The 230,686-nt window shown below is 71.6% G+C and carries 186 protein-coding genes, 1 tRNA gene and 1 pseudogene (2 of these 188 running past the window's edge); 104 read left to right on the top strand and 84 right to left on the bottom strand.

Annotation, left to right across the window (positions count from 1 at the left end; genetic code table 11):
• The 4 genes in view from ACZ7LU_RS13205 to ACZ7LU_RS13190 are tightly spaced (at most 20 nt apart) and all read left to right on the top strand, a layout consistent with a single transcriptional unit that may run on beyond the window.
• Positions 1 to 2,341, top strand: partial view of a thioester reductase domain-containing protein gene (locus ACZ7LU_RS13205; protein ID WP_471916738.1) — the 3' portion only. Its footprint begins 20 nt before the window's first position; 2,341 of the gene's 2,361 nt are visible here — the last part of the coding sequence; its start codon lies off the left edge, out of view; its stop codon occupies positions 2,339 to 2,341.
• Complete coding sequence (locus ACZ7LU_RS13200) at positions 2,338 to 3,441, top strand: alpha/beta hydrolase (RefSeq protein ID WP_471916737.1); 1,104 nt, start codon at positions 2,338 to 2,340, stop codon at positions 3,439 to 3,441. Before ACZ7LU_RS13205 ends, ACZ7LU_RS13200 begins: the two co-directional genes overlap by 4 nt.
• Entirely contained in the window at positions 3,425 to 4,864 is a 1,440-nt protein-coding gene (locus tag ACZ7LU_RS13195; RefSeq protein ID WP_471916736.1) for an MFS transporter, read from the top strand. Before ACZ7LU_RS13200 ends, ACZ7LU_RS13195 begins: the two co-directional genes overlap by 17 nt.
• A gap of 20 nt (positions 4,865 to 4,884) precedes the next feature.
• Positions 4,885 to 5,817 (top strand): sigma-70 family RNA polymerase sigma factor, encoded by a 933-nt coding sequence (locus tag ACZ7LU_RS13190; protein WP_398301063.1) that lies wholly within the window; start codon positions 4,885 to 4,887, stop codon positions 5,815 to 5,817.
• A gap of 14 nt (positions 5,818 to 5,831) precedes the next feature.
• Here the strand turns inward: ACZ7LU_RS13190 and ACZ7LU_RS13185 are convergent, their stop codons facing one another.
• Positions 5,832 to 7,901, bottom strand: a complete 2,070-nt coding sequence (locus tag ACZ7LU_RS13185) for a GTP-binding protein (protein ID WP_471916735.1) — start codon at positions 7,899 to 7,901, stop codon at positions 5,832 to 5,834.
• 143 nt (positions 7,902 to 8,044) lie between these two features.
• Positions 8,045 to 9,043, bottom strand: coding sequence for a lysostaphin resistance A-like protein (locus ACZ7LU_RS13180; RefSeq protein ID WP_471916734.1), 999 nt, complete (start codon positions 9,041 to 9,043; stop codon positions 8,045 to 8,047).
• Positions 9,044 to 9,217: 174 nt separating this feature from the next.
• Between ACZ7LU_RS13180 and ACZ7LU_RS13175 the strand changes: the two genes are divergently transcribed.
• The gene (locus ACZ7LU_RS13175; RefSeq protein WP_471916733.1) at positions 9,218 to 11,224 is read left to right on the top strand and encodes a sensor histidine kinase; all 2,007 of its coding nucleotides are present in this window, start codon (positions 9,218 to 9,220) and stop codon (positions 11,222 to 11,224) included.
• A gap of 82 nt (positions 11,225 to 11,306) precedes the next feature.
• Positions 11,307 to 11,954 carry a response regulator gene (locus tag ACZ7LU_RS13170; RefSeq protein WP_398301071.1) on the top strand — a complete coding sequence of 216 codons (648 nt, stop codon included), beginning with the start codon at positions 11,307 to 11,309 and terminating at the stop codon, positions 11,952 to 11,954.
• A 75-nt stretch (positions 11,955 to 12,029) separates the two neighbouring features.
• On the opposite strand, the gene sodN is transcribed toward ACZ7LU_RS13170, so the two are convergent.
• On the bottom strand, positions 12,030 to 12,425 hold the full coding sequence (gene sodN, locus ACZ7LU_RS13165) for a superoxide dismutase, Ni (protein WP_187811750.1): 396 nt from the start codon (positions 12,423 to 12,425) through the stop codon (positions 12,030 to 12,032).
• Between the two features lie 144 nt (positions 12,426 to 12,569).
• Between sodN and sodX the strand changes: the two genes are divergently transcribed.
• Entirely contained in the window at positions 12,570 to 13,004 is a 435-nt protein-coding gene (gene sodX / locus ACZ7LU_RS13160; RefSeq protein ID WP_471917066.1) for a nickel-type superoxide dismutase maturation protease, read from the top strand.
• On the opposite strand, the gene ACZ7LU_RS13155 is transcribed toward sodX, so the two are convergent.
• The gene (locus ACZ7LU_RS13155; protein ID WP_398301073.1) at positions 12,887 to 13,537 is read right to left on the bottom strand and encodes a CGNR zinc finger domain-containing protein; all 651 of its coding nucleotides are present in this window, start codon (positions 13,535 to 13,537) and stop codon (positions 12,887 to 12,889) included. The two genes, sodX and ACZ7LU_RS13155, sit on opposite strands and share 118 nt — an antisense overlap.
• A gap of 101 nt (positions 13,538 to 13,638) precedes the next feature.
• On the opposite strand from ACZ7LU_RS13155, the gene ACZ7LU_RS13150 reads away from it, so the two are divergent.
• On the top strand, positions 13,639 to 14,412 hold the full coding sequence (locus ACZ7LU_RS13150; RefSeq protein WP_398301075.1) for a class I SAM-dependent methyltransferase: 774 nt from the start codon (positions 13,639 to 13,641) through the stop codon (positions 14,410 to 14,412).
• A gap of 82 nt (positions 14,413 to 14,494) precedes the next feature.
• On the opposite strand, the gene ACZ7LU_RS13145 is transcribed toward ACZ7LU_RS13150, so the two are convergent.
• Genes ACZ7LU_RS13145 through ACZ7LU_RS13135 form a run of 3 tightly spaced genes read right to left on the bottom strand, consistent with a single transcriptional unit; the run spans position 14,495 to position 17,191 of the window.
• A complete protein-coding gene (locus ACZ7LU_RS13145) occupies positions 14,495 to 15,256 on the bottom strand; it encodes an amino acid ABC transporter ATP-binding protein (protein WP_468089834.1) in 762 nt (253 codons plus the stop codon).
• Entirely contained in the window at positions 15,253 to 16,194 is a 942-nt protein-coding gene (locus tag ACZ7LU_RS13140; RefSeq protein ID WP_398301079.1) for an amino acid ABC transporter permease, read from the bottom strand. Before ACZ7LU_RS13140 ends, ACZ7LU_RS13145 begins: the two co-directional genes overlap by 4 nt.
• 40 nt (positions 16,195 to 16,234) lie before the next feature.
• Entirely contained in the window at positions 16,235 to 17,191 is a 957-nt protein-coding gene (locus ACZ7LU_RS13135) for an ABC transporter substrate-binding protein (RefSeq protein WP_468089830.1), read from the bottom strand.
• Positions 17,192 to 17,791: 600 nt separating this feature from the next.
• Here ACZ7LU_RS13135 and ACZ7LU_RS13130 point away from each other — a divergent pair.
• From ACZ7LU_RS13130 to ACZ7LU_RS13115, 4 genes are all read left to right on the top strand, one after another.
• A complete protein-coding gene (locus tag ACZ7LU_RS13130) occupies positions 17,792 to 19,015 on the top strand; it encodes an NADP-dependent malic enzyme (protein ID WP_398301083.1) in 1,224 nt (407 codons plus the stop codon).
• 160 nt (positions 19,016 to 19,175) lie between these two features.
• Positions 19,176 to 20,138 (top strand): zinc-binding dehydrogenase, encoded by a 963-nt coding sequence (locus ACZ7LU_RS13125; RefSeq protein WP_471916732.1) that lies wholly within the window; start codon positions 19,176 to 19,178, stop codon positions 20,136 to 20,138.
• Positions 20,139 to 20,205: 67 nt separating this feature from the next.
• Entirely contained in the window at positions 20,206 to 20,415 is a 210-nt protein-coding gene (locus ACZ7LU_RS13120; protein WP_362990112.1) for a sigma factor-like helix-turn-helix DNA-binding protein, read from the top strand.
• Positions 20,415 to 20,993: a Clp protease N-terminal domain-containing protein gene (locus tag ACZ7LU_RS13115; protein WP_398301087.1), complete on the top strand. Its 579-nt coding sequence runs from the start codon at positions 20,415 to 20,417 to the stop codon at positions 20,991 to 20,993. Before ACZ7LU_RS13120 ends, ACZ7LU_RS13115 begins: the two co-directional genes overlap by 1 nt.
• Positions 20,994 to 21,035: 42 nt before the next feature.
• On the opposite strand, the gene ACZ7LU_RS13110 is transcribed toward ACZ7LU_RS13115, so the two are convergent.
• Both ACZ7LU_RS13110 and ACZ7LU_RS13105 read right to left on the bottom strand, forming a co-directional pair.
• Positions 21,036 to 22,259: a PadR family transcriptional regulator gene (locus ACZ7LU_RS13110; RefSeq protein WP_471916731.1), complete on the bottom strand. Its 1,224-nt coding sequence runs from the start codon at positions 22,257 to 22,259 to the stop codon at positions 21,036 to 21,038.
• 1 nt (position 22,260) lies between these two features.
• On the bottom strand, positions 22,261 to 23,211 hold the full coding sequence (locus tag ACZ7LU_RS13105; RefSeq protein WP_471916730.1) for a DUF4097 family beta strand repeat-containing protein: 951 nt from the start codon (positions 23,209 to 23,211) through the stop codon (positions 22,261 to 22,263).
• A gap of 203 nt (positions 23,212 to 23,414) precedes the next feature.
• On the opposite strand from ACZ7LU_RS13105, the gene ACZ7LU_RS13100 reads away from it, so the two are divergent.
• On the top strand, positions 23,415 to 24,272 hold the full coding sequence (locus ACZ7LU_RS13100) for a hypothetical protein (protein ID WP_468317727.1): 858 nt from the start codon (positions 23,415 to 23,417) through the stop codon (positions 24,270 to 24,272).
• A 25-nt stretch (positions 24,273 to 24,297) separates the two neighbouring features.
• On the opposite strand, the gene ACZ7LU_RS13095 is transcribed toward ACZ7LU_RS13100, so the two are convergent.
• On the bottom strand, positions 24,298 to 24,885 hold the full coding sequence (locus tag ACZ7LU_RS13095) for a TetR/AcrR family transcriptional regulator (RefSeq protein WP_471916729.1): 588 nt from the start codon (positions 24,883 to 24,885) through the stop codon (positions 24,298 to 24,300).
• A gap of 120 nt (positions 24,886 to 25,005) precedes the next feature.
• Here ACZ7LU_RS13095 and ACZ7LU_RS13090 point away from each other — a divergent pair, with 120 nt between their 5' ends.
• Entirely contained in the window at positions 25,006 to 25,935 is a 930-nt protein-coding gene (locus tag ACZ7LU_RS13090) for a TIGR03620 family F420-dependent LLM class oxidoreductase (protein WP_471916728.1), read from the top strand.
• Positions 25,936 to 25,965: 30 nt separating this feature from the next.
• On the opposite strand, the gene ACZ7LU_RS13085 is transcribed toward ACZ7LU_RS13090, so the two are convergent.
• A complete protein-coding gene (locus tag ACZ7LU_RS13085) occupies positions 25,966 to 26,148 on the bottom strand; it encodes a DUF6104 family protein (RefSeq protein WP_003961784.1) in 183 nt (60 codons plus the stop codon).
• 185 nt (positions 26,149 to 26,333) lie between these two features.
• Between ACZ7LU_RS13085 and ACZ7LU_RS13080 the strand changes: the two genes are divergently transcribed.
• From ACZ7LU_RS13080 to ACZ7LU_RS13065, 4 genes are all read left to right on the top strand, one after another.
• Positions 26,334 to 26,792, top strand: coding sequence for a CU044_2847 family protein (locus tag ACZ7LU_RS13080; RefSeq protein ID WP_471119873.1), 459 nt, complete (start codon positions 26,334 to 26,336; stop codon positions 26,790 to 26,792).
• Positions 26,785 to 28,815: a VMAP-C domain-containing protein gene (locus ACZ7LU_RS13075; protein WP_471916727.1), complete on the top strand. Its 2,031-nt coding sequence runs from the start codon at positions 26,785 to 26,787 to the stop codon at positions 28,813 to 28,815. The genes ACZ7LU_RS13080 and ACZ7LU_RS13075 overlap by 8 nt, the downstream gene beginning before the upstream one ends.
• An 82-nt stretch (positions 28,816 to 28,897) precedes the next feature.
• Entirely contained in the window at positions 28,898 to 29,899 is a 1,002-nt protein-coding gene (locus tag ACZ7LU_RS13070; RefSeq protein ID WP_398301102.1) for an AAA family ATPase, read from the top strand.
• Between the two features lie 4 nt (positions 29,900 to 29,903).
• Positions 29,904 to 33,770 carry an SAV_2336 N-terminal domain-related protein gene (locus ACZ7LU_RS13065; protein ID WP_471916726.1) on the top strand — a complete coding sequence of 1,289 codons (3,867 nt, stop codon included), beginning with the start codon at positions 29,904 to 29,906 and terminating at the stop codon, positions 33,768 to 33,770.
• A 105-nt stretch (positions 33,771 to 33,875) separates the two neighbouring features.
• On the opposite strand, the gene ACZ7LU_RS13060 is transcribed toward ACZ7LU_RS13065, so the two are convergent.
• The 4 genes from ACZ7LU_RS13060 to ACZ7LU_RS13045 form a co-directional block, all read right to left on the bottom strand.
• Positions 33,876 to 37,703, bottom strand: coding sequence for a multifunctional oxoglutarate decarboxylase/oxoglutarate dehydrogenase thiamine pyrophosphate-binding subunit/dihydrolipoyllysine-residue succinyltransferase subunit (locus ACZ7LU_RS13060; protein WP_468313531.1), 3,828 nt, complete (start codon positions 37,701 to 37,703; stop codon positions 33,876 to 33,878).
• 275 nt (positions 37,704 to 37,978) lie between these two features.
• Complete coding sequence (locus ACZ7LU_RS13055; RefSeq protein WP_398301108.1) at positions 37,979 to 39,058, bottom strand: HAMP domain-containing sensor histidine kinase; 1,080 nt, start codon at positions 39,056 to 39,058, stop codon at positions 37,979 to 37,981.
• A gap of 13 nt (positions 39,059 to 39,071) precedes the next feature.
• Complete coding sequence (locus ACZ7LU_RS13050; protein ID WP_398301110.1) at positions 39,072 to 39,812, bottom strand: response regulator transcription factor; 741 nt, start codon at positions 39,810 to 39,812, stop codon at positions 39,072 to 39,074.
• A gap of 65 nt (positions 39,813 to 39,877) precedes the next feature.
• Positions 39,878 to 40,555 carry a spermidine synthase family protein gene (locus ACZ7LU_RS13045; protein WP_471916725.1) on the bottom strand — a complete coding sequence of 226 codons (678 nt, stop codon included), beginning with the start codon at positions 40,553 to 40,555 and terminating at the stop codon, positions 39,878 to 39,880.
• Between the two features lie 207 nt (positions 40,556 to 40,762).
• Between ACZ7LU_RS13045 and ACZ7LU_RS13040 the strand changes: the two genes are divergently transcribed.
• A complete protein-coding gene (locus tag ACZ7LU_RS13040; RefSeq protein WP_468563764.1) occupies positions 40,763 to 41,590 on the top strand; it encodes a rhomboid-like protein in 828 nt (275 codons plus the stop codon).
• Here the strand turns inward: ACZ7LU_RS13040 and ACZ7LU_RS13035 are convergent.
• Together ACZ7LU_RS13035 and ACZ7LU_RS13030 are read right to left on the bottom strand one after the other, a co-directional pair.
• Positions 41,505 to 42,131 carry a GNAT family N-acetyltransferase gene (locus tag ACZ7LU_RS13035; RefSeq protein ID WP_471916724.1) on the bottom strand — a complete coding sequence of 209 codons (627 nt, stop codon included), beginning with the start codon at positions 42,129 to 42,131 and terminating at the stop codon, positions 41,505 to 41,507. The two genes, ACZ7LU_RS13040 and ACZ7LU_RS13035, sit on opposite strands and share 86 nt — an antisense overlap.
• Before the next feature lie 368 nt (positions 42,132 to 42,499).
• Entirely contained in the window at positions 42,500 to 43,504 is a 1,005-nt protein-coding gene (locus ACZ7LU_RS13030; protein ID WP_398301454.1) for a methyltransferase, read from the bottom strand.
• A 239-nt stretch (positions 43,505 to 43,743) separates the two neighbouring features.
• On the opposite strand from ACZ7LU_RS13030, the gene lon reads away from it, so the two are divergent.
• Entirely contained in the window at positions 43,744 to 46,164 is a 2,421-nt protein-coding gene (gene lon / locus ACZ7LU_RS13025) for an endopeptidase La (protein WP_471149494.1), read from the top strand.
• 78 nt (positions 46,165 to 46,242) lie between these two features.
• Here the strand turns inward: lon and ACZ7LU_RS13020 are convergent, their stop codons facing one another.
• A complete protein-coding gene (locus ACZ7LU_RS13020; RefSeq protein WP_468313546.1) occupies positions 46,243 to 47,076 on the bottom strand; it encodes a lysozyme in 834 nt (277 codons plus the stop codon).
• A 259-nt stretch (positions 47,077 to 47,335) separates the two neighbouring features.
• Here ACZ7LU_RS13020 and ACZ7LU_RS13015 point away from each other — a divergent pair, with 259 nt between their 5' ends.
• Positions 47,336 to 47,842, top strand: coding sequence for a MarR family winged helix-turn-helix transcriptional regulator (locus ACZ7LU_RS13015; RefSeq protein WP_398301121.1), 507 nt, complete (start codon positions 47,336 to 47,338; stop codon positions 47,840 to 47,842).
• 152 nt (positions 47,843 to 47,994) lie between these two features.
• Here the strand turns inward: ACZ7LU_RS13015 and ACZ7LU_RS13010 are convergent, their stop codons facing one another.
• Complete coding sequence (locus tag ACZ7LU_RS13010) at positions 47,995 to 48,840, bottom strand: hypothetical protein (RefSeq protein WP_471916723.1); 846 nt, start codon at positions 48,838 to 48,840, stop codon at positions 47,995 to 47,997.
• 539 nt (positions 48,841 to 49,379) lie between these two features.
• On the opposite strand from ACZ7LU_RS13010, the gene ACZ7LU_RS13005 reads away from it, so the two are divergent.
• Genes ACZ7LU_RS13005 through ACZ7LU_RS12985 form a run of 5 tightly spaced genes read left to right on the top strand, consistent with a single transcriptional unit; the run spans position 49,380 to position 55,052 of the window.
• Positions 49,380 to 52,190 carry a sensor histidine kinase gene (locus tag ACZ7LU_RS13005; protein ID WP_471916722.1) on the top strand — a complete coding sequence of 937 codons (2,811 nt, stop codon included), beginning with the start codon at positions 49,380 to 49,382 and terminating at the stop codon, positions 52,188 to 52,190.
• A gap of 8 nt (positions 52,191 to 52,198) precedes the next feature.
• A complete protein-coding gene (locus ACZ7LU_RS13000; RefSeq protein WP_471916721.1) occupies positions 52,199 to 52,780 on the top strand; it encodes a roadblock/LC7 domain-containing protein in 582 nt (193 codons plus the stop codon).
• Entirely contained in the window at positions 52,777 to 53,202 is a 426-nt protein-coding gene (locus ACZ7LU_RS12995; RefSeq protein WP_471212862.1) for a DUF742 domain-containing protein, read from the top strand. The genes ACZ7LU_RS13000 and ACZ7LU_RS12995 overlap by 4 nt, the downstream gene beginning before the upstream one ends.
• Complete coding sequence (locus tag ACZ7LU_RS12990; RefSeq protein ID WP_398301129.1) at positions 53,183 to 53,800, top strand: GTP-binding protein; 618 nt, start codon at positions 53,183 to 53,185, stop codon at positions 53,798 to 53,800. Before ACZ7LU_RS12995 ends, ACZ7LU_RS12990 begins: the two co-directional genes overlap by 20 nt.
• Before the next feature lie 13 nt (positions 53,801 to 53,813).
• Positions 53,814 to 55,052, top strand: coding sequence for a styrene monooxygenase/indole monooxygenase family protein (locus ACZ7LU_RS12985; protein WP_471149489.1), 1,239 nt, complete (start codon positions 53,814 to 53,816; stop codon positions 55,050 to 55,052).
• Here the strand turns inward: ACZ7LU_RS12985 and ACZ7LU_RS12980 are convergent.
• The 4 genes from ACZ7LU_RS12980 to ACZ7LU_RS12965 form a co-directional block, all read right to left on the bottom strand.
• A complete protein-coding gene (locus ACZ7LU_RS12980) occupies positions 55,022 to 56,200 on the bottom strand; it encodes a C40 family peptidase (protein WP_471916720.1) in 1,179 nt (392 codons plus the stop codon). The two genes, ACZ7LU_RS12985 and ACZ7LU_RS12980, sit on opposite strands and share 31 nt — an antisense overlap.
• A 373-nt stretch (positions 56,201 to 56,573) precedes the next feature.
• Entirely contained in the window at positions 56,574 to 56,846 is a 273-nt protein-coding gene (locus ACZ7LU_RS12975; protein ID WP_471916719.1) for a hypothetical protein, read from the bottom strand.
• A gap of 36 nt (positions 56,847 to 56,882) precedes the next feature.
• Entirely contained in the window at positions 56,883 to 57,608 is a 726-nt protein-coding gene (locus ACZ7LU_RS12970; protein ID WP_468313567.1) for a TetR/AcrR family transcriptional regulator, read from the bottom strand.
• 186 nt (positions 57,609 to 57,794) lie between these two features.
• Complete coding sequence (locus tag ACZ7LU_RS12965) at positions 57,795 to 58,733, bottom strand: diiron oxygenase (RefSeq protein WP_398301139.1); 939 nt, start codon at positions 58,731 to 58,733, stop codon at positions 57,795 to 57,797.
• A 126-nt stretch (positions 58,734 to 58,859) separates the two neighbouring features.
• Between ACZ7LU_RS12965 and ACZ7LU_RS12960 the strand changes: the two genes are divergently transcribed.
• Positions 58,860 to 59,963: a ferritin-like domain-containing protein gene (locus ACZ7LU_RS12960; protein ID WP_471916718.1), complete on the top strand. Its 1,104-nt coding sequence runs from the start codon at positions 58,860 to 58,862 to the stop codon at positions 59,961 to 59,963.
• Between the two features lie 23 nt (positions 59,964 to 59,986).
• Here the strand turns inward: ACZ7LU_RS12960 and ACZ7LU_RS12955 are convergent, their stop codons facing one another.
• The 7 genes from ACZ7LU_RS12955 to ACZ7LU_RS12925 form a co-directional block, all read right to left on the bottom strand.
• Positions 59,987 to 61,447, bottom strand: coding sequence for a peptidoglycan D,D-transpeptidase FtsI family protein (locus ACZ7LU_RS12955; RefSeq protein WP_471149484.1), 1,461 nt, complete (start codon positions 61,445 to 61,447; stop codon positions 59,987 to 59,989).
• Positions 61,444 to 62,817, bottom strand: a complete 1,374-nt coding sequence (locus tag ACZ7LU_RS12950) for an FtsW/RodA/SpoVE family cell cycle protein (RefSeq protein WP_471916717.1) — start codon at positions 62,815 to 62,817, stop codon at positions 61,444 to 61,446. The genes ACZ7LU_RS12955 and ACZ7LU_RS12950 overlap by 4 nt, the downstream gene beginning before the upstream one ends.
• A 62-nt stretch (positions 62,818 to 62,879) precedes the next feature.
• Entirely contained in the window at positions 62,880 to 63,383 is a 504-nt protein-coding gene (locus ACZ7LU_RS12945; RefSeq protein WP_471916716.1) for an SH3 domain-containing protein, read from the bottom strand.
• 131 nt (positions 63,384 to 63,514) lie between these two features.
• A complete protein-coding gene (locus ACZ7LU_RS12940; RefSeq protein ID WP_471916715.1) occupies positions 63,515 to 64,825 on the bottom strand; it encodes an ATP-binding protein in 1,311 nt (436 codons plus the stop codon).
• Positions 64,822 to 65,598 carry a hypothetical protein gene (locus tag ACZ7LU_RS12935; RefSeq protein WP_471916714.1) on the bottom strand — a complete coding sequence of 259 codons (777 nt, stop codon included), beginning with the start codon at positions 65,596 to 65,598 and terminating at the stop codon, positions 64,822 to 64,824. Before ACZ7LU_RS12935 ends, ACZ7LU_RS12940 begins: the two co-directional genes overlap by 4 nt.
• 72 nt (positions 65,599 to 65,670) lie before the next feature.
• On the bottom strand, positions 65,671 to 66,342 hold the full coding sequence (locus ACZ7LU_RS12930) for a class F sortase (RefSeq protein WP_471916713.1): 672 nt from the start codon (positions 66,340 to 66,342) through the stop codon (positions 65,671 to 65,673).
• A gap of 44 nt (positions 66,343 to 66,386) precedes the next feature.
• Complete coding sequence (locus ACZ7LU_RS12925; protein WP_398301155.1) at positions 66,387 to 66,905, bottom strand: hypothetical protein; 519 nt, start codon at positions 66,903 to 66,905, stop codon at positions 66,387 to 66,389.
• A 309-nt stretch (positions 66,906 to 67,214) separates the two neighbouring features.
• Here ACZ7LU_RS12925 and ACZ7LU_RS12920 point away from each other — a divergent pair, with 309 nt between their 5' ends.
• The gene (locus tag ACZ7LU_RS12920) at positions 67,215 to 68,024 is read left to right on the top strand and encodes a nuclease-related domain-containing protein (RefSeq protein WP_471916712.1); all 810 of its coding nucleotides are present in this window, start codon (positions 67,215 to 67,217) and stop codon (positions 68,022 to 68,024) included.
• Between the two features lie 32 nt (positions 68,025 to 68,056).
• On the opposite strand, the gene ACZ7LU_RS12915 is transcribed toward ACZ7LU_RS12920, so the two are convergent.
• Both ACZ7LU_RS12915 and ligD read right to left on the bottom strand, forming a co-directional pair.
• Positions 68,057 to 68,485 carry a nuclear transport factor 2 family protein gene (locus ACZ7LU_RS12915; protein WP_398301158.1) on the bottom strand — a complete coding sequence of 143 codons (429 nt, stop codon included), beginning with the start codon at positions 68,483 to 68,485 and terminating at the stop codon, positions 68,057 to 68,059.
• A 110-nt stretch (positions 68,486 to 68,595) separates the two neighbouring features.
• Positions 68,596 to 69,483 carry a non-homologous end-joining DNA ligase gene (ligD, locus tag ACZ7LU_RS12910; RefSeq protein ID WP_471149477.1) on the bottom strand — a complete coding sequence of 296 codons (888 nt, stop codon included), beginning with the start codon at positions 69,481 to 69,483 and terminating at the stop codon, positions 68,596 to 68,598.
• Positions 69,484 to 69,593: 110 nt separating this feature from the next.
• On the opposite strand from ligD, the gene ku reads away from it, so the two are divergent.
• The 9 genes from ku (at position 69,594) to ACZ7LU_RS12865 (ending at position 92,034) form a co-directional block, all read left to right on the top strand.
• Positions 69,594 to 70,667 carry a non-homologous end joining protein Ku gene (gene ku, locus ACZ7LU_RS12905; protein ID WP_471916711.1) on the top strand — a complete coding sequence of 358 codons (1,074 nt, stop codon included), beginning with the start codon at positions 69,594 to 69,596 and terminating at the stop codon, positions 70,665 to 70,667.
• 224 nt (positions 70,668 to 70,891) lie between these two features.
• Complete coding sequence (locus ACZ7LU_RS12900; protein WP_398301164.1) at positions 70,892 to 71,098, top strand: MbtH family protein; 207 nt, start codon at positions 70,892 to 70,894, stop codon at positions 71,096 to 71,098.
• The gene (locus ACZ7LU_RS12895) at positions 71,043 to 72,593 is read left to right on the top strand and encodes an MFS transporter (protein WP_471916710.1); all 1,551 of its coding nucleotides are present in this window, start codon (positions 71,043 to 71,045) and stop codon (positions 72,591 to 72,593) included. Before ACZ7LU_RS12900 ends, ACZ7LU_RS12895 begins: the two co-directional genes overlap by 56 nt.
• Positions 72,586 to 76,395 (top strand): amino acid adenylation domain-containing protein, encoded by a 3,810-nt coding sequence (locus tag ACZ7LU_RS12890; protein ID WP_471916709.1) that lies wholly within the window; start codon positions 72,586 to 72,588, stop codon positions 76,393 to 76,395. The genes ACZ7LU_RS12895 and ACZ7LU_RS12890 overlap by 8 nt, the downstream gene beginning before the upstream one ends.
• Positions 76,380 to 77,468 carry a MupA/Atu3671 family FMN-dependent luciferase-like monooxygenase gene (locus ACZ7LU_RS12885; protein WP_468313609.1) on the top strand — a complete coding sequence of 363 codons (1,089 nt, stop codon included), beginning with the start codon at positions 76,380 to 76,382 and terminating at the stop codon, positions 77,466 to 77,468. The genes ACZ7LU_RS12890 and ACZ7LU_RS12885 overlap by 16 nt, the downstream gene beginning before the upstream one ends.
• The gene (locus tag ACZ7LU_RS12880; protein ID WP_471916708.1) at positions 77,465 to 82,333 is read left to right on the top strand and encodes an amino acid adenylation domain-containing protein; all 4,869 of its coding nucleotides are present in this window, start codon (positions 77,465 to 77,467) and stop codon (positions 82,331 to 82,333) included. The genes ACZ7LU_RS12885 and ACZ7LU_RS12880 overlap by 4 nt, the downstream gene beginning before the upstream one ends.
• Positions 82,330 to 86,412: a non-ribosomal peptide synthetase gene (locus ACZ7LU_RS12875; RefSeq protein ID WP_471916707.1), complete on the top strand. Its 4,083-nt coding sequence runs from the start codon at positions 82,330 to 82,332 to the stop codon at positions 86,410 to 86,412. The genes ACZ7LU_RS12880 and ACZ7LU_RS12875 overlap by 4 nt, the downstream gene beginning before the upstream one ends.
• A gap of 4 nt (positions 86,413 to 86,416) precedes the next feature.
• On the top strand, positions 86,417 to 89,785 hold the full coding sequence (locus tag ACZ7LU_RS12870; protein ID WP_471916706.1) for a non-ribosomal peptide synthetase: 3,369 nt from the start codon (positions 86,417 to 86,419) through the stop codon (positions 89,783 to 89,785).
• A complete protein-coding gene (locus ACZ7LU_RS12865) occupies positions 89,782 to 92,034 on the top strand; it encodes a beta-ketoacyl synthase N-terminal-like domain-containing protein (RefSeq protein ID WP_471916705.1) in 2,253 nt (750 codons plus the stop codon). Before ACZ7LU_RS12870 ends, ACZ7LU_RS12865 begins: the two co-directional genes overlap by 4 nt.
• Before the next feature lie 46 nt (positions 92,035 to 92,080).
• On the opposite strand, the gene ACZ7LU_RS12860 is transcribed toward ACZ7LU_RS12865, so the two are convergent.
• From ACZ7LU_RS12860 to ACZ7LU_RS12840, 5 genes are all read right to left on the bottom strand, one after another.
• Entirely contained in the window at positions 92,081 to 92,908 is an 828-nt protein-coding gene (locus ACZ7LU_RS12860) for a thioesterase II family protein (RefSeq protein WP_470981525.1), read from the bottom strand.
• Between the two features lie 91 nt (positions 92,909 to 92,999).
• Positions 93,000 to 93,629, bottom strand: coding sequence for a YceI family protein (locus tag ACZ7LU_RS12855; protein WP_471916704.1), 630 nt, complete (start codon positions 93,627 to 93,629; stop codon positions 93,000 to 93,002).
• Between the two features lie 346 nt (positions 93,630 to 93,975).
• Entirely contained in the window at positions 93,976 to 95,001 is a 1,026-nt protein-coding gene (locus tag ACZ7LU_RS12850) for a helix-turn-helix domain-containing protein (RefSeq protein ID WP_471916703.1), read from the bottom strand.
• 112 nt (positions 95,002 to 95,113) lie between these two features.
• Positions 95,114 to 98,896: a wHTH domain-containing protein gene (locus tag ACZ7LU_RS12845; protein WP_471916702.1), complete on the bottom strand. Its 3,783-nt coding sequence runs from the start codon at positions 98,894 to 98,896 to the stop codon at positions 95,114 to 95,116.
• 300 nt (positions 98,897 to 99,196) lie between these two features.
• Positions 99,197 to 99,268: transfer RNA gene (locus tag ACZ7LU_RS12840), tRNA-Arg, on the bottom strand.
• Positions 99,269 to 99,499: 231 nt separating this feature from the next.
• On the opposite strand from ACZ7LU_RS12840, the gene ACZ7LU_RS12835 reads away from it, so the two are divergent.
• The 14 genes from ACZ7LU_RS12835 to ACZ7LU_RS12770 all read left to right on the top strand — a co-directional run bounded on the left by ACZ7LU_RS12835 (position 99,500) and on the right by ACZ7LU_RS12770 (position 115,721).
• Positions 99,500 to 100,042, top strand: coding sequence for a response regulator (locus ACZ7LU_RS12835; protein WP_471917065.1), 543 nt, complete (start codon positions 99,500 to 99,502; stop codon positions 100,040 to 100,042).
• A 304-nt stretch (positions 100,043 to 100,346) separates the two neighbouring features.
• Positions 100,347 to 101,648 (top strand): ArgS-related anticodon-binding protein NrtL, encoded by a 1,302-nt coding sequence (nrtL, locus tag ACZ7LU_RS12830; RefSeq protein WP_471916701.1) that lies wholly within the window; start codon positions 100,347 to 100,349, stop codon positions 101,646 to 101,648.
• A gap of 26 nt (positions 101,649 to 101,674) precedes the next feature.
• Entirely contained in the window at positions 101,675 to 103,066 is a 1,392-nt protein-coding gene (gene lysA / locus ACZ7LU_RS12825; RefSeq protein ID WP_471916700.1) for a diaminopimelate decarboxylase, read from the top strand.
• Positions 103,067 to 103,169: 103 nt separating this feature from the next.
• On the top strand, positions 103,170 to 104,462 hold the full coding sequence (locus tag ACZ7LU_RS12820; RefSeq protein ID WP_398301206.1) for a homoserine dehydrogenase: 1,293 nt from the start codon (positions 103,170 to 103,172) through the stop codon (positions 104,460 to 104,462).
• A 6-nt stretch (positions 104,463 to 104,468) separates the two neighbouring features.
• Positions 104,469 to 105,527, top strand: a complete 1,059-nt coding sequence (thrC, locus tag ACZ7LU_RS12815; RefSeq protein ID WP_398301208.1) for a threonine synthase — start codon at positions 104,469 to 104,471, stop codon at positions 105,525 to 105,527.
• 243 nt (positions 105,528 to 105,770) lie between these two features.
• Positions 105,771 to 106,688: a homoserine kinase gene (gene thrB, locus ACZ7LU_RS12810; RefSeq protein ID WP_398301210.1), complete on the top strand. Its 918-nt coding sequence runs from the start codon at positions 105,771 to 105,773 to the stop codon at positions 106,686 to 106,688.
• A gap of 395 nt (positions 106,689 to 107,083) precedes the next feature.
• On the top strand, positions 107,084 to 109,153 hold the full coding sequence (gene rho, locus ACZ7LU_RS12805; RefSeq protein ID WP_471916699.1) for a transcription termination factor Rho: 2,070 nt from the start codon (positions 107,084 to 107,086) through the stop codon (positions 109,151 to 109,153).
• A 319-nt stretch (positions 109,154 to 109,472) separates the two neighbouring features.
• The gene (locus ACZ7LU_RS12800) at positions 109,473 to 110,585 is read left to right on the top strand and encodes an LCP family protein (protein WP_398301215.1); all 1,113 of its coding nucleotides are present in this window, start codon (positions 109,473 to 109,475) and stop codon (positions 110,583 to 110,585) included.
• Positions 110,586 to 110,766: 181 nt separating this feature from the next.
• Positions 110,767 to 110,988 (top strand): 50S ribosomal protein L31, encoded by a 222-nt coding sequence (rpmE, locus tag ACZ7LU_RS12795; protein WP_098244794.1) that lies wholly within the window; start codon positions 110,767 to 110,769, stop codon positions 110,986 to 110,988.
• A gap of 115 nt (positions 110,989 to 111,103) precedes the next feature.
• The gene (gene prfA, locus ACZ7LU_RS12790; RefSeq protein ID WP_398301218.1) at positions 111,104 to 112,180 is read left to right on the top strand and encodes a peptide chain release factor 1; all 1,077 of its coding nucleotides are present in this window, start codon (positions 111,104 to 111,106) and stop codon (positions 112,178 to 112,180) included.
• A gap of 44 nt (positions 112,181 to 112,224) precedes the next feature.
• Positions 112,225 to 113,070: a peptide chain release factor N(5)-glutamine methyltransferase gene (gene prmC, locus ACZ7LU_RS12785; protein WP_398301220.1), complete on the top strand. Its 846-nt coding sequence runs from the start codon at positions 112,225 to 112,227 to the stop codon at positions 113,068 to 113,070.
• 46 nt (positions 113,071 to 113,116) lie between these two features.
• Entirely contained in the window at positions 113,117 to 113,764 is a 648-nt protein-coding gene (locus tag ACZ7LU_RS12780; RefSeq protein WP_362990246.1) for an L-threonylcarbamoyladenylate synthase, read from the top strand.
• Complete coding sequence (locus ACZ7LU_RS12775) at positions 113,761 to 114,414, top strand: arsenate reductase/protein-tyrosine-phosphatase family protein (protein WP_362990248.1); 654 nt, start codon at positions 113,761 to 113,763, stop codon at positions 114,412 to 114,414. The genes ACZ7LU_RS12780 and ACZ7LU_RS12775 overlap by 4 nt, the downstream gene beginning before the upstream one ends.
• 50 nt (positions 114,415 to 114,464) lie before the next feature.
• On the top strand, positions 114,465 to 115,721 hold the full coding sequence (locus ACZ7LU_RS12770; RefSeq protein ID WP_471916698.1) for a serine hydroxymethyltransferase: 1,257 nt from the start codon (positions 114,465 to 114,467) through the stop codon (positions 115,719 to 115,721).
• 69 nt (positions 115,722 to 115,790) lie between these two features.
• On the opposite strand, the gene ACZ7LU_RS12765 is transcribed toward ACZ7LU_RS12770, so the two are convergent.
• The gene (locus ACZ7LU_RS12765) at positions 115,791 to 116,186 is read right to left on the bottom strand and encodes a hypothetical protein (RefSeq protein WP_468089707.1); all 396 of its coding nucleotides are present in this window, start codon (positions 116,184 to 116,186) and stop codon (positions 115,791 to 115,793) included.
• Between the two features lie 506 nt (positions 116,187 to 116,692).
• Between ACZ7LU_RS12765 and ACZ7LU_RS12760 the strand changes: the two genes are divergently transcribed.
• The 11 genes from ACZ7LU_RS12760 (at position 116,693) to ACZ7LU_RS12710 (ending at position 126,672) form a co-directional block, all read left to right on the top strand.
• Positions 116,693 to 118,003: an MraY family glycosyltransferase gene (locus ACZ7LU_RS12760; RefSeq protein WP_468313748.1), complete on the top strand. Its 1,311-nt coding sequence runs from the start codon at positions 116,693 to 116,695 to the stop codon at positions 118,001 to 118,003.
• 261 nt (positions 118,004 to 118,264) lie between these two features.
• Complete coding sequence (locus ACZ7LU_RS12755; RefSeq protein ID WP_468089705.1) at positions 118,265 to 118,702, top strand: hypothetical protein; 438 nt, start codon at positions 118,265 to 118,267, stop codon at positions 118,700 to 118,702.
• A gap of 276 nt (positions 118,703 to 118,978) precedes the next feature.
• Positions 118,979 to 119,749: a F0F1 ATP synthase subunit A gene (atpB, locus tag ACZ7LU_RS12750; RefSeq protein ID WP_468089884.1), complete on the top strand. Its 771-nt coding sequence runs from the start codon at positions 118,979 to 118,981 to the stop codon at positions 119,747 to 119,749.
• A 72-nt stretch (positions 119,750 to 119,821) separates the two neighbouring features.
• Positions 119,822 to 120,067, top strand: a complete 246-nt coding sequence (gene atpE, locus ACZ7LU_RS12745; protein ID WP_016643250.1) for an ATP synthase F0 subunit C — start codon at positions 119,822 to 119,824, stop codon at positions 120,065 to 120,067.
• 41 nt (positions 120,068 to 120,108) lie between these two features.
• Entirely contained in the window at positions 120,109 to 120,663 is a 555-nt protein-coding gene (locus ACZ7LU_RS12740; RefSeq protein ID WP_468089703.1) for a F0F1 ATP synthase subunit B, read from the top strand.
• Complete coding sequence (locus ACZ7LU_RS12735) at positions 120,660 to 121,484, top strand: F0F1 ATP synthase subunit delta (protein WP_398301232.1); 825 nt, start codon at positions 120,660 to 120,662, stop codon at positions 121,482 to 121,484. Before ACZ7LU_RS12740 ends, ACZ7LU_RS12735 begins: the two co-directional genes overlap by 4 nt.
• Before the next feature lie 112 nt (positions 121,485 to 121,596).
• Complete coding sequence (gene atpA / locus ACZ7LU_RS12730; protein WP_398301234.1) at positions 121,597 to 123,189, top strand: F0F1 ATP synthase subunit alpha; 1,593 nt, start codon at positions 121,597 to 121,599, stop codon at positions 123,187 to 123,189.
• Positions 123,190 to 123,209: 20 nt separating this feature from the next.
• Complete coding sequence (locus tag ACZ7LU_RS12725) at positions 123,210 to 124,130, top strand: F0F1 ATP synthase subunit gamma (protein WP_398301236.1); 921 nt, start codon at positions 123,210 to 123,212, stop codon at positions 124,128 to 124,130.
• Positions 124,130 to 125,572, top strand: coding sequence for a F0F1 ATP synthase subunit beta (gene atpD / locus ACZ7LU_RS12720; RefSeq protein WP_362990266.1), 1,443 nt, complete (start codon positions 124,130 to 124,132; stop codon positions 125,570 to 125,572). Before ACZ7LU_RS12725 ends, atpD begins: the two co-directional genes overlap by 1 nt.
• Positions 125,573 to 125,703: 131 nt before the next feature.
• The gene (locus ACZ7LU_RS12715; protein WP_150172272.1) at positions 125,704 to 126,078 is read left to right on the top strand and encodes a F0F1 ATP synthase subunit epsilon; all 375 of its coding nucleotides are present in this window, start codon (positions 125,704 to 125,706) and stop codon (positions 126,076 to 126,078) included.
• 144 nt (positions 126,079 to 126,222) lie between these two features.
• Positions 126,223 to 126,672 (top strand): DUF2550 domain-containing protein, encoded by a 450-nt coding sequence (locus ACZ7LU_RS12710; RefSeq protein WP_398301239.1) that lies wholly within the window; start codon positions 126,223 to 126,225, stop codon positions 126,670 to 126,672.
• A gap of 74 nt (positions 126,673 to 126,746) precedes the next feature.
• Here the strand turns inward: ACZ7LU_RS12710 and ACZ7LU_RS12705 are convergent, their stop codons facing one another.
• The 3 genes from ACZ7LU_RS12705 to ACZ7LU_RS12695 all read right to left on the bottom strand — a co-directional run bounded on the left by ACZ7LU_RS12705 (position 126,747) and on the right by ACZ7LU_RS12695 (position 130,647).
• Positions 126,747 to 128,615: a glycosyl hydrolase family 18 protein gene (locus tag ACZ7LU_RS12705; RefSeq protein WP_398301241.1), complete on the bottom strand. Its 1,869-nt coding sequence runs from the start codon at positions 128,613 to 128,615 to the stop codon at positions 126,747 to 126,749.
• Between the two features lie 194 nt (positions 128,616 to 128,809).
• Positions 128,810 to 129,460, bottom strand: coding sequence for a response regulator (locus ACZ7LU_RS12700; protein ID WP_398301243.1), 651 nt, complete (start codon positions 129,458 to 129,460; stop codon positions 128,810 to 128,812).
• Positions 129,457 to 130,647: a sensor histidine kinase gene (locus ACZ7LU_RS12695; protein WP_468563687.1), complete on the bottom strand. Its 1,191-nt coding sequence runs from the start codon at positions 130,645 to 130,647 to the stop codon at positions 129,457 to 129,459. Before ACZ7LU_RS12695 ends, ACZ7LU_RS12700 begins: the two co-directional genes overlap by 4 nt.
• A 165-nt stretch (positions 130,648 to 130,812) precedes the next feature.
• Between ACZ7LU_RS12695 and ACZ7LU_RS12690 the strand changes: the two genes are divergently transcribed.
• Positions 130,813 to 131,391 (top strand): hypothetical protein, encoded by a 579-nt coding sequence (locus ACZ7LU_RS12690; protein ID WP_468313775.1) that lies wholly within the window; start codon positions 130,813 to 130,815, stop codon positions 131,389 to 131,391.
• 11 nt (positions 131,392 to 131,402) lie between these two features.
• Here ACZ7LU_RS12690 and ACZ7LU_RS12685 read toward each other — a convergent pair whose 3' ends face one another.
• Both ACZ7LU_RS12685 and ACZ7LU_RS12680 read right to left on the bottom strand, forming a co-directional pair.
• Entirely contained in the window at positions 131,403 to 131,975 is a 573-nt protein-coding gene (locus ACZ7LU_RS12685) for a cob(I)yrinic acid a,c-diamide adenosyltransferase (RefSeq protein WP_468718369.1), read from the bottom strand.
• Positions 131,976 to 131,989: 14 nt separating this feature from the next.
• Positions 131,990 to 132,232, bottom strand: a complete 243-nt coding sequence (locus ACZ7LU_RS12680) for a DUF6411 family protein (protein ID WP_398301252.1) — start codon at positions 132,230 to 132,232, stop codon at positions 131,990 to 131,992.
• Between the two features lie 171 nt (positions 132,233 to 132,403).
• Between ACZ7LU_RS12680 and ACZ7LU_RS12675 the strand changes: the two genes are divergently transcribed.
• Positions 132,404 to 133,627: a phospholipase D-like domain-containing protein gene (locus ACZ7LU_RS12675; protein WP_468718370.1), complete on the top strand. Its 1,224-nt coding sequence runs from the start codon at positions 132,404 to 132,406 to the stop codon at positions 133,625 to 133,627.
• A gap of 3 nt (positions 133,628 to 133,630) precedes the next feature.
• Here ACZ7LU_RS12675 and ACZ7LU_RS12670 read toward each other — a convergent pair whose 3' ends face one another.
• Both ACZ7LU_RS12670 and ACZ7LU_RS12665 read right to left on the bottom strand, forming a co-directional pair.
• Positions 133,631 to 134,386 carry an ABC transporter permease gene (locus ACZ7LU_RS12670; protein ID WP_398301256.1) on the bottom strand — a complete coding sequence of 252 codons (756 nt, stop codon included), beginning with the start codon at positions 134,384 to 134,386 and terminating at the stop codon, positions 133,631 to 133,633.
• 29 nt (positions 134,387 to 134,415) lie between these two features.
• A complete protein-coding gene (locus tag ACZ7LU_RS12665; protein WP_471916697.1) occupies positions 134,416 to 135,198 on the bottom strand; it encodes an ABC transporter ATP-binding protein in 783 nt (260 codons plus the stop codon).
• 71 nt (positions 135,199 to 135,269) lie between these two features.
• Between ACZ7LU_RS12665 and ACZ7LU_RS12660 the strand changes: the two genes are divergently transcribed.
• The 4 genes from ACZ7LU_RS12660 (at position 135,270) to ACZ7LU_RS12645 (ending at position 140,095) form a co-directional block, all read left to right on the top strand.
• Positions 135,270 to 135,911, top strand: a complete 642-nt coding sequence (locus ACZ7LU_RS12660) for a TetR/AcrR family transcriptional regulator (protein WP_471916696.1) — start codon at positions 135,270 to 135,272, stop codon at positions 135,909 to 135,911.
• 147 nt (positions 135,912 to 136,058) lie between these two features.
• Complete coding sequence (locus ACZ7LU_RS12655; RefSeq protein WP_471916695.1) at positions 136,059 to 136,907, top strand: 3-hydroxyacyl-CoA dehydrogenase family protein; 849 nt, start codon at positions 136,059 to 136,061, stop codon at positions 136,905 to 136,907.
• Between the two features lie 196 nt (positions 136,908 to 137,103).
• Positions 137,104 to 137,427 carry an STAS domain-containing protein gene (locus ACZ7LU_RS12650; RefSeq protein ID WP_030792181.1) on the top strand — a complete coding sequence of 108 codons (324 nt, stop codon included), beginning with the start codon at positions 137,104 to 137,106 and terminating at the stop codon, positions 137,425 to 137,427.
• A 217-nt stretch (positions 137,428 to 137,644) separates the two neighbouring features.
• On the top strand, positions 137,645 to 140,095 hold the full coding sequence (locus tag ACZ7LU_RS12645) for an ATP-binding protein (RefSeq protein ID WP_471916694.1): 2,451 nt from the start codon (positions 137,645 to 137,647) through the stop codon (positions 140,093 to 140,095).
• 58 nt (positions 140,096 to 140,153) lie between these two features.
• Here the strand turns inward: ACZ7LU_RS12645 and nucS are convergent, their stop codons facing one another.
• Positions 140,154 to 140,825 carry an endonuclease NucS gene (gene nucS, locus ACZ7LU_RS12640; protein WP_362990291.1) on the bottom strand — a complete coding sequence of 224 codons (672 nt, stop codon included), beginning with the start codon at positions 140,823 to 140,825 and terminating at the stop codon, positions 140,154 to 140,156.
• Positions 140,826 to 141,068: 243 nt separating this feature from the next.
• On the opposite strand from nucS, the gene ACZ7LU_RS12635 reads away from it, so the two are divergent.
• Positions 141,069 to 141,461: an SCO5389 family protein gene (locus tag ACZ7LU_RS12635; protein ID WP_355802756.1), complete on the top strand. Its 393-nt coding sequence runs from the start codon at positions 141,069 to 141,071 to the stop codon at positions 141,459 to 141,461.
• Positions 141,462 to 141,535: 74 nt separating this feature from the next.
• Here ACZ7LU_RS12635 and ACZ7LU_RS12630 read toward each other — a convergent pair whose 3' ends face one another.
• A complete protein-coding gene (locus ACZ7LU_RS12630; RefSeq protein ID WP_471916693.1) occupies positions 141,536 to 142,573 on the bottom strand; it encodes an LLM class flavin-dependent oxidoreductase in 1,038 nt (345 codons plus the stop codon).
• Between the two features lie 210 nt (positions 142,574 to 142,783).
• On the opposite strand from ACZ7LU_RS12630, the gene ACZ7LU_RS12625 reads away from it, so the two are divergent.
• Positions 142,784 to 143,116, top strand: coding sequence for an ATP/GTP-binding protein (locus ACZ7LU_RS12625; protein WP_398301269.1), 333 nt, complete (start codon positions 142,784 to 142,786; stop codon positions 143,114 to 143,116).
• A 31-nt stretch (positions 143,117 to 143,147) separates the two neighbouring features.
• Here ACZ7LU_RS12625 and ACZ7LU_RS12620 read toward each other — a convergent pair whose 3' ends face one another.
• The 8 genes from ACZ7LU_RS12620 to mce all read right to left on the bottom strand — a co-directional run bounded on the left by ACZ7LU_RS12620 (position 143,148) and on the right by mce (position 153,930).
• The gene (locus tag ACZ7LU_RS12620; protein ID WP_398301462.1) at positions 143,148 to 143,990 is read right to left on the bottom strand and encodes an ABC transporter permease; all 843 of its coding nucleotides are present in this window, start codon (positions 143,988 to 143,990) and stop codon (positions 143,148 to 143,150) included.
• A gap of 92 nt (positions 143,991 to 144,082) precedes the next feature.
• Positions 144,083 to 145,294 (bottom strand): ABC transporter ATP-binding protein, encoded by a 1,212-nt coding sequence (locus ACZ7LU_RS12615; protein WP_471916692.1) that lies wholly within the window; start codon positions 145,292 to 145,294, stop codon positions 144,083 to 144,085.
• A gap of 105 nt (positions 145,295 to 145,399) precedes the next feature.
• On the bottom strand, positions 145,400 to 146,224 hold the full coding sequence (locus ACZ7LU_RS12610) for a hypothetical protein (RefSeq protein ID WP_471916691.1): 825 nt from the start codon (positions 146,222 to 146,224) through the stop codon (positions 145,400 to 145,402).
• Between the two features lie 47 nt (positions 146,225 to 146,271).
• On the bottom strand, positions 146,272 to 147,042 hold the full coding sequence (locus tag ACZ7LU_RS12605) for an ABC transporter permease (RefSeq protein ID WP_398301275.1): 771 nt from the start codon (positions 147,040 to 147,042) through the stop codon (positions 146,272 to 146,274).
• A 3-nt stretch (positions 147,043 to 147,045) separates the two neighbouring features.
• Positions 147,046 to 147,996, bottom strand: coding sequence for an ABC transporter ATP-binding protein (locus ACZ7LU_RS12600; RefSeq protein WP_471916690.1), 951 nt, complete (start codon positions 147,994 to 147,996; stop codon positions 147,046 to 147,048).
• Positions 147,997 to 148,119: 123 nt separating this feature from the next.
• Positions 148,120 to 149,055 (bottom strand): coiled-coil domain-containing protein, encoded by a 936-nt coding sequence (locus tag ACZ7LU_RS12595; RefSeq protein WP_150216158.1) that lies wholly within the window; start codon positions 149,053 to 149,055, stop codon positions 148,120 to 148,122.
• A gap of 182 nt (positions 149,056 to 149,237) precedes the next feature.
• Positions 149,238 to 153,242 carry a polarized growth protein Scy gene (gene scy, locus ACZ7LU_RS12590; protein WP_471916689.1) on the bottom strand — a complete coding sequence of 1,335 codons (4,005 nt, stop codon included), beginning with the start codon at positions 153,240 to 153,242 and terminating at the stop codon, positions 149,238 to 149,240.
• A 247-nt stretch (positions 153,243 to 153,489) separates the two neighbouring features.
• Complete coding sequence (mce, locus tag ACZ7LU_RS12585; protein ID WP_362990308.1) at positions 153,490 to 153,930, bottom strand: methylmalonyl-CoA epimerase; 441 nt, start codon at positions 153,928 to 153,930, stop codon at positions 153,490 to 153,492.
• A gap of 138 nt (positions 153,931 to 154,068) precedes the next feature.
• On the opposite strand from mce, the gene ACZ7LU_RS12580 reads away from it, so the two are divergent.
• Together ACZ7LU_RS12580 and meaB are read left to right on the top strand one after the other, a co-directional pair.
• Entirely contained in the window at positions 154,069 to 155,271 is a 1,203-nt protein-coding gene (locus ACZ7LU_RS12580) for an acetyl-CoA C-acetyltransferase (RefSeq protein ID WP_398301281.1), read from the top strand.
• 92 nt (positions 155,272 to 155,363) lie between these two features.
• Positions 155,364 to 156,320 carry a methylmalonyl Co-A mutase-associated GTPase MeaB gene (meaB, locus tag ACZ7LU_RS12575; RefSeq protein ID WP_398301283.1) on the top strand — a complete coding sequence of 319 codons (957 nt, stop codon included), beginning with the start codon at positions 155,364 to 155,366 and terminating at the stop codon, positions 156,318 to 156,320.
• Positions 156,321 to 156,403: 83 nt separating this feature from the next.
• Here meaB and ACZ7LU_RS12570 read toward each other — a convergent pair whose 3' ends face one another.
• Positions 156,404 to 157,081: a PepSY domain-containing protein gene (locus tag ACZ7LU_RS12570; RefSeq protein ID WP_471916688.1), complete on the bottom strand. Its 678-nt coding sequence runs from the start codon at positions 157,079 to 157,081 to the stop codon at positions 156,404 to 156,406.
• 156 nt (positions 157,082 to 157,237) lie between these two features.
• Here ACZ7LU_RS12570 and ACZ7LU_RS12565 point away from each other — a divergent pair, with 156 nt between their 5' ends.
• Together ACZ7LU_RS12565 and ACZ7LU_RS12560 are read left to right on the top strand one after the other, a co-directional pair.
• Complete coding sequence (locus ACZ7LU_RS12565; RefSeq protein WP_398301287.1) at positions 157,238 to 157,903, top strand: response regulator transcription factor; 666 nt, start codon at positions 157,238 to 157,240, stop codon at positions 157,901 to 157,903.
• Positions 157,900 to 159,381, top strand: a complete 1,482-nt coding sequence (locus tag ACZ7LU_RS12560) for a sensor histidine kinase (RefSeq protein ID WP_471916687.1) — start codon at positions 157,900 to 157,902, stop codon at positions 159,379 to 159,381. The genes ACZ7LU_RS12565 and ACZ7LU_RS12560 overlap by 4 nt, the downstream gene beginning before the upstream one ends.
• 31 nt (positions 159,382 to 159,412) lie before the next feature.
• Here the strand turns inward: ACZ7LU_RS12560 and ACZ7LU_RS12555 are convergent, their stop codons facing one another.
• The 4 genes from ACZ7LU_RS12555 to ACZ7LU_RS12540 form a co-directional block, all read right to left on the bottom strand.
• Positions 159,413 to 159,889 (bottom strand): MarR family winged helix-turn-helix transcriptional regulator, encoded by a 477-nt coding sequence (locus ACZ7LU_RS12555; RefSeq protein ID WP_398301291.1) that lies wholly within the window; start codon positions 159,887 to 159,889, stop codon positions 159,413 to 159,415.
• A gap of 118 nt (positions 159,890 to 160,007) precedes the next feature.
• Complete coding sequence (locus ACZ7LU_RS12550; protein ID WP_398301464.1) at positions 160,008 to 160,811, bottom strand: AIM24 family protein; 804 nt, start codon at positions 160,809 to 160,811, stop codon at positions 160,008 to 160,010.
• Positions 160,811 to 161,461 (bottom strand): AIM24 family protein, encoded by a 651-nt coding sequence (locus tag ACZ7LU_RS12545; protein WP_468563660.1) that lies wholly within the window; start codon positions 161,459 to 161,461, stop codon positions 160,811 to 160,813. The genes ACZ7LU_RS12550 and ACZ7LU_RS12545 overlap by 1 nt, the downstream gene beginning before the upstream one ends.
• Position 161,462: 1 nt before the next feature.
• Complete coding sequence (locus ACZ7LU_RS12540) at positions 161,463 to 162,101, bottom strand: AIM24 family protein (protein WP_468563658.1); 639 nt, start codon at positions 162,099 to 162,101, stop codon at positions 161,463 to 161,465.
• A gap of 167 nt (positions 162,102 to 162,268) precedes the next feature.
• Here ACZ7LU_RS12540 and ACZ7LU_RS12535 point away from each other — a divergent pair, with 167 nt between their 5' ends.
• The 7 genes from ACZ7LU_RS12535 to glxA all read left to right on the top strand — a co-directional run bounded on the left by ACZ7LU_RS12535 (position 162,269) and on the right by glxA (position 169,966).
• Positions 162,269 to 162,619, top strand: coding sequence for a DUF3817 domain-containing protein (locus ACZ7LU_RS12535; protein WP_362990326.1), 351 nt, complete (start codon positions 162,269 to 162,271; stop codon positions 162,617 to 162,619).
• Positions 162,616 to 162,909, top strand: a complete 294-nt coding sequence (locus ACZ7LU_RS12530; protein WP_362990328.1) for an MTH1187 family thiamine-binding protein — start codon at positions 162,616 to 162,618, stop codon at positions 162,907 to 162,909. The genes ACZ7LU_RS12535 and ACZ7LU_RS12530 overlap by 4 nt, the downstream gene beginning before the upstream one ends.
• 135 nt (positions 162,910 to 163,044) lie before the next feature.
• A complete protein-coding gene (locus ACZ7LU_RS12525; protein ID WP_471916686.1) occupies positions 163,045 to 163,761 on the top strand; it encodes a hypothetical protein in 717 nt (238 codons plus the stop codon).
• Positions 163,762 to 163,790: 29 nt separating this feature from the next.
• On the top strand, positions 163,791 to 164,447 hold the full coding sequence (locus ACZ7LU_RS12520) for a DUF4166 domain-containing protein (RefSeq protein ID WP_398301466.1): 657 nt from the start codon (positions 163,791 to 163,793) through the stop codon (positions 164,445 to 164,447).
• A complete protein-coding gene (locus tag ACZ7LU_RS12515; RefSeq protein ID WP_471916685.1) occupies positions 164,444 to 165,097 on the top strand; it encodes a TetR/AcrR family transcriptional regulator in 654 nt (217 codons plus the stop codon). Before ACZ7LU_RS12520 ends, ACZ7LU_RS12515 begins: the two co-directional genes overlap by 4 nt.
• A 1,026-nt stretch (positions 165,098 to 166,123) precedes the next feature.
• Positions 166,124 to 167,995, top strand: coding sequence for a glycosyltransferase family 2 protein (locus ACZ7LU_RS12510; RefSeq protein ID WP_471916684.1), 1,872 nt, complete (start codon positions 166,124 to 166,126; stop codon positions 167,993 to 167,995).
• Between the two features lie 3 nt (positions 167,996 to 167,998).
• Complete coding sequence (gene glxA / locus ACZ7LU_RS12505; RefSeq protein ID WP_468089655.1) at positions 167,999 to 169,966, top strand: radical copper oxidase GlxA; 1,968 nt, start codon at positions 167,999 to 168,001, stop codon at positions 169,964 to 169,966.
• A gap of 30 nt (positions 169,967 to 169,996) precedes the next feature.
• Here the strand turns inward: glxA and ACZ7LU_RS12500 are convergent, their stop codons facing one another.
• Positions 169,997 to 171,028 (bottom strand): glycoside hydrolase family 6 protein, encoded by a 1,032-nt coding sequence (locus tag ACZ7LU_RS12500; protein ID WP_471916683.1) that lies wholly within the window; start codon positions 171,026 to 171,028, stop codon positions 169,997 to 169,999.
• Positions 171,029 to 171,238: 210 nt separating this feature from the next.
• On the opposite strand from ACZ7LU_RS12500, the gene ACZ7LU_RS12495 reads away from it, so the two are divergent.
• The 4 genes from ACZ7LU_RS12495 to ACZ7LU_RS12480 all read left to right on the top strand — a co-directional run bounded on the left by ACZ7LU_RS12495 (position 171,239) and on the right by ACZ7LU_RS12480 (position 175,474).
• Entirely contained in the window at positions 171,239 to 171,748 is a 510-nt protein-coding gene (locus tag ACZ7LU_RS12495; protein ID WP_362990340.1) for a MarR family winged helix-turn-helix transcriptional regulator, read from the top strand.
• An 89-nt stretch (positions 171,749 to 171,837) separates the two neighbouring features.
• Positions 171,838 to 172,170 carry a DUF3817 domain-containing protein gene (locus tag ACZ7LU_RS12490; protein WP_398301307.1) on the top strand — a complete coding sequence of 111 codons (333 nt, stop codon included), beginning with the start codon at positions 171,838 to 171,840 and terminating at the stop codon, positions 172,168 to 172,170.
• Between the two features lie 74 nt (positions 172,171 to 172,244).
• A complete protein-coding gene (locus ACZ7LU_RS12485; RefSeq protein WP_471916682.1) occupies positions 172,245 to 173,945 on the top strand; it encodes an acyl-CoA mutase large subunit family protein in 1,701 nt (566 codons plus the stop codon).
• Positions 173,946 to 174,382: 437 nt separating this feature from the next.
• Positions 174,383 to 175,474 (top strand): alpha/beta fold hydrolase, encoded by a 1,092-nt coding sequence (locus ACZ7LU_RS12480; protein WP_471916681.1) that lies wholly within the window; start codon positions 174,383 to 174,385, stop codon positions 175,472 to 175,474.
• Positions 175,475 to 175,486: 12 nt separating this feature from the next.
• Here ACZ7LU_RS12480 and ACZ7LU_RS12475 read toward each other — a convergent pair whose 3' ends face one another.
• Positions 175,487 to 176,887 carry a sensor histidine kinase gene (locus tag ACZ7LU_RS12475; RefSeq protein ID WP_471916680.1) on the bottom strand — a complete coding sequence of 467 codons (1,401 nt, stop codon included), beginning with the start codon at positions 176,885 to 176,887 and terminating at the stop codon, positions 175,487 to 175,489.
• Positions 176,884 to 177,627 carry a response regulator transcription factor gene (locus ACZ7LU_RS12470; protein WP_471916679.1) on the bottom strand — a complete coding sequence of 248 codons (744 nt, stop codon included), beginning with the start codon at positions 177,625 to 177,627 and terminating at the stop codon, positions 176,884 to 176,886. The genes ACZ7LU_RS12475 and ACZ7LU_RS12470 overlap by 4 nt, the downstream gene beginning before the upstream one ends.
• A 64-nt stretch (positions 177,628 to 177,691) precedes the next feature.
• Between ACZ7LU_RS12470 and ACZ7LU_RS12465 the strand changes: the two genes are divergently transcribed.
• The gene (locus ACZ7LU_RS12465; protein WP_468563646.1) at positions 177,692 to 178,840 is read left to right on the top strand and encodes a UDP-N-acetylglucosamine--N-acetylmuramyl-(pentapeptide) pyrophosphoryl-undecaprenol N-acetylglucosamine transferase; all 1,149 of its coding nucleotides are present in this window, start codon (positions 177,692 to 177,694) and stop codon (positions 178,838 to 178,840) included.
• Positions 178,837 to 179,832 (top strand): SDR family NAD(P)-dependent oxidoreductase, encoded by a 996-nt coding sequence (locus ACZ7LU_RS12460; protein WP_471916678.1) that lies wholly within the window; start codon positions 178,837 to 178,839, stop codon positions 179,830 to 179,832. The genes ACZ7LU_RS12465 and ACZ7LU_RS12460 overlap by 4 nt, the downstream gene beginning before the upstream one ends.
• A 75-nt stretch (positions 179,833 to 179,907) precedes the next feature.
• Here ACZ7LU_RS12460 and ACZ7LU_RS12455 read toward each other — a convergent pair whose 3' ends face one another.
• Positions 179,908 to 180,546, bottom strand: a complete 639-nt coding sequence (locus ACZ7LU_RS12455; RefSeq protein WP_398301321.1) for a TetR/AcrR family transcriptional regulator — start codon at positions 180,544 to 180,546, stop codon at positions 179,908 to 179,910.
• Between the two features lie 287 nt (positions 180,547 to 180,833).
• On the opposite strand from ACZ7LU_RS12455, the gene ACZ7LU_RS12450 reads away from it, so the two are divergent.
• From ACZ7LU_RS12450 to ACZ7LU_RS12435, 4 genes are all read left to right on the top strand, one after another.
• Positions 180,834 to 181,814 carry a tetratricopeptide repeat protein gene (locus ACZ7LU_RS12450; RefSeq protein WP_471916677.1) on the top strand — a complete coding sequence of 327 codons (981 nt, stop codon included), beginning with the start codon at positions 180,834 to 180,836 and terminating at the stop codon, positions 181,812 to 181,814.
• Between the two features lie 635 nt (positions 181,815 to 182,449).
• Entirely contained in the window at positions 182,450 to 183,082 is a 633-nt protein-coding gene (locus tag ACZ7LU_RS12445; protein ID WP_398301325.1) for a DUF6230 family protein, read from the top strand.
• 162 nt (positions 183,083 to 183,244) lie between these two features.
• On the top strand, positions 183,245 to 183,796 hold the full coding sequence (locus ACZ7LU_RS12440) for a DUF6114 domain-containing protein (protein ID WP_471916676.1): 552 nt from the start codon (positions 183,245 to 183,247) through the stop codon (positions 183,794 to 183,796).
• Positions 183,786 to 185,174, top strand: coding sequence for a hypothetical protein (locus tag ACZ7LU_RS12435; protein WP_471916675.1), 1,389 nt, complete (start codon positions 183,786 to 183,788; stop codon positions 185,172 to 185,174). The genes ACZ7LU_RS12440 and ACZ7LU_RS12435 overlap by 11 nt, the downstream gene beginning before the upstream one ends.
• 90 nt (positions 185,175 to 185,264) lie before the next feature.
• On the opposite strand, the gene pyk is transcribed toward ACZ7LU_RS12435, so the two are convergent.
• The 3 genes from pyk to pta all read right to left on the bottom strand — a co-directional run bounded on the left by pyk (position 185,265) and on the right by pta (position 190,092).
• A complete protein-coding gene (gene pyk / locus ACZ7LU_RS12430; RefSeq protein ID WP_398301331.1) occupies positions 185,265 to 186,695 on the bottom strand; it encodes a pyruvate kinase in 1,431 nt (476 codons plus the stop codon).
• Between the two features lie 73 nt (positions 186,696 to 186,768).
• The gene (locus ACZ7LU_RS12425; protein ID WP_398301333.1) at positions 186,769 to 187,986 is read right to left on the bottom strand and encodes an acetate kinase; all 1,218 of its coding nucleotides are present in this window, start codon (positions 187,984 to 187,986) and stop codon (positions 186,769 to 186,771) included.
• Between the two features lie 24 nt (positions 187,987 to 188,010).
• Positions 188,011 to 190,092, bottom strand: a complete 2,082-nt coding sequence (gene pta / locus ACZ7LU_RS12420; protein WP_398301335.1) for a phosphate acetyltransferase — start codon at positions 190,090 to 190,092, stop codon at positions 188,011 to 188,013.
• Between the two features lie 276 nt (positions 190,093 to 190,368).
• Here pta and ACZ7LU_RS12415 point away from each other — a divergent pair, with 276 nt between their 5' ends.
• Complete coding sequence (locus tag ACZ7LU_RS12415; protein ID WP_127912365.1) at positions 190,369 to 191,394, top strand: 6-phosphofructokinase; 1,026 nt, start codon at positions 190,369 to 190,371, stop codon at positions 191,392 to 191,394.
• 98 nt (positions 191,395 to 191,492) lie between these two features.
• On the opposite strand, the gene ACZ7LU_RS12410 is transcribed toward ACZ7LU_RS12415, so the two are convergent.
• From ACZ7LU_RS12410 to ACZ7LU_RS12365, 10 genes and pseudogenes are all read right to left on the bottom strand, one after another.
• Positions 191,493 to 192,224 carry a helix-turn-helix domain-containing protein gene (locus tag ACZ7LU_RS12410; RefSeq protein WP_471916674.1) on the bottom strand — a complete coding sequence of 244 codons (732 nt, stop codon included), beginning with the start codon at positions 192,222 to 192,224 and terminating at the stop codon, positions 191,493 to 191,495.
• A gap of 93 nt (positions 192,225 to 192,317) precedes the next feature.
• Positions 192,318 to 192,668: a hypothetical protein gene (locus ACZ7LU_RS12405; RefSeq protein ID WP_471916673.1), complete on the bottom strand. Its 351-nt coding sequence runs from the start codon at positions 192,666 to 192,668 to the stop codon at positions 192,318 to 192,320.
• The gene (locus tag ACZ7LU_RS12400) at positions 192,557 to 192,937 is read right to left on the bottom strand and encodes a DUF5959 family protein (RefSeq protein WP_471916672.1); all 381 of its coding nucleotides are present in this window, start codon (positions 192,935 to 192,937) and stop codon (positions 192,557 to 192,559) included. Before ACZ7LU_RS12400 ends, ACZ7LU_RS12405 begins: the two co-directional genes overlap by 112 nt.
• 26 nt (positions 192,938 to 192,963) lie before the next feature.
• Entirely contained in the window at positions 192,964 to 194,001 is a 1,038-nt protein-coding gene (locus tag ACZ7LU_RS12395; RefSeq protein ID WP_471916671.1) for a hypothetical protein, read from the bottom strand.
• Entirely contained in the window at positions 193,989 to 194,645 is a 657-nt protein-coding gene (locus tag ACZ7LU_RS12390) for a hypothetical protein (protein WP_471916670.1), read from the bottom strand. Before ACZ7LU_RS12390 ends, ACZ7LU_RS12395 begins: the two co-directional genes overlap by 13 nt.
• 179 nt (positions 194,646 to 194,824) lie before the next feature.
• Complete coding sequence (locus ACZ7LU_RS12385) at positions 194,825 to 195,679, bottom strand: carbohydrate ABC transporter permease (protein WP_471916669.1); 855 nt, start codon at positions 195,677 to 195,679, stop codon at positions 194,825 to 194,827.
• Positions 195,680 to 196,663: a carbohydrate ABC transporter permease gene (locus tag ACZ7LU_RS12380; protein WP_471916668.1), complete on the bottom strand. Its 984-nt coding sequence runs from the start codon at positions 196,661 to 196,663 to the stop codon at positions 195,680 to 195,682. It abuts the gene before it with no gap.
• A 132-nt stretch (positions 196,664 to 196,795) separates the two neighbouring features.
• On the bottom strand, positions 196,796 to 198,163 hold the full coding sequence (locus tag ACZ7LU_RS12375) for an extracellular solute-binding protein (protein ID WP_471916667.1): 1,368 nt from the start codon (positions 198,161 to 198,163) through the stop codon (positions 196,796 to 196,798).
• 204 nt (positions 198,164 to 198,367) lie between these two features.
• Positions 198,368 to 199,051 carry a response regulator gene (locus ACZ7LU_RS12370; protein WP_398301351.1) on the bottom strand — a complete coding sequence of 228 codons (684 nt, stop codon included), beginning with the start codon at positions 199,049 to 199,051 and terminating at the stop codon, positions 198,368 to 198,370.
• Between the two features lie 341 nt (positions 199,052 to 199,392).
• Positions 199,393 to 201,084, bottom strand: a pseudogene (locus ACZ7LU_RS12365) (sensor histidine kinase); the annotation flags it as partial.
• A 293-nt stretch (positions 201,085 to 201,377) separates the two neighbouring features.
• On the opposite strand from ACZ7LU_RS12365, the gene ACZ7LU_RS12360 reads away from it, so the two are divergent.
• Positions 201,378 to 202,787, top strand: coding sequence for a cation:dicarboxylate symporter family transporter (locus ACZ7LU_RS12360; protein ID WP_471916666.1), 1,410 nt, complete (start codon positions 201,378 to 201,380; stop codon positions 202,785 to 202,787).
• 113 nt (positions 202,788 to 202,900) lie between these two features.
• On the opposite strand, the gene ACZ7LU_RS12355 is transcribed toward ACZ7LU_RS12360, so the two are convergent.
• Positions 202,901 to 203,524 carry a TetR/AcrR family transcriptional regulator gene (locus ACZ7LU_RS12355; protein WP_468089614.1) on the bottom strand — a complete coding sequence of 208 codons (624 nt, stop codon included), beginning with the start codon at positions 203,522 to 203,524 and terminating at the stop codon, positions 202,901 to 202,903.
• A 185-nt stretch (positions 203,525 to 203,709) separates the two neighbouring features.
• Here ACZ7LU_RS12355 and ACZ7LU_RS12350 point away from each other — a divergent pair, with 185 nt between their 5' ends.
• The 3 genes from ACZ7LU_RS12350 to ACZ7LU_RS12340 all read left to right on the top strand — a co-directional run bounded on the left by ACZ7LU_RS12350 (position 203,710) and on the right by ACZ7LU_RS12340 (position 206,866).
• Positions 203,710 to 205,416 carry an MFS transporter gene (locus ACZ7LU_RS12350; protein ID WP_471917064.1) on the top strand — a complete coding sequence of 569 codons (1,707 nt, stop codon included), beginning with the start codon at positions 203,710 to 203,712 and terminating at the stop codon, positions 205,414 to 205,416.
• Positions 205,417 to 205,601: 185 nt separating this feature from the next.
• A complete protein-coding gene (locus ACZ7LU_RS12345; RefSeq protein ID WP_471916665.1) occupies positions 205,602 to 206,207 on the top strand; it encodes a dihydrofolate reductase family protein in 606 nt (201 codons plus the stop codon).
• A gap of 107 nt (positions 206,208 to 206,314) precedes the next feature.
• Positions 206,315 to 206,866, top strand: coding sequence for a hypothetical protein (locus tag ACZ7LU_RS12340; protein ID WP_471916664.1), 552 nt, complete (start codon positions 206,315 to 206,317; stop codon positions 206,864 to 206,866).
• On the opposite strand, the gene ACZ7LU_RS12335 is transcribed toward ACZ7LU_RS12340, so the two are convergent.
• Positions 206,830 to 207,669 carry an alpha/beta fold hydrolase gene (locus tag ACZ7LU_RS12335; protein ID WP_471916663.1) on the bottom strand — a complete coding sequence of 280 codons (840 nt, stop codon included), beginning with the start codon at positions 207,667 to 207,669 and terminating at the stop codon, positions 206,830 to 206,832. The two genes, ACZ7LU_RS12340 and ACZ7LU_RS12335, sit on opposite strands and share 37 nt — an antisense overlap.
• Before the next feature lie 258 nt (positions 207,670 to 207,927).
• Between ACZ7LU_RS12335 and ACZ7LU_RS12330 the strand changes: the two genes are divergently transcribed.
• Positions 207,928 to 208,881: a MerR family transcriptional regulator gene (locus ACZ7LU_RS12330; RefSeq protein WP_471917063.1), complete on the top strand. Its 954-nt coding sequence runs from the start codon at positions 207,928 to 207,930 to the stop codon at positions 208,879 to 208,881.
• Here the strand turns inward: ACZ7LU_RS12330 and ACZ7LU_RS12325 are convergent.
• A complete protein-coding gene (locus ACZ7LU_RS12325; RefSeq protein WP_468089606.1) occupies positions 208,854 to 209,777 on the bottom strand; it encodes a glycoside hydrolase family 16 protein in 924 nt (307 codons plus the stop codon). The genes ACZ7LU_RS12330 and ACZ7LU_RS12325 overlap by 28 nt on opposite strands.
• Positions 209,778 to 210,076: 299 nt before the next feature.
• On the opposite strand from ACZ7LU_RS12325, the gene ACZ7LU_RS12320 reads away from it, so the two are divergent.
• The 4 genes from ACZ7LU_RS12320 (at position 210,077) to ACZ7LU_RS12305 (ending at position 214,205) form a co-directional block, all read left to right on the top strand.
• Positions 210,077 to 211,003 carry an NAD(P)-dependent oxidoreductase gene (locus tag ACZ7LU_RS12320; protein WP_471916662.1) on the top strand — a complete coding sequence of 309 codons (927 nt, stop codon included), beginning with the start codon at positions 210,077 to 210,079 and terminating at the stop codon, positions 211,001 to 211,003.
• Positions 211,004 to 211,062: 59 nt separating this feature from the next.
• Positions 211,063 to 211,455, top strand: coding sequence for a MerR family transcriptional regulator (locus ACZ7LU_RS12315; protein ID WP_398301372.1), 393 nt, complete (start codon positions 211,063 to 211,065; stop codon positions 211,453 to 211,455).
• Positions 211,452 to 211,802, top strand: coding sequence for a thioredoxin family protein (locus ACZ7LU_RS12310; RefSeq protein WP_398301374.1), 351 nt, complete (start codon positions 211,452 to 211,454; stop codon positions 211,800 to 211,802). The genes ACZ7LU_RS12315 and ACZ7LU_RS12310 overlap by 4 nt, the downstream gene beginning before the upstream one ends.
• A gap of 162 nt (positions 211,803 to 211,964) precedes the next feature.
• A complete protein-coding gene (locus tag ACZ7LU_RS12305) occupies positions 211,965 to 214,205 on the top strand; it encodes a HelD family protein (RefSeq protein WP_471916661.1) in 2,241 nt (746 codons plus the stop codon).
• Between the two features lie 15 nt (positions 214,206 to 214,220).
• Here ACZ7LU_RS12305 and glgB read toward each other — a convergent pair whose 3' ends face one another.
• The 4 genes from glgB to ACZ7LU_RS12285 form a co-directional block, all read right to left on the bottom strand.
• Positions 214,221 to 216,620, bottom strand: coding sequence for a 1,4-alpha-glucan branching enzyme (gene glgB, locus ACZ7LU_RS12300; protein WP_471916660.1), 2,400 nt, complete (start codon positions 216,618 to 216,620; stop codon positions 214,221 to 214,223).
• Positions 216,621 to 216,646: 26 nt separating this feature from the next.
• Positions 216,647 to 218,083, bottom strand: a complete 1,437-nt coding sequence (locus ACZ7LU_RS12295; protein ID WP_468313933.1) for a maltokinase N-terminal cap-like domain-containing protein — start codon at positions 218,081 to 218,083, stop codon at positions 216,647 to 216,649.
• 141 nt (positions 218,084 to 218,224) lie between these two features.
• Positions 218,225 to 219,943 (bottom strand): maltose alpha-D-glucosyltransferase, encoded by a 1,719-nt coding sequence (gene treS / locus ACZ7LU_RS12290; protein WP_468089594.1) that lies wholly within the window; start codon positions 219,941 to 219,943, stop codon positions 218,225 to 218,227.
• Positions 219,940 to 221,976 (bottom strand): alpha-1,4-glucan--maltose-1-phosphate maltosyltransferase, encoded by a 2,037-nt coding sequence (locus ACZ7LU_RS12285; protein WP_471916659.1) that lies wholly within the window; start codon positions 221,974 to 221,976, stop codon positions 219,940 to 219,942. Before ACZ7LU_RS12285 ends, treS begins: the two co-directional genes overlap by 4 nt.
• A 295-nt stretch (positions 221,977 to 222,271) precedes the next feature.
• On the opposite strand from ACZ7LU_RS12285, the gene ACZ7LU_RS12280 reads away from it, so the two are divergent.
• The 3 genes from ACZ7LU_RS12280 to ACZ7LU_RS12270 form a co-directional block, all read left to right on the top strand.
• A complete protein-coding gene (locus ACZ7LU_RS12280) occupies positions 222,272 to 223,639 on the top strand; it encodes a carboxylesterase/lipase family protein (RefSeq protein WP_471916658.1) in 1,368 nt (455 codons plus the stop codon).
• 162 nt (positions 223,640 to 223,801) lie between these two features.
• On the top strand, positions 223,802 to 226,429 hold the full coding sequence (gene glgP / locus ACZ7LU_RS12275; RefSeq protein ID WP_471916657.1) for an alpha-glucan family phosphorylase: 2,628 nt from the start codon (positions 223,802 to 223,804) through the stop codon (positions 226,427 to 226,429).
• 161 nt (positions 226,430 to 226,590) lie between these two features.
• Positions 226,591 to 230,686 carry the 5' portion of an RHS repeat-associated core domain-containing protein gene (locus ACZ7LU_RS12270; RefSeq protein ID WP_471916656.1) on the top strand. 386 nt of this gene lie beyond the right edge of the window, so 4,096 of the gene's 4,482 nt are visible here — the first part of the coding sequence; its start codon is at positions 226,591 to 226,593; its stop codon lies beyond the right edge, outside the window.

Raw genomic sequence — 230,686 nt, 5'->3', positions numbered from 1 at the left:
CGTGGCGGGTGGCGGCGTAGGTCTGACGGGCGGTGTGGGTTCGGCGGAGCCGACGCTAGCGGCAGGGTCCGCCGGGGCCACCGGGTCCACCGAGCAGCCCGGCGCCGCCGGTCCCGTGCGGAACGTTGCCGAAGTCGCCGCGGACATCGCGGCCCGCGCCGCCCGGTTTCTCCCCGGCGGTGCGCCTGACTCCGAGACGGATCTGTTCGACGCCGGTCTGTCCTCCGTCGACGCCGTCGAGCTCGTCGCGGTGATGGCGCGGGAGCTCGACGTACAGCTGACCCTCGACGACGTCTTCGCCGATGCCCGTCCGCGGCGCCTGGCCCAGCGCTGGGCCAAGGCCCTGGGCCTGCCCACGACGGCGTCGGCCGCATCGGAGGCCGCCCCCGTACCTGTGATCCCCACGGTCACTCCAACCGCCCCCTCCATCGCCCCCGTAGTCATCCCCGCCCCCCACAGCGGCGCCCACGAGGAGGACCTGGAGGCGATCCTCGCCGATCTCGCGCTGGCCGACCGGCTGCCGTTCAGCCGGCAGGCCGACCCCGTGCCGCCCCGCCGCATCCTGCTCACCGGCGCCACCGGGTATCTCGGGAGTCACCTTCTGCTCGACCTGCTGCGGCAGGGCGACGCCCATGTGGTGTGCCTGGTGCGCGCCGCCGACGATGCCGCGGCCGAGCGGCGGCTCGCCGACGCGCTCGCCGGATTCGACCAGCCCTGGACCGCCGAGGTGCGGCGCCGGGTCACCGTCCTCGCGGCCGACCTCAGGCAGCCGCTCCTCGGACTGGCGCGGGACGTGTGGGAGGGGCTCGCCCAGGATCTCGACTCGATCGTCAACGTCGCCGCCGCCGTCGACTTCCTGCGCGGCTACCCCTCGCTGCGCCAGACCAACGTGCTCGGCCCGCTGGCCCTCGCCGAACTGGCGATGACGGGACGGGCCAAGCCGCTGCACCACATCTCCTCGGTCGCCGTCTTCAACGAGGTCGGCATCGAGAAGATGGGCGAGGACGACCCGGTCGCCCACATCGACCGGCTCTTCGCCGGCTACGACAAGTCGAAGTGGGCCGCGGAGGCGGTGCTGCGGCGCGCCCGCGAGCACGGGCTCACCGTCACGTTCCTGCGGCCCGGCGCGATCGGCGGCCACACCCGTACCGGTGTGTACAACCCGCATGACCTCAGCACCGGCCTGATCGGCGCGTTCTCCCGGTACCGGACCGTGCCCGCCTTCAAGTTCATGAACCTCGCGCCGGTCGACTGGATCAGCAAGGTGACGGCCGCCGTGGTCTTCGACCCCGAGGCGTGGGGCCAGAACTACAACGTCACGGGCCGCGCCGAGACCCTGCCCCAGCTCGTCAAGGACATGAAGCTGGCCGGCATGAACGTCCGGGTGGCCAACTGGCGTGACTGGCGGGACGACCTCATCGAACGGCACGCAGCCGACCCCGTGCCCGAGCTCGACTTCCTGATCCGCATCCTGCGCAGCCCCACCGCCATGAAACTCTTCGAGGCACTGATGTTCGGCCCGGAGGCGGGCTCGGAGCGCACCGACCGCTTCGTCGCCCGGCACCGGCTGCCCGAGGCCGAACGGTACGGATCGCAGGCGCAGTTGAAGGCCTTCGAGCGGATGGCGAAGGACGGCGTCGCCCGCCTCCCCAGCCGCGAGGACCCGCCCTACCTGCAGTTCCGCGAGCGCACCAAGGGGCGGATCGGTCCCGTCGGCGGGGAGCGCGACGCCAAGTGCAGGATGGCGCTGACCCTCTCCATCGCCAGCATGTACCAGGTCGTACGCCACCGGAAGATCGACGTCCGCGGTGAGGTGTTCTGCGAGCGGCTGCACCCGGAGCCCCTGTCCGTGGAGGCGGGCGAGATCTGGGTGCGCCCGGACGAGGGCGTGCCGCTGCGGCACGGCAGCGACCATCCGCTGCTGCGCTACCGCCTGGTCCTCGTCGACCGCGACGGCGGCCGCTGGTGGCTGGAGGGCTGGAAGACGGCCCGCGCCAGCCGCGACTTCTGGAAGCAGACCCGCACCATCGACGTCACCATCGGCCGCGAGAACGAACCCGCGACCCTCGCCGGTGTCGTCAAGGTCCCCGGCAAGAGCTACGTGCCCGACCAGATCGACGGCATCGAGGTCGACCCGCGCCTGTCGTCGCAGGAGCGGCGCCTCGCCAAACTCGCCTGGCTCTCCTGGTTCTTCGTGCAGGTCGGCATGGGCCTCGCCGAACCGTCCCTGCGCGCCGTCGCCGAACTCCTCGACCTGCGCAAGGACGCCATCGACCGGGACCAGGACAAGCTGCAACGCAAGATCAGGAAGCTGATGATCAAAAGGGAGCAGACCCGATGACGCCGCTGAGGCCCCTCCACCACGCACTCGGCGACCGCGTCGAGGACATCCCCTTCACCGCCTCCGACGGCACCCGGCTCGGCCTCACCCGCGTCGCCCCCGAGGACGGCTCCACCGACCGCCCGGTCGTCCTGATCCTGCACGGACTGACCGCGTCGGCCGACATGTTCACGCTGCCCGAGACCCGCAACCTCGTGGACGTCCTGCTCGACGCGGGCTACGAACCGTGGCTCCTGGACTGGCGGGGCAGCTGCCGGCTGCCCTACAACGAGGGCCGGATCCGCTACACCTTCGACGACGTGGCGCTCTACGACATCCCCGAGGCCGTGTCGCTGATCAGGGAACGCATCGACGGACGCGAACTCCTCGTCGTGGCGCACTGCATCGGCGCGATGTGCCTGTCGCTGAGCATGGCCGCGGGCCTCGTGCCCGGCCTGTCCGGCGTCGTCGCGCAGGGCGTGTTCCTCACCCCGAAGATGTCCTGGAAGACGCGGGCCCGCCTGCACTTCGGCGGGGAGCTGCTGCGCTCCCGCTTCGTCAACATCCCCACCGACTTCAAGAAGGTCGGCATGTGGTCGAAGCACTCGCTGATCTTCGCCGAGGTGTCGCTGGGCGCCGAGTGCAAGGACCCCAACTGCCAGATCCTGCACAACGACTCCTGGGGCGTCGGCGGTTCGCTCTTCGAGCACGACAACCTCGACGACATCACCCACGACCGCCTCGCCGACCTGTACGGCACGGTCCCGATGTGGATCCTGCCGCACCTGCGCAGCATCGAACTGGCGCACACGATGATGCGGTACAACGACGGCGACGGCCGCTACGACGCCCTGCCGAAGAACGCCCTCGATGAGGCGGGCTCCTTCGACGCCCCGCTGATGCTGCTGTCCGGCAGCGACAACCGCTTCTGGTACGACTCGAACGAGATCTGCCACGACGTCCTGAAGCGCCGGTACCCCGAGATGGACGTCCGGTACGTCGAGGTGCCCGGCTACGGCCACCTCGACGCGTTCATCGGCCGCAACGCCGCGCTCGACGTGTTCGGCCACATCGTCGACTTCCTCGACGAGTGCCGGGTGACCGATGACGTCCGCGCCTGACCGCCCTGCCGCGCCGGCGCCCGGCACGCGCCTGCTCATGCCCGTCATCCTGCTCGCCATCTTCACGGTCCCGCTGTCCGTGTCCGGCACCGCCGTGTCCCTCGGCGACATCGCCGACGACCTGGGCAGCTCGTCGGTGGGCGAGCAGTGGGTCCTCAACGGGTACAACCTGACGTTCGCCTGCTCGACGCTCGTCTGGGGCTCCGTCGCCGACATCATCGGGCGCTGGCAGGCGCTGCTCTTCGGCCTGCTCACCTTCGGCGCGGGCTCCGCGCTCAGCCTCGTCGCCGGCAACTACTGGGTCCTCGACGGGGCCCGGCTGGTGGCCGGCGCGGGGGCCGGGGCCGTCTTCTCGGTGGGCTCGGCCGTCGTCTCGTCGAACTTCGAGGGCGAACGGCGCACCCGCGCCTTCGCCCTCCTCGGGTCGGTCGCGGGTCTCTCGCTCGCGTTCGGCCCGTCCCTGTGCGGGCTGCTCACCCAGCTCTCCGGCTGGCGCCTCGTCTACGGCTTCCAGCTGGCCTGCCTGGTCGTCGCCTGCGCGGGCATGCCGATGATCCGCCGTGCCGCCGCCCACGAGAAACGGCGCGCGGCCCGCATCGACTGGCCGGGCGCGGTGCTGTTCTGCACGGCGACCACCGTCACGCTCGGCGGCCTCGCCCTCGGCTCGGCGACGGGCTGGGCCTCACCGCCCTTCCTGCTCTGCACGGCCGTCGGCATCGGCTGCTACGGCCTGTTCGCCTGGCGCGAGTCCACCGCGCCCAACCCGCTGCTGAGCCTGCGGACCCTGCGCAGCAGGCGCTTCGCCGGCATCACGCTGGTGGTCGCGGTCGCGTCGTTCACCTTCACCAACGCGGTCGCCTACCTTCCGGTGTTCTTCCAGGGCGCGTACGGCGCGTCGGCGGGAGCCAGCGGCGCGTACCTCATGTTCCTGACCCTGCCCGTCCTGGTCGCCCCGCTGATCGCCGCCCGCCTGACCGCCCGCGGCACACCCGCCCACACCGTCTTCACGTGGAGCATCGGCCTGCTGGTCGTGGGCCTCGTCCTCGCGGGCGTGACCGCCGCTCCCGGGCTCGCCTGGATGACGCTGCCGATGGTCGTCGTCGGCATCGGGTTCGGGCTGCAGGCGGGGCTCGTCGACGGCGAGGCGCTCGCGCACGTACCAGCGGACGAGGCGGGCATGGGGGCGGGCTGGATCAACACGGTCCGCCTCGGCAGCGAGGCCATCGCGGTCTCGCTCTTCGGCTCGCTCTTCGCCAGCTTCGCGGGCGACGCCGACGACGCATCGCGCAGCGGTTTCGCCGCCATCACGATCGGCTCCACGCTGTGCGCGGCGGTGCTCGGGATCGTCTCGGTCCTCCTCATGCGGCGGCCGGGACGGGCGGCCCAGGCCGAGGAGCCCAGGGCGGCGGACCGCGTCGGCTGAGTCTCCTGTTCAATTGAAGGATGACGGAGAGCGCATCGGGTCAACTCGCCCTCGCGGCACGGTTCGAGGAGCACAGGCCCCGGCTGAACGCGGTGGCGTACCGCATGCTCGGCTCGCTGAGCGAGTCCGAGGACGCGGTGCAGGAGGCCTGGTTCCGGCTGAGCCGCACCGAAGCGGGGCCGGACGCGGGGCAGGTGCGGAACCTCGGCGGCTGGCTGACCACCGTCGTCGGCCGTATCTGCCTCGACCTGCTGCGCTCCCGGCAGTCCCGGCGCGAGGACTCCCTGGACGCGTCCCTCCAGGCCTTCGGCGAGACGCACGTCCCGGACCCGGTCGTGACGCGCGTCGACGCGGCCGACCCCGAGCAGGAGGCGCTCCTCGCCGACTCGGTGGGCCTCGCGCTCCTCGTCGTGCTCGACACCCTGGCGCCCGCCGAACGCCTCGCGTTCGTGCTGCACGACCTGTTCGCCGTGCCCTTCGACGAGATCGCGCCCGTCGTCGAGCGCTCGGCGGCGACGACCAGGCAGCTGGCGAGCCGGGCCCGCCGCCGGGTGCGGGACGCGACACCGGCCGCCGAGACCGACGTCGCCAAGCAGCGCGAGGTCGTCGAGGCGTGGATGGCGGCCACGCGCTCCGGCGACTTCGACGCGCTCCTCGAACTCCTCGACCCGGACGTCGTCCTGCGCGCCGACACCGGCGAACTGTCCTCCGGCCTGTCGAAGGTGGTGCGGGGCGCGGCGGCGGTGGCCGGCCAGGCCGCGCTGTTCGCGCGGGGCGCCGCGGACCAGCACATGGTGCTCGTCAACGGCCTCCCCGGCCTGGTCGGGCTCCCCGGCGGCGAGGCGGTCTCGCTCGGATCCTTCACGGTGGTGGACGGCAGGATCGTCGAGATCGACATCATCGCGGACCGCGAGCGGCTGCGGCGCCTGACCCGGTCCCTGACGGACGCCTGAGACATCACGGGACATCACGGGGCGGCGTCGGCGGCCGCGGCGGCGCCGGTCCTGCGCACCACCCGCAGCAGGTACTCCTTGCAGTGGAGCGGATCGTGGTCCGTCCGCTCGCGCCTCGGGACCGTGGGGCCGCGCACCGGCTCGTAGTGGTCGAAGGCGGACTCCAACTCGCCCTCGCCGCGCGTGAGTCCGGGCAGGAGCTGCTCCAGCGCGTGCACCTGCTGCGCGGGGATGTCTCCTTCCAGGCGGTACGACGCTCCGCTCGCCGTCGGGGAGTGCGGGACGGCGCGCAGCCGGGCGAGTACGGGCAGGACAGCGCCGACCGTGTCGGCGGGCACGTCGAGCCGGAAGCGGTGCATCGGCTCGTGCACCACCGTGCCCGCTTCCCGCAGCGCGTCCATCAGGACCAGCGGCGTCAGGTTCCGGAAGTCCCCGGCGGTGCTGGACATGCTCTTGTCGAACGTGCCGTGGGCGTGGCTCTGGCGCGGCCAGTAGCCGGCGTGCGTCATCGTCACCGTGCAGTCGGGGACGCGCCAGCCGTGGATGCCCTGGTGCAGCGTCTCCCTGACGGTCTCCTCGACGGCCCTGAAGAACGCGTACGGCATCGACCCCAGCTCGACGCCGAGCCGGAACTCCACCCCGGCGCCGACCGGCGCGGGTTCCACCCGCAGCCCGACCGTGGCGAGGAACGGATTGGGGTCCTTGTCGATGATCTCGAACGCCGCGCCGGTCCCGACGACCCGCTCCACGCAGATCGTCGTGGTCTCCCGGAAGGAGACGTCGAGCCCGAAGTCCTCGGCGAGCGTCGCCTGGATGACCTCCTTCTGCACCTCGCCGTAGAGCGAGACCGACACCTCCTGGCGGAGGTCGTCCTGCCGCAGGTCGATCAGCGGGTCCTGCTCGGCGAGCCGGGTGAGCGCGAGGTGCAGGGCGCCGCGGTCGGCGGGGCGCAGCGGGGTGACGACCGTCTCCAGGGTCGGCGGCGCGAAGAAGCGGCCGCCGGGCTCGACGCCCTCGCGCGGCACGCCGATCACGTCTCCGATCCTGACGTCTCCCAGCCCCCACAGCTTGGCGATCTGCCCGGCGCGGACCTCCTGGCGCCGCACGTCCGAGCCCTGCTCGAAGACACTGACGGCCGTCACCTTGCCTTCACGGGCCGCCCCGCCGTCACCGCTGCCGCCGCCGATGGCCAGGCGGTCGCGCGTGCGGACCGTGCCCGCGAACACGCGTACGTACGCGATCTTCTCCCCGGCCGCGCCCCGCTCGACTTTGAACACGCTCCCGGAGACCGGACCTTCGGCGTCCCCGGTCGAGGAAGGCAGGAACTCCCTTACGCCGTCCGTGAGTTCCCGGACGCCCATTCCCGTCACCGCCGACCCGAAGAAGACCGGGTGCACGAGCGCGTCCCGGGTCTGCCGGGCCAGTTCGGCGCGGAGACGGTCGTACGAGAGGGACGCCGCGTCGTCGACGTACGCCGAGAGGAGCGTGTCGTCGTGCTCGGCGAGCAGCTCGGTCAGTCGGGCCGTGAAGCCCCCGGCCTCGGCGCTCTCGCCGGTGTACGGGGTGAAGGCGGCCCCGCGCGTGCCGAGCCCGGAGACCGTGCCCATCGGGACGATGCCGGGGGTCAGCCGGTCGGCGATGTGCCGCAGGACGCCCGCGCAGCGGGCGCCGCGGCGGTCTGCCTTGTTCACGAAGATCAGTGTGGGGATGCGCAGCCGGCGCAGCGTCCGCAGCAGGACGCGCGTCTGCGCCTGGACGCCCTCCACGGCGGACACCACGAGCACGGCGCCGTCGAGCACGCTGAGGACCCGCTCCACCTCGGCGATGAAGTCCGGGTGGCCGGGGGTGTCGATCAGATTGACGGTCGTGCCGGCGAGGGAGAAGGAGACGACGGCGGACTTGATGGTGATGCCGCGCTGTCGTTCCAGGGCGAGGGAGTCGGTCCGGGTGGTTCCGTCGTCGACGCGGCCGATCTCGTCGATGACACCGGCGGCGTGCAGGAGCCGCTCGGTCAGGCTGGTCTTACCGGCGTCGATGTGGGCCAGGATGCCCAGGTTCAGAGTGTGCGGGGCAGTTGAATGCACGGAGCGTCATGTCCTTTGGGGAAGTGTCGATTCCTTTCACGTGGGACATGCGCGAACGCCGCATTTCTTCTCCTTCGCAGACTCCGCCGGCTCTCTCCGGCTGCCGCCAGTGCAGCAGGCGGCAGCCCGGGGCGGCAACCGATTTAGGCCCCCGCCGCCTTCGGGGAGACCGTCGCGATCCGGTGCCGGCCGGCCAGCCACAGCACGGTCGCCGCGTACCCGCAGAGCATCGCCACGTCGACGGCCACCGAAAGGCCGTCCATGTCCGCGGCCGTCTCGTCGGAGGCGAGGGCGCCGGCGATCGCGGCCGAGACGCCCATCGCCAGCAGGTTGTTGAGCACGTGCAGGCCGATCGCCGCCTCCAGGCCGCCCGTACGGACCGTCAGCACGCCCGCGACCACACCGAACACCACGAGGTCCGCGAAGCCCCACGGCGTGCCCCAGCCGTGAGCCGCCGCGAACAGCAGGGCCTGCGGCAGGACCGCCACCCACGGCGAGCGGCACCAGGCGCCGACCGCCTGGACGAGCCAGCCCCGGAACGCGTACTCCTCGGCCGCGGCCTGGAACGGCACGAGCACGCACACCATCGCGAGGCCGAGCAGGAAGTCCGGCATGCCGGCCCACTCCATGCCGTCCGAGCCGCCGCCCGACGCCTCGGGCAACAGCAGCATGACGCCCAGCGAAGCGGTCACCAGCGGAAGGCCGACGGCCATGCACCGCCCGAGCCAGCGCCACCGCAGCCGCCCGGCCACCGACGACAGGGTGCCCGCCGGGCGCCGCTGCGCCCAGCGCGCGGCGAGGAACACCACGGGCGTGACCAGGGCGAGCGACAGCAGGCCCTGCCCCGTCTCGCCGATGCCGCCCCAGACGCGGAACCCGTCCTTGCCGACGGGCCGGTCCAGGACCGCTCCCGCGATCTCACTGACGAGCAGCACCAGCAGCATGACGACGACCGTGCCGCCCAGCACCAGGCAGGTACCGGCCAGCGGGCGCCACCAGCGGTGCCGGCCGGTGGACAGGGCGAGGCGGTGGTAGGGGAGCGGCGGCGCGGGGACGGGCGGCACCGGCTCGTAGGGAGGGTGGGGCCCGGGCGCGCCGTACGCGGGATGCGGCGGGTGGTGCGGGTGGGGCGTCGTCGTCATGCCCACCAGCATTCCGTCGGTGCCGGGCCCGGACGTCGCCCGCCGGCACGATCGTGCTCTCCAACCAGAGATAGACACGTCCCCGCGGAATCTGCTCCGGGAAACGGAAGCCGCTCCGGGGAACCGAATCCGCTCCGGGGGCGGGCGCACCCCCTCCGTATCATCGTGGCCGATATGGACCGGATACGTAACTGGCTGCTGCCCGTCCTGCTGGCGATCCAGCAGCTGGCCTACTGGCCGGGCCGCACCCTGCGCGAGGACGATCCGGTCGGGGCCGGCCAGCTCGCGGCGGCGCTCACCGCCGCGGTCGTGATCACCGCGGCGCTCGGCGTGCGCCGCCACCGTCCGGTGGCTTCGGCCGTCACCGTCGAGGCCGCCCTCGTCGCCTGTCTGTTCCTGCCCGAGGACGCGACGCTCCTGCACGCGTTGAGCCTGCTGGTCGCCCTGTACTCGGTCGCGGTGCGCTGCCCGGGGCGGACGGTCGCCGTCGTCGGCTCCGCCCTCGCCGTCTGCGAGGCGGGACGCTCGGCCCTGCTGCTCGACTCGGCGGTCGAGGCCTGCGGCGAGGCCGCGGTCAACAGCGTGCTCTTCCTGACCGTCGCGGGCCTCGGCCGCAGCCGCCGCCGCTGGCTCGTCGGGCGCCGGGCCGCCGCCAGGGACCTGGCGCGGGCCGAGTCCGAACGGGCCCGCGCCGCCCTCACCGAACGCGAGCGGCTCGCCCGCGAACTGCACGACGTCAGCGCACACCACCTCACCTCGGTCGTGGTCACCGCGGACGCCGCGCTGCGGCTCGGCGACCGCAGGCCCGAACTGACCGCGCAGGCCCTGGAGTTCGCCGCCGAGGCCGGGCGCGAGACACTGACGGCGCTGCACCGCCTGGTGGCGCTGATGCGCACCTCGGCGGCGGACGAGGAGAGCGCCCTCGCGGACCGCGTCGACGAACTCGCCGCCGGCTTCGCCCGGCTGGGCCCGCGCCCGCTCGTGGACGTGGCGCCGGACCTGGCGGCGCTGACGGGGCCGGTGGCCGACGCGGCGTTCGGCATCGTGCGCGAGGCCCTCACGAACGCCCTCCGGTACGCGCCCGGGGCGGCGGTGCGCGTCCGGATCCACGCCGCGGAGCCCGACGGCGCGGTGGTCCTCACCGTCGAGGACGACGGCGCGGCGGGCGTGGCGCCCGGTGCGGTCCCCGCGGCCGGCCGGCAGGGGCTCGGTTCCGGGCGCGGCACGGCGGGCATGCGGGAGCGGGCGGCGGCGCTCGGCGGCACGCTGGCGGCCGGGCCGCGCCCGGACGGCCCCGGCTGGTCGGTGCGCGCCCGGCTCCCGCGCACCACGGGCCCCCTGCGCCACCGGGCCGTGAGCCACCCCGCCCTGCGCGGCCTGGACCTGTCGGACGTGGCGATCGCCCTGGCCGTCGCCACGCTGCCGCTCTTCGCGGTCCTCGTCGAGGAACCCGCGGCGGCCGCCCTCGCCCTCACGCCCGCCGTCGCGCACGCGCTCCCGCTGCTGTGGCGGCGCCGGGCGCCCTGGGCGGTGCTGTGCGCGGTCCTCGCCACGGCCCTGCTCGGACCGCTCGGCCTCGCGTCCGGACTGCTGTCGCCGGCGGTGGCGCTGTGCCTGGTGATGGCGGGCGGGATCGCGGAGTGCGTGGCGGTGTACGCGGTGGGGGCGTTCGCGGGTCCGGCGCGGACCACGTGGTGCGCGCCGGGGGTGGCGGCGGCCGGTCTGTCCGTGACCTCGATCGCCCTGGCGTCGGCCGACGGCATCGCGCACCTGGAGGAGGACGGCGGCTCAGGCCTCCTCCTCTTCCTGTGCGTCCTGCTCTGGGTGGTCTTCCTGCCGCCGACGGCCGCGGTCTGGGGCCTCGGCGCGGTCGTACGGACGCGCCGCGAACGCGTCAGGGCCTGGGAGGACCACGCCCTCACCGCGACCGTGTGGTCGGCGGTCGCCGAGGCCCACGAGGAGCGCCGCCGCATCGCCGCGGAACTGCGCGGCCAGGTCCTGCGGCACGCCGACGCCGTGGTCGCGAGGGCCGAGGCGGGCGACCTGGACGGCGTCGCCGCGGAGGCACGGGCGGGCCTGTCCGCGATGCGCGAGCTGCTGGCCGCGCTGCGGGAGGCCGCGGCCCCCGGCGACGTGACCGAGCGGCGCCCGCACCCACGACCCGTGCCGGTGTCGTCCTGATCCACCCCTCCCGCCCGCCCGTTGCCCAAGGAGGCACCCCATCACCACCGAGCACCCGACGGCCGCCACCCCCATCCGGGTGATGGTCGTCGACGACCAGGCCGTCGTCCGCGCCGGATTCGCCGCGATCGTCGACGCGGAACCGGACCTTCGGGTGGTGGCCGAGGCGGCGGACGGCGCCCACGCCGTGCAGCTCGCCTCCGAGCACGCCCCGGACGTCGTCCTCATGGACATCCGCATGCCGGGCATGGACGGCCTGACGGCGACCCGCCTGCTCACGGCGGCGCCCGGCACGTCCGCCCCGCGCGTCCTCGTCCTGACCACCTTCGACCAGGACGCCTACGTCCACGACGCCCTGCGCGCCGGTGCCTCCGGTTTCCTCCTGAAGGACGCGCAGCCCGAGGAACTCCTCGCCGGCATCCGGGTGGTGGCCTCGGGCGAGGCGATGCTCGCTCCCACCGTGACCCGCCGCCTGATCGACGCGTTCGCCGGCACGGCCCCCGCGCCGGACCCCGAACTCCTCGACGCCCTCACGCCCCGGGAGCGCGAGGTCCTGACCCTGGTGGCAGCGGGACACACGAACGCGGAGATCGCCGACGCGCTCGGCGTCACCACCGGCACGGTGAAGTCCCACGTCAACGCGGTCCTCGGCAAGCTGGGCCTGCGCGACCGCGTGCAGGCCACGATCCTCGCGTACGACCTGGGCCTGGCCAGACCACGGACGAGGTGAAACGCCGACAGCACCCGGCTCCGCGCGGATGCCGGGTGCTGTCGGACGAAGCGTGAAGGGGTCCGACGCGGTGCGTCAGGCCTTCTTCGTCTCCCAGAAGATCTTGTCGATCTGGGCGATGTAATCCAGCGCCTTCTGGCCCGTGGCCGGGTCCGTCGAGGCCTTCGCGGCCGAGAGGGCCTTGAGGGTGTCGTTGACCAGCTGGTGCAGCTCCGGGTACTTCTCGAAGTGCGGGGGCTTGAAGTAGTCGCTCCAGAGCACCGAGACGTGGTGCTTCGCAAGCTCGGCGCGCTGCTCCTTGATGACCACGGCGCGCGCCTGGAAGTGCGCGTCGTCGTTGGCGGCCATCTTCTCCTGCACGGCCTTGACCGACTCCGCCTCGATACGGGCCTGGGCCGGGTCGTACACGCCGCAGGGCAGGTCGCAGTGGGCGCTGACCTTCACCTTGGGGGCAAACAGGCGGGAAAGCATGGTGCTGTCCTCCTCGTGATCGTCTTCTCAGGTGGGACATTACTCCGTGAGAGACGTGTTTTCGCGAGTGCCCCCTTGGGCTTAGGACAAAAGTCCAGGGTCAGACTGGGACTGGTGGAGGATAGGACCGGGGAGGTGCCGGTGATGCCGGAGCTGTCGCAGGAGGGCGAGCGCGGGAGGGCCGTCGTGCCGTGGGGCGCCGCGGAGGTGACGGGTCCTTCGATGGTGCCGACGCTGCACCACGGGGACCGGCTGCTCGTGCAGTGGGGGGCACGGGTGCGTCCGGGTGACGTGGTGATCCTGTGCCATCCGTTCCAGCAGGACCTGTTGGTGGTCAAGCGGGCCAAGGAGCGGCGCGGGGGCGGCTGGTGGGTGCTCGGCGACAACCCGTTCGCGGGCGGCGACAGCACGGACTACGGCGTCGTCCCCGAGGAGCTCGTCCTCGGCAAGGTGCGCTTCCGCTACCGGCCGCCGGCGCCCGGCCGCCGCTCGCCGTTCGCACTGGTGCGCTGGGCGCTCGGCGCCGTGCGGCCGGTGCCGGCGGACCGCTCCGTCTCCAGGCGCTTCCGGGCGCGGTAGGCGGCGACGTTGGCGCGGGTCGCGCAGCGGTCCGAGCAGTAGCGCCGGGAGCGGTTCGTGGACGTGTCGAGGTAGGCGTTGCGGCACGGTGCCGCCTCGCACAGGCCGAGGCGGTCCACGCCGTGCTCGGTGAGGTGGAAGGCGAGGCCCATCGCGGCGATCGCGGCGTACCCGGCCGTCGCGTTTGAAGGATGGTCCGCCAGGTGCAGATGCCACAGGGGGCGGCCGTCGTCGTCCCGGTGGTCGTGGCCCGAGATCTGCGGGCTGACGGGGAACTCCAGGAGCAGTGAGTTCAGCAGGTCGACCGCGAGCGTCTCGTCGCCGCCGTCCGCCGCCTCGAAGACCGCCCGGAGCCTGGCCCGCACGGAACGGAAGCGCGTGACGTCGGAGTCCGTCGCGCGGCGCGCCATCTGCGTGCTCGGCCCGAACAGCTCCCTGATCGCCTCGACGGACGTCAGCGTGTCCTTGTTGCGGCCCGGCTCCTCGCTGTTGACCAGGCGTACGGCGTAGTCCGAGTAATAGGCCAGTTCCACTTGTAGTCCTTACGGGGGCGGGCTATGGTCATTCCCATCGGCCGGTAATGGCCGATTGCGGTACCAGGGTATTACGTGTCTTTCGTAGTGGAGGGTTTCTGATGACGGAGACGGGGACCGGAACCGAGGCCGGCACCGACTGGCGCGCCTGGCAGGACAGCTGGGACCGGCAGCAGCAGTGGTACCTCCCGGACCGCGAGGAGCGGTTCCGCATCATGCTCGACATGGTCGAGGCCGTGGTCGGCACCGCGCCGCGCGTCCTCGATCTGGCGTGCGGTACGGGAAGTATTACGGACCGGCTGCTCAAGAGGTTCCCGGACGCGACGAGCGTCGGCGTCGACCTCGACCCCGCGCTGCTCACCATCGCCGAGGGCACCTTCGCCGGGGACGACCGGGTCACCTTCGTCACCGCCGACCTGAAGGACCCCGACTGGACCGCCGCGCTGCCCCACGACTCGTACGACGCCGTGCTCACCGCGACGGCGTTGCACTGGCTGTTCAGCGAGCCGCTCGCCGCGCTCTACGGCCAGGTCGCCGGACTCGTCCGCGACGGCGGCGTCTTCATGAACGCCGACCACATGCCCGACCCCGCGACACCGCGTCTGAACGAGGCCGACCGCGCCCAGCGCCACGCCCGGATGGACCGCGCCAAGGCCGAGGGCGCCGTGGACTGGAAGGAATGGTGGCAGCTCGCCGCCAAGGACCCGGTGCTCGCCGAGCCCACCGCCAAGCGCTTCGAGATCTACGGCGAGCACGCGGACGGCGACACCCCGTCGCCCGAGTGGCACGCGCGGACGCTGCGCGAGGCGGGGTTCGCCGAGGCGCGGACGGTGTGGGCCTCGCCCTCCGACGCGATGGTTCTCGGCCTGAAGTAGCCGTCAAGCAGCCGTCAACGGAAGGGGCGGTACGGATCAGTGATCCGTACCGCCCCTTCCCGGCGCCCCTTACAGGGCGCGGTTACAGCACCTTCGACAGGAACGACTGCGTGCGCTCCTGCTGCGGGTTCGTCAGGACGTCCCGCGGGTTGCCCGACTCGACCACCACGCCGCCGTCCATGAAGACGAGGCTGTCGCCGACCTCGCGGGCGAAGCCCATCTCGTGGGTGACGACGACCATCGTCATGCCGGTCTCGGCGAGGTCGCGCATCACGTCGAGCACGTCACCGACCAGCTCGGGGTCGAGCGCCGACGTCGGCTCGTCGAACAGCATCAACTTCGGGTCCATCGCCAGCGCGCGGGCGATCGCCACGCGCTGCTGCTGGCCACCGGAGAGCTGGGAGGGGTAGTTGCCCGCCTTGTCGGCGAGGCCGACGCGCTCCAGGAGCTGGCCGGCGCGCTCCCGCGCCTCGGCCTTCGCGATGCCCTTGACCTGGACCGGCGCCTCCATGACGTTCTCGAGGGCCGTCATGTGAGGGAAGAGGTTGAAGCGCTGGAAGACCATGCCGATGTCCCGGCGCTTCAGGGCGACCTCGCTGTCCTTCAGCTCGTACAGCTTGTCGCCCTTCTGGCGATAGCCGACCAGCTCCCCGTCGACGTACAGCCGCCCGGCGTTGATCTTCTCCAGGTGGTTGATGCAGCGCAGGAACGTCGACTTGCCGGAGCCGGACGGGCCGATGAGGCAGAAGACCTCACCCGACTTGACCTCCAGGTCGATGCCCTTGAGGACCTCTACGTTGCCGAAGGACTTGTGGACGCCTTCGGACTTCACCATGGCGGTCATGCGGTGCCTCCCCGCGGGCTGTTGAGGGACAGCATGTTGGCCTTGATCTTCTGCCAGGGGGTGTCCGGCAGCGAGCGCGACGAACCGCGCGCGTAGTAACGCTCCAGGTAGAACTGTCCGACGCTGAGGATCGACGTCATGATCAGGTACCAGCAGGCGGCGAGCAGCAGTGTCTCCACCGTCGCGCCGGACGACGTGCCGATGTCCTGGGCGTACTTGAGGAGCTCGTAGTACTGGACGGCGGCGACCAGCGACGTCGTCTTCAGCATGTTGATGAACTCGTTGCCCGTCGGCGGCACGACGACGCGCATCGCCTGCGGCAGCACGACGCGGCGCAGCGTCTTGTTGTGGCTCATGCCGAGCGCGTGCGCGGCCTCGGTCTGGCCCTCGTCGACCGAGAGCAGGCCGGCGCGGCAGATCTCCGCCATGTACGCGGCCTCGTTGAGGCCGAGGCCGAGCAGTGCCGTCAGGAACGGCGTCATGAAGTCCGACCACTCGTCCTTGTAGACCGGGCCGAGGTTGATGTAGTCGAAGACGAAGCCGAGGTTGAACCAGACGAAGAGCTGGACCAGGACCGGAGTACCGCGGAAGAACCAGATGTAGAACCAGGCGATCGACGAGGTCACCGGGTTCTTCGACAGACGCATCACCGAAAGGATCACGCCACCCACGACGCCGATGAGCATCGAGAGGAAGGTGAGGATCAGCGTCTCGCGGACACCCTTGAGGATGCGCTCGTCGAAGAAGTTGTCGGGGATCGCGCCCCAGTTGATGTCGCCCTGCGAGAAGGCGTAGACGATCGAGGCGAGCACGCCGATCGCCAGGACCGCGGCGATGTAACGGCCGAAGTGCCGGACCGGGATGGCCTTGATGGCCTCCGCCGGGCGGGCCGTGGGGACGTCGTCCGCCGGGCCCTTCTTGGAGATGTCTGGGGTCACGTGAGTGGCCTTTCAGCGACTGGGAGGGGGAGGGGCGGGGTCACTTGCCGCCGTTGATCTTGGCTTCCTTGACCGCGCCGTCCTCGACGCCCCACTTCTTGATGATCTTTTCGTAGTCGCCGTTCTTGATGATCGCGTCGAGCGCGGCCTGGATCGCGTCGCGCAGCTCGGGGTTCTTCTTGGAGACGGCGATGCCGTACGGAGCCGCCTCGACCTGCTCGCCGACCAGCTGGAAGTCCTTGCCGCCGCCCGAGGTCTTCACCGCGTACGCGGCCACCGGGAAGTCGGACGAACCGGCGTCGGCGCCGCCGGAGCGCAGCCGGGTCTGGGCCTGCTGGTCGTTGTCGAACTGCTCGATGGCGATCTTCTTGCCGCCCTTGCACTTCTTCGACTCGGCCTTGGCGAGGTCGTGCGAGACGGTGCCGCGCTGGACCACGATCTTCTTGCCGCAGAGGTCCGACCAGGTCTTGATGCCCTGGTCGTCGCCCTTCTTGGTGTAGATCGAGACGCCCGCCGTGAAGTAGTCGACGAAGTCGACGCCGTCGCCGACCTTCTTGCCGGTCTCCTCGTCGATGCCTTCCTGGCGGTTCTTGGTGTCGGTCATGGCCGACATCGCGATCTGGTAGCGCTTGGAGCGCAGACCGCCGAGGAGGGTGTCGAAGGTGCCGTTCTCGAACTCGAACTTCACCCCGAGCTGCTTGCCCAGCGCCTCGCCGAGGTCCGGGTCGATGCCGACGGTGTTGCCCGACTTGTCCTTGAACTCGACCGGCGGGTAGGCGATGTCGGACCCGACCTTGATGACGCCCTTGTCGCGGATGTCCTTGGGCAGCTTGTCGGCGAGCGGGGCGTTGCTGACCGTGTCGCTCTCCTTGTCGTTGGTCTGGTCGCCGCAGCCGGAAAGCAGCAGCGAACCGACGACCGCGATCGTGCCGACCACCGCAATCCGGGACTTCGCGGACTTCGCTGCGGTCTTACGACAAATGGAGCGTGCGGTCATGGTGGGTCCTCCGGCGGATGAGGGAGTTGCCGATGGGTCGGGCACACACCTTCGGGTGTCGCGACCTCGTGTGATGACGGCATCTTGCCATTCGGACCGTCCGATTCTGGGTGCCGGAGATGTCAAAATCGGATAACGGGAGAGCCTCGAAAGCCAACATCCCGGTACGGCAGGGGCGTATCGGGGTGGGAGCGAATCGTCGTCAACCGATGAATATCCGGTGAATCTCGCGATGTGGACCGATGTGAACTCATGAGGACTCTCCGAGTCCTCGGGGTTCCATGGCGTCCACTATTCGGAGAATTCGGACATCGGGTTGTTTATGGGCGCCGGGTGATCCCTATTTCCCAGTGCCACTCGTCCCCGCCTCGAGGGACGTCTGCGGAGCATGCTGCAACCAATGTCACTCGCCCGGGCCCGCCGCCTTCGGGTACAAAGGTTGGCTACACCCCTCATCCGGGGCTCAGGGCGCGTGTGCGGCGCGCCCGCGTGTCCGTACCTCCCTCCGCCGACAGGCGGGGAACGGACACGGTGCCCGCCCACTTCTCAACCGGGAGTGGACACCCTCAACTGATGAATAAGACTTAAGGGGTCAGACAAGTGGCAGCGGAGATCGTCAATCCTCGCAGCGACAGCAGTACGGATCATGAGGGCCCCGCGGGTGCGGCCGAGCCCTTCGATCCGGCGTTTGCGCTGCACCGCGGCGGCAAGATGGCCGTGCAGGCCACCGTGCCGGTCCGCGACAAGGACGACCTGTCCCTGGCTTACACGCCCGGCGTCGCGAAAGTGTGCAGCGCGATCGCCGAGCGGCCGGAGCTCGTCCACGACTACACGTGGAAATCGAATGTCGTCGCCGTGGTGACCGACGGGACCGCGGTGCTCGGTCTCGGGGACATCGGCGCCGAGGCCTCCCTCCCCGTGATGGAGGGCAAGGCCATTCTGTTCAAGCAGTTCGGCGGGGTGGACGCGGTGCCGATCGCGCTCGCGACGACGGACGCCGACGAGATCGTCGAGACGGTGGTGCGGCTCGCCCCCTCCTTCGGCGGCGTCAACCTTGAGGACATCTCGGCGCCGCGGTGCTTCGAGATCGAGCGCAAGCTCCAGGAGCGGCTCGACATCCCCGTCTTCCACGACGACCAGCACGGCACGGCCGTCGTGACGCTCGCCGCGCTGCGGAACGCGGCGAAGCTGACCGGGCGCACGCTCGGTGAACTGCGCGCCGTGATCTCCGGCGCCGGGGCGGCCGGTGTCGCCATCGCCAAGTTCCTGCTCGAAGCGGGGCTCGGGGACGTGGCGGTCGCGGACCGCAAGGGCATCGTGAGCCGCGACCGGGACGACCTCACCCCGGTCAAGCGGGAGCTCGCCGAGCTGACCAACAAGGCCGGGATCAGCGGTTCGCTGGAGGCCGCCCTCGACGGTGCCGACGTGTTCATCGGCGTCTCGGGCGGCACCGTCCCCGAGCCGGCCGTCGCCTCCATGGCGCCCAATTCCTTCGTGTTCGCCATGGCCAACCCGAACCCCGAGGTGCACCCGGACGTCGCGCACAAGTACGCGGCCGTGGTGGCGACCGGCCGTTCGGACTACCCGAACCAGATCAACAACGTGCTGGCCTTCCCCGGCATCTTCGCGGGCGCGCTCCAGGTGCGGGCCTCCCGCATCACCGAGGGCATGAAGATCGCCGCGGCCGACGCCCTCGCGGACGTCGTCGGCGACGAGCTCTCCGCGGACTACGTGATCCCGTCGCCGTTCGACGAGCGGGTCGCCCCGGCCGTGACGGCCGCGGTCGCCGCCGCCGCCCGGGCGGAGGGCGTGGCCCGCAGCTGACACCTGCCACCTGCCACCGGCCGCCGAGCTCTTCCGCGCCCCCTGTCGTGCCTCGTCGCACGGCAGGGGGCGCGGCGCGTGTCGCAGGTGCACGGGGCGCGGCGCGTGTCACAGCCGTACGTGGTTCCGCTGGGCCGCCCGGCCTGCCTATCGTCACCTCATGTTCGCTGCCTACGCTGCTCGTATCGACCGTGACCAGCCGCTCGACGGCCTCGAGTTGGGGGAGCGGCCCGCCCCCGAGGCGCGCTCCGGCTGGTCGACCGTGAACGTCAGGGCCGCCTCCCTCAACCACCACGATCTCTGGTCCCTGCGCGGGGTCGGCCTGCCGGAGGAGAAGCTGCCGATGATCCTCGGCTGTGACGCCGCCGGGATCGACGAGGACGGCAACGAGGTCGTCCTCCACTCCGTCATCGGACAGACGGGGCACGGCGTCGGGCCCCGCGAGGGCCGCTCCATCCTCACGGAGAAGTACCAGGGGACCTTCGCCGAACGCGTGGCCGTCCCCACCTGGAACGTCCTGCCCAAGCCGAAGGAACTGTCCTTCGCGGAGGCGGCCTGCCTGCCCACCGCATGGCTGACCGCCTACCGCATGCTGTTCACCAACGCAGGTGTACGGCCGGGGGACTCGATCCTCGTGCAGGGCGCGGGCGGCGGCGTCGCCACGGCCGCGATCGTCCTCGGCAAGGCGGCCGGCCTGCGGGTCTTCGCCACGAGCCGGGACGAGGCCAAGCGCAAGCGCGCCCTCGAGCTGGGCGCGGTGGAGGCGGTCGAGTCGGGCGCGCGGCTCCCGGAGCGGGTGGACGCCGTCATCGAGACGGTGGGCGCGGCGACCTGGTCCCACTCGGTCAAGTCGCTGAAGCCCGGCGGCACGCTGGTCATCTCGGGGGCGACGAGCGGTGACCGTCCCTCGCACGCCGAGCTCACCCGCATCTTCTTCCTGGAGCTGAAGGTCGTCGGCTCGACCATGGGCACCAAGGACGAGCTGGAGGACCTGCTGGCCTTCTGCGCGGCCACGGGCGTCCGGCCGGTGATCGACGAAGTGCTGCCCCTGGACCGGGCCCGCGAGGGCTTCGAGCGCCTGGAGTCCGGCGACCTGTTCGGAAAGATCGTGCTGGAGGTCTGAGTCCGGGCGCTCGAAGATCTGTCAACTTTGGTTGACGTCTGCCTCATGTCAACGTAAGTTGACGTGCATGACCGAAGCAACGGATCTCGCCGAGCGCGCGGGCGATCACGACCCACGGGTCGGTCTGCGGGCCGTCACCGCGCTGCGCAAGCTGGTGGAGCAGCTGGAGGCCGTGCAGGTGCGCAGCGCGCGCCTGCAGGGCTGGTCGTGGCAGGAGATCGCCGCGGAGCTCGGAGTGAGCAGGCAGGCCGTGCACAAGAAGTACGGGAGGCAGTGATGTTCGAGCGGTTCACCGAGGAGTCCCGCGCCGTGGTCCTGGGCGCGATCGAACAGGCCGAGCGGGCGGGAGCCTCCGCGGTCGACGACGGGCACATGCTGCTCGCCCTGCTCGCGCAGCTCGGCCAAGGGCCCACCGGCCGCGCCTCGTTCGCCCTGACCGCCCTGGGTGCGGCGGACCGGCGCGAGTCGATCGAACGGGCCCTCGCCGAGGCGCGGCGCAGGGGCGGGCTCTCGCAGGCCGACACCGAGGCGCTCGCCGGCCTCGGCATCGACGTGGAGGAGATCGTCGCCCGCGTGGAGGAGGCGCACGGGGCAGGCGTACTGGCCGGCTCGCGCTCGGGCGGACGGGGCCAAGGCCGGAAGTCCTGGTTCGGCCGCCTCCCCTTCACCCGGGACGCCAAAGAGGTCCTCGTCAAGTCCCTCCGCATCGCGAGCGCCCGCCGCGACCGGATCATCGGAGCCCACCACATGCTCCTGGCGCTCACGGTCCGCCCCGGGGTGACGTCGGAGGTCCTGGCGGACCACGGGGTGACGTACACGGAACTGGAGCGGGTCCTCTTCGCCGAGGTCGCCTGACGCCCTGAGGGCCCCGGGGGCTGAGGTCCTCCCGCGGTCGTGTCAGCGGCCGGGCGCCCGCAGGGATGCTCCGATGTGTGCCGCCGCCTGGGACAAGTGGCGGCGGGCCTCGCGGAGTTGGGCTTCCGTTACGCCGTGGTCGCGGGCCGCGTCACGGATGTCGTCGCGGAAGCGGTCAAGGAGGCGGTCGAGGTCCCTGCCGGGGTCACCGGTGAGGTCCTCGCGGGCCCAGTCCGGGGCGTAGTCCACGGGGATGTCCTCGCGGGCGGCGCCGAACTGGGGTCCGGCACCGGCGCCGGGCTTGGCGCCGGCTCCGGCGTTGGGGTTGGCGCCGGCTCCGGCGTTGGGGTTGGCGCCGGCTCCGGCGTTGGGGTTGGCGTCGGCGTCCGTGGCGGTGGCGTCGGCGGTGGTGTCGGTCCTGGTGCCTGTGCCTGTGTCGGGCTTGGTGCCTGTGCCGGTGTCGGGCTTGGTGCCGGTCCCACCGTTGCCGGAACCAGCCCCCGCGCCGAAGTTCTTGGCGAAGTCCTTGCCGAAGTCCATTCCGAACCCGCCGAACTCCTTGGCCAGTTCGGCCAGGCCCTCGCGCACGCCCGTCGGCCAGTCGCCGCGCGCGAAGTGATCCTGCACCTGCTCCTGCACGCGCCTGGCGATCCGCTGGACCTCCTCCTGGGCGTCCTTGGCCTGGCGGCGGGCCCGCTGGGCCTCCTCGCGGGCCCGGCGGCTCTCGTCCTTCGCGCGCCGCGCCTGCTCCTTCCACTCCTGCCTCGCGCGCTTGAACTCCTCCTTCGCCTGGTGCCAGCTCTCCTTGTCGCCCCAGGTGCCGTCGAGGAAGTCGCCCGGGTCCGGGAAGGGCTTCCCCGTGGCCGAACCGCCCGAGGTCCGCGCCTCCTTGGCGGCGGCGCGCATCTCGCGGCGCAGCTCACCGGCGGCGCCCTGGACGCCGTCACGGATCTCGGCGGCGAGCTCGGCGACCGACTCGCGGATCTCCAGCTCCAGATCGGCCAGCTCGCCGCTGCGGCCGGCCAGCTCGGCGCGACCCGCGTCAGTGATGGCGTAGACCTTCCGGCCGCCCTCGGTGGTGTGGGTGACCAGACCCTCCGCCTCCAGCTTCGCGAGGCGCGGGTAGACCGTGCCTGCCGAAGGTGCGTACAACCCCTGGAAGCGCTCCTCCAGGAGGCGGATCACCTCATAGCCGTGGCGCGGGGCCTCGTCGAGCAGCTTGAGCAGGTACAGGCGCAGGCGGCCGTGGGCGAACACGGGGGGCATGTCAGAGCACCTTCTTGTCGGTCGGGCCATCGGTGGGGCCGTCAGTCGAGCCGTGGGGGTCGGACGAGGGCATGTCCAGGGGAACCTCGTCGTATGGATCTTCCTTCATCGGGCCTCCCGCCGGCCTTGCCGTCGGCTCTTCCTCCGCCGGTGGCTTGTGCAGCAGTGCGATGGATCCGGACACCGTCGTCGCCTTGAGCCGTCCGCGCCCGGCGCCCAGCCGCCCCGTGATCCGCTTGGCCCCCCACTGTCCGCCGACCCGCAGGTCCTCGAAGGCGTTCGACACCGCGCCGCTCGCCGTCTCCACCTCGACCTTCGCGTCCGCCGGATGCGGCAACCGGATCGCTATCTCGCCCGACACGCTCGTCAGGGCCACATCCGCCGGGGAGCCGGCCGGGGCGAGGTCCAGGATCATCGAGCCGCTCACCGAGTCGGCCCGGACGGAGGGGCCCATGCCCTCGACGACGGTGAGGCTCCCGGACACGGAGTTGAAGCGGAGGGCGCCGGTGACGCCCTGTGCCTCCACGCTCCCGGAGACCGTGTCCGCGCGGACCTGGCCCGCGAGGCCGAGCAGCGTCGTGTCACCGGTGACGCCCTTCACCTCCGCGCGGCCCTCGATGCCGGAGATCACGGCACCCGCGCCGACCACTCCCACTTCGACGCCGGTGGCCGGGGGCACGGCGAGGGAGACCACCGCGCTGCGGCGCCAGCCCTTGGGGTCGAGCCACTTGAGGAAGCCCTTCCACGGCAGGTCGTCATAGGCGACGGTGAGGACGCCGTCCTCCAGGGTCACCCGCAGGGGCGGGCCCTCGATCTCGGAGACCTCCAGGCGGGCGGAACCTTCGTCCGTGCCCACCACGTTCACCGTGCCGTTGACCACGCGGACGTGGAGTGCTGTCACCGGGGCGTCGAACGTGAGCTTCCGGGGCTCGGCGACGGACCACTCGGACATGGGCTGACCTCCTTGGCGGACCGGCGGCCGCATCGTGACACGACGCGCCATATCGCGTCTCTGCCATTCACGATATATCGCGGGTCCGCGAAGTCAAGACACCCGACGGGTGAACCCCCGTCCGGGCTGCCTCATGGACGCATTTATGTGGGCTTATGTGCCGGTTGAAAGCCGATTGATGCGATGTGTCCTAGCGTGGAGCCATGTCCTCCCCTGTCTCTTCGCCCGATTCCGCCGGGTTCGCCACGGCCGCCGGAGCGTTGCTGCTGTGCCGGGCCGAGCCCGACGCCGTCGAGCCCGTCGCCCAGCTGCTCCGCGAGCGGATGCTGCTCGTGGAAGCCGGTCACGGCTGGAGCGTGCTGGTGCCCGAGGGCAAGCCGTGGCTGCCGGGGGACGAAGGCGCCGAAGGCGTGGAGCCCGTCGACCGGGTGCTGACCGGGTGGGCCACCGCACTCGCCGTCGGCTCGGGCTGGCCCGTGCTCGCCCTGTGGTGGGACGGCGACCGCTCCGGCTACACCCTCGCGGCGGGCTTCCGGCGGACCGTCGGATACGAGTGGCTGGCGAACGGGACACCCCTCGGGGAGGACGAGGCGATGCGTACGTTCGCCGCGCGCCTCGGCCTCGATCCCGTACTCGATGTGCAGTCCCTCGAAGCGCTCGCCCGGCCCGACACGGAGGCCGACGCGCGCGCCAGGATGCGCGGTCTCCTCGCCGTCCTCACCCGCACGGGTCTCGCCCTCCCGCCGGGCCTCGGCCCCTGCGAACCGGCCGACCGGCTGCGCGAGGTGGCACGCGTCCAGCAGGGCGTGCGGCAGGTCGAGTGGCCCGGGTGGCGGGACGCCGTGCGGGCGGAGTTCGGAGCGGTGGAGCAGGGTCCGTTCGGGCCCTGGGTGCGGGGCCCCAGGGCGCGGGCGCTGGCTGCGGCACAGATCGCGGCCGGCCTGCCGCTGGCGGTGTGGGCGGTGCGGCGGCGCAGCGCGGGATGGACCGCGGCGGCCGCGCTGCTGCTGGTGCAGGGGGCCGCGGGCCTCGCGTACGACAGGGTGCGTGCGCGGGGCTGACGTGCGTGTCCGAGAGAGGGATCGGTCAGGGGCGGCGGACCGCGTCCAGGGTCAGGGCGAGGAGGCGGGCCGGCTGGGACGGGTCCGCGGTGGCGTGTGCCGTTGACAGCGCGATGCCCACCACCAGCTGGAGCAGGTCGGCGGCCGTGAGGTCGGGGCGGGCTGTGCCGGAGTGCTGGGCCCGGGCGAGGAGCCGGTGCGCCGCGTCCTGGATCCGCTGCTGGCAGTCGAAGCCCAGGGCGTCCGGCCGCTCCGCCTCCTCGATCAGCAGGGCGCTGCCCAGACCTTGGTGCACGCGCGCGTGGGCCAGGAAGGCGCGCAGCCACTCGGCCAGCGCCTCGTCGGGGGAGTCGGCCGTGAGCAGTTCCTCCGCGCGTGCGCACAGCGCGTCGATGCGGTCCCTGAGCACCGCGGTCAGGAGCGCGGGACGGGTGGGGAAGTGGCGGTAGAGCGTGCCGGGGCCGACGCCCGCGCGGCGGGCGATCTCGTTGAGGGAGGCCTCGGGGCCGGCCTCGGCGAACGCGTCCCGTGCCGCGGCGACGATCCGCTCGCGGTTGCGCCGTGCGTCCGCGCGCGGCTGCCGGTCTGCGGGGGCTTCCCGAGAGTTCGTCATCGGGTCATCCTCGCTTCCCGCGGCGCCGGGGGCTAGTCAAGCGGAGGGGTTCTCCGTATCGTGCCCCGGGTTAAGTGGAGAGGTTCTCCATATCGTGATCCGGGTTAAGTGGGGTGGCGCATGAATGGCAATGAGGTCCTGGCGCGGGACGGGCTCGGACGGGTGGGGGTGTGGACCTTCGCCTTCGAGGGGCACACCGCGCCGCAGGTACGGGAGGCCGCCGCGGAGATCGAAGAGCTGGGCTACGGGGCCCTCTGGTTCGGGGAGGCCTTCGGGCGGGACACCGTGGGGCAGGCGTGGCTGCTGCTGTCCGCGACCCGGCGCATCGTCGTCGCCTCGGGCATCGCCAACATCGCCTTCCGGGACCCGCTGGCCATGGCGGCGGCGGAGCGCACGCTCGGCGAGGCCTTTCCGGGGCGCTATCTGCTCGGCCTCGGCGGTCACCGGGTGGACGACGCCGCCGTCGAGGTCGACGGCTATCGCGTTCCCGCGCGCGGAAAGGCCCTGTCGACCATGCGCGGCTACCTGGGCTCCATGGACGCCGCCCCCGCGCACGGCCCCGCCCCCGACCCCGCCCCGCGCCGCGTCCTGGCCGCGCTCGGCCCGAAGATGCTGGCGCTGGCCGCGGAGCGCACCTGGGGCGCCCACCCGTACTTCGTTCCCGTCGAGCACACCGCGCTGGCCCGCGAGACCATGGGGCCGGACGCGTTCCTCGGCGTCGAGCAGGCCGTGGTCCTCGACACCGACGTCGACCGGGCGCGCGAGGTGGCCGCGCGGCACGTGGCGGGCTACGTCATGAGCGCCCCCCACCAGGCGGCGAACGTGCGCCGCATGGGATTCGGCGACGAGGACATCGCGGGCGGCCGCCCGAGCCGCCGCCTCGTCGACGCGATCGTCGCCTACGGAGACGTCGACGTGCTCCACGCGCGCGTGCGGGCCCACTTGGACGCGGGCGCCGACCACGTCTGCGTACAGGTGCTGACGGCCGATCCCGCCGCCCTGCCGCTGCCGCAGTGGCGGGAGCTGGCCCCCGCCCTGCTCGGCGGATGAACCATCGGCGGATGAACCATCGTCGGGTGACTACTCGTCCTCGTCCTCGTCGTCCAGCCGCGCCAGCCACGTCGCCAGGCGCTCCACCGGGACCTCGAAGTCGGGGTTGAGGTCCACGAAGGTGCGGAGCTGTTCGGCGAGCCACTCGAAAGTGACCTCTTCCTCGCCGCGCCGCTTCTCCAGCTCCTCGATGCCACGGTCGGTGAAGTACAACTGATGCTCCTGTTGCGCACGGGCGGACGGCTGTTTCCGCTTCATGGTATTCCGTGCGCGGGCCGCTCCCACCTGGCCGGTTTCATGCGCCGTTCGAGGGGCGCCTGCAACCATGCGGGCCACTGCCCTCGTCGCAGACCGAGGAGGCGAGGGCGAAGGGTGAGCTGCGCGGAGAGCGGGGGACAGTGGCGGGACATGTCCAGCGGATCGAACTGCCCGGCGGGAAGGTCGTGCACGCGCGGATCGGCGCGTCCGGCCGGCACGGCGAGGACGACGAGGACGTCGGCGTGCTCGACACCGCCGTCGCCCGCGTCGAGGAGCTCGGCGAGCTGATCCGCGGCGTCGGCGGCTCCGTGCTCGACGCCGCGGCGGCGGCCCGGCCCGACGAGGCCAGCGTCACCTTCGGCGTGGAGCTCAGCGCCAAGCCCGGCAAGGTGATCGCCGTACTCGCCGAGGGCGAGGCCAAGGCGTCCGTGCAGGTCACGCTCACATGGCGGCTGGACAGGGACGGAAATGCCCCACGCGACGACGCCGCCACCACCCCGCAGACACCCGCCACCCCGCAGACCCCCGCCACCCCACCAACCCCCAGCACCCCTCCGCCCCCCGCCACCCCACCAAGCCCCGCCACCCCTCATGCCTGAGCCTGCCCCCCGGCTCGACGCCCTCGCGCAGGCCGCCACCGTCCACCTCATGGCGGCGGACGACGACGGCGCGTACGGCACGGAGTCGGCCATGTGGGGGAGCGGCTTCTTCGTCGCGCCCGGATGGGTGCTGACCTGCGCGCACGTCCTGCGGCCGTATCTCGCGAGGGACCGCGGCCGGACGTTCGCCGTGCGCGGCACCGACCTCAACGACGGCATCCCCGTCACGGCCCGCCTGGCGCACTGGCTCATCGGCGACCACGAGCGGGCCGTGCTGCCGCCCGAGGAGGACCTCGCCCTGGTCCGGCTCCTCGACGACACCGTGGAGCACGAGTGCGTGTGGCTCGCCGACCGGGCCGTACGCCCCTTCGGCGACGTCGTCGCGTACGGCTACCGGCCCGACGAGAACGAGAGCAGCGCGGGCGCCAAGCCCTGGAGCGCCGACGCCGAGATCAACGTCCGCGACGACGGCGCCGGGCTGCGCTTCAAGCCCGACATCGCCTTCCCCAAAGGCGTCTCGGGCGGCCCGCTGCTCGACCCGCGCACCGGCGCCGTCGTCGGCGTCATCAAGTCGCGCCGCAGGGAGCGCGACGGCGGCATGGCCGTCGCGACGCTCGCGCTGCGCCAGTTCGGCGACGCCTACCGCGAGGTGACGGCCGCCCACGACCGCTGGCACGGCACGGTCCCGCGCGTCATCACCGGCGACAACTGGATCGACGAACAGCAGCGGCTGCCCGGGACGGAGTGGCGTCCGGGACCCGACCAGTGGACCCCCAAGGACCGCCGCACCGCGCTCGGCCTCCTCGCCCGGCTGCCCCACCCAGGGGCCGCGCCGTCCGTCGCCAAGATCGTGCGCAAGGTGCGGGGGCGCAGGCCGCCCGGCGCCGTGCCCGCGCTGCTCACCTGGCGCGACGGCCACGGACTGCTCTACGACAGCGCCCTGCCCGAGGACGCGCTGACGTTCCTGCACTATCTGCGGCTCGTCGCCGCGTATGTCCGCAGCCGCGGCGGCGACGCGGAACGCCTCGAGGAGTGGGTCGCCGAGCGGCTCAGGGAGGACGACCGCGTCCATCTGCACGCCCTGGTCACCGACGCCCGGCTGCCCGACGGGCTGCTCCCCGACCCCGGCGGCCCGGACCGCGCCGCCGTGCCTTACCCGGGCCCCGGCGAGGGCCCCACGGTCACCGTCCTGCTCGACCCGGTGATCAGCGTGACGCCCGCCCGCTTCCACTGGCAGATCTGGGTCAACCACGGGGAACGGCAGGGGGAGGGGGAGTACGAAGGCGCGTACGGCGACACGGAGCTGGCCGCCGAGGACTACTCCGGCGAGGGCTTCCTGCCCGGGGAGCTCGTCCAGGCGCTGCGCGCGCCCCTCGGCAGGACCCTGCACCGCCTGGACGGCGAGGGACCGCCCGTACCGCTCGAATTCGCCCTGCCCGCCGAGCACTTCGACACGCAGGTCCACCGCTGGCAGTTCGACGACATCGCGAAGCTGTACGCCACCGAACGGCTCGGCACCCAGCGCCGCGTCGTCCTGCGCGACCTGGCGCGCCGCGCCGATCCGGACAACCCCGACTGGCACGACCGCTGGCGGTCGGTCACCGCCGCGCGCGAACTGACGCCCGCGCGCGTACCCGAACGGGACAGCAGGCCGCAGGCCCGGCACTTCCAGAAACTGCCGCACACCGTGATCCCCGTGATGTGCCGGCCCGCCGGACGCGGCGTAGGACGCGACGCGATGAGGCTGGCCCTCGGCAGCGGGCACGGCGTCGTGCTCTGGCACATCGAGGGGCACGCCACCCGCGGCTGCCAGGACGCCTGCGAGGACCTGCACGCGGGCGTGGAGCAGCTGCTCGGCCGGCTCGGCTCGGTCGCCGAGCTCCCCGACCGGATCCGGCACATCCGGCAGGACATCAGCAGCGGCAGGGACGACCGGCACTGGGCGGAACCCCTCGCCCTGCTGTACGACGACCCGCGGCGGCCGCTGCCGCCCGAGGACACGATGCCGGCGGACTCGCCGTGAGGGGGACCCGCGCGGGCACGCGCGCGGTGGCGAGGGCGCGATCGTGGGTACGTTTCCACCGACCGTCGACGAGGAGCACGCAGTGAGCGGATGGTTCATCTACGAGGGGGTCGGTGGTCCGGATCCGGACAGGATCCGACGGCTGCCGGCGCCGCCGCCCTGGCGCGCCTTCGACGCGGAACCGGTGCCGTACGACGTCCCGGACATCGACTCCGCGACGCGCCGGCGCCTCGGCGACAGCAACGTCCCCATGTCCGTGCAGGGCGCCGAGGCCCTCGAACTGATCAACGCCGCCCTCTACCTGCGGCGCCCCCTCCTCGTCACCGGTGAGCCGGGCTCCGGCAAGAGCACCCTCGCGCACTCCCTCGCGTACGAACTGGGGCTCGGCCGCGTCCTGCAGTGGGCCATCGTCAGCCGCAGCGAACTGAAGGACGGCCTCTACACCTACGACGCGATCGGCCGCCTCCAGGACAACCAGCTCGGCCGCGACCACGCCGAGGACATCGGCCGCTATCTGCGGCTCGGCCCGCTCGGCACCGCGCTCATCGCGTCCGACCGGCCGCGCGTCCTGCTCATCGACGAGCTCGACAAGAGCGACATCGACCTGCCCAACGACCTCCTGAACGTCCTGGAAGAGGGCGAGTTCGGCATCCCCGAGCTGGAGCGGATCGCCGACCGGCCCGGCCAGGAGACCGTGCAGGTCCTCACCGACGACGGGCGCCGCGTGCCCGTCACCCGCGGCCGGGTGCGCTGCCGCGCCTTCCCCGTCACCGTCCTGACCAGCAACCGCGAGCGCGAGTTCCCCGGGCCGCTGCTGCGCCGCTGCGTGCCGCTCGACCTCGAACCGCCCCGCGACCAGCGGCTCGCCGCGATGGTCCTCGCGCACTTCGGGACGGGGGCGTACGACACGAACATCGACCTCGTCGACCAGTTCACGGACGCCGAGGCCGACGGCGCGCTGCGCCCCACCGACCAGCTCCTGAACGCCATCTTCCTCGCCCAGCACGCCGCCCGGCAGCACCCGGAGCGGCGCGAGGAGATCGCCGGGCTGCTCATGCGGCCCCTGGACCGCGGGCCGCGGTGACGCCATGACCGGAGCCCCGCACCGCACCGACGCCGTGAGCGACGCGCTCACGGCGCTCGTCGCACGGCTGCGGGACGCCGAACTCGCCCCCACCGCCCGGGAACTGGCCGACTCGCTGTGGCTCGCGGCGCAGGTCGCCGCGGGCGACGACGGGGACGCGGCGGACGCGGCGCGCCGCCCCGAAGCGGACCGGGCGCGGCCCGCGCGGTCCGGCGACGCGTCCGGCGCTGCCGACCCGCACCGCACGCCAGCCCCGCCGGGCCCGCCGCCCCACACGCCGCCCCGCCCCGCGCCCCGCTCCCGCCTCGTCGTGCCCGTCGGGGACGGCGGCGGCCCCGAACGGTCCGGCGGCGTCCCCGTGCAGGTGCCCGCCGCCGCGGTACTGCCCGACCCGCTCGCCCTGCAGCGCGCGCTGCGGCCCCTGCAGCGGTACCGGCCGCCCGCCCGGCCCGTGCCGCGCGCCCTCGACGAACAGGCCACGGCGGAGCGGGCCGCCGACACCGGGCTCGTGGTGCCCGTGCTGCGGCACGCGCGGCGGCGCGAGGCGCGGCTGCTGCTCGTGATGGACCTGTCGACCTCCACGGTCGTGTGGGAGCAGGCTCTCGGCGAGTTACGCCACGTGTGCGAGCGGTCCGGGGCCTTCCGCGAGGTGCAGGTGCAGTTCCTGCACGAGGGCGCGGACGGCCGTCCCGGGTTCGCGGCGACGGCCCGGCCCGGCGCCGCGCTCCAGGACCCCGGACGCCTCAGCGACCCCACGGGAAGCCGGCTCACCCTCGTCCTCAGCGACTGCGCGGGCCCGATGTGGCGCGGCGGGCTGATGCAGCGGCTCCTGTACCGGTGGGGCTCGCTCGCGCCGGTCGCCGTGGTGCAGCCGCTGCCGCAGCGGATGTGGCGGCGCACCCACCTGCCCGCGCGCCGTGGGCACCTGCACCGCTGGGAAGGGCCCGCCGGGCACCTGGAGTTCGAGCCCGCGGGCGGCGGTGGCGCGCGGGCCCGGGCGCCGCGGGGCATCCCCGTGCCGGTGCTCGCCCTGCGCCGGTCCTCCGTGGAGGGCTGGGCCAGGCTCGTGTCGGGCGCGACCGGGCAGTCCCTGGAGGCGGCGGCGGGCCTGGCCGAGGCCGGGCACGGGCCGTCCGCCGCACCCGTGCGGGCCCGGCAGGAGGTCGGCGGCAGGGAACGGGTGCGGGCGTTCCGGCGCACGGCGTCGCCCGCGGCCTGGCAGCTCGCCGTGTATCTGTCGGCGGTGCCGACGATCCTGCCGGTGATGCAGCTCGTGCAGCGCGCGATGCTGGCGGGCAGCGGGCCCGAGGTCCTCGCCGAGGTGCTGCTCGGCGGGCTCCTGAAGCGCAGCGAGCGGGACGACGACCCCGAGGTGCTCGCCTACCAGTTCCTCGACGGCGTCGAGGAGGAGCTCATCGGGCACCTCGCGCCGGACGACGCGCGGCTGTTGCAGAAGCACTGTTCGGACTATCTGGAGCGGCGGTTCGGCCGCAGTGTCCACAACTTCCCCGCCACGGCGGTCGCGCTGCTCGGCGACGCGGGGGAGCCCGTGCAGCCGCCGGGCACCGGCGGCCAGGCGGACCACCCCGGCCTGCGGGCGTTCGCCGAGGTGTCCGGGGAAGTGCTGCGCCGGTTCCTGCCGAGGACGCGGACGGAGGTCGGCCAGGACCTCGACGGGAGTGACGCGGCGGCACTGCGGGCGGCGGCCCGCGCCGCCCGCGAGCGGTACGCGCAGGGGCGGCAGGCGCGTGAACTGGACCGCGCCGTCGACCTGTTGGAGGCGGCGGTCAGGGCCGCGCAGGCCGGTGCGGGGCGCGACGCCGTCCTGGCCGAGCTGGGCGAGACGCTGTTCCTGCGGTGGACGGCGCGGCGGAGCGTGGCGGACCTGCGCGAGGCGCTGCGCGCCGCGGCCACGATCGCCGACCGGCCCCCGCAGACCCGGCTCCTCCTCGGCGCGGTGCTCATGGAGATCGCCGAGGAGGTGGAACGCGCGGGCACGGCCGCGGCCGCGCTGCCCGACGAGGTGCGGGGGCGGGCGGCCCGCCTCGCCGGCGGCCCGCCGCGCGGCCCCCGCGGGACGCCCGGGGCGCTCTGGGCCGAGTACCTCCTCCTGAACGACGCGGCGGCCGAACTCCTCCCGATCCCCGCCCACATCGGCGACGACCCGTCCCACCCGGGCTGGCCGGCCCAACGCGCCCTGGCGGAGACACTGGGCCGCCTGGCGGTGGTGGCGGCGCGATTGGTGGAGGGCGGCGTGCGGGTCGGGGGCGCGGGCCAGGAAACCGGCTCACGTTCCGGTGCCGCCCCGGACTCGGGCGCGACTTCCGGGGGCCAGGGCTCGGGGGCGGGTCCCGATGGTGCGCCGAGCTCGGGCTCGGCCTCCGGTGCCGTTTCCGGCGGCGTTTCCGGTGGGCAGGGGTCCGGGGCCGGACAGGACGGTCGGGCGGGTCAGGGCCTATGGGGTGCGGCGGTGGCCGGGTCGGGGCGTGGTGGGGTGTTCGGGGGGCGCGTCGTGGAGGGCGGGCCCGGACGCGGGGGGCTCGCGGACACCTTCGGGGGCGCGTCCGGCGGGGTCCCGCGCGTCGACTTCAGCGGCGGGGTCTTTCTCGGGCCGACGGCACGTGGCGCGGGTGCGGGCGCGTCCGGCACCGCGCAGCGCACCGAACCCCACCCGGGCCGCCTCGACCTCGGCGACGCCGCCTTCCACGGCTCCACGCTGGGGCGGCCCCGCCACGGCGTGGACGGCCCCCGGCCGCAGGACGTGTACGTCGACTTCATGCGCCGCGCCGTCGACACCACCGGCGTGCTGACCCTCGGCCCCGACCCGGCCGACGGGTTCCTGCTGCGGGGGCGGCTGCGCAAGCGGCTGGCGCGGCACTGCACGGGGCGGGGCGAGATCGCGCGGGAGGGCGGCGACCGGGGCGCGCCGGACGGCACCGCCATCGCCGCCGACGCCTGCGACGACCTCCAGGAGGCTCTGGCGCGCGGCACGTTCGCCGCCGACGAGCGCAGCCTGGCCTGGCTGGACCTCGCGGAGGCGCTGCAGCTCGCCTGGTGCCACGACGCCGACGAGGGCGGGCAGCGGCTCATCCGCACCGCCCTGGAAGAGGCCCTCGAAGCGGCCGACGGGGACCACGGGCTGACCCTCGCCTGTCACGTGCGCGGCGCGGACGTGTACTGGGCGCGTCACCTGGCCACGGGCCTGCCCGTCCACCGCCAACTGGCCATCGAGGGCTGGACGAAGGCCCTCCCCCTGACGTCGCGGGACGATCCGAGCCGGGTCGTGCTGATGTCCCGGCTCGGCACCGCCCTCGCCCAGCGCGGCGTCGCGACGGCCTCCGTGGCGGACACCGACGACGCCGTACGCCAGCTGCGCGAGGCCGTCGACGCGACGCCGCCGCGCGACCCCGGCCGGGACGAGCGCCGGATGCAGCTGGCCAACGCGTACATCGCCCGCTTCCACGTCCAGCAGACCCTCGCCGACCTCCACGAGGCCGAATGGCTCCTGGGCGCGGTCGCCCGCAATGTCACGGACCCCGTGCTCGCCGCGTACTGCCGGCTGCGGCGCGGCGAGGTGGCCGCGCAGATCTTCGCCCGCACCGGCCTCTCGGCACAGCTCCACCGGGCGGCCGAGTACTACCGCGAGGCGGCCGGGACGGCCGTGGCCGCCGGCGAACCGTCGCTCGCCGCCGAGGCCCACCAGGCGTACGCCGAAGCCCTCGAAGAACTCGGGGAGTTCGAGCGTGCGCTCGCGGAGTACCGCAAGGCCCGGCGGCTGCTCCCCGAGTACGGGCCGCGCGCCACCTACGTCCGCGCCGACGCGATCCGCGCCGCCGTCACCCGCCTGGAGGCCCGGCTGGCCGGAGCGTGACCGTCGGCCGCGGGCGAACAGCTCACCGCCGCCGAACGCGGGCGGGCCCGGCCCCGAGTCCATGGAACTCGGGCCCGGGCCCGCCTCACGTACCGGCCGCGGGGCTTACGCCTCGAAGACCTCGGTCAGCAGCTGGTCCTGCTCGGCCTGGTGGCGCTTGGCCGAGCCGACCGCCGGGGACGAGCTGTGCGGCCGCGAGATGCGGCGCAGGCGCTCGCCGTGCGGGATGTCCGCGCCGACCGCCAGGTCCAGGTGGTCGATGAGGTTGAGGGCGATGAAGGGCCACGCGCCCTGGTTCGCCGGCTCCTCCTGCGCCCACAAGTACTTCTCGGCGTTCGGGTACTTGGCGATCTCCGCCTGGAGCTCCGCACCCGGCAGCGGGTACAGGCGCTCGATGCGGATGATCGCCGTGTCGTCGGCGCCGCGCTTCTGGCGCTCCGCCTCCAGGTCGTAGTACAGCTTGCCGGAGCAGAAGACGACCTTGCGGACCGCCGACGCCTCGACGTGGCTGTCGCCGATGACCGGACGGAAGCCGCCCGTCGTGAACTCCTCCGTCTTCGAGGCCGCCGCCTTGAGGCGCAGCATCGACTTCGGGGTGAAGACCACCAGCGGCTTGTGGTGCGGGTTGTGCACCTGCCAGCGCAGGAGGTGGAAGTAGTTCGACGGGAGGGTCGGCATCGCGACCGTCATGTTGTTCTGCGCGCACAGCTGGAGGAAGCGCTCGATGCGGGCGGACGAGTGGTCCGGTCCCTGGCCCTCGTAACCGTGCGGCAGGAGCAGCGTGACGCCCGAGTGCTGGTTCCACTTCTGCTCGGCGGCGGAGATGTACTCGTCCACCACCGTCTGCGCGCCGTTGACGAAGTCGCCGAACTGCGCCTCCCACATGACGAGGGACTCGGGGCGGGCCAGCGAGTAGCCGTACTCGAAGCCCATCACCGCGTACTCGGAGAGGAGCGAGTCGTAGACGTTGTAACGCGCCTGGTCCTCGGAGAGGTACATCAGCGGCGTGTAGTCCTCGCCCGTCGCGCGGTCGATGAGGACCGCGTGGCGCTGGCCGAACGTGCCGCGGCGGGAGTCCTGGCCCGACAGGCGGACCGGGGTGCCCTCGAGGAGCAGCGAGCCGATGGCGAGGGTCTCGCCCATGCCCCAGTCGATCGTGCCCTCTTCGACCATCGTCGCGCGGCGCTGCAGCTGCGGGAGCAGACGCGGGTGGACGGTGACCCGGTCGGGGATGTTGACCTGGGACTCGGCGATCCGCTTGACGACCTCCTGGGAGATCGCGGTGTCGACGTGCACCGGGAACTCGGCCTGCGGGGCCGGCACATCGGCCTGCGCGGGCTGCGAGACGGCCTCGCGGACCTCGGTGAAGACCTTCTCCAGCTGGCCCTGGAAGTCCTGCAGCGCCTGCTCGGCCTCTTCCAGGGTGATGTCGCCGCGACCGATGAGGGACTCGGTGTAGAGCTTGCGCACCGAGCGCTTCTTGTCGATCAGGTCGTACATCAGCGGCTGCGTGAACGCCGGGTTGTCCGACTCGTTGTGCCCGCGGCGGCGGTAGCAGATGAGGTCGATGACCACGTCCTTGTTGAACGCCTGGCGGAACTCGAAGGCGAGGCGCGCGACGCGGACGACGGCCTCGGGGTCGTCGCCGTTCACGTGGAAGATCGGCGCCTCGATCATGCGGGCCACGTCGGTGGCGTACATGGACGAGCGCGACGACTCCGGGGCGGCGGTGAAGCCGACCTGGTTGTTGATGACGATGTGGACCGTGCCGCCCGTGCGGTAGCCGCGCAGCTGCGACATGTTGAGCGTCTCGGCGACCACACCCTGGCCCGCGAAGGCCGCGTCACCGTGCAGGGCGACGGGCAGGACCGTGAAGTCCGTGCCGCCCTTGTTGATGATGTCCTGCTTGGCGCGGACGATGCCCTCGATGACCGGGTCGACCGTCTCCAGGTGGGACGGGTTGGCGGCCAGCGAGACCTTGATCTGCTCGCCGTCGAGGCCGGTGAAGGTGCCCTCGGCGCCCAGGTGGTACTTCACGTCGCCGGAGCCGTGCATGGACTTGGGGTCCATGTTGCCCTCGAACTCGCGGAAGATCTGGGCGTACGACTTGCCGACGATGTTGGCGAGCACGTTGAGGCGGCCGCGGTGGGCCATGCCGATGACGACCTCGTCCAGGCGCGCCTCGGCGGCGCTGTCGAGCACGGCGTCGAGCAGCGGGATGACGGACTCGCCGCCCTCCAGGGAGAAGCGCTTCTGTCCGACGTACTTCGTCTGGAGGAAGGTCTCGAAGGCCTCCGCGGAGTTCAGCCGGCGCAGGATGCGCAACTGCTCCTCGCGCTCGGGCTTGGTGGCGTGGGTCCGCTCGATGCGGTCCTGGAGCCACTTGCGCTGCTTCGGGTCCTGGATGTGCATGAACTCGACGCCGGTGGTGCGGCAGTACGAGTCGCGCAGCACGCCGAGGACGTCGCGCAGCTTCATCATCGACTTGCCGGCGAAGCCGCCGACCGCGAACTCCCGCTCCAGGTCCCACAGGGTGAGGCCGTGCTCGGTGATGTCCAGGTCGGGGTGCTTGCGCTGCTTGTACTCCAGCGGGTCCGTGTCGGCCATGACGTGGCCGCGGACGCGGTAGGAGTGGATCAGCTCGAAGACGCGGGCGGCCTTCGTGACGTCGTCGTCGTGCGAGGCGTCGATGTCCTTGAGCCAGCGGACCGGCTCGTAGGGGATCCGGAGCGCCTTGAAGATCTCGTCGTAGAAGTCCTGCTCACCGAGGAGGAGGTTCGCGACGATCCGCAAGAACTCGCCGGAGGCGGCGCCCTGGATGACCCGGTGGTCGTAGGTCGACGTGAGCGTCATGACCTTCGAGATGCCGAGCTTGTTCAGGGTGTCCTGGGAGGTGCCCTGGAACTCCGCGGGGTAGTCCATGGAGCCGACGCCCATGATGACCGACTGGCCGGGCATCAGGCGCGGGACCGAGTGGACGGTGCCGAGGCCGCCGGGGTTGGTCAGGGAGACCGTGACGCCGGTGAAGTCCTCCATCGTCAGCTTGTTGTCGCGGGCGCGACGGACGATGTCCTCGTAGGCCTGCCAGAACTCGAAGAAGTTCAGGGTCTCGGCCTTCTTGATGCCCGCGACGACCAGCTGGCGGTCGCCGTTGGGCTTCACCAGGTCGATGGCGAGGCCGAAGTTGATGTGCTCCGGCTTGACCAGGGTCGGCTTGCCGTCCTTCTCCTGGAAGGAGTAGTTCATCGACGGCATGGCCTTGATGGCCTGCACCATCGCGTACCCGATCAGGTGCGTGAAGGAGATCTTCCCGCCGCGGGCGCGCTTGAGGTGGTTGTTGATGACGATGCGGTTGTCGAAGAGCAGCTTCACCGGGACCGCGCGGACCGACGTCGCCGTCGGGACCTCGATCGAGGCGTTCATGTTCTTCGCGACCGCGGCGGCGGGGCCGCGCAGCGTCACGTACTCGGGACCGGCCGGAGCCTCGGTCGCGGGCTCCGCCTTGGCGGCGGGCTTCGCGGCCGCGGGCTTGGCAGCGGCCGCGGGCTTGGCGGCGGCCGGCTGCGCGGCGGGAGCCGGAGCGGCGGCCGCGGGCTTCGCGGGAGCGGCCGGTGCCTGCGCCTGGGGAGCGGCGGGCGCGGCCTTGGCCGGAGCGGCCTCGGCCGGCGGCGCGGCGGGAGTGGTGGCCGCGGCCCCCGCGGCCGCGTCACCCGCCGGCTTCACCGGAGCGGTGGCTACGGAAGCGCCCGCTCCTGGCTTGTAGTCGGCGAAGAAGTCCCACCAGGCTCGGTCGACCGAATTCGGGTCCTGGAGGTACTGCTGATAGATCTCGTCGACGAGCCACTCATTGGGACCGAAGGCAGCAGCAGGGTCCTTGCCCTGCCCGTCTTGGTCGGTCGAGATGCTCGAGTTACTGGGGGACTGTGGCGACACGGCGGTAACCGCCCTCTTCCGCTTCACAAGGTGATGGACAGCGGAAATAAAGGCTACGCCTCCGAAGCCGCGAGGTGCAGACCGGGCCCGGCATCCGTCGCGTAAGTCACACTGGAACAGTGGTTTCGGCGCTGTAAATGGCGGGAAACAAGCGAGGTTCCGCAACGCCAGATGGCCGCGCGGGTACGTCCGTGGGACGTCTACGCGCGGCGGCGGCCCCCGGGTGCCCAGGAACAGCACCCTTGAATCGCTTTCACTCGAACCCTACGTCAACTTCACGCCTCGGGCAGGCCCGGAAGAGTGACCTGGATGCGGCAGCCGCGAGGGGATTCGGCCACCCCGATGTGGCCGCCGTGCAGATCGACGGCCCAGCGCGCGATGGCCAGGCCGAGACCGGTCCCGCCGTCGTTCCCCGAGCCCTTCACGGGGGCGCCCGCGTGGCTGCCGCGGTTGAACCGCTCGAAGACGCGGTGCCACTCCGACTCCGGGATGCCGGGGCCCTCGTCGAGCACCTCCAGGTCCAGGGACTCGGGGTAGGGGCCGCGCCTGGCCCGCACCGTCACGCGGCCGTGCGGCGGGCTGTGCTTGACCGCGTTGTCGATGAGGTTGGCCACGACCTGGTGGAGCCGCTCGGCGTCCGCGTGGGCGGTCAGCTCCGGCGGCGACACGTCGAGGTGCAGATGGACGTCCGTACGCGTGTGACTGCCGGAGCCCGACGCGATGCCCGCGCGCGCGGAGGCCACCATGTTGGCCTCCTTCAGGACGCCCGACAGATACGGCCACACCTCGAAGCGGCGGGCCTTCAGCGGTACGACGCCGTTGTCGAGGCGGGAGAGGTCCAGCAGGGTCTCCACCAGGCGGCCGAGGCGCTCGGTCTGCTTGAGAGCCGTGCGCATCGTCTCGGGGTCGGCGGCGGAGACGCCGTCGACGACGTTCTCCAGGACGGCGCGCAGGGCCGCGATGGGGGTGCGCAGCTCGTGCGAGACGTTGGCGACGAGCTCCTTGCGCTGGGTGTCCTGCGCCTCCAGGTCGTCCGCCATCGCGTTGATGGTGGAGGCCACGTCGCCCAGCTCGTCGCGCCGGTCCGCGCCGCGCACCCGGCGCGTGTAGTCGCCGTGCGAGACGGCGCGGGCCACCGCGTTCATCTCGTCCAGCGGGGCGGTGAGGCTGTGCGCCACGAACTGCGTGATGAGCAGCGTGGCGATCACCGAGAAGACGGTGATGAAGCGCAGCTCGGTCTTGGTCTTCATGGCCACGAGCAGCAGCCCTGTGGTGATGAACACCGAGACGACCACGAGGGCGCCGAGCTTGGTCTTGATGGAGAACGGCCGCAGCTCTCCGAAGGGCCCGCTCACGGCAGGACCGGCCTCACGGCGCCGGGGTCTCGAGGGCGTAGCCCACGCCGTGCACCGTGCGGATCCGCTCAGCACCGATCTTCCGGCGCAGGGCCTTGATGTGGCTGTCGACGGTGCGGGTGCCGGACGCGTCGGCCCAGTCCCACACCTCCGCGAGCAGCTGCTCGCGGGAGAGGACGGCGCGCGGGGTGTTGGCCAGGCAGACCAGCAGGTCGAACTCCGTGGGGGTCAGGTGGACGTCCTCGCTGCGCACCCGCACACGCCGCTGGGCGTGGTCGATCTCCAGTTCGCCGAGGCGGAGGATGCCGCTGCGGGGGGTGGTCGCGGCCAGCGCGGCCCGCTCGACCCGGCGCAGCAGGACGTGCACGCGGGCCGCGAGCTCCCGCATGGAGAACGGTTTGGTCATGTAGTCGTCGGCGCCGACCCCGAGCCCGACCAGCATGTCCGTCTCGTCGTCACGCGCGGTGAGCATCAGGACGGGGACGGGGCGCTGGGCCTGCACCCGGCGGCACACCTCCAGGCCGTCGAAGCCCGGCAGCATGATGTCGAGGATCAGCAGGTCGGGCTGCCAGGCCTGGGCGGTGTCGACCGCCGAGGGGCCGTCGCCGGCCGTTTGCACAACAAAACCCTCGGCACGGAGCCGGGCGGCGATGGCGTCGACGATCGTCGGGTCGTCCTCGACCACCAGCACCCGGCGCTGGGCGCCCGGCGTCGCCGCCGTGGCGCCGTTCTGGGAGGTGTGTGTCTGCTCCATCGCCCGCCCCTGACACTGATCGCTTGTGTTCGGTCAGCAGAGTACGGGTCGCGAAGGCACCTCGGCTACGCAGCCCTGACGCCGAGGTGGACCACGTCAGGGACGCCTCGGGCAACGGGGATCTCTTCGGTTCGTACCCTCTGGAATCCGGCATTCCGTAGAGCGTCGTCGAAAGCGGACGAGGGCTGCGCGGACCATACGGCGAGCACTCCGCCCGGGTTCAGACGGGCTTTGCAGGCGGCCAGACCGGCAGGCGAGTAAAGGGAGTTGTTGCCCTCCGTCACCGTCCAGCCGGGGCCGTTGTCGATGTCGAGACAGAGCGCGTCGTACGTGTCCGTCGAGCCGAAGAGGTGCGCGACCAGGTCCGTGTGAAGAATTTGCGCACGTGGGTCGGCGAGCGCGGCTGCGGACAGTTCGGCGAGGGGTCCCTCACGGTGCCAGCCGATGATCGCCTCCTCGCGTTCGACGACGTCGACGCGTCCCCAGCGGGGGTCCGCGACGGCGTGCGCGAGGGAGAAGCCGACGCCGAGGCCGCCGATGAGGAGGGCGGGGGAGGGGCGGTCGTCGAGGGCGTCGCGGGCCGCGTCGACGAGCAGGCGCTCGGAGCGGCCGTCGCTGGTGTCCATCAGGAAACAGCCGTTGGCGATGATCTGCAGCAGCTCACCGTGGCGCCGCAGGACGACCTCGCCGTGAGGGCCCTCGCGCCGGTCGAGCACGACGGGGGCGGTGGTGTGGGTGTGCATGGCCCACAGCGTATTTTTCCGCGACGTCCGTCCGCAGGCGGTTAACGGGGCCTCCGGGCTTTCGGGTCGGCGAGCCCGCGCGACGCAGGAGCCGCCCCGCGGGTTGCCGTGTGGTTGCCGTGTGAGACGCACCTCACGTGGCGCCCGTCATAGACACGCTCGAAAAGAGGGCAAAGGGTGGGGTGGGACGGAAGGAGCGCCTCACCCGTGAACCAGAGCGTGCGGCCCGTCGGGGCCGCGTCCGACGCGGAGACGCCGGGCACCCTGAGCGGCATACCGCGGCAGTCGACGCGTCGGCCCCCGCCGGGGGCGGGCCACGAGCAGGCGGCGCGGGAACGTGCCCCCGGCGCGTCCACCCGGCGCCTCCGCCCCTGGCTGCTCCTGCCCACCCCCACCGGCACGCCCTTCACCTTCGGGTACGCCCTCGTGCTCGCGGCCACCTCGCTGCTCGCGCAGTACGCCGACCCGGACCTCGTGGAGAAGCTCCTCCACGGGTCCAGCACCGACGTGGCGCACCTAGCGCACAGCCCCGTTCTCGTCCTGGTCGCGAGCGCCCTGTGGATCGCGGGCGGCATCACGTCCCCGTACGCGATCGGCTTCCTGCTGGTGCTCACCGCGCTGGAGCGCCGCATCGGCGGCCTGCGCACCGCCGGTGTCTTCCTCCTCGGGCACGTCGTCGCCACGCTCGCGACGGAGGTCCCGGTCGGCTTCTCGGTCCTCGCGGGCCATCTGCCGGACAGTTCCCTGCACCGGCTCGACTACGGCATCAGCTTCGGGGTGGCCGCCAGCGTCGGCGCGCTGGCGGGGCTGCTCACACCGTGGCTGCGCTGGCCCGTCCTCATCGGCTTCGGCGGGATGCTGGTCGACGACCTGATCGCGTTCGCCGACCCGATGACGAACTGGGGGCACCTGCTCGCGCTGCTGGTCGGCGTCGCCACCTGGCCGTTGCTCAGGCGTCGCCCCGGCGCGGCGCGCGACGCATCGCCCACAGGGTCGGGCCGCCGCCCGGCAGCTGCACCTCGCCGAGCGCCGTGAAGCCGAAGTGCTCGTAGAAGGGGAGGTTCTCCGGCTTGGAGGACTCCAGGTACACGGGCAGGCCGGCCTCGTCGGCGCGGGCGAGACCTGAGCGCAGGAGGGCGGCTCCGTGGCCCTGGCCCTGGGCGGCGGGGTCGGCGCCGAGCACCGCCAGGTACCAGTGCGGCTCCTCGGGGCCGTGTCCGGCGGCGGCCGCGGTGGCCTCGCGGAACAGCGGGGCGCGGTCGCCGAGTATCTCCGCGAGCTCCTCGACGGTCTCCGCGTCGGGCACGGCCTTGTCCTGCGCGCCCGGCGGCACCCAGAAGGCGGCCGCCGCGGCCGTCCGCTCGCAGACGCCGTGGCGGCCGTACTGCCGGGTGAGGAGCGTGGCGAAGTAGCGGCCGAGGCCCGCCTCGCGGGTGGCGGCGTCCGGGAAGAACCAGCGCATCATCGGATCGTCGTCGAAGGCGCGGGCCAGGGTGGGGCCGATCGTCGCGGCGTCGTCGAGGGTGGCGGGCTGCGGGGCGGGGCGGGGCGCCTCGGGGGCATTGGTCGTCGACATGCGGTCATTCTGCACTTGTTGATCTTCATGGCCGGAGCCAGGGGTTTGCTCGCGCGCGGCCGCCCCGGCGCCACCCGCGCCCGGCCGGCGCCCCGCGCCCCGAATGCACTCGGCCGCTGCCTGTCTCGCCGTCGGCTGCGGCTCGGGGGTGGCTGAGCGCGCAGTTCCCCGCGCCCCTGGGTGGGGCTTCGTGCCGTCGCCCGGTCGGCGCCCCGAGCGTCGGATGCCGTTGGCCGCTGCCTGTCTCGCCGTCGGCTGCCGCTCGGGGGTGGCTGAGCGCGCAGTTCCCCGCGCCCCTGGGTGGGACTTCGCGCCGTTGCCCGGGCGGCGCCCCGCACCCCTGGGTGGAGCTTCGTGTCGTCGTCGTGTCAGGCGGCCGCTACCGCCTCCACGATCGACGGGAACGCGTCCGTCGGCAGAATGCGCGTCAGGCGCAGTCCCGCCCGGACGAGCAGTGCTGCGAACTCGTCCTCCGTGCGCTCCTGGCCGTCCACGATCGCTGCCATCGCCACGTCCAGGGTCTTGCCGATGTGCGGTTCGTTGCCGGACGGCAGGACGCAGTCGACGATCAGGAGGCGTGCGTCCGGTGCCATCGCCGCGCGGCAGTTGCGCAGGATCCGCTCGCAGTCCGCGTCCGGCCAGTCGTGCAGGACGTGTTTGAGGACGTAGATGTCGCCGCCCTGGGGCACCTCGGCGAAGAAGTCCCCGGACTCGGCCCGCCATCTGCCGCGCAGCTCCTCGTCGCCGCCCAGGAGGTGCGTGCTCACCGCGGGCACCTGGTCGTAGAGGACACCCGTCAGGCCGGGCCGCCCGCGCAGGACCGCGCGCAGCAGTCCGCCGCGGCCGCCGCCGACGTCCACCACGGTGCCCTTCTCCGGGAAGGGGTACGTCCCGGCGATCACCGCGTCGACCGGACCCGACAGTGACGCCATGCCGCTGTCGAAGAGCTCCCGCAGCTCGGCGTCCTCGGCCAGATACGCGAAGAACGGCTTGCCGAAGACCCGTTCGAAGGACGGGCCGGCCTGGCGGACCGTCTCCTCAAGACCCGCGGAGGTCCGCCAGAACGCCTGGTCGGTCAGCATCACGACCGCCGGGTGCAGCGAGTCGGGCACGTCGGTGCGGAGTGCGTTCGCGAGCGGGGTCAGGTGGAACGCGCCCGCCCCGTCCTCACGGAAGACGCCGCGCGTGGCGAGATAGCGCAGGACGCGGCGGAGGTGCCCGGCGTGGGTGCCGGTCGGCTCGGCCAGTTGCTCGGCGGTGCGCGGCCCCGCCGCCAGATGGTCGGCCACCCGGCAGAGCGCCGCCGTGCGCAGCGCCGCCGAGAAGAGATGCCCCAGTGCGTGGTCCGCGAGCTGCCAGGTCACGTCCCGCATGCCGCCGTCACCGTTCTCGGGTGTGTCCACCTTGGATCCCCTCCGTGGGAGTCGGAGTGTCCACGGTCCCAGGGGGACGGCCGGGAGGGAACGGTACGCGGGGGACGGGCGACCGGAAACGAGCCATGGGCGGAGCCGCTTTTTGCGTGATCGCTTAGAGCGAACACGCCCCGGGGAACAACTCGGCGCTCATAACCATTGAGTCGATACAGCTCAACTTGAATGCCGAAGGGGAGATCATGGCTACTGAGTCCACCTCGTACACACCGCTCACTCTGCCTGTGCTGCCGCTCGACGACGAGGTGGTCCTGCCCGGCATGGTGGTTCCGTTCGACCTGTCCGACGCCGATGTGCGCGCCGCGGTGGAGGCCGCCCAGGCCGCGGCCCGCTCCAGTGGCGACAGCAAGCCGAAGGTGCTGCTTGTTCCGCGCATCGACGGGACGTACGCCGCGACCGGTGTCCTCGGCACCGTCGAGCAGGTCGGGCGGCTCTCCGACGGCGACCCCGGCGCCCTCATCCGCGGCCGGAGCCGCGTCCGCATCGGCGCGGGCACGACCGGTCCCGGCGCCGCCCTCTGGGTCGAGGGAGTGCAGCTCGACGACACCGTGCCCGACCCCCTGCCGGGCGCCGTCACCGAGCTCGTCAAGGAGTACAAGGCGCTCGCCACCAGCTGGCTGAAGAAGCGCGGCGCCTGGCAGGTCGTCGACCGCGTCACCCAGATCGACGACGTCTCCGCGCTCGCCGACAATTCCGGCTACTCGCCGTTCCTGACCACCCAGCAGAAGGTCGAGCTCCTGGAGACCGAGGACGCCGTCGCGCGCCTCAGGCTCGCCACCGAGCAGCTGCGCGAGCACCTCGCCGAGCAGGACGTCGCCGAGTCCATCGCCAAGGACGTACAGGAAGGCGTGGACAAGCAGCAGCGCGAGTTCCTGCTGCGCCGCCAGCTCGACGCCGTCCGCAAGGAGCTGCGCGAGCTCAACGGCGACAGCAAGGACGCGGCGGAGGAGTCCGACGACTACCGCGCCCGCGTCGAGGCCGCCGACCTCCCCGAGAAGGTCCGCGAGGCCGCCCTCAAGGAGGTCGACAAGCTGGAGCGCGCGAGCGACCAGTCGCCCGAGGGCTCCTGGATCCGCACCTGGCTGGACACCGTCCTCGAACTGCCGTGGAACGAACGCACCGAGGACGAGTACGACATCAAGGGCGCCCAGCGCGTCCTCGACGCCGAGCACGCGGGCCTGGAGGACGTGAAGGAGCGCATCACCGAGTACCTCGCGGTGCGCAAGCGCCGTGCCGACCGCGGCCTCGGAGTCGTCGGCGGGCGCCGCGGCGGCGCCGTCCTCGCCCTCGTCGGCCCGCCCGGCGTCGGCAAGACCTCGCTCGGCGAGTCCGTCGCGCACGCCATGGGCCGCAAGTTCGTGCGGGTCGCGCTCGGCGGCGTACGGGACGAGGCGGAGATCCGCGGCCACCGCCGTACGTACGTGGGGGCGCTGCCCGGACGCATCGTGCGGGCCATCAAGGAGGCCGGGTCGATGAACCCGGTGGTGCTCCTCGACGAGATCGACAAGGTCGGCTCGGACTTCCGGGGCGACCCGGCCGCCGCCCTCCTCGAAGTCCTCGACCCGGCGCAGAACCACACCTTCCGCGACCACTACCTGGAGGTCGAGCTCGACCTCAGCGACGTCGTCTTCCTCGCCACGGCGAACGTCCTCGAAGCCATCCCCGAGGCGCTGCTCGACCGCATGGAGCTCGTCCGCCTCGACGGCTACACCGAGGACGAGAAGGTCGTCATCGCCCGCGACCACCTGCTCCCGCGCCAGCTGGAGCGGGCCGGCCTGGCGGAGGACGAGGTCACCCTCGACGAGAGCGCGCTGCGCAAGCTCGCCGGTGAGTACACGCGCGAGGCGGGCGTCCGCAACCTGGAGCGCTCCGTCGCGCGGCTGCTCCGCAAGGTCGCGGCCCAGCACGAACTGGGCGACAGGGAGCTGCCGTTCACCGTCACCGACGAGGACCTGCGCGGCCTGCTCGGCCGGCCGCGGCACGTGCCCGAGTCCGCCCAGGACCCGGCCGAGCGGCGCACGGCGGTGCCGGGCGTGGCGACCGGGCTCGCGGTCACCGGGGCCGGCGGCGACGTGCTGTTCGTGGAGGCGTCGCTCGCCGACCCGGAGACCGGCGCCACGGGGCTCACGCTCACCGGCCAGCTGGGCGACGTCATGAAGGAGTCGGCGCAGATCGCGCTGAGCTTCCTGCGCGCGCACGGCGCGGAACTGGAGCTGCCCGTCGGTGACCTGAAGGAACGGGGCGTGCACGTCCACTTCCCGGCCGGCGCGGTCCCCAAGGACGGGCCGAGCGCGGGCATCACGCTGACCACCGCCCTCGCCTCGCTGCTCAGCGGGCGGCTCGTCCGCACGGACGTGGCGATGACCGGTGAGGTCTCGCTGACCGGCCGGGTCCTGCCGATCGGCGGCGTCAAGCAGAAGCTGCTCGCCGCGCACCGCGCCGGGATCACCACGGTGATCATCCCGAAGCGGAACGAGGCGGACCTCGACGACGTGCCGGCCGAGGTCCTGGAGAAGCTGGACGTGCACGCGGTCACGGACGTGCGCCAGGTGCTCGAACTGGCCCTCACCGAGGCCGAGGTGAAGGTCCCGGCCGCCGCATAGGGCGCGCTGTGGGTGAACGGTGGCCGGCCCGGCATCGGGGCGGCCACCGTTCACGCGTGCTCAGCCGTCCACGTGTGCTCAGCCGTTGGCGAGCGCCTGCACCCGGTCGAGGGCGCCGTTGAACTTGTTGTGGTCGCCTACCGTCGGTCCCGACGAGGTGTACTGCCACATGGTGTGGAAGCCCCAGCCGGCCGGGAGTTCACCCGGGCTGGTGTCGTAGCGGGCGATCCACAGCGGGTTGCTGGCGCCGAAGCCGCTGTAGTTGCCGGTGCACTGCTTCCACCAGCTGGTGGCGGTGTAGATGACGGCGTCGCGCCCGGTGCGGGCCTTGTAGGTGTTCAGGAAGTCCCGGATCCAGCTGACCATCCCCGACTGGGTCTTGCCGAAGCAGGCCGCCCCGTACGGGTTCCACTCGATGTCCAGGGCGCCCGGCAGCGTCTTGCCGTCGCGCGACCAGCCGCCGCCGTTGTCCACGAAGTAGTTGGCCTGGGCGGCGCCGCTCGTGGTGTCCGGCGTCGCGAAGTGGTACGCGCCGCGGATCATGCCCACGTTGTACGAACCGTTGTACTGCTGGGCGAAGTAGGGGTTCTTGTAGTACGTCCCCTCGGTGGCCTTCACGTAGGCCCACTTCACACCGCTGTTCCACAGCGTGGACCAGGCGACGTTGCCCTGGTGGCTGCTGACGTCGACGCCTTCGGTCTGCGTGGCGCCGCCGCCGCTGGGCAGGCCGCCCTGGCCGTCGTGCTCGATGACGCCCTGACCGAGGCGGGCGGAGCCGCGCGGCGGGATGTCGTCCGCCTGGGCCGCCGTGGGGAGCGTCAGGAGGAGGGCGAGGGCGGAGAGTGCTGCGAGGAGAACCCCCGCCGGCGACAAGCGCGGGCGGTGGGCCGGTCCGGGTCTGTGCACGGGCATGGGTATGCCTCCGAAGGCCTCGGTGGTGCGCTGGGGGGACCTTGCGACATGTTGAATGGTGTGAACATGTCACTTGAAAAGCTACGCACGTAGAACGCCGCCGGGGAAGAGGGGCGAGGAGCTGCCGTTGGTCCACTCCTGTGGCGGTGCCTGCCGGGCGGGACCGTCTCCACCTTGCGAAATACTGGTCAGGCCGCTGCCGCCACGGCCGCGGGACGAGGGCCTTCCGGCGACGACTTTCAGAATCGGGAAAGCGGACATGGGTGCTGCAGAAGAGGGTGTGGGGCGCGGCGCGCGGGGTGCCGTCGAACAGGGGGCGCGCGAGGCCGAGGGCGAGGACCGCGAGTTCCTCTCCCTCGAACGGGAGTTGTCGGTCCTGCTGCGCCGCGCGCGGGCCTCGTCGGGCGAGATGGCGCGCCAGGTCCACCCCGACCTGGAACCCGCCGCGTACGGACTCCTCGTCCGCCTGGACGACTCGGGGCCGCAGCGGGCCACCGACCTCGCCGCCTTCATCGGCGTCGGCAAGGCCACGATGAGCCGCCAGCTGCGGGCACTTGAGGAGCTCGGCCTGGTCTCCCGCGAGCCGGACCCGGCCGACGGGCGCGCCTGGCTCATCCGGCTCACGCCCGACGGTCGCACCCGCTTCCGCACGGTGCGCGCCGCCCGCCGCGCCAGTTACGTGCGCAGGCTCGCGAGCTGGGACCGGGCGGAGGTCGCCGAACTCGCCCGGCTGCTGGGCCGGCTGAACGCGAGCGCGGACTCGTGAGCCGTACGCGGACGCCCGGCGCGTGACCCCGGGCCTCAGTACCGGTCGTGGCCTCGGCCCGCAGAGCCGACTCGTGGCGTCGGCCCGCAGAGCAGACTCGTGACCTCGGCCCCCCAGAGCCGGCTCGTGACCTCGGCCCGCCAGAGCCTGCGTCACGGCTCCGCGTAGACGACCGCCGCGTCGTCGTGCCGCTTCCCGCGCGGGAAGGCGAGGCGGTCCGGGTCCGCGCGCTCCAACTCCCGCACCCGGTCGATCAGGTGCTGCGGGCCCTCCTTGCGCAGCAGCGCGAAGCACTCGGCCCAGCCGCCCTCGCGGAACGTCTCGACCCACCGCCCGGCCCCGTCGGTGAGCGCCGCCACCGCCGTGACCTCCGCCCGCGGGGTCTCGCCCGTCACGGCGCGCTGAGCGGCCGAGGGGTCGGCGGCGGCGGTGAAGAAGCCGTCCTCCGCGTTGCGCAGCGCCTCCACCGCGGCTCCGTAGACACGGGCCGCCGCGTCCCGCTCGGCCGAACCCCGGGGCAGGGCGCGCACCTCGTCGCGCAGGGCCCGGACGGCGGGTGGCAGCTCGGCCAGGCGGCGGTCGAGCACGGCGGTCACCTGGCCGCCGGGGCCCACCATGAGGAGCGCCGAGTCGGACAGGACCAGGTGCTCGACGCGTTCCGCGTCCCAGCGTACGAGCACGACGGTTGCCTGAGGGGTGCGTGGGTGAGAAAGGTCACAGGTTGAACCATGTGACTCGGCGGTACGCGAGATGCCGGCCGCGAGAATCTCAGAGAGCGTCATATCCGGGCGTGAAACGGACAGTTCGCCCAGTGCGCCACCGAGGCGTGAAGTGAACCAGGGGACGGAATGCGGACAGCCCACCGAGCCCTCGGGCGGCGTCACGCCGTCCAGGAGGACGAGCGATCCACCCTGTCCGGACGCGGGAAGCGCGACCGCCGCGTAGTCCTCGTTGGGGCGTGCGGGGTCGCCGGGCTCGGTGGCGAGTTCGATACGCATCCGGCCAGTCTGCACGAGCCCTTCACAAGGCCCGCCAGGAGCCGCAAAGGGGCGCCGGGCCTGCTCGTACGGGCGGGTCACGCGCCGGAATTCGACCGGAATGATCAACTCCGGCACGGGTGTGGCGGCGCATCCTGCCAAAGCCGGTGGGAGACGTCCAACCGGCACGCCGGAGGGGCCCCGCACCGGCCCCGCCGGGACTTGCCCGCCAACTCCCCGCCGATGTTCACTCCTTCGGGTGGCCGGCCAGGCGATGCGCGACCGCCACTCACCGGCACTGGAAGGGTCAGGAGCCGTACCGGGGGGAGCGCTCGTGTTGACAGGTCGTCACCCGGGCCCAAGGGCAGACGAAAACGAGAATGCGAGCACCGGTGCAGAAGATGCGGCCTCGGCGCAAAGGCAAGCAGACGGCCCCTGAAGGGGCCACGCCGGGCGCGACCACTCCGACCGAGCGTGCGCCGGAGGGTACGGCCACGGACGTCTCCGCGGGCACGGCTCCACCTCCTGGAGCGGCTTCCTCCCCGGACGCGGGAGCGGGCGTGAAGACGGCCGCCGCCTCGGGCGCGGCCGCAGCCTCTGGCGGTAAGGCCGCCGCACCTGCCGGTAAGGCAGCCGCACCTGCCGGTAAGACGGCCGGCCCCGACGCCTCCGCCGCGGTGCCCCCTGCGCCGGTGCCCCCGGCGGCCGGTGTCAACAAGGCGCCCACCGCCCGCGTGCGCAATCGGCTGATCGTCGCCGTCGCCGTCGTGGCCGCCGCCGTCGCGGGAGCGGGCGCGCCCGCCGTCATCGCGGCGTCCGACCGGCTGAACGACACCCAGAGCCTGGTGACGCTCGCCGAACAGACCCAGCAGGCGGTCTCCCTCGGCCACTCCCTCGCCGACGAGCGGGACGAGGTCACGTCCTTCATCGCCGCCGGGCGCCCGCAGGGCAAGGGCCTCTCCGAGAGCCGCAGCGCCCGCGTGGACCGGCAGGTCGACGAGCTCCGCGGCGCCGACGCGCCCGCCGGGCTCCGCGCCGACCTCGCCGACATCGCCGCCGTGCGCAGAGCGGCGCTCACCGGCAAGAGCACCGCTCTCGAAGCCCACGAGGCGTACACCAAGGTCATCGCCGAACTCCACGGCCTCACCCGCGACCTCGCCGAACAACTGCCCCCCGAGGCGAACAAGGGCGCCCTCGCCCTCGCCGACCTCGACCACGCCGTCGAGCAGGCCGCCGCCACCCGCGGCCTGCTCCTCGCCGCCCTCTCCCTGCCGAGCCCCACCGGCACCCCCGCCGTCGACCCGGTCACCGGCCTGCCCGCCACCGGCACCGACGAGGCCCCGGCCGACGCGAAGCGCCGCGACGAGCTCAGCGGCGCCGCCCAGCAGGCCCGCGTCCGCGAGCTGGCCGCGCTCGCCGACTTCCGCGACGCGGCGGGCGACCCGGCCCGCGCCACGTACGACTCGACCGTCACGGGCGCCGAGGTCAGTGCCGCGGAGAAGTACCTCGAGCGCCTCACCGACCGGCCGACGCTCTCCGCCGACGAGCGGCGCTCCGACCGCAAGAAGGTCGACGCCGCGCTCTCCGCCCGCATCGAGACCATGCGCGGCGCCGAGTCCGCGCTCGGCGTCGAGCGCACCAAGCACCTCGCCCAGCTGCGCGACGACGACATCACGGCCCTGGAGATCCGCATCGCGCTCGTCGGCGTCTGCCTGCTCCTCGCGGTCGGCTTCGCCATGGGCACGGCCCGCTCGCTGACCCGCCCGCTCGCCGTCCTGCGCCTCGGCTCGGCCCGCCTCGCCACCGAGCCCGCGCCGCAGGACCCGATCCGCTTCACCGGCCGCGACGACGAGTTCGCCCAGGTCGTCCGCTCCGTCAACGCGCTGCATGCCCACGCGGCCGCCCTCACCGAGCGCCTCGCCACCCTGGAATCGGACCGCAAGCACCTCATCGGGCAGCGGCAGTCCATGGCGGACGAGCGCGCGGCGCTGCGCGAGGAGCTCGCCGAGGCCTCCGCGCACCTGGAGCAGGTGCGCCAGTCCATCCACGGCACCTTCGTCAACCTGGCCCTGCGCACCCTCGGCCTGGTCGAGCGCCAGCTCGCCGTCATCGAGAACCTGGAGGACCGCGAGCAGGACCCCGACCGGCTCGCCACCCTCTTCAAGCTCGACCACCTCGCCACGGTCATGCGCAGGCACAGCGAGAACCTCCTGGTCCTCGCCGGCGCCGAGCACGGCCACCAGCACCCCGGCGCGGTCCCGCTCGTCGACGTCGTGCGCGCGGCGGTCTCCGAGATCGAGCGGTACGAACGCGTCCGCATCGCCACGCTGCCGCCGCACGCGCACGTGGCGGGGTTCGCCGCCGACGACATCAGCCACCTCACCGCCGAGCTCCTGGAGAACGCGACCTCGTTCTCGCCGCCGGACGCCTCCGTCGAGGTCTCCGGCTGGCTCCTGGAGAACGGCGAGGTCATGCTCTCCGTCCAGGACGAGGGCATCGGCGTCCCGCAGGACCGCATGCGGGAGCTCAACGCCCGCCTCGCGGACTTCGACCCCGACGCCGTGCACGACCAGGAGAGCGGGGACGGGCTCGGGCTCGGCCTCTACGTCGTCGCGCGGCTCGCCGCCCGGCACGGGGCGCGGGTGCGGCTGCGGGAGCAGAAGCAGGGCGGTGTCGCGGCGGTCGTGGTGCTGCCCGAGGGCATCCTCGCGGACGCGCCCGCGCCGGCCGCGCCCGCCGCGGTGGTCGCGCCGCCGCGCACCGGCGAGCCCCTGACGCATCTGCCCGGCTCCGAGGCCGAGGCCAACTCCAATGTCCTTCCCGGGCGTCTGACCAGCGCACCCGGCGAGGATCCGCTGATCGCGGCGGCCGAGCGGACCCTGGAGACGGCGCTCCCCGCGCCTTCCTCCGAGGCGAAGCCCGAGCCGGAGCCGGAGCCTTCCTCTGATGAGTCCGACTCCGACTCCGGGCCTTCGCCGTCGGCGGAGACCACGATGGAGCTCCTGCCGCCCCAGCTCCTGGAGCCGGACCCGGACGCGGAGCCGGACTCGGACGCGCAGCCGGACCCGGAGCCCGCGGCGGCGCCCGCGCCCCCCAAGTGGGAGCGCGTCACCGACAAGGGACTGCCCAAGCGCACCCCGAAGATCACCGCGCCCGCGGCCGCCGCGCCCAAGCCGCGCACCGGCTCCGTGGACGCCGAAGCACTCCGCCGCCGCCTCGGCGGCTTCCACCAGGGCGCGATCAGCGGCCGTCGGGACGTGGAGGCCGAGATCGCGGGCGAAGGCGCGGGGGAAGAGACGACGAAGCCGTCGGACCAGAATGAACGAGCCGCAGACGTAATGGGGGACTCAGTCGAGGAGGCAAGCAGTTGACTGCGCCCATGCGCACGCCCAGTTCGTCCGCCACATCCGCAAAACCGGCCACATCCGCCGCACCCGCCGGATCCGCCACACCCGCCGGATCCGCCGCACAGACGGGATCCGCCGCACAGACCGGCTCCGCGGGCCTGAGCAGTGAAGCCCGCAATCTGCACTGGCTCCTGACCAACCTGGTCGAGGAGGTGCCCGGGCTCCTCTCCGTCGCGGTGGTCTCCTCCGACGGTCTGCTGCTGCTCTCCTCCGACCCCGGGCGCAACGCCGAGCGTCCCGCGGCGAAGACCTCGGGGCCCAAGGGGTCGAGCGCGGACCTCGCCACCATCGTCTCCGGGCTCGGCTCCCTCACCATCGGCGCCGCGAAGCTGATGGACGGCGGAGCGGTCAAGCAGACCGTCGTGGCGATGGAGGAGGGCAGCCTCTTCGTGATGTCCATCAGCGACGGCTCGCTGCTCGGTGTGCACGCCACACCGGACTGCGACATGAGCGTCGTCGCGTACCACATGGCGCTCTTCGTCGGCCGCGCCGGGCACGTCCTCACCCCCGAACTCCGCAGCGAACTGCGCCAGTCGATGGAGAGCGCCCGATGAGCAGCAGGAGCAGCAGGAGCAAGTCGCCGAAGCTGCCGCAGCGCGGCGGCGACCGAAAACCCGCCCGGGTGCGTCCCTACTCGCTGACCGGCGGGCGGACCAGGTTCGGCCACGTCCTGCTCGTCGAGACGTTCGTGGCCAGCAACCCCGCGCTCGAAGCGCCCGACGAGCGCCTCGAACTGCCCAAGGGCACGCTGTCGAAGGTCATGCCGGAGATGCGGGCGATCGTCGAGATCTGCCGCCGCATGCGTACGGTCGCGGAGATCGCGGCGCTCCTGAAGATGCCGCTCGGCGTGGTCCGCGTACTGCTCAGCGACCTCGCCGACCAGGGAAAGATCCGCGTGTACGGAACGGGCCACGGCCCGGGACAGCCCGACCGCGCACTGCTGGAAAGGGTGCTGAGTGGACTCCGCCGTCTCTGAACTCCTCGAAAACGAGGGTCAGTTGCAGGCCTGGCAGACGGACAGGTCACGTGCCCCGATCGCCACGAAGATAGTGGTCGCGGGCGGTTTCGGCGTCGGCAAGACGACGCTGGTGACCGCCGTCTCCGAGATCACGCCCCTCCAGACGGAGGCGCTGATGACGCAGGCGAGCGCCGACACCGACGACCTGAGCGCGACCCCGGAGAAGACGACCACCACGGTCGCCATGGACTTCGGCCGCATCACGCTCGACGACGACCTGGTGCTCTACCTCTTCGGCACGCCCGGTCAGCAGCGCTTCTGGTTCATGTGGGACGACCTGGTGCGCGGCGCGATCGGCGCCGTCGTGCTGGCCGACACCCGCCGCCTGTCCGACTGCTTCCCGGCGCTCGACTACTTCGAGAGCTGCGGCCTGCCGTACATCGTGGCCGTCAACCACTTCGACGGCAGCGAGAAGTTCGAGCCCGCGGACGTGCGGGAGGCGCTGACGGTGCCACCGCACATACCCGTGCTGATCATGGACGCACGGCAGCGCATCTCGGTCATCGAGTCGCTGCTCGCCCTGGTCGGCCACGCGCTCGACGTAACCCCTGAGTAAGAGAAGGACCCTCATGCGGAAGATACTTGTCGTCGGAGCCGGGCAGTCCGGGCTCCAGATCGCTCTCGGGCTCCAGGCGCAGGGGTACGAGGTCACCCTGATGTCCAACCGCACCGCGGACGAGATCCGGTCGGGCCGGGTCATGTCCACGCAGTGCATGTTCCACACCGCCCTCCAGCACGAGCGCGACATCCAGGCGAACTTCTGGGAGTCGCAGGCCCCGAAGATCGAGGGCGTCGGCGTCTCGGTGGCCGGCCCCGACGGCTCCCGTGCCATCGACTGGGTCGGCAAGCTCGACGGGTACGCCCAGTCGGTCGACCAGCGCGTGAAGATGGCGGGCTGGATGGAGACGTTCGCCCAGCGCGGCGGCCAGCTGGTCATCCACGGCGCCGCGGTCGGCGACCTCGACTACTTCTCGCGCACCTACGACCTGGTGCTCGTCTCCGCCGGCAAGGGCGAGCTCGTCTCGATGTTCGAGCGCGACGCGGCCCGCTCCCCGTTCGCCGAGCCGCAGCGCGCGCTCTCGGTGGCGTACGTCCACGGGCTCGGCCCGCGCCCGGAGCACCCCGAGTTCGACGCGGTGCGCTGCAACCTCGTGCCCGGTGTCGGCGAGCTCTTCGTCATGCCGACGCTCACCACGTCGGGCCGCGCGGACATCCTCTTCTGGGAGGGCATCCCCGGCGGCCCCCTCGATGTCTTCCAGGGCATCAAGGACCCGAGCGAGCACCTGGCGCTCACCCTCGAACTCCTGGAGAAGTTCCTGCCCTGGGAGTACGCGCGCGCCACGAAGGTCGAGCTGACCGACGCGGGCGGCACGCTGGCCGGGCGGTACGCCCCCACCGTGCGCAAGCCCATCGGCCGGCTCCCCAGCGGCGGCCTGGTCCTCGGCGTCGCCGACGTCGTCGTCGCCAACGACCCGATCACCGGCCAGGGTTCCAACTCGGCGTCCAAGTGCGCCGCCTCGTACATCTCCTCCATCGTCGAGCACGGCGACAAGCCGTTCGACGAGGAGTGGATGCAGTCGGCGTTCGACCGCTACTGGGAGACGGCGCAGTACGTCACCAAGTGGACCAACGCCATGCTGGGCGCCCCGCCGGAGCACGTCCTGAACATCCTCGGCGCGGCCGGTCAGCTGCAGCCGGTCGCCGACCGGTTCGCCAACGGCTTCAACGACCCGGCCGACTTCGAGAACTTCTTCTTCGACCCGGAGAAGGCGGCCGCCTACCTGGAGTCGGTGGCACCGGGCGCCTGACCCGCGCCGTACCCGAGGTCGCTGCCGGCGGTGGCGCCCTCGGGCAGCTTCGGCGGGGTGTACCCGTGCATGGTCCGGCCCCTGGGGTCGGGCCGCACGGCACCGAGCACGGGGTTCGCGGCGATCGGTGACACCTTCACGCGGGCGCCGGGGCGCGGCGCCTGGACGACCTTGCCGTCGCCCAGGTACATCGCCACGTGCGTGGCCTTGCGGAAGTAGACGACGAGGTCCCCGGGGCGCAGCTTCGACAAGGGGATGCGGCGCAGCTCGGTCCACTGCTCCTGGCTGGTCCGCGGGATCTTCCGGCCCGCGTGCGCCCAGGCCCGCGAGGTCAGCCCCGAGCAGTCGAACGCCTTCGGGCCCTCGGCGCCCCACTTGTAGGGCCGCCCGATCTGCCGGACCGCGTAGTCGAGCGCCTTGTCGCCCTGCCGCGAGGGGGGCCGGGTGGCGGGGCTGCCGCCGGGGGCACCGGGTGCGCCAGGCGTCCCGAGCGCGCCGGACGTCAGGAACCTCTCCTGCGCCTCGGCCGTGCCCGCCTCCTCCGCCTGCCGCAGCGCGGCCAGCTGCTCCACGCTCAGGGAGGAGAGCAGCTCCTCGACCTCCCGCAGCTGCCCGTCGACCTCGTCCCGCTGCTTCCTCTGCCGCGCGGCGAGGACGGCCTGGACGGCCAGCGCCTTTTTCGCCGCCCTCGCCAGGTCGTCCGCCTTTTTCTCACCCTCGGCCAGCCGCTCCACCGTGGCGGCCCGGCCCGCGGCCACCCGGCCGATGACGTGCCCCTGGTCGAGGGCGCGCTGCGGGTCGCGGGCGAGCAGCAGCCGTAGGTAGGGGGAGAGCTCGGTGGTGCCCTGGTACTGCTGCCGGGCGAACAGGCCGGCGTCGGCCCGGGTGTCGCGCACCGCGGCGCGCGCCTTCGCGAGCTTGTCGTCCAGGGCCTTGGCCCTGGCTCGCTGCTTCTTCAGCTTCTCCTCGGTCGCGTTGTACGTCTCCGAGGCTTCCTCGGCCGATTGGTACAGCAGATGAAGGTCCGTCAGGAGGGCGGCGACGGAACGGACTTCCGGTTCCGGGGCCGCCTGGGCCGGGGGAGCGGTCGTACACAGGGCGCCGAGGGCGGCCCCTGTGCAGACCCACCGCAGCAGTGTGCCTGACACGTCATCACCTCCGGTGCGCGGAGGGCTCTCCTGCGCGCAGGGTGAGCATCCGGCCCGGCCGGGGGGTTCGCCTCCCGGCGGGGGCGGTCGGCGCAACCTGGGTCACCCTTGCAGGGGGCGTCGGCGTGGTGGGTTGCGTCGCGTCGTGCACGTCTGCGGGTGGGTGGGGGCCGGCCGCGCAGTTCCCCGCGCCCCTGAAGTCCCCGCGTCCCGGCGTTTGCGCCCGCGGGTGGGTGGGGGCTGCTCGCGCAGTTCCCCGCGCCCCTGCAACACCCCTGCGGGGTGCGCTTCAGGGGGGGGCGGGGCGAAGGTTCGGGGTCAGGGGCGCGGGGAACTGCGCGACCAGCCACGATCTGCCCGCAGGGGCGCACGGTCAGCGGGGTCCCGGTTTCGACCACGGCCACTTCAAGCCGCCCCCTTCGTCGCCGACCGCGTCGAACTCGTACTGCCACCTCGCGCCGAGCGAGATCCGGCTGCGCCCCGCCGCGGGGGTACGGCGGTACACGAGGACCGTCGGGGGACCGCCCGCGTCGTCGGGGACCGGGACACGGTACGTCTTCGGGGGATGCCCCGTCGGCCCGACGAGGACCGGGAGCACCCGGCCGTCCAGGGGACCGCCCACGAACGGAGTGTCTTCGCTCTTCACGCCCCCAGTGTCACACCCCGCAGGTCAAGGGGGGGCTCAGAGCAGGTGTGCCGCGTCGGCCACCACGGGCAGCACGCCCCGTGCGAGGGCGCCGACGGGGCCCTCCGGGGTCTCCAGGGTCAGCGCCCACCGGACGACGTCCGCGGTCTGCGGGTCGCGTCCCGCCGTCGCCACGAGCACCGCCATGAACTGCTCCACGAGCATGTCCCGCAGGTCGTCGAGGGGCGGCTGCTTCTCCTCGTCCAGCCAGATCAGCGAGGCCGCCTCCACCGCCGTGATCCACATCCGTACGGTCATCCGCAGCCGCGGACCCGGCTCCGGCACGCCCAGGTGGCTGAGGATGTGCTCGGCGGCGGCCCGGCGCACACCGTCCACGATGGCGGTCGTCCGTGAGGTCTCCACGACGCTGCCGCCCTGAAGGAGCGCGCTGAACCCCGTGTCGTGCTGGTCGACGAAGGCCAGGTACCGGTCGAGGGCCCGGGCGAGCCGCCGGGTGAGCGGTCCGTCCGGCGGCTCGGCGAAGCACTGCTCCAGGTCGTCGGCCGCGGACCGCAGCGCGGCCTCGTACAGCTGCTGCTTCCCGCCGGGGAAGTAGCGGTAGACGAGCGGGCGCGAGACCCCGGCGGCCTCCGCGACGTCGTCGAGGTTGACGTCCTCGGGCGCGCGGTGCGCGAAGAGGGTGAGCGCGGAGTCCAAGAGCTGCCGCCGCCGCGCCTCGACGCTCATGCGGCGGTACGCGGGAGTGGCGGCAGGCGAAGTCATGCCCGCAGCGTAACTCGGGGCGCGCCCCGTCAGGGCCGCGGGACTGCGACATGTGCGTCTTCCGCCACGCAGGCGCGACCGGCCTCTGGGGCGCCCCGCAGGGGCGCTTTCAGGGGCGCTTTCAGGGGCGCTTTCAGGGGCGCGGGGAACTGCGCGACCAGCCCCCACCCACCCGCAGCGAAGAACCTAGGCCAGCAACCCCGAAGACCGCCAGAGCCTCCGCCCGACCCCCCGTAGCACGCCGATGTCATCCAAGAAGTCGGTGAGCCGCTTCGCGCCGCTCTGCATGACCTCCCTGCGGTGGCCGCTCGCCTTCACCTGGGCCACGGCCTCGCGCCGGTCGAGGCCGACGTCCGTGTAGACCCGGGGGTTCACGAAGGCGATGGAGAAGACCCGCGCGGCCTCGCCGCAGCTGAGCCGCGTGAGCTCGCGCTCCCAGCGGGGCGCGGTCACCATCTGGCGCCGCAACTCCTCCCGGGCGTACCGGACATGGCGCGCCTCCTCGACCACGTGGATGCGGGTCACGCCGCGCACCAGCGTCTGGACGCGCTCGTCCGGGAACGTGAGGCGTTGCATCCAGTCGAGGATCTCCTCACCGAGCAGCGTGCAGGCGAAGGACCCGGGCGTGGTGGAGACCGTCTTCAGGACGCGCGCGAGGTTGTGGTTGAGGCGCGAGACCGGGTACGTCGGTGCGCCGCCTTTCTGGATCACCCGGGCGAACATCATCGAGTGCCTGCACTCGTCGGCGATCTCGGTGAGGGCGTACCGCACATGGGCGCTGGTCACGGACTTGTCGTAGATGTGCCGGACGAGCAGCTGGATCAGGATGATCTCGAACCAGATGCCGAGCGAGGTGAGCGACGCCGCCTCGTGCCGGGCGAGGTCGAGCCGCTGCTCCTCGGACATCCGCTTCCACATCGGGGTGTCGTAGAGGGAGACGAGCTCCGGCGGCCAGAACCACTTGCCCTCCTCGAGCGGGGCGTCCCAGTCGAGGTCCTTGTCGGGGTCGAAGGAGTGCTTGGCGGACGATTCGAGGAGCCGGGCGGCCACCTGCTCCCGGTCCTTGAGCAGCCCGAGCGCGTCCCGCAGGCCGTCGAGGGAAACGTCTTCCGGCACGGTCGTCATGACTGTTCCTGCCTTGTCGCGGGGTTACCGACGGTCACTTCTTATGAGACTGCTTGTCAGCAAGGCCGTCAATCCCTTGCGCGCGACTTGTTGACCCCTTGTCCATCAGCGTGTGAGCCTGCCGTCATGGCGACGCACGAGCTTTACACCAGTCCGCCGGCTGGGCTCAACTGGCAGGTCCCGTCCGCCAGTTCGGCCCGTTTCAGCTGGGAGTACGACGAAGGCCGCGACCGCCTCCTCGCCCTGTACCAGAAGGGCAAGGACAAGCAGTGGGACGGCGCCAAGCGCATCGAATGGGACCTCGAGGTCGACCCGCTCGACCCCCTCGGGACCCCCGACGAGTCCATGTCGCTCTACGGCACGCCGCACTGGGCGAAGCTGACCGAGCGGGACAAGGGCGAGCTGCGCAAGCACTACGCCTCCTGGCAGTTCAGCCAGTTCCTCCACGGCGAGCAGGGCGCCATGGTGTGCGCGGCCCGCATCGTCGAGTCGGTCCCCGACCTGGACGCGAAGTTCTACTCCGCGACGCAGACCATGGACGAGGCGCGGCACGCGGAGATCTACGGCCGCTTCCTGCACGAGAAGATCGGCATGCTCTACCCGATCAACGACAACCTCCAGTCGCTGCTCGGCGACACCCTGCGCGACTCCCGCTGGGACATGCCCTACCTCGGCATGCAGGTGCTCATCGAGGGCCTCGCGCTCGCCGCCTTCGGCATGCTCCGCGACACCACGGACAAGCCCCTGCCCAAGCAGATCCTCGCCTACGTCATGCAGGACGAGGCCCGGCACGTGGCCTTCGGCCGGATGGCCCTGCGCGACTACTACAAACAGCTCACCGACGCGGAACTGCGCGAGCGCGAGGAGTTCGTCATCGAGGGCTGCTACCTGATGCGCGACAGGCTGCGCGGCGTCGAGGTCCTGGAGAACTTCGGCATCCCCAAGGCGCAGGCCCAGGAGTACAGCGAGAACTCCGAATTCCTCGCCCTGTTCCGGCAGTTGCTGTTCTCCCGCATCGTGCCGTGCGTCAAGGACATCGGCCTGTGGGGCAAGCGCCTCCAGGAGGCGTACGTCGACATGGGCGTCTTCGAGATGGGCGACGCCAACCTCGACCAGCTCATGGCGCAGGACGAGGAGATCGCCGAGAAGCTGGACGCGGAGCGCTTCGCGGCCGAGGAGCGGGAGCGCGTGGCGGAGGTGCGGGACGCGATCGCGTCCGGCGAGAGGTAGCCGGCCAGGGGGTGGCAGCCCGGTCAGCGGGCGCTGATCGCCGCCTCCATCACCGCCTTCGCGATCGGCGCCGCGCTGCCGCCCCCGCTGATGTCCCCGCGGTCCGCCGACGCGTCCTCGACCACCACGGCGACCGCCACCGACGGCTCCGGGTCGTCGGCCGCCTGCGCCCAGGACACGAACCACGCGTACGGCGTGCCGGAGTTGTCGATGCCGTGCTGTGCCGTGCCCGTCTTGCCGCCGACCGTCACACCGCGGATCGCCGCGTTCGTGCCGGTGCCCTCCTCGACGACCTGCGTCATCATCTCCCGCAGCTGCGCCGCGGTGCCCGGACTCATCGCCTGCCGCAGCGTTCTCGTCCCCGTGCTGTCGACCACGTCGCCGTCGTCGCTCGTCGTACGGTCCACGAGGTGGGGGGCCTTGACCGAGCCGCCGTTCGCCACGGCCGCCGACACCATCGCCATCTGCAGCGGCGTCGCCCGGGTGTCGTACTGACCGATGGCGGAGAGCGCGAGCTGCGCCTTGTCCATCGACGTGTCGAAGTGGGACGGGGAGACGGACGACGGGATCCGCAGCCCGTCGTCGTCGAACCCGAAGCCGCGTGCCGTCTCCGTCATCGGACCGAGGCCCGTGTCGACGCCGAGCTTCGCGAACATCGTGTTGCAGGACCACCGGAAGGCGTAGCGCAGGCTCGCGTTCTCGCAGCCCTCCACCTCGTTGGTCAGCCGGGTGCTGGTGCCGGGCAGGGTGTACGGGCTCGGGGACTTGGTCGGCGCGTCCAGGTCCGTCACCGTGCCCGATTCGAGTGCGGCCGCCGCCGTCACCACCTTGAACGTCGAACCGGGCGGATAGGTCTGGCGGATCGCCCGGTTCAGCATCGGCTTGTCCGGGCTGCCGTTCAGCTCCGCCCAGCTGTCCGCGACCGAGCCGCGGGTCCCGGAGAGCCGTTCGGGGTCGTACGAAGGGGTGCTGACCAGCGCGAGGATCTTCCCGGTCGACGGCTCGACCGCGACGACCGCCCCGCGCTTGCCGCCGAGCCCCGCGTACGCGGCCTGCTGTACCGGCGCCTTGATGGTGGTCTCGACCTTGCCGCCGGGGTTCTGCGTGCGCGTGATGTCGTTCCACAGCGGGAGCGGGGCGAGCATCGGATCGGTGCCGGAGAGGATGTCGTCCTCGGTGTTCTCCAGGAAGGTCGTGCCGTACACCTGCGAGGCGAAGCCGGTCACGGGTGCGTACAACGGCCCGTTGCGGTACGTCCGTTCGTAGCGGAGCTGCTCGCCGGTGTCCCTGGAGCCGGTGACGGGCCGGCCGTCGACGAGGATGTCGCCGCGCGGCTGGCCGAAGCGGACGATGGCGTTGCGGCGGTTGGCCGGATTGTCGTCGAGCGCGTCGGACTGGACGACCTGGACGCGGGTGGCGTTGCCGAGCAGGGCGATGAGCAGCAGCGCGCAGAACGCGGCGGCATGCCGGATGTACCGTGTCACGCGGTCTCCGCGGGGACGGGCTGGCTGCGCGCCGAGTCGCTGACCCGGATCAGCAGCGCCACGATGATCCAGTTGGTGACGACCGACGAACCGCCCTGCGCGAGGAACGGCATCGCCATGCCGGTGAGCGGGATGAGCCCCATGACGCCGCCCGCGATCACGAACACCTGGAGCGCGACGATCGAGGCGAGCCCGATCGCGAGCAGCCGCCCGAACGCGTCGCGCAGCGCCAGCCCGGCCCGGAAGCCGCGCTCCACGAGCAGCGCGTAGAGCAGGAAGATCGCGCAGAGCCCCGCGAGCCCCAGCTCCTCGCCCGCCGTGGCCAGGATGAAGTCGGACTTCGCGGCGAAGCCGATGAGGATGGAGTGGCCGAGGCCGAGCCCGGTGCCGAGCATCCCTCCTGCCGCGAACGCGAAGAGCGACTGGGCGAGTTGGTTCGGCCCCTGCCCCGCGTCGATGGAGGCGAAGGGGTGCAGCCAGTCCTCCACACGGCTGTGGACGTGCGGCTCCAGCGAGCCGACCGCGAACGCGCCGAACGCGGCGAGCAGCAGGCCGACCGCGATCCAGCCGATGCGGCCCGTGGCGACGTACAGCAGGATCACGAAGAGCCCGAAGAAGAGCAGCGAGGTGCCGAGGTCCCGCTCCAGGACGAGGACGCCGACGCTGAGCAGCCAGATCGCGACGATGGGGCCGAGGACGCGCCCGGTGGGCAGCTGGAGGCGCTCGAACCGCCAGATGGTGCGTCCGGTGTAGGCGAGGGCGTTGCGGTTGGCGGCGAGATAGCTGGCGAAGAAGACGGCCAGCAAGATCTTCGCGAACTCGCCGGGCTGGATGGAGAACCCGCCGATCCGGATCCAGATCCGGGCGCCGTTCACGGCGGGGAAGAAGATCGGCACGATCATCAGGAGCAGCGCGGTGACGACGGAGAGATAGGCGTAGCGCTGGAGCACGCGGTGGTCGCGGAGGAAGAGGACGGCGACGATGAAGAGGGTCACGCCGACCGTCGACCAGATCAGCTGGGCGGGCGCGGCCTCGTCGCTCGGGGTCTCCAGGTCGAGCCGGTAGATGAGGACGAGGCCGAGGCCGTTGAGGAGCACCGCGATGGGCAGCAGCAGCGGATCGGCGTACGGGGCGCGGAAGCGGACGGCGAGGTGCGCGAGGAGGGCGAGCACGCCGAGCCCGGCGCCGTAACCGGCGGCGCCGGGCGGGACGGTGCCGTGTCGGGCGAGGCCGACGTCGCAGTAGCCGTACACGGAGAGCAGGACGGCGACCACGAGCAGGGCGAGTTCGGTGCCGCGACGCCGGGGGACGTGGACGACCCGGACAGCGGGGCCCGCTGGGGGTGCGGGGTCCGCGCTCGTTCCGGCCATGCCCGGAACGTAGCAAGCAATCGCCCCGAAGTCCGCTTATGTCGACTATGTCGGCCGGGGCGTCAGCACCAGCGGGGCACCTTCCCGATGTTGGCGATGTAGTGCGCGGACCCCCAGGCCCAGGTCCCGTCGGTGAGCAGGTACCAGACGTTGTTGTTGACGACGCGGTCGCCCTTGGTCCTGCAGAAGATGGTGACGACCTTGCCGTACGGCACGCTGCGGACCACCTTGCTGCCGCGGGTCGGGGAGGTGCGGAGCAGGAGCCCGGACCTGGCGGTGACGCGGCCCTTGTAGACGGGCGGCTTGCTCTCGGCCTTCTCGACCTTCTGGTCCTTCTCGGCCTTCTGGGTCTTCTGGGTCTTCTCGGTTTTCTCGGTCTTGTCTTCCTTTCCGACCTGCGCTGTCTTCTCCGCCTTCTCTGCCTTCTCCGTCTTCTCGGTCTTGCTGGTCTTGGTGGCGTTGTCGTGGTCGTCCAGGGCCGCGGCCGGGCCGGTGACGGCGAGCGCGGCGAGGGCACAGCCGGCGGTGACCGTGCCGAGCCGGATGGCGGTGGTACGCAGGGACATGAGGACTCCTCAGGTGAGGGGGCGGGGCGGCCGAGCGGTTGCGCAAAGGCCGCGATTCTCACTAGAAGCGTCACCCTGTGTGCGCACAACCTCACCTGGAACCCCAAGAAGCCCACGGGTGGCGCAACCGCCTAACGCGGCGGCTCGTCCCCGTCGCCGCCCTCCGGAGCCTCCTCGAACGGCAGCCGCAGCGTCGCCACCGCCCCGCCGTCCGCCGCGTTGGAGAACCTCAGCCGCGCACCGAGAACCGCCGCCTGCCCGAGCGCGATGGTCAGCCCGAGCCCGTGCCCCTTGCTCGTCCCCTCGGTGCGGAACCGCTGCGGCCCGTGCTCCACCAGGTAGTCCGGGTAGCCGTCGCCGTGGTCCCGCACGGAGACGACGGGACCGTCGACGGTCACAAGGACCGGTGCACGCCCGTGCTTGAGCGCGTTGGCGACGAGGTTGCCGAGGACCCGTTCAAGCCGCCGCCGGTCGGTCTCCACGCACACATCGCGTACGACGACGAGCTCCGTGCCCTCGCCCGAAGAGCGCACCACGCGCTCCGCCAGTGGAGCGAGCTGGTGCGCGTCCAGGTCCACCCGCTCGCTCTTCGCGTCGAGCCGGGAGATCTCCAGCAGGTCCTCGGTCAGCGTGCGCAGCGCGGCGACCCGGTCCCGCACCAGCTCGGTCGGCCGGCCCGGCGGCAGCAGCTCGGCCGCCGCGTGCAGCCCGGTCAGCGGGGTGCGCAACTCGTGCGCGACGTCCGCGGTGAACCGCTGCTCGCTCAGGAGCTTGCCCTGCAGCGTGGACGCCATCGTGTCCAACGCCCCGGCGACCGCGGCCACCTCGTCCTGGTGGCGGGGCACGCCCGTGGCGCCCGGGCCGGAGTGCGGGTCCCTGACCCGCGCGTCCAGGTCGCCCGCGCTGATCCGCCGCGCCACCTGCGCCGTCTGGTGCAGCCGCCGCGTCACCCGCGTCACGGCGAACGCGCCGACCAGCAGCGTCGCGCCGATCGCGAGCACCGAGGAGCCGAGGATCGCCCGGTCGAGCCCGTCGATGGTGCGGGCGCCCTGCGCGTAGTCGACCTGGACGGCGATGGCTCGGTGCCCGTCGGCGGGGCCCGCGGCCCACATCGTCGGCCGGGACTCGTGGGCAGCGACCATCGTGCCGCGCTCCCCGCTCAGCGCGAGGTCGCGCAGGCTGCCGGGCAGGCCCGCCGGGTCGACGCCCGCACCGGGGCCGAGCCGGTCGCCCGCCTCGTACCGCTCGGTGACCTCGGTGAGGCGGGCGAGGGCGCGCTCGCGGGCCTGGCCCACGGTCTGGTTGGTCACCGACACGTGCACGAGCGCGCCGAGCAGCGCGGCGAGCGCGCAGCACATGACGGTGATGAAGACCGCGGCCTTCCAGGTGAGGGTCGCCGTCCAGGCGGGGAGCCGCGGCCCGCGCGGCTGCCGGTGGCTCATCGCCCGCCGCCCGCGGTGGAGGAGGCGCTCGCCGAGGGCGTGTCCGAAGGGCCGTCCGACGGCTTCGCGGGGGAGGGGCGGGGCGTCTTGGGCCGCGGCGCGTTCGCGGCGCGGACGATCTCGTCGCTCGTCGGCAGCATCGCCTTCTGGTGCGAGTCCCAGGACCAGACGGTGTGGTACTCGTACCCCGCGAGGCTGGAGACGGCGCGGATGATCAGATCGCGCCCGGCCAGCTCGACGCCGAGCACGGCGTCGCTCATCTCCATGATCTGCGTCAGCTGCCGCTCCTTCTCGGCCTCGGCGTAGACGCGGATGTCGAGGTTGTCGTCGGGCGTCGAGACGCCGACGACCAGGTCGTCCTCGCCGTCACCGGTCAGATCGCGGTAGTACGCCTTGAGGACGGGGCACCGCCCCTTCTCGCCGGAGCCGTCCTCGGCGCAGTCCTCCAGCCGCTCCAGGGTCTCCTGATACGCGGAGTCGGAACGTTCGTACGTCCCCGGGTTCTCGGCGAAGTCCGCGCGGACGACGTCGACCGGGTCCACCTTGCGCAGGCCGCCCGCCGGCACCTCGACGCCCTCGACCTTGACGCTCTCTATGGCGCCGTAGTCCTCGGCGGGCACCGAGGGGGACGGCAGGTCGGGCCAGAGGCGGGTGGGGCCCTGGGCGGTCGGCGTCGCGCCGGCGCCCTCCAGCCCGCCCGGATCGCCGCAGCCGCCCACCGCCACCACGGCGAGGACGGCGAAGGCGGCGGCCGCGAGCCGGCTGCGGTTCACTGCACTCCTGCCTGCCGCGGGGCGCGGCCTGTCGTGACGCCGGGCCCCGCGGTCACGACACCGGGACGGGTGTCAGGACACGAGGTCGGCGTAGAGAATGATGTTGTCCGAGCGGTGACCGTCCACGAGCGGCCCGCCGCAGGTCAGCAGGCGCAGCTCGGGCCGGTCGGTCGCCCCGTACACCTTATTGGTGGGGAAGTCCTTCTTGTCGACCTGCTGGATCTCCCGCACCGCGAAGACCGCCGTGCCGCCGTCCGCGCGCGGCACCTCGACAGTGTCGCCGACCCCGACCTTTGCCACGTCCTTCATCAGCGCGGGGCCGTTCGCGGTGTCGTAGTGCGCGACGATCACGGCCGGTCCCTTCTCGCCGGGCGTGACCCCACCGGTCCACCAGCCGGGCTCGTCCGCCCTGTCCACCGGCGGCACGTCGAGCTCCCGGTCGGCGCCGACGCCAAGACCCAGCATCGACGTCGCGTCGACGCCCGCCGAGGGGATGCGCAGCCCGGTCGGCTCGGACGGCTTCAGCGGGGCGACGGCCCGCTCGCCCCGGTCGGCGACGGCGTTGTGCACCCGCACGTCGGGGGCCGGGGCGCCGGCGCCGCCCTGGGCGCAGGCGATCAGGCCGATGCCGACCGCGGTGGTCAGGGCGGCGGCGGTCGCGATGCGGGTGGTGTGGCGGCGGCGGGGGACGGGGGCGGCCGGTTCGTCGGACGTGCCGGGCTCGGAGTTGGTCGCGGTGTGCACGGGGGTTCGGGCTCCTCCGGGGGGGTGGCCGGCGTGGGCGGGGGTCAGGAGTCCGTGCGGCCGCGGCGCAGCATCGCGAAGCCGAGCCCCGCGGCGCCGGCCGCCGCCATGCCGCCCCCGGCGACCAGGAACGCCGGATCACCGGCGTCCCGCACGCCCTGGGCACCGGCCGCGACGCCACCCTCGGGCGGCGGGGTGCCCTTCTGCTCCCGCTGCTCCTTCTCGCCGCCCTTGCCGTCCTGGCCGTTCAGATACGCGATGCCGATGTGCCCGTTGCGGGGGTGCAGCTCGTACCGCACACCGTCCTGAGTGGCCGTCGGGTGCGTGGCGGAGAGGGCCGCGACCTCCTTGCCGTCCAGGGAGACCGTCGCCGCGTACGAGCCGCCGCGGTTCAGGATCCGCGCCTTCGCGCTGTTGCCGAGGGTGACCTCGAAGGACTCGCCCCTCGGCTTGGGCGCCGGTGCGTCCGCGAAGGCGCCCGCGACCGGGACGAGCAGCGCTCCGCCGACGAGGGCGGAGACGGCGGCGGTACGGAGGAGGGGACGGCGGCGCTGGGTGCTCACGGGACGTTCCTTAGGTCGCTCGACTGATCGCTGAGCCGATCGCTTGACTGATCGCTCGGCTGATCGCTCGGGTGGTCGCCCGGGGGGACCGGGCGACAGTGACGACGCTAGATGTCCGCCATTGCGGCGGTTCGGCGGCTGCGTAACAGCGGGCCATAGCTGTGCGGGCGGTGCCGTTACGGGACCGGAGGGACTTCCCGCCCGGACCGGCGCACTCGGCGCAAAGACGCCCCGACTTCCGTCGCGCGCCTCCGGGTTCTTGCCGCGGGAGCGTGCGGGCTGGTCCCATGGTCCAGGGGGTGATGGCGCATGAACGGACTGCGCGTCGTACCGGCCTGGCGGCACGGGCAGGAGCGGTTGTACGTGTGTCTCGCGGACGGCAGGAACATCGCCTGGTACGACCGTGACTCGTCCCGCGTCAACCTGCTCAGCGAGGACCACGAGCGGGACGTACTCGACGTCCTCGCGCCCTTCCTGGCCGGTCAGGTCACGGTGGGCCCACCGCCCGTACCCACCCCGGGAGAGCTGGCCCGCCTCGCCCTCCACCCGGACGACGACCTCGCCCCGAACCGGCCCGGCGAGGCCCTGCAGATCTCCCTGGACCGCGACCCGGCGTCCGCCCGCAGGCTGCGCGCCGACCCCCGGCACCGCGCGCTCGCCGCCGAGCAGGCGGTCGGAGCGGCCCTGGACGGCCTGGAAGGCGCGGGCTGGCGGGTGCTGCACTCCCTGCCGCTGCCCGGCGGCGCCCGCATCCACCATCTGCTGATCGGCCCCGGTGGCCTGTTCTGCGTGGGCACCCTCGCCGTCCGCAAGCAGCGCGTCCGCATCGCCGACCCGATGGTCACGGTCGGCCGCGCCGAGCCGTTCCCCCTGCTGCGCACCATCCGCTCGGACGCGGGCCGGGCCTCCTTCGCCCTGACGGCCGAGGTCCGCCCCGTCCTGGCGCTGGTCGGGACGGGCGCCGCCGACCTGGACGTGGCGGCGCCGCCACGCGACGTGCGGGTGCTGCGTGAGGCGGACCTGCCGGCGCTGGCCCGGCTCGGCGGGGTGCTGAAACCGGCCGATGTGGAGGCCCTGCACGCCCTGGCCAGGGACCGCCACACCTGGGAGCGGGTCTGACCTCTTCGCGGGTGTGGTGAGCGGCCCGCCTGTTACAGGTTGTCCCCCCAGCCGCCCTGGATCATGGTCTGGAAGGCCCAGGACCCGCCGCGTCTGATCAGGATGTCGGCGTAGCGCAGCTGCTGCGTCTCGCCGTTCGCCGTCATCACCGAGTCGGTGAAGACGACCGCCATGGAGGGGGAGAGGAAGACGGGCGTGCGCGTGGACTCGAAGGTGATGTCCTCGCTGCCGTCGCCCATGACGTGCGTCATGGTCCCCACGAACTGCTCCCGGTCCCACTGCGCCGCCCGGCCGTCGCCCGCGGAGTCGTCGCTGACCAGGTTGAGCGGGAAGACGGCCAGGTCGGCCATGCGCTCCACGTCGCGCTTCGCGCTGTGCGCGTCGTACTCGGCGAACCAGGCGTCCAGGCTCGCGCGGTCCTCGGCGGTCGGGACGTATCCGGTCTCGGGAAGAAGGGTCACGCGATCTCCTCATCAACTTTGACTAGTGATGGAGAAGGTATGCCTCGAAGCGCTACTAGTCAAACTTGATTAGGTGTGACGCCGGTCACGGTCGGTCGTCGGCTGCCGGGTCAGGGGAGCGGGCGTGCCCGGTCCGGGTCGGCGAGGGGCTCGAACAGGTCCCCGAGCCGCCGCAGCCGGGGCCCGACGTCGTCCGCCGCGAAGGCCAGCTGCTCCGGCTCGTCGCAGTCCTCGACCTCGTCCCAGGTCACGGGGGTGGAGACGGTCGGCTCGGGGCGGGCCCGCAGCGTGTAGGGGGCGGCGGTGGTCTTGGCGGCGGCGTTCTGGCTGAAGTCGACGAAGACCTTGCCGGGGCGCAGGCTCCGCGTCATGCGGTGCACGACGAGCTCGGGCAGCTCGCGCTCCGCCTCGACGGCCAGCCCTTTGGCGTACGCGGTGACCCGTTCGGAGGGGGTCGGCTCCAGCGGTACGAGCAGGTGCAGCCCCTTGCTGCCGGACGTCTTGGCGTACACGTGGAAGCCGTCGGCAGTCAGCCGCTCCCGCAGCCAGAGCGCCGCCCGGCAGCACTCGACGACCGAGGCGGGCGGGCCGGGGTCCAGGTCGAAGACCATCCGGTCGGCCCGCGCCGGGGCGTCGGCCCGCCACTGCGGCACGTGGAACTCGGTGACCAGGTTGGCCGCCCACATCAGCGTGGCCAGGTCCTGGACGAGGACCTGCCGCGCCCTCCCCTCGGAGCGGGAGCGCGGCACCTCGGCCGTCCGCACCCACTCCGGGGTGCCCGGCGGCACGTTCTTGGCGAAGAACCGCTGGCCGTCGGGCCCGTCCGGATAGCGCAGGAACGAGACGGGCCGGTCGCGGAGGTGGGGGAGGAGGGCGTCGGCGGTGCTCGCGTAGTAGTGCAGGACCTCGCCCTTGGTGAAGCCGCTCGCGGGATACAGGACCTTGTCGAGATTGCTGAGCGCGAGCCTTCGCCCCTCCACCTCTGTGATCGGCGTCATAGGATGAGAGTCCCATAAAACGGTCACAACGCCACAAAGGGCGCAGTGGCCCATAGCCCATAGCTCATAGCCCATAGCCCTTCCTTCCCCACTCCCGTGAGGTGCCGGACGTGCGATCCATATGGAACGGTGCGATCTCCTTCGGACTGGTCAGCATCCCGATCAAGCTCGTGAACGCCACCGAGAACCACTCCATCTCCTTCCGGCAGATCCACACCGAGGACGGCGGCCGCATCCGCTACCGCAAGGTCTGCGAGCTGGAGGAGCGCGAGGTGCCGACGGCGGAGATCGGCAAGGGGTACGAGGACGCGGACGGCTCGATCATCCCGATCACCGACCAGGACCTGGCCGCACTGCCCATCCCGACGGCCAGGACGATCGAGATCGTCGCCTTCGTCCCCGCGGACCGCATCGACCCGCTCCAGATGGGCGCCGCCTACTACCTGTCGGCGAACGGCGTCCCCGCCGCCAAGCCGTACACGCTGCTGCGGGAGGCGCTCAAGCGGAGCCAGCGGGTGGCCATCGCGAAGTACGCGCTCCGGGGCCGGGAGCGGCTCGGCATGCTGCGCGTCGTCGACGACGTGATCGCCATGCACGGGCTGCTGTGGCCGGACGAGATCCGCGCGCCCGAAGGGGTGGCGCCGGACGAGCACGTGACGGTCAGGGACGCCGAACTCGACCTGGCGGACGCCCTGATGGACACCCTCGGCGAGGTCGACCTCGACACCCTGCACGACGACTACCGCGAGGCGGTCGAGGAGCTCGTCGCCGCGAAGGCCGACGGTGCCGCACCCGCGAAGCGGGCCCCGGCCGGCGAAGGCGGCGGCAAGGTCATCGACCTGCTCGCCGCGCTGGAGAACAGCGTGCGCGAGGCGCGTTCGGCGCGCGGGGAGGCCGCGGGTTCGGAGGGCGGTGGGGACGGCGGTTCGGTGGCCGAGGTGACGCGGCTGCCGCGCAAGTCGTCCCGTGCCACTCCCAAGCAGGTGGGCGGCAAGAAGAAAGCCACCACGGCCAGGAAGAGCGCGACGAAGTCGACGGCGTCCAAAACGACGGACTCCAAGGGCGCGGCGACAAAGACGACGGCGACAAAGACGACGGCTCGCAAGACCGCCGCCAAGAAGGCGACGGAGAAGAAGACCACCACGGCGAAGAAGTCGACGGCAAAGCGCAGAGCCTCGGCCTGACAAGTACAGGGTCTCGGTCCTGACAAGCGCAGAGCCGCGGCCCGGCCGGGTGGCGGTGTTGACACGGCAGGGCACATTGCAAAGCAGGGACGGCATATTGCACCCCGTCCCCTTTTGTGACCCTGTGATGAATGTCACAAATCCTTGAAGGAATTAGATCCTCCGCGCAATGATCCCTGCGGACACAATGGGATTCTTTAAGTTTTCCGGAGGGTTTAAGGTTAATGGCCAGTAATCCATTCGAAGATGAGGGTGCGGAATATCTGGTGCTCGTCAACGACGAGAACCAGCACTCCCTCTGGCCCGTCGGCCTCGACGTTCCGGACGGCTGGAGCGTCGGGCAAGGGGCGAGTTCACGGGCGGATTCCCTGGCCTATGTGGAGCGGCACTGGACGGACCTCCGTCCCGCGAGCCCGATATCCGGCTCCTGACGTGGCCGACCCCGAAAGAGAAGAAGGAAAACAGCGGAAACGGGACGCGGCGGGCGCCGACAGCGGCGTGAGCCGGCCCCCGGGACGCTTCGCCGGCGCCGGTCCCTTGATGCTCGTCTGGTCGGGACAGGCCGTCTCACTGGTCGGAAGCGCCGTTCTCAGATTCGCTTTCATAATCGAGGTGTGGTCCACCGGGGAGCAGGCGTCAGCCGTCACCGCACTGACCCTCTGTGCCGTACTTCCGCAGGCGCTGTTCAGCCCATTTGCTGGCGCGATTATCGACCGCATCCGTAAACGGTCCGCACTGCAGATCGCGGACGCGGGCGGAATTCTGGCCGTCGGGCTGCTCGCTCTCGTGCACTTCTTCGGCGGCGGCCTGGAGCCGTGGCAGGTCTACCCCGCCACCGTCGTTCTCGGCATCTCCGCCGCCTTCCAGCTGCCCGCGCTCACCGCCGCCGTGCCGCTGCTGGTGCGCAAGGACCAACTCGGCCGCGCCAACGGCCTGTTGGCGGGCGCCAGGAGCGCCGCCGGCATCTGCGGCCCCGCGCTCGGCGGCATCATGATCGCCCTGTCCGGGATCGGCGCCGTCCTCGTCATCGACCTGGTCAGCTACGCCTTCGCACTGATCGGCGTACGCATCGTCCGCATGAAGGGCGACAAGGTCCCCGAGGGCGCGGGCGCCCCGCGCACGAAGATCACCGCGGAGGCCGTCGAGGGCATCCGGTACCTCTTCCGGCACGCGAGCCTGCGCGACATGACCGTGAACTTCTGCACGGTCAACCTCGTCATGGTCTTCGGCTTCGCCGTCGTCCAGCCCATGGTGCTGCTCAAGTCGGGCAACGGCGAGCTCGCCGCCGTGAACAGCGCGATCGGTGTCGGCGGGGTCGTCGGCGGCCTGCTGATGGCCGCCTGGGGCGGGCCGAAGAACCGCGGCAGCGGCATGATGCTCGGCGTCCTCGGCATGTGCCTGTCGGCGCAGATCGGCATGTCCCTGGTCGGCGGGGTCGTCGGCTGGTGCGCGGCCATGCTGGTCGGCGCGCTGCTCATGACGGTCGTCAACGCCTCGATGCAGGCCATCGTGCAGACCAAGGTGCCCCACGAGTGGCAGGGCCGGGTCTTCGGCGCGGTGATGTTCCTGTCGCAGATCTCCGGGCCGCTGGCCATGGCGTTCTCCGGGCCGCTCGCCGACGGGCTCTTCGAGCCGCAGGCCGCCGACGGGTCCGGTGTCTTCGTGGCCCTCGGCCCGCTCCTCGGCGACGAGCCGGGCAGCGGCATGGCGGGGATGCTGTTCCTCGCCGGTGTCGCGGGTGTCGTGGTCGCGCTGTGGGGCCTGGCGAGCCGCTCCATCCGGGACATCGACGTACTTCTGCCGGACATCGAGCATCCCGAGCCCGAGCCTGAGCCCGGGCGTGATTCCGAGCCCGAGCCCCGGACGGGTCCCGCCCTCGTGGCCGAGGACGAGGGTGGTGAGAAGGGTGACGCGGTGCGTGCATGAGCTGTTCGAGGAGCAGGCCGCGCGGACACCCGGCGCGACGGCCCTCGTGTACGAGGACGAACGGCTGACCTACGCCGAACTGGACGCCCGCGCCGACCGGTTGGCCGGGCTCCTCGCGGCACGCGGAGTGGTCCGCGGCGACACCGTCGGGGTGTACCTGGAGCGCACCACCGATCTGGCCGTCGCGGTCCTCGGCACGCTGAAGGCCGGTGCCGGATACGTGCTGCTCGACCCCGGCTTCCCGGCCGGGCGGCTGCGCGAGATGGCGGCGGACGCGGGGATCGCCGTGCTGCTGTCGCGGGGCGACACCGTGCCGGAGGCCGCGGCGGGGGCGGCGCTTTCGACGCTGTCGGCGCTGTCGGCGGTTCCCGTGGTGCACGTCGAAGACGCCGCCCGGGCGCGGCCGTTGGGGCGAGGGGCGGTGCGGGCGGAGCCCGGCGACGTCGCGTGCGTGATGTTCACGTCCGGTTCCACGGGCCGGCCCAAGGGCATCGTCGCACCGCACCGCGCCGTCACCGCCACGCTGACCGGGCAGGACTTCGCCTCCTTCGGGCCGGGCGCGGTGTGGCTGCAGTGCGCTCCCGTGTCGTGGGACGCGTTCGCGATGGAGCTGTGGGGGCCGTTGACGAACGGCGGCACCTGCGTACTCCACCCGGGCCGGCGCCCCGACCCGGTGGTGATCGCCCGGCTCGTCGCCGCGCACGGCGTCACGTCCATGTACCTGTCGGGCTCCCTCTTCAACGTGATCGTCGACGAGTACCCGCGCGCCATCGACGGGCTGCGCGAACTGATCGTCGGCGGCGAGGCGCTGTCGCCCCCACACGTGGCCCGCGCCCTGGAGCGCCGCCCCGAGCTGCGGCTGAGCAATGGCTACGGTCCCGTCGAGTGCATGGTCTTCCTCACCGTCCACCCGATCACGTCGCGGGACGTGCGGGACGGCGGGCCGGTGCCGGTCGGCCGCCCGCTGCGCGGCAAGCGGCTGTACGTGCTCGACGAACGGCTCGCTCCGGTCGCGGACGGCGCGACGGGTGAGCTGTACGCCGCGGGGACGGGCCTCGCGCGAGGCTACTGCGCGGGGCCGCTGACGGCGGAACGGTTCGTGGCCGACCCGTTCGGCGCACCGGGCGACCGCATGTACCGCACCGGCGACCTCGCGGTGCGGCGGCCCGACGGCACCTTCGAGTACCGGGGGCGCGCCGACGGCCAGGTGAAGATCCGCGGCTTCCGGGTGGAGCCGGGCGAGGTCGAGAACGTACTGACCCGCCACCCCGGCGTCGGCAGGGCCGCCGTGGTCGCCACTCCTGCGGGGCCGGACGGGGAGCGGCGGCTTGTCGCATACGTGGTACCCAGTGCGGGCGCGGGTCGGAGTGGAGGCGGGGGCGGTGAACAGGCGCCGTCGGAGGCGGAGTTGCGCGCCCACGCCGCGAGTCTCCTCGCCGACTTCCTGGTGCCCTCCGCCTTCGTGCGCCTGACGGAGCTGCCGCTGACCGCAGGCGGAAAACTGGACCGGGCGGCGCTGCCGGCACCCGACGGGCTCTCCTCGGCGCCGGGCGCCACGGGGGCGAGCACGGGCGGGGGCGGGAACGGCGACCGGAACGGGAGCGGGAGCGAGGACGGGAGCGAGGGCCGGACCGTGCGCGCGCTGTGCGGGCTCTTCGCCGATGTCCTCGGCGTCGGCGAGGTCGGCGCGCACGACGACTTCTTCGCGCTCGGCGGGCACTCGCTGCTCGCCGCGCGCGTACTCGGCCGCGTGCACGCCACGCTGGGCGCGGCGGTCGACCTGCGGACACTCTTCGAGGCGCCCACTCCGGCCCGGCTCGCACCGTACGTCGAGGGTGCGGTGGGGGAGGCCGGCCGGGTAAGCCCCGTGCCGCGGGTAAGCCCCGTGCCGGCTGCCGCCTCGGCGCCCCTCCCCGTCTCGGACGCCCAGCACCGCCTGTGGTTCCTGGACCGGCTCGGCGCGGGGGTCGCGTACAACCTGCCCATGCTGGTACGGCTGCGTGGCGCGGTCGACGCGGGCGCGCTGGAGGAGGCGCTCGGGGATGTCGTGGCCCGCCACGAGGTGCTGCGCACCGTCTTCGACGAGGTGGACGGCGCACCGGTGCGGCGTGTGCTGCACGGGGCCGCGGCGCGCGTGCTCTTCCGGCATGTGACGGTCGGCGAGGGTGAGTTGGAGGCGGCCATCGACGAAGCCGCCCGACACCACTTCGACCTCAGGGCCGAACCCCCGGTGCGGGGCGCCCTGTTCATCACGTACGAGCGGCCCGACGAGTACGCCCTGCTCGTGCTGGTCCACCACATCGCCGGCGACGGCTGGTCGCTCGCACCGCTCTTCCGCGATGTGTCGCGGGCTTACGCGGCCAGGGTGGGTGGGGCCGGTAGGGCTGGTGGAGGCCCGAGCGGCGTCACCGCACTGCTGCCGCCCCTACCCGTCTCCTACGCCGAGCACGCCCGCCACCGGGCCGCCCGCCTCGGCCGCGCCGACGATCCGGACTCCCTCATGGCCCGCCAAGTCGCCTACTGGCGGCGTACGTTGGCGGGGCTCGACCCAGCCGGGCCCCTGCTGCCCAGGCGCCCGGAACGGCCCGCCGTACCCGGACCGGCCGCCGCCACGGTCGTACGCCGCCTCGACGCCGCCACCCACGCCCGGATCGTCGAGGCCGCCCGCGCCCGGGGCGCCACCCTCTTCATGGCCCTGCACGCCGCGCTCGCCGCGACCCTCGTGCGGGCGGGCGCGGGCGAGGACCTCGCGATCGGCGCGCCGGTCGCCGGGCGCGCGGGGGACGGCGGCGTCGAGGACGTCGTCGGGTTCTTCGTGAACATGCTCGTCCTGCGCACCGACGTCTCGGGCGACCCCGGCGCACGGGAACTTCTCGCCCGGGTCCGGGACACCGACCTCGGCGCCTTCGCCCACCAGGACGTGCCGTTCGAGCACGTGGTGGGCGAGCTCAACCCCGTACGGACGCCGGGCAGGCAGCCCTTCACCGACGTCGTCCTCGCCCTGCAGAACAACGCGCGCGCCGACGTCGGACTCCCCGGCGCCGACCAGGGCGTCGAGGTGGTCCGCACCGGCGCCGCCCGCTTCGAACTGCTCGTGGACGTCACCGACGCGACGGGCCCCGGCGGCGTACCGGAAGGACTCACCCTCACCTTCGAGTACCGCACCGAATCCCTGGAGGAGCGCTTCGTGGCGTGGCTCGCGGACGCGCTGCCCCGGGCACTGGAGGCGGCGGCCGCCGCGCCGGACACCCCGCTCTCGCGGCTCGTCCCCACGGGCCCGCCGCGCCGCGCGGACGACCGGGACGTACTCGTGCCGGGGGCTGCCCCGGCCGCCGAGGGGCCCACGGACGATGCCCCGGCCGACGCGCTGGAGCGCGAGATCGCCGCGGTCTGGCGCGACGTACTCGGTCTGCAGGCCGCTGGAGCCGGACCCGGTGCCGAACCCGACGCCCGCCCGCCCATCGGGCGGCACGACAACTTCTTCGCCCTCGGCGGCAACTCGTTGCGCGCGGTGCGGGTCGCCGCGCGGCTCACCACCGAGTCCCGCCCCGTGACGGCCGCCCAGCTCTTCGCCGCGCCGACCGTCGCCGCCCTCGCCGCCGAACTGGCGCGGACACCCGCCCAGGCCGGCCCGGCCCCGGCGCCCATCCCGCGCCGCCCACGCGTGCCGCGCGTCCCCCGCCAGCAGGACCGTCAGAACCGTCTGGACCAGCCCGAGCCGCCCCCGCCCCCGCCCCCGCCCCAGTCCCACTCGCCCCGCCCCCGCTCCACCCAGGAGGAGAAGCCGTGGACCTCAGCGTGATGTTCTTCGGCGCCGACAGCGGCGTCCCCGCGCAGGGGGCCGGCTCCGGTCCTTCGGGAGCGGGCGTCCGGCACGCGGACACGTACGACGACATCCTCACCGTCGCCCGCACCGCCGACCGGCTCGGTTTCCACGCCGTGTGGACGCCCGAGCGCCACTTCCAGCAGGTCGGCCAGGTGTTCCCCAGCCCGCCCGTGCTCAGCGCGGCGCTCGCCGTCGCGACCGAGCGCATCGGGATCCGCGCGGGCAGCGTCGTGCTGCCCCTGCACCACCCGCTGAAGGTCGCCGAGGACTGGGCGGTCGTCGACAACCTCTCGCACGGCAGGGCCGGCCTCTCCGTCGCCACCGGCTGGCACTCCGCCGACTTCGCCCTCGCCCCGGACCACTACGAGGACCGCAGGGAGCGCACCCTCAGCGCCATCCCCGAGCTGCGGCGGCTGTGGGCGGGTGAGCCGGGCCAGTACCCGGACGGCACCGGGCAGCCCGTCAGCGTGGTGCCCCAACCCCGCCCCGTACAGGAGACCTTGCCCCTCTGGGTCACCACGTCCGGCAACCCCGCCACCTGGGAGGCCGCGGGACGGCTCCGCGCCGGCGTGCTGGGCGCGACCGTCGGCCAGAGCAGGGACGAGCTCGCCGAGAAGATCGCCCGCTACCGCGCGGCCTGCGCCGCCGCCCCCGACCAGGCGGGCACCGACGCCCACGGGCGGGTGACGCTGATGGCGCACACCTACGTCGGCGCGGACGACGCGGAGGTGCGGCGGCTGGCCGCCGCGCCCCTCAAGGCGTACCTCGCCAAGTACCTGGGCCAGACCGCCGCCAACCGCGCGGCCGAGGGCCGCGAGGGCGAGCGGCTGACCGAGGAACAGACCGGCATGCTCGCCGAGTTCGCGTTCCAGCGGTACCTCAACTGGGGCAGTCTGCTCGGTTCGCCCGGCACCTGCGCCAAGATGCTCGCCGACCTGCGCGACCTGGGCTGCGACGAAGTGGCCTGCTTCATCGACTTCGGCATCGGACGGGACGAGGTCCTCACCGGACTGCACCGCCTCGCGGAACTGAGAGAGGCCGCACTGTGACCCCGAAGAACCCGGAAACCCCGGAGACCCCGAAGGCCCCGGAAGCCCCGGAGAACCCGAAGGCCCCGGAGAACCCGAAGAGTCCGGCCACCTCCTCCATGGCCGACCGGTTCAGCGCGCTCACCGGCGAGCAGCGGGTCCGGCTCATGCGCCGCCTCGTCGAGGCGGGCCGCGCCCGCGAGATCCCCGCGGTGGTGCCGCCCCGCGACGCCACCGCCGGGCCCGTGCGGCTCAGCTCCGCGCAACGGGACCTGTGGGTGTACGAGTCGCTCTATCCCGGCACCCCGGCGCTCAACCTCTGCTGCGCCTACCACTTCGAGGAGCCCGACGGGCCCGTCACACCGGCCGGCTCCGTCGACCCGGCCCATCTGGAGGCCGCGCTCACTCTCGTCCAGCGCCACCACGACATCCTGCGCAGCCGGATCACCGGCACGGCGGACGACCTGCGCGTCGACTTCCCCGACGAGGGTCCCTTCGTACTGGAGCGCGACGACCTGCGCGGCACCGGCACGACCATCGAGGAAGCCTTCCGTGCCTTCCGCCGCCGCCCGTTCGACCTCGGCGCGGAGCGGCTGATCCGCGGCCGCTTCGTGCGCGTCGACGAGCGGCGCTCGACGCTGATGCTGAGCCTGCACCACATCATCACCGACTGGTGGTCCTTCGACGTCCTGCAGACGGAGTTCGCCGAGGCGTACCGGTCCGTGCGCGACGGCGTCGAGCCGCGGCTGACCCGCCCCGCCGTGCAGTACGCCGACTTCGCCTCCTGGCAGGGCGAGCTGGAGGCCGCCGGGGTCTTCGACGCACGCCTCGACTTCTGGCGCCGCTATCTGGACGGGCCGCCGGGCCCGCTGACCGTGCCGGGCCACGGCGGCCACAGCACCGGTGAGGGAGAGCAGGCCGGGGAAGGCGGCGAGGACGGCATCGTCCAGATCCGCTTCCGCGTCGACGCCCCCACCGCCCGCGCCGTCCGCGCGCTGGCCCGCGAGCGCGGCGCCTCCGTGTACGTCGTCCTGATGACCGCCTTCGCGGTCCTCGCGCACCGCGTCACCGGCGCCGACGACCTGGTGCTGGGCACCCCGGTCGCCAACCGTTCCGCCAAGGGCCTCGACCGGGTCATCGGCTACGTCATGAATGCCGTGCCGACCCGCTGGCGCATCGCCGACGGAGACTCTTTCGCCGACGTCCTGGCCCGCTTCGGCACCGACTTCGCCGCGCTGATGGCCAACGCCGACCTGCCGGTGGGCCGCATCGTGTCGGCCGTGGCGCCCGAGCGCAGCGCGGGCCGATCCCCGCTGTTCCAGTGGGTGTTCATGCACCTGACGGAGCAGCCGAGCGTCTCGGCCGTACGCGAGTTCGCCGAACCGGAGCGCATCCACACCGGCGGTGAGCACGACCTCGTCGGTGTCGTGCGGGACAGCGGCGACGGCATGGACGGCAGCTTCGAGATCCGCACCGACCTGTTCTCCGCCGCCGCCGTGACCCGCTGGGCCGACAGCTACCTCACACTGCTCCAGCAGGTCACCGCCGATCCGACCGCACTCGTACGGGACCTCGACGTCCTGTCCACCGCCGAGCGCCGCCGCGTCCTCGACCTGTCGGCGGGCCCCGCCGCGCCCGCGCCCGAGACGCTGCCGGACACCGTGGCGCGGCACGCGGCCCGCACCCCGGACGCGGTCGCCCTCGAAGCCGACGGGCTGTGCCTCACGTACGCCCAACTGTCGGCCCGCGTCGACCGGCTGGCCGGTCTGCTCGCCCGCCACGGGGCGGCACCCGGGCGGACCGTCGCGCTCGCCCTCGGGCGCGGCGCGGACCTCCCGGTCGCCGCGCTCGCCGTGCAGCGCGCCGGGGCCGCCTATCTGCCGGTCGAGCCCGACTACCCGGCCGAGCGCGTCCGCCGCACGCTCGACGACGCCGCCCCCGTGCTCCTCGTCACCGACGCGCGTACGGCCGAGGCCGACGTCCTGCCGCACACCGGCGTGCCCCGCATCGTCCTGGACGACGAGACGTACGCGACGCATACGACGTACGCGGGCGAGCCCCCGGCCCCAGCCCAGCCCATCGACCCGGCACACGCCGCCTACGTCATCCACACCTCCGGATCCACCGGCACCCCCAAGGGAGTCGTGGTCCCCCACGCGGGAGTCGCCGCGCTCGCCCGCAGCCTCCAGGACCGCTTCGCGCTGGACGCGGACGTCCGGGTGCTGCAACTCGGCTCACCCGCGTTCGACATCTCCGTCGCCGAGATGTGCATGGCCTTCGGGCCCGGCGGCACGCTGGTCGTGCCCCCGCCGGGGCCGCTCGTCGGCGACGCGCTCGGCCGGGTCCTCGCCGAGCGGCGGATCTCCTGCGCGATGGTGCCGCCGTCCGTCCTCGCGACGGTGCCCGACGGCGCGTACCCGGCGCTGCGCGCCCTCGCGGTCGGCGCGGAGGCCTGCCCGCCCGCCCTCGTGGCCCGCTGGGCCGTCGGCGGCCGCCGCTTCCACAACGCGTACGGGCCCACGGAGGCCACCGTCGCCGCCACCCTCTCGGGACCGCTGACCGGCGACGGCACACCCCCGCCCATCGGCACCCCGGTCGCGGGCACCACCGCCCACGTCCTCGACGCGCGGCTGCGCCCGGTGCCCACCGGGGTCGCGGGCGAGCTCTACCTCTCCTCGGCGGGCCTGGCCCGCGGCTACCTGAACCGCCCCGGCGCCACCGCCGAACGCTTCGTCGCCGACCCGTACGGCACCCCCGGCTCCCGCATGTACCGCACGGGCGACCTGGTGCACCGCGCCGACGACGGCACCCTGCACTACCTCGGCCGCACCGACGAGCAGGTGAAACTGCGCGGGCTGCGCATCGAACCGGGCGAGGTCGCGGCGGTCCTCGCGGAGCACCCGACGGTGGCCGCGGCCGCCGCGGCCGTACGCGACGACGGTGACGCCAACGCCATCGGCAGACCACGGATGGGCCCGCGGTCCGGGCCGCAGCTGGTCGGGTACGCGGTGCCCGCCCCGGGGCACACCGTCGACCCGAACACGCTCCTCGCGTACGCCGCCACCCGGCTGCCCTCCCACATGGTCCCCTCCGACCTCGTGGAACTCCCCGAACTGCCCCTCACCCGGAGCGGAAAGCTCGACCGCGCGGCCCTGCCCGCACCCCGGGCCGCCACGGCGACGCGCGCGCCCGCCTCCGCGCGCGAGAAGGAGCTGTGTGCCCTCTACGCACGGATCCTCGGCGTCGAGGAGGCCGGCGCCGACGACGACTTCTTCCGGCTCGGCGGCGACAGCATCATGGCCATCCAACTGGCGGGACAGGCCTCGGCTGTGGGGCTCGTACTGACTCCGCGCGACGTCTTCACGCTCCGTACGCCCGCCCAACTCGCCCTCCACGCCAGCTCGTTGCCCGATGCACCGGTGGAAGGCCTCATCGACACCGGTACCGGGCACTTCCCGCTCACGCCTGTGATGCGGTGGTGGCGCGAACAGGGCGGTGACGGGGGCGCGTTCACCCAGTCGATGGCCTTCCCCGTGCCGCCCGGCACGGACCGGGGACGGATCGAGCAGGCCGTCCGAGGGCTCGCCGAGCGGCACGGGGTCCTGCGGATGCGACTCCTGCCGGAGGACTCGGCGGCGGAGGTCACCGAGCAGGTCCCGGCCGGGGCACACCTGGTGCGCGTCGGCGTCGAGGGCGAGGCGGAGGCGAGGGCCGCCGCGCGCGAACGGGCGGCGGCGACCCGGCTCGCCCCGGAGGACGGCGAGATGATGCGGGCGGTCTGGTTCGACGCGGGCCCGCAGCGGCCCGGCCTGCTGCTCCTGACCCTGCACCATCTGGCTGTCGACGGCGTCTCGTGGCGGATCATCGGCCCGGAACTGGCGGCCGCGCTGTCGGGACAGGGAGCGGCGGGGGAGGAGTACGGCACCGGGCTCTCCTTCCGGCGGTGGGCGGAACTGCTCGCCGAGGAGGCGGTACGGGAGGAGCTGGAGGCCGAACTCCCGTACTGGCGACGCCAGGTGGCCAGTCGATCTGGCTTGGGGTCGGCTTCGAGTTCGGGCGCCCGTCGCGCGACCCTCACCGTCGAGCTGCCCGCCGACCTCACCACGGCCGCGCTCACCACGCTGCCGGCCGCCTACAACTGCGGCCCCGACGCGGTCCTGCTCACGGCCCTGACCGTCGCGGCCGTACGCCACCGGGGCACGGGGACAGATACCGGCACTGGCGCCGGCACCGGGCTCCTCGTGCACCTGGAGGGCCACGGCAGGGAGGCGCTGTCCCGGCCCGCCGACGTGTCCCGGACGGTCGGCTGGTTCACGACCCAGTACCCGGTGCTGCTCGACATCGGACAGCACGCGCTGACCGGTGGCGCCGCGTTGGGCGAGGTGCTCAAGTCCGTCAAGGAGCAGCTGCGGGCCGTGCCGAACGGAGGCATCGGCTGGGGGTTGCTGCGTTACCTCAACCCGCGTACGTCCCCGGTCCTCGCCGAACACCCCTCCCCCGACGTGCGGTTCAACTACCTGGGCCGTCTCGCCGCCGGTGACGCGGCGGGCGGCGAACTGCTCGACGGCGGCGTCGACGCGGTGCCGCTCGGCCACGCGGTCGAGGTCGACGCCCTCGCCAGGGAGGGCGCGGACGGGCTGCTGCGCCTCGAAGCCACCTTCTCGTACGCGGAAGGGGTGCTGGCGGAGGAAGAGATACGGGAACTCGTCGCGCTGTGGCGCGAGACGCTCGACGCCCTCGTGCGGGAGACGGAGCGGGGCGGCCCGGTCGGCGCGACCCCCTCCGACTTCCCGCTCGTCAGCCTCTCCCCCGACCAACTCGCCATGCTCGAAGGCGACATGACCGACCTGCTCGACGGCGAGCCCGGCACGGAGGGCGCCCGATGAGCGGACGCATCGCGGACGTCCTGCCGCTCACCCCGGCCCAGGAGGGCCTGCTCTTCCACACCGTGCGGGACAGCGCGGGCCCCGACCCCTACCTGGTCCAGGCCCGTTTCCGTATCGGCCCCGAGGTCGCCCCGGACACGGTACGGGCCGCACTCGACGCCCTCATGGCGCGGCACCCCAACCTGCGCGCCTGCTTCCGGCACGAACGCCTCGAACGGCCCGTGCAGGTGATCCCGCACGCCGTCACCGTGCCGTGGACGGAAGTCGACCTGACCGGCCGCGCGCCCGGCGACGTCGAGACGGCCGAGACAGTCGAGGCGGCCGAGCCGGGCGTGGCAGTCGAGGCGGGCGTGGCGGAGCTGCTTGCGCAGGACCGTGCGCGGCGCTTCGACCCGGCGCGCCCGCCCCTGCTCCGCGCCGCGCTCGTGCGGCACGACGCGGGCCACGAACTCCTCCTGTCCTTCCACCACATCCTGCTCGACGGCTGGTCGATCCCTGTCCTGGAGCGCGACCTGGCGGCACTCGTCACCGGCGGGACACTGCCGCCGGCCGTGCCCTACCGCCAGTACGCCCTGTGGCTCAGCCGCCAGGACCAGGGCCGGGCCGAGGCGGCCTGGCGCGAGGCACTCACGGGCCTGGAGCGACCGCCACGGCTGGCGCCCGCGGAACCCTCCGGTGAGGAGTCCGTGACGGGGGCGGAGCCCGACACCGTCCGACTCCACCTCACCGCCGCACTGACCGCCGCGTTGGTGCGCCGCGCCGCCGACGCGGGCGTCACCCTCAACACCCTGACGCAGGCCGCCTGGTCCCTGGTGCTCGCCCGGATGACCGGCGCCCGGGACGTGGTCTTCGGCGGCGTCGTGTCGGGCCGCCCGCACGACCTGCCCGGAGCCGGGGAGATGGTGGGCCTGTTCATCAACACGCTGCCCGTGCGGGTCCGCCTCCGCGACGGCGAGACCGTCACCGAGCTGCTCACCCGCATCCAGGACGAGCAGTCGCGCCTCGCCACGTACCACCACGTGCGCCTCGCGAAGGTGCAGAGGGCGGCGGGGGCGGGCTCCGGGGCGGGAGTGGGTGAGCTCTTCGACTCGGTCCTGGCGTTCGAGAACTTCCCCCGAACGGCACAGGGAGCGCAAGGGGAGCAGGGCAGTCCGGACCCGGTCAACACGGTCCGGGTGATCGACGTCCGCGACGCCACGCACTACCCCGTGACGCTCGCGGTCGTCGCGGGGGAGCGCATGCTCCTCGCGGTGAGCTGCCGCCTCGGCATCTCCGCGGCAGCCGTCGCGGCCCGCATGGAGCGGGCCCTGGAACAGCTGGCCGCCCACCCCACCGCCCCGGTCGGCCGGATCGACGTACTCCCGGAGAGGGAACGCCGAGAGCTGCTGGCACGGGCCGCGGGCGCGCCGGGTGACGGCACCGCCGGACCGGCCACCATCACGGCACGGTTCGCCGCGCAGGCCGCCCGCACCCCGGACGCGCCCGCCGTCGAGGCCGACGGCGAGGTCATGACGTACGCCCGACTGGACGCAGAGTCCGACCGCGTCGCCCGGCGTCTCGTGGCGGCGGGCGTCACCCCCGGCTCCACCGTGGGCCTGCTGCTCCGCCGCTCGCCGTCCCTGATCGTCGCGCAGCTCGCGGTGCTCAAGGCGGGCGCGTGCTGGCTGCCGCTCGATCCGTCCCACCCGCAGGAGCGGCTGACGCGGCTGCTCGACGCGGCGTCGGCGGAGCTGGTCGTGGTGGAAGGGGAGCTGCAAACAGAGGGACTGGCCTCCGAACTCCCAGCCCACCCACGCCACTTGCGTATACGCGGGACATCACCGGAGGCCTCCTTCCCCGCTGACGCCTCCCACCCCGAGTCCACCGCCTGCGTGATGTACACGTCCGGGTCGAGCGGCGCGCCGAAGGGCGTCGCCGTCCCGCAGCGGGCTGTGGTCGAGCTCGCCGCCGACAGACGCTTCGCGGACCCGGCGCACCGCCGCGTGCTGCTGCACAGCCCGCACACCTTCGACGCAGCCACGTACGAGGTGTGGGTGCCGCTCCTGACCGGCGGCACGGTGGTGATCTGCCCGGACGAGCCCGTCACACCGGCCTTGCTGGCCCGGGTGCTGCCCGAGCACGGCGTCACCGCGCTGTGGCTCACCGCCGAGCTGTTCCGTGCGGTCGCGGAGCTGTCACCCGAGGCGTTGCGCGGGGCGCGAGAGGTGTGGACCGGCGGTGACGTCGTGGACCCGGAGGCGGTGCGCCGGGTCCGCGAACACTGCCCCGGCACGACCGTCGTCAACGGCTACGGCCCCACGGAGACGACCGTGTTCGCCACGGCGCACCGCGTCGGCGTCACGGAACCCGTGCGGCGAGGCCACCCGGTGCCGATCGGCCTGCCGCTCGACGGCACCCGCGTCCACGTCCTCGACGCCCGGCTGCGGCCCGTGCCGGACGGCTGTGTGGGGGAGGTGTACGTCGCAGGGGCGGGCCTGGCCCACGGGTACGTCGGCCGGCCGGCCGCCACGGCGGAGCGCTTCGTCGCCGATCCACACGGCGCCCCGGGCACCCGCATGTACCGCACCGGCGACCTGGCCCGCAGAACACCTTCGGGCGCCCTCGTCTTCGCGGGCCGCGCCGACGACCAGCTGAAGATCCGCGGCTACCGCATCGAGCCCGCCGAGATCGAGGCGGCCCTGACCGCCTGCCCCGGGGTGACCCGCGCGGTGGTCGCAGCCACACGGGCCCCGGACGGCGCCAAGCGCTTGACGGCATGGGTGGTCCTGACCGAAAACACGACACGTCCACCCGCCCCGGCGCCGAACCCTGACTCCGCCTCCGCCTCCGCCTCCGACTCGGAAGCCGAACTCACCCCCGATCCCAACGCCCCCGACCCCCTGGACCGTGTCCGAGCAGCCGCCGCTCGTCTTCTTCCCGCCCACCTCCTGCCCACCGCCTGGGCCCGCATCGACGCCGTGCCGTTGACCCCGCACGGCAAGACCGACCGGGCCGCGCTGCCCGAGCCCGGCGCCGGGACGACGCCCGCGCGGGCCGCGCAGGCCCCGCGTACCGCCCGTGAGAAGGAGCTGTGCGCGCTGTTCGGGGAGGTGCTCGGGATCGTGGACGCCGGGCCCGGCACCGACTTCTTCGCGGCCGGCGGGCACTCGCTGAGCGCGCTGCGGCTCGTGGGCCGCATCGAAGGCGAGTGGGGCGTACGCGTCCCGGTCGCCACGCTCTTCGCCGCGCCGACGCCCGCCGCACTCATCGACCGCATCGACGGGCCGGGACCGGGACAGGACCCGGCGCCCGGCCAGGGACCCGGGCCGGACGTCGCCGACAGCCTGGCCCCCCTGCTCGCCCTGCGCGCGGCGGGCGACCGCACCCCGCTGTTCTGCGTGCACCCCGGGCTCGGCGTGAGCTGGGCCTACACGGCCCTGCTGCCCCACCTCCACCCCGGCCGCCCGGTGTACGCCCTCCAGACCCCCGCCCTGTCGGAGGAGGAGGGGGAGGGGCAGGAGGCGACAGGGATGGGGCGGCGACTCCCACGCTCCGTGGGTGAGTTGGCCGACACCTACCTGGAGCGCATACGCACCGTCCGGCCGCACGGCCCGTACCTCCTGCTCGGCAGGTCCTTCGGCGGGCCCGTCGCCCACGAGATGGCGGTGCGGCTGCGGGCCGCCGGCGAGGAGGTCGCCCTGCTCGCCGTGGTGGACGCCATGCCGAAGCCGCCGGAGACCGCCCGCACACCCCTCGCCGCCGGCGTCGCGGACGACGAGGCGCGGCGCATCATCCGGGAGGAAGGGGCCGCCCTCGACGGCATCGGGGAACACCGCCTCGCCGCCCTGACCCGCGCGATCGCCCACCACGTGACGCTCGGACGGAGCTGGACCCCGTCCCCGTACGACGGCACCGTGACCCTCTTCGCCGCCACCCGCGACCCCGAGGCCATCCCCACCGAGGTGAAGGCGGCGGGCTGGCGGCGCGCCGCCGCGGCGGTCGACGTGCACGAACTGGCGTGCGCCCACGCCGAGGTGCTCGACGCGGAACCGGCGGCCCGGATCGCCGCCGTCCTTGAACACACCCTCCAGGGAGAGTGAACCAGTGGACATCGAGGAGTACGAGTTCCCCGTCTCCGACGCCCAGAGCCGCCTCCTGGTCCTCGACCGGATGAACCCGGGCACCGCCCAGTACAACGTCCCCGCCGCCTTCGCCGTACACGGCCCCTTCGACCTGGGCGCGTTCACGCGGGCACTCGACGCCCTGGTCGCCCGGCACGAGTCCCTGCGTACCGTCTTCCGCACCGCGGCCGACGGCACGCAGACGCAGATCGTCGCCGCCACCGGCCGCGCGCACCTCACCGTCGAGAAGGACGTGCGGGCACACGAAGCGGACGCGCGGCTGCGGACCGACGCCGCACGCCCCTTCGACCCGGCGACCGGACCGCTGCTGCGGTGCACGGTGTACGCCGTCGACGACGGCAGCCACCGCGTCCTGCTCGTCGCCCACCACCTGATCTGCGACGGCTGGTCCCTCGGCGTCATCCTGCGCGACCTGTCCGCAGGGTACGAAGCCGAGTCCACGTATGAGTACGAGACCGAGCCCGCCGATGAAGCCGAGTCCGGGTATGACGTGGTGGCAGGGCCCGGCGATGCAGCCCACACCGTCCCCGAACCAGAACCCCCGCTCCAATACCCCGACTTCGCCGTCTGGCAGCGCGAGCGCCAGGCCGAAGGCGCCTACGCCGAGGCCGTCGCGCACTGGGCCGGCCGGCTGCGCGGCGCCCCCGAGGTCGTCTCGCCGCCCCTGGACCGGCCGCGCCCCGCCGTGCGCTCGTCGGCGGGCGGCAGCGAACACTTCCTGCTGGGCGGCGACGTCCGTGCCCGTCTCGCGGAGACCGCGAGGACCCGGGACGCCACCCCGTTCATGGCGCTGTTCGCCGCGTACGCCGCGTTCCTCGGACGGCTCAGCGGCCGAGACGACCTGGTCATCGGCTATCCGGTGTCCGGGCGCGACAGGCCCGAGCTCCAGGAAATGGTCGGCATGCTGACCAACACCCTGGCGCTCCGCGTCGACCTCACGGGCGACCCGTCGTACACCGAGCTGATCGCGCGCATCCGGTCCGAGCTGCTCGCCGGACAGCCGTACCAGGACGCCCCGTTCGAGTCCGTCGTGGACGCGCTCGCCCCGGCCCGCGAGACCAGCCACGACCCGGTGGTGCAGCTGGTCTTCGCCTACGACGACGACACCGACCTCTCCCTCGTGCTCACGGGCGCACACGTGGAGCGCGTACAACTCGCTTTGCCGACCGCCAAGTTCGACTTCCACCTGCATGTGGAGCGGTGGAGCGGTACCCGGCGCGCGGGTGCCGACGACGGCGAGCTGGCCGCACAGTTCATCTACCGCAGCGACCTCTTCGAGGCCGCCACCGTGCGCGGCTGGGTGCGCACCTTCGAAACCCTCCTCGACGCGGCCCTCGCCCGCCCCGACGCGCCGCTCTCCACCCTCGACCCCGTCCCGGCCGACGAACGCGCCCGCGTCCTCGCCGCCGCCGACCGCACCGCCGAGGCCGCGCCCACCGACCGGCTGGTCCCCGACCTGATCGCGGACGTCGCCGCGGCCCGTCCCGACGCCACCGCCCTCGTCTGCGGCGACGTCCGGCTCAGCTACCGCGAACTCCTCGCCGCCGCGGACGAGCTGGCGGCCCGGCTGCGTGCTGCCGGGGCGCGGCCCGGCTTCCGGGTCGGCCTGCTGCTGCCCCGCTCGCCCGAGATGGGCATCGCGGCCCTCGCCGTGCTCCGCGCGGGCGGCGCGTACGTACCCCTGGACCGGGCCCATCCGCACGCGCGCCTCGCGCACATGGTCGAGGCGTCGGGCACGGGCCTGCTCGTGACGGCGGCGGAGACGGCCGCCAAGGGGGAGACGTTGGGGGAGACCCTGGGGGTGCCGTGCCTGCGAGCGGACAACCCCGACAGGCCCGGGACGCCACCAGTGACGCCTCTGCAGCAGACGGACGACCGGTCGCCGTCTCCGAACGACCTCGCCTACGTCCTGTTCACATCCGGTTCCACGGGCGTACCGAAGGGCGTGGCCGTCGAGCACCGCGCGCTGCTCAACCTGACCGTGGGCGTGCGGCCCGCGTTCCCCGTCACCGCCGACGACCGCGTGCTGCAGTTCGTGTCGTTCGGCTTCGACGTGGCCGTCTCCGACCTCTTCTTCCCCTGGGTCGCAGGCGCCGAGCTGCACATCGCGCGCGACGACGAACGGCTCGGCGACGCGCTGTACGCCCGGCTGCGGGACTCCCGCATCACCTACGTGTTCCTGCCGCCGTCCGCCGCGATGCTGCTGCCCGACGTGACGGGCCGCCTGCCCCATCTGCGTACGCTCGCCGTCGGCGGTGAGGCCTGCCCCGCCGAACTCGTCGAGCGGCTCAGCGAGCCGGGCCGCCGCATCGTCAACGCCTACGGCCCGAGCGAGGCGACGGTCTACGCCACCACCGGGGACCTCGAACCCGGCGAGCCCGTGGTGATCGGCCGCCCGGTGCCCGGCTCGCGCGTGTACGTCCTCGACGCCCGGCTGCGGACCGTGCCGACCGGCGTGACCGGCGAGGTCTACATCGCGGGCGCCTCGCTCGCCCGCGGCTACATCGGCCGCCCCGACATGACCGCCGAACGCTTCGTCGCCGACCCGTACGGCCCGCCCGGCTCCCGCATGTACCGCACCGGCGACCTCGCCCGCGTCGACGCCCGGGGACGCCTCCACTACCTCGGCCGCTCCGACTCCCAGGTCAAGCTGCGCGGCATCCGTATCGAACTCGGCGAGATCGAGGCGCTGTTGGCGGGCTCCTCGGACGTCGTGGTCGCCGCGGCCGCCGTACGGGGGAGCGGGGCCGAACAGCGCCTCGTCGCGTACGTCGTCCACCGGGACGGCGCGACCCCCTCGGACGAGTCCCTCCGCGCCCACCTCGCCGCACGCCTGCCCGGCTACATGCTGCCGGAGGTCTACGTCCACCTCGACGAGCTGCCCCTCAACCGCTCCGGCAAGATCGACCGGGCGCGACTGCCCGAACCGTCCACGGAGCGGCGGGAGCTGACCCGTACGTACGCCGAGGCGCGCACCCCCACAGAGCGGCGCGTGGCGGAGGTGTGGGCCCGCGTCCTGACGCTGGACCGGGTCGGCGTCCACGACAACTTCTTCGACCTGGGCGGCAACTCCGTACGCCTGCTGGGGGTTCTCGAAGCGCTCCGGCAGACGGCGGAGGACCTGACGCTGGTCGACCTGTTCCGCCATCCCACGGTCGCGTCGGTCGCGGCACACCTGGACGGAGCCGCCGTCCCGTCGCCCGAACCGGAAGGCACCCCCACCGGCCCCACCATGTCCGCCACCCCCGCCGAGCGCCGTGGAAGCGACCGCCGCGCACGTCAGAACGCCGCCGCACAACGGCTCCGCTCCAGAAAGGGCACGTCACGATGACCGAGCCAGCACCCTGGGACCGCGACTCCGGTCCGCACCCCGGTCCGGACTCCGACCCTTCCGGCGACCTCGACTCGGCCGTCGCGATCGTCGGGATGAGCGGACGGTTCCCCGGCGCCCCCGACCTCGCCACCTACTGGGCGAACCTCCGTGACGGCGTCTGCTCCATCGTCGACTTCACCGACGAGGAGCTGCTGGCCGACGGCGCGGACCCGGCTGAGCTGCGCGACCCGAACCACGTACCGGCCAAGGGCCACCTCGCCGGCGCCGACCGCTTCGACGCCGAACTCTTCGGCTTCAACCGCACCGAGGCCGCCGCGCTCGACCCCCAGCACCGGCTCCTCCTGGAGACCGCCTGGGCCGCCCTGGAGGACGCCGGCCACGACCCGCTCGCCACGCCGGCCCGCACCGGGGTGTACGTCGGCGGCAGCCCCACCGAGCACATGCTCGCCGCCCACACCGACCGCCGCCTGGCCGCCTCGATCGGCGCGATGCAGATCCGCATCCTCACCGACCGCGAGTTCCTCGCCCCCTGGATCTCCTACCGCCTCGGCCTCGAAGGACCGAGCCTGACCGTCCAGACGGCGTGCTCGACCTCACTGACGGCGGTGCACCTCGCCGTCCAGGCACTGCTCCTCGGCGAGTGCGACACCGCGCTCGCGGGCGGCGTGAGCGTCGACACCATACGCAGACAGGGTTACGTCCACTACGCGGGCGGCATCTTCTCGCGCGACGGCCGCTGCCGCCCCTTCGACGAACGGGCGGGCGGCACCGTGCCGGGCAGCGGTGTGGGCGTCGTCGTGCTGCGCCGCCTCGCTGATGCCCTCGCCGACGGCGACCCGATCCGCGCGGTCGTACGCGGCACCGCGCTGACCAACGACGGCGCCACGAAGGTCGGCTTCACCGCCCCCGGAGTCGAGCAGCAGACGGCGGCGGTCGTCGAGGCCTGGTCGGCGGCGGGTCTGCGACCGTCGGAGGCCCAGTACGTGGAGACCCACGGAACGGCGACGGAACTGGGCGACCGCATCGAGCTGGCGGCGGCGACGGAGGCGTTCACGACGAAGGAACCGGAGCCGGAGCCGGAACCGGAGCCGGAGCCGGAACCGGAGCCGGAGACCAGGACAGGCACCGGGACCGGCACCGGCATCGGCACCCGGATTGGCATCGGCTCAGTGAAGTCCAACATCGGCCACCTGGACGCGGCCGCGGGCGTGGCCTCGCTCATCAAGGTCGTCCTCATGCTGGAGCACGCCACACTGGCGCCCACCGTCAACATCACCCGCCCCCACCCCGAACTGCGCCTGGACGCCACCCCGTTCCACGTGGTCGACCGCGCCGCCCCGTGGCCGCGCCCGGCGGAGGGCCCGCGCCGCGCGGGAGTGAGCTCGCTCGGCATCGGCGGCACGAACGTCCACGTAGTCGTGGAACAGGCCCCGGAACGCCCCACGCCCCCGGACACCGCCACCCCGTCCGGTCCCCGCTCCCGCGCCGAACTCCTGCCCCTCTCCGCCCGCACGGAGTCGGCCCTCACCGCACTCGCGCGCACCCTGGCCACGGCACTCCGCGCCCCCGACGCCCCGTCCCTCGCGGACGTGGCGCACACCCTGCGGACCGGCCGCACCCCCATGGACGTACGCGCGTACGTCCTGGCCTCGGACCCGGCGGAAGCCGCCGAGCGGCTGACGGCGCTCGCGGAGGGCCGCCCCGCGGACGACACGGAGGAGGAGCCGGACACCGACGGGCTGAGGGAGCTCGGCGAAGTGTGGCTGAAGGGCGGCACGGTCCTCTGGCCGGAGGAGACGGGCGGGGGCCGCAGAGTGAGCCTGCCGACGTACCCGTTCGCGGGGGAGAGCCACGGAGCACTGACGCTGCCGCGCCCCACGGCGCACACCCCGACGGACCAGACGCCGACGGAGTCGACGAAGGCGACGGAGGCGAGGGAGCTGCCTGAGGCCTCCGCGCCCGAGGTCCCCGCGACGGGGGCCATCTCCGAACTCCTCGCCGAAGCCCTCGGCCTGGAGCCCCCCGTCTCCCCGGAGATGACCTACTTCGCGGCGGGCGGCGACTCGCTGACCGCCGTCCACCTGGTCGGCAGGCTTCGGGACGACTTCGGCATCGAGGTACCCATCACCCTGTTCCTGGAGGAGCTGACCCTCCAGGAACTGGCCGACCGCATCGCCGCGTCGAAGGAGCCGGACGAGGCGGAGGACTCGCTGGACGCGCTCCTCGCGGAGTTCGAGGCGGAGTAGCGGCGAGGCACCAGGGCCCGCGAGGGGGCCACGGGGACGCAGGACGTCACCGAGTCGACGCGTTCCGCCCCACCAGCGTGGAGGCGACGACTTCGGTGACGTACGCCCGATGACGGTCGAGGAAGAAGTGGCCCCCCTCCAGCACATGGCAGGAGAAGTCGCCGCGCGTCTCGCTCTCCCAGGCCCGCACGCTCTCGACCGTGACGCGGGGATCGGCGTCGCCGGTCAGGGCGACGACCGGGCAGTCGAGCGGCGGGCCGTCCCGGTGGACGTGGTTGTCCAGGAGGCGGTAGTCGGCGCGCACCGGCGGCAGGATGATCGGCAGCAGATCGGGGGAGGTCAGCAGCTCGCTCGCGGTGCCGGAGAGCTTCCGCATCTCCTCCACGAGCTCGCTGTCGGACATCTCGGCCACGGGCCGCACCACCGCCGCCGGCCGCCAGGGCAGCGAGGGTGCCTGCCGCCCGGAGACGAACAGGGCCGCGGGCGGATGCCCCGCCGCGGTCATGCGCCGCGCCGTCTCGAACGCGAGGACCGCGCCCATGCTGTGCCCGAACAGCGCCGTCGGCTCCCCGGCGTCCCACCCGGGGAGCGCGGCGAGCACGGCGTCCACGACGTCGTCCGCCCGCTCGGCGAACGGCTCACCGAACCGCTCCTGGCGCCCCGGGTACTGCACGACCAACGGGTCGACGACCCCGCTCACAGCGGCCGACAGCGGGTGGTAGGCGCTGGCGGAACCACCCGCGTGCGGGAAAAAGAGCAGACGGGTCCCGGCGTGGGGTGCGGGGTGGAAGCAACGTATCCAGTCGCCCACGAGCGCGCCCTCCTTTCGCGTGCCGCGTACGGCGGCGGTGTTCACGGTGATCACGACGACCACGGCGTTCTGCGTACGACGCCCGCCAGCATCGCACTGACACACGGCCGGCACCGAAGCGCCTACCCGCCGAAGCCCCACTCCCCGACGGGACCTACCCGGCGGCGAGCCGAATCGCGGAGATGTCGAACTGCAGCCGCACCTTCTCGCTCACCATCGTGCCGCCGGCCGCGAGCCGCTGGTTGTAGACCAGACCCCACTCGGTGCGGTCGATGGTGGTGGTGCCGTCGAAGCCGACCCGCTCGAAGCCGAAGGGGTCGACGACCGACCCCAGGTAGTCGAGTTGCAGGTCGACGGGGCGGGTGACGTCCCGGATGGTCAGATCCCCGTACATGCGGAAGCTCTCCCCGCCCTCATGGACGGTGGAGGTGCTGCGGAACACCATCTCCGGGTAGCGCCGCGCGTCGAAGAAGTCGGTGCCGACGAGATGGGCGTCCCGCTGCTCCACGCCGGTGTCGACGCTCCCGACCCGGACGACGATCTCGGCGCGCGACTCGGAGGGCCGGTCGCCGTCGAAGTACAGCGTGCTGTCGTAGTCGGCGAAGGCACCCCGCACGGTGGTGACCATCGCGTGCCGCACGGAGAACCCGACACGGCTGTGCGGCCGGTCGATGGTCCACTGCCCCGTCAGCTCCCGCAACGCGGAGTCGAGCGCGACACCGCCGGCCGGCGTCGGCTCGACGGTGGCGGTGGTGCCGGTCTGGCGACGGCTGAAGATGCCCACGAGGTCGTCCCCTCCTTCGAAAGTGATCACCCCGTGCTATCACGGCATTCGAAGGAGCCCCCGGCAAGATGGACCGCCTGGTCCGGCTTCCATGGTGCCGACGGCAAAGATGCACAGGATCGACATGATGTGGATGCACGGACGGCCGGAAGAAGATCACGCACGGTCACAAGAACCGAAAGAAACGCACCCGCCCCCCCCGCACCCGCCCCCCCGTGCCCGCCCCTACGCCCTCCCCCGTTCAACGGGTTCCACCCGTTCCATGGGTTCCCCCGTTCCACGGGCGCAGTGGCGGACACCGGCGGCGCCCCCGACCTCGCCGCCGCGCAACAGTCTTCCCAGCCCCTCACCCGACGTCATTGACCATGGGCGCACACCCGTTGACCCCTGACGCACTCCCGTATCCCGCCAGCGCCCGCGCGCGTACGTCGCTGGGCGTGAGCCCGTACGCGGCACGGAAGGCGCGCGTGAAGACGGCGGGCTGCGTGAACCCCCACCGGGCCGCGATGGCGCCGACGGGCACGGCGGCGAACGCGGGATTGGCCAGCGCCCGACGGCAGCGCTCCAGACGCAGCCGCCGGATCCAGGAGGAGACCGTCAGCCCCTGCTCCTGGAAGAGGCGGTGCAGATAGCGGGTGGAGATGTGGTGCGCGGCGGCGATGCTGTCCGGGTTCAGCCCAGGATCGCGCAGATGCCGCCGCACGTGACTCTGCACTTGGAGCAACAGGGCACGCTTACGGCTCTCGACAGGCAACTCCGCCACGCGGTCCAGGTGCTGGGCGCCAAGGTGCCCGACAAGGTCGACGAGGGTATGACTGAGCCGATCGGACACGTCACGCGACTCCCCGAACTGCCCCACATCCCCGGCGACTTGCTGCATGAACTGGGCGAGCAGGGCCCCGAACCCCTCCCGGCCCGAGAGCGGCCGCGACACGAGCTCGGAGAGCCGGTCGACGGGGAAGGGCAGCAGGTGCAGGGGCAGCGTGGCCACGATGCTCCGCGTCGGATCACTCCCGTCACCGTTTTGCCGCATCCACCCCTCGAAGGGCGAGGAGGACTCGTACAGCAGAAAGTTTCCGGCCCCGAACTTCACGTTGCGCCCGCACTGTTCGAACCCGCTGAGCCCCGACAGGGTCAGCGAGACCTGCAGACTCCCGGGATCCCCTCGACGGATATGCCGCTCCGTACGCCGCACCTCGGCCGACGGATACGACATGGTGGTGACCGTCGCGGCCCCGAGATCGACATGGTCGACCGCGACGGGAAAGTCATCGGTGTGATCACTCCGCAGAGTCGTCGCGATGGGCGAAGCGGACTTCAGCCCACCCCACCACCCGAACCGCTCCTCGGGCGGCACACCCTCACTGGTCAAGCACGACCGAATCATGCTCTCCCCTCTCCCTCCCCCACACGCCCCTCCGCGTCTCCCCTTCCCTTCCCCTACGACGCCATGCGCCGGGAAACAAGCCGGGACCGCCTTGAACTCACCCGGCCGGCACCCGCGACAGAGCTGCCCGCACGGTCTCCGCCGGGTCGTCGACGTGAACACCGAGGTCACGCAGGTGCTGAGCGGCTTCGGCCACAGGGAGGTCGGCCCGACGAGCGATGCGGACGAGCTGGGCGAGCGGCATGGGCGGGTCCTCCGGCAGCGGCAACGAGTACTCGTCGGAGGTCAGCAGTCGCAGCGTGGCGCTGTGGCCGAGGCCCGGAGGCAGGTCGTCGCGGGAGACCCGGAGGCCGTAGGAGCTCAGTCGGGCGGCGAGTTCCTTCGGGCGCCGGCCGAGTTCCCGGGCGGACAGGACCACGAGGAAGAAGGGGATCTCGTCGTCCGGTCCGAGCCGATACCACCAAGGGGCGTCCCGCTCGTCGTCGGATACACGCAGCAGGTCCTCGTAACGGAAGAGCTCGCGGTCGAGTTCGGTGGGGCGTGACGGCAGCACCATGCCGACTCTCACGTGGTACTTGGCCAGCCGGTTGATCAGAGAGCGCAGGCTGAGCCCCAGTTCCTCCGCGACCGTGATGAGCTGATGGAAGTCAGGGGCGCGATCGGTCCAGAAGGGCGACCAGTCGACTCCGTCGCTGCCACCGAGCAGCTCGAAGTCGTCGGGCAGCTCACGGCAGGTGGGTCGTGGCGGAAGCGAGAAACCGAGGCGTTCATACTCGGCACGCACGTCGTCGGCCGACAGCCCGAGCCATCCTTGCACGGCGATCAGTTGCCAAGGGGGAAGCGGCCGGGTGGCACTCACCCACGGCCACCTGCCGTTGTGATCCTGACTCAGCCAGGCGACGTACTCCTTGTCCGGGCGTTCCGGCAGGTCGAACGGCTCCACTGGCACGCCGTAGCGTTCGATTCGGCGCTTCACCTCCGCCGGGTGCAGTCCCGTCCGCAGGGCGGCCTGGGCCACATGGCCTGGCGGCACGGGACCGTCATCCGCGATACCGCGGTACTCGGCTACCACGCCGTCCCGGTGGAGAAGCTGGAGATCCGTCTCATCGGGTCCGCCGTCCGGCAGGTCGCACGGCACGACCGGGATGCCGTAGGACCGCAGACGGGCCGCCGCCTGTGTGGCGTCCACTCCGAGCTCTTCGCCGATCCTCAGCAGATCGTCGACGGTCGCGCTTGCGTGCCGGTAGTTGTGCGGCCTGTCCAGCCAGGTCATGTCCGAGCCGTCCGAGAGATCCGGCTCGGGGGCGGTGGGCAGGGTGAGACCGTTGTCTCCGAAGCGCCGTCGCCGTTCCACGGGACCCGCGAGGCCACAGCCGAGCCGCCGGGCGACACCGAAGACGGCCGAGGGACCGGTCGCCACCTGCGTCTTACGTCTTCCGGTGAGCAGCTCCGGGTCCGACGGCCGGGCTCTCATCACCTGACGGACATCCGCCAGTTCCGGTACCAGATCCGTCAGTTGCCGGGACAGATCAGTGTTCCCATGGGCGAGCACCCGCCAGAGCAGCAGATGGTCCGGAAGAGAGAGAAACGCCGAGTCGTCGAAGTAACCACGCAGGCCGTTCGGCGCCAGCAAGTTGTCGAGAAGCAGTCGGTCGAGAGGGAAGCAGCCGGATGCAGCGGGCACCGTTCGCTGACTGTGGCGAATCCCGAACCGGCTCTTTGCCTCGAACGCCGCCTCGGCCACCAGATCCGCGGTGCGCGGGCTGCTCTCGGCCATTTCGCTGATCCAGTTCAGGGTGAGGAACTTCGCTCCGCTCGTCACCAGGGTGGGCGCCGCGGCGGCGAGCAGTTCCTCGACCCGCCCCGACACGTCGGTCAGCAGGCTCGCACGATCGGTGCTGAGATGCTGCGGTGCGTAGTCCCCGCTGAGGTTCACCACGACACCCCGGAAACCGGACAGCACGCCCACCCGCTGCTGCGGCTGGACCAGGATGCCGTCCACCAGCAGCATGCCTCCGTACTCGCACCAGATCACTTGCGCACCCGGCGGGCTGTCCTCCCAGACCACCAGGCCACCGCTGGCCTGCCCCTCCGCCGAGTATGTGTCCGACCGACCCAGGACTCCTGCCTCCCACACCCTCCGTCGTCCGGAGTGCTCGGCGGTCGTCCGGAACTCGGCGATGTGCAGCACTTCGGCCAGCGTGTTCATCGCCGACCAGGTACGAGGCTCCTCCCGGAGGTAGAGCCGCACCCGGGTACCGGGTGTGGCGCCCCGTCCTTCCTTCTCCACGATCCTGAACAACTGGTTCGGCCCGAGGATCCGGGCCTCCACCACGGGGCCGGGTGCGCCGTCCAGCCCCATCCGGCACGACACCACCCGGATCTCGTCCGCGAGCATGAAGTACGACAGGACTCCGATCCCGAACCGGCTGTTCGGGTGCAGCCGCACCGGGGGCTCCACCCGCTCCCATTCGGCCTGCTCCAGCAGGAAGTCCGGCTGCTCGGCGAAGCGGGCCCCGGCATGCGAGAACACCCCGCGCAGCTCCGCCTCGCCCATACCGATCCCGTCGTCCGAGCACTCCAGGTAGGCGCGGCCCTCGTCGTCCACTCCCTGAACGAGCTCGATGCCGCCCTCATACGGGTGGAAGGGGCGTCCGGACCGTTCCAGGAACTGTGTCCTGGCGCGCCGGTAGCGGCAGGCGTCCAGGGCGTTCTGGTACAGCTCGCGGACCGCCAGGCCGCGGTCCTTGTAGAGCTGGGTGCCCGTCAGGATGTCGCGCACCCTGCGGTCGTCCAGCCGGAACCGCGCCCCGCTGATGAAGGTCCCCTCCGCGGGCACCACGCCGTCCGCCGAGATCCGCCCGGGCAACCGCGGCATCGGCTGGGCAATCCGGTCGGGGACGGTGCGCCCCACTGCGAGCAGCAGTCCGTCCAGCCGCTCGGCATGCTCGCGCAGGGCCTCCACCACCGCCTCGTGCTCGCAGACCGCCTTCAGGACCGGCAGCTCCGGAGGGCCACCCCACGTGATGGAGGCGAGGGTGCGCCGCACCCCGTCCAAGTCGACGCCGTTGGGAACGCCGGTGTGCTCGACCACTGTGTCCGGCAGGACCGAGAGCTCGATCGCAGCGCCGTACGCGACGGACAGGAGCAGACTCATGCGCCGCTCCCGGATCCGCTGTCGGCCAGGCCCTGGCAGGAGCTCGTCCGCTTCCAGCTGACCCACATGCTCCGCGTTGCAGACGTCGGATCCGAGGCGGAGGCCGGTGAGGAGCCTGGCCAGCCGACGAGGATCCAGGGCCTGGGACAAAGGACCCTTCTCCTCGCCGAGCTCGGCGTCCAGGCCGGAGAGCTGGTCCGCGGCCTCCTCCCGCTCCAGCCAGCGGTGGAACAGCCACCAGCCGATCACCGGCGCGGCTTCCGGCCGCCGCTCGGCCCGCTTCACCAGCCGGTCGTGGCCGGTGAGGAACGACTGATACTCACTGCGCCATCGGCACGCGTCCGGCCGGACACGCAGGTCGGCCGGGCCGGCCTCCATCCGGGAGGCGACCCGGCGGAGTTGACGGGCCTGGTACAGGTAGGGCATCAGCACGAGCACCCCGGCCTCCGACGGAGACAGGTCGAGCGTGCCGTCGGGCTCCCCGAGCAGCCACTCCACCCGGTCCGCGAAGCGCGCCGCGAAACCGGGGTCGGCCCACGCGTCGCCGGCGGCCCGCAGGCCGGCGGCGTCTCTGACGGCGGCCAGACGCGCGACCAGCCGCGCCGCGTGTCCGCGATGTGCCTCCACATCGCGCGGAGCCGCGTGCGCCCAGACGGCCGACTCCAGCACGGCCCGGACCCACGGTTCCCTCGGCGGGACCGGCTCCGGGGCTTGCACCGTCACCGAAGCAGCCTGAATCACTGGCCCCGCGTAGTGCCCGCCATGAATGGAGTTCGTGGTCCTGTACTGATCCATCCGAGGCCCTTCCCGGTGACTGCGTTTACGCAGCCTAGGCGGCCGCAGGCGCGCACACCCAAGATTCCACCGGTCAACCGGCCCCTCCCCGCCGGGGAGTTGGACCGTCACGGTGCACAGAAGCCATGACGGTGAACGCCCCCGGCCGGAGCACGCACAAGGGCCGGTGATCACTGAGATCACCGGCCCTTTGCCTACTGCTGATACATCCGGCACGGACGCTGTCCGTGCCCCCGGCAGGATTCGAACCTGCGCACACGGCTCCGGAGGCCGTTGCTCTATCCCCTGAGCTACGGGGGCGTATCGTCGCGGGTTGCGCGGCGACGGGTAGAACCCTACCAGCTCTTCGGGGCTCCCCATGAACAGGTATTTCGGTGCTCGCGTGGGGGCGGGGCGGGTGGCTCGCGTCGGTGGGGGCGGGAGGCGGCGCCGGCCTGTGTGTGGGCGGCGGAAGTAGGGAAAACCGGGACGCGGTGGTGGGCGCGGACCTACTCTCGAGTTGTGCCAGGCGTGCCCGGCCGCGTGCTTGTTGTGGACGACAACAAGGTCATCCGGCAGCTGATCAGGGTCAACCTCGAGCTGGAGGGCTTCGAGGTCGTGACCGCGGCCGATGGTGTCGAATGCCTGGACGTCGTGCAGCAGGTCCAGCCCGATGTGATCACCCTCGATGTCGTGATGCCCCGGCTCGACGGACTACGGACCGCCGCACGGCTCCGTGCCGACGCGCGTACGCGTGATGTGCCCGTCGTTGTCATCAGCGCCTGCACGCAGTACGAGGTCGAGAGCGGTCTGGAGGTCGGCGTCGACGCCTTCCTCGCCAAGCCCTTCGAGCCGAACGAACTGGTCGGGATCGTCCGGCAGTTGATGTTCGGGGGGAGGGGAGAGGTGAGCGGTGAGGGCGGGCGTGCGGGCCAGCGTGACCGGGACCGTGACCGTGACCCCGACCAGGGGGCTCTGGAAGCGGCCGAGTGCCGGGTCAGTGGGTGTGGAGCCGGGGGCGAAGGCGCCGTGGGTGGCGGTGTGGTGGGTGGCGGTGTCGGCGAAGCGGAGCGCGTCACACCTCCCAGAGGTTGACCTCACCTCAGCCCCAGCCCGGCCCAGGGTGGGCCCAGGCCCACCCAAGCCGCAGCCTCAGCCCCGGTCTAGCTCGGCCTAGCCCCAGCCTCGGTCCAGGGTGGGCCCAGACCCAGCCCAGTCGCAGCACCAGCCCCAGCCCCAGCCCCGATCCAGCTCCGCCCAGCCCCAGCCCCCGCCCCGGTCCAGCTCCGCCCTACTCCAGTCCAGCCGCACCCCCCCCCCCGCGCACCCCGTCCACATCCCGGACCATCCGCTAAACCGAGTCGCCTTCCCACCCCCCTCCTCCCATACGCTTGGTCCCGTGACCCCCGTCGAGCTTTCCCGCACCGTGCTGCGCGCCATGCGCCAGGCCGTCGATGCCGGTGAGCTCAGCGTGGACGTGGGCCGGGGCCTGGATCGGGACCTGGGTCGGGGCCTGGGCCTGAGCCGGGACCCGGACGCCTCCGTGGAGTCAGGGCCTCTGCCCGTACGCGTGGAAAAGCCCCGCCCCGGCGGCCGCGGCGACTACGCCACCAACATCGCCCTCCAGCTCGCCCGAGCCGCCGGACGCACCCCGCGGCAAGTGGCCGAGGTGCTGTCACCGCGGCTCGCCGCCGAGCCCGGCATCGCCGGCGTCGACATCACCGGGCCCGGGTTCCTCAACATCACCCTCGCGGGCGCGCGCGACGAAGCCCTCGTACGCGAGATCCTGGAGCGCGGCGCCTGCTACGGGCACGTGCACCCCGACACCGGCGCCCTCGCCCAGATCCACGTGCCCCGTGAGATCCGTGCCGTCGTCATCGCCGACAGCGCCCGCCGCATCCTGCGCTCCCAGGGCGTCCTCGTCCGCGTCACCTGCGACGACGCGCCCGACCCCGCCTGGGCGGATGTCCTCGGCGTGCGCGTCGACGCCCACGGGCGGCCGCCCGAGTCCCTCCCCACCCTGCGCCCCGTCCCGGCACACGCCCCCGCGGACGGCCGCGAAGGTCCCCTCCGCCTCGGCCGCGACGCCGCCCGTTGGGCGCTGCTCCACCCCGCCGCCCACGACCACCCCCGCGTCACCCCCGAGCAGGGCGGCGACCAGCACCTCGTGCAGCGCGAGAGCAACCCTCTCTTCCGCGTCCAGTACGCCCACGCCCGCTCCCGCGCCCTCCTCCGCAACGCCGCCGACCTCGGCTTCACCGCCGCCCCCGGCGACACGGGCCTCCCCCTCGATACCGCCGCCCCCGGCGACACCGGCACCCCCCACCACCCCCTCACCCCCCTCCTGGACGCCCTCGCCGCCCACCCCGCAGTCCTCGCCTCCGCCGCGCGCCACCGCGCCCCGGACCGGCTCGCTCGGCACCTCGTCGTCACCGCCGACGCCTTCCTCGCCTTTCAGAGCGCTCCACACAGCGCTCCACACAGCACTCCACAGAGCGCTCCATGCGGGGCTCCGCACAGCGCTCCCCACCGCGCCCCACAAGGGCCCACGCGACGCGCCGACCGCGGGCAGATCCTGCCCATGGGAGACGAGAAACCCTCGGCCGCCCACCGCGCCCGGCTCGCGCTCGCCGAAGCCGCCGGGACGGTGCTCGCCGGTGGCCTCTCCCTGCTCGGCATCAGCGCACCCGACCACCTGTGACATGTGAAAGACGAGACGACACCGCCATGAGCCGTTCCGCGCACCCCGCCGGTCCCCGCCACGCCGACGTACTCCCCGAGGGCCACTACAGCGCTCCGCCCGCCGACCTGAACGCCCTCGACCCCAAGGTCTGGTCCCGCACCGTCACCCGTACGCCCGAAGGCGTCGTCAGCACGGGCGGCATCGAAGTGACGCGGCTCGCCGAGGAGTTCGGCACCCCCGCGTACTTCATCGACGAGGCCGACTTCCGCGCCCGCTGCCAGGCCTGGCGCGACGCCTTCGGCAGCGACGCCGATGTGTTCTACGCCGGCAAGGCGTTCCTGTCCCGGGCCGTCGTGCGGTGGCTGCACGAAGAAGGGCTGAACCTCGACGTGTGCAGCGGCGGCGAGCTCACCACCGCCCTCGACGCCGGCATGCCCGCCGAGCGCATCGCCTTCCACGGCAACAACAAGACCGAGAGCGAGATCCACCGGGCGATCGAGGCCGGCGTCGGACGCATCGTGCTCGACTCCTTCCAGGAGATCGTGCGCGTCTCGCACATCGCGGAGCGGCTCGGCAAGCGGCAGCGCGTGCAGATCCGCGTGACCGTGGGCGTCGAGGCGCACACCCACGAGTTCATCGCCACCGCCCACGAGGACCAGAAGTTCGGCATCGCGCTCGTGGGCGGGCAGGCCGCCGAGGCCGTGCGGCGCGCCCTCAAGCTCGACGGTCTCGAGCTCATCGGGATCCACTCCCACATCGGGTCGCAGATTTTCGACATGGCCGGCTTCGAGGTGTCCGCGCGGCGCGTCGTGCAGCTGCTCGCCGAGGTGCGGGACGAGCACGGCGTGGAGCTGCCCGAGATCGACCTCGGGGGCGGGCTCGGCATCGCGTACACCTCCGACGACGACCCCCGCGAGCCGCACGAGATCGCGAAGGCGCTGCGCGAGATCGTCACGCGGGAGTGCGAGGCCGCGCGGCTCCGCACCCCCCGCATCTCCGTGGAGCCCGGCCGCGCCATCGTCGGCCCGACCGCCTTCACGCTCTACGAGGTCGGCACGATCAAGCCCCTCGAAGGGCTGCGTACGTACGTGTCCGTGGACGGCGGCATGTCCGACAACATCCGTACCGCGCTGTACGACGCCGAGTACACCGTCGCCCTCGTCTCCCGCTCCTCCGACGCCGAGCCCGTGCTCGTGCGCGTCGTCGGCAAGCACTGCGAGAGTGGGGACATCGTCGTACGGGATGCTTTCCTTCCGGCGGACCTCGCGCCCGGCGACCTGATCGCCGTGCCCGCGACCGGCGCGTACTGCCGCTCGATGGCGAGCAACTACAACCACGCTCTTCGCCCGCCCGTCGTCGCCGTCAAGGACGGCGAGGCGCGGGTGATCATGCGGCGTGAGACGGAGGAAGATCTCCTGCGTCTCGACGTCGGCTGACGAAAAACATGAAATAGATGTCTCAGGATCCGGACAATGGACAGAAAGTCTGTTCCGGTGGGTGAGACTGGTTCCACCGTAGATGTATGAGAAGTGAGGTCGGATGATGCGTACGCGTCCGCTGAAGGTGGCGCTGCTGGGCTGTGGAGTGGTCGGCTCAGAGGTGGCGCGCATCATGACGACGCACGCCGACGACCTCACAGCCAGGATCGGCGCCCCGGTGGAGCTCGCCGGGGTCGCCGTCCGCCGGCCCTCCAAGGTGCGTGAGGGGATCGACCCGGACCTCATCACCACCGACGCGACCGCGCTGGTCAAGCGGGGCGACATCGACGTCATCGTCGAGGTGATCGGGGGGATCGAGCCCGCCAGGACCCTCATCACCACCGCCTTCGAGCACGGCGCCTCGGTCGTCTCCGCGAACAAGGCGCTCATCGCGCAGGACGGCGCCGCGCTGCACCAGGCCGCCGTCGAGCACGGCCGGGACCTCTACTACGAGGCCGCCGTCGCCGGTGCCATTCCGCTGCTCCGGCCGCTGCGCGAGTCCATGGCGGGAGACAAGGTCAACCGCGTCCTCGGCATCGTGAACGGCACGACGAACTTCATCCTCGATGCCATGGACACGACGGGGGCGGGCTACCAGGAAGCCCTGGACGAGGCCACCGCTCTCGGGTACGCGGAAGCCGACCCCACCGCCGACGTCGAGGGCTTCGACGCCGCCGCCAAGGCCGCGATCCTCGCCGGCATCGCCTTCCACACGCGCGTGCGTCTCGACGACGTGTACCGCGAGGGCATGACCGAGGTGACCGCCGCCGACTTCGCGTCCGCGAAGCGCATGGGCTGCACCATCAAGCTCCTCGCCATCTGCGAGCGGGCCGCCGACGGCGGGTCCGTCACCGCGCGCGTGCACCCCGCGATGATTCCGCTCAGCCACCCGCTGGCGTCGGTGCGCGGCGCGTACAACGCCGTCTTCGTCGAGGCCGAGGCCGCCGGGCAGCTCATGTTCTACGGGCCCGGCGCGGGCGGCTCGCCCACCGCGTCCGCAGTCCTCGGCGACCTCGTCGCCGTCTGCCGCAACAAGCTCGCCGAAGCCACCGGGCCCGGCGACTCCGCGTACACGCAGCTGCCCGTGAGCTCCATGGGCGAGGTCGTCACGCGCTACCACATCAGCCTCGACGTGGCCGACAAGCCGGGCGTCCTCGCCCAGGTCGCGACGGTCTTCGCCGAGCACGGCGTATCGATCGATACGGTCCGTCAGACGGGCAAGGACGGCGAGGCCTCCCTCGTCGTCGTCACCCACCGCGCGCCCGACGCCGCCCTCACCGGCACCGTCGACGCGCTGCGCAAACTCGACACCGTGCGTGGTGTCGCCAGCATCATGCGGGTTGAAGGGGAGTAAGCAGCAATGACCCACCAGTGGCGCGGAATCATCGAGGAGTACCGGGACCGTCTTCCGGTCTCCGGCACCACGCCGGTCGTGACGCTCGGCGAGGGCGGCACGCCGCTCGTGGCCGCCCAGGTGCTCTCCGAGCGCACGGGATGCGAGGTCCACCTCAAGGTCGAGGGTGCCAACCCCACCGGGTCCTTCAAGGACCGCGGCATGACCATGGCGATCACCAAGGCCAAGGAGGAGGGCGCGAAGGCCGTCATCTGCGCCTCCACCGGCAACACGTCGGCGTCCGCCGCCGCCTATGCCGTACGCGCGGGCATGGTCTGCGCGGTCCTCGTGCCGCAGGGCAAGATCGCGCTCGGCAAGATGGGCCAGGCCCTCGTCTACGGCTCGAAGATCCTCCAGGTCGACGGCAACTTCGACGACTGCTTGAACCTCGCTCGGGGCCTGTCGGACAACTACCCGGTGGCGCTGGTCAATTCGGTGAACCCGTTCCGCATCGAGGGCCAGAAGACCGCCTCGTTCGAGATCGTCGACGCCCTCGGCGACGCCCCCGACATCCACGTCCTTCCCGTCGGCAACGCCGGCAACATCACCGCCTACTGGAAGGGCTACAAGGAGTACGCGGCCGACGCGGTGTCGACCCGTACGCCCCGGATGTGGGGCTTCCAGGCCTCCGGTTCCGCGCCCATCGTGCGCGGCGAGGTGGTCAAGGACCCGTCGACGATCGCCACCGCGATTCGCATCGGCAACCCCGCGTCGTGGCAGTACGCGCTCGACGCGCGCGACGAGTCGGACGGCTTCATCGACGAGGTGACGGACCGTGAGATCCTGCGCGCCTACAAGCTGTTGGCGTCCCAGGAGGGTGTCTTCGTGGAGCCCGCGTCGGCCGCCTCGGTCGCCGGTCTGCTGAAGGCCGCCGAGCAGGGCAAGGTCGACAAGGGACAGCGCATCGTCTGCACCGTCACCGGCAACGGCCTCAAGGACCCGGACTGGGCCGTCGCGGGCGCCCCGCAGCCGGTCACCGTCCCGGTCGACGCGGCCGCCGCGGCCGAGCGCCTCGGCCTCGCGTAACCGCAGGCAAAACCCGCGACTCCGTACGGGGGGTGGCACAGGGGGCTTACGACACGCATCGTGCGCCTCCTGTGCGCCCTATGTCGCCACAGAACCTTCCTTCGATAGGCTGTACCGAACCCGCCCCGCCGCATATGCCGCGGTGCCGCCGTTGTTCGCGGCCTTCGGGTGTTCCGTACATGTGGCACGTACCGAAAAATACGCAGCCTCGAAAACACGCAGCTCAAGGAGAGTCATCGAGCGATGGCCGGTCCCGCGTTCCGCGCCGCCGCCGTCCGGGTGCGCACCCCCGCCACCAGCGCCAACCTCGGCCCGGGCTTCGACGCCCTCGGCCTGGCCCTGGGGCTGTACGACGACGTCGTCGTCCGGGTGGCCGACTCCGGCCTGAACATCGACATCGCGGGGGAGGGCAGCGAGACCCTGCCGCGCGACGAGTCGCACCTGCTCGTCCGGTCCCTGCGCACCGCCTTCGACCTGCTCGGCGGACAGCCGCGCGGTCTTGAGATCGTCTGCGCCAACCGCATCCCGCACGGCCGCGGCCTCGGCTCGTCGTCCGCCGCCATCTGCGCGGGCATCGTCGCCGCGCGCGCCGTGACGATAGGCGGCGAGGCCAGGCTCGACGACGCCGCGCTGCTCGACCTGGCCACCGAGATCGAGGGCCACCCCGACAACGTCGCCGCCTGTCTGCTCGGCGGCTTCACGCTCTCCTGGATGGACGGGGGAGCCGGGCGGGCGATCAGGATGGAACCCGCCGATTCCATCGTTCCGGTGGTTTTCGTCCCCGGCAAGCCCGTCCTCACCGAGATGGCGCGCGGCCTGCTCCCGCGCACCGTCCCGCACGTCGACGCGGCCGCCAACGCGGGCCGGGCGGCCCTGCTCGTCGAGGCCCTGACCAGGCGCCCCGAGCTGCTGCTGCCCGCCACGGAGGACCGGCTGCACCAGGAGTACCGCGCCCCGGCCATGCCGGAGAGCGCCGCCCTGGTGGAGCGGCTGCGCGCCGACGGCGTGCCCGCGATGATCTCCGGCGCGGGCCCCACGGTCCTCGCGCTGGTCGAAGACAGTGCGGCCGACAAGGTCGCACGACTGGCGGGGGAGGGCTGGGCGGCCAATCGCCTGGCGCTCGACGCCACGGGTACGAGCGTGCTGCCGCTCGCGCCCTGACGCAGTGAACAAAGGGATTTCGGGGTGTCCCGATCCTGAGAGGGGGAATGTTTGTTGGATCCGGTAGTGTTAATCTCAAGTCTGCACCCGACCTCACCATGGCGAGGTGCTTTGTGTCCCCGTCCGGGACAACCATTCTTCCGGGAGCCTCCCAAACTGCTTCGTGCCTTGCACTGAGCGGTCCTGAGCACGCTCCGGAACCGGCGTGACCGAGCCGGGTGACCACCGCACATCAGTGGCACCGCACCGGGAATCGCCATCACCAATGAATTCTTCCGCCGCGTTGGCGGACCACCGCCCCGGCACGGTCCACAGAATGCAAGGACCGATCGTCGGACAGCACAACCGGTCGCCGAGCCAGACAGGCCGACGTCCGCTCCAGGGAAGGACCCTTCGTGAGCGACACCACCGATCTGATGGGCGTGACTGCCGACACGCCCGCCACGGACGCCTCCGCGGCGCCTGCCACCGGTGCTTCGGCCGGGTCCCGGCGGCGCCGCGGCACCGGCCTTGAGGGCATGGTGCTGGCGGAACTGCAGCAGGTCGCATCGGGCCTTGGAATCAAGGGCACCGGGCGCATGCGCAAGAGCCAGCTGATCGAGGTCATCAAGGAGGCGCAGGCAGGGGGCGGAGCCCCGGCGAAGAGCGCCGCGGCTTCCGGTGAGACCACCGAGACCAAGCCCAAGCGCCGGGCCACCTCGAAGGCCCGTACGGGCGAGGACGCCGCCGAGCCCGCCGCCAAGGCGGCCAAGGCCGACGACGCCAAGGGCGCCAAGGCCGAGAAGGCCGCGACCCAGCAGCAGATCGACATCCCCGGCCAGCCCGCCGGCGGCCCCGGCCGCACGAGCGAGGCCGAGCGCGGGGGAGACGACCAGCCGACCGAGCGCCGTCGGCGTCGCGCCACCGCCGAGGCGGGCAGCCCGGAGACCGTCACCGCCGAGGCGAAGACCGAGGCCAAGGGCGACGCGTCCGAGGCCAAGGGCGACAAGGGCGGCGACAACTCCGGCGACGGCGCCGAGGGCCGCCGCGACCGCCGTGACCGGCAGGGCCGCGGCCGCGACCGCGACCGCCGCGGCAACAAGGGCGACGACCAGCAGGGTGGCGGCCGTCCGGACCGCCAGGACCGGCAGGACCGCCAGGACCGTCAGCAGCAGGGCGGCGGCCGTCAGGACCGTCAGGACCGCCAGCGTGACAACGGTCCTCAGGACGACGATGACTTCGAGGGTGGCCGTCGTGGCCGCCGCGGCCGCTACCGCGACCGCCGTGGCCGCCGCGGCCGCGACGAGCAGGGCTTCGGCAACGAGCCGCAGGTCTCCGAGGACGACGTCCTGATCCCCGTCGCGGGCATCCTGGACATCCTCGACAACTACGCGTTCATCCGTACGTCGGGCTACCTCCCCGGTCCCAACGACGTGTACGTCTCGCTGGCCCAGGTCCGCAAGAACGGCCTGCGCAAGGGCGACCACGTCACGGGCGCGGTCCGCCAGCCCAAGGACGGCGAGCGCCGCGAGAAGTTCAACGCGCTCGTGCGCCTCGACTCCGTCAACGGCATGGCGCCCGAATCCGGGCGCGGGCGACCGGAGTTCAACAAGCTGACGCCCCTTTACCCGCAGGACCGGCTCCGCCTGGAGACCGACCCGGGCGTGCTGACGACCCGCATCATCGACCTCGTCGCGCCCATCGGCAAGGGCCAGCGCGGTCTGATCGTGGCCCCGCCGAAGACCGGCAAGACCATGATCATGCAGGCCATCGCCAACGCGATCACGCACAACAACCCCGAGTGCCACCTGATGGTCGTCCTGGTCGACGAGCGTCCGGAAGAGGTCACCGACATGCAGCGGTCGGTGAAGGGCGAGGTCATCTCCTCGACCTTCGACCGCCCGGCCGAGGACCACACCACGGTCGCCGAGCTCGCCATCGAGCGCGCCAAGCGCCTGGTCGAGCTGGGCCACGACGTCGTCGTGCTGCTCGACTCGATCACCCGTCTGGGCCGTGCGTACAACCTCGCGGCGCCGGCCTCCGGCCGCATCCTGTCCGGTGGTGTCGACTCGACGGCCCTGTACCCGCCGAAGCGCTTCTTCGGTGCCGCGCGCAACATCGAGGACGGCGGCTCGCTGACCATCATGGCCACCGCGCTGGTCGACACCGGCTCGCGCATGGACGAGGTGATCTTCGAGGAGTTCAAGGGCACCGGCAACCTCGAGCTCAAGCTGGACCGCAAGCTCTCCGACAAGCGGATCTTCCCGGCGGTGGACGTGGACTCGTCCAGCACCCGTAAGGAAGAGATCCTGCTCGGCAGCGACGAGCTCGCCATCACCTGGAAGCTGCGCCGCGTGCTGCACGCGCTCGACCAGCAGCAGGCGATCGAGCTGCTTCTCGACAAGATGAAGCAGACGAAGTCGAACGCCGAGTTCCTGCTGCAGATCCAGAAGACGACGCCGACGCCGGGCAACGGCAACGACTAGTCGTCCTCAGCGGTCCCAGAGCCGCCCCGTCACTCCTGTGACGGGGCGGCTCTGCTGTTGCCCGGCGTGACCGGAGCGAGACCTTGGCCACACGTCTAAGAGATTCTCACGGTCACTGCGGGTAGCACGGAAGCGGTTGAAAGCGCAGGTGAGGGGCTGAAATGGGGGCGCTGGGGCCACTCTCCGTAGTGGTCGGATCCCGTGGCGCACACAGGGCGTCGTGCAACCCTTCTTTCGGTTTTGCCGTCTGACAAGTGACGGAAAGCCACGCCTGGCCCTGAAAGCAGGGGGTAACCGACCGACGAGGACTGAGGAGCGCATGACCGACGAGAGCAGGGCCGCCGACGCGCCGAGGCGCGGCAAGCGCGGTCGCCGCCGCAAGCCGCGCAGCAAGCGCAAGAAGGTGCTCGTCGTCACGGCCTGGACCGCCGCGGGGGCGGCCGTCCTCGGAGGCACCGGCCTCGGCTACGTCTACTTCAAGCTCAACGGCAACATCAAGGGCGTCGACATCAACGCCGCGCTCGGCACCGACCGCCCCATGGACATCGACAACGGCTCCCAGGACATCCTCGTCCTCGGCTCCGACTCGCGCTCCGGCGACAACGCCAAGTACGGCAAGGACGAGGGCGCGGCCCGCTCGGACACCGCGATGATCGTGCACGTCTACAAGGGCCACAAGAAGGCCAGCGTCGTCTCCATACCCCGCGACACCCTCATATCCAGGCCGGACTGCAAGACCGATGACGGCAAGGACGCGCCGGGCGCCGAGCGGCAGATGTTCAACACGGCGTACGAGGTGGGCGGCCCCGCCTGCGCCGTCAAGACCGTCGAGAAAATGTCCGGCATCCGGATGGACCACTACGTGGAAGTCGATTTCACGGGCTTCAAGAAGCTCATCGACACCCTCGGCGGCGTCGACATCACCACCAAGAAGGACATCAGGGACAAGGACAGTCACCTGAACCTGGACGCCGGCACCCACACGCTCGACGGCGAGCAGGCCCTCGGCCTGGTCCGCACCCGGCACGGCGTCGGCGACGGCAGCGACCTCGGCCGCATCCAGCTCCAGCAGGCCTTCATCAAGGCCCTCCTCGACCAGGTCAAGGACGTCGGGGTCTTCAGCAACCCCAAGAAGCTGTTCGACCTGGCGAACGACGCGACCAGCGCCATCACCACCGACTCCGACCTGAACGACGTCAAGAGCCTCGCGAGCTTCGCGAACGGCCTCAAGGGCATCGGCGCGGGCGACATGAAGATGGTCACGCTGCCCATCCAGTACGACCCCGCAGACCCCAACCGCGTCCTCCCCCTGGAGGAGGCCGACCAGCAGGTCTGGGACGCCCTCAGGGCCGACAAGGCGATACCCAAGTCCGCCACCGAGAAGTCGGCCGGCGACAAGGGCGACGTGGGCGACGTGGTGGCCGGTCACTGACCCGGCCGGGCACCCGCCCGGCACCCGCCCGGCACCCGCCGGGAGCCCGCCAGGAATAGAACGGCGCCCACCCCGGTTTTGGGAGATACGGCCGGTCCTGGCAGACTGGTACGTCGGCCCCGGTTCACGTACGAGCAATCCGCGCGTACGACCCGGCGCCCTCCCGAAACTAGGAGACACCTTGAAGCGCGACATCCACCCCGAGTACGTCGAGACCCAGGTCAGCTGCACCTGCGGTGCGTCGTTCACCACCCGCAGCACGATCTCCAGCGGCACCGTCCGTGCCGAGGTCTGCTCCGAGTGCCACCCGTTCTACACGGGCAAGCAGAAGATCCTCGACACCGGTGGCCGCGTGGCCCGCTTCGAGGCCCGCTTCGGCAAGGCTGCAGGCGCCAACAAGTAGCGAGCCACTGCGCCGGTCATCGGCCGCCCTCGGGAGGGGGTGGCCGGGACCGGCGCTTTTGCCGTCCCGCAGCCGATTCGCGTAGAACCACCGCGTAGAAAACCAGGAGCCCCCGATGTTCGAGGCGGTCGAGGAACTGATCGGCGAGCACGCCGATCTCGAGAAGAAGCTCGCCGACCCGTCGGTCCACGCCGACCAGGCCAACGCGCGCAAGCTCAACAAGCGCTACGCCGAGCTGACCCCGATCGTGGCGACGTACCGCTCCTGGAAGCAGACCGGGGACGACATCGAGACCGCGCGCGAGTACGCCGCCGCCGACCCGGACTTCGCCGCCGAGCTCAAGGACCTGGAGCGGCAGCGCGAGGCCATCACCGAGAAGCTGCGGCTGCTGCTCGTGCCCCGGGACCCGTCCGACGACAAGGACGTCATCCTGGAGATCAAGGCGGGCGCGGGCGGCGACGAGTCGGCCCTGTTCGCCGGCGACCTCCTGCGCATGTACCTGCGGTACGCCGAGCGCGTCGGCTGGAAGACCGAGATCATCGACTCCACCGAGTCCGAGCTCGGCGGCTACAAGGACGTCCAGGTCGCCGTGAAGACCAAGGGCGGCCAGGGCGCCACCGAGCCGGGCCAGGGCGTCTGGGCGCGGCTGAAGTACGAGGGCGGCGTGCACCGCGTGCAGCGCGTGCCCTCCACCGAGTCCCAGGGCCGCATCCACACCTCCGCGGCCGGCGTGCTCGTGACGCCCGAGGCCGAGGAGATCGACGTCGAGATCCACGCGAACGACCTGCGGATCGACGTCTACCGCTCCTCCGGGCCCGGCGGCCAGTCCGTCAACACCACCGACTCCGCGGTGCGCATCACGCACCTGCCCACCGGCGTCGTCGCCTCCTGCCAGAACGAGAAGAGCCAGCTGCAGAACAAGGAGCAGGCGATGCGCATTCTGCGCTCCCGGCTCCTCGCCGCGGCCCAGGAGGAGGCGGAGAGCAAGGCGGCGGACGCCCGCCGCAGCCAGGTCCGCACCGTCGACCGCTCCGAGAAGATCCGGACGTACAACTACCCGGAAAACCGGATCTCGGACCACCGCGTCGGCTTCAAGGCGTACAACTTGGACCAGGTGCTCGACGGCGACCTCGACGCGGTCATCCAGGCCTGCGTCGACGCGGACTCCGCGGCCAAGCTCGCCGCCGCTTGAGGCACCCCCGTACGACCCGTCCCGACCCGCCCCGGAGGACCAGCGTGAACCTGCTGCTCGCGGAAGTGGCCCAGGCCACCCAGCGGCTGGCCGACGCAGGCGTGCCCTCGCCGCGCAACGACGCGGAAGAGCTGGCCGCCTTCGTGCACGGCGTGAAGCGGGGCGAGCTGCACTCCGTCAAGGACGCCGACTTCGACGCCCGCTACTGGGAGACCGTCGCGCGGCGCGAGGCCCGCGAGCCGCTGCAGCACATCACGGGGCGGGCCTTCTTCCGCTACCTGGAGCTGCAGGTCGGCCCCGGCGTCTTCGTGCCGCGCCCGGAGACCGAGTCCGTCGTCGGCTGGGCCATAGACGCCGTCCGCGCGATGGACGTCGTCGAGCCGCTCATCGTCGACCTGTGCACCGGCTCCGGCGCCATCGCGCTCGCCATGGCGCAGGAGGTCCCGCGCTCGCGCGTGCACGCCGTGGAGCTGTCCGAGGACGCCCTCAAATGGACGCGGAAGAACGTCGAGGGATCCAGGGTCGAGCTGCGGCGGGGAGACGCCAGGGACGCCTTCCCGGAGCTCGACGGACAGGTCGACCTCGTGATCTCCAACCCGCCGTACATCCCGCTCACCGAATGGGAGTACGTCGCCCCGGAGGCCCGCGACTACGACCCCGAACTCGCCCTCTTCTCCGGCGAGGACGGCCTCGACCTGATCCGCGGCATCGAGCGCACCGCCCACCGGCTGCTGCGCCCCGGCGGAGTCGTCGTCATCGAACACGCGGACACCCAGGGCGGCCAGGTCCCGTGGATCTTCACCGAGGAGCGGGGCTGGGCCGACGCGGCCGACCACCCCGACCTCAACAACAGGCCGCGCTTCGCGACCGCCCGCAGGGCGATGCCGTGACGACCCAGAACATCAGTGTCAGCTTTTCAGTGAGGAGTCCGGACTAATGGCACGGCGATACGACACCAACGACGCGACCGACCGTACGACCGGTCTGCGCGAGGCCGCGTCCGCCGTCCGCCGTGGCGAGCTGGTCGTGCTGCCCACCGACACCGTCTACGGCATCGGCGCCGACGCCTTCACCCCGGAGGCGTGCTCCGACCTGCTGGACGCCAAGGGCCGCGGCCGCAACATGCCGACGCCCGTCCTGATCGGCTCGCCGAACACGCTGCACGGCCTGGTGACCGACTTCTCCGAGATGGCCTGGGAGCTCGTCGACGCCTTCTGGCCCGGCGCCCTGACCCTGGTCGCCAAGCAGCAGCCGTCGCTCCAGTGGGACCTCGGCGACACCCGCGGCACGGTCGCCATCCGCATGCCGCTGCACCCCGTCGCCATCGAACTGCTCACCGAGGTCGGCCCCATGGCCGTCTCCTCGGCGAACCTCACGGGGCACCCCGCCCCGGAGAACTGCGACGCCGCGCAGGAGATGCTCGGCGACTCCGTCTCCGTGTACCTGGACGGCGGCCCGACCCCCGGCATCGTCCCGTCGTCGATCGTCGACGTCACGGGCAAGGTGCCGGTGCTGCTGCGCGCGGGCGCGCTGACCGCGGACGAGCTGCGCAAGGTGGTACCCGACCTCGAGGTGGCGAATTGACAGCCCCTGAGACGGGGCGTGGCATAGCGGGCTTCCCGGGCTCTGCGGACGCCTTCCGCATCCTCCACGTCAGCACCGGCAACGTGTGCCGCTCACCCATCACCGAGCGGCTGACCAGGCATGCCCTGGCCGACCGCCTCGGCGACCCGCTCACCGGCGGTCTCATCGTGGAGAGCGCGGGCACCTGGGGCCACGAGGGCGCCCCCATGGAGACCAACGCCGAGACGGTCCTCGCCGACTTCGGCGCGGACGCCAGCGGCTTCATGGGGCGCGAGCTCCTCGACGATCACGTCATCCGCGCCGACCTGGTCCTGACCGCCACGCGCGACCACCGGGCGCAGGTCATCTCCATGGGCCACTCGGCGGGCCTGCGCACCTTCACGCTCAAGGAGTTCACCCGGCTCGTGCGGGCCATAGACCCGACGACCCTGCCCGAGCCCGACGGCAACGGCGTGGTCGAGCGGGCGCGGGCCCTGGTCCGGGCCGCCGCGGCGCTGCGCGGCTGGCTCCTCGCGCCGAACGTGGAGGCCGACGAGGTGTACGACCCGTACGGGGCGCCCCTGCCGTTCTTCCGTTCCGTGGGCGACGAGATCAACCAGGCACTCGACCCGGTGGTGACGGCGCTGACCGGGGTGCCCGCGCACATGTAGCGGCCTACATTGGATCTGAGGTCACCCCCCGCACGGCCCCGGAGCCCACGATGTCGCTCAGCACGGTCAGCACCGCACCCACCGCTTCCGCCGCGTACACGGATCTCGAGGGGCTGCGGAGGCAGGACCCCGAGCTGGCCGACGTCCTCATCGGCGAGGTCGCCCGGCAGTCCGACGCGCTCCAGCTGATCGCCGCCGAGAACTTCACGTCGCCCGCCGTCCTCACCGCCCTCGGCTCGCCGCTCGCCAACAAGTACGCCGAGGGCTACCCCGGCGCCCGCCACCACGGCGGCTGCGAACTGGTCGACGTCGCCGAGCGGATCGCCGTCGACCGCGCCAAGGCCCTGTTCGGCGCCGAGCACGCCAACGTACAGGCGCACTCCGGGTCCTCCGCCGTCCTCGCCGCGTACGCCGCGCTGCTGCGGCCCGGCGACACGGTCCTGGCCCTCGGGCTGCCGTACGGCGGACACCTCACGCACGGCTCGCCCACGAACTTCTCCGGCAGGTGGTTCGACTTCGTCGGCTACGGAGTGGACCCCGAGAGCGGCCTGCTCGACTACGACCAGGTGCACGCCCTCGCCCGCTCGCACCGGCCCAAGGCCATCGTGTGCGGCTCGATCTCCTACCCCCGGCACATCGACTACGCGGCCTTCCGCGAGATCGCCGACGACGTGGGCGCCTACCTCATCGCCGACGCCGCGCATCCCATGGGCCTGGTCGCCGGGGGAGCGGCGCCCAGCCCGGTGCCGTACGCGGACGTCGTCTGCGCGACCACCCACAAGGTCCTGCGCGGCCCGCGAGGCGGCCTCCTGCTGTGCGGGGCGGACCTCGCCGAACGAATCGACAGGGCCGTCTTCCCGTTCACTCAGGGCGGCGCCCAGATGCACACGATCGCCGCCAAGGCCATCGCGTTCGGGGAGGCGGCGACACCGGCCTTCACGACGTACGCCCATCAGGTGGTCGAGCACGCACGGACCCTCGCGGCGGCGCTGGCCGCGGCGGGGTTCGCGATCGCCACGGGCGGCACGGACACACACCTGGTGCTCGCCGACCCCGCCCCCCTGGGCGTCGACGCACGCACCGCCCGCGCCAGGCTCGCGGCGGCCGGCATCTTCCTCGACACCTGCGCCCTGCCCCACGGCGACACCCGCGGCCTCCGACTCGGCACAGCCGCCGTCACCACCCAGGGCATGACCGCCCCGGAGATGGCCCGCATCGCGGCCCTGCTGGCCGAGGCGGTGCACGAGGAGTCGAACGTACGAGAAGAGGTACGCGAACTGGTGGGAAGATTTCCGCCCTACCAGTAATAGGTGCAATCACAAGTCGAGCCCGGGCGGCGTGTGACCGCCGACCGGGCTCGACTTTTAGTTGCAGCCTCAGCAGGCCTTTACCTTGCGCGGCTTGTCAGGGCCGAAGTGTCCCGTCTCGTAGTACCACTTCACGGTCTTCCTTGGCTTCACCTTCTTGCAGGAAAGGTCTTCCGCGAACTGGATATCGACCTTGCGCTTCACGGTGCGGTTTCCGCAGTTCTTGTAGTAGATGTTCCAGCGCTTGTTCCCCCACGGGCCGGGCCCGTCATCGAGCCGCTTGATGGTGCCGCCGCACCTCAGCCGCTGGACCTCAGCCATGTCCCCCGTGGCGGCGGAGACGTCTGCCTTTTCTACGACAGAGCGGGGTGCACTCGCAGAGTCGTCGGCCGTTGCCGGGACCGCGAGCCCTATAGAACCTGCGACCATCGCTGCTGCCGCAACGATGCCCATTGCCTTACGCATTTGTCTCCTTGGTCAGAAGAGGAGGTAAAGGCATCGGCTACGCATTTATGGATTCGCGCCGATTCCCCGTTTGCGCGTTATTTCTATCGCGGAGGCCTGGGCCCTTCCAAGCAGTTCATGTGGTTGAGATGCGTACGATATGTACGCTGTCCTGAAGGCAACTTGCAAAGCTGATCACGAGCTGATCGGAGCCGAAGGGTGTGATCAAGAAAGGGCAGGTAAAGCGCTTGTGCAGCAGCTCCCTCCGCTTCAAGGGGAAGCGCCATCGAGAGCAGGTTGGCGGTTTTCCGTTGCCTCCGGCGTGGCGTTTCCCCGAGAATCGCGTACTGCGGAGAGGCCACGCGCGCCCTGCCCGGGCACTCACGGGCCGGGCGGAGTCGGGCCTGGTGGTGCCAGTTATCTTCTGACGGAGGAGACTCGTGACGAGAACGTGAGTGGGCACGACCGTGAGGCTCACGAAGCTAGGGTGTGAGCCGAGATGGCCAGCGAGACCTGTGGGGAAGCCCGTGCGTGAATACCTGCTGACGCTCTGCATCACGGCTGCGGTGACCTACCTGCTGACCGGCCCGGTGCGGAAGTTCGCGATCGTGGCCGGTGCCATGCCGGAGATCCGCGCTCGTGACGTGCACCGGGAGCCGACGCCCCGGCTCGGCGGGATCGCGATGTTCTTCGGCCTGTGCGCGGGCCTCCTGGTCGCCGACCACCTGCCGAACCTGAACACGGTCTTCGAGAACTCCAACGAGCCGCGCGCGCTGCTCTCCGGGGCGGCGCTGATCTGGCTCATCGGCGTCCTGGACGACAAGTTCGAGATCGACGCGCTGATCAAGCTCGGCGGCCAGATGATCGCCGCCGGCGTCATGGTCATGCAGGGTCTGACGATCCTGTGGATCCCGGTCCCCGGCGTCGGCACGGTCTCGCTCACCTCCGGCCAGGGCACCCTCCTGACGGTCGCGCTCGTCGTCATCACGATCAACGCCGTCAACTTCGTCGACGGCCTCGACGGCCTCGCGGCGGGCATGGTGTGCATCGCCTCGGCGGCGTCCTTCATGTACGCCTACCGCATCTGGTACGGCTACGGCATCGAGGCCGCGGCCCCCGCCACGCTCTTCGCCGCCATCCTCATGGGCATGTGCCTCGGCTTCCTGCCGCACAACATGCACCCGGCCAGGATCTTCATGGGCGACTCGGGCTCGATGCTCATCGGCCTCGTCCTCGCCGCGGGCGCCATCTCCGTCACCGGGCAGGTCGACCCCGCCGCGATGAAGCTGAACTTCGGCGGCGGCCGCGACGCCACTCACGCGATGCTGCCGGTCTTCATCCCGCTCCTGATGCCGCTCACGATCATCGCGATCCCCTTCGCGGACCTGGTCCTCGCGATCGTCCGGCGCACCTGGAACGGCAAGTCGCCGTTCGCCGCGGACCGCGGCCACCTGCACCACCGGCTCCTGGAGATCGGCCACTCGCACAGCCGCGCGGTGCTGATCATGTACTTCTGGTCGGCGCTCATCGCCTTCGGCACCGTCGCGTACTCCGTGCACTCGACGAGCATGTGGATCCTGCTGATGATCGTCGCCCTCAGCGGCCTCGGTCTCGTGCTGCTCCTCCTGCCGCGCTTCACCCCGCGCACGCCGCGGTGGGCGGAGGCCTTCGTGCCGCCGCGCTACCGGCGCCGTGCCGCTGCCGCCGCCGAACCGGCCGCCCACGACGCGATGCCGGCGGAGGAGGAGGCTCCGGTCCCCGTGGGCGTCAACGGAGCGACCGCGATCGGCGCCCGCTCGCGCTTCGAGGAGCGACGGGAAGCCGAGACGTCCCGTTGACGCCCGATCCTAAAACGCCCCATTACCAGACAAGTCGGCCCGCTGCGTGCACATGCGCGCGGATTACTTCTCATGTGTGACAGTGGGCACACCCAGCAGGTAAAGACCTCATCAAATAGTTTGTGATACGGTTCACGAGATCCCGGGATAGAGCCGAAGGACCGTAGTGCGACGGTCCATTGGCCCGAGGGCCCCTCTCGACCCGGGTCTACGCTCGTCCATGACGACACCCTGCCCCCATCAGTAAGCGGAGCTGCCGCCATGCCGTCTCAAGACACCCGAAATCTCCTCCAGTCCGCTGTGCCCACAGCTGCCGTCGGCGCGATCGTCGCCGCTGTCAGTGCCGTGGTGGCCGGCGGAAAGGGGGCCATCGGGGCTGTCGTCGGCACCCTGGTCGTCATCGCCTTCATGGGGCTCGGTCTCTTCGTCCTGCAGCGGACGGCAAAATCGCTTCCGCAGCTGTTCCAGGCGATGGGCATGATGCTTTATGTCGCCCAACTCCTGTTGCTGCTCGTCTTCATGGGCCTGTTCAAGGACACGGATCTCTTCAATCCGAGGGCCTTCGCGGCCGCGCTTGTGGCGGCGACCATCGTGTGGATGGCCGCACAGGCCCGCGCGCACATGAAGGCCAAGATCCTTTATGTCGAGCCCGACTCGGATAAGAGCGAGAAGCAGGAGAAGTCGGGGTCCTCGCAGTGAAGGGTAGGGGCGGGATAAATGCCCGTTCGAGATGCTGCTATCGTCCGGTGCCAACTGCGGCACTGCTGGCGCGGGCATCTGAGCTGACGCCTGCACGATCGCGAGGCTCGATGCCTGAACGCCGCTCACACTTCCGAAACACCAGTCCGGTGCCGAACCGCGGCCGCGTGCCGCGCCGACACGACAACGAGGTTGCCGTACCTATGCGTCACGCCGAAGGAGCCCGCGGTGAGTGCTGACCAAAATGAGCTCGCCTTTGACTGGAGCTGTCGGATCATGTCCGACAACGGCTGTGGCTTCCCGGCTCCGGGTCTGCACTCGTTCCTCTTCAAGCCGATCTTCACCGTCGGCGGGTTCGAGTTCAACAAGGTCATGCTGCTCGCCCTGCTGACCACGCTCGTCGTCGTCACCTTCTTCTACGTGGCGTTCGGCAAGGCCAAGCTGGTCCCGGGCAAGCTGCAGATGATGGGCGAGGCGGGATACGACTTCGTACGCCGCGGCATCGTCTACGAGACGATGGGCAAGAAGGACGGCGAGAAGTACGTCCCGCTCATGGTCTCGCTGTTCTTCTTCATCTGGATCATGAACATCTGGTCCGTGATCCCGCTGACCCAGTTCCCGGTCTCGTCGATCATCGCCTACCCGGCGGTGCTGGCGGCCGTGGTCTACCTGGTGTGGGTGCCCCTCACTTTCAAGAAGCACGGCTTCGTGGGCGGCTGGAAGAACATCACCGGTTACGACAACTCGCTCGGCCCGATCAAGTGGCTCGTGTCGTTCATCGAGTTCTTCTCGAACCTGCTCGTGCGTCCCTTCACGCACGCGGTGCGACTGTTCGCCAACATGTTCGCCGGTCACCTGATGCTGGTGATGTTCACCGTCGCCTCCTGGTACCTGCTGAACAGCTGGATGATCCCGGCGGCCGGCGTCTCCTTCGTGATGACGATGGGCATGATCCTCTTCGAGCTTTTCGTGCAGGCCGTCCAGGCGTACGTCTTCGTGCTCCTCGCCTGCTCGTACATCCAGGGCGCTCTGGCCAAGCACCACTGAGCCCCTCCCCGAAACCCCTAAGCGCCCGGTGGCCAACCCCCACCGGTCCATGAAAGAGAAGGAAGTAACGGCATGTCCGCGACTCTCGAGCTCGCCGCCCTCCAGGGTGACATCAAGGCCCTCGGCTCCATCGGCTACGGCCTCGCGGCCATCGGCCCCGGCATCGGTGTTGGCATCGTCTTCGGTAAGGGCACCGAGGCCCTGGCTCGTCAGCCCGAAGCTGCCGGTCTGATCCGTGCCAACCAGATCCTCGGCTTCGCCTTCTGTGAGGCGCTCGCCCTCATCGGCATCGTCATGCCGTTCGTCTACGGCTCCTGATCGCCCGAGACGATTAGTCCCGTTCGACGAAAGGCAATGATGTGATCGCCAACCTGGTACAGCTGGCGGCCGAGCATGGCGAGGAGCAGAACCCTCTCATGCCGCCCGGTCCTGAGCTGCTCGTCGGCGCCATCGCCTTCGCCATCGTCTTCTTCTTCTTCTGGAAGAAGCTCCTCCCGAACATCAACAAGGTTCTGGAAGAGCGCCGGGAGGCGATCGAAGGCGGTATCGAGAAGGCCGAGGCCGCTCAGACCGAGGCCCAGAGCGTTCTTGAGCAGTACAAGGCTCAGCTCGCCGAGGCCCGGCACGAGGCCGCGCGTCTGCGCCAGGAGGCGCAGGAGCAGGGCGCCACGCTCATCGCCGAGATGCGGGCCGAAGGCCAGCGTCAGCGCGAGGAGATCGTCGCCGCCGGTCACGCCCAGATCGAGGCCGACCGCAAGGCCGCCGCGCAGTCGCTGCGTCAGGACGTCGGCCAGCTGGCCACCGCCCTGGCCGGCAAGCTCGTCGGCGAGTCCCTGGAGGACTCCGCCCGCCAGAGCCGCACGATCGACCGCTTCCTCGACGAGCTCGAGGAGAAGGCCGAGGCAGCTCGATGACAGCGCACGGAGCGAGCCGCGAGGCCCTGGCCGCCGCGCGCGAGCGTCTCGACGCGCTGACGGACAGCACCTCGGTCGACGCCAAGCAGCTCGCGGATGAGCTTGCCGCCGTCACGGCGCTGTTCGCCCGCGAGGTCTCGCTGCGCCGGGTCCTGACCGACCCGTCGCAGTCCGGTGAGGCCAAGGCCGAGCTTGCGGGGCGCCTGCTGTCCGGCCAGGTGGGCGGCGAGACCGCCGACCTGGTGGCCGGCATGGTCCGCTCGCGCTGGTCGCAGTCGCGAGACCTGGTGGACGCTCTCGAAGAGCTCGCCATCCTCGCCGACCTGACCGGCGCGCAGCAGGCCGGCGCCCTGGACAACGTCGAGGACGAGCTCTTCCGGTTCGGCCGGATCGTCTCTTCCAGCACCGAGCTGCGGGCCGCGCTGACCGACCGCGCCGCGACGGGCACGGCCAAGAGCGAGCTGCTGCGCAGCCTGCTCGGGGGTCGCGCCGAGGACGTCACGGAGCGTCTCGTCGAGCGCCTCGTCACCGCGCCGCGTGGACGTAGCCTGGAAGAGGGACTGGAGTCCCTCGCCAAGCTGGCCGCGGACCGCCGCAACCGCATGGTCGCCGTCGTCACTTCCGCCGTTCCGCTCTCGGACCGGCAGAAGGAGCGCCTCGGCGCCGTCCTGGCGAAGGTGTACGGACGCCAGATGCACCTCAACCTCGACGTGGACCCCACGGTCCTCGGCGGGATCAGGGTCCAGGTGGGCGACGAGGTCATCAACGGCTCCATCGCGGACCGTATCGAGGAAGCCGGCCGCCGCGTGGCCGGTAGTTAAGACAAAGAAGCACGACCTACGGCCCTAGTTGGGCCGTGCAGAGGATTCCTGGGGGCTGACCCCAGACCCCCCAAGAAAACTTCGGGCCCAACAAGGAGAGCAGGGAACCCAGATGGCGGAGCTCACGATCCGGCCGGAGGAGATCCGGGACGCGCTGGAGAACTTTGTCCAGGCGTACAAGCCGGACGCGGCCTCGCGCGAGGAGGTCGGTACGGTCACCCTTGCCGGCGACGGCATCGCGAAGGTCGAGGGCCTGCCCTCGGCCATGGCCAACGAGCTGCTGAAGTTCGAGGACGGGACCCTCGGTCTCGCGCTGAACCTTGAAGAGCGCGAGATCGGTTCGATCGTCCTCGGCGAGTTCAGCGGTATCGAAGAGGGCCAGTCGGTCAGCCGTACCGGCGAGGTGCTGTCGGTCGCCGTCGGCGAGGGCTACCTCGGCCGCGTCGTCGACCCGCTCGGCAACCCGATCGACGGCCTCGGCGAGATCGAGACCAGCGGACGTCGTGCCCTCGAGCTGCAGGCCCCCACGGTCATGCAGCGCAAGTCGGTGCACGAGCCGATGGAGACCGGCTACAAGGCCGTCGACGCGATGACCCCGATCGGCCGTGGCCAGCGTCAGCTGATCATCGGTGACCGCCAGACCGGCAAGACCGCCCTGGCCGTCGACACGATCATCAACCAGCGCGACAACTGGCGCACGGGCGACGTGAACAAGCAGGTGCGCTGCATCTACGTCGCCATCGGTCAGAAGGGCTCCACCATCGCCTCCGTGCGCGGTGCCCTCGAAGAGGCCGGCGCGCTGGAGTACACGACCATCGTCGCCGCCCCGGCGTCCGACCCGGCGGGCTTCAAGTACCTGGCGCCCTACACCGGTTCGGCCATCGGCCAGCAGTGGATGTACGAGGGCAAGCACGTCCTCATCATCTTCGACGACCTCTCGAAGCAGGCCGACGCCTACCGCGCCGTGTCCCTGCTGCTCCGCCGCCCGCCGGGGCGCGAGGCCTACCCGGGTGACGTCTTCTACCTGCACTCGCGTCTGCTCGAGCGCTGCGCGAAGCTCTCGGACGAGCTGGGCAAGGGCTCGATGACCGGTCTGCCGATCGTCGAGACCAAGGCGAACGACGTGTCGGCGTTCATCCCGACCAACGTCATCTCCATCACCGACGGCCAGTGCTTCCTGGAGTCGGACCTCTTCAACGCCGGTCAGCGCCCCGCGCTGAACGTCGGTATCTCCGTCTCCCGAGTCGGTGGTTCCGCGCAGCACAAGGCGATGAAGCAGGTCTCGGGCCGCCTCCGCGTGGACCTCGCCCAGTTCCGTGAGCTGGAGGCGTTCGCCGCCTTCGGTTCCGACCTGGACGCCGCGTCGAAGGCGCAGCTGGAGCGCGGCCAGCGCATGGTCGAGCTGCTCAAGCAGCCGCAGTACGAGCCGATGGCGACCGAGGACCAGGTCGTCTCCGTGTGGGCCGGTACCACCGGTCGCATGGACGACGTGCCGGTCAACGACATCCGTCGCTTCGAGCGTGAGCTCCTCGCCTACCTGCACCGGCAGGAGCAGGGCCTCATGACCTCCATCAAGGAGGGCGGCAAGATGTCGGACGACACGCTGCAGGCCGTCGGCGACGCGATCGCGGCGTTCAAGAAGCAGTTCGAGACCTCGGACGGGAAGCTTCTCGGCGAGGACGCTCCGGCCGCCGCCGGCAAGTGACGACGGAAGGGACCTGACTCATGGGAGCCCAGCTCCGGGTCTATAAGCGTCGCATCAAATCCGTCACCGCGACCAAGAAGATCACCAAGGCGATGGAGATGATCGCCGCCTCGCGCGTGGTCAAGGCCCAGCGCAAGGTGGCGGCGTCCACGCCGTACGCGACCGAGCTCACCCGCGCGGTCACGGCGGTCGGCACCGGCTCGAACACGAAGCACCCGCTGACGACCGAGCCGGAGACGGCGACCCGTTCCGCGGTGCTGCTCCTCACGAGCGACCGCGGACTGGCCGGCGCCTTCAACTCGAACGCCATCAAGGCCGCGGAGCAGCTGACCGCGCGCCTGGAGGCCGAGGGCAAGGAGGTCGACACGTACATCGTCGGCCGCCGCGGTCTGTCCCACTACAACTTCCGCGAGCGCAAGGTCGTGGAGTCGTGGTCGGGTTTCACCGACGAGCCCACGTACGCGGACGCCAAGAAGGTCGCGGTGCCGCTGATCGAGGCCATCGAGAAGGAGACGGCGGAGGGCGGCGTGGATGAACTCCACATCGTCTACACCGAGTTCATCTCGATGATGACGCAGACGGCCATCGACGGCCGCCTGCTGCCGCTCAGCCTCGAAGAGGTGGCGGAAGAGTCGAAGTCCACCAAGGACGAGATCCTTCCGCTGTACGACTTCGAGCCGTCGGCGGAGGACGTCCTCGACGCCCTGCTGCCGCGCTACGTCGAGAGCCGTATCTACAACGCGATGCTCCAGTCGGCTGCCTCCAAGCACGCCGCCACGCGCCGCGCGATGAAGTCGGCGACCGACAACGCCGGGGATCTGATCAACAGCCTCTCCCGGCTTGCCAACGCGGCCCGCCAGGCCGAAATCACCCAGGAAATCAGCGAGATCGTCGGCGGCACAGCAGCGCTGGCCGACGCGACCGCGGGGAGTGACAAGTAATGACGACCACTGTTGAGACGGCCGTTGCCACGGGCCGCGTCGCCCGGGTGATCGGCCCGGTCGTCGACGTGGAGTTCCCCGTCGACGCGATGCCGGAGATCTACAACGCCCTGCACGTCCAGGTCGACGACCCGTCGACCGAGGGCGCGAAGAAGACGCTGACCCTCGAGGTCGCCCAGCACCTGGGTGACGGCGTGGTCCGCGCGATCTCGATGCAGCCCACCGACGGCCTGGTCCGCCAGGCCCCGGTCACCAACACCGGCAAGGGCATCTCGGTGCCGGTCGGCGACGTGACCAAGGGCCGCGTGTTCAACACCCTCGGTGAGGTGCTGAACGACGACCCGTCCACGGTCGCCGACGCCGAGCGCTGGACGATCCACCGCAAGGCCCCGGCCTTCGACCAGCTCGAGTCCAAGACCGAGATGTTCGAGACCGGCCTGAAGGTCGTCGACCTTCTCACCCCGTACGTCAAGGGTGGAAAGATCGGTCTGTTCGGTGGTGCCGGTGTCGGCAAGACCGTGCTGATCCAGGAAATGATCGTCCGTGTGGCCAAGCTGCACGACGGTGTCTCCGTCTTCGCCGGTGTCGGCGAGCGCACCCGTGAGGGCAACGACCTCATGGTCGAGATGGAGGAAGCCGGCGTTCTGGACAAGACCGCGCTGGTCTTCGGCCAGATGGACGAGCCGCCGGGCACGCGTCTGCGCGTCGCCCTGGCCGGTCTGACCATGGCGGAGTACTTCCGCGATGTGCAGAAGCAGGACGTGCTGTTCTTCATCGACAACATCTTCCGCTTCACCCAGGCCGGTTCCGAGGTCTCGACCCTGCTCGGCCGCATGCCGTCCGCGGTGGGTTACCAGCCGAACCTGGCCGACGAGATGGGTCTCCTCCAGGAGCGCATCACGTCGACCCGTGGTCACTCGATCACCTCGATGCAGGCGATCTACGTCCCCGCGGACGACCTGACCGACCCGGCCCCGGCCACCACGTTCGCCCACCTCGACGCGACGACGGTTCTCTCCCGTCCGATCTCCGAGAAGGGCATCTACCCGGCCGTGGACCCGCTGGACTCCACGTCCCGCATCCTGGACCCGCGCTACATCGCGCAGGACCACTACGACTGCGCCATGCGCGTCAAGGGAATCCTGCAGAAGTACAAGGACCTCCAGGACATCATCGCGATCCTCGGTATCGACGAGCTCAGCGAGGAAGACAAGCTCGTCGTCGCCCGTGCCCGTCGCGTGGAGCGCTTCCTGTCGCAGAACACCCACGCCGCCAAGCAGTTCACCGGCGTGGACGGCTCGGACGTGTCCCTCGAGGAGTCGATCGCGGCGTTCAACGCGATCTGCGACGGCGAGTACGACCACTTCCCCGAGCAGGCCTTCTTCATGTGCGGTGGTCTCGAGGACCTGAAGAAGAACGCCAAGGAGCTCGGCGTCTCCTGAGCTCAGTAGCTCAAACGGAGAGGGGCGGGGGCACCCCGCACAGGGGCAGTGTCCCGCCCCTCCCCGTACGCCCACTAGAATTTGACCCAACACCCGGCTGAACCGCCGGGTGGTGACCCGAGGAGCCACTCTTGGCTGCTGAGCTGCATGTCGAGCTGGTCGCAGCGGACCGCAGTGTCTGGTCCGGTGAGGCCACCCTGGTCGTCGCGCGCACCACGTCCGGCGACATCGGCGTCATGCCCGGTCACCAGCCGCTGCTCGGTGTGCTGGAGTCGGGCCCGGTGACCATTCGTACGAGCGACGGCGGCACGGTCGTGGCCGCCGTCCACGGAGGATTCATCTCCTTCGCGGACGACAAGCTGTCGCTGCTCGCCGAGATCGCGGAGCTTTCCGACGAGATCGACGTCAAGCGTGCGGAGCGGGCGCTGGAGCGCGCGAAGTCGGAGGCCGACGCCTCCGCCGAGCGGCGCGCCGACGTCCGACTGCGTGCGGTGGCGACGCGCTGACCCCAGCGCGCGGCGTAACGTGACTCAGCCGCGGCCAGGTCCGGGAAGGTTCCGGACCGGGTCGCGGCTGAGGCAATGCGGGTGCAATGTATTGGTCCGTTGTCGGCCCGTCGGCCGACAGTAGAGGCGAGGAGGTCGGTGCCGATGATCCTCACTCTGCTCGTGTGCGGACTTGCTTTGATCGTGCTGGTTCTGGTGGGGCTCTTCGTCTTCGGACTGCGCCGCCGGCTGATCCAGCGCTCCGGCGGCACCTTCGACTGCTCCCTGCGCTGGGACGCCCCGGAGAAGGGCGACACGTCCGGCAAGGGCTGGGGGTACGGGGTCGCCCGCTACAACGGCGACCGCGTCGAGTGGTTCCGCGTCTTCTCGTATGCTCCCCGGCCGCGCCGGGTCCTCGAGCGCTCCGCCATCGAGGTCGTGGACCGCCGCGCCCCGGATGGCGAGGAGGAGCTGGCCCTGCTCTCCGACGCGATCGTCCTGGGCTGCCTGCACCGTGGCGTCCGCCTGGAACTGGCGATGAGCGAGGACGCGCTGACGGGTTTCCTGGCGTGGCTGGAGGCGGCACCTCCGGGCCAGCGCGTGAACGTGGCGTAGTACTTCCCGTACGGCATGAAGAAGCCGGGAAGACAGGGGGCGATCCTGTCTTCCCGGCTTCGTATCAGGGACGGCTACTTCAGGCCGTCATTGATGGCCGACACCAACTCTCCGTTGGCCGTATCGCCACTGAACTCCCAGAAGAACGCCCCACCAAGCCCCTGCTCCTTGGCCCAGGCCATCTTGGAGCGAACGGTCGACGGCGTGTCGTACGACCACCAGTTGCTGCCGCAGTGGGCATAGGCGGTACCGGCAACCGTGCCGTTGGACGGGCAGGAGTTCTTGAGGACCTTGTAGTCCTCGATGCCCTGCTCATAGGTGCCCGGCGCGGGCCCCGTCGCGGTGCCGCCGGGCTCCTTCTGGGTGACGCCGGTCCAGCCCCGCCCGTAGAAGCCGATGCCGAGCAGCAGCTTCGAGGCGGGCACGCCCTTGGCCTTGAGCTTGGCGATGGCGGCCGCGGAGTTGAAGCCCTCCTGCGGGATGCCCGGGTAGGACGTGAGCGGCGAGTGCGGTGCCGTCGGCCCCTTCGCCGCCCACGCGCCGAAGAAGTCGTACGTCATGACGTTGTACCAGTCGCTGTACTGCGCCGCGCCGCCGTAATCCGCGGAGTCGATCTTGCCGCCGCTGGAGGCGTCGGCGGTGATGGCGGCGGTGACGAGGTTCTTCGCGCCGAACTCGGTGCGGAAGGCCTGCATCATGTTCTTGAAGACGGCCGGGCCCGACGTGTCGCAGGACAGGCCGCAGGCGTTCGGGTACTCCCAGTCCAGGTCGATGCCGTCGAAGACGTCGGCCCAGCGCGGGTCCTCGACCAGGTCGTGGCAGGACTTGGCGAAGGCCGCCGGGTTCTTCATGGCGTCGGTGAAGCCGCCGGACCAGGTCCAGCCGCCGAAGGACCAGAGGATCTTGATGTTCGGGTACTTGGCCTTGAGCTTGCGCAGCTGGTTGAAGTTGCCGCGCAGCGGCTGGTCCCAGGTGTCGGCTACGCCGTCGACGGACTGGTCGGCGGTGTAGGCCTTGTCGATGGCGGCGTAGGAGTCGCCCATGGTGCACTTGCCGCCCTGGACGTTGCCGAAGCTGTAGTTGATGTGCGTGATCTTCTCGGCGGAGCCGGAGGTCGCGATGTTCTTCGCGTGGTAGTTGCGCTGGTAGACGCCCCACTCGGTGAAGTAGCCGAGTTTGACCTTGTCGCCGGGGCCGGGGCCCGGGTCGCCGCCGCCGGTGGTGCGGACCTTGACGGCGCCGCTGGCGGGTCCCGTCTGGCCTGCGGTGTCGCGGGCCTGGACGGTGTACGAGTAGTCGGTTCCCTTGGTCAGCCCCGTGTCGGAGTACGAGGTCTCCGTCACCGTCGCGACCTTGGCGCCGTCGCGCAGGACGTCGTAGTTCTTGACGCCCTTGTCGTCGGTTGCGGCCTTCCAGTCGAGCTTGACCGAGGTGTCGGTGATGCCGGAGGCGGTCGGGGTGCCGGGGGCGCTCGGCGGGTTGTCGCCGGGGACGCCGCCGCCGTCACAACTCGCGCCGTTCAGCTCGCAGTTGGAGGGGGCGCCGGAGCCGGTGCCGTTGAAGCCGAAGGAGACCGAGGCGCCGGGGGCGAGCGTCCCGTTCCAGCCGAGGTTCTTGGCGGTCCAGCGGTTGCCCGAGTTGGTGACGGTGGCGTCCCAGGCCGACGTCACCCTGGTGCCGGTGGGGAAGTCCCAGGCGACGTTCCAGGAGCTGATGCTCGTGGTGCCGGTGTTCTTGATCGTCCACTTGCCCTCGAAGCCGCTGCCCCAGTCCTGGGTCTTGGCGTACGTGGCGGTGGCCTCGGGGGCGGCGTCGGGTGCCGCCTCGGCGGAGGAGCCGAGGGCGACCAGGGTGGCGAGCGGGAGCAGCAGCGTGGTGACGCCCGCCACGGCCTTGTGTCTGAATTTGAGTCTCGAGCGGTTGGTGCTCTTCTTGAAGCGCACGAGGTGCTCCTCGGGTGAGATCCGGGGGTCTTAGGGGTTGGGACCCTGCGCCGCCCGTGAGCACGTGGACACGTGGGGGAGTGCTCACCGCAGTGCGGTGAGAATAGAAAGGTCTGGACCAACGGTCAAGAGGTCTGAACCAATGGCCGAATCGCGACGGTCCACGGCGCCCCTCCGAGCCGTTCACCGCCGGCTCAGACCCCCAACTCCTGCGCCAGGACGGCCGCCTGCACCCGGCTGCGCAGTTCCAGCTTGCCCAGCATCCGGCTGACGTGCGTCTTCACCGTCGCCTCCGCCATGGAGAGGCGGGCCGCGATCTCCGCGTTGGACAGTCCCTCACCGATGCAGGACAGGACCTCGCGCTCGCGGCGGGTGAGGCCGTCCAGGACGGCGGGGTCCGGCGCGTTCTCCCCGCGTACCGCCTTCGAGGGGGCGGCGAACTCGGCGATCAGGCGGCGGGTGACGGCCGGCGCGATCAGGCCCTCGCCGCGCGCGACCGTGCGGACCCCTTCGAGGAGGTCCTTCGCCTCCGTGTTCTTCAGCATGAACCCGGAGGCGCCCGCGCGCAGCGCCCCGAAGACGTACTCGTCGAGGTCGAAGGTGGTGAGGACCAGGACGTCCGCGAGGCCCTCGGCGACGACCTGCCGGGTCGCCGCCACCCCGTCGAGACGTGGCATCTGTATGTCCATCAGGACCAGGTCGGGACGGAGTTCGCGGGCGAGCGCGACGGCCTCCTCGCCGTCCGCCGCCTCGCCGACGACTTCGATGTCGGACGCGCTGCGCAGGATCAGGACGAGTCCCGCGCGCACGGCTGACTGGTCTTCGGCGACCAGTACCCGGATCATTCCTTGGCTCCTTCGTCGGCGGGGTCGACGGGCAGGGTCGCGAAGACGTTCCAGACCTTGCCGTCGGGGCTGCTCTCGGGGCCCGATTCAAAGGTGCCGCCGAGCAGTTCGGTGCGCTCGCGCATGCCGACGAGGCCGGCGCCCGAGCCCGGGGCGCGCGGCCCCGAGGGATCTCCGTAGGGACTGGTCACACGGACCGTGAGGGCGCGCGGCTCCTGGACCAGGGACACGGTGACGCGGCCGGGCGACGCGTGCTTCAGGGCGTTCGTCAGGGACTCCTGCACGATCCGGTACGCCGCGAGCTCCACCGGTGTGGGCAGCTTCGGGCCGTCCGGGGTGCGCGCGTCGTCGAGTGTGACGTCGAGGCCGTTCGTGCGGGCGGTGGCGACGAGGGCGCCCAGGCCGTCCAGGGTGGGCGCGGCCGCGGGCTCCAGGTCGCCGCTGTCGTCGCGCAGGATGCCGATGAGGCGGCGCATCTCGGCCAGCCCCTCGACGCTGTTCTCCCGGATGACGGCCAGCGCGTCCTTGCTGGTCTTCGGGTCGTCCAGGGAGAGCGCCGCCGTGGAGTGGATGGCGATCGCCGAGAGGTGGTTGGCGACCATGTCGTGCAGTTCGCGGGCCATCCTGGCGCGCTCGGCGCCGACGGCCTGGGCCCGGTCCATCTCCGCCAGGAGCGCGGTCTGCTCGGCCCGCAGCTTCGCCGCCTCGGCGGCCTCGCGGTGGTTGCGCACGAGGACGCCCGTGGTGGCGGGCGCGAAGGAGACCACGCCGGTGACGAAGCCGATGAGGACGGCCTCCGCCTCCTGGAACCAGGCGAGGAAGCCGAGGGTGACCGCCACCGTCACCAGGCCCGTGGTGACGGGGATGCGCCGGGCCGCGGCCGGGGTGCCGTACACGACGGCCGCGTACACGATGTCCGTGAACATCAGGATCGACGCGAGGTTGCCCGACGTGAACTGGTCGGCCACCAGCGCGATCGTGCCGCAGGTCAGGGCGGTCTGCGGCCTGGTGCTGCGCAGCAGTTCGAGCCCGGCGAGGACGAGGAGCGGCAGCAGCGACCAGTGGCCGCCGAACGGCCGGCCCCCCTGGGAGTGCAGCCCGAGCGCCTCCAGCATCAGCCCGCAGAACAGGCTGGCCGCGGCGATCTGCACGTCGACGCGCTGCGGGCGGGGAAGGGACAGGGCCATGGGTCCATCCAACACGGCGCGGCGGCCCCCTGCCTGATCCTGAGGGAGGAACCGCCCGCTACATCGAAGGATGCAGTCCCACATCGTCACTGACGACGACGATCAGCGGCCTCCGGAACGCGAGCCTTGAAGGGTGACCGGGGAAGCGAACACAAGGAGAGCGCCGTGATCGTCGCGCTGATCGTCATCTGCGAGGTCGGCTTCTGGGTGCTGCTCGCCGCCGGGCTCGCCCTGCGCTACTGGGCGAGGATGCCGCGCACGAGCGTCGCCGTCCTGCTGTGCGAGCCGCTGCTCGAAGTCCTGCTGTTCGTCGTCACCGCGATCGACCTGAAGAACGGCGCCGAGCCGGACTGGAAGCACGGCCTCGCCGCCGTCTACATCGGCTACTCGATCGCGCTCGGCCACTACACGATCAAGTGGGTGGACGTCCGAGTCGCCCACCGCTTCGCGGGCGGCCCCGCCCCTTCGACCCCGAAGTACGGCACCGCCCGCGCCGTCCACGAGTGGAAGCTCGCCGCCCGCTGGATCCTCGCCGCGCTGATCGCCATGGCCCTGCTGCAGGGCGCGGTCTGGTACGTGGGCGGGGACGGTGAGATCTCGTCGCTGCGGATGTGGCAGCAGAAGATGCTGTGGGTGATCGGGATCAACGTCGTCATCGCCGGGACGTACACGCTCTTCCCGAAGAAGGGCCCGGGACCTGCCCCGCGGGAGCGGGACGAGGACCGGCCCCTGACGAAAGCCTGAGAGCGAGGGGCCTAGCGCTCGCCCCCCGGCACCCACAGCACGTCCCCCACCTCCTTGTTGGCCGTGCGGGCCAGGATGAAGAGGAGGTCGGAGAGGCGGTTCAGGTAGGTCGCGGTCAGTGGATTCATCACGTCTCCGTGCGTCTCCAGGGCCGCCCATGTCGACCGCTCGGCCCGCCGCACCACCGTGCACGCCTGGTGCAGCAGCGCCGCGCCCGGCGTGCCGCCCGGCAGGATGAAGCTGCGGAGCTTCTCCAGGTCCTCAAGGAAGCGGTCGCAGTCCGCCTCCAGCTTGTCGATGTAGCTCTGCTCGACGCGCAGCGGCGGATACTTCGGGTCCTCGACGACCGGAGTGGAGAGGTCGGCGCCCACGTCGAAGAGGTCGTTCTGGACCCGGACGAGGACCTTCACGACCTCCTCGTCGAGGCTGCCGAGCGCGATCGCCGTGCCGATGGCCGCGTTGGCCTCGTTGGCGTCGGCGTACGCCGCGATCCGCAGATCGGTCTTGGCGGTGCGGCTCATGTCCCCGAGGGCCGTCGTCCCCTGGTCGCCGGTCCTGGTGTAGATGCGCGTCAGATTGACCATGCGGGACAGCGTAGTCAGAACGGCATGCGGCCCCGGGCACGGCGGCCGGCGGAGCCGCTGCGGCCCACCGCCTTGGAGCTGCTGCGGAAGGGCTTGCTGAAGATCCGGCCCAGGATGCCGGGGGCCTTGCCGCCGGCGCGCGAACCGGCTCCCAGGGTGCGCTGGGTGCCGCGTTCGGGGTGCCGGGAGAGGCGGGGGACGAGGAAGGCGAGGACGGCCAGGACGACGCAGACGGCGACGATACCGACAACCATCATGACGGGCTCCTTGAGGTCGGGTACGTCTGCCGTGTGCCCCCGCAGCGACGGCCCATGCGGCGCCCGCGGCCCGCCCGCGGGGCGGGGGTACAGTCGGCTCGCCGCTCAGCCCGTGCCGGACCGGGCGCCGCGGCCCGACGTTTCCTCGTCGTGTTCCGGCCAGGGAATGTCATGACCCGTACGCAGGAGTCCGCCGAGCCGGCCTCGGACGCCACCGGAGCGCCCGGCCGCCCGGCGGTACCGGATCGCGTCGCGCGGATACGGCGGCGCCTGGAGCGGCTGATCGGCATCGCGGCGACCGAGGGCAACGCGCTGACCGTCCTGCGCAACGGCGACGAGATCTTCACCGCCATGCTGGCCGCGATCCACTCCGCCGAGCACACGGTCGACATGATGACCTTCGTCTACTGGAAGGGCGACATCGCCCGCCGGTTCGCCGACGCCCTCGCGGAGCGGGCGCGCGCCGGGCTGCGGGTGCGGCTGCTGCTCGACGGCTTCGGCAGCCGGCTGATCGAGGACGAGCAGTTGCGGGTGATGGAGCGGGCCGGGGTGCAGGTGACGTGGTTCCGCAAGCCGCTGCATCTGTCGCCCCTCAAGCAGAACCACCGCTGTCACCGCAAGGTCCTCGTCGTCGACGAGGAGACCGCCTTCACCGGCGGGGTGGGCATCGCCGAGGAGTGGTGCGGCGACGCCCGCAACCCCGGCGAGTGGCGCGACACCCACGTCGAGGTGCACGGCCCCGCGGTGGACGGCATCGCCGCGGCGTTCGCGCAGAACTGGGCCGAGTGCCACGGCGAACTCTTCGACGACCGGGACCGGTTCATCAGGCACCGCCCCCAGGGCGACGCCGTCGTGCAGGTGGTGCGCGGCTCGGCCAGCTTCGGCTGGCAGGACATGCAGACCCTGATCCGCGTCATGCTCGAGTCCGCCGAGGAGCGCTTCCGGCTGGCCACGGCCTACTTCTCCCCGGACGCGTACTTCGTCGAGCTGCTCTGCGCCACCGCGCGGCGCGGGGTCGAGGTGGAGATCGTGCTGCCCGGGCCGCACACCGACAAGCGGGTCTGCCGGCTGGCCGGGCAGCACTACTACGAGGACCTCATCGGCTGTGGGGTGAGGATCCACGAGTACCAGCCGACGATGATGCACGCCAAGGTCATCACCGTCGACGGCGTCGCCGCGCTGATCGGCTCGACCAACTTCAACCGTCGCTCCCTCGATCACGACGAGGAGGTCATGCTCGCCGTCCTGGACCAGGAGTTCACCGCGACGCTGGACGGGCACTTCGACGACGACGTGCGGGCCAGTGAGCTGATCCGGGTGGGCCGGTGGAAGAGACGTTCCCTCCTCCAGCGGGCCCGTGAGGTGAGTGTCCGGCCCATTCGCCGGTTCCTGTGAGGCCTAGGCCCCGGTCCGCTGAAAGACGCGTGTGCCCACCGTCACGGAGAGCATGACGAACGCGAGGGCCATCAGGACGCCGTACAGCATGGTCGTGGTCGCGTACTCCCCGACGTATCCCGCGCGCACCGCGTCGACCAGATAGCGGAACGGCATGAAGTGGGAGACCACGTCCAGCCAGGTGGGCGCGAGGGCCATCGGCAGCATGAGCCCCGACAGCAGCATCGAGGGCATGCTCACCGCGTTCACGGCGGGGCCGAACTCGTGCGCCTTGGAGACCTTCATGGCCAGCGCGTACGAGAGGGAGGCGAGCCCCGCGGTCAGCAGCGCCACGAACGCGAAGCCGATGAGGATGCCGCCGAGCGGCGCCCTGAGCCCCATCGCCAGCGCGGCGAGCACGAGCAGCACGGCCTGGAAGACGAAGAGCGCGGCGTCGCGCAGGATCCGCCCGAGGAGCAGCGCGAGCCGGCTGACGGGCGTCACCCGCATCCGCTCCACCACGCCGAACTGCTTCTCGATGATGAGCGCGAAACCGCTGAACGTGGCGCCGAAGAGGCCCAGTTGCAGCAGCAGCCCGGGCACGAGCACCTGCCAGGAGTCACCCTGCGAGCCGAGCGGCAGATCGGTGAGGAGCGGACCGAAGAAGAGCAGGTAGAGCAGGGGAGTGAGGACGCCGAAGAGGATCTGGAACTTGGAGCGGAGGGTCTGCCGGGCGTACCGCCCGAAGATCAGCGCGGTGTCGGAGAGCAGTGCAGGCATGGTGGGGGTCCCGGATCGGTGCGTGAAGGTCAGACGGCGACGGGGGTCGTGTCCGCGGGGGCGATGTCGCGCCCGGTGATGGCGAGAAAGGTGTCCTGGAGCGTGGCGTCGATCGAGCCGCCGTACTGGAGCTTGAGGGCGCTCGGCGTGCCGTCGGCGACGACGACGCCCCGGTCCACGACGACCAGGCGGTCGGAGAGCGCGTCGGCCTCGTCGAGGTAGTGCGTGGTGAGGAAGACCGTCGTGCCGTGCTCGTCGCGCAGCCGCCGCACCAGCTCCCACAGGTCGGCCCGGCTGCCCGGGTCGAGGCCGGTGGTCGGCTCGTCGAGGAAGAGCACCTCGGGCCGGTGGGTGAGCCCCATGGCGATGTCGAGCCGCCTGCGCTGGCCGCCGGAGAGCGCCGCGCAGGGACGTTCGAGCAGCTCGGTGAGGCCGAGGTCGTGTGCCAGCTCGTCGGCGCGGGCCTCGGCGCGGGACTTCGACAGGCGGTAGAGCCGGCCCTGGGTGACGAGTTCCTCGCGTACGGAGACGCTCAGGTCGACGCCACCCGACTGGGCCACGTACCCGATCCTGCTCCGGACGCCGGCGGGGTCCCTGGCCAGGTCGCAGCCCGCGACGGTGGCGGCGCCGCCGGTGGGCGCGAGCAGCGTGGTGAGCATGCGCAGCGTGGTCGTCTTGCCCGCGCCGTTCGGCCCGAGGAAGCCGAGGATCTCGCCGGGCCGTACGCGCAGGTCGATGCCGCGCACGGCTTCGACGGGGCCGCCCTTGGTCTGGAAGGTCCGGGCGAGCCCGGAGGTGCTGATGATTGCCATGTAGACCACAAAAACAGAGTCTCTGAAATTTTGCAATCGCCCCAAAATTTCAGAGACCCTAGGATGGGGCCATGAGTGAGGGACTGAGGGAGCGCAAGAAACGGCAGACGAAGCAGCGGATCTCGGACATCGCGACCGGGCTCTTCCTGGAGCGGGGCTTCGGCGCGGTGACCATCGCGGAGATCGCGGAGGCGGCGGACGTCTCCGTCAACACCGTCTACAACTACTTCCCGGCCAAGGAGGACCTGTTCCTCGACCGGGGCGAGGCCGTCGTCGACCGCCTCTCCGGCTATGTGCGCGGCCGCCGGTCGGGGGAGTCCGCCGCGGCCGCCGTCCTGCGCGAGCTGCGCGCCGACGTGGAAGGTGTCTCGCCCGGCATCGGGCTCTTCCCCGGCTGGGCCGACTTCATGAAGGTCATCACCGAGGCGCACGCCCTGCGCTCCCGGCTCTGGGCGATCCAGCAGGAAGCGCTCACGCACCTCACGAAGACCCTCGCCGAGGAGACCGGGGCCGCCGCCGACGACCCCATGCCCGGACTGATCGCGGGTCAGCTCTCCTGGCTCCACAGCACGCTCATGGCCTGGATCGGCGACGAGATGTCCAAGTCCCGCGAGCCCGCCGAGGTCTCCCGGGAAGCGCTCGTGCTGCTCGACGAGATGGAGGACCTGCTCGGCGAGAAGGTCCTCAACTACGCGGTGCGCGCCGCCCGGTGAGGCGTACCAGTGTGATGTCCGTCATTTGAGACGTGACGCGCATCTCTTCACCGCCACAGGCGCGCTCACGACCGCTAACGTGCGCCGGAGAGGCATACGTGAACAGCGTGTGAGCCAAGCGAGACAAGCGGTAGGGGAGTCGGAACAGTGGCACGGAAGCTCGCCGTCATCGGAGCCGGACTCATGGGGTCCGGCATCGCTCAGGTCTCCGCCCAGGCGGGCTGGGACGTCGTCCTGCGCGACGTCACCGACGAGGCACTGACCCGGGGCACCGACGGGATCAAGGCGTCCTACGACAAGTTCGTGAGCAAGGGCAAGCTCGCCGCCGACGACGCCGAGGCCGCGCTCGCGCGCATCACGACGACCACCGACATGGACGCCGTCGCCGACGCCGACATCGTCGTCGAGGCCGTCTTCGAGAAGCTGGAGGTCAAGCACGAGATCTTCCGCACGCTCGACAAGCTCGTGCGCGACGACGCCGTGCTCGCCTCCAACACCTCGGCCATCCCGATCACGAAGATCGCGGCCGTCACGGAGCGCCCGGAGCGCGTCGTCGGCGCCCACTTCTTCTCGCCCGTCCCGATGATGCAGCTCTGCGAGCTCGTGCGCGGCCTCAAGACCAGCGACGAAACCCTCACCCGCACCCGGGAGTTCGCCGAGTCGGTCGGCAAGACCTGCATCGTCGTCAACCGCGACGTCGCCGGCTTCGTGACGACCCGGCTGATCTCCGCGCTCGTCGTCGAGGCCGCCAAGCTCTACGAGTCGGGCGTCGCCACCGCCGAGGACATCGACATCGCCTGCAAGCTCGGCTTCGGCCACGCCATGGGCCCGCTCGCGACCGCCGACCTCACCGGCGTCGACATCCTGCTGCACGCCACCAGCAACATCTACACGGAGTCCCAGGACGAGAAGTTCGCGCCGCCGGAGCTGATGCGCCGGATGGTTGACGCCGGTGACATCGGGCGCAAGAGCGGGCAAGGGTTCTACAAGCACTGAACCAGCACTGACGTACGCCGTCTGACGCCCCGTCGGGTGCTTTGCCACCCGGCGGGTCACCCCTCGGAGTGAATTCGGTATCGGTTCGCTTACAGACGGCAACTTCCTCGCCCACGCGGCAGTCAGTTGCAGTGACATACGCAGACGCCCTACGTATCGGGCGTCACAGCAGACACAGCACTCTCGGGGAGCGCATATGCACATCAGGGGCGACCAGGCCCAGCTGGTCGTCGGGGGACGCCTCGACGTACGCAGCGCGGCGGACGCCCGCACGGTCCTGCACTCGGCCGTCGACGACGGCGCCGGCGACCTGGTGCTCGACCTGTCCGAACTCGACTCGTGGGACGCCACGGGACTCGGCGTCATCATGGGCGCGCACCGCCGCGCCGGGCGGTGCGGACGCAGGCTCGTCCTGCGCCACGTGCCACCGCAGATGCAGCGCCTTCTCGTGGCGACCCGGCTCCACCGGATCCTCGCCATCGAAGGCGGCATCGGTGTCGAATCGCTCCCCAGAGCCTGAACGATCCTGAACCGCACCTCACGCACAATCCTCACGAGACTGTGACGTCTCGGACGGGGCGGTACCCCGCCCACTCGTAGATACTGAGCGAAGGTCTAGGGTTCGGTCGCCCACCGACAGACGGACCCGCACGGGGGCACCGGACCAGAAGCGACAGCGCAGTGTGCACGAAGGCCGGAGGGGGCTGTGCACACGACGCATCTGGGGGGCTGAGACCATGGACCCGATGAACCGGGGACCCGAAGAGTACGGCCGCGACGGCACCGAAGACGGCATGCGCGACGGCACCGACGCGGCGGCGCGCACCGGGCGGCCGCCGCGCGACCCCCTGACCCCTGATTTCGGTCAGCCCGCGCCCGCCCTCGCCCGCACCGTCCAGCTCGTCTCGGGCGACTTCCTGCTCACCGTCAACCCCGTCGACGGCAGCGAGATAGAACCCTGCCCGCCCGGGGAGCAGCCGGAGCGGCCCGCCAAGCGCACCGCCGCCGAGCGCGCCGAACTGCGCCGCGCCTCGCTGCCGCCCGTGCCGCCGGGCCCCGCGCTGCCCAGGCTGCCGCTCCTGGAGCGCCAGGAAGAGCGTGAGCGCCTCGCACGGCTCCTCGCGCGCGGCCGTTCCGTACGGCTGACCGGACCCGCCGGATCGGGCCGCACCGCCCTCCTCGACGCGGTCGCCGACGACTGCGCGGACCTCGCCCCCGACGGCGTCGTCCGTCTCTCCGGCTACCGCAGGACACCCGGAGAGCTGCTCCACGACCTCTTCGCCGCCGTCCACGACGCACCCCTGTACCGCCCCGACCGCGCCCAGCTGCTCGACCTGGTCCGCGACATCGGCGCCGTCGTCGTCCTCGACGACCTGGAGTTCGGCGGCGCCGGCCTCGACGAGCTGCTCGACGCGACCCCCGAGTGCGCCTTCCTCATCGCCACCACGCCCGACGTGGCGGCCCCCTCCGCCGACTGCCACCTCGAAGAGGTCTTCCTCGGCGGGCTCGGCCGGGGCGGCGGCCTGGAACTCCTGGAGCGCGCCGTCGGCCGCGTCCTCGACGACGAGGAGGCCAACTGGGCGGGCGACCTGTGGTTCGAGTCCGAGGGGCTGCCGCTGCGCTTCGTCCAGGCGGGCGCCCTGCTCCGCCAGCGCGACCAGCTGCGCGCCGACCCGCACGTCTTCGAGGAGCACGGCTACTTCGCCGAGACCCCCGTCGACGCCGACCCCGACGACGTCCCCGAGATCCCGCTGCCCTCGCTCGCCGACGGCGCCGCACCCGCCGCCCTGCTCGCCGCACGGCTCAGCCCGTCCGCCCGCGCCACCCTGAAGTTCGCCGTCGCCCTCGGCGGCGAGCTGCCGCACCAGGCCCACCTGCCCGCCCTCGTCGGCGACACCCACGCCGACGCGGCCCTCGCCGAACTGGTCAGCTGCGCCCTCGTCACCCCGGTCGGCGCCCACTACCGCCTCGCCGCGGGCGTGCGCGCCCAGCTGGAGGCCGCCGGATACGCCGACGAGGCGGCCGAGCACGCCCTGACTGCCGCCCAGCACTACGCCTGGTGGGCAGGACACCCCTCCGTCACCCCGGAGCGCGTCGCCGCCGAGGCCGACGCCGTGCACGCCGCGCTCGGCGCCCTGGTCGCCACCCAGGCCGGCGCGGCCGTGCTGCTCGCCCGCACCGCGGCGCCCGCCTTCGCCGGCGGGCTCGACTGGGGCGCCTGGGAGCGTGCCCTGCGGTCCGGCCAGGAAGCCGCGCGGAATGCGGGCGAGGTCGCCGAAGAGGCGTACTTCCACCACGAGTTGGGGATCCTCGCGCTCTGCGGCGGCCAGCTTGACCGGGCCCGCGCCGAGCTGGAGGCCTCCATCGGGCTCCGCGGCGCGCTCGCCGACAAGCGCGGCATGATCTCCGGGCGCAGGGCCCTCGCCCTGGTCGCCGACCGCTCGGGCGGCGCGCAGCCCGGCGGGCGCACGGCCGCGGGCGAAGAGGTGCCCGACGCCCGCTACGAGGAGTCGGCGTCGCCCCCCGGCGGCATACCCGCAGCCTTCGCGCTGCCCCAGCCGCCCCCGGAGCCGGACACGCTCGTCACCAGCAAGGTGACGCCCGCCGTCGGGGCGGGCCCCGCACCGAGCCGCCGCTCCATCATCAGCGGCACCCGGCGCAACCTCGTCGCCGCCGGCGCCGGAGCCCTCCTCGCCGCGGTCCTCGGCACCGTCGTCACCCTCGGCGCCACGTCCGACAACAACGACCCGCCCGACGACAAGGTCACCACGGAGCAGTCCGCGAAGGAGGACCGCGACGACGACGGCCTCACCGCCGACAAACCGCGGCAGGACGCCACGAGCCGCGGCGACACCCCGGGCGACGGCGGCGCCGCCGGCACCTCGGACGACCCGAAGCCGAGCGGCAGCGGGCAGCCGTCGACCACGCCGAGCGGCAGCGGCAAGCCGTCCGGCTCGCCCTCGGACAAGCCGTCCGACAAGCCGACGGACAAGCCGACCAAGCCCTCGGACAAGCCGACGAAGCCGTCCGACAAGCCGACGGACCCGCCGACCACTCCGCCCACGACCCCGCCGAGCACGCCCCCCAGCACCCCGCCGTCGACACCGCCGGCGACCGACGACCCGCCCACCTCGCCCGACCAGTCGGACTCGGCGAGCGGCTCGGGCGGGACGACGCCCGGCGCCTGAGCCGACACGCCGAAGGGCCGGGCCCCTCAGGACCCGGCCCTTCGGCATGTGCGTGCGGTCAGAACAGCCGCAGCTTGTCGTCCTCGATGCCCCGCAGCGCGTTGTAGTCCAGGACGGTGCAGCCGATGCCGCGGTCCGTGGCGAGGACGCGGGCCTGCGGCTTGATCTCCTGGGCGGCGAAGATGCCCCGGACGGGCGCCAGGTGCGGGTCGCGGTTCAACAGCTCCAGATAGCGGGTGAGTTGCTCCACGCCGTCGATCTCGCCGCGCCGCTTGATCTCGACGGCGACGGTCTGCCCGTCGGCGTCGCGGCAGAGGATGTCCACCGGGCCGATCGCCGTCATGTACTCGCGACGAATGAGTGAGTAACCCTCGCCGAGTGTCTCGATCCGGTCGGCGAGCAGCTCCTGGAGATGCGCTTCCACACCGTCCTTGATGAGGCCGGGGTCCACGCCCAGCTCGTGCGAGGAGTCGTGGAGGACTTCCTCCATCGTGATGATGAGCTTCTCGCCCGCCTTGTTCACGACGGTCCACACACCCGCGTCGTCCCCGGTCCCCTCCTTCAATGTGCAGGGCGGAGACATCCAGTTGAGCGGTTTGTAAGCCCTGTCGTCCGCGTGGATCGAGACGCTGCCGTCCGCCTTCACGAGGATCAGGCGGGGGGCCGACGGGAGATGGGCGGTGAGCCGGCCCGCGTAGTCCACGGAGCATCGGGCAATGACGAGACGCATGGGGCGCAACGCTACTCGACCGGGGCGGGTGCGCGCGATTCGCCCACCCCTCACCCGCCGCGGGAGCGACTTGTCCGGCGATGGACCTGTTCGATCCTGGCCGGTTATGCGCCCAATCTTCTGGTGTAGGCACCGCCCGGTGCCTACCGTAGAAGCAAGAGGTCGTCATCCGTGCACGCTGCGTAGGCGGACTCCATCCCTGTCCGTAGGCCCCCGCTCCCCGGGGGTGCGAGAGGAGAACCCATGTCGCTCGACGTCTCACCGGCACTGTTGGAACAGGCCGAGCGAGGCGAGGTCGATGAAGCAGAATTCGTCGACTGCGTCCGGACCTCCCTGCCTTACGCATGGGAGATGATCAGCTCCCTGGTGGCCCAGCTCAAGGTCGACGGCGGCGAGTTCGCCGACAACCAGACCCCGCCGCCGGACGAGCAGGCACGCGGTCAGCTGCTGCGCGCGCTCGCGAGTGACGCGATTCGCGGTGCCCTGCAGCGGCACTTCGGAGTGCGTCTGGCATTCCAGAACTGCCACCGCGTCGCGGTGTTCCCGCTGGATCCTTCGGTGGACGACCGGCTCGCCCGTTTCACGTCGATCCGGGGGCAGCTGCTCAACCAGTCGCCCGAACTGCGGGACTGCTGACGTCTGTTGCTGCCGCTCCGTACGCGGGAGGTGTTTCAGTCCGGAGCGGCAGCTCCTCAGCCGGACGGTGGATCTCAGCCGAGCTGGGGCAGTACTTCCGCGCCCAGCCTTCGCACGTTCTCCTCCGTGGCCGCGAGGTCGCCCGAGCCCTCCACGAGCAGCGCGAAGCGCGTGATGCCGGTGCGCTCGGACGTGGCGGCGAGCCGGTCGGCGCACACCTGCGGGGTGCCCACGGGATGGAGCCCGCACAGCAGCTCGGTGTAGGCCGCAGGGTCCCGCATGGCCCGGTGCCTGCCGTCCACGGTCACATGGGCGTCCAGGCCCTGCTTCAGCCAGCCGGGCATCGCCTTCTGTAAGGTCTCGGCCGCCTCCACGCGCCGGTCCGCGATCTGCGCGACCCCGGCGGAGACGTGCGAGGCGGCGGCGACCCTCTCGGGGGTGTGCCCGGCGGCACGGGCGTGCCGATTCCACAAGGCCACCATTTCGGCCTTCTCGTCGTCGCCCACGTGCATGCCGAGGAGCATGGGCAGGCAGCGCTGTGCCGCGAGCCGCACGCTGGACGGCGAGGTGCAGGCGACGATCACCTCGGGCCCCGCGGTGTCGCCCTGGCCGGGCAGCGCCTCCTGCGGGCGTGGCACGACGGCCACCTCGCGGAAGGAGAACCGGCCGCCGCTGCCCTCCACCCGGGGCTCGGTCAGCCACCGGAGCAGCAGGTCGAGCGATTCCGGGAACCCCTTCTCGTACGCCTCCAGGCCGGCCCCGAAGACCTCCAGGTCCACCCAGGGGCCGCCGCGTCCCACGCCGAGCGAGAACCGGCCGCCGGACGTCATGTGCAGCAGCGCCGCCTGCTCGCCGAGCGCCACGGGGTGCACGGTCGGGAGTACGCTCACGGCCGTGCCGACGCGGATCCGCCGGGTCCGCCCGAGCAGCAGGGCCGCGAGGGTCACCGCCGACGGGCACGTGCCGTACGGCACGAAGTGGTGCTCGGCGAGCCAGACCGAATCGAGCCCCGCCTCCTCGGCCACCTCGGCGGACCGCACCGCGCGGTGCAGTGCCTCCCCCTGCCCCTGTCCGGGGAACTGGGCGGCCAGAACAAAACTACCTACACGCATCGAACTCCTGCCTCCTTGGCGCCGACGCAGGCACTCCCCCTACGGGCAACAACGCGTGACACGTGCCAAAGGCACGGCCTGGCAAGAAGATTGTTGGATTTTCCGTGCAGCAAAGGGGACCGACGGCCCTCGGTGCGGCACGGGTACCCCTGGGCGTGGCGCGTAGGCTGGTCACACCCCTGACCGCCGTACAGCCCGTGAGGTGTTTCCGTGTCCCCGCGTCGCAACCGCCCCAAGGGCGCCGGAGAGCCGAAGGCGTCCGCGGGCGCGCAGCCGCCGGTTCGCTACGGCGGCTTCCAGTCCACCGAGAGCTGGCAGGGCGAGGAGTGGAGCGTGCGCCACGTCGCGGGCGCGAGCGCGGCGGGCAAGCGGTACCGCTGCCCGGGCTGCGACCAGGAGATCCCCTCGGCCCTCGCGCACGTGGTGGCCTGGCCCGAGCACTCCGGCGTGGACGAGCGCAGACACTGGCACAAGGCGTGCTGGAACGCGAAGGACCGCCGCACCACGCGGGTGCAGCGGTCCCGTAACGCGCCGAGGTACTGAGGCTGAGGCGTCGTACCACCGTGTCGTGCGGTTATACGTCGCGCTTCTCCAGGAGCGCGAACGCGCCGGCGACGGCGGCCGCCGTGACGACGACGAGCAGCGTCAGCTGCGAGCCGCCGCCGGGGCCGTCCGCGGTGTCCGCGCCGAAGATCTTGGCGAGCGCCGTGATGGCGTTGTAGTCGTTCATCTTCTCGCCGAGCGGCTGCGTGCTCTCCCAGATCATCAGGAACGCGGGCATGATCGCCGGGACCAGGACCACGCCGAGCATGGCGGTGATGGCGCCCGCGGAGTGCCGCAGCATCGAGCCGACGGCGAGCGCGAGCACGCCGAGCAGCGAGACGTACAGACCGCCCTTGAAGACCGTGCCCGCCCACGGCAGGTCACCCGCCTCCGGGCCGCTGTGGGCGGCCGAGGCCGCCAGGCCCACGAGCAGGATGGAGCCCGCGGAGACCACGAAGGCGACCACGAAGTAGATGATGACCTTCGCGGCGAGGACGCGGTGGCGCTGCGGGGACGCGGTGAACGTCGTACGGATCATGCCCGTGCCGTACTCGGACGAGGTGACGAGCACGCCGAGCGTGATCAGGCAGATCTGACCGAGCATCAGGCCGAAGAAGGCCGGGACGGTGAACGGCATGTCCGCGTAGTCGACCGGGTCCGTGTTCGCCACGGCGAGCAGGCCGATGCCGACGACCAGGAGCAGGAAGATCCCCAGGGTCCACATCGTGGAGCGGACCGACTTGATCTTCGTCCACTCGGAGGCCAGGGCGTTGCCGAGGTGGGTCTTCTTGATCGGGATCGGCGAGGTGTAGGCGTTGGCCATCGCCTGCTGCCAGGCGGAGGGCGGCGCGGGGGCGGCGGGCGGCGGAGCCATCGGGGCGCCCTGCGGCGCCGGCGCGCCGGCCGGTGCGTACATCTGCTGGGGCTGCTGCGCCTGCGGCTGCTGCTGCGGAGTCGGAGGCGTGGTCATCGTGCGGCGTCCTCGTTGTCGGTGGCGGTGGCGCGCTTGGCCATGTCGGGGGTGGGCGCGGCGGGGGCCGCGGCCGGCGCCTGCTGCGGGGGAGCCGCGGCGTACGGGTTCTGCGTCGCGGGCGCGCCCTGCGGCTGCGGCATCGCGAAGGGCTGACCGCCGCCCTGCTGGGGCGGCGGCGGGGCGTACCAGCCGGGCTGGCCCTGGCCGGGCACCGGCACGCCCTGCGGCAGCGCGCCGGGGGGCATGGCGCCGGGCGGCATCTCCTGCTGGAGGCCCGCGCGCTGGTCGACCGTGGAGCGGTAGTCGACGGCGCCCTGCGTCATCCGCATGTACGCCTCTTCCAGCGAGGCCTGGTGCGGGGAGAGCTCCCACAAGCGGACGTCCGCGCCGTGCGCGAGGTCGCTGATACGGGGGAGCGGCAGACCGGTGACGCGCAGCGCGCCGTCCTGCTCGGGCAGCACCTGGCCGCCCGCCTCGGTCAGCAGGGCCGTCAGCTTCTCGCGGTGCTGTGGCTCGCTGTCCGGCGTGCGCACCCGCGCGAAGTCCGCCGAGTTGTGCGAGATGAAGTCCTTGACGCTCATGTCGGCGAGCAGCTGGCCGCGGCCGATCACGATGAGGTGCTCGGCGGTCAGCGCCATCTCGCTCATCAGGTGGGACGACACGAAGACCGTGCGCCCCTCGGCCGCGAGCGACTTCATCAGGTTGCGGACCCAGAGGATGCCCTCGGGGTCGAGGCCGTTGACCGGCTCGTCGAAGAGCAGCACCTGCGGGTCGCCGAGGAGCGCCGCCGCGATGCCGAGCCGCTGGCCCATGCCGAGCGAGAAGCCCTTGGAGCGCTTCTTCGCCACGTCCTGCAGACCCACGACGCCGAGCACCTCGTCGACCCTGCGGGCCGGGATGCCGGAGAGCTGCGCGAGGCAGAGCAGGTGGTTGCGGGCGTGCCGGCCGCCGTGCACGGCCTTGGCGTCGAGCAGCGCACCGACCTGGCGCGGGGCGTTCGGCAGCTTGCGGTACGGGTAGCCGCCGATCGTCACCTGCCCGGTGGTGGGCGCGTCGAGCCCGAGGATCATGCGCATCGTCGTCGACTTGCCGGAGCCGTTGGGCCCGAGGAAGCCGGTGACGGTTCCGGGCCGCACCTGGAAGGAAAGGTTGTACACGGCTGTCTTGGCGCCGTAGCGCTTCGTCAGGCCGACTGCCTCGATCATTCTCCGCACCCATCGAATGGTTCAGGACGTCGGGGCACACGCCCCCGTAAGGGTTAGGAGGATAACGGGGAGCTGACGGTTCCAGCCAAGAGCGAGTAAAAGCGTTTACGGCACCGGGAGCTCCGTCCACGGCAGCACCCAGCCCTCTTCCGCGAAGAGCCGCGTGCCCCGCGCGCGGAGCTCGGGGTCGGCGGCGGCCCGCCGTACCCAGGACGCCGCGTCGGGCCCGAGCAGTTCCCGCAGGCGCGCCGATGCGTCGAGGAGCGCGTCGAGCAGCGCGGCCTGGTCGCCGCCGCCGGGCCGCGGCAGCCCGGTCACCGGGTCGGCGAGGACGCCGCGCACGCTGACGTAGACGTACGCCTCGTCGAGCCGCTCGCCGGACGGCAGGGTCATTTCGTACGCGTCCCCGGGCAGCAGGACGCGCCGGTAGTTGGGGAGCTCGGTGGCGTCGACGGCGGGCAGCTGTGCCGTGTCCAGCCAGGAGACGACGAGGGTGGTCCGCGCGGTGCGGAATCCGTAGGGGGCGGCTGCCACGTACCCGGCCCGGCCGATGTGGGCGGAGCAGCCGATGCCGAGGCCGCGCAGCCGCACGGGCACCATCGGCACGGCGCCGGGGACGCCGCGCCGGGCGAGCTTGTGGGAGAGCTGGCCGGGGGAGGCGTTCGAGCCGACGGCGATGACGGGGTGGCGGCCCGCGACGGGTGTCCGGCCGAGAGCGGTGAGGATGTCGTCCAGTGAGCGGTGCGGCCGGTGGCCGGCGCCGTCGACGGTCCACGCGCCGAGTCCGCCGGGGCGCGGGCGCAGCTCGAGCAGCTCGGCGCCGGTGAGCAGGGCGGGGACCGTGACCGGCAGGCCCGGGTAGGTGAGGGGTTGCAGCGCGGGCACGCCGTCAAGGCCGAGCGCCGCGAGCCCGCGGTCCTGCGTCGTCACATGTCCCTCCGGGGCACGGCGGTCGTACGTCCCTGTGGACGCCGAGATCACGCGTCCCGTTTCTTCAGCAGTACGTACCCACCGAGCAGCGCGAGCACCACCCACGCCACCATGATCGCGAGGCCGCCCCACGGCCCGTACGGGGTGTCGTCGTCGAACGGCGACTTGACCTGCATGATCTTGCTGCCGGCCTGGTCGGGCAGGAAGCGGCCGATCTTCTTCGTCGCCGATACGTTGCCGAGGATGCTGGAGATGAGGAAGAAGAACGGCATCAGGATGCCGAGGGAGAGCATCGGGCTGCGCAGCATCGCCGCGACGCCCATGGAGAACAGCGCGATGAGCGTCATGTAGAGCGCGCCGCCGATCACGGCGCGCAGCACTCCGGGGTCGCCGATCTGCGCCTTGTACGGGCCGAGCATCGCCTGCCCGACGAAGAAGGTGAGGAAGCTGGTGGCCAGGCCCACCACGAAGGCGAGCAGTGTCGCGACGGTGATCTTGCCGAAGAGGAACGCGGCGCGCTGCGGGACCGCCGCGAGCGAGGTGCGGATCATGCCGGTGCTGTACTCGTTCGAGACGACGAGCACCCCGAAGACGATCATCGCGAGCTGACCGAGGGACATCCCGGCGAAGCTGATGAACGTCGGGTCGAAGGTCAGCCTGTCCCTGGCGTCCAGGCTGTCGTAGTCGTTCTTGGACAGGACGCTGATCAACGCGCCGAGCGCGACCGTCACGACGAGGGCGAGCCCGAGCGTCCAGACGGTCGACGAGACCGAGCGGATCTTGGTCCACTCCGATCGCAGTACCTGCGTCGCGGCCATCGCTCAGGCTCCCTTCCGCGGCTGCCAGCCCTGGCCGGGCCCTTTGTGGTCGGCGTGCGCGTGGTACTCGACCGACTCCGCGGTGAGCTGCATGAAGGCCTCCTCCAGGGACGCCTGTTGGGGGCTCAGCTCATGGAGGACGACATGGTTTCGCGCGGCGAGCTCACCGAGCTCCTCCGCGGGGGCACCGTCCACTTCGAGGGCGCCGTCCCCCGCGTCGACGGCGGTGACGCCCGCCCGGTGCAGGACGTCGAGGAGGCGTTCGCGCTGCGGGGAGCGGACTCTGACGTACGAGCGGGAGTTCTGCCGGATGAAGTCGGACATCGACAGGTCGGCGAGGAGGCGGCCCTGGCCGATGACGACGAGGTGGTCGGCGGTGAGCGCCATCTCGCTCATCAGATGCGAGGAGACGAAGACCGTACGCCCTTGTGCGGCAAGGGACTTCATCAGGTTGCGGATCCAGTGGATGCCCTCGGGGTCGAGGCCGTTGACCGGCTCGTCGAACATCAGGATCTCGGGGTCGCCGAGGAGCGCCCCCGCGATGCCGAGCCGCTGGCCCATGCCGAGCGAGAAGCCTTTGGCCTTCTTCTTGGCGACGGCGGTCAGCCCGACGGTGTCCAGGACCTCGGTGACGCGGGCGCGCGGGATGCCGTTGCTCTGCGCGAGGCAGAGCAGGTGGTTGAAGGCGCTGCGGCCGCCGTGCATCGCCTTGGCGTCGAGGAGCGCGCCGATGCACTTGAGCGGGTCCTTCAGCTGGGTGTAGTGCCGGCCGTCGATGCGGACGGCGCCGGCCGAGGGGTGGTCGAGCCCGAGCAGCATGCGCATGGTGGTGGACTTGCCCGCGCCGTTCGGGCCGAGGAAGCCGGTGACCATGCCGGGGCGGACGGTGAAGGTCAGGTTGTTGACGGCCACCTTTTCGCCGTACCGCTTGGTCAGCCCCTCTAGCTCGATCATGCGGCAACGCTAAAACGGGACAAAGCCCCCTGCCACTGGAGAACAGGGGGCTCTGCGCCCCTGGGAAGGGGCGCGGGGAACCGCGCGCTCAGCCACAGCCGGGCCCGCAGGTCCGCTACGGCCTCAGCGGGTCTGCTGAGCCGGCACGCCTCGCGAGACGGGCTCGTCGTCCGCGGGCGTACCCGCGGCGGCGACCGCCGCACCGGTGAGCGTCGCCAGCATCTCCCGCACATTGGTGAGCTGCGCGTTGATGCTGTCGCGGCGGTTCGTGAGGGCGGCGAGCTCGCGCTCGGACTCCGAACGGATCCGGTCCGCCTTCGCGTTCGCGTCGGCCACGATGTCCTCGGCCTGGCGCTGCGCGGTCTCGACGGTCTGCCGGGCGCGGCGCTCCGCGTCGGTGCGCAGCTTCTCCGCCTCCAGGCGCAGCTGCTCCGCACGGTGCTCGATCTCCGCGAGGCGCTTCTCCGCCTTGGCCTGCCGCGAGGCCAGGTCACGCTCGGACTGCTCACGGCGCTTGGCGAGGTTCGTCTCGAAGTCCGCGGCGGCCTGGGCGGCCTTGGCGCGGGTCTCCTCGAAGAGGGCGTCGGCCTCCTCGCGCTTGGACTGCGCGTCCTTCTGGGCCTCGGCCCGCAGCGCGCTCGCCTCGCCCTTGGCCTTCTCGACGATCCGGACGCCCTCGTCCTCGGCCTTGGCCTTGCGCTCGGCGGCGAACGACTCGGCGTCGTTGCGCACCTGCTGGGCGGCGGACTCGGCGAGCTCACGGTGCTGCTCGGCCGCGCGACGGGCCTCCTCGCGCAGGTCCTTCGCCTCCTCCTCGGCGAGGCGGAGGATCTTCTCGACGCGGGCACCGAGACCGGCGTACGACGGCTCGGCGTCGGCGACCTGGGCCTGGGCGTTCTGCGTCTCGAGGTGCAGCTCCTCGATGCGCTTTTCCAGAGCAGTGATACGGGCAAGAGCACTGTCACGGTCGGAGACGAGCTTGGAGATACGTTCGTCCACCTGAGCGCGGTCGTACCCACGCCGCACAAGCTCGAAGCCGTAGGGGGAAGTGTCGCTCATGGGGTTCCTGTCGAATGAGACCGGTGAGGTGATAGAGGGAATCCTAGGGGTCCAAGCGGCGTGTCATCGAGCAGATGCCTGTTTGATCTGGAGAATGACACCCCTTTTGAGTGGCTGACCGTCAGAGCGCTTGCCAGGGACAGGGCCAAAGGTCCTTTCGGAGCACGGCAGATTCCCTTTGACTACCCCTCCGACTGCTTCCCACTCGAACGTGTCGATCCGGCCGCGGCCCCCGCCTTGACGCCGCCCGCGCCGGAGCCGCCGCCCGACCCGGTCTTCGCACCGCTCGACGGGGCCTCGAAAGACTCCAACGCCTCCAGCACGTCCTGGACACGGGAGATCTCCGCATTGATGTCCGCGCGGCGCCGCACCAAAACCTCCAGCTCCTGCTTGCCCTCCTCGACCATACGGGTCGCCTCCGCCTCGGCCTCGGCCTTGATCCGCTCGGCCTCGCGCGTCAGCTCGGCCTTCTTGGTCTCGGCCTCCTTCAGGAGCGCCTCGGCCTTCTTCACGGCGGCGATACGGACCTTGCCCGCCTCCGAGTTGGCGTCCGAGACCAGCTCCTTCGCCTTCGCCTCGGCCTCGGCCAGCTGCTCCTCCGCGGCCTTGACCAGCGCGTCGCACCGCTCGCCCGCGGACTTCATCGCCTCGGCGGACTCGCGGCGGGCGCGGTCGTGCAACTCCTCGATCTCGGCGCTGAGACGGTCGCGCTGCTCCTCCGAGCGCTCCCTTATGGCGGTCGCGTCGCGGCGGGCGCCGACGAGCAGCTCGTCCGCGTCCGTACGGGCCTTCTCCACCAGGGAGTTGCCCTCGACCGTCGCCGCGGCGACCAGGCGCTCGGCCTCCTTGCGGGCCGCGCCGACCATCGTGTCGGCCTGCGCCTCGGCGTCCGTGGTCGCCTTCAGCGCCTTCTCCTGGGCGTCCGACGTCAGCTTCTCGGCCTCCGCCGCGGCCTCCGTGATGAGCGTGTCGACCTGCTCGGCGGCTTCCTGACGGCGCTTGTTGGCCTCCTTGCGGGCCTCGTCGAGGGTGCGCTCGGCCTCCTCGCGCGCCTGGGACGTGAGCCGCTCGGCCTCGCTCGCCGCCGCCGCCTTGACGCGCTCCGACTCGCTGCGGATCCGCTCGGCGTGCTGCTGTGCGGAGTTGACCGTCTCGGCGGCCTCGGCGCGCAGCCGCTCCGCGTCGCCGGAGGCGTCCGAGATGAGCTTCTCGGCCTTCGCCACGGACTCCGCGCGCACCCGCTCCGCCTCGGCGGTGGACTCGGCGCGCAGCCGCTCGGCCTGCTCGACGGCCTCCGTGCGGACGCGCTCGGCCTCGGTGGCGGTCTCGGCCGTGAGCCGCTCCGCCTGCTCGACGGCCTCCGTGCGGACCCGCTCGGCCTCCGCGGCCGTCTCGTTCTGCAGCAGCTCCGCCTCGCTGCGGGCCTCGCCGATCAGGGTGTCGGCCTGGGCCGCCGCGTCGTTGCGGATGCGGTTGGCGTCCTCGCGGGCGTCGGCACGCGTGCGTGCGGCGTCCTGCTCCGCCTGCGCGATGGTGTCCGACGCCTCCGTGCGCACCCGCTGGGCGTGCTCCGAGGCGTCCGAGCGCATCCGCTCGGCCTCCGCGATCGCGTCCGCAACCGTGCGCTCCGCGAGCTCCTTGGCGGCCTCCGAGGCCTCCGTCGCCTCGCGCCGGGTGCGGTTGGCGTCCTCGGTGGCGCGCTCCCGCTCGGCGTAGGCGTCGGCGCGGACGCGGTCAGCCTCCTCCTGCGCCTCCGTCCGCGTGCGCTCGGCGGCGTGCTCGGCGGCCGAGCGCAGCCCCGCGACCTCCTCCTGCGCCGCCTCGTGCAGGCCGGCCACGGAGTCGCGTACGGACTGGGCGTGCTGCTCGGCGGCCGAGACCAGCTCGGTCGCGCGGCGGTCGGCCTCCTCGACGAGCCGGATCGCCTCGGCCTGCGCCTCCTCGACGCGCTTGCGGGCGGACGCGAGGAGCTCCTCGCTCTGCTCGCGGGCCCGCTCACGCTCCTGGTCGGCCTCCGCACGCGCGGAGGCCAGGGTCTCCTCGGACTCGCGGCGGCGGCGGGCCGCCTCCTCCTGGGCGGCGGCGAGCGCCTCGGCGGCCTCCGTGCCGACGCGCTCGGCGGCGGCCGCGGCCTCCGCACGGACCCGGTCGGCCGACTCCTGCGCCTCCGTCTTGAGCCGCTCCGCCTCGGCGGCGGCCTCCGAACGCAGGCGTACGGCGATGTTCTCGCCCTCCGCGCGGGCCTGCGAGGCGTCGGCCGCGGCTTCGTCGCGCAGCCGCTCCGCCTCGGTCTCGGCCTGCGCCTGGAGCGTGCGGATCCGCTCGGCGGACTCGGCGCGCAGCCGGTCCGTCTCGTCCGTGGCCTCCTTGCGCATGCGCGCGGCCTCGGCGCGGGCGTCGGTCAGCGCCTGCTCGGCGGCCGACAGGCGCTCCTCGGCCTCCGTGCGCAGCCGCGTCAGCTCCTCGGCGGCCTCGGCCTGCCGTGCCGCTATGGCCTGCTCGGTCTCCTCGCGCAGCGCCCGCGCGGCCTCCTCGGCCTCGGACCTGGTGGCCTCGGCCTGCTCGGCGGCCTCCTCGCGGTGCCGCTCGGCCTCCTCGCGGGTGCGCTCCAGGGTCTCCTCGGCCTGCGTGCGCAGCGTCGTGGCGCGCTCGACGGCCTCGGTGCGGACCCGGTCGCTCTCGGTGGCCGCGGCCGTGCGCAGCTCCTCGGCGTCGGCCTTCGCCTTGGCGAGGAGCTCCTCGGCGGACTTGGCCGCCTCCTCGATCTCCTTGACCGCCTCGCGCCGCGCCTCGCCCCGGATGCGCTCGCCCTCGGAGACCGCGTCGGCCCGCAGCTGCTCGGCCTCGCCGCGCAGCCGGCGCGCCTCCTCCTGCAGCTCGACGGTCTTGGCGCGGTACTCCTTGGTGTCGTCCTTCGCCGCGCCCTTGAGCTCCTCGGCGATGTCGTGCGCCTCGGCGCGCAGCCGGTCCGCCTCGGCCTCCGCCTCGGACCGGATCCGCTCGGCCTCCTCGGTGGCGGCCTTCGTGGTCTCCTTGGCGTTCTTCGAGGCCTTGTCGAGGACCTCCTCGGCGGTCCGCGCGGCCTTCGCGAGCTGGCTCGCGGTCTCCTCGGCGGTGATCGTGCGCGCCTTCTCGGCGGCGTCCGCGATCAGCTTCTCGGCCTCCGCGCGGGCGTCGGCGACCAGCTGCTCGGCCTCTGATCGGGTGGACTCGGCCTCCTTGGTGGCCTCGCCGACCAGGCGGGCGACCTGCTCCTTGGCGGTCCGCGTGCGCTGTTCGTTCGCCGCCTCCGCGGCCGACAGCTGCTTGGCCGCGGTCTCCTTGGCCTCGGCGAGCACCTTCTCGGCCTCGCCGCGCGCGGTGCGCAGCGCCGTCTCGGCCTCGGCCATGCGCTGCTCGGCGGCCCGGCTCGCCTCGGCGGCCTGGCGGCGCGCCTGCTCGGACTCGGTCGCCGTGGTGGAGCGCAGCTGCTCGGCGTGGTCGGTGGCCTCCTGGGCCTGGGTGGACGCGGCGTTCAGCAGGCGCTCGGCGTCGGTGCGGGCGCGGCGCAGGATCGCCTCGGCCTCGGCGCGGGCGGCCTCGGCGTCGCCGGCCAGGCGCTGGCGGGCCTCCTCGGCGATCCGGGCGGCCTCGGCGCGGGCGGCGGCCAGGGCCTGGTCGGCCTCGGCGCGCGACTCGTCGAGGAGGCGGCGGGCCTGCTGTTCCGTGCGGGCCCTGAGCTGCTCGGCCCAGGCCACGTTCTCGTTGACGTGGGACTCGACGGTCCTGCGGCGCTCGGCCAGCTCCTGGTCGAGCTGCTGGCGGCGCGAGACGGCCTCGGCGTGCAGCTCGGACTGGAGGCGGGCCTGCTGCTCGGCGTGCTCCTGGAGGATCCGCTGGGTCTGCGCGCGGGCGTCGCGGAGCTCGCGCTCGGCGTCGGCGCGCAGCTGCTCGGCCTGGATCTGGGCATTGCGGAGCAACTGCTCGGCCTGATACCCGATGTCCGCGCTGTCGTAGGCAGGGCGGGACGCGAGGTTGCGGCGCGCCTCGTGCAGCTTGGCGCGCAACACCTCGACCTGGTAGCCGAGGTCCTCGGCGTGCTGGACGGCTTTCTCCCGCTCGGTCTTCAGCCGATCCATCTCGGCCTCGAACCGCGACAGACTGTCGGTCTCAGCCCGCGAGTTCTCTTGGCGTTCGTAGCCCCGCACTGCGCGGTCCCATCCTTCCCCGAGCTCTCGGCTGCGCTCGAGCAGGGGAGGCCCCACTCCTGGTCGCAATTCTCTCCAACGAGCCCCGTCCATCCGCCGAACGGGGCCCCCGGGGGAATGGTGTCAGATCAACAGCGGAGCATGAGCTGCTGCCCCGACGCTCGTCCCCCGAAACCCGGACCCCGGTATGTGGCCGCCCGAAGTTCGGACGGCCGCCACTAACCCTACCGGCCCAGATATACGGAGGTCAGTGCTCCGGTGCCTCGGAGGGTGCCGAAGTGACAAGTTCCGTAAGGACACCGTGGCAGTCCTTCGGGTGCAGGAACGTGATGCGCGACCCCATGGAGCCGATCCGGGGCTCTTCGTAGAGGACGCGTACGCCCTTGTCCTTGATGGCCGCGGCGTCGCCGTCCACGTCCGCGGTGCCGAAGGCGATGTGGTGCACGCCCTCGCCGTTCTTGGCCAGCCACTTGCCGACCGCGGAGTCGTCGCGGGTCGGTTCCAGGAGCTGGAGGTAGGAGGCACCTCCGTCACTCGTCTCGTTGATTTTGAGCATGGCCTCGCGCACGCCCTGCTCTTCGTTGACCTCGGTGTGGAAGACCTCGAATCCGTACGTCGCACGGTAGAACTCGACGGTCTTGTCGAGGTCGAAACAGGCGATCCCGATGTGGTCGATTCGCGTCAGCATGGTTCAAGTGCAGCGCTTGCCGCAGTGATTACGCAACGTGCGCGCGATCACAGTCGCCGCCCGATGACGGCAGGGGTACTGCTCAGTACATTCAGATAAACCCTCGTTAACTCCTCTCCTCCCAAGGGGTCGTCGCACATGGCAGGAACGACCGGCACCACCTCAGTGATCGTCGCGGGCGCACGCACGCCCATGGGCCGTCTCCTCGGCTCGCTGAAGTCCTTCTCGGGTGCGGATCTGGGGGGCTTCGCGATCAAGGCCGCGCTGGAACGCGCGGGAATCGGCGGCGACCAGGTCCAGTACGTGATCATGGGCCAGGTGCTCCAGGCCGGGGCAGGGCAGATCCCGGCACGCCAGGCCGCCGTCAAGGCGGGCATCCCCATGAACGTCCCCGCGCTGACCGTCAACAAGGTCTGCCTCTCGGGCCTCGACGCCATCGCGCTCGCCGACCAGCTGATCCGCGCCGGCGAGTTCGACATCGTGGTGGCCGGCGGTCAGGAGTCCATGACCAACGCCCCCCACCTGCTCCCCAAGTCCCGCGAGGGATACAAGTACGGCGCGATCGAGATGCTCGACTCCATGGCGCACGACGGCCTCACCGACTCCTTCGACGGCGTCGCGATGGGCGAGTCGACGGAGAAGCACAACACCCGCCTCGGCATCCGCCGTGCGGTGCAGGACGAGGTGGCCGCCCTCTCCCACCAGCGCGCCGCGGCCGCCCAGAAGAACGGCCTGTTCGAGGCCGAGATCACCCCGGTCGAGATCCCGCAGCGCAAGGGCGACCCGGTGCTCTTCGCCAAGGACGAGGGCATCCGCCCGGAGACCACCGCCGAGTCCCTCGGCAAGCTGCGCCCGGCCTTCGCCAAGGACGGCACGATCACGGCGGGCTCCGCCTCGCAGATCTCCGACGGCGCCGCCGCGGTCGTCGTCATGTCCAAGGCCAAGGCCGAGGAGCTGGGCCTCGACTGGCTCGCCGAGATCGGTGCGCACGGCAATGTGGCGGGACCCGACAACTCGCTCCAGTCCCAGCCGTCCAACGCCATACAGCACGCGCTGAAGAAGGAGGGCCTGGAGGTCTCCGACCTCGACCTGATCGAGATCAACGAAGCCTTCGCCGCCGTCGCGGTGCAGTCAATGAACGACCTCGGAGTTTCCACGGAAAAGGTGAACGTCAACGGCGGAGCCATCGCGCTGGGTCACCCGATCGGCATGTCCGGCGCGCGCCTCGTACTGCACCTCGCCCTGGAGCTGAAGCGGCGGGGCGGCGGCGTGGGCGCGGCCGCGCTGTGCGGTGGCGGCGGTCAGGGCGACGCCCTGATCGTGAAGGTGGCCAAGGCCTGACCCGGCGGTATCCCGTCCTGTACGTGTGCGTGACGTGACGCGTAGGGGGCGGTACTCCCGTCCCGTACGCGTACGTAGTGAACGGAGCTGTGATGCAGGACGTCCCCTCCCTGGTGGCGCAGGCCCGCGAGGGCAGGCCGCGGGCCGTGGCCCGGCTGATCTCACTGGTCGAGGGGGCGTCACCGCAGCTGCGGGAAGTGATGGCGGCGCTGGCGCCGCTCGCGGGCCACGCCTACGTGGTCGGTCTCACGGGATCGCCCGGTGTCGGCAAGTCGACATCGACGTCCGCGCTCGTGAGCTCCTACCGGCGGGCCGGAAAGCGGGTCGGCGTCCTCGCCGTGGACCCGTCGTCCCCCTTCTCCGGAGGCGCGCTCCTCGGCGACCGCGTCCGGATGTCGGACCACGCGTCCGACCCCGGTGTCTACATCCGCTCCATGGCCACGCGCGGTCACCTCGGCGGGCTCGCGTGGGCCGCGCCGCAGGCCATCCGCGTCCTGGACGCGGCGGGCTGCGACGTGATCCTCGTCGAGACCGTCGGCGTCGGCCAGTCCGAGGTGGAGATCGCCTCCCAGGCGGACACGTCGGTGGTGCTCCTCGCGCCCGGCATGGGCGACGGCATCCAGGCGGCCAAGGCCGGAATCCTGGAGATCGGCGACGTGTACGTCGTGAACAAGGCGGACCGCGACGGCGCCGACGCGACCGCGCGCGAGCTGAACCACATGCTGGGCCTCGGTGAGTCCCGCGGCCCCGGCGACTGGCGGCCGCCCATCGTGAAGACGGTCGCGGCGCGCGGCGAAGGCGTCGACGAGGTCGTGGAGGCGCTGGAGAAGCACCGGGCGTGGATGGAGGAGCGCGGTGTCCTCGCCGAGCGGCGGGTGGCCCGCGCCTCCCGGGAGGTCGAGACGATCGCCGTCACGACGCTGCGGGAGCGGATCGGGTCCCTGCACGGCGACCTCAGGCTGTCCGCGCTCGCGGAGCGCATCGTGGCGGGGGAGCTGGATCCGTACACGGCCGCGGACGAGCTGGTCGAGGGGCTCACGGACAGCTAGGCCGAGCCAGGGCGGACGCGTACGGCCCGGACCTGGGGTCCGGGCCGTAGGTGTATCGATGTGCTGGGAGGCGATGGTCCGTATCAGTCGTCGGAGCCGTCGTCGTCGTGGTCGCCCTGGTCGTCACGGTCGTCGTGGTCCGCGGTGACCTTGCCGGTCTTCAGGTCGACGTTGTACTCGGACTCTGCGCCCTTGGAGTCGGTGGTCTCCACGCTCCAGGTGGTCGCCCGGCTGTCGTCGTCCAGGTCCACGGAGGTCACGGTGCCCTTGTCGGCGCCGGCCCGCGCGGCGTCCGCGGCGGTCACGGAGGCGCCCTTCAGCGCGGAGTTCAGCCGGGCCGCGTCGGCGGCGTCGTCACCGTCGTCGTCCTTCTCCGTCCAGGAGCCGAGAACCTTGCCGGTGCCCGGGTCGACCTCGACGCTGTGCCACGTCTTGCCGTTCAGGATGTCGACGTCCCAGACCAAGCCGCCGTCCTCGTCGTCGAGCTCGGCGGAGACCGCGGTGCCCTTGGTGTCGGCGAGGGCGGCCTTGACGGCGTCCGCGGCGTTCACCTTGGCGGCCTTCGCCTCGGCGGTGTTCTCCGCGGCGTCGTCGCGGTCGTCGTCCTTGCGGTCGTCGTCGCGGTCGTGGTCCTTCAGCTGCACGCTCGACCGGTTGGCGGCGCCCGACTCGTCGTCGCCGGTGACCGCGAGGGCGGTGGCGGTGCCACCTCCGACGAGCGTGAGTGCGGCGACGGTGGCGATGACGATGTTGCGCTTCATGGGGTCCCTCCCGAGACGGTCTGTTGCTGCGAGCTGTCGCTTCGGGCTGTTGTTGCGAGCCGTTGTTGCGACGAGGACCAATCTGCCGGGGCGATCCTGAACCCACGCTGAAGCCGCCTGAAGAACTCTTCAGCTTCGCTCTGCCACCCTGAGCGCATGCGTTTGTTGATCGTGGAGGACGAGAAGCGGCTCGCCCTGTCGCTCGCCAAGGGCCTGACCGCCGAGGGCTACGCCGTCGACGTCGTCCACGACGGCGTCGACGGGCTGCACCGGGCGAGCGAGGGCACGTACGACCTGGTGATCCTCGACATCATGCTGCCCGGCATGAACGGCTACCGCGTCTGCTCCACCCTGCGCGCGGCGGGCAACGAGGTGCCGATCCTGATGCTCACCGCCAAGGACGGCGAGTACGACGAGGCGGAGGGCCTCGACACGGGCGCGGACGACTACCTCACCAAGCCCTTCTCGTACGTCGTGCTGGTCGCCCGCGTGAAGGCGCTGCTGCGCCGCCGCGGCGGCGCGGGCCCGTCCCCGGTGCACGTCCTGGGCGACCTCAAGGTCGACACGGCCGCACGCCGCGTCTTCCGCGGCGAGGACGAGATCACCCTCACCGCCAAGGAGTTCGCGGTCCTTGAGCAGCTGGTGCTGCGGGCGGGCGAGGTGGTCTCCAAGGGCGACATCCTGGAGCACGTCTGGGACTTCGCGTACGAAGGCGATCCCAACATCGTCGAGGTGTACGTGAGCACGCTGCGGCGCAAGCTCGGCGCGGCCCTCATCAAGACCGTGCGCGGCGCCGGATACCGCTTGGAGGCCCCGCGATGAGCAGGCTGTTCGGATCGGTGCGGGCCAGGGCCACGCTGGGCGCGAGCCTGGTCGTCGCCCTCGCCCTGGTCGCCGCGGGCGCCGCCGTGCTGCTCGCGCTGCGGGCCAACCTCACCGATCAGGCGGACGGGCGCGCCGACTCGGCGGCCCGCGACGTCGCCTCGCAGCTGGTGGCGGGCCGGCCGTTCGCGGACCTCGACCTGCCGGACGAGGACGACAGCCCGGTGCAGGTCCTCGACGAGCAGGGCAGGCTGGTCGCCGCCAGCGACGACCTGGAGTGGATCAGCGGCACCGGGACCGGCGCGGTCAAGCCCGTCGGGGCCGCCCCCGCGCGCTCCGGCGGCGAGGACAGGAGCGACGACGCGGACGACAGGGACGACAGGGACGACAAGGGCGACGCGGCAGAGGCCGGTGAGGCGGCCGAGCTCGGAGAGATCGACGAGGACGCCGAGTACAGCTCCGGGTCCGCCACCGTCGACGGCGAGAGCGCCGACTACCGGTTCGCCGCCGTCGAGGTGAGCACGGAGAAGCGGGGCGACCTCACGGTCTACGCGGGCGGTTCGCTCGCCGACGAGCAGAGCGCCACGTCGACGGCGCTGACGTCCATGCTGATCGGCTTCCCGCTGCTCCTCGCGGTCGTCGCCGGGGTCACCTGGCTGGTGACGCGGCGCGCGCTGCGCCCGGTGGCGGCGATCACCGCGGAGATGTCCGCGATCACCGCGTCGGAGGATCTCGCGCGCCGCGTGCCCGAGCCGGACACGCACGACGAGATCGCCCGGCTCGCCCGCACCACGAACGAGACGCTCACCGCCCTGCAGACCTCGGTGGAGCGCCAGCGCCGGTTCGTGGCGGACGCCTCGCACGAGCTGCGCAGCCCCATCGCGTCGCTCCGGACCCAGCTCGAAGTGGGCGTGGCCCACCCGGAGTTGCTGGACGTCGACGGCGCCGTCGAGGACACCGTGCGGCTTCAGGAACTCGCCGCCGACCTGCTGCTGCTGGCCCGCCTGGACGCGGGGGAGAAGCCGGGGGAGGGCCGGGTCGACCTGGCGGCGTTCGTCCGTGAGGAGCTGTCGCAGCGCACCCGGGACCGCGTCGACGTGCACACCGAGCTGAAGAGCGTGGAAGTCGCGGGCTCGCGCGGTCAGTTGGCGCGGGTGCTCGGGAACCTGCTGAACAACGCCCAGCGGCACGCGCGCTCCCGCGTCACGGTGTCCACCCGGAGAGATGGCGCCTGGGCGGTCCTCGAGGTGTCCGATGACGGGAGCGGCGTGCCGGAGAGCGAACGGGAGCGGATCTTCGAGCGGTTCGTACGGCTCGACGACGCGCGGACCCGCGACGAGGGCGGGGCCGGTCTGGGCCTCGCCATCGCGCGGGACGTGGCGGTGCGGCACGGCGGCACGCTCGTGGTGTGTGAGGCGCCGTCCGGTGGTGCGCTGTTCGAGCTCCGGCTGCCCTGCCCTCAATCGTCGGCGGAGTGAGGATCGGTGCGGCCGGCCGTGGCGGAGCGGGTCAGGGCTTTCCGCGCTGGGAGCGCAGGTGTTCCGCGATCGGGGTCAGGGCCTTGCGCAGTTCGTCGAGGGCCTCGGCGGAGATGAGATCGACGAAGTGCCGCCGGACGGAGGCGACATGGTGCGGAGCCACCTTCTGCATGGTCTCCATGCCTTCCTCGGTGAGGACGGTGTAGAGCCCTCGCCGGTCGGACTCGCAGTTCTCCCGGCGCACCAGGCCCGCGTTCTCCATGCGGGTGATCTGGTGGGACAGGCGACTCTTGGACTGCAGGGTGGCGGCGGCAAGATCACTCATGCGCATCCGCCGCTCTTCCGATTCGGAGAGGTAAACGAGAATGTCGTAGTCGTTCATGGTCAGGTTGAACGGCTGAAGGTCCTTTTCGAGCTGATAAGTCAGCATCCTGTTGACCTCCACGTGGGTACGCCAGGCGCACTGTTCCTCGTCGGTCAGCCACTGCGGGGCCGTCTCGGTCTCCATGGAATCGATTCTACCTAAGAAGTTGAAAGGTGAACGAATGGTGGGATGTGACGCGCCTCGCACCACCTGCCTCTCGGAGGGGCACAGGCGTTCGCCGTCACACTCCGCAGACTACCGCTCACAGCCCGAAGCGACGCTGGAGGTCCCCCAGTTGTCCGGGAAGGCGCGGTGCCCCCGGCTGCTGACCCGGTTGCCCCGGAGTGCCCCGTCCGCCGGGTACGCCCCCCTGGTGCGGCACCTCGCCCGTGGCCTGCTCGGGCAGCAGTGCCTCGGTGGACTGCAGCAGGACCGTGCCGGCCCCCACGAACTCGAACTGATGCTCCTCGCCGGATGTTCCGCCGATGCCGGTCAGCGCCCGCACGCCGCCGATCACGCCGGTGAGGTAGCCGTGGTCGTAGTGATGGCAGGGTGAGGGGCAGTCCGCCCAGCCCACGAGCGCCTGTGGATCGACGCGGATCGGCGGCTCCATGAAGACCACCGGGCCGTTCGACGCGGCGACGAACTTGCCCGTGCCGATGAGCGTCAGAAAACCCGGAACGATCGACTGCTTGAGCGCGAGAGTTGGCTGAAAAGCGAGGAGGTTGCCGGAGCGAATGGTCAGGTTGCCCTCTTCCAAGTCATACGAATTCACGTCGAAGGCCCGGTCGGCGAGGAGCATCTTGCCCTGGCCGTCCGCCACGACCCAGTCGCTCGCGTGCAGCGGCGAATGGAAACTGGTCCGGACCAAACGGTCGAGGCGGCCGTGCCCGATGCCGTTGAAGTCGATCCGGCCGTAGTAGGCGATCATCTTTCCCTTCTGCAGGAACCACTGGGAGCCTTTGAGCTCCACGCAGAAGGTGTGTGCGTTGACGTTGTCGTCGCTCGGCAGGGTCAGGGGGTCGAACACGGCGGGCGCCCCCGCGGCGGTCGAGACGTTCGGAATCACAGCTTTTCCTCCGATGCCTGGACGTAGACCGCGCCGGTCCCCGAGAGCTCCAGCTGGAAGGTCTCGCCGGAGCCGCGGCCCACCATGTCGCGCCAGCCGAGCGCGGTGGAGAGCTTGTTGCGCACGTCGCCGTGGTGGGCAACGTACGCCTGGGGGTCGACGTGGACGGGGCGCTGGGGGGTGACCGGGATCTCGATGACGCCGCCGTGCGCCATGACGGCGACCGAACCGTGGCCCTTCAGGGTCGTGGTGAACAGGCCCTGGCCGCTGACCTGGCCGCGCACCATGCCCATGACGCCGCCCTGTGAGCCCAGGAACATGGTGCCCTGCTGGAGCGTGCCGTCGAAGGCGAGCAGGCGGTCCGCCTCCACGTACAGGGTGTCTCCGGAGAGGGCGATCACCTGGATGTGGTGGCCGCCGTGCCCGAAGAGGACCGTGCCGCTGCCGTCGACGGTCATCAGGGGCGTCGCCTCGCCCGCGACCCGGCGACCGATCATGGACGCCAGACCGCCCTGGCCGCCCTGGAGATTCGGGGTGAAGGAGACGTCTCCCTGATAGGCCAGCATGGCGCCGCGCTGGCTGAAGATCTTGGCGCCCGGCCGCACGGTGGCCTCGACCATCTTCGAATTGATCTCACGGAAGGGCATGTCACACGTCCCCGGCGATCGTGGTGCGCTCACTGGGCTGGACATAGACGAGGCCCTCGCCCTCGAAGCGGATCTGGAAGGCCTCGCCGCCGCCCTCGCCCATGAAGGTGCGGAAGGTGACACCGGACTGGAAGCTCTGCCGGACGTCGCCCTGGTGCGCGATGTACGCCCCCGGGTCCACCGTCAGCGGATACTGCCGGGAGACGCGCAGGGCCACCGCCGGGCCGTCGGAGACGATCGCCGCCTGGCCGGTGCCCTCGACGGTCGTGGTGAACAGTCCGTTCCCCTGGGTCGCGCCGCGCAGGCCCGTGAAGCTGGTGCCGGTGCGCAGGCCGGCGTCGGTACAGAGCAGGTTGCTCGCCTCGACGTACAGCTTCTCGCCCTGCAGGCGCACCAGGTTGATCTCCGCGGCGCGGTCGGCGAACCAGCAGGTGCCGTGCCCCTTCACCTCCATCACCGTCAGCTGCTCGCCGGTGACGCGGCGGGTCACCATGCCCCTGATGCCCTCGCCGCCGCCGGTCATCTTCTTGAAGGCCATCCGGCCGTCGTACGCCACCATTGAGCCGTTCTTCGCCTTGACGGCGTCGCCGGTCATGTCGACGGCGAGCACTCTGCTCCCTTGGAGCCGAAATGTAGCCACGAATCGACGGTAGCCGCCGCGTACTCACCCAGAACAGGGTGAAGGCCCCTGAGCGAACCCGGAGAACACCCCGATGTCACAATGGGGGTCGCTTGTGCGTCCGTTCACAAGATCGACGCCGACGAGCCCCCACCCGTGCCTGCCGTCCGTCCCACCGAAGGTGACCCGTGGACATCAAAACCGCTTCCGCACTCCGCCGCCTCCGCCTGGTCTCCGTGCCCGAGGGCATCTCCTGGATCGTGCTGTTGGTCTGCACGATCATCAAGTACACGGTCGCGGAGGGGTTCAACGTCGCGCCGGTGCTCGGCCCGATCCACGGTGTGCTCTTCATCCTCTACGTGCTCTTCTGGCTCGACGCCTGGAACCGCACGAAGTGGGACGCCAAGACCGGCATCCTCTACTTCGCGTTCTCGATCATCCCCGGCGGCGGCTTCATGGCCGAGCGCAAGCTGAAGCGTGAGGCCGAGGCCGCCGTGATCGCCTCGCGCGCCCGCAAGGAAGGTGTCGTCAACGCATGATCGTCGCCTTCTCCGTGACCCCGCTCGGGGTCGGCGAGGACGTCGGTGAGTACGTCGCCGACGCGGTCCGCGTGGTCCGCGAGTCGGGGCTGCCCCACCGGACCGACGCCATGTTCACGTCCGTCGAGGGCGAGTGGGACGAGGTGATGGACGTCGTGAAGCGCGCCGTCGCCGCGGTCGAGGCGCGTGCGCCGCGCGTCTCCGTCGTCATGAAGGCGGACATCCGCCCCGGCGTGACGGACGGCCTCACCTCCAAGGTCGAGACGGTGGAGCGCCACCTGTCCGCGTAGCCCTCCCGCGCTCCGAGAAGCCCCCGCCCTTTGGGTGGGGGCTTCTTTTTCGCTCAGCGACTTGAGCGACTGCTCAAAAAGCCGTACTTTCGTGTTGAGCAGTCGCTCAAAAACACGTTGACGTGGGGGTTTGTCGTGGGCCTGTACATCGAGGCACGGATACGCGCCGATCTGGACGACCTCTGGGCACGCACCCAGGAGCCCGGCTCACACCAACGGTGGGACCTTCGCTTCACCGAGATCGACTACCTGCCGTGCCGGGAGGGCGAGCCGCGGCACTTCCGCTACGCCACGCGCGTGCTGCCCTTCCTGACCATCGCCGGCACCGGGATCTCCGCGGGGGAGAAGCGGCGCCCCGACGGCACCAGGACCTCCGCCCTGCGTTTCGCCTGCCCGCACCCGCTCTCCCTCCTCGAAGAGGGCAGCGGCTACTGGCGCTACGTACCGACGCCGGACGGCGACATCCGCTTCCTCACCGGGTACGACTACCGCCCGCGCTGGGGCCGTTTCGGGAGGATCGCCGACCGCGCCGTGCTGCGCCCCCTGATGGGCTGGGCGACGGCCTGGTCCTTCGACCGCCTCAGGCTCTGGCTGGAGCGGGGCATCACCCCGGAACGCGCCCTCCTGCACGCGGTCGCGGAGTTCACCGCCCGCGTCCTCCTCGTCGTGGCCGCGGTCGTCCTCGCCCCCATGACGGCCCTGGCGACAGCGGCCCTGATGCTGATGCTGCCGCCGCTGCCCACGACGCCGGCGGCCCGCCGCTGCCTGCGCACCCCACCGGCACGCGCGCGTGACCCACGGCTCCTCGCCACACTCGCGCCGCTCACCGCGCCGAAGGGGCAGCACTCGTGACGCAGCACACATCGATCTTCCGTACCGCCATGGGCGCCGACTTCGACCGGCTGCACCCGCAGCTCCGGCGCCGCTTCTCCGTCGGCCTCGCGAGCGGCGAGGCCTGCACGGGGCGGGGCGTGATGGACCGCATCTGGCACGGGCGTGGCTTCGTGAAACCGTTCCTCGCGGTCGGCGGCACGCGCAACATCCTCGTCCCGCGCCAGGGCAGGGACGTACCCTTCGTCATCGAGAACGTGCCGTACACCGACACGTACGGCCGTGAGACGGTGACCTTCGTGCGCACCTTCGATCTGCCCGGCGGGCCCCGCCGCTTCGACGCCCAGATGGTCCTTGGCCCCGGGGGCGACCGCGTGCTCGACTACCTCGGCACGCACCAGCACCTCGCCAGCGACCTGCACTTCCGGGCCGAGCCCGACGGCTCGCTCCTGATCCGCTCCGGCGAACACCGGTTCCGGGAGGGCCCGGTGGACTGCCGCGTGCCGTCGCTGATCGGCGGCGACGCGGAGGTACGGGAGTCCTACGACGACGCGTCGGGACGCTTCCGCATCCGGGTACGGGTCACGAACCGGCACTTCGGGCCGCTCTTCGGGTACGAGGGGTCCTTCGAGGCGACGTACACCGACGTCCGGACGTGCGGGGTCAGGCCCGGGCTGCGTCCCGTTCGCGAGGAGGCGCGCGCGTGAGCGCCGCGAAGGATCCCTCCAAGGCCCAGGAGACCCGGGTCAAGCTCCTCGACGGCGCCCTGCGGACCCTCACGGAGCAGGGCATCGCCAAGACGTCCGCGCGGAGCATCGCGGCGGCGGCCGGCGTCAACCAGGCGCTCGTCTTCTACCACTTCGGCTCGGTCGACGACCTGCTCGCGGAGGCGTGCAGGTACGGCACGGAGCAGCGGGTCTCCCGCTACCGCGAACGCCTCGCCGGGATCGGCTCCCTCTCCGAACTCCTCGCCTTCGGGCGGGAGATGCACGAGGAGGAACGCGAGGCGGGGCACGTCGCCGTCCTCGGGCAGTTGCTCGCCGGGGCGCAGACCCAGCCCCGGTTGGCCGCCGCCACGGGGGCGGGGCTCGCCCTCTGGATTGCGGAGATCGAGAAGGTCCTGACGCGGGTCCTCTCCGCCTCCCCGCTCGGGGAGTTCGTCGACCCCGTCGGGCTCGCGCGGGCGGTGGGGGCGTCGTTCGTGGGGATGGAGCTGTACGAGGGGGTGGACGCGGTCGGCGCGTCGCGAGCGCTCGACTCCCTAGAGCAGCTCTCCGTCCTCGTGACGGCGGTCGAGGACCTGGGGCCCCTCGCCCAGCGCGCGGTCCGCCACCGCCTGCGCCGCACGCGTCCGTAACGGCCTTCCTCCCGGGGGCGGGTGGGCGGGCTTCCCCGCACCGTCCCGCCAGGGTAGGAGCCCCAAGCCCGCCGCTCCGCGGCGGATGTTCCCCACCCACCCACCCGTTTGCCCCGCGACGTTTTGCGGGGGTAGGGGCGGGGTGGGTGGGGCTGCCCTGTGACGTCCTGCGGGAGTGGGGGTGGGGTGGGTGGGGCTGTCCTGCGACGTCCTGAGGGCAAATGGGCGGGTGGGTGGGGATCTCCCTGCGCTGTCCCGCGAGGGTAGGGGTGGGGCGGGTGGGGGTGGCCCCTGCGAGGTTCGGCGGAGTGCGGCGGGTGGGTGGGGAGTTCCCCGCGACGTTCGGCGGGCTTGAGTAGACGGGTGGCCTGTGACGTTCGGCGGGTTCGAGTAGACCGGTGCCCCGTGACGTTCGGCGGGCTTGGGTGGGCGGGTGCCCCGTAACGGCGTGCGGGGCAGGGCGAGGCTCCCCTCGCGCAAGGCCCCGCGACGCCGGCAGGCCAGGCGCAAGGCTCCTGTTGGGCAAGGTCCTGCAACGGCTCGCAGGGCAGGTGCAAGGCTCCTGTTGGGCAAGGTCCTGCAACGGCCCGCAGGGCGGGCGCAAGGCTTCTGTCGGGCAAGGCCGCCCCATAACGCCCGCAGGGGAGACGTGAGGCGGCCACCACGCCGTCCCGCACGCGCGGGCGGTTGTCGCGGGCCCCACCGGGCCGCAGCCGCGAGCGCGCCCGAGGGGACGTGGGGGTATGTGCGAACGGAGCACTGAGCGCACTGTGGCGTCTTTGGGCTTGAGGCGCGGCGCAGGGATGGCGAGTACGCACATACCCCCGCGGCCCCGCCCCACAGACGAAGCGAAGGCGACCCCCACGCGCACAAGGCGTCCCCCTCGGCCCCCCACACAAGCCACCCCCCACCGCAACCCCCCACCCCAAAACCGCTCGCACGGGCGAACCCCGTTCGACACGCCGGGGAAAGTCCACTTTTGTGTGGGTATCGGCTCGTTTGGATTACCAGAACCTGGAGGGCGCTGTGCGGCAGCCGGAGGGCTACGACTACGAGACCCACAGCACGCTCGCCGGACCGCTCACGGAGCCGGACGGCGGCGCAGGCGGCGAAGGGAAGGGAGGGGGGAACGGGCAGGGGAGCGGGCAGGAGAGCGGGGACGGGACGTACCAGGTCCGGTACCGGAAGCTGCTCGCCGGCGAACCGCACCGAATACGCGCCGTACTCCTCATGACCCTCGCCCCCCTCCTCACCGGCCTCCTCCTCGTCTACCTCGTCTGGCCCACCCACTGGACCGAACGCGAGGGCGCCGACAGCTGGCTGATCGGGTTGGACATCACGATGCTCGTGGCGATCGGGCTGATCGAGCTCTTCATGCTCGTGAACGTCGTCTCGATCGCGCACGCGACGATGGTGGCGAGGGATCCGATACCCGTGTATCCCGAGGCCGGCACCCGCGTCGCGTTCCTCACCACGTACGTGCCGGGCAAGGAGCCCCTGTCGATGGTCCGGGCGACGCTCGAAGGGGCGGTCCGGATACACCACCCCGGTCCTCTCGACGTATGGCTGCTGGATGAAGGGAACACCCCTGAGGCCAAGGCTCTCTGCGAAGAGCTCGGCGTGCGGTACTTCACGCGGCACGGGGTGCCGGAGTGGAATCGCGAGAAGGGGCCCCACAAGGCCCGCACCAAGCACGGCAACTACAACGCCTGGCTGGCGATGCACCAGGCCGAGTACGACTTCTTCGCCTCCGTCGACACGGACCACGTCCCGCTCCCCAACTTCCTGGAGCGGATGATGGGCTACTTCCGCGACCCGGACGTCGCCTTCGTCGTGGGGCCGCAGGTCTACGGCAACTACGAGACGCCCGTCACCAAGGCCGCGGAGTCCCAGCAGTTCCTCTTCCACGCGCTCATCCAGCGCGCGGGCAACCGCTACCGCGCCCCCATGTTCGTCGGCACGAACAACGTCGTCCGCATCAGCGCGCTCACCCAGATAGGCGGCCTGCACGACTCGATCACCGAGGACATGGCGACGGGCTTCGAGCTGCACCGCCACCGCAACCCGGTCACCAAGAAGCACTGGCGCTCGGTCTACACCCCGGACGTGCTGGCCGTCGGCGAGGGGCCGGCCTCTTGGACGGACTTCTTCACGCAGCAGATGCGCTGGTCGCGCGGCACGTACGAGACGCTGTTCAAGCAGTACTGGAAGGCACCGTTCACGATGCCGCCCGGACGCCTCTTCTCGTACTCCCTGATGCTCGTGTACTACCCGATGACGGCCGTCAACTGGCTGCTCGGCGTGCTGAGCTGTGTGCTCTTCCTGTGGTTCGGGGCCAGCGGCACCCAGGTCGCCGCGTCCGTCTGGCTGATGCTCTACAGCGACGCGGCCGCACTCCAGATCGGCCTCTACCTCTGGAACCGCAGGCACAACGTCTCCCCGCACGAGCCCGAGGGCTCCGGAGGCCTCGCCGGCATGGCGATGTCGGCGCTCTCCGCACCCATCTACGCCAAGTCGCTCGGCGCGGCCGTCCTGCGCCGCCCCAGCCGTTTCGTCGTCACGCCCAAGGGCGACGGCACGAGCCCGGACCGGCTCCTCACCTTCCGCATCCACCTCTTCTGGGCGGTGGTGCTCGGCACGTCGCTGGCCGCCTCCTTCGTGCTCGACCACACGCACGTGGCGATGCGCACCTGGTCGGTGCTCGCGATGGTCATCTCGCTGGCCCCGGTCAGCGTCTGGGCCTTCGGCCTCGTCAAGGAGCGCAGAGCGGCCCGGCAGCGGCGGGAGGCGGAGAAGCCGAGCCTGCGCGCCGAGAGCGAGCCGGGCCTGCGGGCCGAGGGCCCGGAGGGCGAGCCGGAGCCGGCGTTCGCCACCGGCACGACGACAGGAGGGAACTGACCCATGGCCTACCGGCCCTCGAAGCGCACGAGAAAGACCGCCATCGGAGTCGGCGCGGGCGCGCTGCTCGTCGGACTGAACGCTCCCGCCGCGCTCTCCTTCGCCGAGGAGCAGTACTACGAGTACAAGATCTCCCAGCCCGGCTACAAGAAGAAGTACGGCTCCTGGAAGCAGGTCTCCATCCCCAAGGAGTACCGCACCAACGCCATCCACGCCGCGCTGCTCCACACCGGCAAGGTGCTGATCGTCGCGGGCTCCGGCAACGAGCAGAAGAAATTCGACGCGGGGTCGTTCGACACCGTCCTGTGGGACCCGAAGAACGACACGTTCAAGAAGATCCCCACGCCCGAGGACTTCTTCTGCTCCGGGCACGCCCAACTCCCCGACGGGCGGCTCCTGGTGGCGGGCGGCACCGCGCGCTACGAGCTGCTCGACGGCGAGGTGGAGCGGGCCGGCGGCGGCATGCGCGTGAAGAACGAGAACCCGGACAAGCCGGTGGTCCTGAAGAAGGGCACCAAGTTCCGCTCACCGTCCGGCGTCGAGTACGTCAGCAAGTTCGACGTGGAGGTGCCGAAGGCGAAGCGGGACTACGAGATCACGTACTCCAAGTCCGGGGTGATGCAGCCCTGGAAGACGAAGGTCAAGGCGAGCGAGGCGCGGGTCTTCGTCGAGGCGGTCCAGGAGGGCGAGCAGGCGGTCACCGAGAAGTCCGCGCAGTACGAGATCGAGGGACTGACCGGCGAGGAGGCCGACAACACCTACGGCATCGCCGAAAAGATCGACATGGAGAAGCAGGACTTCCAGGGGATCAAGGCGGCGTACGAGTTCGACCCCAAGGCCGAGAGGTACGTCCCGGTGGAGCCGATGGACAAGGCCCGCTGGTACCCGACGCTCGTCGGCCTGGAGAACGGCAAGGTGCTCGCGGTCTCCGGACTCGACGACGTGGGCGTGGTCGACCCGGGCGACAACGAGATCTACGACCCGAAGACGAAGAAGTGGTCGGACGGTCCCAAGCGGTACTTCCCGACGTACCCCGCGCTCTTCCTCACCAAGGGCGGCAAGCTCTTCTACCCGGCGTCCAACGCGGGATACGGGCCCGCGGACAAGGGCCGTGAGCCGGGCCTGTGGGACCTGGAGACGAACAAGTTCGAAAAGGTCCCAGGCCTGGAGGACCTCGACCAGACCGAGACGTCGGCGTCCGTGCTGCTGCCGCCCGCCCAGGACCAGAAGGTGATGATCATGGGTGGCGGGGGCGTGGGCGAGTCGGACAAGGCGACGCGGCGCACGGCCGTGATCGACCTCAAGGAGGACAACCCGTCCTTCAGGACCGGCCCCCAACTGCCGCAGGGCACCCGCTACCTGAACAGCGTGCTGATGCCGAACGACTCGGTGTTCACGACGAACGGCTCGAAGGACTACCGCGGACGCAGCGGCAGCAACATCTACAAGGCGCAGTTCTACGACCCCAAGGCGAACGAGTTCCGCGAGGCCGCGGCGCCCAAGGTGGGCCGCAACTACCACTCGGAGGCGCTGCTGCTGCCCGACGGCCGCGTCGCCACGTTCGGCTCCGACCCGCTCTACGACAACGAGCAGAACACCAAGCTCGGCCACTTCGAGCAGCGCATGGAGATCTTCACGCCGCCCGCGCTGCACCGGGGCGGCAAGAACCGGCCGGTGCTCGGCGAGGGCCCGCAGGAGCTGGCGGCGGACGGCCGCGCGACGTTCCGCACCGACCACCCCGAGAACATCGCGTCGGCCCGCCTGATGCGCCCGAGCGCGGTGACGCACACGACGGACGTCGAACAGCGCTCGATCGCGCTGGCGCTCAGCAAGGGCAAGGGCAAGGTGACGGTGGACGTGCCGCGGGAGGACCGGGCGCTCGTCCCGCCGGGCTGGTACATGCTGTTCGTCACCGACAAGGACGGCACGTCGTCCGAGGCGAAGTGGATCCACGTCGGCACGGACCGCTGAACACCGCGCTCCGGGCTCAAGGACAGGCTCTCAGGCCCCCTTGGCGTTCCGCGCGAGGCCCAGCGCGTAGTCCGGCCACCACTGGCCGGCCGCCGGGCCGCCGCGGCAGGGGCCGTCGGAGTCGCCGGGCCGCTTGATCCACAGGACGGCGTCCAGCAGCGGGTCGCCCGTGCGGTCGGTCGGCGGGGTGCCGAGGCCGCGGCCCGGCGGGTTGCACCAGGCGTCCTCGCGGTCGCCGGACAGGGGGCCCTTGCCGTTGCGGCTGGTGTCCATGACGAAGTGCTTGCCGCCGACGGTCGCCGAGAGGGTGCGGCCGTACGACTTGATCGTCTCGTCGCTCTGGAAGTTGGAGACGTTCAGCGAGAAGCCGTCGGCCTGGGCGATGCCCGCCTTCTGGAGCGGCTCGGTGAGCTTGTACGGCTCGGTGATCCAGCCGGGGTTCCCCGCGTCGAGGTAGACCTTCACCTCCGGCTGCCGCTTGAGGCGCTGGATCGCCTCGGAGAGGAGCTGGTAGCGGTCCGCGTGGTACTCGGCCGGGGTGCAGCCGTCCACGATGTGCGGGATCGCGTCGGGCTCGAGGATCACCAGGGCGGGGGCGTCGCCGATCGCGTCGGCGAAGGTGTCCACCCAGCTCCGGTAGGCCTCCGCACTGGCCGCGCCGCCCGCGGAGTGCTGGCCGCAGTCGCGGTGCGGGATGTTGTACGCGACGAGCACGGCGGTGCGGTCCTCCTTGACCGCGCCCCGCGTCGCCTTCGCGACGTCGGGTGCCGGATCGTCCCCGGCCGGCCACACGGCCATGGCCCGTTCGGAGATGCGCCTGAGCGTCTCGGCGTCCTCGGCGCGGCCCTGTTCCTCCCACTGCCTGACCTGGCGCGCGGCGGGGCTGTCGGGGTCGACCCAGAAGGTGCCGGCGGGGGGCCCGGCGCTCGCGGTGGCGGGCTTGCGCACGGCCGCCTCCTCCTTCGTGCCGTCGGACCCCGGGTCCGAGGAGGAGCAGCCTGCCGGGAGCCCGAGGGCGGCGAGGGCCGCGAGTGCCGTGAACGTGCGGAGCAGCCGGTGCATCCAGCCCCCTTGGGCGATGGTGACAGTGACGGTCAGTCAGCCCGGCAATCGTTACATAAAGGACTATTCAAGCTCTTGTGCCACACCGCCTCCGGTGCCGAGCGCGAACCCGGCGGGCGCCAGAGCCCGGCCGTGGCCGCGGAGCCGTACGTACGACCGAATTGCGAGACGGGGCTGACCACCATATGACCGGCGGGTAAGGTCGATGCCGTGCCGAAGCCGCTCAGCCTCCCCTTCGATCCCATCGCCCGCGCCGACGAGCTCTGGAAGCAGCGCTGGGGATCGGTCCCGGCCATGGGCGCGATCACCTCGATCATGCGGGCGCACCAGATCCTGCTCGCCGAGGTCGACGCGGTCGTCAAGCCGTACGGACTGACCTTCGCGCGCTACGAGGCGCTGGTGCTCCTCACCTTCTCGCAGGCCGGCGAGTTGCCGATGTCGAAGATCGGCGAGCGGCTCATGGTGCACCCGACCTCGGTCACGAACACCGTGGACCGCCTGGTGAAGTCCGGCCTGGTCGACAAGCGCCCGAACCCCAACGACGGCCGCGGCACGCTCGCCTCCATCACGGAGAAGGGCCGCGAGGTCGTCGAGGCGGCCACCCGCGAGCTGATGGCGATGGACTTCGGGCTCGGGGTGTACGACGCGGAGGAGTGCGGGGAGATCTTCGCGATGCTGCGGCCCCTGCGGGTGGCGGCGCGCGATTTCGAGGAGCAGTAGGGCCCGCCCGGCGGGAAGTGGGATCGGGTCGTTCCGGTACGGGCGGGGGCGGCGAAGATCGCGTGAAAAGGGCGGTTACGCTCGTAGCCATGAAACGCAGCGTGCTGACCCGCTACCGGGTGATGGCCTACGTCACCGCCGTCATGCTCCTCATCCTGTGCGCCTGCATGGTGGCCAAGTACGGCTTCGACAAGGGCGAGGGTCTGACGCTCGTCGTGTCGCAGGTGCACGGCGTGCTCTACATCATCTACCTGATCTTCGCCTTCGACCTGGGCTCCAAGGCGAAGTGGCCGTTCGGCAAGCTGCTCTGGGTGCTGGTCTCGGGCACGATCCCGACCGCCGCCTTCTTCGTCGAGCGCAAGGTCGCCCGTGACGTAGAGCCGCTGATCGCCGACGGCTCCCCGGTCACCGCGAAGGCGTAACCCGCACCGCCACGGGCAGGTCCGTGGCGGTTGGCCATCGACTTTTACTAGGACGTCCTAGTAAATTCGATGGTATGGACGCTGACGCGATCGAGGAAGGCCGCCGACGCTGGCAGGCCCGTTACGACAAGGCCCGCAAGCGCGACGCGGACTTCACCACGCTCTCCGGGGACCCCGTCGACCCCGTCTACGGCCCCCGGCCCGGGGACACGTACGACGGGTTCGAGCGGATCGGCTGGCCGGGGGAGTACCCCTTCACCCGCGGGCTCTACGCCACCGGGTACCGCGGCCGCACCTGGACCATCCGCCAGTTCGCGGGCTTCGGCAACGCCGAGCAGACGAACGAGCGCTACAAGATGATCCTGGCCAACGGCGGCGGCGGCCTCTCCGTCGCCTTCGACATGCCGACCCTCATGGGCCGCGACTCCGACGACCCGCGCTCGCTCGGCGAGGTCGGCCACTGCGGTGTCGCCATCGACTCCGCCGCCGACATGGAGGTCCTCTTCAAGGACATCCCGCTCGGCGACGTCACGACGTCCATGACCATCAGCGGGCCCGCCGTGCCCGTCTTCTGCATGTACCTCGTCGCGGCCGAGCGCCAGGGCGTCGACCCGGCCGTCCTCAACGGCACGCTGCAGACCGACATCTTCAAGGAGTACATCGCCCAGAAGGAGTGGCTCTTCCAGCCCGAGCCGCACCTGCGCCTCATCGGCGACCTCATGGAGCACTGCGCGCGCGACATCCCCGCGTACAAGCCGCTCTCGGTCTCCGGCTACCACATCCGCGAGGCCGGGGCGACGGCCGCGCAGGAGCTCGCGTACACCCTCGCGGACGGCTTCGGGTACGTGGAACTGGGCCTCTCGCGCGGCCTGGACGTGGACGTCTTCGCGCCCGGCCTCTCCTTCTTCTTCGACGCGCACGTCGACTTCTTCGAGGAGATCGCCAAGTTCCGCGCCGCGCGCCGCATCTGGGCGCGCTGGCTCCGGGACGAGTACGGAGCGAAGACCGAGAAGGCACAGTGGCTGCGCTTCCACACGCAGACCGCGGGGGTCTCGCTCACGGCCCAGCAGCCGTACAACAACGTGGTGCGGACGGCGGTGGAGGCCCTCGCCGCGGTGCTCGGCGGCACGAACTCCCTGCACACCAACGCCCTCGACGAGACCCTCGCCCTGCCGAGCGAGCAGGCCGCGGAGATCGCGCTGCGCACACAGCAGGTGCTGATGGAGGAGACCGGCGTCGCCAACGTCGCGGACCCGCTGGGCGGCTCCTGGTACATCGAGCAGCTCACCGACCGCATCGAGGCCGACGCCGAGAAGATCTTCGAGCAGATCAGGGAGCGGGGGCGGCGGGCCTGCCCCGACGGGCAGCACCCGATCGGGCCGATCACCTCCGGCATCCTGCGCGGCATCGAGGACGGCTGGTTCACCGGCGAGATCGCCGAGTCCGCCTTCCAGTACCAGCGGTCCCTGGAGAAGGGCGACAAGCGGGTCGTCGGCGTCAACTGCCTCGAAGGCTCCGTCACCGGCGACCTGGAGATCCTGCGCGTCAGCCACGAGGTCGAGCGCGAGCAGGTGCGGGAGCTTGCGGGGCGCAAGGGGCGGCGTGACGATGCGCGGGTGCGGGGGTCGCTCGACGCGATGCTTGCCGCTGCGCGGGACGGGTCGAACATGATTGCCCCCATGCTGGAGGCAGTGCGGGCCGAGGCGACCCTCGGTGAGATCTGTGGGGTGCTTCGCGATGAGTGGGGGGTCTACGTGGAGCCGCCCGGGTTCTGAGGGCGCGCTCCCTTTGCCTGCGGGTCTGTTGCGGCTGGTCGCTTCCTGGCTCGCCTCGTCGCTGTCTGCGGGGCCGTGGGGGCTGGTCGCGCAGTTCCCCGCGCCCCTGCCTGCACCTGCGCCCCGCCGCCTGCATGCAGCCCCCACCCTGACGGGGGCGTTCGGGGCCCACCCTGAGGGGGACGGTCGGGGCCCACCCTGACGGGTGCGATCGGGGCGTGCCGGGGTCTTTTAGGGGCGCGGGGAACTGCGCGAGCAACCCCCACCGGCCCGCAGGTACACGCGAAGCGGCGGACGCCCCACTGCCTGCGCCGGCAGACGGGGGCAAAACGGGCGGAGTGCCCCCGCCCGCCGGGCGGTGCGAATTCGTAGGTTTAAGGGGCAGGGGTCAGGGCAGGCGCCGAGCCGGTCAACCACCCCCCGTCCCAGGAGACCCCGTGACCTCGACCGGCCACGCCCGCACCGCCGCCATCGCCATCGGAGCCGCCACCGCCACCGTCCTCGGCGCGCTGATGGTCGGCGGCTCCGGCGAGGTGAGTGCGAGCCCGCCGCCCGAGCCCAAGGTCCAGGACGACTTCGACTCCCTCGGCCCCGAGGTGCGCGCCGCGAAGCTCTCCGACGGGCGTACGGCCCACTACTCGGACACGGGTGACAAGGACGGCAAGCCGGTCCTGTTCATCGGCGGCACCGGCACGAGCGCCCGCGCCTCGCACATGACCGACTTCTTCCGCTCGACCCGCGAGGACCTGGGCCTGCGCCTCATCTCCGTGGAGCGCAACGGCTTCGGCGACACCGCGTTCGACGAGAAGCTGGGCACCGCCGACTTCGCGAAGGACGCCCTCGAAGTCCTCGACCGGCTCGGCGTGGACGACGTGTCCGTCGTCGCGATATCCGGCGGCGGACCCTACGCCGCGGCACTCGCCGAGCGCGCCCCCGAGCGGATCTCGCAGCTGCACCTCGCGGCCGCGCTGCCGCCGTTCGGTACGAAGCCCGCCTACTGCTCCCTCTCCGACGACCGGCTCGCCGCCGCCGTGAAGGACCAGATCAAGGACCCGCGCAAGTGGTGGGCGTTCCCCGACGACAGCCCCGTGAAGTCGATCCCGGGCTTCGCCGACACGGCGTACGAGGAAGGCGCGCGCACCTACAACCAGCGCGGCCAGCAGGCCGACCCGGCGCCCCAGGTGCACGAGCAGAAGCTGTACTGCGAGCGTCCAGGACCCGACCTGTCGAAGCTGGACGCCCCCGTGTACCTCTACGGCGGCGAGAAGGACACCACCGTGCCGCCCGCGACGCTGAAGACCTGGCGGGACGCGCTGCCGGGCGGTGCGAAGGTGCGCTCGTACGCGGACTCCGGGCACGACGTGCAGTACCGGCACTGGGACCAGATCCTCGTCGACCTGGCCGGGCACGGGGACCGCACCGTGGTGTGCAAGGGCGACCACACCCGCGTACTGATGGCCCGTGACGCCGACCGGCTCGTCGGCAGGGGCAAGGCCACGCTGGGCAGCTGCGCCTGGAACAAGAAGTAGCCGGGCGGGCCCTCAGGGCGCGGGCAGCGTCAGGCGGAACAGCGCGCCGCCGCCCGGCGCCCGCTCCGCCGTGAGCTCCGCCCCGTGCGCGTGCGCGATCTGCCGGGCCATCGCGAGGCCGAGGCCCGAGCCGGGCAGCGCGCGGGCCTTCTCCGCGCGGTAGAAGCGGTCGAAGACGTACGGCAGGTCCTCCTCCGCGATGCCGGGCCCGTGGTCGCGCACGGTCAGCTCCGTGGTGGTCAGCGCGACCTCGACGGGCGCGCCGGGCGGGCTGAACTTCGCCGCGTTGTCGATGAGGTTGGTGAGGAGCCGGGAAAGCCGCGCCGGTACGCCGGGCACGCTGAGCTCCGCGGCCTCCGGCGCCACCTGGAGCGTGAAAGGGATGGCGGGCCAGTGGCCGCGGGCCGCGTCCACCGCGTGGGCGGCCAGCGGGGCGAGCCGCACCTCTTCGAGCAGCGGCTGCGGCTCCGCGTCCCTGGCCAGCTCGATCAGATCGTTGACCAGACCTGTGACCTCGCGCAGCTGCCGGCCGAGCGCACCGGACGCCCGGTCGCGCTGCGCGTCCGTCAACCGGTCCGCCTTCGCGAGCAGCTCGGCGTTCGTGCGCAGCGCCGTCAGCGGGGTGCGCAGCTCGTGCGAGGCGTCGGCGACCAGCCGGCGGCGCGCGGCCACGGACTCCTCGAGCTCGGCGAGCATCGTGTTGAACGTGGCGGCGAGCCGGGTCACCTCGTCCTCGTGCCCCTCGCGGCCGGGCGGCCCCGGCGGCAGCTCGATGCGGTGGCGGGCGTCACGGGTGGCCGCGATGCGTTCGGCCGTGGCGGTGAGCCGGGTGATCGGCGCCAGACCGGTGCGCGAGACCCAGTAGCCGCCGGCCGCCGACAACAGCACGCCCGCGCCGCCCACCGCGGCGAGCAGCCCCGCGGCCTGCCGCACGCCGCGCTCCGCGATGTCCGCGCGCAGCGCCACCTGCACCGCCTCGCCCTCGGTGCCGAAGGTGGTGGTGTACAGACGCCCCGGCTTGCCGCCCGGCAGCGTGAAGTTCGAGTAGTACGGGGCGCGGCGGCCCGCGGCGACCTCTCGGGTCGGCCCGTTCACCGGCAGCAGATACGGCTTCGCGGGGTCGTCCGCCGCGTCCGCGGGAACGATCTGCGAGCAGGCCGGCGCGCCCAGGAACCGGCACTCGCCCGTGACCACACCGGGCCCCTCCGTGCGGTGCTGCTGGGCGATGAGCCCGGCCGACTGGGCGAGGTTCTGGTCGAGCTGCTGGTACAGCTTGTAGCGGATCACGAAGAACGCGGCGGCGCACACCCCGATCGCCACCAGCGCGACGGCGGCCGCCGCCATCACCGCGAGGCGGGTGCGCAGCGGCCTGCGGCGCCGCCAGCGCGCGCCGAGCCTGCGCCGCGCGCTCACGGGGAGCCCAGCCGGTAGCCGATGCCGTGCACGGTGTGGACCAGGCGGGGCTCACCGCCCGACTCCAGCTTGCGGCGCAGATAACCGACGTACACGGCGAGGGAGTTGGAGTCGGGGCCGAAGTCCCGGCCCCAGACGGCCTGCTGGATCAGGTCCCGCGGCAGGACCTGGCCCGCGTTGCGCAGGAGCAGCTCCAGCAGGACCGCCTCCGTACGGCTGAACTCGACGCGGCGTCCGCCGCGGCTGCCGGTGCGCGTCGCGGGATCGAGGACGAGATCGCCGTACGAGAGGTCGTCGCCGTCGTCCGCGGCCCGCTCCGGCGTCGCACGCCTGAGCAGCGCCCGCACCCGGGCCACCAGCTCGTCCAGGGCGAACGGCTTGACCAGATAGTCGTCGGCGCCCGCGTCCAGGCCGTCGACGCGCTCGCTCACCGAGTCCAGCGCGGTCAGCACGAGGACCGGGGTGCGGTCGCCCGCGGCGCGCAGCTGACGGCAGACCGCGAGCCCGTCCATGACCGGCATCAGGACGTCGAGGACCACCAGGTCCGGCTGCCAGCGGGCCACCGCCGTGAGCGCCCGGTGCCCGTCCGCCGCGCCCCGGACATGGTGGCCCTCGACCGTCAGGGCGTCCTCGACGGCGGCCCGGACCTCGGGGTCGTCGTCGACGACGAGGATCCGGTGCGGTGCCGCCCCGCCCGCGCCCGGCGGGCCGCCCTTGCTGGTCACGCTCGCGAAACTCATGCACCAAAGGTGCCAAACACGGCTCTTAAAACCCTCTTAGACCCTCGCGTGAAGCTCCACTGCCATGCGAACCACTCTCTCCGTCGTCATCGGCGCGGGCGGCACCGGCGGGCACATCTACCCCGGCCTCGCCCTCGCCGACGCGCTGCGCCGGGCCGTGCCGGGCGCGGTGATCTCCTTCGTCGGCACCGAACGCGGCCTGGAGACCCGGCTGATACCGGACGCCGGTTACCGCCTCCACACCGTCGACATGATCCCCTTCGACCCGTCGCTCGGCGCCCGCCGCTATCTGCTGCCCGCCGCGCTGCTGAAATCCGGCGCCCAGTGCCGGGCCATCCTGCGCGAGCAGGGCGCGCAGGTCGCCGTCGGCATGGGCGGCTACCCCAGCGCCCCCGTCATCGTCGGCGCCCGCATGGCGGGGCTGCCCAGCCTCATCCACGAGTCCAACGCCGTGCCGGGGCGCGCCAACCGGTTCGCGGCCCGCCTCACCCCGAACATCGCCGTCGCCTTCGACCGCAGCCGCGCCCACCTGCCGGGCGGCGAGCGCGCGCACACCACGGGAATGCCGATCGCCGCGCCGCTCGCCGCGCTCGACCGGGCGGCGCTGCGCGACGAGGCCCGGCGCGAGCTGGGGGTGCCGCCCGGCGCCCGGCTCGTCCTCTTCAACGGCGGCAGCCTCGGCGCGGCCCGCCTCACGGAGGCGGCGGTCGGCCTCGCGGCGCGCTGGCGGGAGCGACGGGACGTCCACCTGCTGATCAAGACCGGTCCCGCGGCGCTCGACGAGACGCGCGCCCGGCTCGCCTTCGAGGGCGGGGGCGCGATCGCCCGCGCCGTCCCCTACCTCGACCGCATGGACCTCTCCTACGCCGCCGCCGACCTCGTCGTCTGCCGCGCGGGCTCCGCAACCGTCGCCGAACTCGCCGCCACCGGCGTCCCCGCCGTCCTCGTGCCCTACCCGCACGCGCCCGGCGACCACCAGACCCACAACGCGCGGGTCCTCTCCGACGCCGGCGCGGGACTCCTCCTGCCCGACGCGGAGACCACCGCGGACCGTCTCGTGGGGCTCATCGGGCCGCTGCTCGCGGACCCGGTGCGGCTCGCCGCGATGAGCGGCGCCGCGGACCCCGGGCCGCACGCCCGCGCGGCCGACCTGCTCGCCGAGCGGGTCCTCGGACTCACCCACCACCACACGTCTCACCTGGAGTACGCATGACCGCCTTTTCGTGGCAGAACCGCACCGTCCTCGTCACCGGCGCCGAGGGTTTCATCGGCTCGACGCTCGTCGACCAGCTCCTGGCGGCGGGTGCGCGGGTCCGCGCCTTCGTGCACTACAAGCCGTACGCGGAGAAGGGGCACCTCGCCCATCTCCTGGGCGACCCGCGGGTCGAGATGATCGCGGGGGACGTGCGGGACGCGGGGCGCGTGATGGACGCGGTCGCCGGGTGCGACACCGTCTTCCACCTCGCCGCGCTGATCGGCATCCCGTACTCGTACGACTCCCCGGGCGCGTACGTCCAGACGAACGTGGTCGGCACGGAGAACGTCGCCGAGGCGTGTCGGCGGCACTCCGTGCGACGCATGGTGCACACGTCCACCAGCGAGGTGTACGGGACCGCGCTGACGGCGCCGATCAGTGAGGCGCACCCGCTTCAGCCGCAGTCGCCGTACTCCGCGTCGAAGATCGGCGCCGACATGATGGCGCTCTCGCACTGGCACGCCTTCGAGCTGCCGGTGACAGTGGTGCGCCCCTTCAACACGTACGGTCCGCGGCAGTCGGCCCGCGCCGTCATCCCCACGATCCTCGCCCAACTGCACTCGGGCGCCCGGGGGATCAAGCTGGGGTCGCTGACGCCCACGCGGGACTTCACGTACGTGACGGACACGGCGCGGGGGTTCATGGCGATGGCGGTCGCCGACCGGGCGCTCGGCCACGCGGTCAATCTCGGCGTGGGCCGGGAGATCTCCATCGGGGACCTCGCGGAGGCGCTGATCGCGGCGTCGGGGCGGGAGGCTTCCGTGGTCGTCGACCCCGCGCGGCTCCGTCCCTCCGGGAGTGAGGTCGAGCGGCTGCTCTCGGACAACTCCCGGGCCCGGGAGTGGGCGGGGTGGGTTCCGGAGGTCTCCCTCGCGGAGGGGCTCAAGCACACGTCGGCTTGGGTCGCCGAGAACCTGGAGCTGTTTGCCCCTGACCGTTACCAGGTCTGATTCTCGGTTGCGGCCCGGTGGGGGCTGGGCGCGCAGTTCCCCGCGCCCCTGGCCGAACCGTGCCTCTGTCAGCCGTCAGGGCTGCGCCGCTGCCGCTGCCAAGCCGCTCAGGAGCAGGAGGGTGAAGCGGCGCGCCCACTCCTCGTCCACCGGTTCCGCGCTGACCAGGGCGCGGTGCACCACCGCGCCCGCGATCACGTCGAAGATGAGGTCGGCGGTGCGGGACGCGGCGAGCGGGTCGGGCTCGGGCGGGAGTTCGCCGCGCGCCTGTGCCCGTTCCCGGCCCGCGAGGACCAGCCGCTTCTGGCGGTCGACGATGGACGCGCGGATGCGGTCCCGCAGCGGCTCGTCCGTCGTGGACTCCGCGACCACCGCCATCAGCGCCGTCTTCGTCTCGGGGCGCCCGAGCAGCACCGCGAACTGCAGGACGACGCCCTCGATGTCGGCGGCCAGACTGCCCCGGTCGGGGAGTTCCAGCTCGTCGAAGAGCTCCGCCACCGCGTCCACGACCAGTTCGCTCTTGCCCGCCCAGCGCCGGTACAGGGTCGTCTTGGCGACGCCCGCGCGCGTGGCGACGGCGCCCAGCGTCAGCTTGGACCAGCCCAGCTCGACGAGGCCCTGCCGGGTCGCCTCCAGGATCGCGGCGTCGGCGGTCGCGCTGCGCGGGCGGCCGCCGGTGCGGGCGGGCGGAGTGGTGGACGTACGGCTCTGCATGGCCGCGACCATACCGGCCGGTACGCGGCCGCTCGGGGTGCGGAGTGAGGGAGATCACCGGAGGGTGCTTCCCCAGGCCGTGACAGGGCAGTTACGCTACGACCTGTAGCGAAAGCCACGAGCGACAACCACGCAGCACGATCACCGGCACGGGGTGGGGACCCCTGGCCGATCACCGGACCTCCGGTCGTCATCGGAGCCTCGAACCGTGCCGCCCGCGACCCCGCAATCCGGCGGGGGCCGACGGACGGGCGCGGTTCCCGCACGGGTTGGGGGAGGATGTACTCATGCAGCCACGGAACATGTCCATGAGCGGAGTCGTCGACCTCGCCGCGGTGAAGGCGGCCCAGGAGGCCAAGGCGAAGGCGGAGCAGGCGCGCGCCGACGCGGCACGGCAGGGCGGGGGCGCGGCAGGCGCGGTCTCCCCGGCCTCCCTCGTCATCGACGTCGACGAGGCGGGCTTCGAGAGCGAGGTCCTCCAGCGCTCCACCGAGGTCCCGGTCGTCATCGACTTCTGGGCCGAGTGGTGCGAGCCGTGCAAGCAGCTGGGCCCCCTCCTGGAGCGGCTCGCGCAGGAGTACAACGGCCGTTTCCTCCTTGCCAAGATCGACGTCGACGCGAACCAGATGCTGATGCAGCAGTTCGGGGTCCAGGGGATCCCGGCTGTCTTCGCGGTGGTGGCCGGACAGGCCCTGCCCCTCTTCCAGGGCGCCGCTCCCGAGGCGCAGATCCGCCAGACCCTGGACCAGCTCATCCAGGTCGGCGAGGAGCGCTTCGGCCTGACCGGCCTCGTGGTCGACGCCGACGCGCAGGGGCAGCAGACCGCAGCGCCCGCCGAGGTGCCGGCCGGTCCTTACGACGCCCTGCTCGAAGCGGCCGTACAGGCGCTGGACGCGGGCGATCTCGCCGGTGCCGTCCAGGCGTACAAGAACGTGCTCAGCGACGATCCGGCCAACACGGAGGCCAAACTCGGGCTCGCGCAGGCCGAGTTGCTCCAGCGCGTCCAGGGTCTCGACCCGCAGGTCGTCCGCAAGGACGCCGCCGACAATCCGGCTGATGTGCGGGCCCAGATCGCCGCGGCCGACCTGGATCTGGTGGGCGGTCATGTCGAGGACGCCTTCGGGCGGCTCATCGACACGGTGCGACGCACCGCGGGCGACGACCGGGACGCCGCGCGGGTGCGGCTCCTCGAACTCTTCGAGGTCGTGGGCGCCGAGGACCCGCGCGTGACGTCGGCGCGCACGGCGCTTGCCCGCGTTCTCTTCTGAGCCGGGATTCTCTGACCAGTCCCTAAACCCGGGGTGTCGTGGTGCAGAAGTGAAAACTCTGTTCCCGAGGCACCACAGTGGCCGCGCTTTGCCAAAACTTGGCAAACGCGGCCGCTGTTACTTGGAGTAAGACATCGGCATCCTTCTGGGCCGTTACGCCCACTGATGTTCCGTTCTGCGCCGCCTCTTTGAGCCACCGTCCGTGCCCGACCGATACCGCGCGGTCGCGCTTCGGTTATCGGGCCGTTACTAGCGAGTAACGAACCCCCTTGTGCGGGCGCCGAGAATGCACCACGATCGGCCACGCTCGGTCCGATGACCCGCAACCCGAAAGCCAGTCGGGAGCGGGCCTTCTGGGTCCCCACCGAGCAGGCCGGTGACGCCGTCGCCGGTCTGGACAGGGGGGTCTCTGCCGTTCCCGGCAGGGCCTGTCCGTGAGGTTGTGCGTGATGCGTCAGGCGCGACCAGTGGTTGTCGCTCGGGGGTGATCGCCGGTGAACGTGGTGCGGTTGCGCGCCTCCGATGCGGGCGCTCTCCTTCCCGAGGACGTAGCACTTCTCCCATCCCTGCCCGGCTGAGCCGCCCGAAAGGGAGCAGTCAGGGCCGGAGATGTACGTCCGAGAAGGAGGAAAGTCATGGAATCTGTGGCTCGTGGCGGAACCAGATGGAAGCGGTTCGCCGTGGTCATGGTGCCGAGCGTCGCGGCTACCGCCGCGATAGGTGTCGCCCTCTCGCAGGGCGCGCTCGCGGCATCTTTCAGCGTGTCCGGCCAGTCGTTCAAGGTCTCGGCCGACAAGCTCGACGGCCGTGGAATGGTCCAGTACGGCGGCGTTGACGTCGGTGTCGACATGAAGGGCGAGAAGGCCGCCCACCCGGTGTCGGTCTCGGCCTTCAAGAAGGCCAAGATCACCAACATGTGCCAGTCCGTCGTGACGCACATCCCGGTGCTCGGCGATGTCACGCTGCAGCTGAGGGCGGGCGGCGGCAAGACGCCCGTCGAGGCCAAGAACCTGTACATCGACGTGGCGCAGCTGAAGGCCGACGCCGAGTTCAGGAACATCAACATCGGTGTCGCCGCCGGGTCCTCCAAAAAGGGCCCCGGCATGAAGGGCGGCAACGAGCAGGCGAACCCGAACGGTTTCGCCCAGGAGGCCGACCGCGCCATCCTGCGGGACATCGAGCAGACGGCCTGGGCGACCAGCGCGGGCACCTTCAAGCTCAGCGGCCTCAACATGAAGCTGCACAAGGGCAAGAACGAGTGCTTCTGAGCACCCGCTCGAGCACGCGCTGAGTCCTTGACCCGCCGGCCCGTCAGGGCGGGCACCACGGGACAGCGACTGGCCCGGCGGGCGCGGAGGACGTCTCTCCCGCCCGCCACCACAGAGCTTCACCGAATTCACGTACCGCCGGTTCCAAGGAGCTGTTTTCCCATGAGCGCCAAGTCACCGGGGCCGAACGAGCACTTCCTCAAGGTCTACCGCAGGAAGTTCCGGGCCTGGCGGGGCTCCCGCCCGTTCTGGGCAGGCCTCCTCACCATCCTTGGCGGCGTGCCGATCGCCTACCTGCCCTACGGCAACATCAAGCTCGGCAACCTGACGCTGGCCCTGGCCACGACGGCGGGAGCGGGCTCGCTGATCATCGGCGTACTCCTGATGGTGCTCGGTCTGACGATGTGGTTCCAGGTGCACACGCGGGTCTTCGCGGGCGTCGCGGCGATCCTGCTCGCCCTGGTCTCCCTGGTCGTCTCCAACATCGGCGGCTTCCTCATCGGCTTCCTGCTCGCGCTGATCGGCGGCGCCCTCGGCATCGCCTGGGGCGAGCCCGGCAGCGTACCGGTGAAGGGCGCGAAGGGGCGGACGGGGAAGACGCCCGAGCCCGCGGTCGCGGGCGGCCCGACCGGTGTGGACGGTGCGAGCGCTACCGACGATCTGTCAGGAACGAGCCCGGTGGACGGGACGAACGGGAGGCACCGTGCAGGCTGACGAGGTGCACCACGAGGACGCCGCGGGGGCGGCGTCCCGTGCGAGATCCGGGCCGCGTCACGCGGCCCCCAGGAAGCCGCTGCTCACCCGTCTCCAGATGCCCGCGGGCAAGGCGATAGCCCTCGCGGCCATGCCGAGTGCGGTCCTCATGGGAATGGGCCTGACCCCGACGCTCGCGCAGGCGAAGCCTGGTGTCCCCAAGAACCCCTTCCGGGACGGCCCGTGTGTCACGGCGCCGGACGACGCCTCCAAGGATGTCGAGAAGGAGGCGAAGGACGCCGGGAAGAAGACCGACCGCGACGAGCCGGGCAAGGACACCACCGAGCCCGAGGCGACCCCCTCGCCCTCAGCCGGCACGAAGACCGACCCGGACGACAAGACCGACCCGGACGACAAGGCCGACCCGGACGACAAGGCCGACGCGGACGACAAGGCCGACTCAGGCGGGGACGCCGGGGGCACGTCGCCGTCTCCGGACGCGAAGGACAAGGACGCGGCCAAGGAGCCCGCGCCCGACCCCGCGCCCTCCGAGACCAGGAACCCCTGGGACCCGCTGGGTGTCGGGGACGCGCTCAAGGACGTCTTCACGCCCGACGACGAGAAGTCCCCGAGCCCGACGCCGACGCCTTCCGACACCGACTCCGACTCCGACTCCGAGAAGTCCACGTCGCCCGAGGACCCGGCCAAGGACACGAAGGACAAGGCCACCGATCCGGTCGAGGACACGGCCGACAAGGTCGAGGACGGCGCCGGCAAGCTCAAGGACACGGCCGACGACCTCAAGGACGACGCCGAGGACAAGGCCGACGACACGGCCGAGGGCGACGAGCCCAAGGGCGACGCGGCCAAGGACGACGAGGTCACCGACCCCATGGCCCCGGACGCGGACGGCAAGAAGCCGTTCCCGTGCGTGGTCGAGAAGAAGGTCGACGGCGAGGCCGAGCAGACGCCCGTGCCGATCCCCGACGACCCGTGGGAGCTGGAGGCCAGCTCCCTGCTCCTCAAGGGCCTGGACTACAAGGGCGTCGTGAACCTCACGACGGCCGGCGGCAAGAAGAAGCAGGCGCTGAAGTTCACCGTCGACAACGGCACGGACATCGGCGACCTGCACCAGATCGCCCCGGGCCCCGACGGCTCGAAGTACCACATCAGGGCGGAAGAGGGCTCCACGTCCACGATCCGCGACGGGCAGACGATCATGTACACGGAACGGCTCCAGGGCAACCTGTTCGGGCTGATCCCGATCGTCTTCGACCCCGAGCACCCGCCGCCGCTGAACGTCCCCATCGCGTACTTCACCAAGGTGAAGGTGTTGCAGGCGGCCCAGTTCGGCGGAACGCTGAAGGTGCCGGGCCTGGAGCAGACGATCACCCGCTGACGTCGGCCGGAGCCGGTCATGGCTCATACGCCGAGGGCGCCCCCTGGATCAGGGGGCGCCCTCGGCGTATGTGTGCGGTCCTGCCGACGGTCAGTCGCGCTCGCCGTTGCCCAGGTGGTGCACCCGGACCATGTTGGTGGTGCCGGGGACGCCGGGGGGCGAACCGGCGGTGATGACGACCGTGTCGCCGTCGTTGAAGCGGTTCAGCTTGATCAGCTCGGCGTCGACGAGCTCGACCATCGCGTCGGTGTTGTCGACGTGCGGCACGACGTAGGTGTCCACGCCCCAGCTCAGCGTCAGCTGGTTGCGGGTCGCCTCGTCCGTGGTGAAGGCCAGGATCGGCTGGGCCGCGCGGTAGCGGGACAGACGGCGGGCCGTGTCGCCGGACTGGGTGAAGGCGACCAGGGCCTTGCCGCCCAGGAAGTCGGCGATCTCGGCGGCGGCGCGGGCCACCGAACCACCCTGCGTACGCGGCTTCTTGCCCGGCACGAGCGGCTGCAGCCCCTTGGAGAGCAGCTCCTCCTCGGCCGCGGTGACGATCTTCGACATCGTCTTGACGGTCTCGATCGGGTACGCGCCGACGCTCGACTCGGCCGACAGCATGACCGCGTCGGCGCCGTCCAGGATGGCGTTGGCGACGTCGGACGCCTCGGCGCGCGTGGGGCGCGAGTTGGTGATCATCGACTCCATCATCTGGGTCGCGACGATCACCGGCTTGGCGTTGCGGCGGCACATCTCCACGAGGCGCTTCTGCACCATCGGGACCTTCTCGAGCGGGTACTCGACGGCCAGGTCGCCACGGGCCACCATCACGGCGTCGAACGCCGCGACGACGCCCTCCATGTTGGCGACGGCCTGCGGCTTCTCCACCTTGGCGATGACGGGGACCCGGCGGCCCTCCTCGTCCATCACCTTGTGGACGTCCTTGACGTCGTTGGCGTCGCGCACGAAGGACAGGGCGACCATGTCGCAGCCCATCTTCAGGGCGAAGCGGAGGTCCTCGATGTCCTTCTCCGAGAGCGCGGGCACGTTCACGGCCGCGCCGGGCAGGTTGATGCCCTTGTGGTCGGAGATGACACCGCCCTCGACGACGATCGTCTTCACGCGCGGGCCGTCCACCTCGACGACGCGCAGCTCGACGTTGCCGTCGTTGATCAGGATCTGGTCGCCCTTGGAGACGTCGCCCGGCAGACCCTTGTAGGTCGTGCCGCAGATCGACTTGTCGCCCGGGACGTCCTCGGTGGTGATGGTGAACTCGTCACCGCGCACCAGCTCGACGGGTCCCTCGGCGAAGGTCTCCAGGCGGATCTTCGGACCCTGCAGGTCGGCGAGGACGCCGACGGCACGGCCGGTCTTCGCGGCGGCCGAACGGACGCGGTCGTAACGCCCCTGGTGCTCGGCGTGCGTGCCGTGGCTGAAGTTGAAGCGGGCCACGTTCATGCCGGCCTCGATCAGCGAGACGAGCTGCTCTTCGGAGTCGACGGCGGGGCCCAGCGTGCAGACGATTTTGGAACGGCGCATGAGGCGATCCTATCGGTTTGTTTCGCTACGGAATATTCCGTCTGGTGGAATCTACAAATGGGCGCCTGTGCGCTCAGGCGTTGCGGTCGCTGACCAATGCATACGTCTGATCGGCGATCTCCAGTTCTTCGTCGGTGGGCACCACGGCGACGGCCACGCGCGCGTACTCCGGCGAAATGAGCCGGGCTTCGTCGGAACGTACGGAATTGAGTGCGCCGTCCACCGCGAGCCCCAGCTCCTCCAGGCCCGCCACCGCGGCCTCCCGCACCGGAGCGGCGTTCTCGCCGACACCGGCCGTGAACGCGATGGCGTCCACCCGGCCGAGTACCGCGTAATAGGCGCCGATGTACTTCTTCAGGCGGTGGATGTAGATCTCGAAAGCGAGTGCCGCCTCTTCGTCACCGGCGTCGATACGGCGCCTGATCTCCCGCATGTCGTTGTCGCCGCAGAGGCCGATCAGACCGCTCTTCTTGTTGAGCAGAATGTCGATCTCGTCGATGGACATTCCGCCGACCCGGGCGAGATGGAAGATCACTGCCGGATCCATGTCACCGGACCGGGTACCCATCACGAGCCCCTCCAGCGGCGTGAGCCCCATCGACGTGTCGACGCAACGGCCGCCCCGCACCGCGCTCGCCGACGCGCCGTTGCCGAGGTGCAGCACGATGACGTTCACGTCCTCGGGCGCCTTGCCGAGCAGCTTCGCGGTCGCCCGCGAGACGTACGCGTGGGAGGTGCCGTGGAAGCCGTAGCGCCGCACGCGGTGCTCGTCGGCCGTCGCCACGTCTATCGCGTAGCGCGCCGCGGACTCCGGCATCGTCGTGTGGAACGCCGTGTCGAAGACGGCGACCTGCGGCAGGTCGGGGCGGAGCGCCTGGGCGGTGCGGATGCCGGTGATGTTGGCCGGGTTGTGCAGCGGGGCCACCGGGACGAGGCGCTCGATCTCCTTGAGCACCGCGTCGTCGATCACCGTCGGCTGGGTGAACTTCAGGCCGCCGTGCACCACCCGGTGGCCGATCGCGGCCAGCTCGGGGGAGTCGAGGCCGAGCCCGTCGGCGGCCAGCTCGTCGGCGACGGCCCGCAGCGCCGCCTCGTGGTCCGCCATCGGCTCCTCGCGCTCACGGGACTCGGCGCCGCCGCCGGTCAGCGGGGTGTGCTTGAGCCGGCTGGTCTCCTCGCCGATCCGCTCTACCAGGCCGACGGCGAGACGTGAGCTGTCACGCATGTCGAGGAGCTGGTACTTCACCGACGACGAGCCGGAGTTGAGGACGAGTACGCGCGTGGCGGTCACTGATCGAGACACCTTCTGTGGGGGTTACTGGTTCGGCGGCTGGGCCTGGGACTGGATCGCCGTGATGGCGACGGTGTTGACGATGTCCTGGACGAGCGCGCCGCGGGACAGGTCGTTCACCGGCTTGCGCAGGCCCTGGAGGACCGGGCCGACGGCGATCGCGCCGGCCGAGCGCTGCACGGCCTTGTAGGTGTTGTTGCCGGTGTTCAGGTCGGGGAAGATCAGCACGCTGGCCTGGCCCGCGACGTCCGAGTCGGGCAGCTTGGTGGCCGCGACCGAGGGCTCCACGGCGGCGTCGTACTGGATCGGCCCCTCGATCTTCAGATCGGGGCGCTGGGCGCGCACCAGCTCGGTGGCCTCGCGCACCTTGTCGACGTCCGCGCCCGTGCCGGACGTGCCCGTCGAGTACGAGAGCATCGCGATCCGCGGCTCGACGCCGAACTGCTCGGCGGTGGTCGCCGACTGCACGGCGATGTCCGCGAGCTGCGGGGCGTTCGGGTCCGGGTTGACCGCGCAGTCGCCGTAGACGAGGACCTTGTCGGCGAGGCACATGAAGAAGACGGAGCTCACGATGGAGGCGTCCGGCTTGGTCTTGATGATCTCGAAGGCCGGGCGGATGGTGGCCGCCGTCGAGTGCACGGAGCCCGACACCATGCCGTCGGCGAGGCCCTCCTGGACCATCAGCGTGCCGAAGTAGTTCACGTCCGCCACCACGTCGTACGCCAGCTCGACGGTGACGCCCTTGTGGGCGCGCAGCTCGGCGTACTTCGCGGCGAAACGGTCCCGCAGCTCGGAGGTCTGCGGGTCGATGAGCTCGGAGTCCGCGAGGTCCACGCCGAGGTCGGCGGCCTTCTTGCGGATCTGCTCGACCGGGCCCAGCAGGGTCAGCTCGCAGACGCCGCGGCGCAGCAGCACGTCGGCGGCGCGCAGCACCCGCTCCTCGGTGCCCTCGGGCAGCACGACGCGCCGCAGGTCGGCGCGGGCCCGCTCCAGGAGCTTGTGCTCGAACATCATCGGCGTGACCCGGTCGCTGCTGGGGGCCGAGACGCGCTTGAGGAGGTCCGCGGTGTCGACGTACCGCTCGAAGAGGCCGAGCGCGGTCTCCGCCTTGCGGGGCGTCGCCGCGTTCAGCTTGCCCTCGAGCGCGAAGAGTTCCGCCGCGGTGGGGAAGGAGCCGCCGGAGACCGCGACGACCGGGGTGCCGGGGGCGAGGCGGTCGGCGAGGGTGAGGATCTCCGGGCCCGGCTGTTCGTTCAGGGTCAGCAGGACGCCCGCTATGGGCGGCGTACCGGCGCTGTGCGCGGCGAGCGAGCCCACCACGAGGTCGGCGCGGTCGCCGGGGGTGACCACCAGGCAGCCCGGCGTCAGGGCGTTCAGGAAGTTCGGCAGCATGGCGCCGCCGAAGACGAAGTCCAAGGCGTCGCGCGCGAGCCCCGAGTCGTCGCCGAGCAGCACGCGGCCGCCGAGGGCGTGGGTGATCTGCGCGACCGTCGGCGCGGAGAGAGCGGCCTCGTCCGGCAGGACGTAGCAGGGCACGGGGAGGCGGGTCTTCAGCCGCTCGTGGATCTCGTCCCGGTCGGCCGGGGCCACCCGGTTCGTGATCATGGCGAGGACGTCGCAGCCGAGCGAGTCGTACGCGCGATAGGCGTTCCGCGTCTCGGCGCGCACCGACTCGGCGGTCTGGTTCTTGCCGCCGACCACGGGGAGCACGGAGGCACCGAACTCGTTGGCGAGGCGGGCGTTCAGCGCGAGCTCGTCGGGCAGCTGGGTGGCGGCGAAGTCGGTCCCGAGCACGAGGACGACTTCATAGTCCCTCGCGACCCGGTGGAACCGGTCGACGAGCTGCGACACCAGTTCGTCGGTGCCCTGCTCGGCCTGGAGCGCGGACGCCTCGTGGTAGTCCATGCCGTACACGGTCGCGGCGTCCTGCGAGAGGCGGTAGCGGGCCCGCAGCAGGTCGAAGAGGCGGTCGGGGCCGTCGTGGACGAGCGGCCGGAAGACACCGACCCGGTCGACCTGGCGGGTGAGGAGCTCCATGACTCCCAGTTCGACGACCTGGCGACCGTCGCCCCGGTCGATCCCGGTCACGTACACGCTGCGCGTCACGCGTGCTCTTCCCTTCTTTCCTGCCTGCCGAGGTCTGTGGGGTACCCCGATCGAGCTGGACAAATTACCTGATATCGCGGCTGTGCCCTCTTGACAATACCTCTGCGGCTGGCTAGGCCGCCCGCCGGACGAAGCCCCGGCGCAACGGGTCACCAGCACCCCTGCCCCTGGATCGGACAGGCATCCGTCGGACAGGTGTGAGCGGCGACCCCCTTCCGGCCGTGGAACAATCGGACCGGCTCACAAGTACCAGTAGCGAGCAGGAGACACAGCGCGATGCGTATCGGAATTCTCACCGCGGGCGGCGACTGCCCCGGCCTCAACGCAGTGATCCGGTCGGTCGTACACCGCGCCGTGACCCACTACGGCGACGAGGTCATCGGCTTCGAGGACGGCTACGCGGGCCTGCTCGAGGGGCGCTACCGCGCTCTCGACCTGAACGCGGTCAGCGGCATCCTGGCCCGGGGCGGCACCATCCTCGGCTCCTCCCGCCTGGAGCGCGACCGCTTCCGCGCCGCCTGCCACAACGCCAAGGAACTCATCGAGAAGAGCGGCTTCGACGCGCTCATCCCGATCGGCGGCGAGGGCACCCTCACCGCGGCGGGCATGCTGGCCGACGCGGGCGTGCCGGTCGTCGGCGTCCCCAAGACCATCGACAACGACATCTCCTCCACGGACCGCACCTTCGGCTTCGACACGGCGGTCGGCGTGGCCACGGAGGCGATGGACCGCCTCAAGACCACCGCCGAGTCGCACCAGCGCGTGATGGTCGTCGAGGTCATGGGCCGCCACGCGGGCTGGATCGCGCTGGAGTCCGGCATGGCCGGCGGCGCGCACGGCATCTGCCTGCCCGAGCGCCCCTTCGACCCCGCCGACCTGGTCGCCCTGGTCGAGGAGCGCTTCTCGCGCGGCAAGAAGTTCGCGGTGATCTGCGTCGCCGAGGGCGCGCACCCGCAGGACGGCACCATGAACTACGGCAAGGGCGCGATCGACCAGTTCGGCCACGAGCGCTTCCAGGGCATCGGCACGGCGCTCGCGTACGAGCTGGAGGCCCGCCTCGGCAAGGAGGCCAAGCCGGTCATCCTCGGCCACGTCCAGCGCGGCGGCACCCCCACGGCGTACGACCGCGTCCTCGCGACCCGCTTCGGCTGGCACGCGGTGGAGGCGGTGCACCGCGGCGAGTACGGCAAGATGACCGCGCTGCGCGGTACGGACATCACGATGGTGCCGCTGGCGGAGGCGGTCACGGAGCTGAAGACGGTCCCGAAGGACCGAATGGACGAGGCGGAGTCGGTTTTCTAGTTTCTAGCGGTTCATTGGTGGGGCAGTGGCAGTGCCGGTCCGGGCGGTGGCGAGGCACGGCCGCCGCACCGGCCGCTGCCCCGGGCACCGGGTGATGCTCAGGTGGACCGGCCGCTGCCCCGGGCGAGTGCCCAGAAGTGCTCGAGTACTCGGTCGAGGAAGTCGCGCCCGGCTTCGCCCGACGCGTCCGAGCCGGCCCCGCCGCCCCAGCTCAGCGTCCGCGCCATGCGGGACTGGTAGTCCTCGTGCATCTGCCGCAGCACGTCCTCGACGTGCCGCTTGTCCAGCGGCAGCAGCTTGCTGACGGGCCGCACATACCCCTGCCACCGGGTGGTGACGGCGCTGCGCAGCAGCTCGGCGAGGGGCTCGGCCCGCCCGGTGACGGTGACGAAGTCGGGCACGGAGAGCTGGAGGATCCGGGCGAGGGCTTCGGACTGCCGTTCGTTCCCGCGCCAGGTGTCGGTCTCCTCCATGCGCAGATATGCCTGGATCTCCACGCCGGCCTGACGGGCGACGTCCTCAGGCGCGAGCCCGCGCGCGACGCGGTGCTCGCGCAGCGTCCGCGGGGCGCCCATGAGCTCCCCGGGGGAGCACCACAGGGTCGCGGCCAGCGCGGTGAGCTCGGCGGAAGTGGGCGAGGTGAGCCCGCGCTCCCACGCGGCGACGGTGTCGGCGGTGATGTACGTGAGTCCATAACTGGCCCGCAGCCCGTAGGCGACGTGCCCGTGGGCCATCCCCAGCGCCTCCCGCAGGCGCCGGGCGGCGGGGAAGTTGAAAGGGGGCGTGGGTTGGTGCGGCGGCTGGCTGGGTTGGCTCGGTTGCACGGGCACACGGTAGGCGCCACCGGGGGTGGCGACTACGGTGCGTTCCTACGAGGTTGCGGATTGGTGGGAAGGTACGGGCCTGCGGCCGGGCCCGGCGGTTCACTCTCGAGCGTCGGCGTCGGCGACCAGTTCGCGGAGGCGCTTGACCTCCGCCACGAGCCGGGGGACCGCCTCCCGGGCCATGGCGATGAACGCCGCGTTCTCGTCCCACCGACTGTCCGCGCAGTCCACGTAGCGTGGGCTCTGCACGAGTGTCGCCGCGATCATCCCGCCCTCGTTGAAGGCGGGCCATCGCTCCCCGCGCCCGGTGTCCTCCACCGTGCTGACCGCGACGAGGTTCATGGCGTGGTCGTCGTCCAGATTCCTGACGTACCAGGGGCCGGGTGTGGCCGCCGCGCACATCTCCATGATCTCTTCAAGGTCCATGTCGGTGCCGTTGTTCTCGCGCATGACGGTATTACTGTCTCCTGTTGTGCTGCGCCACCGCAGAGGACTCTGCCGCCCAACCTGGAGAGCCACAGGGCAAGGTCGAGGCGGCCGCGGACGAAGGGTGTCTCGACGGAGAGCTCCGCCGAGCGCATGTGCGGTTGTCCCGGGTAGGCGCCGAGGACGGTGACGCGGACGCTGTTGCCCTCTTCGTCGGCGAAGAGGATCAGGTCCACGGGGGAGGGAGAGGCGTCGCCGGTGGTGGTGCCCGTACTGGGTTCGGGGCCTCCCATGGTCGTCCTCTCCGGCTGAGGCCGTCCTAGCGGTTGATGGACTGGACCTCCTCGACGACTACGTCCTGCTCTGCGCCGAACTCGCCGTCGGGGAGTCGTCGTTCCTCGGTTACGCCGGTGCCCGTCCAGTGGATCTTCCATGTGACCGTGGCCTTCAGCGGGTACGAGCCGTCGCCCGAGGAGCGGAGGTACTTCACGCCGCAGGGCGGGGTCTCCTTCGCCTTGCCCTTGGCGTAGGGTGCGCCGATCTTGCCGTCGACGATCTCGCAGACGCCGGATGCGGGGTACCTCTCGGCGTCCGGTGTGCCTGGGTCGATCTTTAGGGAGACGGGTTCGGCGGTTGCCGTTGCGTGAATGTTGAGGACCGGTACCGAGGCCGTGACCGAGACGGGCTTGAACTCCGCCTTGTCCAGCCAGGCCCACGTAGGCAGGTTCACCTTCGTCGCGTCTTCAGGGGCCAGGGTGACCTCGGTGTCGGGGACTCGGATCTCTGCGTAGGCGAGGTGTGCGAGGAGCTCTGGGGTGACGGCCTCGGGTGTGTCCGCCGGGGGTGGGTCACCCTCGTCGACCCAGAAATACGGCTTGTCGCAGTCGAAAGCTCCCGGTGCGCTCTCCCGGCCTTCCGGAATGAAGCTGTCCCACCAGTAGCCCTTGCCGGCCTTCTCCTTGTTGAAGTCCTTGTAGGGCTTTCCGTTGACGTACCGGTTGCGTTGCGAGAGGTCCCACTCCGGTCCGGTGGAATCGACCGCCCAGATCGGCTCGAGCTTCTTCTTGAGCTGAGCGGGGGAGTAGGCGGGAGCGTAATAGCAGGCAGGAGGCGTCCAGTTGGTCGCCGGTGTGACGGGTCCCGCGTTGCCGCCCTTGCCGTTCTTCGAACGGTCGTAGACGATGCCGCCCGCGACGGTGGAGACCGTCTGCTGGTCGGTGTCCGCGTCCACCTGCGTCTCGGATGCGCCGCCTCCCGGGTCGATGTCGGCCCAGGCGGGTGAACTGCTCGCGGCAAGCACCACGCCGGCGCCCGCCAGCACGGCGGCGAAGGCGGGAACTCTTCTTATGGCTGGCACTGAGCCGCCCCCCTCGTGGAGAAGATCTGCGCGGTCTGCCATGTCCCCTCGGAGTTCTTGATCAGCTGTGTGTTGTACGCGACGTAGCTGTTCTTCGTCACCGGTGTCTTGTTGACCTTTTTGGTCGACTTCTTCTTGGTGTAGCCCTTGCCCTCATCGGCGCAGAAGACGAGTGTGGCCGTCTTCTTGTCCTTGATCGTCACCTGCCGGTTGTAGTAACGGATCTCTCCGGTGAGACCGAGGCCCGCGTCCTTGAACTTCGCGACCCATGTCGCCGAGGCTTCCAGGGCCTTTCCGGTGTTGTAGAAGCCGATGCCCTCGCTCTTGGGATCCGTCCCCGCGATGGCCGCGTTCACCGCGCGCATGCGTTCGGCGTTGTCTGCGAGCACGGCTTTCTTCACCGGGTCGCTGGTCTGCGGTGACTCGAAGGTCATGGTGAGGTCCGGCGGAAGCTTGATCTTTGGGCGGTCGGGGTTCTTCGCAGGAGATTCACTCGGCGGCGCCGAGGTCTCCTTGTCGCCCTGTTCCGCGCCCGCGATCTTGTCGTCGTTCGTGGGCTTGTCGTCGTCGCTGCCGCAGGCCGTCAAGAGCAGGGCTGCGGACGCGGTGAGCGCGGCCGTCGCGAGGCGGAGGGGGCGGGTCACTGTTCGGCTCCTGGCTGGTGGGGGGCATGGCGCGGGGTCAGCACGCTAGTGCGGTCCCGGGGGCGATACCAGGGAGATGTGTGGGTATGAATGGGGCGGGTGGGATGTATCGGGCCGAAGTCATGTCACAGTTCTGTGTCCGCCGGGGGCCAGTGAGAAGTTGCCGAGCAGGTGGTGGGTCAGCCCTTTACTGCTCCGCCCAGCGCGAAGCCCCCGCCCAGCTTCCGCGATACCAGGACGTACAAGAGGATCACCGGCGTCGAGTAGATGATCGAGAACGCGGCCAACTGGCCGTAGACCACCGTCCCCTTGTTGCCGAAGAAGTCGTTGATGCTGACCGATGCCGGCAGTTGTTCCGGGGTGAGCAGGAGCATGAAGGGGACGAAGAAGTTTCCCCACATCATGACGAAGGAGAAGACGGTCACCACGGCCACGCCGGGGCCCATCAGGGGGAGGACGATCCGGAGGAGGGACTGGAAGGACGAGGCGCCGTCCGTCCATGCCGCCTCCTCCAGCTCCTTCGGGACGCCGTCCATGAAGTTCTTCATCAGCCAGATGGCGAACGGGAGTTGGGACGCCGCGAAGAAGAAGATTGTGCCGTGCATCGTGTCGATCAGGTCGACCTGGACGAAGAGGGCGTAGACCGGAACCATGATCGCGGTGATCGGCAGGCACGTCGCGAAGAGGATCGTCAGCATGAAGGGGCGGTTGAGGCGCGACGTGTAGCGGGAGAGGGGGTAAGCCGCGAGGGCCGCGCAGACGACTGTGAGCAGGGTGCCGCCGCCGCAGAGCAGCAGGCTGTTGAGGAGCGGGGTGAAGGTGATCTCGGGGGTGAGGACCTGGTCGTAGTTGTCCAGGGTGAGGCTGTCGGGGAGCCGCACCCTCAGGTCCGCCTTCGGGTCGAAGGAGGACAGGACCACCCAGGCGAGGGGCAGTACGAACGCCGCCGCCACGACCAGCAGGCCCGCGTCGGCGGCGAGGCGGTGTTTCGCGCGGCGGGAACGAGGGCGGAGGGCAGGGAAGTTGACGGGCACTCAGGCCTCCGTACGCAGCAGGCGCATGTAGACGACGGAGAACAGGGAGCCGACCAGGAGGAGCAGCAGGGCCACGGCCGTGCCGTAGCCGATCATGCTCTTCTGGAAGGCCTGCTCGTACATGAAGAGCGGCAGTGTCTGGCTGTCGTTTCCCGGGCCGCCGCGCGTCATCACCCAGATCAAGCCGAAGACGGACAGTGTCTGCAGGGTGTTGAGCATGAGGTTCGTGCCGATCGAGCGGCGGATCATCGGCAGCGTGATGTGCCACATGCGGCGCCAGCCGCTCGCGCCGTCGACCTCCGCCGCCTCGGTGATCTCCTTGGGGATCTCGTTGAGTGCGGCGGAGTAGACGAGCATGGAGAAGGCCGTTCCCCGCCATACGTTCGCGAACGACACCGCCAGGATCGGGAGCGTGAACAGCCAGTTCTGGGAGGGGAGATGGAGGGCGTCGAGGACGGCGTTGAGGGTGCCCTCGCGGCGGAAGAAGGCGTAGAGGAGGAACCCCGCGACGACCTCCGGCAGCACCCAGGCCGTGACGACGATCGCGCCCGTGAGTGTGCGGACCGACTTGGACGCGCGCTGCATGAGAGCGGCGAGGGCCAGTCCGAGTGTGTTCTGGCCGATGATCGAGGAGAGGACCGTGAAGACGAGGGTGAGCCAGACCGCGTTCAGGAACCGCTCGTCGCCGAACGCCTCACGGAAGTTGTCCAGGCCCACGAAGCTCGACTCGGCCTGGCCGGTGAGCTGGAGGTCGGTGAAGGCGATGTACGCGCAGTAGCCGATCGGGCCCGCGAGGAACAGCGCGAGGAGGACGACGGCGGGGGAGACGGGCAGGGCCCTGAGCAGGCCCCGGCGGGCGCGGGCGCCTGCGCGGCGTGCGGGCGGGGGTGGGGCGCCCGGCCCCGGCCCCGGTCCCGGTGCCGTCTTGGCGCCGCCGCCGGGGCCCGCGGGGGGTGGGGAGGATGCGGAGGATGCGGTGGTCACGTACGGCACTCACTCTCTGGTGACGGCTGTGACGGCTGTGACGGCTGTGACGGCTGACGGCTGTGACGGTGGCGGGAGCGGTTGCGGCGGGAGTGGCGGGGGTGGCCGCGGTGACGGGTGCGGGCCTTCGCGTTACTTCTCGATGACCTCGCCGTCCGTCGCCGACTCGACCTCGTCGTCGTAACTGCTCGCCGCCTCCTCCACCGACGCGTCGCCCGTCGTCACCGACTCCATCGCCTCCTGGATCGCCGTGGAGACCTTCGGGTACGCGGGGTACGCGGGCCGGTAGTGCGTCGAGGAGACCAGGTCGGTGAAGAACTTGAGGCCGGGCTGCGCCTTCACGTACGACGGGTCGGCCGCGACGTCCTTGCGGACCGCGATGCCCGAGTTGGCGATGTACCACTTCTTGGCGTTGGCCTTCGTCTGCATCGTCTCGATGAACTTGAACGCCAGGTCGGGGTTGCTCGCCTTGGCCGGGATCGACCAGGTCCAGCCGCCGGACATGGACACCTTGCCGGGTGCCTGGCCGTGCTGTGTCGGCATGGCCGCGAGGCCCAGCTCCCGCGACCACTCGGGCCACTCGTGTCCCGCGCCCTCGCCCCAGTCCTGCGGCAGCCACGAACCGTCGAGGTTGATCGCCAGCTTGCCCTCGGGCAGCAGCTCACCGCGTACGCGGGTGGGGAAGTTGGGGTCGAGCGCGTCCGAGACGTCGGGGCCGAGCTTCTCCTTGTAGACGGTCTCCACGAACCGCAGGGAGTCCTTGAAGCCCTTGCTGCCCGTGACCCACTTCTTCGCCTTCGGGTCGTAGAGGGGGTCCTTGCCCGTGCCGTACGCGAGCATCTGGAAGCCCTGCATGGAGGACGCCTCACCGGCGGGCTTGCCGGTGTAGACGTTGAGGGGGGTGACGTCCGGGACCTTCTTCTTGATGGTCCTTGCCGCGTCGAGGACGTCGTCCCAGGTCTTCGGCCGCCAGTCCGCGGGCAGGCCGGCCTTCTTGAAGATCGCCTTGCTGAACCAGAGGCCGCGGGTGTCCGTCCCGTCCGGCACGCCGTACGTCTTGCCGTCGGCCGCCTTCGCCGCCGTCTTGGCCGTGCCGATGAACTGGTCCCAGTCCTTCCACTTGTTCAGGTAGGTGTCGAGCGGTTTCAGGTAGCCGCTGGTGATGTCCGAGTTGATGAGGAACGTGTCCTCGTAGACCAGGTCGGGCGCGGTCTTCGGGGAGCGCATCATCTGCTGGAGCTTGGTGTAGTACTCGGAGTCCGGCGCCTTGATCGGCACCAGCTTGACCTTCTTGCCGGGGTTCGCCTTCTCGAACTGCTTCTTGATCCCCTCCAGATAGGTGTCCATGACCCTGATCTGGTTGTCCGTGGACTGCTTGAAGGAGATCCTCACGGTGTCGGGATCGTCGCCCGAGCCGCCGCCGCACGCGGTGAGGGTGCCGGCGGCCAGCAGGGCGGTGGCGGTGAGGAGCAGCGGGGTGGTGGTGGGACGCACGGGCACGACCTCCTACAGCGCGGGGGTGCAGCGCGGGGCTGCCCGGTGAACGTACGGGCGCGCTCGGAACAAGGTCAATGCCCGTGCCACGGATGGGCGTTGACGCTTGTCATCAACGTGACAACGTTGTTATAGGACGTACGGTGTCGGGGGTGTCCCGAGGGGGGTGCCCCGAGGGGGGTGTCCGGAGGGGAGGGGCGTCGCTCCGGGTCATTCCGCCGCGGTGAGCCAGCGGTAGACCAGCTCCGGGCGGCCGACGTGACCGTACTGGGGGCTGCGGGCGGCGCGTGCCGTGTCGACCAGGTGTTCCAGGTAGCGGCGTGCGGTGATGCGGGAGAGGCCCGCCGACTGGGCGGCGGCGGTGGCGGTCAGGCCGTCGGGGGCGTCCCGCAGGGTGCGGATGACGCGTTCGAGGGTGGGGCCGCTGAGTCCCTTCGGCAGGGCGACGGGGCCCGGTGCGCGCAGGGTGGCGAGCGCGCGGTCCACCTCGTCCTGGCCGGTGGCCTCGCCCTCCGCGGCGGCGGTGCGGAACTCCGCGTACCGGGTGAGGCGGTCGCGGAGGGTGGCGAAGGTGAAGGGCTTCAGTACGTACTGGACGACGCCGAGGGAGACGCCCTCGCGGACGACCGCCAGGTCCCGGGCCGACGTCACCGCGATGACGTCCGTCGGGTGCCCGGCCGCGCGCAGCGAGCGGGCCAGCTGGAGGCCGTGGCCGTCGGGGAGGTGCAGGTCCAGGAGGATCAGGTCGACCTGGGTGCGGTCGAGTGTGCGGCGGGCTTCGGCGGCGGAGTGGGCGGGGCGGGCGATGGCCTCGAAACCCGGGACCCGGTTCACGTAGAGGACGTGGGCGTCGGCGGCGACGGGGTCGTCTTCGACGACGAGTACGCGGATCACTGGGTGCTCCTGTCTTCACTTCCGTCACCCGGGGCCGGGCCTCTCGCGTCCTCCTCGGCGCCTCCGCGCGGCGTGCCCGGCACGGGGGGGACCTGGTCGGCGCCTCCGCCCTGCGTGCCCGGCGCCGGGGGCTGGCCCACCGGGTCCTCCTCGGCGCCCCCGCCATGCGCACCCGGCACCGGGGGCTGTGCCCACCCGTTCCGCCCTGCGGAACGTTTGCCCACAGCGGGAGCGCCCCCGCCGTCCGCAGCGGGGGCACCTGCGGCCCGGCGGCCCACAGCAGGGGCGGCCCTGTGGCGCCCAGCAGGACCCGCAGGAACAGCCGGGCCCGAAGGAACAGCAGGACCAGCAGGAACAGCAGGAAAAGCCGGGCCCGCAGGAACAGCAGGACCAGCAGGAGAAGCCGGGCCCGCAGGAACAGCAGGACCGGCAGGGACAGCCGGGCCCGCAGAAGCGGCGGCGGCGGCAGCGGAGACGCCCCCCGCTCTCGGTGTCAAGGTCACCTCGAATTCCGCGCCCCCCTCCGGGGACTCCCTCACCGTCAGGGTGCCGCCGTTTTTTGTCACCGTCTGGTGGACCAGGGCCAGGCCGAGGCCGCGGCCCGTGGAGGCCTTTGTGGACCAGCCGCGTTCGAAGACCGCGTCGCGCTGCGCGGGGTCGACCCCGGGGCCCGTGTCGCGGACGCGGAGGAGGAGGCCCGCCTCGTCGGCCCGTGCCGTCACGGTGACGCGCGCGGCCGGCGAGCCCTGTGCCGCGTCGACCGCGTTGTCGATGAGGTTTCCGAGGACCGTGACGAGGTCGCGGGCGGGCAGGGCCGACGGGAGCATGCCGTCGTCGATGCTGCTGTCGTCCGAGACGACCAGCTCCACACCGTGCTCGTTGGCCTGCGCCGCCTTGCCGAGCAGCAGGGCCGCGAGGACGGGTTCGCTGACGGCGGCCACCACCTGGTCGGTGAGCGCCTGCGCCAGCTCCAGTTCGGCGGTGGCGAAGTCGACCGCCTCGTCGGCGCGGCCGAGTTCGATGAGGGACACCACCGTGTGGAGACGGTTCGCGGCCTCGTGGGCCTGCGAGCGCAGCGCCTGCGTGAAGCCGCGCTCGGAGTCCAACTCGCCGGTGAGCGCCTGGAGTTCGGTGTGGTCGCGCAGGGTGACCACCGTCCCGCGGCGCTCGCCGCCCGTCACGGGGGAGGTGTTGACGACCACGACGCGGTCGGCGGTCAGATGCAGTTCGTCGACCCGGGGCTCCGCCGCGAGGAGGGCACCCGTCAGCGGGGCGGGGAGCCCGAGTTCGGCGACGTTGCGGCCGATGACCGGGTCGTCCGCCACCCCGAGCAGCTCGCGGCCGCCGTCGTTGATGAGGGCGATGCGCCGCTGCCCGTCGAGCATCAGCAGCCCCTCGCGCACGGCGTGCAGCGCCGCCTCGTGGTAGTCGTGCATGCGGCTCAGCTCGGCGGCGTTCATGCCGTGGGTGCTCCGGCGCAGGCGGGCGTTGATGACGTACGTACCGATGCCGCCGAGCACGAGCGCCGCCGCCGCGACGCCGAGCAGCGCGAGCAGCTGGCCGCGCGCCTTCTCGGTGATCTCCTCGATGGTGATGCCGGCGCTGACCAGGCCGACGATGCGGCCGTCCCCGTTCTCGGGACCGCTCCAGATCGGCGTGACCACCCGCACCGAAGGGCCCAGCGTCCCCGTGTACGTCTCCGCGAACGTCCTGCCGCGCAGCGCGTCCGCCCGGTGGCCGAGGAAGCGTTCGCCGATGCGGCGCTCGTCGGGGTGCGTCCAGCGGATGCCGCGCGGGTCCATGATCGTGACGAAGTCGACGCCGGTGTCCCGCTGCACCCGTGCCGCGTACGGCTGGAGCTCCTTCGACGGGTCGCTGTCGCGTATGGCCTCCCGTACCGAAGGGGAGTCCGCGACCGCCCGTGCCGCCGCGGTCGCCTGGTGGCGCGCGCCCTCCTCGGCCTGGTGCTTGTCGCTCAGGTACGTGAAGAGCGCGCACCCGGCGACCACCACGGTGACCAGCACGATCTGCATCGCGAAGAGCTGGCCCGCCAGGCTGCGCGGCAGCCGGCGCGGGCGGGCCTGAGGGGTGCGGGACATGCTGCCAGTCTGCCTCCTCGTACAAGCGGTCGTATAAGTGCGAACTAAATGAACGCAAGGGTGACCGCCCTCACAGACCGGGAGATAGTCACCGGGATCGCCCGGGACGGCGAGCCGTTGCGCACATGCGGCCGGTGGAGTTCCCGGGACGGGAGCCGATCACCGGGACGTGAGCCGCACGCACCGCAGGCACCGCAACGCCGACGTCGTCGTTCAAGGAGGGCCCCGTGACCAGCACGGCCGACCCACAGGCGCAGCCCGCAGCCAAGCGGGACCGCACGCACTACCTCTACATCGCCGTCATCGGTGCCGTGCTGCTCGGCATCGCCGTCGGCTTCATCTGGCCGGACTTCGCCAAGGAACTGAAGCCCGTCGGCACCGGCTTCGTGAACCTGATCAAGATGATGATCTCGCCGATCATCTTCTGCACGATCGTCCTCGGCGTCGGTTCGGTGCGCAAGGCCGCCAAGGTCGGCAAGGTGGGCGGTCTCGCGCTCGCCTACTTCATGGCGATGTCCGTCGTCGCGCTCGCGATCGGTCTGCTCGTCGGCAACATCCTGCACCCGGGTTCGGGCATGGACATCACCGAGTCCGAGAAGGGCGCGGGCCACGACGCGGCCGACGAGGCCGACAAGGGGCTCGTCGACTTCGCGCTCGGCATCATCCCGAAGACGCTGGTCTCCGCCTTCACTCAGGGCGAGGTGCTCCAGACCCTGCTCGTCGCGCTGCTCGTGGGCTTCGCCCTCCAGGCCATGGGCCGCTCCGGCGAACCGGTGCTGCGCGGCATCGAGCACATCCAGCGGCTCGTCTTTCGGGTGCTCGGCATGATCATGTGGGCCGCGCCGATCGGTGCCTTCGGCGCCATGGCGGCCGTCATCGGCGAGACCGGCGCCGACGCGCTCAAGGCGCTCGCCACGATCATGATCGGGTTCTACGTCACCTGCGCGCTGTTCATCGTGATCGTGCTCGGCACGCTGATGCGGCTCGTGACCGGGGTCAACCTCTTCAAGCTGCTCAAGTACCTGGGCCGCGAGTTCCTGCTCATCCTCTCGACCTCGTCGTCCGAGTCCGCGCTGCCGCGGCTCATCGCGAAGATGGAGCACCTGGGGGTCAGCCGCCCGGTCGTCGGCATCACGGTCCCGACCGGCTACTCCTTCAACCTCGACGGCACCATGATCTACCTGACCATGGCCTCCCTCTTCATCGCCGACGCCATGGACCAGCCGCTCGGCATCGGCGAGCAGATCTCGCTGCTGCTCTTCATGATGATCGCGTCCAAGGGCGCGGCGGGCGTCTCCGGTTCGGGCATCGCGGTCCTCGCGAGCGGCCTCCAGTCGCACAAGCCCGCCCTTGTCGACGGCGTCGGCCTGATCATCGGCGTCGACCGCTTCATGAGCGAGGCCCGCGCCCTCACCAACTTCGCGGGCAACGCGGTCGCCACGCTGCTGATCGGCACCTGGACCAAGGAGGTCGACAAGGAGCGGGTCACGGCGGTACTGGCCGGACAACTCCCCTTCGACGAGCGTACGTTGGTGGACGACGGTCACGGCCCGTCCGCCGTCGGGGATACCCGCGACGCCGACGCGGAAGCGGTGCCGGAGCCGCGCGACGACGGCAAGCAGCCGGTGAAGGTGTAGTCACCGGCCGCGCGCCGCACGAAGGGGCCGCCGGGACGGGGCCACCGGGCGCCGCCCGCGACGTACGAGAGCTTCCTCCTCGTACGCCGCGGGCGGCGCTTTCGTGTGTCCGCTCACGTGGCCGACCGGCACCGGCCCTCGGGCAGTGCCGCGATGATCTCCCGGACCCGTGCCACCGGGACGCCCGCCGACATGAGGGCCGTCGACGCGGCGGCGCGGCCCGCGGCCTCGGGGGCGAGGAGGCCGTCGTTGACGGCTTCCATCAGGCCGAAGAGCTGCTGCTCGTGGACGTACGCGAGGGCGGCGGGCGGCAGGGGGGAGGTGAACGCGCCCTGGCCGAGGCCGAGTCGGAGGACGTTCACGCACTCCTCGCGGACCGGGGCGAGGCGCTGTCTGATGCCCTCCATCGCGACGCTGCGCTGGGCGAGGGCGACGAGCAGGCGGTAGCCGTCGGCGATCTCCCAGACGGCCACCATCGAGTGAGCGAGCGACTCGGCGGGGTCGTCCGAGCGGGCGCGCCCCGAGGCGTGGGCCGCGGCGACCGCCTCGACGGCGCCGTCGATGAGCGCGCCGATCAGCGCCTCGCGGCTGGGGAAGTGGCCGTACACGGTCCTGCGTACGACGCCTGCCGCGCGGGCGATCTGGTCCATGGACGCGTCCGGATCGCGCAGCAGCTCGGCGAGCGCCACCTCCAGGATGCGGCGGCGGTTGGCGTCGGCTCGGCTCATGGGCTCCATTGTGCACGCGCCCGTTTTGCACACCAGTGTGCAGTGGCGTAAGTTGCACAGTCGTGTGTAATTGCACAGTGCTGTGCAACCAGTAGTGCTGTGCAGACCGGTAGTGCTGTGCGAGGCCACCGGACAAGCGCGACGAGCACGGACTTATGAGGACAAGGAAGGGTGAGACTTCGGTGGCTCTGCTCATGAAGCAACCGGTCGACGAGATGAAAGGGCCGTACGCACGCCGCTGGTGGGCGCTGCTGGTGCTCTGCCTGAGCCTGCTGATCATCGTCATGGCGAACACGGCACTGACCGTCGCCGCCCCCGACATGACCAAGGACCTCGGGCTCTCCAGCTCCGACCTGCAGTGGGTCATCGACGGCTACACCGTTCCGTACGCCGCCCTGATGCTGCTGCTCGGCGCGATCGGCGACAAGTACAGTCGGCGCGGCGCGCTCGTCCTCGGCCTCGTCGTCTTCGGCGCCGGATCGGTCGCGGGCTCGCTCGTCGACAGCTCGGGCGGCGTCATCGCCGCCCGCGCGGTGATGGGCTTCGGCGCGGCGATGATCATGCCGGCCACGCTGTCGCTGCTCGCCGCGACGTTCCCGCGCGCGGAGCGGGCCAAGGCCATCGTGCTGTGGACCGCCACGGCGGGCCTCGCGATCGCGGCGGGGCCGCTGGTCGCCGGCGCGCTCCTGGAGGACCACGGCTGGGCCTCGACCTTCCTGATCAACGTGCCGGTGGCCGCCCTCGCCATCGTCGGCGCCTTCGTGCTCATCCCGCCGTCCAAGGCCGGGCACTCCAACCGGATCGACTACGTCGGCGGGCTGCTCTCCGTCATCTGGACCGGCGCGCTGATCTACATGATCATCCAGGGCCCGCACTTCGGCTGGGACATCAAGGCGGTCTCGGCGGCGGTCGTCGCGGGCATCGGCCTGCTCGCCTTCGTGGCCTGGGAGCTGCGCCACCCGCACCCGATCCTGAACGTCCGCCGCTTCCTCGACCGCCGCTTCGCGGGCTCGAACCTCGCGGTGGCGCTCTTCTTCCTCGCGGTCTTCGGCGCGTTCTACTACCTCACGCAGCACCTCCAGTTCGTCCTCGGCTACAACCCGCTGGAGACGGGCGTGCGCATGCTGCCGCTCGCCGGCGCGGTCTTCGTCGGCTCGGCGCTGACGGGCTATCTGACCCCGCGCATCGGCATGAAGATCACCGTGTCGGCGGGCATGGTCGCGGGCACGGCGGCGCTCGCGCTCCTGACGCGGGTGGACGCGTCCTCCTCGTACGGGGACTTCGTCGCCCCGCTGATCATCCTGGGCCTCGCCATCGGCCTCGCCCTGTCGCCCTGCACCGACGCGATCATGGGCGCGTTCCCCGAGTCCGAGCTGGGCGTCGGCGGCGCGGTCAACGACACGTCGCTGGAGCTCGGCGGCTCGCTCGGCATCGCCATCCTCGGCTCGGTGCTCGCCAGCTCGTACTCCTCGAAGCTGAGCGACGCGGCCGCCGCCTCCGGCGCGAAGCTGCCCGACGGCACGCTGGACACCGCGCAGGACTCGGTCGGCGCGGGCTACGCGGTCGCCCAGGGCATCGGCGACCAGGCCCGCGCGGTGGGCGAGAAGGCGGCCCACGCCGGCTCCCAGCAGCAGGCGGCCCAGCTGAAGGGCCAGGCCGAGCAGCTCGCCCAGGGTGCGGGCAAGATGGCGGACGCCGTCGGCTCCGCGTTCTCGGACGCGGTGGCCCACACGAGCCTGATCGGCGCGGTGATCCTCGGCGCGGGGACCGTGCTGGTCGCGGCGCTGCTGCCGCGCAAGGGCCGGGGCGAGGCCGCCCCCTCGGAGACGGCTTCGTCGGAGACGGCCTCGTCGGAGTCCGACGCGGAGAAGTCGTCGCGGGAGCGGCAGCCGCAGCGCTGACCCCTCTGGGCGCCATGAAGCCATGAAGGCCGGACCACTCCTCGGGAGTGGCCCGGCCTTTGTGCGTGCCGAAAATCAATCTTCGGAAAACCGTTGACACCACTCCAAGTGAAGTACTACGTTCTGACCACTTCAGTCGGAGTACAACGACCGACGTGGCCCGACCCCGCTTCCAAGGAGCCCGCATGCGAAAGCTCGTCTACTTCATCGCCGTCAGCATCGACGGCTTCATCGCGGGCCCCGACGGCTCCGACCCCACCGGCCCCGACGGCTTCTGGCCGGTCGGCCAGGACTACGTCCAGCACCTGGCCCAGGCGTATCCCGAGACCCTGCCGGCCCCGGCCAGGCAGGCCCTCGGCATCACCGCCGAGGGGGACCACTTCGACACGGTCCTCGAAGGCCGCAAGACGTACATGAACGGCGTCGACGCCGGACTCACCAACGCCTTCCCGCACCTGCGGCACCTCGTCTTCAGCCGCAGCCTCACCGAGAGCCCCGACCCCGGTGTCGAACTGGTCGCCACCGACCCCGTCGAGAAGGTGCGGGAGCTGAAGCGGGAGGACGGCAAGGACATCTGGCTGTGCGGCGGCGGTGAGCTCGCCGGGGCGCTGCGCGGCGAGATCGACCGGCTCGTCGTCAAGCTCGCCCCGCTGACGCTGGGTTCGGGCACGCCCCTCTTCGCGCGGACGACCGCGTTCGACCCGGTGCTGTACGAGCGGACGGACGCCGTGCTGCTCGACAGCGGCACGATCTTCCTGACCTACGACAAGGCTGCCGGGGACGCCGCGTAGAGGCCGGGCACGGGGGACTTCAGGGTGAGGTGCCCTCCGCCGCGAGGGGGAGCCGATCACCCCGTGCGCGTGATTCCCGTGCGTCCACCGCCGACCAGAGTGGACGCATGACGATCAGCGAGACGACCACCACGGCTCCCACACCTCCGGCACGGCCCGTACCGCTCTGGGCGGAACGCGTCGCGCGGCTGCTCCCCCTCCTCGCCCTGCCGGTGTGCCTGTGGCGGCTGCCCATCGGGTTCGACCACCTGATGGGCGCGGACGTCGACCCGATGTCGTGGTCCCGGTGGGCCAACGTGTCCTATGTGGTCACGCTCAGCCTGCTGTCCGAGGCGATCGCGCTGCTCTGCGGAGGTCTCGTGCGGCCGTGGGGCGAGGTGGTGCCGCGCTGGGTGCCCCGGCTGCGCGGCAGACGCATACCGCCGTACGCGGTGATCGTGCCCGCCACCCTCCTGGGGCTGCTCTTCACCGCGCTGCTGCTCGACTGGACGCTCTGCACCTTCCACCTCGCCGGGTTCTCCGACGTCCCGTACACCAGCGGGTGGTGGCGGCTCCTGGCCGCCGTGACCAGCGGCCTGATGGCGCTGTGGGGGCCGCTGATCCTCGCGCTGACGTACGGGTACTACCGGCGCCGGTGCGGAACGGCCGCCTCCATGTAGGCGTCCGCCGATGCCGTCAGCCGGTGGCCCTCGCCCGCCGCGGCGCGCAGGAGCACGTCGGTCAGTTCGCCGGGGGTGGAGAGCATCGGCCAGTGCCCGGTGGCCAGTTCGAAGAACGTGGCGCGCGGGTCGGCCAGGTGCTGGACGAGCGGCAGGCCCGACGCGACCAGGGATTCCAGCGCGGCGATGTCCATCGTGCCGCCCGTGGTGCAGAAGACGCCGGTCGTCGGCAGGGCGGCGACCGCATCCGAGATGCGCAGCTTCTGGGCGTACGGGCCGGCCGGCGCGGGCGAGGCGAGCCGCGCGAGCCGGTCGAGCGCGGCGTCGGGGACGCCCGCGAGGTTCCCGTGGGCCCGCCACTCGACGAGGGTGGGCGCCGGGATCCGCCAGCCGTCCTCGGCCTGCTCCTGCTGACGCAGGGTGCGGTCGCGGGCCGGCCCGTCCGGCATCTGCTCCCGCACCTGGTCGATCATGGAGTAGCCGTCCTGGGGCATCGGCGAGTCCAGGTACACGAGCCGGGAGATCCGGTCCCGGCGCCGGTCGGCGGCGCCCGCGGCCGGATAGATGCCGTAGCAGTAGCCGACGAGTACGACCTCGGGCGCGTCGACGTGGTCGATCAGCTGCGCCACGTCCTCGATGTGGGTGTCGAGGTCGATGTCCGGTCCCGCCAGGTGGCGGCGGTCACCGAGACCGGTGAGCGTCGCCGCGTGCGCCTCGGCCCCGGCCGCCCGCAGCCCCGCGGCCACGTCCCGCCACAGCCAGCCGCCCGTGTACCCGCCCGACACCAGCACGAACGCCGTCATGAGTCCTCCTCGTACACTGCGGTCCCCGCGGCCCGGCCGGTCGGCCCTCCGCGCTCGCCGGTACGGTAGGAACTCCCCCTGAGGGAGGTTCAAGTCGTGTCGTCGTCCGACGGTCAGTCACCTCGCCGCACCGGCCCCGGCGAGACCGTTCGCCGTACCGGCCCCGGCGAGACCGTTCGCCGTACCGGCTCCGGCGGGACCGTTCGCAGCACCGCCCCCGGAGGAACCGTGGACGGACGTGGCGCGTCCCCGGACGGGATGCTGAGCATCGGACAGCTCGCCGAACAGGCGGGCGTCTCCGTCAAGACCGTCCGCTTCTACTCCGACCGCGGCCTGCTGCCCGAAGCCGCCCGCAGCGGTGGCGGCCACCGCCGCTACGGCCCCGACGCGCTCGACCGGCTCCGCCTCATCCGCTCCCTGCGCACCCTCGACCTGCCGGTCCCCGAGGTGAGCCGGGTCCTCGACCGGGAGGACGAGCTGGCGGACATCGTCGCGGGGCAGCTGCGGGAGGTCGGCTCGCGGCTGGCCGCCCTGCGCTGGCGGGAGGCGGCCCTGCGGCTCCTGACCGACTGCACCGCGCGGGAACGCGCCGAGCGGCTGCGGCTGGTCGGGGCCCTCGCCACGCCGCCCGGCACCGACGCGCTCGCCCGGTTCTGGCGGTACTGGCTGCCCGCACGGCTCCCGGCCCGGGTCGTCACCGCCGTCGTCGACCAGGCGGTGCCGACGCCGCCCGACAGCCCCACCCCGGAACAGGTCCTCGCCTTCGCCCGGCTGCAGGACTTCGTCACCACCCCCTGCTTCGTCTCAGGCCCCCGCGCCGGTACCGACTACGGCCAGCCCGAGGTGCACCTGCCCGGCAAGGGATACCGCCCCGCCGTCCTCTACGAAGGCCTCCCCGAGGCGTACGAACTGGCCTCGGCACAGCTGCGGGCGGGCCGGGCCCCGCACCGGGGCGAGGCGCTGGACTGCTTCGTCGCCGTCCACGCCGCCTCGCTGGGCCGGCGCGACACCGCGGACTTCCGCCGCGAGCTGCACCGCATGCTCGCCGCCGAACCCCGCATCGACCTCTACTGGCAGCTCACCGCCGAGATCCTGAGCCCGCCGTCGGGTCCGCCGGAGCCGACGCCCGGAGCCGCCGACAACTGGCTCCGGGAGGCGCTGGCCGCGACCGCGTCGGCCCCGGACTACGGGCGCGTCCACACCGCGACGTAGTCGACCGCCATCGCATGGCCGGGCCGCGTCGCCGCCGTCGGCGTCCTGTGGCCCGCCACGCCGTCCGGGAAGCCGCCGCCCATCGCCACGTTCAGCAGGAGGAAGTACCCCTGGTGGGACGTCATGTCGTTCCACGTCTTCGTCGAGAAGCGGTCCTGGCTCAGGGTGTGGAACCGCTCCCCGTCGACGTACCAGCGCAATTGGTTGGGTGTCACCGAGCGGTCCCACTCGAAGCGGTACGTGTGGAAGGCCGACTGGCAGGCGGTGCCGGGGCAGGGGCGGCTGGCGCCCAGGCCCTGGGTCTCGTTGCAGTCGCCGCCCGGGTTGACGCCGCAATGCAGCACGCCCCACACCGAGTTGATGCCGTTCACGTTCTCCATGACGTCGAACTCGCCGATGGACGGCCAGTTCTGGTAGTTGCCCCGGTAGGGCGAGCCGAGCGCCCAGAACGCCGGCCAGTACCCGAGCGCCGCGTCCCCCGTGACGTCCGGCATCCGGATGCGTCCCTCGATGGCCAGCGTGCCGCCCGCCGGAGCCTTGAAGTCGCTGCGCCGCGTCTCGATCCGCGCGGAGGTCCACTTGCCCGCCGCGTCCCTGCGCGGGGTGATCCGCAGGTTGCCCGCGCCGTCGAGGGCGAGGTTGTCCCGGGAGTTCGTGTACTCCTGGATCTCTCCCGTGCCCCAATTGGGCGGCCCGCCCGGGTAGTTGTGCCCGAGGTCGACCTGCCACTTCTTCGCGGAAGGCGCGCTGCCCGCGGGGCCGTTGAAGTCGTCGCTCCACTTCAGTGACCAGCCGGGGGCGGGCGGCGGCACATCACCGCTGGCCGTCCCGGGCGTCAGCAGCGCCCCGAGCAGGCCGACGGCGGCGAGTCCGGCCAGGAGGGAGGTCCTGCGCATCGGGCGAGACGCGCGGGCTGCGGGGGCTGCGGGGGCCGTGGGGGATGTGGGGGATGTGGGGACCGTGCTCATCGGGCACCTCCGTGGTGGGGGCGGGGAGTGTGACGGCGAACGGTGAGAGCGCTCTCAGAACTGTGCTGCTGGTTTTGTAGTTATGGTCGCGGCGCGCGTCAATGGCTGGAGTGCGTCAACTTCCTGAAGGCGTGCGGCGGTTGCCCGGCCACACTTACTTTCCGGTGAGTACCTGACCAATTAGTCGGTACTTGTGGGGAGTTGGCGTCCCGCCAACGATGGTGACCATGACGAATCACCCCCTCAAGGACCACCGCCTCGCGGACCACTCCCTCTCGAACCAGCCCCGCCCCGCCGTCGCCGTCCTCGGGCTCGGCTCCATGGGCCAGGCCCTCGCCGGCGCGTTCCTCGACGCCGGCCACCCCACCACCATCTGGAACCGCTCCGACGGCAAGGGCGACGGCCTCGTCGCCCGGGGCGCCGTCCGTGCCGCCACCCCCGGGCAGGCGGTCCGCGCCGCCGAGGTGGTCGTCGTCTGTGTCGTCGACTACGACGCCGCGCGGGCCGTTCTCGACCAGGCCGCCGACGACCTGCCCGGCCGCCTCCTCGTGAACCTCACCTCCGACACCCCGGAGCGCGCCCGCGAGGCCGCCGCCTGGGCGGAGGCGCTCGGCGTCGACTACCTCGACGGCGCCGTCATGGTTCCCGCGCCGATGATCGGCACACCGGAGGCGCTGATCTTCCACAGCGGCACGCGGTCCGCGTACGAGAAGTACGAGCCGACGCTCAAGGCCCTGGGCGGGCGGACCGCGTATGTCGGGGAGGACCACGGGCTCGCGGCGGTCCACGACCTGGCCGTCCTCGACTTCTTCTGGATGGCGATGCACGGCCTGGTGCACGGCTTCGCCCTCGCGGCCACGGAGGGCGTGCGGGCGGCGGCCCTCGCCCCGTATGTGAAGGTCCTCGCCGACCTGCTGGCGGACATGGTCGACGGTACGGCGGCGGACCTGGACTCGGGGAAGTTCCCCGGTGACCTGGACAACCTCACCGTCGAGGCGGCGAACGTGCGGCACATCGTGCGCGCCGCCGAGCACCGCGGCCTGGACGCGGCCGCTCTGCGCGGCGTCCTCACCTCGGCCGACAGGTCGATCGCGCTCGGGCACGGTGCCAACAACTGGACCTCGATCGTCGAGGGCATCCGCGACCCCGCCTGACCGGCCCCGGGCGGAAACTGCCTGGCCTTGACGCCCACGTCAAGGATTACCGTCTGTCCATGCGAATCGGCGAGCTCGCGGCGCGCGCGGGGACGACCACGCGGACGCTGCGCTACTACGAGTCCCGCGGGCTGCTGCCCGCGCGGCGGTCCGGCAACGGCTACCGCACGTACGACGAGGACGACGTGCGGCTCCTGGAGCAGATCAGGACCCTCCAGGACTTCGGGTTCGACCTGGAGGAGACCAGGCCCTTCGTGGAGTGTCTGCGCTCCGGCCATCCGGAGGGCGACTCCTGCCCCGCGTCGCTCGCCGTGTACCGCCGGAAGCTCACCGAACTCAACGCCCTTATCGGCGAGTTGACGGCGGTGCGCGACCAGGTCGGGGCGCAGCTCACGCGCGCCGAGGCGGCGCTCGAAGGCGGCCCCGAGCCGCGGTGCGAACTGACCGGATGAGGAGAGTGGTGGCAGTGAAGGCAGCAGGCGTGGCCGAGGTGACGGACGCGGATTTCGAGGGGGAGGTGCTGCGCGAGGCGGACCGGCCGGTGCTCGTGGAGTTCACGGCGGACTGGTGCGGGCCCTGCCGGCAGCTGGCGCCGGTGCTGAGCGAGATAGCGCGGGAGGAGGCGGACCGGATCAAGATCCTTCAGCTGGACGTGGACCGGAGCCCCGCGACCGCGATCGCGTACAAGGTGCTCTCGGCGCCGACCATGATCGTGTTCCGTGGTGGTGAGCCCGTGCTGCAGATGGTGGGCGCGCGGGCCAAGCGGAAGCTGCTGGCGGAGCTGGCCGACGTGCTCTGAGGGCCGGCGGCACGGGAGAGCGACAAGAGAAATGCCCCGGACGAATTGACGTCCGGGGCATTTCTCTGCGTATATTGGATTCTTTCGCGAAGCTCTTGCCATTTGCGCATGACGACTTCACGAGAAGCTTTATACGAGCACTGTAACTGGCGAGGGGCTGAATTGTCAACCGAGGAATTGCGTGAAGAGCAGCAATTCGTCTCCGGGCTGTACGCACGCCTGGACGCGCTGCGCGAGGAGGCCGAGACCGCCGTGCAGGCTTCGTTGTCGCAGGTGGGCACCGGTCTCCAGGCGCGTCTGGAGCGCGACGTGCTGGTGGCGGAGCAGTCCGGGCTGCTCGCCGCCTTCGACGCGGGGGAGAACGGGCTCTGCTTCGGGCGGCTCGAATTCCGGGACGGCCGCGACCATCACATCGGACGCATCGGAATCCGCGCGTCCGACGCCGAACGCACCCCGCTCGTGATCGATTGGCGTGCCGATGTCGCGCGCCCCTTCTATCTCGCGACGGGCCACACCCCGATGGGCCTGCGCAGGCGTCGGCACATCACCACAAAGGGCCGCGAGGTCACGGACCTGCACGACGAGATCCTGGATCTCAGCGACACCACCCGCACCGGCTACGAGAGCGCCGACGCCGACGAGGTGCTCCTCGCCGCGCTCGACTCCGCCCGCACCGGCCGCATGCACGACATCGTGCAGACCATCCAGGCCGAGCAGGACCGCATCATCCGCGCCCCGCACCGCGGCGTCCTCGTCGTCGAGGGCGGCCCCGGCACCGGCAAGACGGTCGTGGCGCTGCACCGCGCCGCGTTCCTGCTCTACGCCCACCGGGAGCTGCTCGCCAAGCGTGCCGTGCTGATCGTCGGCCCGAACCCGGCGTTCCTCGGCTACATCGGCGAGGTGCTGCCCGCGCTCGGCGAGACCGGCGTGCTCCTCTCCACGGTCGGCGAGCTGTTCCCCGGCGTGACGGCGACCGGCACGGACAGCCCCGAGGCGGCCGAGGTGAAGGGCCGCGCGGAGATGGCGGACGTGCTCGCCGCGGCCGTACGGGACCGGCAGCGGACCCCCGAACCGGGCGAGCCGGTGATCATCGAGCACGACGACGGCGACCTGATCCTGGACTGGACGATCGCCGACCAGGCGCGCGAGGCGGCCCGCGCCGCGGACGTGCCGCACAACCTCGGCCGGCCGCACTTCGCGTTCCGGATCATCGACGCGCTGACCGCGCAGCTCGCCGAGCGCATCGGCCACGACCCGTACGGCGGGCCGAACTTCCTCGGCCCCGACGACATCGCCCAGCTCGGCAAGGGCATCGCGGCCAGCGCCGAGGTGCACGCGGCCATCGAGGAGCTGTGGCCCACGCTCACCCCGGAGCGGTTCCTTGCCGACTTCCTGGAGGAGCCGACGGGGCTGAGCGAGGCGGACGCGCGGGCGATCCGCCGTCCGTACGACGCGCCCTGGACGCCCGCCGACGTCCCGCTGCTCGACGAGGCCGCCGAGCTGCTCGGGCACGACGACAGCGCCGAGCGGGCCGCGGCCGAGGCCGAGCGGGCCAAGCAGATCGCGTACGCGCAGGGTGTGCTCGACGTCTCGCGCGCCTCTCGGACGTACGAGTTCGAGGACAAGGACGAGGACGACGCCGAGGTCCTGCTCGCGCACAACATCATCGACGCGGAGCGGATGGCCGAGCGCCAGGAGGAGGCCGACCACCGCAGCGCCGCCGAGCGCGCGGCCGCCGACCGCACCTGGGCGTTCGGGCACATCATCGTCGACGAGGCGCAGGAGCTCTCCGCGATGGCCTGGCGGCTGCTCATGCGGCGCTGCCCGACCCGCTCCATGACGCTCGTCGGCGACCCGGCGCAGACCGCGGAGGCGGGCGGCTGCGGTTCGTGGGAGTCCATCCTCGCGCCGTACGTCGAGGACCGCTGGGAGTACACCCGGCTCGGCGTCAACTACCGCACGCCCGTGGAGATCATGGAGGTGGCGGCCGAGGTGCCGCGCGCCGAACAGCCCGACTTCCGGCCGCCGAGCTCCGTGCGGTCCACGGGTGTACGTCCTTGGGCGCGCCGGACCGACGACCTCGCCGCCGCCGTGGCCGACGCGGTGGCCGCGGAGGCGCGGGACGAGGGCCGTCTCGCGGTGATCGCCCCGCGCGACCTCCACGCGGAGCTCGCCGCACGGCTGCCCGGGGTGACGGCCGGGCGGGCCCCGGACCTGACGCGGCCGGTCGTCCTGATCGACCCGCGGCAGGCCAAGGGCCTGGAGTTCGACACGGTCCTGGTCGTCGAGCCCGCGCGATACGGCACGAGCGACCTCTATGTGGCCCTGACCCGGGCCACGCAGCGCCTCGGCGTGTTCTTCACCGAGGAGCTGCCCGTGGCGCTCAAGGGGATCGAGAGCTGAAGGGGGCCCGGCAGGTCACACCGGGCGCAGCCACACCGTGGCCAGCGGTGGCAGCGTCAGGCGCAGCGACGCGGGGCGGCCGTGGGACGGCACGGGGTCCGGCTTGAGGGGGTCGGGGCTGGTGACGCCCCCGCCGCCGAAGCGGGCCTCGTCCGTGTTCAGGACCTCCTGCCAGGCGCCGAAGCCGTCCGGCACGCCGAGCCGGTAGGCGTGCCGCACGACGGGGGAGAAGTGGGAGACGGCGAGGAGCGGGGTGCCGTCCCCGTCCTCCGCCGGGTACCGCAGGAAGGCGAAGACGTTGTCCTCGGTGGCGTCGCCCTCCACCCAGGCGAAGCCCCCGGGGTCCGTGTCGCGCTGCCACAGGGCGCCCTCGCGGCGGTAGACGGTGTTCAGCTCGCGGACGAGGTCGCGCACGCCCCGGTGGTCGGGTTCGGCGCCGTACGCCGGGTCGAGCAGCCACCAGTCCGGGCCGTGCGCCTCCGACCACTCGGCGCCCTGCGCGAACTCCTGCCCCATGAAGAGGAGTTGCTTGCCCGGGTGGGCCCACATGAAGCCCAGGTAGGCGCGCTGGTTGGCGCGCTGCTGCCACCAGTCGCCCGGCATCTTCGACACCAACGACCGTTTGCCGTGGACGACTTCGTCGTGCGAGATGGGCAGGACGTAGTTCTCGCTGTAGGCGTACACCATCGAGAACGTCATTTCGTTGTGGTGGTACTTGCGGTGCACCGGCTCCTTGGAGACGTAGTCGAGGGAGTCGTGCATCCAGCCCATGTTCCACTTGAGACCGAAACCGAGGCCGCCGAAGCCGCCCGGGCCCTGGTGGTGCGTCGCCCGCGTCACGCCGTCCCAGGCCGTGGACTCCTCGGCGATGGTGACGACGCCGGGGCAGCGGCGGTAGACGGTGGCGTTCATCTCCTGGAGGAAGGCGACGGCGTCGAGGTTCTCGCGGCCGCCGTGCGCGTTCGGCGTCCACTCGCCCTCCTCGCGGGAGTAGTCGAGGTAGAGCATCGAGGCCACCGCGTCGACGCGCAGGCCGTCGATGTGGAACTCCTCGCACCAGTAACTGGCGTTCGCCACCAGGAAGTTGCGGACCTCCTTCCGGCCGTAGTCGAACTCCAGGGTGCCCCAGTCGGGGTGCGCGGACCGGGCCGGGTCCTCGTGCTCGTACAACGGCCGGCCGTCGAACTCGGCGAGCGCCCAGTCGTCCCGCGGGAAGTGCGCGGGCACCCAGTCCATCAGGACGCCGATCCCGGCCCGGTGCAGCGCGTCGACCAGGAACTTGAAGTCGTCGGGCGTGCCGAGGCGGGCGGTCGGCGCGTAGAAGCCGGTGACCTGGTAGCCCCAGGAGCCGCCGAAGGGGTGCTCGGCCACGGGCATCAGCTCGACGTGGGTGAAGCCGAGGTCCGCGACGTACGCGGGCAGCTGCTCCGCGAGTTGCCGATACGTGAGGCCCGGCCGCCAGGAGGCGAGATGCACCTCGTACACGGAGAAGGGCGCCTCGTGGGCCGGTACGGCCGTGCGGCGCGCCAGCCACTCCTGGTCGTGCCACTCGTGGTGCGACTCGTGTACGACCGAGGAGTTGGCGGGCGGCGCCTCCGTGCGGCGCGCGAGCGGGTCGGCGCGCAGGGTCTTGGAGCCGTCGGGCCGGGTGATCTCGAACTTGTACAGCTCGCCCTCGCCGACGGAGGGCGCGAACAGCTCCCAGACGCCGGTGCCGCCGAGCGAACGCATCGGGAAGCCGGTGCCGTCCCAGAAGTTGAAGCCGCCGACGACCCGCACGCCCCGGGCGTTGGGCGCCCACACCGTGAACCGGGTGCCGGTCGCGCCCTGGTGGATCATCGGCCGCGCGCCGAGAGCGGTCCACAGCTGTTCGTGGCGCCCCTCGCCGATCAGGTGCAGGTCGAACTCGCCGAGCGAGGGGAGGAAGGAGTACGCGTCATGTATCTCCAACTCCGCGTCCTCGTAGGTGACGTGGAGCCGGTAGCCGTCCGGCACGGCCCGCAGCGGGAGGACCGCGGAGAAGAAGCCGTCGCCGTCGTCGCGCAGCTCGGCACGGAGGTCGTCGGCGACCACGGCGACCGCCTTCGCGTACGGGCGCAGGGCCCGGAACGCGATCCCGCCGGGCACGGGGTGGGCGCCCAGAACGCCGTGCGGGTCGTGGTGGGTACCGCTCAGGAGCCGGTCTCGGTCGCTCGCCGGGACGGGCGATTCGGTGACGGGCGGCGGCACGGCACCGGGCGCGGTCACCGCTTTGGTCCCTCCGTCGGCCCCGGACTTCGGCTGTGCCTTGGGTGGTCCGGCCGTCGCTCCGCTGCCCTTCGCCGGTGCTTTCGCCGCCGTCTTCCTGGCGCCTTTGGTGCTCTTGGTGGTCTTCGCGTGCTTCTCGTCGGACGGTTTGCGGGGGCGCGGGGTCACGGGAGAGGCCTCCTCCGGAGGGGTGGTCAGTGGGCGTCGTCGGCGGGGCCGTCCTGGGTGAGGCGGCGGACCGCGGCCATCGGGACCGGCAGCCAGTCGGGGCGGTGGCGGGCCTCGTAGAGGACTTCGTAGACCGCCTTGTCGGTCTCGTGCGCGCGCAGCAGCACGGGGTCCATGCGCGGGTCGCGGCCCGAGACCTCCGCGTATCCCGAGCAGTACGCGGCCCGGCACTCGTCGGCCCACTCGGGGTCCCAGGTGCCGTGGGAGGCCGCGTAGTCGAAGGAGCGCAGCATGCCCGCCACGTCGCGGACCGGCGGCTGCGGCAGGCGGCGCTCGGCGAGCGGCCGCGCGGGCTCGCCCTCGAAGTCTATGAGCGACCACTCGCCGTCGGGGGAGCGCAGGCACTGCCCGAGGTGCAGGTCGCCGTGGACGCGCTGGGCCGTCCACTGCTGGCCCTCGCCGCCCAGGTCGGCCAGCGCCTCGAAGGCGGTGAGCAGCCCCGGGGCGTAGGGGCGCAGCACGGGGACGGCCTGGGCGGCCGCGGTGAGCCGCTCCGCCATGGCGTCCGCCGCCGCCTCCACCTGCGCCCGGCCCAGGGTGACGGTGGGCAGTGCGGCCGCGAGTGCCGCGTGCACCTCCGCCGTGGCGCGGCCGAGGGCCCGCGCCTCACCGGTGAAGCTCTCGCCCTTGTCGCGCATCCGCAGGGCGAGCTCCCAGCCGTCCTCGGCCCCGGCGAGGTACGGCTGGAGCACCCCGAGGCCGCAGCGCTCGGCGTCGTCGGCGCCGGCCGACAGGTCGGCGAGGAACCAGGCGGCGGGCGCGGGCACCCGTGCGCAGCCCTGGCGGGCGAGGTGCAGCGGTATCTCCAGGTCGGGGTTGACGCCGGGCACCACGCGGCGGAAGAGCTTGAGGATGAACGTATCTCCATAGATGAGCGAGGAGTTGGACTGCTCGGTGGCGAGCAGCCGGGGGACGAGCCCGGAGGGGATCTCCGCGCTCATGTCGCGTTCGAAACGGAGTACGCCGTGCCGGCCGGGCATGCGCAGCCGCTCCAGGAGCAGCTCGGTGAGGTGCCGGTCGTGCAGCGCGTCGTACACCGTCGCTCCGGCGAGGGGGCCCTCGGTGACGTGGCCGATCAGGGCGGGGGCCAGGTGCGGCGGCAGGGTGCGGCGCACGCCGAGGAGCAACTGGTAGCAGTCGGTGGGCCGTTCGGCGCCGACGCCGTCGAGCGCGGCGCCGTGCGCCGGAATGATCGGCTGGCGGACCCGCAGGAGGAGGTGGAGCAGGCCCGACGGCGAGCCGTGCGGCAGGAGTTCGGTCGCCGTCACCGCTTCCAGGGCGCTGATCGGGCGCCCCTTCCCGGCGAACCACCGCTGCCGTGGCAGCCACTCGCGCAGCAGCGGGTCGAGCGAGGCGAGCAGCGCGGTGGCGTGTGCGGTGGGGCGGATGGCGGCTTCCGACATGGCGTCGCGTCCTTTCCGCGTCGCGGACGAGGCAGGGTGCGGGAGTGCCGGTGGTGCGGAGGGAGAGTGCCGGTTGTTGCGTAGGAGTGCCCAGGGCGGGGCGGCGGAAACCGCCCCGCGAGGGCGTCGCGCTGCCGGAGCCTACGCCGGTTCCTTGCGCAACCGGAACCAGTAGAACCCGTGCCCCGCCAGGGTCAGCAGGTACGGCAGCTCACCGATGGCCGGAAAGCGCACCCCGCCGATCAGCTCCACGGGATGGCGTCCGCTGAACGCCTGCAGATCGAGCTCGGTGGGCTGCGCGAAGCGCGAGAAGTTGTGCACGCACAGTACGAGGTCGTCCCCGTCGTCGCCGGTCGACGGGGCCTCCCGCAGGAAGGCGAGGACCGCCGGGTTGGTCGAGGGGAGCTCGGTGTAGGAGCCGAGTCCGAACGCCGGGTTCTGCTTGCGGATCTCGATCATGCGGCGGGTCCAGTGGAGCAGGGAGGAGGGGCTGCTCATGGAGGCTTCGACGTTGGTGACCTGGTAGCCGTAGACGGGGTCCATGATCGTGGGGAGGTAGAGGCGTCCGGGATCGCAGGAGGAGAAGCCGGCGTTGCGGTCGGGGGTCCACTGCATGGGGGTGCGGACGGCGTCGCGGTCGCCGAGCCAGATGTTGTCGCCCATGCCGATCTCGTCGCCGTAGTAGAGGATCGGCGATCCGGGCAGGGAGAGGAGCAGGGCGGTGAAGAGTTCGATCTGGTTGCGGTCGTTGTCCAGGAGGGGGGCGAGGCGCCTGCGGATGCCGATGTTGGCGCGCATGCGCGGGTCTTTGGCGTACTCCGCGTACATGTAGTCGCGTTCTTCGTCGGTGACCATTTCGAGGGTGAGCTCGTCGTGGTTGCGCAGGAAGATGCCCCATTGGCAGCCGGAGGGGATGGCGGGGGTTTTCGCGAGGATTTCGGAGACGGGGTAGCGGGATTCGCGGCGTACGGCCATGAAGATGCGGGGCATGACGGGGAAGTGGAATGCCATGTGGCATTCGTCGCCGCCGTTCTGGAAGTCCCCGAAGTAGTCGACGACATCTTCCGGCCACTGATTCGCCTCGGCCAGCAGGACCGTGTCCGGGTAGTGCGCGTCGATCTCGGCGCGGACACGCTTCAGCAGGTGATGGGTGCGCGGGAGGTTCTCGCAGTTGGTGCCCTCCTCCGCGTACAGATAGGGGACGGCGTCGAGGCGGAACCCGTCGATGCCGAGGTCGAGCCAGAACCGAAGGGCCGAGATGATCTCTTCCTGCACGGCCGGGTTCTCGAAGTTGAGGTCGGGCTGGTGGGAGAAGAAGCGGTGCCAGTAGTACTGCTTGCGGACGGGGTCGAAGGTCCAGTTGGAGGCTTCGGTGTCGACGAAGATGATGCGGGCGTCCTGGTACTGCTTGTCGTCGTCGGCCCAGACGTAGTAGTCGCCGTAGGGGCCTTCGGGGTCGTTCCTGGAGGCCTGGAACCACGGGTGCTGGTCGCTGGTGTGGTTCATGACGAAGTCGATGATGACGCGCATGCCGCGTTGGTGTGCGGAGTCGACGAATTCCACGAAGTCGGCGAGGTCGCCGAATTCGGGGAGGACGGCGGTGTAGTCGGAGACGTCGTAGCCGCCGTCGCGGAGGGGGGATTTGAAGAATGGTGGCAGCCAGAGGCAGTCGACGCCGAGCCATTGGAGGTAGTCGAGTTTGGCGGTGATGCCTTTGAGGTCGCCGATGCCGTCGCCGTTGCTGTCCTGGAAGGAGCGGACGAGGACTTCGTAGAAGACCGCGCGTTTGAACCATTCGGGGTCGCGGTCCTTGGCCGGTGTGTCCTCGAAGGTGTCCTGGACGGGCTCGTTGACGATCATGGTGTGGGTGACCCTCCGATCAACGGTGAGGACGGTCGCAGGACCGTGAGGATGTGCGCGGGGGCGCGGCCCGGTTCGAGGCGCACGTAGTTGGCCCTGCCCCAGTGGTAGGTCTCGCCGGTGAGCTCGTCGCGCACCGGCACGGACTCGTGCCATTCCAGGCCGAGTTGCGGCATGTTCAACGAGACCGTGGCCTCCTGGGTGTGGTGAGGGTCGAGGTTCACGACCACCAGAACCGTGTTCGATCCGTGCTCGTCGGCGGCCGTCTTCGAGTACGCGATCACCGCTTCCTTGTCCGTTTCGTGGAAGTGCAGGTCGCGCAGTTGCCGGAGGGCGGGACTGGTCCGCCGGAGCCGGTTCAGGGCGGTGATCAGCGGGGCGATCGTCTCGCCCCGGCGGGCGGCGCCTTCCCAGTCGCGGGGCCGGAGTTGGTACTTCTCCGAGTTCAGATACTCCTCGCTCCCGCGCCGCACGGCGGTGTTCTCGCACAGCTCGAATCCGCTGTAGACGCCCCACGTCGGCGACAGCGTGGCGGCGAGCACGGCCCGCACCTCGAAGGCGGGCCGGCCGCCCTCCTGGAGGTAGGCGTGCAGGATGTCCGGGGTGTTCACGAAGAAGTTCGGGCGCAGGAAGTGCGCCGTCTCTCGTGACAACTCCGTGAGGTACTCGGTGAGTTCGGCCTTGTCGTTGCGCCAGGTGAAGTAGGTGTACGACTGCTGGAAGCCGATGGCCGCGAGCGTCCGCATCATCGCGGGCCGGGTGAAGGCCTCTGCGAGGAAGATGACGTCCGGGTCGGTGCTGTTGACCTCGGCGAGCACCCGCTCCCAGAACACGACCGGTTTGGTGTGCGGGTTGTCGACGCGGAAGACACGGACGCCGTGGGCCATCCAGAACCGCAGCAGCCGCACGGTCTCGGCGATCAGCCCCGGCATGTCCTTGTCGAAGGCGATCGGATAGATGTCCTGGTACTTCTTCGGCGGATTCTCGGCGTACGCGATGGAGCCGTCCGCCCGCCGACGGAACCACTCGGGGCGCTTCTCCACCCACGGATGGTCCGGCGAGCACTGCAACGCGAAGTCCAGGGCGACTTCGAGGCCGAGCTCGCCGGCCCGGCGCACGAACGCGTCGAAGTCGTCGAGCGTGCCGAGGTCCGGGTGGACCGCGTCGTGACCGCCCTCCGGCGAGCCGATCGCCCACGGCACGCCGACGTCGTACCGGCCCACCGAGAGAGAGTTGTTGGGCCCCTTGCGGAAGGTGGAGCCGATGGGGTGGATCGGCGGCAGATAGACGACGTCGAAGCCCATCCCGGCGATGGCGGGCAGCCGTTCGGCCGCGGTACGGAACGTCCCGGAGACGGGCGGGGCACCTTCCTCGACGACGGCACCCTCCGAGCGCGGGAAGAACTCGTACCAGGACCCGAAGAGAGCCCGCTCCCGCTCCACAATGAGCGGCAACTCCTCGGAGGAGGTGACGAATTCGCGCAACGGGTACCGCGCGAGCGCCGACCGCACCTCCGGGGTGAGGGCGGCAGCGAGACGGGCCGCCGGTGAGCGGCCCGTGTCGCGCAGTGCCTGTGCCGCGTCGAGGACGGCGGCCCGTTCGGTGCGGGGGACGCCGGACGCGGCGCGCTCGTGGAGGCGGGCGCCCTCCTCCAGGACCAGCTCCGTGTCCTGCCCCGCGGGAATCTTGATCCGCGCGTGGTGGCGCCAGGTCGTGACCGGATCGCCCCACGCCTCCACCGCGTACGTCCATCGCCCCTCGGCGTCCGGTGTGACGTCGGCGCCCCACCGGTCGGTGCCGGGCGCGAGCTCCCGCATGGGGGTCCAGGGCCCGGGGCGCCCCTCGGGATCGCGCAGGACGACATTGGCGGCGACCGCCTCGTGTCCTTCGCGGAAGACCGTGGCGGTGACCTGGAACGTTTCTCCAGGCACCGCCTTCGCCGGTTTTCGCCCGCCGTGGACGGCGGGTCGTACGTCCTGGACGGGGATCGTGGGCTGCGCCGACGTGTCTGGCGGGGGTGAGCCTAGAGGCATGTCTGACCGCTCCTGTCCGCGTGCACGGATACGTGGGTGTGGAGACTTCCGCGGTGCGTGCCGGCCCGTGAGCCGAGTGCGTACCGGAGGAGCCTTCCCACAGCCTTCGGGTGCGCAATCCGGCGCTTTGTTAACTACTAGTGCGTAAGGGCGCATGCAAGACCGGTCCCGCCATGAATGGCCGGACCGGTCCCAATTCGCATATGCCCCAGGTTTGTTGGTCTGTGCCCATGCCGCGTAAACCTGGCACGATCCCCCCGGACCCAGGAGACGGATGCACGCGGAGGGCTCATCGATGAGCGCACGAGACACCCGGCGGGACGGGACGCACGACACCGCACCGTCCACCGGCGCCGGTCCCGACCCGGCCCCGGTCGTCGTCACCACCCACGGCCCCGTCCGCGGCGAGCGGCGTGCGAGCGGGGACCGGTTCCTCGGCGTCCCGTATGCCGCGCCGCCCGTCGGCGCCCTCCGCTTCGCGCCGCCCGCGCCGCCCGACCCGTGGACCGCGCCGCTGGACGCCACCGCGTACGGGCCGACCGCGCAGCGCCGCGGCTTCGGCGAGGGAGCCACCATTCCCGAGCCGACGATCCCCGGCCCGGGCATCCTCAACCTGAACGTCTTCACGCCCGCCGCCGACGCGGGAGCCGCGCTGCCCGTCCTGGTCTGGATCCACGGCGGCGGCTACGTCGCCGGGTCCGCGGCGAGCCCCTGGTACGACGGGGCCGCGTTCAACCGCGACGGCGTCGTCCTCGTCTCGCTCGGCTACCGGCTCGGCATCGAGGGCTTCCTGCACCTGGCCGACGCCCCGGACAACCGCGGCGTGCGCGACTGGCTCGCCGCCCTGGAGTGGGTGCGCGACAACATCGCGGCGTTCGGCGGCGACCCCGCCCGGGTCACGGTCGCCGGACAGTCGGCGGGCGGCGGCGCCGTCCAGACGCTGCTCGCCACGCCCGCCGCCCGCGGCCTGTTCCGCGCGGCGATATCCATGTCCGGCTCGCTGATCGACCCCCAGGAACGCTGGGTCGGCCCCGCCGTGGCCGAACTGTTCACCCGGCGCACCGGCGTGCCCGCCACCGCGGCGGCCCTGTGCCCCCTCTCCGACGACCGGCTGCTCGCCCTCCAGGACGAGCTGACCGCGCCGGGCCCCGGCCGCGAGCGGCTGCCCGGCCCGCTGCTCGGGCCGGTCGCGGACGGCGAGCTGATCCCGAGGCCGACGCTCACCGAGCTCACCGAGGGCACCCTGGCCGCGGACATACCGCTGCTCCTCGGCCATACGCGGCACGAGTTCCACGCGTTCGGCGGCCAGGAGCTGACCGATCTCGTCTTCCGGGGCCCGGCCCTCGCGCTCGCGCGGGCGCGCGCCCGGCGCGCGCACCCCACCTGGCTGTACGAGTTCGCCTGGCCCACGCCGGTGCCCGGCGCCACGCAGGGCCTCGCCTGCCACTGCCTCGACCTGCCCTTCGCCTTCGACCTGCTCGGCGCGGAGGGCGTCGCCGCCGCCGCGGGCGACTCCCCGCCGCAGCCCCTGGCCGACGCGATGCACGCCGCCTGGGTGAGTTTCGTCCGCGATCTCGACCCGGGCGGCGGATGGCCGCGTCACACGGCCGGACGGCACACGACCCGGATCTGGGACGACGAACCCGGCCCGGCACACCGGTGATCACGGCCGGAACCGGCCACTCCGCGCCCCGCGCGCCACACCCCGCACCCCGACTGCGCCCGTCCGCGCGCCGTAGTTGCCGGGACCCGATCACCGCTACCGTCGAGACGTAGGTCGATACGTGTCGATACGTAGGGCATTCCCCGCAGAGGTGGAGTCGCAGTGAAGGCCATCCGTCGGTTCACCGTACGTCCCGTCCTTCCCGAGCCCCTCGGCCGGCTGGCCGAGCTGGCCCGCAACCTGCGCTGGTCCTGGCACCCGCGCACCCGTGACCTCTTCGCGTCCGTCGACCCCCGGCTGTGGCAGGCCTCCGGCTGCGACCCCGTGCGGCTCCTCGGCGAGGTGCCGCCCGAGCGGCTCGTCGAGCTCGCCGGTGACGCGGACTTCCTGCGGCGGCTCGACGAGGCCGCCGACGACCTGCGGGACTACGTCGCAGGGGACCGCTGGTACCAGGAGCAGGCCAGGAACGACGGGCACCTGCCGCGTGCCGTCGCCTACTTCTCGCCCGAGTTCGGCATCACGGCCGCCCTGCCGCAGTACTCCGGCGGCCTCGGCATCCTCGCCGGGGACCACCTGAAGGCCGCCAGCGACCTCGGCGTCCCCCTCATCGGCGTCGGGCTGCTCTACCGCCACGGCTACTTCCGCCAGTCGCTGTCCCGCGACGCCTGGCAGCAGGAGCACTACCCCGTCCTCGACCCGAACGAGCTCCCCCTCGCCCTGCTGCGCGAGGACGACGGGACCCCCACGATGGTGGCGCTCGCCCTGCCCGGCGGGCGGTCGCTGCGCGCCCACGTCTGGCAGGCGCAGGTCGGACGCGTGCCGCTGCTCCTCCTCGACTCCGACGTCGAGGAGAACGACCCCGGCGAGCGCGACGTCACCGACCGGCTCTACGGCGGCGGCAGCGAGCACCGGCTGCTCCAGGAGATGCTCCTCGGCATCGGCGGCGTGCGTGCCGTCCGCGCGTACTGCCGCCTGACCGGCCACCCCGAACCCGAGGTCTTCCACACGAACGAGGGCCACGCGGGCTTCCTCGGCCTCGAACGCATCCATGAACTCGCCCTGCGCGACGTCGAGTTCGACGCGGCGCTCGAATCCGTCCGGGCCGGCACGGTGTTCACCACCCACACGCCCGTCCCCGCAGGCATCGACCGCTTCGACCGCGAGCTGGTCGCCCGCCACTTCGGCCCCGGCGCCGAGCTGCCCCGCATCGACGCGGGGGACGTCCTGCGGCTCGGCATGGAGACCTACCCGGGCGGCGAGCCCAACCTCTTCAACATGGCGGTGATGGGCCTGCGGCTCGGCAGCCGCGCCAACGGCGTGAGCACCCTGCACGGCTCGGTGAGCCGGGAGATGTTCGCGGGCCTGTGGCCGGGCTTCGACGCCGAGGAGGTGCCGATCGCGTCCGTCACCAACGGCGTGCACGCCCCGACCTGGGTGGCCCCCGAGGTCTTCCGGCTCGGCGCCCGCCAGATCGGCGAGCGCCGCACCGAGGACGCGCTGTCCGTCGGCGGCTCCGACCGGTGGGACGCGGTGGCCGACATCCAGGACGCCGACATCTGGGAGCTCCGCCGCACCCTGCGCGAACAGCTGGTCCACGAGGTCAGGCGGCGGCTGCACGACTCGTGGCGGCAGCGCGGCGCCGCCACCGCCGAGCTGGGCTGGATCGACGGGGTGCTCGACCCGGACGTCCTCACCATCGGCTTCGCGCGCCGCGTCCCCTCGTACAAGCGGCTCACGCTGATGCTGCGCGACCGCGACCGGCTGATGGAGCTGCTGCGCCACCCCGAGCGGCCCGTGCAGATCGTCGTCGCGGGCAAGGCGCACCCGGCGGACGACGGCGGGAAGCGCCTCATCCAGGAGCTGGTCAGGTTCACCGACGACCCGCGGGTGCGCCGGCACATCGTGTTCCTGCCGGACTACGGCATGGCGATGGCGCAGAAGCTCTACCCGGGCTGCGACGTGTGGCTGAACAATCCGCTCAGGCCCCTGGAGGCGTGCGGCACCTCCGGCATGAAGGCGGCGCTGAACGGCTGCCTCAACCTCTCCGTCCTCGACGGCTGGTGGGATGAATGGTTCGAGCCCGACTTCGGCTGGGCCATCCCCACCGCGGACGGCACGGCGGGTGACGACGACCGCCGTGACGACCTGGAGGCCGCCGCCCTCTACGACCTCCTGGAGCACCGCATCGCGCCCCGCTTCTACGAACAGGGCCCCGGCGGCCTGCCCGACCGCTGGATCGAGATGGTCCGCAGGACGCTGACCCGGCTCGGCCCGAAGGTCCTCGCGGGCCGCATGGTCCGGGAGTACGTCGAGAAGCTGTACGCACCCGCCGCGCGCGCCCAGCGCGCCCTCGACGCGCCGGCCGCCGGTGAACTGGCCGCCTGGAAGACCCGGGTCAGGGCGGCCTGGCCCCGGGTCGCCGTCGACCACGTGGAGGCGTCGGCGACCGGTTCCACCGCGGAGCTCGGCGCCACGTTCGCCCTGCGGGTGCGCGTGCATCTGGGGGAGCTGACGCCGGACGACGTGGAGGTGCAGGTCCTCGCGGGACGCGTCGACCCGGAGGACCACATCGCCGACGCGTCCGCGGTGCCGCTGAAGCCGACGAGCGGGCCCGACGCGCAGGGGCGCCGGGTGTACGAGGGCCCCCTCGCGCTGGACCGGACCGGGCCCTTCGGATACACGGTGCGGATTCTGCCCTCGCACCGGCTGCTGGCGAGCGGCGCGGAGTTGGGGCTCGTCGCCGTCCCGTCGGAGGCGACGGGGGAGGAGGCGGGGGTGCTGATGCGGTGAGAAGGACCACGAGTGCAAGAGCAGAATCCGCCATCGTGAAACCACGGGGCGCGTAGGTATCGTCAGACCCCCAGACAACGTTCAACAGGGCCGGTGCAACGGCCACTGAACGCGAGCGTGCGCTGGGTGCGCGATTTTTACCTGCACGGGGGAAATAGGCAATGTCGTACCGTCCGGCCGATTGGCATGTGCTCGACCTGGACAAGGATCCGACGCCGGGTGATCCGCACCGGGTGCGGTCGCTGGCGAAGAACCTGCATGACTTCGCCGACGATGTGGGCCGGGTCCTGCGGGACATCAAGGGGATGGCGGGCGAGGACGCGATCCTGCAGTGGGCGGGCAAGACCGCGGACGCCTTCACGGAGAAGTTCGAGGACGCCCCGGACAAGCTGAAAAAGCTCAAGAAGTCCTACGAGATGGCGGGCGACGCCCTGTCCGCGTACTGGCCGGAACTGGAGCGCGCCCAGAGCTTGGCCGACAAGGCGCTGGTCAAGGGCCGCGAGGCCCAGGCCAATCTGAGCAGCGCCAAGTCCCGCCTCTCCTCGGCCGACTCCTGGGTGGAGAAGGCGGGCAAGGAGGCCGACAAGTACAAGGACGGCGGCTCCAAGGGCAAGGACGTGCCCAAGCCCGACGAGGACAAGGTGCGTGCCGCCACCCGCAACGCGGCCTCCGCGGAGAAGGCGCAGAAGTCCGCGCAGGGTGATGTCGACTCGGCCAAGAGTGCGCTGGATGCGGCGAAGAAGATGGCCGAGGACGCCCGCAAGATGCGGGAGGAGGCCGCCGGGACGGCGAAGCGGAAGATCGACGAGGCGTCCGATGCGGGGATCCGGAACCGCAAGTGGTGGGAGGAGATCGGTGACTGGGTCACCGACAACTGGGACGCCATCGTTGCCGTCTGCAAGGTCGTCGTCGCCGTCGTCGGCATCATCGCGATCATCATCGGCGGCCCGATCCTCGCCGCCATCGTCATCGTCGCCGGCGCCATCGTCCTCGCCGACACCCTCAACAAATACCGAAAAGGCCAAGCAGGCCTGATGGATGTGGCCTTCGCCGCCCTGGACTGCATCCCGGGCGCCAAGGGACTCACCACCGCGGTCAAAGCGGCCAAGGGCCTCAAGGCCGCCGCCCGTGGACTGCGTTCCGGGGGGCTCCGCAAGGCCCTCGCGGGCGGCATGAAGAAGGTGGCGGGCAAGGGCAAGCCGGCCAAGGGCCGCTGCAAGAACGGCGACCCGATCGACATGATCTCCGGCGAGATGCTCATGGAGCAGACCGACATCGCCCTGCCGGGCCTGCTCCCGCTGGTCCTCCGGCGCACCCACCTGTCCACGTACCGCTGGGGCCACTGGTACGGCCACTCGTGGGCCTCGACGCTGGACGAGCGGGTCGAGACCGACGACAAGGGCCTGGTCTACGTCACCGAGGACGGCCAGCTGCTGTCCTACCCCCACCCCGAGCCCGGTGGTGAACCGGTGCTGCCCGCCCACGGCCCCCGCTGGCCGCTGAGCATGGACGACGCGGGCACGGTGACGGTCGCCGACCCGCACACCGGCCACGTACGCCACTTCCCCCCGGCCGCACCCGACACGACGAAGCCCTCCACCGGCGAGAAGCCCTCTACCGGCGAACGGCACGAGATCCTGCCGCTGCGAGCCGTCACCGACCGCAACGGCAACCGCATCGACATCGACCGCGACCCCGCCACCGGCGCACCCACGGCGATACGCCACACCGGCGGCTACCACCTGAAGGTGGACACCGACGACGACCGCATCACGGCACTGCGTCTGCTCGCCCCCGACACCGGCACCGAGGGCGCCCCCGGCGACACGCTGGTGACCGCGTACGGCTACGACGAGGTCGGCAATCTGGCCGAGGTCCACAACTCGGTCGGAGTGCGGCTGCGTCTGGACTACGACGACGACGCCCGCATCACGTCCTGGACCGACAGCAACCACACCTGGTACCGCTTCACCTACGACGCCGAAGACCGCTGCGTCCGCGGCGAGAGCACCGCCGGCCACCTGGCGTGCACCGTCGAGTACCGCCCCGACGAGCGGGAGACCCGCTACACCGACGCCCTCGGGCACACGACCGTCTACCGCTACAACGACCTCAGCCAGCTCCTCTCCGAGACGGATCCGCTGGGCGGCACCGTCCACACCGAGTGGGACAGCTGGAACAACCTGCTCGCCCGCACCGACGCGCTGGGGCACCGCACCGAGAACACCTGGGACGAGCACGGCAATCTGATCGCGACACGCGCTCCGGACGGCACGTGCGTCACCGCCGTGTACAACGACCTCAACCTGCCGGTCGAGATCGTCGGCCCGGACGACGCCGTCGAGCGCCAGACCTGGGACGAGCGCGGCAACCGCACCAGCGTGACCACCCGCGACGGCATGACCCACCACTTCACCCACGACGCCACCGGAGCCGTGTCCACCATCACGGACCCTCTCGGCCACACCACCGAGCTGCGCTGCAACGCGGCGGGCCTGCCGCTGGAGGTCACGGACCCGCTGGGCGCGGTGACCCGCTACGACCTCGACGCCTTCGGCCGTGTCATCACGATCACGGACCCGACGGGCGCGGCCACACGCCTCGAGTGGACGGTCGAGGGCAAGCTGGCGCGGCGCACGGAGGCGGACGGCTCGTCGGAGTCGTGGACGTACGACGGCGAGGGCAACTGCGTCTCGCACACGGACGCGATGGGCGCGACCACGACACACGCCTACACGCACTTCGACCTGATCGCGGCCCGCACGGACCCCGACGGCGTCCGCTACGAATTCGACCACGACACCCAGCTCCAGCTCCGCAAGGTCACCAACCCGCAGGGTCTGACCTGGAGTTACGAGTACGACCCGGCGGGACGCCTGGTGGCGGAGACGGATTTCGACGGCCGCACGCTGACGTACACCCACGACGCGGCAGGCCAGTTGCTGAGCCGTACGACGGCCACGGGCGACGAGATCACCTTCGAGCGGGACGCGCTGGGCCGGACGGTCACGCAGGACGTGGCGGGCGCCTCGATCACGCGCTTCACCTACGACGCGGCGGGCGACCTCACCGCGGCGGTGAGCCCGGACGTGACGTTGACCCTGGAGCGGGACAGGGCGGGCCGTCTGATCTCGGAGACGGTCAACGGCCGCACCCTGACCCACACCTACGACGCACTGGGCCGCCGCACCGCCCGCACCACACCGTCCGGCGCGACGAGCACCTGGACGTACGACGCGGCAGGCAGGGTCACCGAACTGACCGCGTCCGGGCGGAGGCTGGCGTTCACGCACGACGGGGCGGGCCGGGAACTCACCCGCACGGTCGGCGAGGCCCTGACACTGACGAACGTGTACGACGTCGTGGGCCGTCTGACGAAGCAGGAACTGATGGGCCCGGGCAGCAAGCCCGTCCAGCACCGGGAGTACACGTACCGTGCGGACGACCATCTGACCGGCGTGGAGGACCGGCTCAACGGCACGCGGAACTTCGACCTGGACGCGGCAGGCCGCGTGACAGCGGTCCGCGCGGCGGGCTGGACGGAGACCTACGCCTACGACAAGGCGGGCAACCAGACCGACGCCTCGTGGCCCGCCCCCATGCCGGGCCAGGAGGCGACAGGCCCCCGCACCTACACCGGCACCCGCATCACCGCGGCAGGCGGCGTCCGCTACGAATACGACGCGGCAGGACGCACCACCCTGCGCCAGAAGACCCGCCTGTCCCGCAAACCCGACACCTGGCACTACGAATGGGACGCGGAAGACCGCCTCACGTCCGTGGTGACCCCCGACGGCACAAGGTGGCGCTACCTCTACGACCCCCTGGGCCGCCGGATATCGAAACAGCGCATGACGGAAGAGGGGGTGGCGGAACAGACCGACTTCACCTGGGACGACATGACCCTCTGCGAACAGACGAGCCACACCCCGGGCGCACCGGAGTCGGTGACCCTCACCTGGGACCACGACGGCCTGTGCCCCCTGGCGCAGACAGAGCGCAAACACCTCACCGACGAAGAAGTGGACGCCCGCTTCTACGCCATCGTCACGGACCTCGTCGGCACCCCGACCGAACTCCTCGACGAGCAGGGCGACATCGCCTGGCGCACCAGGACCACCCTCTGGGGCACCACCGTCTGGAACCGAAGCGCCACCGCCTATACGCCCCTGCGTTTCCCCGGCCAGTACTACGACCCCGAGACGGGGCTGCACTACAACTACTTCCGGCACTACGACCCCGAGACCGCCCGCTACC

This window comes from Streptomyces sp. NPDC039462 (assembly GCF_055639375.1).
Note: the sequence above shows the minus strand (reverse complement) of the source record. Positions and strands in the feature narration are given on the sequence as shown.

Excerpts from the sequence above, each read along its gene's own strand:
- ACZ7LU_RS13200 (WP_471916737.1), top strand. The coding sequence starts at position 2,338 with ATGACGCCGCTGAGGCCCCTCCACCACGCACTCGGCGACCGCGTCGAG.
- ACZ7LU_RS13195 (WP_471916736.1), top strand. The coding sequence starts at position 3,425 with ATGACGTCCGCGCCTGACCGCCCTGCCGCGCCGGCGCCCGGCACGCGC.
- ACZ7LU_RS13190 (WP_398301063.1), top strand. The coding sequence starts at position 4,885 with ATGACGGAGAGCGCATCGGGTCAACTCGCCCTCGCGGCACGGTTCGAG.
- ACZ7LU_RS13180 (WP_471916734.1), bottom strand. The coding sequence starts at position 9,043 with ATGACGACGACGCCCCACCCGCACCACCCGCCGCATCCCGCGTACGGC.
- ACZ7LU_RS13175 (WP_471916733.1), top strand. The coding sequence starts at position 9,218 with ATGGACCGGATACGTAACTGGCTGCTGCCCGTCCTGCTGGCGATCCAG.
- ACZ7LU_RS13170 (WP_398301071.1), top strand. The coding sequence starts at position 11,307 with ATGGTCGTCGACGACCAGGCCGTCGTCCGCGCCGGATTCGCCGCGATC.
- sodN (WP_187811750.1), bottom strand. The coding sequence starts at position 12,425 with ATGCTTTCCCGCCTGTTTGCCCCCAAGGTGAAGGTCAGCGCCCACTGC.
- sodX (WP_471917066.1), top strand. The coding sequence starts at position 12,570 with ATGCCGGAGCTGTCGCAGGAGGGCGAGCGCGGGAGGGCCGTCGTGCCG.
- ACZ7LU_RS13150 (WP_398301075.1), top strand. The coding sequence starts at position 13,639 with ATGACGGAGACGGGGACCGGAACCGAGGCCGGCACCGACTGGCGCGCC.
- ACZ7LU_RS13145 (WP_468089834.1), bottom strand. The coding sequence starts at position 15,256 with ATGACCGCCATGGTGAAGTCCGAAGGCGTCCACAAGTCCTTCGGCAAC.
- ACZ7LU_RS13135 (WP_468089830.1), bottom strand. The coding sequence starts at position 17,191 with ATGACCGCACGCTCCATTTGTCGTAAGACCGCAGCGAAGTCCGCGAAG.
- ACZ7LU_RS13125 (WP_471916732.1), top strand. The coding sequence starts at position 19,176 with ATGTTCGCTGCCTACGCTGCTCGTATCGACCGTGACCAGCCGCTCGAC.
- ACZ7LU_RS13120 (WP_362990112.1), top strand. The coding sequence starts at position 20,206 with ATGACCGAAGCAACGGATCTCGCCGAGCGCGCGGGCGATCACGACCCA.
- ACZ7LU_RS13115 (WP_398301087.1), top strand. The coding sequence starts at position 20,415 with ATGTTCGAGCGGTTCACCGAGGAGTCCCGCGCCGTGGTCCTGGGCGCG.
- ACZ7LU_RS13110 (WP_471916731.1), bottom strand. The coding sequence starts at position 22,259 with ATGCCCCCCGTGTTCGCCCACGGCCGCCTGCGCCTGTACCTGCTCAAG.
- ACZ7LU_RS13105 (WP_471916730.1), bottom strand. The coding sequence starts at position 23,211 with ATGTCCGAGTGGTCCGTCGCCGAGCCCCGGAAGCTCACGTTCGACGCC.
- ACZ7LU_RS13100 (WP_468317727.1), top strand. The coding sequence starts at position 23,415 with ATGTCCTCCCCTGTCTCTTCGCCCGATTCCGCCGGGTTCGCCACGGCC.
- ACZ7LU_RS13095 (WP_471916729.1), bottom strand. The coding sequence starts at position 24,885 with ATGACGAACTCTCGGGAAGCCCCCGCAGACCGGCAGCCGCGCGCGGAC.
- ACZ7LU_RS13090 (WP_471916728.1), top strand. The coding sequence starts at position 25,006 with ATGAATGGCAATGAGGTCCTGGCGCGGGACGGGCTCGGACGGGTGGGG.
- ACZ7LU_RS13075 (WP_471916727.1), top strand. The coding sequence starts at position 26,785 with ATGCCTGAGCCTGCCCCCCGGCTCGACGCCCTCGCGCAGGCCGCCACC.
- ACZ7LU_RS13065 (WP_471916726.1), top strand. The coding sequence starts at position 29,904 with ATGACCGGAGCCCCGCACCGCACCGACGCCGTGAGCGACGCGCTCACG.
- ACZ7LU_RS13050 (WP_398301110.1), bottom strand. The coding sequence starts at position 39,812 with ATGGAGCAGACACACACCTCCCAGAACGGCGCCACGGCGGCGACGCCG.
- ACZ7LU_RS13045 (WP_471916725.1), bottom strand. The coding sequence starts at position 40,555 with ATGCACACCCACACCACCGCCCCCGTCGTGCTCGACCGGCGCGAGGGC.
- ACZ7LU_RS13035 (WP_471916724.1), bottom strand. The coding sequence starts at position 42,131 with ATGTCGACGACCAATGCCCCCGAGGCGCCCCGCCCCGCCCCGCAGCCC.
- ACZ7LU_RS13030 (WP_398301454.1), bottom strand. The coding sequence starts at position 43,504 with ATGCGGGACGTGACCTGGCAGCTCGCGGACCACGCACTGGGGCATCTC.
- lon (WP_471149494.1), top strand. The coding sequence starts at position 43,744 with ATGGCTACTGAGTCCACCTCGTACACACCGCTCACTCTGCCTGTGCTG.
- ACZ7LU_RS13020 (WP_468313546.1), bottom strand. The coding sequence starts at position 47,076 with ATGCCCGTGCACAGACCCGGACCGGCCCACCGCCCGCGCTTGTCGCCG.
- ACZ7LU_RS13015 (WP_398301121.1), top strand. The coding sequence starts at position 47,336 with ATGGGTGCTGCAGAAGAGGGTGTGGGGCGCGGCGCGCGGGGTGCCGTC.
- ACZ7LU_RS13010 (WP_471916723.1), bottom strand. The coding sequence starts at position 48,840 with ATGCGTATCGAACTCGCCACCGAGCCCGGCGACCCCGCACGCCCCAAC.
- ACZ7LU_RS13000 (WP_471916721.1), top strand. The coding sequence starts at position 52,199 with ATGCGCACGCCCAGTTCGTCCGCCACATCCGCAAAACCGGCCACATCC.
- ACZ7LU_RS12995 (WP_471212862.1), top strand. The coding sequence starts at position 52,777 with ATGAGCAGCAGGAGCAGCAGGAGCAAGTCGCCGAAGCTGCCGCAGCGC.
- ACZ7LU_RS12985 (WP_471149489.1), top strand. The coding sequence starts at position 53,814 with ATGCGGAAGATACTTGTCGTCGGAGCCGGGCAGTCCGGGCTCCAGATC.
- ACZ7LU_RS12970 (WP_468313567.1), bottom strand. The coding sequence starts at position 57,608 with ATGACTTCGCCTGCCGCCACTCCCGCGTACCGCCGCATGAGCGTCGAG.
- ACZ7LU_RS12965 (WP_398301139.1), bottom strand. The coding sequence starts at position 58,733 with ATGACGACCGTGCCGGAAGACGTTTCCCTCGACGGCCTGCGGGACGCG.
- ACZ7LU_RS12960 (WP_471916718.1), top strand. The coding sequence starts at position 58,860 with ATGGCGACGCACGAGCTTTACACCAGTCCGCCGGCTGGGCTCAACTGG.
- ACZ7LU_RS12950 (WP_471916717.1), bottom strand. The coding sequence starts at position 62,817 with ATGGCCGGAACGAGCGCGGACCCCGCACCCCCAGCGGGCCCCGCTGTC.
- ACZ7LU_RS12945 (WP_471916716.1), bottom strand. The coding sequence starts at position 63,383 with ATGTCCCTGCGTACCACCGCCATCCGGCTCGGCACGGTCACCGCCGGC.
- ACZ7LU_RS12940 (WP_471916715.1), bottom strand. The coding sequence starts at position 64,825 with ATGAGCCACCGGCAGCCGCGCGGGCCGCGGCTCCCCGCCTGGACGGCG.
- ACZ7LU_RS12920 (WP_471916712.1), top strand. The coding sequence starts at position 67,215 with ATGAACGGACTGCGCGTCGTACCGGCCTGGCGGCACGGGCAGGAGCGG.
- ligD (WP_471149477.1), bottom strand. The coding sequence starts at position 69,483 with ATGACGCCGATCACAGAGGTGGAGGGGCGAAGGCTCGCGCTCAGCAAT.
- ACZ7LU_RS12900 (WP_398301164.1), top strand. The coding sequence starts at position 70,892 with ATGGCCAGTAATCCATTCGAAGATGAGGGTGCGGAATATCTGGTGCTC.
- ACZ7LU_RS12895 (WP_471916710.1), top strand. The coding sequence starts at position 71,043 with ATGTGGAGCGGCACTGGACGGACCTCCGTCCCGCGAGCCCGATATCCG.
- ACZ7LU_RS12875 (WP_471916707.1), top strand. The coding sequence starts at position 82,330 with ATGAGCGGACGCATCGCGGACGTCCTGCCGCTCACCCCGGCCCAGGAG.
- ACZ7LU_RS12865 (WP_471916705.1), top strand. The coding sequence starts at position 89,782 with ATGACCGAGCCAGCACCCTGGGACCGCGACTCCGGTCCGCACCCCGGT.
- lysA (WP_471916700.1), top strand. The coding sequence starts at position 101,675 with ATGAGCCGTTCCGCGCACCCCGCCGGTCCCCGCCACGCCGACGTACTC.
- ACZ7LU_RS12820 (WP_398301206.1), top strand. The coding sequence starts at position 103,170 with ATGATGCGTACGCGTCCGCTGAAGGTGGCGCTGCTGGGCTGTGGAGTG.
- thrC (WP_398301208.1), top strand. The coding sequence starts at position 104,469 with ATGACCCACCAGTGGCGCGGAATCATCGAGGAGTACCGGGACCGTCTT.
- thrB (WP_398301210.1), top strand. The coding sequence starts at position 105,771 with ATGGCCGGTCCCGCGTTCCGCGCCGCCGCCGTCCGGGTGCGCACCCCC.
- ACZ7LU_RS12800 (WP_398301215.1), top strand. The coding sequence starts at position 109,473 with ATGACCGACGAGAGCAGGGCCGCCGACGCGCCGAGGCGCGGCAAGCGC.
- prfA (WP_398301218.1), top strand. The coding sequence starts at position 111,104 with ATGTTCGAGGCGGTCGAGGAACTGATCGGCGAGCACGCCGATCTCGAG.
- ACZ7LU_RS12780 (WP_362990246.1), top strand. The coding sequence starts at position 113,117 with ATGGCACGGCGATACGACACCAACGACGCGACCGACCGTACGACCGGT.
- ACZ7LU_RS12770 (WP_471916698.1), top strand. The coding sequence starts at position 114,465 with ATGTCGCTCAGCACGGTCAGCACCGCACCCACCGCTTCCGCCGCGTAC.
- ACZ7LU_RS12765 (WP_468089707.1), bottom strand. The coding sequence starts at position 116,186 with ATGCGTAAGGCAATGGGCATCGTTGCGGCAGCAGCGATGGTCGCAGGT.
- ACZ7LU_RS12755 (WP_468089705.1), top strand. The coding sequence starts at position 118,265 with ATGCCGTCTCAAGACACCCGAAATCTCCTCCAGTCCGCTGTGCCCACA.
- atpB (WP_468089884.1), top strand. The coding sequence starts at position 118,979 with ATGTCCGACAACGGCTGTGGCTTCCCGGCTCCGGGTCTGCACTCGTTC.
- atpE (WP_016643250.1), top strand. The coding sequence starts at position 119,822 with ATGTCCGCGACTCTCGAGCTCGCCGCCCTCCAGGGTGACATCAAGGCC.
- ACZ7LU_RS12735 (WP_398301232.1), top strand. The coding sequence starts at position 120,660 with ATGACAGCGCACGGAGCGAGCCGCGAGGCCCTGGCCGCCGCGCGCGAG.
- atpA (WP_398301234.1), top strand. The coding sequence starts at position 121,597 with ATGGCGGAGCTCACGATCCGGCCGGAGGAGATCCGGGACGCGCTGGAG.
- ACZ7LU_RS12725 (WP_398301236.1), top strand. The coding sequence starts at position 123,210 with ATGGGAGCCCAGCTCCGGGTCTATAAGCGTCGCATCAAATCCGTCACC.
- atpD (WP_362990266.1), top strand. The coding sequence starts at position 124,130 with ATGACGACCACTGTTGAGACGGCCGTTGCCACGGGCCGCGTCGCCCGG.
- ACZ7LU_RS12710 (WP_398301239.1), top strand. The coding sequence starts at position 126,223 with ATGATCCTCACTCTGCTCGTGTGCGGACTTGCTTTGATCGTGCTGGTT.
- ACZ7LU_RS12700 (WP_398301243.1), bottom strand. The coding sequence starts at position 129,460 with ATGATCCGGGTACTGGTCGCCGAAGACCAGTCAGCCGTGCGCGCGGGA.
- ACZ7LU_RS12695 (WP_468563687.1), bottom strand. The coding sequence starts at position 130,647 with ATGGCCCTGTCCCTTCCCCGCCCGCAGCGCGTCGACGTGCAGATCGCC.
- ACZ7LU_RS12685 (WP_468718369.1), bottom strand. The coding sequence starts at position 131,975 with ATGGTCAATCTGACGCGCATCTACACCAGGACCGGCGACCAGGGGACG.
- ACZ7LU_RS12680 (WP_398301252.1), bottom strand. The coding sequence starts at position 132,232 with ATGATGGTTGTCGGTATCGTCGCCGTCTGCGTCGTCCTGGCCGTCCTC.
- ACZ7LU_RS12675 (WP_468718370.1), top strand. The coding sequence starts at position 132,404 with ATGACCCGTACGCAGGAGTCCGCCGAGCCGGCCTCGGACGCCACCGGA.
- ACZ7LU_RS12670 (WP_398301256.1), bottom strand. The coding sequence starts at position 134,386 with ATGCCTGCACTGCTCTCCGACACCGCGCTGATCTTCGGGCGGTACGCC.
- ACZ7LU_RS12665 (WP_471916697.1), bottom strand. The coding sequence starts at position 135,198 with ATGGCAATCATCAGCACCTCCGGGCTCGCCCGGACCTTCCAGACCAAG.
- ACZ7LU_RS12660 (WP_471916696.1), top strand. The coding sequence starts at position 135,270 with ATGAGTGAGGGACTGAGGGAGCGCAAGAAACGGCAGACGAAGCAGCGG.
- ACZ7LU_RS12650 (WP_030792181.1), top strand. The coding sequence starts at position 137,104 with ATGCACATCAGGGGCGACCAGGCCCAGCTGGTCGTCGGGGGACGCCTC.
- ACZ7LU_RS12645 (WP_471916694.1), top strand. The coding sequence starts at position 137,645 with ATGGACCCGATGAACCGGGGACCCGAAGAGTACGGCCGCGACGGCACC.
- nucS (WP_362990291.1), bottom strand. The coding sequence starts at position 140,825 with ATGCGTCTCGTCATTGCCCGATGCTCCGTGGACTACGCGGGCCGGCTC.
- ACZ7LU_RS12635 (WP_355802756.1), top strand. The coding sequence starts at position 141,069 with ATGTCGCTCGACGTCTCACCGGCACTGTTGGAACAGGCCGAGCGAGGC.
- ACZ7LU_RS12630 (WP_471916693.1), bottom strand. The coding sequence starts at position 142,573 with ATGCGTGTAGGTAGTTTTGTTCTGGCCGCCCAGTTCCCCGGACAGGGG.
- ACZ7LU_RS12620 (WP_398301462.1), bottom strand. The coding sequence starts at position 143,990 with ATGGCTCCGCCGCCCGCCGCCCCCGCGCCGCCCTCCGCCTGGCAGCAG.
- ACZ7LU_RS12615 (WP_471916692.1), bottom strand. The coding sequence starts at position 145,294 with ATGATCGAGGCAGTCGGCCTGACGAAGCGCTACGGCGCCAAGACAGCC.
- ACZ7LU_RS12605 (WP_398301275.1), bottom strand. The coding sequence starts at position 147,042 with ATGGCCGCGACGCAGGTACTGCGATCGGAGTGGACCAAGATCCGCTCG.
- ACZ7LU_RS12600 (WP_471916690.1), bottom strand. The coding sequence starts at position 147,996 with ATGATCGAGCTAGAGGGGCTGACCAAGCGGTACGGCGAAAAGGTGGCC.
- ACZ7LU_RS12595 (WP_150216158.1), bottom strand. The coding sequence starts at position 149,055 with ATGAGCGACACTTCCCCCTACGGCTTCGAGCTTGTGCGGCGTGGGTAC.
- mce (WP_362990308.1), bottom strand. The coding sequence starts at position 153,930 with ATGCTGACGCGAATCGACCACATCGGGATCGCCTGTTTCGACCTCGAC.
- ACZ7LU_RS12580 (WP_398301281.1), top strand. The coding sequence starts at position 154,069 with ATGGCAGGAACGACCGGCACCACCTCAGTGATCGTCGCGGGCGCACGC.
- meaB (WP_398301283.1), top strand. The coding sequence starts at position 155,364 with ATGCAGGACGTCCCCTCCCTGGTGGCGCAGGCCCGCGAGGGCAGGCCG.
- ACZ7LU_RS12570 (WP_471916688.1), bottom strand. The coding sequence starts at position 157,081 with ATGAAGCGCAACATCGTCATCGCCACCGTCGCCGCACTCACGCTCGTC.
- ACZ7LU_RS12565 (WP_398301287.1), top strand. The coding sequence starts at position 157,238 with ATGCGTTTGTTGATCGTGGAGGACGAGAAGCGGCTCGCCCTGTCGCTC.
- ACZ7LU_RS12560 (WP_471916687.1), top strand. The coding sequence starts at position 157,900 with ATGAGCAGGCTGTTCGGATCGGTGCGGGCCAGGGCCACGCTGGGCGCG.
- ACZ7LU_RS12555 (WP_398301291.1), bottom strand. The coding sequence starts at position 159,889 with ATGGAGACCGAGACGGCCCCGCAGTGGCTGACCGACGAGGAACAGTGC.
- ACZ7LU_RS12545 (WP_468563660.1), bottom strand. The coding sequence starts at position 161,461 with ATGCCCTTCCGTGAGATCAATTCGAAGATGGTCGAGGCCACCGTGCGG.
- ACZ7LU_RS12530 (WP_362990328.1), top strand. The coding sequence starts at position 162,616 with ATGATCGTCGCCTTCTCCGTGACCCCGCTCGGGGTCGGCGAGGACGTC.
- ACZ7LU_RS12520 (WP_398301466.1), top strand. The coding sequence starts at position 163,791 with ATGGGCGCCGACTTCGACCGGCTGCACCCGCAGCTCCGGCGCCGCTTC.
- glxA (WP_468089655.1), top strand. The coding sequence starts at position 167,999 with ATGGCCTACCGGCCCTCGAAGCGCACGAGAAAGACCGCCATCGGAGTC.
- ACZ7LU_RS12500 (WP_471916683.1), bottom strand. The coding sequence starts at position 171,028 with ATGCACCGGCTGCTCCGCACGTTCACGGCACTCGCGGCCCTCGCCGCC.
- ACZ7LU_RS12490 (WP_398301307.1), top strand. The coding sequence starts at position 171,838 with ATGAAACGCAGCGTGCTGACCCGCTACCGGGTGATGGCCTACGTCACC.
- ACZ7LU_RS12485 (WP_471916682.1), top strand. The coding sequence starts at position 172,245 with ATGGACGCTGACGCGATCGAGGAAGGCCGCCGACGCTGGCAGGCCCGT.
- ACZ7LU_RS12470 (WP_471916679.1), bottom strand. The coding sequence starts at position 177,627 with ATGAGTTTCGCGAGCGTGACCAGCAAGGGCGGCCCGCCGGGCGCGGGC.
- ACZ7LU_RS12465 (WP_468563646.1), top strand. The coding sequence starts at position 177,692 with ATGCGAACCACTCTCTCCGTCGTCATCGGCGCGGGCGGCACCGGCGGG.
- ACZ7LU_RS12460 (WP_471916678.1), top strand. The coding sequence starts at position 178,837 with ATGACCGCCTTTTCGTGGCAGAACCGCACCGTCCTCGTCACCGGCGCC.
- ACZ7LU_RS12455 (WP_398301321.1), bottom strand. The coding sequence starts at position 180,546 with ATGCAGAGCCGTACGTCCACCACTCCGCCCGCCCGCACCGGCGGCCGC.
- ACZ7LU_RS12450 (WP_471916677.1), top strand. The coding sequence starts at position 180,834 with ATGCAGCCACGGAACATGTCCATGAGCGGAGTCGTCGACCTCGCCGCG.
- ACZ7LU_RS12445 (WP_398301325.1), top strand. The coding sequence starts at position 182,450 with ATGGAATCTGTGGCTCGTGGCGGAACCAGATGGAAGCGGTTCGCCGTG.
- ACZ7LU_RS12440 (WP_471916676.1), top strand. The coding sequence starts at position 183,245 with ATGAGCGCCAAGTCACCGGGGCCGAACGAGCACTTCCTCAAGGTCTAC.
- pyk (WP_398301331.1), bottom strand. The coding sequence starts at position 186,695 with ATGCGCCGTTCCAAAATCGTCTGCACGCTGGGCCCCGCCGTCGACTCC.
- ACZ7LU_RS12415 (WP_127912365.1), top strand. The coding sequence starts at position 190,369 with ATGCGTATCGGAATTCTCACCGCGGGCGGCGACTGCCCCGGCCTCAAC.
- ACZ7LU_RS12405 (WP_471916673.1), bottom strand. The coding sequence starts at position 192,668 with ATGCGCGAGAACAACGGCACCGACATGGACCTTGAAGAGATCATGGAG.
- ACZ7LU_RS12400 (WP_471916672.1), bottom strand. The coding sequence starts at position 192,937 with ATGGGAGGCCCCGAACCCAGTACGGGCACCACCACCGGCGACGCCTCT.
- ACZ7LU_RS12355 (WP_468089614.1), bottom strand. The coding sequence starts at position 203,524 with ATGGAGCCCATGAGCCGAGCCGACGCCAACCGCCGCCGCATCCTGGAG.
- ACZ7LU_RS12350 (WP_471917064.1), top strand. The coding sequence starts at position 203,710 with ATGAAGCAACCGGTCGACGAGATGAAAGGGCCGTACGCACGCCGCTGG.
- ACZ7LU_RS12345 (WP_471916665.1), top strand. The coding sequence starts at position 205,602 with ATGCGAAAGCTCGTCTACTTCATCGCCGTCAGCATCGACGGCTTCATC.
- ACZ7LU_RS12340 (WP_471916664.1), top strand. The coding sequence starts at position 206,315 with ATGACGATCAGCGAGACGACCACCACGGCTCCCACACCTCCGGCACGG.
- ACZ7LU_RS12335 (WP_471916663.1), bottom strand. The coding sequence starts at position 207,669 with ATGACGGCGTTCGTGCTGGTGTCGGGCGGGTACACGGGCGGCTGGCTG.
- ACZ7LU_RS12330 (WP_471917063.1), top strand. The coding sequence starts at position 207,928 with ATGCTGAGCATCGGACAGCTCGCCGAACAGGCGGGCGTCTCCGTCAAG.
- ACZ7LU_RS12325 (WP_468089606.1), bottom strand. The coding sequence starts at position 209,777 with ATGCGCAGGACCTCCCTCCTGGCCGGACTCGCCGCCGTCGGCCTGCTC.
- ACZ7LU_RS12320 (WP_471916662.1), top strand. The coding sequence starts at position 210,077 with ATGACGAATCACCCCCTCAAGGACCACCGCCTCGCGGACCACTCCCTC.
- ACZ7LU_RS12315 (WP_398301372.1), top strand. The coding sequence starts at position 211,063 with ATGCGAATCGGCGAGCTCGCGGCGCGCGCGGGGACGACCACGCGGACG.
- ACZ7LU_RS12310 (WP_398301374.1), top strand. The coding sequence starts at position 211,452 with ATGAGGAGAGTGGTGGCAGTGAAGGCAGCAGGCGTGGCCGAGGTGACG.
- ACZ7LU_RS12295 (WP_468313933.1), bottom strand. The coding sequence starts at position 218,083 with ATGTCGGAAGCCGCCATCCGCCCCACCGCACACGCCACCGCGCTGCTC.
- treS (WP_468089594.1), bottom strand. The coding sequence starts at position 219,943 with ATGATCGTCAACGAGCCCGTCCAGGACACCTTCGAGGACACACCGGCC.
- ACZ7LU_RS12285 (WP_471916659.1), bottom strand. The coding sequence starts at position 221,976 with ATGCCTCTAGGCTCACCCCCGCCAGACACGTCGGCGCAGCCCACGATC.
- ACZ7LU_RS12280 (WP_471916658.1), top strand. The coding sequence starts at position 222,272 with ATGAGCGCACGAGACACCCGGCGGGACGGGACGCACGACACCGCACCG.